Source organism: Solwaraspora sp. WMMD937, assembly GCF_029581175.1.
Taxonomy (GTDB): domain Bacteria; phylum Actinomycetota; class Actinomycetes; order Mycobacteriales; family Micromonosporaceae; genus Micromonospora_E.
Genome location: NZ_CP120738.1, coordinates 461374 through 692059, shown reverse-complemented (window position 1 = coordinate 692059; position 230686 = coordinate 461374). Strand labels below are relative to the sequence as shown.

General features: G+C 70.9%; 197 protein-coding genes, 2 tRNA genes, 1 other RNA gene and 4 pseudogenes (1 of these 204 cut by a window edge). 130 read left to right on the top strand and 74 right to left on the bottom strand.

What is annotated here, in order from left to right; all coding sequences use genetic code 11:
- Window positions 1-65: 65 nt before the first annotated feature.
- From O7621_RS03160 to O7621_RS03150, 3 genes are all read right to left on the bottom strand, one after another.
- On the bottom strand, window positions 66-257 hold the full coding sequence (locus O7621_RS03160) for a hypothetical protein (RefSeq protein ID WP_282232641.1): 192 nt from the start codon (window positions 255-257) through the stop codon (window positions 66-68).
- 88 nt (window positions 258-345) lie between these two features.
- A complete protein-coding gene (locus tag O7621_RS03155) occupies window positions 346-903 on the bottom strand; it encodes a cysteine hydrolase (protein ID WP_281552741.1) in 558 nt (185 codons plus the stop codon).
- A 4-nt stretch (window positions 904-907) separates the two neighbouring features.
- Complete coding sequence (locus tag O7621_RS03150; RefSeq protein ID WP_282232640.1) at window positions 908-2074, bottom strand: hypothetical protein; 1167 nt, start codon at window positions 2072-2074, stop codon at window positions 908-910.
- Window positions 2075-2249: 175 nt separating this feature from the next.
- Between O7621_RS03150 and O7621_RS03145 the strand changes: the two genes are divergently transcribed.
- Together O7621_RS03145 and O7621_RS03135 are read left to right on the top strand one after the other, a co-directional pair.
- The gene (locus O7621_RS03145; protein WP_282232639.1) at window positions 2250-2507 is read left to right on the top strand and encodes a hypothetical protein; all 258 of its coding nucleotides are present in this window, start codon (window positions 2250-2252) and stop codon (window positions 2505-2507) included.
- Between the two features lie 418 nt (window positions 2508-2925).
- Window positions 2926-3165: a hypothetical protein gene (locus O7621_RS03135; RefSeq protein WP_282232638.1), complete on the top strand. Its 240-nt coding sequence runs from the start codon at window positions 2926-2928 to the stop codon at window positions 3163-3165.
- A gap of 46 nt (window positions 3166-3211) precedes the next feature.
- Here the strand turns inward: O7621_RS03135 and O7621_RS03130 are convergent, their stop codons facing one another.
- Together O7621_RS03130 and O7621_RS03125 are read right to left on the bottom strand one after the other, a co-directional pair.
- Entirely contained in the window at window positions 3212-3409 is a 198-nt protein-coding gene (locus O7621_RS03130; RefSeq protein ID WP_282234439.1) for a hypothetical protein, read from the bottom strand.
- Between the two features lie 219 nt (window positions 3410-3628).
- Window positions 3629-3713: transfer RNA gene (locus tag O7621_RS03125), tRNA-Ser, on the bottom strand.
- Between the two features lie 87 nt (window positions 3714-3800).
- Between O7621_RS03125 and ffs the strand changes: the two genes are divergently transcribed.
- From ffs to O7621_RS03080, 9 genes are all read left to right on the top strand, one after another.
- An RNA gene (gene ffs, locus O7621_RS03120) (signal recognition particle sRNA small type) lies at window positions 3801-3891 on the top strand.
- A gap of 113 nt (window positions 3892-4004) precedes the next feature.
- Window positions 4005-6398 (top strand): DNA polymerase III subunit gamma and tau, encoded by a 2394-nt coding sequence (locus O7621_RS03115; RefSeq protein ID WP_282234438.1) that lies wholly within the window; start codon window positions 4005-4007, stop codon window positions 6396-6398.
- A gap of 137 nt (window positions 6399-6535) precedes the next feature.
- The gene (locus tag O7621_RS03110) at window positions 6536-6844 is read left to right on the top strand and encodes a YbaB/EbfC family nucleoid-associated protein (protein ID WP_233606442.1); all 309 of its coding nucleotides are present in this window, start codon (window positions 6536-6538) and stop codon (window positions 6842-6844) included.
- Between the two features lie 10 nt (window positions 6845-6854).
- Window positions 6855-7448, top strand: a complete 594-nt coding sequence (recR, locus tag O7621_RS03105; RefSeq protein WP_123603876.1) for a recombination mediator RecR — start codon at window positions 6855-6857, stop codon at window positions 7446-7448.
- 238 nt (window positions 7449-7686) lie between these two features.
- On the top strand, window positions 7687-9348 hold the full coding sequence (locus tag O7621_RS03100; protein ID WP_282232637.1) for an ABC transporter substrate-binding protein: 1662 nt from the start codon (window positions 7687-7689) through the stop codon (window positions 9346-9348).
- A 140-nt stretch (window positions 9349-9488) separates the two neighbouring features.
- Window positions 9489-10493 (top strand): ABC transporter permease, encoded by a 1005-nt coding sequence (locus O7621_RS03095; RefSeq protein ID WP_282232636.1) that lies wholly within the window; start codon window positions 9489-9491, stop codon window positions 10491-10493.
- A gap of 85 nt (window positions 10494-10578) precedes the next feature.
- Window positions 10579-11538: an ABC transporter permease gene (locus tag O7621_RS03090; protein ID WP_282234437.1), complete on the top strand. Its 960-nt coding sequence runs from the start codon at window positions 10579-10581 to the stop codon at window positions 11536-11538.
- 3 nt (window positions 11539-11541) lie between these two features.
- Window positions 11542-12543, top strand: a complete 1002-nt coding sequence (locus tag O7621_RS03085) for an ABC transporter ATP-binding protein (RefSeq protein ID WP_282232635.1) — start codon at window positions 11542-11544, stop codon at window positions 12541-12543.
- On the top strand, window positions 12536-13627 hold the full coding sequence (locus tag O7621_RS03080) for an ABC transporter ATP-binding protein (RefSeq protein ID WP_282232634.1): 1092 nt from the start codon (window positions 12536-12538) through the stop codon (window positions 13625-13627). The genes O7621_RS03085 and O7621_RS03080 overlap by 8 nt, the downstream gene beginning before the upstream one ends.
- 46 nt (window positions 13628-13673) lie before the next feature.
- Here O7621_RS03080 and O7621_RS03075 read toward each other — a convergent pair.
- The 4 genes and pseudogenes from O7621_RS03075 to O7621_RS03060 form a co-directional block, all read right to left on the bottom strand.
- Window positions 13674-13916: pseudogene (locus O7621_RS03075) on the bottom strand (hypothetical protein); the annotation flags it as partial.
- A 112-nt stretch (window positions 13917-14028) separates the two neighbouring features.
- Window positions 14029-14706, bottom strand: coding sequence for an HNH endonuclease family protein (locus O7621_RS03070; protein ID WP_282234436.1), 678 nt, complete (start codon window positions 14704-14706; stop codon window positions 14029-14031).
- A gap of 129 nt (window positions 14707-14835) precedes the next feature.
- The gene (gene leuA / locus O7621_RS03065) at window positions 14836-16533 is read right to left on the bottom strand and encodes a 2-isopropylmalate synthase (protein WP_282234435.1); all 1698 of its coding nucleotides are present in this window, start codon (window positions 16531-16533) and stop codon (window positions 14836-14838) included.
- A 493-nt stretch (window positions 16534-17026) separates the two neighbouring features.
- Entirely contained in the window at window positions 17027-17797 is a 771-nt protein-coding gene (locus O7621_RS03060) for a hypothetical protein (RefSeq protein WP_282232633.1), read from the bottom strand.
- A gap of 330 nt (window positions 17798-18127) precedes the next feature.
- On the opposite strand from O7621_RS03060, the gene O7621_RS03055 reads away from it, so the two are divergent.
- Together O7621_RS03055 and O7621_RS03050 are read left to right on the top strand one after the other, a co-directional pair.
- Entirely contained in the window at window positions 18128-19393 is a 1266-nt protein-coding gene (locus O7621_RS03055) for an aspartate kinase (protein ID WP_278172092.1), read from the top strand.
- Window positions 19394-19399: 6 nt separating this feature from the next.
- On the top strand, window positions 19400-20479 hold the full coding sequence (locus O7621_RS03050; RefSeq protein ID WP_282232632.1) for an aspartate-semialdehyde dehydrogenase: 1080 nt from the start codon (window positions 19400-19402) through the stop codon (window positions 20477-20479).
- Between the two features lie 115 nt (window positions 20480-20594).
- Here the strand turns inward: O7621_RS03050 and O7621_RS03045 are convergent, their stop codons facing one another.
- Together O7621_RS03045 and O7621_RS03040 are read right to left on the bottom strand one after the other, a co-directional pair.
- A complete protein-coding gene (locus O7621_RS03045) occupies window positions 20595-20795 on the bottom strand; it encodes an AlpA family phage regulatory protein (protein ID WP_282232631.1) in 201 nt (66 codons plus the stop codon).
- Between the two features lie 221 nt (window positions 20796-21016).
- The gene (locus O7621_RS03040) at window positions 21017-22423 is read right to left on the bottom strand and encodes a Tat pathway signal protein (RefSeq protein WP_282232630.1); all 1407 of its coding nucleotides are present in this window, start codon (window positions 22421-22423) and stop codon (window positions 21017-21019) included.
- 266 nt (window positions 22424-22689) lie between these two features.
- Here O7621_RS03040 and O7621_RS03035 point away from each other — a divergent pair, with 266 nt between their 5' ends.
- Genes O7621_RS03035 through O7621_RS03020 form a run of 4 tightly spaced genes read left to right on the top strand, consistent with a single transcriptional unit; the run spans window position 22690 to window position 23660 of the window.
- On the top strand, window positions 22690-23013 hold the full coding sequence (locus O7621_RS03035; RefSeq protein ID WP_282232629.1) for a DivIVA domain-containing protein: 324 nt from the start codon (window positions 22690-22692) through the stop codon (window positions 23011-23013).
- Window positions 23010-23252 carry a hypothetical protein gene (locus O7621_RS03030; protein ID WP_282232628.1) on the top strand — a complete coding sequence of 81 codons (243 nt, stop codon included), beginning with the start codon at window positions 23010-23012 and terminating at the stop codon, window positions 23250-23252. Before O7621_RS03035 ends, O7621_RS03030 begins: the two co-directional genes overlap by 4 nt.
- A complete protein-coding gene (locus O7621_RS03025; RefSeq protein ID WP_282232627.1) occupies window positions 23245-23448 on the top strand; it encodes a hypothetical protein in 204 nt (67 codons plus the stop codon). Before O7621_RS03030 ends, O7621_RS03025 begins: the two co-directional genes overlap by 8 nt.
- The gene (locus O7621_RS03020; RefSeq protein ID WP_281552766.1) at window positions 23445-23660 is read left to right on the top strand and encodes a flavin reductase; all 216 of its coding nucleotides are present in this window, start codon (window positions 23445-23447) and stop codon (window positions 23658-23660) included. The genes O7621_RS03025 and O7621_RS03020 overlap by 4 nt, the downstream gene beginning before the upstream one ends.
- Before the next feature lie 277 nt (window positions 23661-23937).
- On the opposite strand, the gene O7621_RS03015 is transcribed toward O7621_RS03020, so the two are convergent.
- Window positions 23938-24014, bottom strand: a tRNA-Pro gene (locus O7621_RS03015).
- Window positions 24015-24157: 143 nt separating this feature from the next.
- Entirely contained in the window at window positions 24158-25051 is an 894-nt protein-coding gene (locus tag O7621_RS03010) for a metallophosphoesterase (RefSeq protein ID WP_282232626.1), read from the bottom strand.
- A gap of 25 nt (window positions 25052-25076) precedes the next feature.
- Here O7621_RS03010 and O7621_RS03005 point away from each other — a divergent pair, with 25 nt between their 5' ends.
- Complete coding sequence (locus O7621_RS03005; protein WP_282232625.1) at window positions 25077-25532, top strand: GatB/YqeY domain-containing protein; 456 nt, start codon at window positions 25077-25079, stop codon at window positions 25530-25532.
- 152 nt (window positions 25533-25684) lie between these two features.
- Here O7621_RS03005 and O7621_RS03000 read toward each other — a convergent pair whose 3' ends face one another.
- A complete protein-coding gene (locus O7621_RS03000) occupies window positions 25685-28126 on the bottom strand; it encodes a transglycosylase domain-containing protein (protein ID WP_282232624.1) in 2442 nt (813 codons plus the stop codon).
- A 394-nt stretch (window positions 28127-28520) separates the two neighbouring features.
- Here O7621_RS03000 and O7621_RS02995 point away from each other — a divergent pair, with 394 nt between their 5' ends.
- Window positions 28521-28817: a WhiB family transcriptional regulator gene (locus O7621_RS02995; RefSeq protein WP_123603865.1), complete on the top strand. Its 297-nt coding sequence runs from the start codon at window positions 28521-28523 to the stop codon at window positions 28815-28817.
- A gap of 52 nt (window positions 28818-28869) precedes the next feature.
- On the opposite strand, the gene O7621_RS02990 is transcribed toward O7621_RS02995, so the two are convergent.
- From O7621_RS02990 to O7621_RS02980, 3 genes are read right to left on the bottom strand one after another with little or no spacing between them, the layout of a single operon-like run.
- Entirely contained in the window at window positions 28870-30015 is a 1146-nt protein-coding gene (locus O7621_RS02990; protein ID WP_282232623.1) for an ArsA-related P-loop ATPase, read from the bottom strand.
- Window positions 30016-30052: 37 nt separating this feature from the next.
- The gene (locus tag O7621_RS02985; protein ID WP_282232622.1) at window positions 30053-31063 is read right to left on the bottom strand and encodes an ArsA-related P-loop ATPase; all 1011 of its coding nucleotides are present in this window, start codon (window positions 31061-31063) and stop codon (window positions 30053-30055) included.
- Between the two features lie 28 nt (window positions 31064-31091).
- Complete coding sequence (locus O7621_RS02980; RefSeq protein WP_282232621.1) at window positions 31092-31919, bottom strand: hypothetical protein; 828 nt, start codon at window positions 31917-31919, stop codon at window positions 31092-31094.
- 148 nt (window positions 31920-32067) lie between these two features.
- On the opposite strand from O7621_RS02980, the gene O7621_RS02975 reads away from it, so the two are divergent.
- From O7621_RS02975 to O7621_RS02940, 8 genes and pseudogenes are all read left to right on the top strand, one after another.
- Window positions 32068-32223, top strand: a complete 156-nt coding sequence (locus O7621_RS02975) for a DUF4177 domain-containing protein (RefSeq protein ID WP_123603862.1) — start codon at window positions 32068-32070, stop codon at window positions 32221-32223.
- Entirely contained in the window at window positions 32220-32681 is a 462-nt protein-coding gene (locus tag O7621_RS02970; protein WP_282232620.1) for a RidA family protein, read from the top strand. Before O7621_RS02975 ends, O7621_RS02970 begins: the two co-directional genes overlap by 4 nt.
- 89 nt (window positions 32682-32770) lie before the next feature.
- Entirely contained in the window at window positions 32771-33625 is an 855-nt protein-coding gene (locus tag O7621_RS02965) for an MBL fold metallo-hydrolase (protein WP_282232619.1), read from the top strand.
- A pseudogene (locus tag O7621_RS02960) lies at window positions 33622-37212 on the top strand (adenylate/guanylate cyclase domain-containing protein); the annotation flags it as partial. The gene O7621_RS02965 and the pseudogene O7621_RS02960, both read left to right, overlap by 4 nt.
- Before the next feature lie 142 nt (window positions 37213-37354).
- Window positions 37355-37807, top strand: a complete 453-nt coding sequence (locus tag O7621_RS02955) for a hypothetical protein (protein WP_282232618.1) — start codon at window positions 37355-37357, stop codon at window positions 37805-37807.
- A gap of 54 nt (window positions 37808-37861) precedes the next feature.
- Window positions 37862-39595, top strand: a complete 1734-nt coding sequence (locus O7621_RS02950; RefSeq protein WP_282232617.1) for a serine/threonine protein kinase — start codon at window positions 37862-37864, stop codon at window positions 39593-39595.
- Window positions 39596-39886: 291 nt separating this feature from the next.
- Window positions 39887-40837 carry a transporter substrate-binding domain-containing protein gene (locus O7621_RS02945; protein ID WP_282232616.1) on the top strand — a complete coding sequence of 317 codons (951 nt, stop codon included), beginning with the start codon at window positions 39887-39889 and terminating at the stop codon, window positions 40835-40837.
- Entirely contained in the window at window positions 40834-41880 is a 1047-nt protein-coding gene (locus O7621_RS02940; protein ID WP_282232615.1) for a hypothetical protein, read from the top strand. Before O7621_RS02945 ends, O7621_RS02940 begins: the two co-directional genes overlap by 4 nt.
- Before the next feature lie 62 nt (window positions 41881-41942).
- On the opposite strand, the gene O7621_RS02935 is transcribed toward O7621_RS02940, so the two are convergent.
- Window positions 41943-42620: a Crp/Fnr family transcriptional regulator gene (locus O7621_RS02935; protein ID WP_123603854.1), complete on the bottom strand. Its 678-nt coding sequence runs from the start codon at window positions 42618-42620 to the stop codon at window positions 41943-41945.
- A 275-nt stretch (window positions 42621-42895) separates the two neighbouring features.
- Here O7621_RS02935 and O7621_RS02930 point away from each other — a divergent pair, with 275 nt between their 5' ends.
- The 6 genes from O7621_RS02930 (at window position 42896) to O7621_RS02905 (ending at window position 48289) form a co-directional block, all read left to right on the top strand.
- Window positions 42896-43570, top strand: a complete 675-nt coding sequence (locus O7621_RS02930; protein ID WP_282234434.1) for an adenosylcobinamide amidohydrolase — start codon at window positions 42896-42898, stop codon at window positions 43568-43570.
- Between the two features lie 76 nt (window positions 43571-43646).
- Window positions 43647-44771 (top strand): CapA family protein, encoded by a 1125-nt coding sequence (locus O7621_RS02925; RefSeq protein WP_282234433.1) that lies wholly within the window; start codon window positions 43647-43649, stop codon window positions 44769-44771.
- Window positions 44772-44863: 92 nt separating this feature from the next.
- On the top strand, window positions 44864-45649 hold the full coding sequence (gene nth / locus O7621_RS02920; protein WP_282234432.1) for an endonuclease III: 786 nt from the start codon (window positions 44864-44866) through the stop codon (window positions 45647-45649).
- A complete protein-coding gene (locus O7621_RS02915) occupies window positions 45646-46296 on the top strand; it encodes a TlpA disulfide reductase family protein (RefSeq protein ID WP_282232614.1) in 651 nt (216 codons plus the stop codon). The genes nth and O7621_RS02915 overlap by 4 nt, the downstream gene beginning before the upstream one ends.
- An 8-nt stretch (window positions 46297-46304) precedes the next feature.
- A complete protein-coding gene (locus O7621_RS02910; RefSeq protein WP_278174668.1) occupies window positions 46305-47048 on the top strand; it encodes a CoA pyrophosphatase in 744 nt (247 codons plus the stop codon).
- 62 nt (window positions 47049-47110) lie between these two features.
- Window positions 47111-48289: a MarP family serine protease gene (locus tag O7621_RS02905; protein WP_282232613.1), complete on the top strand. Its 1179-nt coding sequence runs from the start codon at window positions 47111-47113 to the stop codon at window positions 48287-48289.
- On the opposite strand, the gene mycP is transcribed toward O7621_RS02905, so the two are convergent.
- Together mycP and eccCb are read right to left on the bottom strand one after the other, a co-directional pair.
- Window positions 48210-49604, bottom strand: a complete 1395-nt coding sequence (gene mycP / locus O7621_RS02900; RefSeq protein WP_282232612.1) for a type VII secretion-associated serine protease mycosin — start codon at window positions 49602-49604, stop codon at window positions 48210-48212. The genes O7621_RS02905 and mycP overlap by 80 nt on opposite strands.
- A 42-nt stretch (window positions 49605-49646) precedes the next feature.
- Window positions 49647-53708 (bottom strand): type VII secretion protein EccCb, encoded by a 4062-nt coding sequence (eccCb, locus tag O7621_RS02895; RefSeq protein ID WP_282234431.1) that lies wholly within the window; start codon window positions 53706-53708, stop codon window positions 49647-49649.
- 114 nt (window positions 53709-53822) lie between these two features.
- On the opposite strand from eccCb, the gene eccD reads away from it, so the two are divergent.
- On the top strand, window positions 53823-55172 hold the full coding sequence (gene eccD, locus O7621_RS02890; protein ID WP_282232611.1) for a type VII secretion integral membrane protein EccD: 1350 nt from the start codon (window positions 53823-53825) through the stop codon (window positions 55170-55172).
- A 21-nt stretch (window positions 55173-55193) separates the two neighbouring features.
- Here the strand turns inward: eccD and O7621_RS02885 are convergent, their stop codons facing one another.
- Window positions 55194-55700 carry an inorganic diphosphatase gene (locus O7621_RS02885; RefSeq protein WP_123603846.1) on the bottom strand — a complete coding sequence of 169 codons (507 nt, stop codon included), beginning with the start codon at window positions 55698-55700 and terminating at the stop codon, window positions 55194-55196.
- 658 nt (window positions 55701-56358) lie between these two features.
- Between O7621_RS02885 and dacB the strand changes: the two genes are divergently transcribed.
- The 3 genes and pseudogenes from dacB to tilS form a co-directional block, all read left to right on the top strand.
- Window positions 56359-57957 carry a D-alanyl-D-alanine carboxypeptidase/D-alanyl-D-alanine-endopeptidase gene (dacB, locus tag O7621_RS02880; protein ID WP_282232610.1) on the top strand — a complete coding sequence of 533 codons (1599 nt, stop codon included), beginning with the start codon at window positions 56359-56361 and terminating at the stop codon, window positions 57955-57957.
- Window positions 57958-58008: 51 nt separating this feature from the next.
- Window positions 58009-59082 carry a zinc-dependent metalloprotease gene (locus O7621_RS02875; protein ID WP_282232609.1) on the top strand — a complete coding sequence of 358 codons (1074 nt, stop codon included), beginning with the start codon at window positions 58009-58011 and terminating at the stop codon, window positions 59080-59082.
- Window positions 59083-59089: 7 nt separating this feature from the next.
- Window positions 59090-60058: pseudogene (tilS, locus tag O7621_RS02870) on the top strand (tRNA lysidine(34) synthetase TilS); the annotation flags it as partial.
- Window positions 60059-60064: 6 nt separating this feature from the next.
- Here tilS and O7621_RS02865 read toward each other — a convergent pair.
- A complete protein-coding gene (locus O7621_RS02865) occupies window positions 60065-61027 on the bottom strand; it encodes a helix-turn-helix domain-containing protein (RefSeq protein WP_282232608.1) in 963 nt (320 codons plus the stop codon).
- 174 nt (window positions 61028-61201) lie between these two features.
- Between O7621_RS02865 and O7621_RS02860 the strand changes: the two genes are divergently transcribed.
- The 4 genes from O7621_RS02860 (at window position 61202) to folE (ending at window position 64969) form a co-directional block, all read left to right on the top strand.
- Window positions 61202-61330, top strand: coding sequence for a hypothetical protein (locus tag O7621_RS02860; protein WP_282232607.1), 129 nt, complete (start codon window positions 61202-61204; stop codon window positions 61328-61330).
- 93 nt (window positions 61331-61423) lie between these two features.
- Entirely contained in the window at window positions 61424-61999 is a 576-nt protein-coding gene (hpt, locus tag O7621_RS02855) for a hypoxanthine phosphoribosyltransferase (protein ID WP_282232606.1), read from the top strand.
- Window positions 62000-62273: 274 nt separating this feature from the next.
- Window positions 62274-64289 carry an ATP-dependent zinc metalloprotease FtsH gene (gene ftsH, locus O7621_RS02850; protein WP_278172051.1) on the top strand — a complete coding sequence of 672 codons (2016 nt, stop codon included), beginning with the start codon at window positions 62274-62276 and terminating at the stop codon, window positions 64287-64289.
- A complete protein-coding gene (gene folE / locus O7621_RS02845; protein ID WP_278174666.1) occupies window positions 64286-64969 on the top strand; it encodes a GTP cyclohydrolase I FolE in 684 nt (227 codons plus the stop codon). The genes ftsH and folE overlap by 4 nt, the downstream gene beginning before the upstream one ends.
- A gap of 67 nt (window positions 64970-65036) precedes the next feature.
- On the opposite strand, the gene O7621_RS02840 is transcribed toward folE, so the two are convergent.
- Together O7621_RS02840 and O7621_RS02835 are read right to left on the bottom strand one after the other, a co-directional pair.
- Complete coding sequence (locus tag O7621_RS02840) at window positions 65037-65729, bottom strand: hypothetical protein (RefSeq protein WP_282232605.1); 693 nt, start codon at window positions 65727-65729, stop codon at window positions 65037-65039.
- Window positions 65726-68506, bottom strand: coding sequence for an FtsK/SpoIIIE domain-containing protein (locus O7621_RS02835; protein ID WP_282232604.1), 2781 nt, complete (start codon window positions 68504-68506; stop codon window positions 65726-65728). The genes O7621_RS02840 and O7621_RS02835 overlap by 4 nt, the downstream gene beginning before the upstream one ends.
- 214 nt (window positions 68507-68720) lie before the next feature.
- Between O7621_RS02835 and O7621_RS02830 the strand changes: the two genes are divergently transcribed.
- Complete coding sequence (locus O7621_RS02830) at window positions 68721-69269, top strand: hypothetical protein (protein ID WP_282232603.1); 549 nt, start codon at window positions 68721-68723, stop codon at window positions 69267-69269.
- A gap of 41 nt (window positions 69270-69310) precedes the next feature.
- Here O7621_RS02830 and O7621_RS02825 read toward each other — a convergent pair whose 3' ends face one another.
- The 7 genes from O7621_RS02825 to O7621_RS02795 form a co-directional block, all read right to left on the bottom strand.
- Window positions 69311-69898 (bottom strand): hypothetical protein, encoded by a 588-nt coding sequence (locus tag O7621_RS02825; RefSeq protein ID WP_282234430.1) that lies wholly within the window; start codon window positions 69896-69898, stop codon window positions 69311-69313.
- 33 nt (window positions 69899-69931) lie between these two features.
- On the bottom strand, window positions 69932-71059 hold the full coding sequence (locus tag O7621_RS02820) for a M23 family metallopeptidase (RefSeq protein ID WP_282232602.1): 1128 nt from the start codon (window positions 71057-71059) through the stop codon (window positions 69932-69934).
- Window positions 71056-71604, bottom strand: coding sequence for a hypothetical protein (locus O7621_RS02815; protein WP_282232601.1), 549 nt, complete (start codon window positions 71602-71604; stop codon window positions 71056-71058). Before O7621_RS02815 ends, O7621_RS02820 begins: the two co-directional genes overlap by 4 nt.
- A gap of 6 nt (window positions 71605-71610) precedes the next feature.
- On the bottom strand, window positions 71611-73539 hold the full coding sequence (locus O7621_RS02810) for an MFS transporter (protein ID WP_282232600.1): 1929 nt from the start codon (window positions 73537-73539) through the stop codon (window positions 71611-71613).
- Window position 73540: 1 nt separating this feature from the next.
- Complete coding sequence (locus O7621_RS02805; RefSeq protein WP_282232599.1) at window positions 73541-77122, bottom strand: ATP-binding protein; 3582 nt, start codon at window positions 77120-77122, stop codon at window positions 73541-73543.
- A gap of 64 nt (window positions 77123-77186) precedes the next feature.
- Window positions 77187-77549: a hypothetical protein gene (locus O7621_RS02800; RefSeq protein ID WP_278172040.1), complete on the bottom strand. Its 363-nt coding sequence runs from the start codon at window positions 77547-77549 to the stop codon at window positions 77187-77189.
- A gap of 15 nt (window positions 77550-77564) precedes the next feature.
- The gene (locus O7621_RS02795; RefSeq protein WP_233606437.1) at window positions 77565-77852 is read right to left on the bottom strand and encodes a hypothetical protein; all 288 of its coding nucleotides are present in this window, start codon (window positions 77850-77852) and stop codon (window positions 77565-77567) included.
- A 370-nt stretch (window positions 77853-78222) separates the two neighbouring features.
- Between O7621_RS02795 and folP the strand changes: the two genes are divergently transcribed.
- The 6 genes from folP (at window position 78223) to O7621_RS02765 (ending at window position 82799) form a co-directional block, all read left to right on the top strand.
- Window positions 78223-79095: a dihydropteroate synthase gene (gene folP / locus O7621_RS02790; protein ID WP_282232598.1), complete on the top strand. Its 873-nt coding sequence runs from the start codon at window positions 78223-78225 to the stop codon at window positions 79093-79095.
- On the top strand, window positions 79092-79514 hold the full coding sequence (folB, locus tag O7621_RS02785; RefSeq protein ID WP_282232597.1) for a dihydroneopterin aldolase: 423 nt from the start codon (window positions 79092-79094) through the stop codon (window positions 79512-79514). The genes folP and folB overlap by 4 nt, the downstream gene beginning before the upstream one ends.
- Before the next feature lie 13 nt (window positions 79515-79527).
- Window positions 79528-80055, top strand: a complete 528-nt coding sequence (gene folK, locus O7621_RS02780; protein WP_282232596.1) for a 2-amino-4-hydroxy-6-hydroxymethyldihydropteridine diphosphokinase — start codon at window positions 79528-79530, stop codon at window positions 80053-80055.
- A 91-nt stretch (window positions 80056-80146) separates the two neighbouring features.
- On the top strand, window positions 80147-80614 hold the full coding sequence (locus O7621_RS02775) for a DUF3180 domain-containing protein (protein ID WP_282232595.1): 468 nt from the start codon (window positions 80147-80149) through the stop codon (window positions 80612-80614).
- Between the two features lie 210 nt (window positions 80615-80824).
- Window positions 80825-82378, top strand: a complete 1554-nt coding sequence (locus tag O7621_RS02770) for an ABC transporter permease (protein WP_282232594.1) — start codon at window positions 80825-80827, stop codon at window positions 82376-82378.
- 100 nt (window positions 82379-82478) lie between these two features.
- A complete protein-coding gene (locus tag O7621_RS02765) occupies window positions 82479-82799 on the top strand; it encodes a hypothetical protein (protein WP_282232593.1) in 321 nt (106 codons plus the stop codon).
- A gap of 21 nt (window positions 82800-82820) precedes the next feature.
- Here O7621_RS02765 and O7621_RS02760 read toward each other — a convergent pair whose 3' ends face one another.
- A complete protein-coding gene (locus tag O7621_RS02760) occupies window positions 82821-83810 on the bottom strand; it encodes an ABC transporter ATP-binding protein (protein ID WP_282232592.1) in 990 nt (329 codons plus the stop codon).
- Between the two features lie 2 nt (window positions 83811-83812).
- Here O7621_RS02760 and O7621_RS02755 point away from each other — a divergent pair, with 2 nt between their 5' ends.
- The 4 genes from O7621_RS02755 (at window position 83813) to O7621_RS02740 (ending at window position 88276) form a co-directional block, all read left to right on the top strand.
- Entirely contained in the window at window positions 83813-84505 is a 693-nt protein-coding gene (locus tag O7621_RS02755; RefSeq protein WP_278172029.1) for an ABC transporter permease, read from the top strand.
- On the top strand, window positions 84502-85242 hold the full coding sequence (locus O7621_RS02750; RefSeq protein WP_282232591.1) for an ABC transporter permease: 741 nt from the start codon (window positions 84502-84504) through the stop codon (window positions 85240-85242). The genes O7621_RS02755 and O7621_RS02750 overlap by 4 nt, the downstream gene beginning before the upstream one ends.
- 237 nt (window positions 85243-85479) lie before the next feature.
- Complete coding sequence (locus O7621_RS02745) at window positions 85480-86484, top strand: glycine betaine ABC transporter substrate-binding protein (protein ID WP_282232590.1); 1005 nt, start codon at window positions 85480-85482, stop codon at window positions 86482-86484.
- Between the two features lie 112 nt (window positions 86485-86596).
- Complete coding sequence (locus tag O7621_RS02740; protein WP_282232589.1) at window positions 86597-88276, top strand: hypothetical protein; 1680 nt, start codon at window positions 86597-86599, stop codon at window positions 88274-88276.
- Window positions 88277-88283: 7 nt separating this feature from the next.
- Here the strand turns inward: O7621_RS02740 and O7621_RS02735 are convergent, their stop codons facing one another.
- Complete coding sequence (locus O7621_RS02735; RefSeq protein ID WP_282232588.1) at window positions 88284-89465, bottom strand: NADH-quinone oxidoreductase subunit D; 1182 nt, start codon at window positions 89463-89465, stop codon at window positions 88284-88286.
- A gap of 55 nt (window positions 89466-89520) precedes the next feature.
- On the bottom strand, window positions 89521-90552 hold the full coding sequence (locus O7621_RS02730; RefSeq protein ID WP_282234429.1) for an SAM-dependent methyltransferase: 1032 nt from the start codon (window positions 90550-90552) through the stop codon (window positions 89521-89523).
- A 115-nt stretch (window positions 90553-90667) separates the two neighbouring features.
- On the opposite strand from O7621_RS02730, the gene O7621_RS02725 reads away from it, so the two are divergent.
- The 10 genes from O7621_RS02725 to O7621_RS02680 all read left to right on the top strand — a co-directional run bounded on the left by O7621_RS02725 (window position 90668) and on the right by O7621_RS02680 (window position 102627).
- The gene (locus O7621_RS02725; RefSeq protein WP_282232587.1) at window positions 90668-91624 is read left to right on the top strand and encodes a Rossmann-like and DUF2520 domain-containing protein; all 957 of its coding nucleotides are present in this window, start codon (window positions 90668-90670) and stop codon (window positions 91622-91624) included.
- Between the two features lie 23 nt (window positions 91625-91647).
- Entirely contained in the window at window positions 91648-92553 is a 906-nt protein-coding gene (gene panC / locus O7621_RS02720) for a pantoate--beta-alanine ligase (RefSeq protein ID WP_282234428.1), read from the top strand.
- Complete coding sequence (gene panD, locus O7621_RS02715) at window positions 92553-92999, top strand: aspartate 1-decarboxylase (protein WP_282232586.1); 447 nt, start codon at window positions 92553-92555, stop codon at window positions 92997-92999. Before panC ends, panD begins: the two co-directional genes overlap by 1 nt.
- 110 nt (window positions 93000-93109) lie before the next feature.
- Window positions 93110-94015: a septum formation family protein gene (locus O7621_RS02710; RefSeq protein WP_282232585.1), complete on the top strand. Its 906-nt coding sequence runs from the start codon at window positions 93110-93112 to the stop codon at window positions 94013-94015.
- Between the two features lie 106 nt (window positions 94016-94121).
- Window positions 94122-95816: an L-aspartate oxidase gene (locus tag O7621_RS02705; RefSeq protein WP_282232584.1), complete on the top strand. Its 1695-nt coding sequence runs from the start codon at window positions 94122-94124 to the stop codon at window positions 95814-95816.
- Window positions 95801-96748 carry a carboxylating nicotinate-nucleotide diphosphorylase gene (nadC, locus tag O7621_RS02700; protein WP_282232583.1) on the top strand — a complete coding sequence of 316 codons (948 nt, stop codon included), beginning with the start codon at window positions 95801-95803 and terminating at the stop codon, window positions 96746-96748. The genes O7621_RS02705 and nadC overlap by 16 nt, the downstream gene beginning before the upstream one ends.
- 16 nt (window positions 96749-96764) lie before the next feature.
- Complete coding sequence (locus O7621_RS02695; RefSeq protein WP_282232582.1) at window positions 96765-97523, top strand: type III pantothenate kinase; 759 nt, start codon at window positions 96765-96767, stop codon at window positions 97521-97523.
- A 170-nt stretch (window positions 97524-97693) separates the two neighbouring features.
- On the top strand, window positions 97694-99148 hold the full coding sequence (gene lysS / locus O7621_RS02690) for a lysine--tRNA ligase (RefSeq protein WP_282234427.1): 1455 nt from the start codon (window positions 97694-97696) through the stop codon (window positions 99146-99148).
- Between the two features lie 109 nt (window positions 99149-99257).
- Window positions 99258-99608 carry an Lsr2 family protein gene (locus O7621_RS02685; protein WP_123603817.1) on the top strand — a complete coding sequence of 117 codons (351 nt, stop codon included), beginning with the start codon at window positions 99258-99260 and terminating at the stop codon, window positions 99606-99608.
- Window positions 99609-100095: 487 nt separating this feature from the next.
- Complete coding sequence (locus tag O7621_RS02680) at window positions 100096-102627, top strand: ATP-dependent Clp protease ATP-binding subunit (RefSeq protein ID WP_282232581.1); 2532 nt, start codon at window positions 100096-100098, stop codon at window positions 102625-102627.
- Window positions 102628-102719: 92 nt separating this feature from the next.
- Here O7621_RS02680 and O7621_RS02675 read toward each other — a convergent pair whose 3' ends face one another.
- Window positions 102720-103616: an A/G-specific adenine glycosylase gene (locus O7621_RS02675; protein WP_282232580.1), complete on the bottom strand. Its 897-nt coding sequence runs from the start codon at window positions 103614-103616 to the stop codon at window positions 102720-102722.
- A 137-nt stretch (window positions 103617-103753) separates the two neighbouring features.
- Between O7621_RS02675 and O7621_RS02670 the strand changes: the two genes are divergently transcribed.
- The 3 genes from O7621_RS02670 to O7621_RS02660 all read left to right on the top strand — a co-directional run bounded on the left by O7621_RS02670 (window position 103754) and on the right by O7621_RS02660 (window position 105660).
- The gene (locus tag O7621_RS02670; RefSeq protein WP_282232579.1) at window positions 103754-104266 is read left to right on the top strand and encodes an ACT domain-containing protein; all 513 of its coding nucleotides are present in this window, start codon (window positions 103754-103756) and stop codon (window positions 104264-104266) included.
- Window positions 104263-104823 carry a peptide deformylase gene (locus tag O7621_RS02665; RefSeq protein ID WP_282232578.1) on the top strand — a complete coding sequence of 187 codons (561 nt, stop codon included), beginning with the start codon at window positions 104263-104265 and terminating at the stop codon, window positions 104821-104823. The genes O7621_RS02670 and O7621_RS02665 overlap by 4 nt, the downstream gene beginning before the upstream one ends.
- A gap of 66 nt (window positions 104824-104889) precedes the next feature.
- Window positions 104890-105660: a hypothetical protein gene (locus tag O7621_RS02660; protein WP_282232577.1), complete on the top strand. Its 771-nt coding sequence runs from the start codon at window positions 104890-104892 to the stop codon at window positions 105658-105660.
- 74 nt (window positions 105661-105734) lie between these two features.
- Here the strand turns inward: O7621_RS02660 and disA are convergent, their stop codons facing one another.
- From disA to O7621_RS02640, 4 genes are all read right to left on the bottom strand, one after another.
- Window positions 105735-106961, bottom strand: coding sequence for a DNA integrity scanning diadenylate cyclase DisA (disA, locus tag O7621_RS02655; protein ID WP_282232576.1), 1227 nt, complete (start codon window positions 106959-106961; stop codon window positions 105735-105737).
- 59 nt (window positions 106962-107020) lie between these two features.
- On the bottom strand, window positions 107021-108475 hold the full coding sequence (gene radA, locus O7621_RS02650) for a DNA repair protein RadA (RefSeq protein WP_282234426.1): 1455 nt from the start codon (window positions 108473-108475) through the stop codon (window positions 107021-107023).
- An 11-nt stretch (window positions 108476-108486) separates the two neighbouring features.
- Complete coding sequence (locus O7621_RS02645) at window positions 108487-109143, bottom strand: hypothetical protein (RefSeq protein ID WP_282232575.1); 657 nt, start codon at window positions 109141-109143, stop codon at window positions 108487-108489.
- Between the two features lie 139 nt (window positions 109144-109282).
- The gene (locus tag O7621_RS02640) at window positions 109283-110122 is read right to left on the bottom strand and encodes a UbiA family prenyltransferase (protein WP_282232574.1); all 840 of its coding nucleotides are present in this window, start codon (window positions 110120-110122) and stop codon (window positions 109283-109285) included.
- A gap of 47 nt (window positions 110123-110169) precedes the next feature.
- Between O7621_RS02640 and O7621_RS02635 the strand changes: the two genes are divergently transcribed.
- From O7621_RS02635 to O7621_RS02625, 3 genes are read left to right on the top strand one after another with little or no spacing between them, the layout of a single operon-like run.
- The gene (locus tag O7621_RS02635; RefSeq protein ID WP_282232573.1) at window positions 110170-110907 is read left to right on the top strand and encodes a methyltransferase domain-containing protein; all 738 of its coding nucleotides are present in this window, start codon (window positions 110170-110172) and stop codon (window positions 110905-110907) included.
- A gap of 42 nt (window positions 110908-110949) precedes the next feature.
- Entirely contained in the window at window positions 110950-112119 is a 1170-nt protein-coding gene (locus tag O7621_RS02630; protein ID WP_282232572.1) for an acyl-CoA dehydrogenase family protein, read from the top strand.
- On the top strand, window positions 112116-113234 hold the full coding sequence (locus O7621_RS02625) for a type III polyketide synthase (RefSeq protein ID WP_282232571.1): 1119 nt from the start codon (window positions 112116-112118) through the stop codon (window positions 113232-113234). The genes O7621_RS02630 and O7621_RS02625 overlap by 4 nt, the downstream gene beginning before the upstream one ends.
- Window positions 113235-113260: 26 nt before the next feature.
- Here O7621_RS02625 and O7621_RS02620 read toward each other — a convergent pair whose 3' ends face one another.
- Window positions 113261-114046, bottom strand: a complete 786-nt coding sequence (locus O7621_RS02620) for a hypothetical protein (protein WP_282232570.1) — start codon at window positions 114044-114046, stop codon at window positions 113261-113263.
- A gap of 328 nt (window positions 114047-114374) precedes the next feature.
- Between O7621_RS02620 and O7621_RS02615 the strand changes: the two genes are divergently transcribed.
- Genes O7621_RS02615 through O7621_RS02600 form a run of 4 tightly spaced genes read left to right on the top strand, consistent with a single transcriptional unit; the run spans window position 114375 to window position 117370 of the window.
- Window positions 114375-114860, top strand: a complete 486-nt coding sequence (locus O7621_RS02615) for a CarD family transcriptional regulator (protein WP_123603804.1) — start codon at window positions 114375-114377, stop codon at window positions 114858-114860.
- 52 nt (window positions 114861-114912) lie between these two features.
- On the top strand, window positions 114913-115638 hold the full coding sequence (ispD, locus tag O7621_RS02610) for a 2-C-methyl-D-erythritol 4-phosphate cytidylyltransferase (protein ID WP_282232569.1): 726 nt from the start codon (window positions 114913-114915) through the stop codon (window positions 115636-115638).
- Window positions 115639-115678: 40 nt separating this feature from the next.
- Complete coding sequence (ispF, locus tag O7621_RS02605; protein ID WP_282234425.1) at window positions 115679-116164, top strand: 2-C-methyl-D-erythritol 2,4-cyclodiphosphate synthase; 486 nt, start codon at window positions 115679-115681, stop codon at window positions 116162-116164.
- A 9-nt stretch (window positions 116165-116173) separates the two neighbouring features.
- Entirely contained in the window at window positions 116174-117370 is a 1197-nt protein-coding gene (locus O7621_RS02600; protein ID WP_282232568.1) for a tetratricopeptide repeat protein, read from the top strand.
- A 51-nt stretch (window positions 117371-117421) separates the two neighbouring features.
- On the opposite strand, the gene O7621_RS02595 is transcribed toward O7621_RS02600, so the two are convergent.
- Window positions 117422-118591: a homogentisate 1,2-dioxygenase domain-containing protein gene (locus O7621_RS02595; RefSeq protein WP_282232567.1), complete on the bottom strand. Its 1170-nt coding sequence runs from the start codon at window positions 118589-118591 to the stop codon at window positions 117422-117424.
- A gap of 94 nt (window positions 118592-118685) precedes the next feature.
- On the opposite strand from O7621_RS02595, the gene O7621_RS02590 reads away from it, so the two are divergent.
- Genes O7621_RS02590 through O7621_RS02575 form a run of 4 tightly spaced genes read left to right on the top strand, consistent with a single transcriptional unit; the run spans window position 118686 to window position 124241 of the window.
- Window positions 118686-119543 carry a hypothetical protein gene (locus tag O7621_RS02590; protein ID WP_282232566.1) on the top strand — a complete coding sequence of 286 codons (858 nt, stop codon included), beginning with the start codon at window positions 118686-118688 and terminating at the stop codon, window positions 119541-119543.
- A complete protein-coding gene (fahA, locus tag O7621_RS02585) occupies window positions 119540-120757 on the top strand; it encodes a fumarylacetoacetase (RefSeq protein ID WP_282232565.1) in 1218 nt (405 codons plus the stop codon). The genes O7621_RS02590 and fahA overlap by 4 nt, the downstream gene beginning before the upstream one ends.
- A 9-nt stretch (window positions 120758-120766) precedes the next feature.
- Entirely contained in the window at window positions 120767-123508 is a 2742-nt protein-coding gene (locus tag O7621_RS02580; RefSeq protein ID WP_282232564.1) for an FtsX-like permease family protein, read from the top strand.
- A gap of 4 nt (window positions 123509-123512) precedes the next feature.
- Window positions 123513-124241 carry an ABC transporter ATP-binding protein gene (locus O7621_RS02575; RefSeq protein ID WP_282232563.1) on the top strand — a complete coding sequence of 243 codons (729 nt, stop codon included), beginning with the start codon at window positions 123513-123515 and terminating at the stop codon, window positions 124239-124241.
- A 48-nt stretch (window positions 124242-124289) separates the two neighbouring features.
- Here the strand turns inward: O7621_RS02575 and O7621_RS02570 are convergent, their stop codons facing one another.
- Window positions 124290-124736 (bottom strand): hypothetical protein, encoded by a 447-nt coding sequence (locus O7621_RS02570; RefSeq protein WP_282232562.1) that lies wholly within the window; start codon window positions 124734-124736, stop codon window positions 124290-124292.
- Between the two features lie 631 nt (window positions 124737-125367).
- On the opposite strand from O7621_RS02570, the gene O7621_RS02565 reads away from it, so the two are divergent.
- The 3 genes and pseudogenes from O7621_RS02565 (at window position 125368) to O7621_RS02560 (ending at window position 126497) form a co-directional block, all read left to right on the top strand.
- Window positions 125368-126240 (top strand): helix-turn-helix transcriptional regulator, encoded by an 873-nt coding sequence (locus O7621_RS02565; RefSeq protein ID WP_282232561.1) that lies wholly within the window; start codon window positions 125368-125370, stop codon window positions 126238-126240.
- A pseudogene (locus O7621_RS29140) lies at window positions 126200-126310 on the top strand (hypothetical protein); the annotation flags it as partial. The gene O7621_RS02565 and the pseudogene O7621_RS29140, both read left to right, overlap by 41 nt.
- Complete coding sequence (locus O7621_RS02560; protein WP_348775306.1) at window positions 126306-126497, top strand: DUF397 domain-containing protein; 192 nt, start codon at window positions 126306-126308, stop codon at window positions 126495-126497. The pseudogene O7621_RS29140 and the gene O7621_RS02560, both read left to right, overlap by 5 nt.
- A 101-nt stretch (window positions 126498-126598) precedes the next feature.
- Here the strand turns inward: O7621_RS02560 and O7621_RS02555 are convergent, their stop codons facing one another.
- The 6 genes from O7621_RS02555 to O7621_RS02530 form a co-directional block, all read right to left on the bottom strand.
- Window positions 126599-126883 carry a DUF805 domain-containing protein gene (locus O7621_RS02555; protein ID WP_282234424.1) on the bottom strand — a complete coding sequence of 95 codons (285 nt, stop codon included), beginning with the start codon at window positions 126881-126883 and terminating at the stop codon, window positions 126599-126601.
- Window positions 126884-127024: 141 nt separating this feature from the next.
- Window positions 127025-127300, bottom strand: coding sequence for a type II toxin-antitoxin system Phd/YefM family antitoxin (locus tag O7621_RS02550; RefSeq protein ID WP_348775283.1), 276 nt, complete (start codon window positions 127298-127300; stop codon window positions 127025-127027).
- Between the two features lie 63 nt (window positions 127301-127363).
- Window positions 127364-128059, bottom strand: coding sequence for a hypothetical protein (locus O7621_RS02545; RefSeq protein ID WP_282232558.1), 696 nt, complete (start codon window positions 128057-128059; stop codon window positions 127364-127366).
- Window positions 128056-129276, bottom strand: coding sequence for a hypothetical protein (locus O7621_RS02540; protein WP_282232557.1), 1221 nt, complete (start codon window positions 129274-129276; stop codon window positions 128056-128058). The genes O7621_RS02545 and O7621_RS02540 overlap by 4 nt, the downstream gene beginning before the upstream one ends.
- A 176-nt stretch (window positions 129277-129452) precedes the next feature.
- On the bottom strand, window positions 129453-129986 hold the full coding sequence (locus tag O7621_RS02535; protein WP_282232556.1) for a DUF6244 family protein: 534 nt from the start codon (window positions 129984-129986) through the stop codon (window positions 129453-129455).
- 70 nt (window positions 129987-130056) lie between these two features.
- Window positions 130057-130437 (bottom strand): MerR family transcriptional regulator, encoded by a 381-nt coding sequence (locus O7621_RS02530; protein ID WP_282232555.1) that lies wholly within the window; start codon window positions 130435-130437, stop codon window positions 130057-130059.
- Between the two features lie 54 nt (window positions 130438-130491).
- Between O7621_RS02530 and O7621_RS02525 the strand changes: the two genes are divergently transcribed.
- Both O7621_RS02525 and O7621_RS02520 read left to right on the top strand, forming a co-directional pair.
- Window positions 130492-131454 carry an aldo/keto reductase gene (locus tag O7621_RS02525; RefSeq protein ID WP_282232554.1) on the top strand — a complete coding sequence of 321 codons (963 nt, stop codon included), beginning with the start codon at window positions 130492-130494 and terminating at the stop codon, window positions 131452-131454.
- Window positions 131455-131498: 44 nt separating this feature from the next.
- Window positions 131499-132074, top strand: a complete 576-nt coding sequence (locus O7621_RS02520) for a hypothetical protein (protein WP_282232553.1) — start codon at window positions 131499-131501, stop codon at window positions 132072-132074.
- Here O7621_RS02520 and O7621_RS02515 read toward each other — a convergent pair.
- Window positions 132061-133938, bottom strand: coding sequence for a HAMP domain-containing sensor histidine kinase (locus O7621_RS02515; protein ID WP_282232552.1), 1878 nt, complete (start codon window positions 133936-133938; stop codon window positions 132061-132063). The two genes, O7621_RS02520 and O7621_RS02515, sit on opposite strands and share 14 nt — an antisense overlap.
- A complete protein-coding gene (locus tag O7621_RS02510) occupies window positions 133931-134626 on the bottom strand; it encodes a response regulator transcription factor (protein WP_282232551.1) in 696 nt (231 codons plus the stop codon). Before O7621_RS02510 ends, O7621_RS02515 begins: the two co-directional genes overlap by 8 nt.
- Before the next feature lie 99 nt (window positions 134627-134725).
- Between O7621_RS02510 and O7621_RS02505 the strand changes: the two genes are divergently transcribed.
- The 4 genes from O7621_RS02505 (at window position 134726) to O7621_RS02490 (ending at window position 139518) form a co-directional block, all read left to right on the top strand.
- A complete protein-coding gene (locus O7621_RS02505; RefSeq protein WP_282232550.1) occupies window positions 134726-136006 on the top strand; it encodes a hypothetical protein in 1281 nt (426 codons plus the stop codon).
- 32 nt (window positions 136007-136038) lie between these two features.
- A complete protein-coding gene (locus O7621_RS02500; protein ID WP_282234423.1) occupies window positions 136039-136698 on the top strand; it encodes an ABC transporter ATP-binding protein in 660 nt (219 codons plus the stop codon).
- Between the two features lie 5 nt (window positions 136699-136703).
- Window positions 136704-137939 carry an ABC transporter permease gene (locus tag O7621_RS02495; RefSeq protein WP_282232549.1) on the top strand — a complete coding sequence of 412 codons (1236 nt, stop codon included), beginning with the start codon at window positions 136704-136706 and terminating at the stop codon, window positions 137937-137939.
- A gap of 139 nt (window positions 137940-138078) precedes the next feature.
- The gene (locus tag O7621_RS02490) at window positions 138079-139518 is read left to right on the top strand and encodes a PQQ-binding-like beta-propeller repeat protein (RefSeq protein ID WP_282232548.1); all 1440 of its coding nucleotides are present in this window, start codon (window positions 138079-138081) and stop codon (window positions 139516-139518) included.
- A gap of 19 nt (window positions 139519-139537) precedes the next feature.
- On the opposite strand, the gene hisC is transcribed toward O7621_RS02490, so the two are convergent.
- The 3 genes from hisC to hppD all read right to left on the bottom strand — a co-directional run bounded on the left by hisC (window position 139538) and on the right by hppD (window position 142974).
- Window positions 139538-140623 carry a histidinol-phosphate transaminase gene (gene hisC, locus O7621_RS02485; protein WP_282232547.1) on the bottom strand — a complete coding sequence of 362 codons (1086 nt, stop codon included), beginning with the start codon at window positions 140621-140623 and terminating at the stop codon, window positions 139538-139540.
- Between the two features lie 14 nt (window positions 140624-140637).
- Window positions 140638-141663, bottom strand: a complete 1026-nt coding sequence (locus O7621_RS02480; protein WP_282232546.1) for an RDD family protein — start codon at window positions 141661-141663, stop codon at window positions 140638-140640.
- 123 nt (window positions 141664-141786) lie between these two features.
- Complete coding sequence (gene hppD, locus O7621_RS02475) at window positions 141787-142974, bottom strand: 4-hydroxyphenylpyruvate dioxygenase (protein ID WP_282232545.1); 1188 nt, start codon at window positions 142972-142974, stop codon at window positions 141787-141789.
- Window positions 142975-143127: 153 nt separating this feature from the next.
- Here hppD and O7621_RS02470 point away from each other — a divergent pair, with 153 nt between their 5' ends.
- Window positions 143128-143628: an Lrp/AsnC family transcriptional regulator gene (locus tag O7621_RS02470; protein WP_282232544.1), complete on the top strand. Its 501-nt coding sequence runs from the start codon at window positions 143128-143130 to the stop codon at window positions 143626-143628.
- Here O7621_RS02470 and O7621_RS02465 read toward each other — a convergent pair.
- The gene (locus O7621_RS02465; RefSeq protein WP_282232543.1) at window positions 143612-144595 is read right to left on the bottom strand and encodes a DUF5937 family protein; all 984 of its coding nucleotides are present in this window, start codon (window positions 144593-144595) and stop codon (window positions 143612-143614) included. The two genes, O7621_RS02470 and O7621_RS02465, sit on opposite strands and share 17 nt — an antisense overlap.
- A 107-nt stretch (window positions 144596-144702) precedes the next feature.
- On the opposite strand from O7621_RS02465, the gene O7621_RS02460 reads away from it, so the two are divergent.
- Genes O7621_RS02460 through O7621_RS02450 form a run of 3 tightly spaced genes read left to right on the top strand, consistent with a single transcriptional unit; the run spans window position 144703 to window position 149160 of the window.
- A complete protein-coding gene (locus tag O7621_RS02460) occupies window positions 144703-145950 on the top strand; it encodes an MFS transporter (RefSeq protein ID WP_282232542.1) in 1248 nt (415 codons plus the stop codon).
- Between the two features lie 57 nt (window positions 145951-146007).
- Window positions 146008-147426, top strand: coding sequence for a hypothetical protein (locus O7621_RS02455; RefSeq protein ID WP_282232541.1), 1419 nt, complete (start codon window positions 146008-146010; stop codon window positions 147424-147426).
- 51 nt (window positions 147427-147477) lie between these two features.
- Complete coding sequence (locus O7621_RS02450; RefSeq protein ID WP_282232540.1) at window positions 147478-149160, top strand: fumarate hydratase; 1683 nt, start codon at window positions 147478-147480, stop codon at window positions 149158-149160.
- A gap of 392 nt (window positions 149161-149552) precedes the next feature.
- Here the strand turns inward: O7621_RS02450 and O7621_RS02445 are convergent, their stop codons facing one another.
- From O7621_RS02445 to O7621_RS02435, 3 genes are all read right to left on the bottom strand, one after another.
- Entirely contained in the window at window positions 149553-151079 is a 1527-nt protein-coding gene (locus tag O7621_RS02445) for an alkaline phosphatase PhoX (protein ID WP_282232539.1), read from the bottom strand.
- 1355 nt (window positions 151080-152434) lie between these two features.
- Window positions 152435-152710, bottom strand: coding sequence for a helix-turn-helix transcriptional regulator (locus O7621_RS02440; RefSeq protein WP_282232538.1), 276 nt, complete (start codon window positions 152708-152710; stop codon window positions 152435-152437).
- Window positions 152710-153345, bottom strand: coding sequence for a DUF2975 domain-containing protein (locus tag O7621_RS02435; protein ID WP_282232537.1), 636 nt, complete (start codon window positions 153343-153345; stop codon window positions 152710-152712). Before O7621_RS02435 ends, O7621_RS02440 begins: the two co-directional genes overlap by 1 nt.
- Window positions 153346-153479: 134 nt before the next feature.
- Between O7621_RS02435 and O7621_RS02430 the strand changes: the two genes are divergently transcribed.
- Window positions 153480-154166, top strand: a complete 687-nt coding sequence (locus O7621_RS02430; protein WP_282232536.1) for a CPBP family intramembrane glutamic endopeptidase — start codon at window positions 153480-153482, stop codon at window positions 154164-154166.
- Here O7621_RS02430 and O7621_RS02425 read toward each other — a convergent pair whose 3' ends face one another.
- A complete protein-coding gene (locus O7621_RS02425; protein ID WP_282234422.1) occupies window positions 154167-155006 on the bottom strand; it encodes a LysR family transcriptional regulator in 840 nt (279 codons plus the stop codon).
- Window positions 155007-155109: 103 nt separating this feature from the next.
- Between O7621_RS02425 and O7621_RS02420 the strand changes: the two genes are divergently transcribed.
- On the top strand, window positions 155110-155862 hold the full coding sequence (locus O7621_RS02420) for an SDR family oxidoreductase (protein ID WP_282232535.1): 753 nt from the start codon (window positions 155110-155112) through the stop codon (window positions 155860-155862).
- A 54-nt stretch (window positions 155863-155916) separates the two neighbouring features.
- Here the strand turns inward: O7621_RS02420 and O7621_RS02415 are convergent, their stop codons facing one another.
- The 3 genes from O7621_RS02415 to O7621_RS02405 are packed head-to-tail and all read right to left on the bottom strand — an operon-like array spanning window position 155917 to window position 157107.
- Entirely contained in the window at window positions 155917-156405 is a 489-nt protein-coding gene (locus O7621_RS02415) for a siderophore-interacting protein (protein ID WP_282234421.1), read from the bottom strand.
- Between the two features lie 7 nt (window positions 156406-156412).
- Complete coding sequence (locus tag O7621_RS02410) at window positions 156413-156814, bottom strand: type II toxin-antitoxin system VapC family toxin (RefSeq protein ID WP_282232534.1); 402 nt, start codon at window positions 156812-156814, stop codon at window positions 156413-156415.
- Entirely contained in the window at window positions 156811-157107 is a 297-nt protein-coding gene (locus tag O7621_RS02405; protein ID WP_282232533.1) for a type II toxin-antitoxin system prevent-host-death family antitoxin, read from the bottom strand. Before O7621_RS02405 ends, O7621_RS02410 begins: the two co-directional genes overlap by 4 nt.
- A gap of 81 nt (window positions 157108-157188) precedes the next feature.
- Here O7621_RS02405 and O7621_RS02400 point away from each other — a divergent pair, with 81 nt between their 5' ends.
- From O7621_RS02400 to O7621_RS02380, 5 genes are all read left to right on the top strand, one after another.
- Entirely contained in the window at window positions 157189-158799 is a 1611-nt protein-coding gene (locus tag O7621_RS02400) for a TIGR02677 family protein (protein WP_282232532.1), read from the top strand.
- A complete protein-coding gene (locus O7621_RS02395; protein WP_282232531.1) occupies window positions 158796-160037 on the top strand; it encodes a TIGR02678 family protein in 1242 nt (413 codons plus the stop codon). The genes O7621_RS02400 and O7621_RS02395 overlap by 4 nt, the downstream gene beginning before the upstream one ends.
- Window positions 160038-160045: 8 nt before the next feature.
- Entirely contained in the window at window positions 160046-164254 is a 4209-nt protein-coding gene (locus O7621_RS02390) for a TIGR02680 family protein (protein ID WP_282232530.1), read from the top strand.
- Window positions 164251-165561 (top strand): TIGR02679 family protein, encoded by a 1311-nt coding sequence (locus O7621_RS02385; protein WP_282232529.1) that lies wholly within the window; start codon window positions 164251-164253, stop codon window positions 165559-165561. The genes O7621_RS02390 and O7621_RS02385 overlap by 4 nt, the downstream gene beginning before the upstream one ends.
- Window positions 165562-165657: 96 nt before the next feature.
- Complete coding sequence (locus tag O7621_RS02380; RefSeq protein WP_282232528.1) at window positions 165658-168006, top strand: 2OG-Fe(II) oxygenase; 2349 nt, start codon at window positions 165658-165660, stop codon at window positions 168004-168006.
- A 21-nt stretch (window positions 168007-168027) separates the two neighbouring features.
- Here O7621_RS02380 and O7621_RS02375 read toward each other — a convergent pair whose 3' ends face one another.
- Window positions 168028-168936, bottom strand: coding sequence for an SDR family oxidoreductase (locus O7621_RS02375; RefSeq protein ID WP_282232527.1), 909 nt, complete (start codon window positions 168934-168936; stop codon window positions 168028-168030).
- Between the two features lie 121 nt (window positions 168937-169057).
- On the opposite strand from O7621_RS02375, the gene O7621_RS02370 reads away from it, so the two are divergent.
- The 5 genes from O7621_RS02370 (at window position 169058) to O7621_RS02350 (ending at window position 172459) form a co-directional block, all read left to right on the top strand.
- Window positions 169058-169627, top strand: a complete 570-nt coding sequence (locus O7621_RS02370; RefSeq protein ID WP_281552872.1) for a TetR family transcriptional regulator — start codon at window positions 169058-169060, stop codon at window positions 169625-169627.
- Window positions 169628-169785: 158 nt separating this feature from the next.
- A complete protein-coding gene (locus O7621_RS02365) occupies window positions 169786-170607 on the top strand; it encodes an SAM-dependent methyltransferase (protein ID WP_282232526.1) in 822 nt (273 codons plus the stop codon).
- An 84-nt stretch (window positions 170608-170691) separates the two neighbouring features.
- A complete protein-coding gene (locus O7621_RS02360; RefSeq protein WP_282232525.1) occupies window positions 170692-171636 on the top strand; it encodes an acyltransferase domain-containing protein in 945 nt (314 codons plus the stop codon).
- A 137-nt stretch (window positions 171637-171773) separates the two neighbouring features.
- The gene (locus O7621_RS02355; protein ID WP_281552875.1) at window positions 171774-172052 is read left to right on the top strand and encodes a type II toxin-antitoxin system prevent-host-death family antitoxin; all 279 of its coding nucleotides are present in this window, start codon (window positions 171774-171776) and stop codon (window positions 172050-172052) included.
- Window positions 172049-172459 (top strand): type II toxin-antitoxin system VapC family toxin, encoded by a 411-nt coding sequence (locus O7621_RS02350; RefSeq protein ID WP_281552877.1) that lies wholly within the window; start codon window positions 172049-172051, stop codon window positions 172457-172459. The genes O7621_RS02355 and O7621_RS02350 overlap by 4 nt, the downstream gene beginning before the upstream one ends.
- Before the next feature lie 77 nt (window positions 172460-172536).
- Here O7621_RS02350 and O7621_RS02345 read toward each other — a convergent pair whose 3' ends face one another.
- Together O7621_RS02345 and O7621_RS02340 are read right to left on the bottom strand one after the other, a co-directional pair.
- On the bottom strand, window positions 172537-173760 hold the full coding sequence (locus O7621_RS02345; RefSeq protein WP_282232524.1) for a retropepsin-like aspartic protease: 1224 nt from the start codon (window positions 173758-173760) through the stop codon (window positions 172537-172539).
- Entirely contained in the window at window positions 173757-174335 is a 579-nt protein-coding gene (locus O7621_RS02340) for a helix-turn-helix domain-containing protein (RefSeq protein WP_282232523.1), read from the bottom strand. Before O7621_RS02340 ends, O7621_RS02345 begins: the two co-directional genes overlap by 4 nt.
- A gap of 122 nt (window positions 174336-174457) precedes the next feature.
- Between O7621_RS02340 and O7621_RS02335 the strand changes: the two genes are divergently transcribed.
- A complete protein-coding gene (locus O7621_RS02335; RefSeq protein WP_282232522.1) occupies window positions 174458-175003 on the top strand; it encodes a sigma-70 family RNA polymerase sigma factor in 546 nt (181 codons plus the stop codon).
- Window positions 175000-175704 carry a hypothetical protein gene (locus tag O7621_RS02330; protein WP_282232521.1) on the top strand — a complete coding sequence of 235 codons (705 nt, stop codon included), beginning with the start codon at window positions 175000-175002 and terminating at the stop codon, window positions 175702-175704. The genes O7621_RS02335 and O7621_RS02330 overlap by 4 nt, the downstream gene beginning before the upstream one ends.
- Before the next feature lie 103 nt (window positions 175705-175807).
- Here O7621_RS02330 and O7621_RS02325 read toward each other — a convergent pair whose 3' ends face one another.
- Window positions 175808-176023, bottom strand: coding sequence for a hypothetical protein (locus O7621_RS02325; protein ID WP_281552882.1), 216 nt, complete (start codon window positions 176021-176023; stop codon window positions 175808-175810).
- 270 nt (window positions 176024-176293) lie between these two features.
- On the opposite strand from O7621_RS02325, the gene O7621_RS02320 reads away from it, so the two are divergent.
- From O7621_RS02320 to O7621_RS02310, 3 genes are all read left to right on the top strand, one after another.
- Window positions 176294-176845: a hypothetical protein gene (locus tag O7621_RS02320; RefSeq protein ID WP_282232520.1), complete on the top strand. Its 552-nt coding sequence runs from the start codon at window positions 176294-176296 to the stop codon at window positions 176843-176845.
- Window positions 176846-177149: 304 nt separating this feature from the next.
- Entirely contained in the window at window positions 177150-183398 is a 6249-nt protein-coding gene (locus tag O7621_RS02315; RefSeq protein WP_282232519.1) for a hypothetical protein, read from the top strand.
- Window positions 183395-185524 (top strand): MBL fold metallo-hydrolase, encoded by a 2130-nt coding sequence (locus O7621_RS02310; RefSeq protein WP_282232518.1) that lies wholly within the window; start codon window positions 183395-183397, stop codon window positions 185522-185524. The genes O7621_RS02315 and O7621_RS02310 overlap by 4 nt, the downstream gene beginning before the upstream one ends.
- A 283-nt stretch (window positions 185525-185807) precedes the next feature.
- Here the strand turns inward: O7621_RS02310 and O7621_RS02305 are convergent, their stop codons facing one another.
- Entirely contained in the window at window positions 185808-186860 is a 1053-nt protein-coding gene (locus O7621_RS02305) for a DUF6183 family protein (protein WP_282232517.1), read from the bottom strand.
- A gap of 104 nt (window positions 186861-186964) precedes the next feature.
- Here O7621_RS02305 and pglW point away from each other — a divergent pair, with 104 nt between their 5' ends.
- The 4 genes from pglW to O7621_RS02285 are packed head-to-tail and all read left to right on the top strand — an operon-like array spanning window position 186965 to window position 195036.
- Window positions 186965-191197 (top strand): BREX system serine/threonine kinase PglW, encoded by a 4233-nt coding sequence (pglW, locus tag O7621_RS02300; RefSeq protein ID WP_282232516.1) that lies wholly within the window; start codon window positions 186965-186967, stop codon window positions 191195-191197.
- On the top strand, window positions 191151-192482 hold the full coding sequence (locus O7621_RS02295; RefSeq protein ID WP_282232515.1) for an AAA family ATPase: 1332 nt from the start codon (window positions 191151-191153) through the stop codon (window positions 192480-192482). Before pglW ends, O7621_RS02295 begins: the two co-directional genes overlap by 47 nt.
- Window positions 192472-193332 carry a hypothetical protein gene (locus tag O7621_RS02290; RefSeq protein WP_281552888.1) on the top strand — a complete coding sequence of 287 codons (861 nt, stop codon included), beginning with the start codon at window positions 192472-192474 and terminating at the stop codon, window positions 193330-193332. Before O7621_RS02295 ends, O7621_RS02290 begins: the two co-directional genes overlap by 11 nt.
- Before the next feature lie 12 nt (window positions 193333-193344).
- Window positions 193345-195036: a DUF262 domain-containing protein gene (locus tag O7621_RS02285; protein WP_282232514.1), complete on the top strand. Its 1692-nt coding sequence runs from the start codon at window positions 193345-193347 to the stop codon at window positions 195034-195036.
- 66 nt (window positions 195037-195102) lie between these two features.
- On the opposite strand, the gene O7621_RS02280 is transcribed toward O7621_RS02285, so the two are convergent.
- On the bottom strand, window positions 195103-195684 hold the full coding sequence (locus O7621_RS02280; protein WP_282232513.1) for a hypothetical protein: 582 nt from the start codon (window positions 195682-195684) through the stop codon (window positions 195103-195105).
- Window positions 195685-195777: 93 nt separating this feature from the next.
- On the opposite strand from O7621_RS02280, the gene pglX (O7621_RS02275) reads away from it, so the two are divergent.
- The 3 genes from pglX (O7621_RS02275) (at window position 195778) to pglX (O7621_RS02265) (ending at window position 200188) form a co-directional block, all read left to right on the top strand.
- Window positions 195778-197832: a BREX-2 system adenine-specific DNA-methyltransferase PglX gene (gene pglX / locus O7621_RS02275; protein ID WP_282232512.1), complete on the top strand. Its 2055-nt coding sequence runs from the start codon at window positions 195778-195780 to the stop codon at window positions 197830-197832.
- A 69-nt stretch (window positions 197833-197901) separates the two neighbouring features.
- On the top strand, window positions 197902-198663 hold the full coding sequence (locus O7621_RS02270) for a transposase family protein (RefSeq protein ID WP_282232511.1): 762 nt from the start codon (window positions 197902-197904) through the stop codon (window positions 198661-198663).
- Window positions 198664-198691: 28 nt separating this feature from the next.
- Entirely contained in the window at window positions 198692-200188 is a 1497-nt protein-coding gene (gene pglX, locus O7621_RS02265) for a BREX-2 system adenine-specific DNA-methyltransferase PglX (protein ID WP_348775305.1), read from the top strand.
- Window positions 200189-201544: 1356 nt separating this feature from the next.
- On the opposite strand, the gene O7621_RS02260 is transcribed toward pglX (O7621_RS02265), so the two are convergent.
- The 3 genes from O7621_RS02260 to O7621_RS02250 form a co-directional block, all read right to left on the bottom strand.
- Window positions 201545-202549, bottom strand: coding sequence for an EcsC family protein (locus tag O7621_RS02260; protein ID WP_282232510.1), 1005 nt, complete (start codon window positions 202547-202549; stop codon window positions 201545-201547).
- 233 nt (window positions 202550-202782) lie between these two features.
- Window positions 202783-202992, bottom strand: a complete 210-nt coding sequence (locus tag O7621_RS02255) for a DUF397 domain-containing protein (protein WP_282232509.1) — start codon at window positions 202990-202992, stop codon at window positions 202783-202785.
- Window positions 202973-203860 (bottom strand): helix-turn-helix transcriptional regulator, encoded by an 888-nt coding sequence (locus tag O7621_RS02250; RefSeq protein WP_282232508.1) that lies wholly within the window; start codon window positions 203858-203860, stop codon window positions 202973-202975. The genes O7621_RS02255 and O7621_RS02250 overlap by 20 nt, the downstream gene beginning before the upstream one ends.
- Before the next feature lie 401 nt (window positions 203861-204261).
- On the opposite strand from O7621_RS02250, the gene O7621_RS02245 reads away from it, so the two are divergent.
- From O7621_RS02245 to O7621_RS02230, 4 genes are all read left to right on the top strand, one after another.
- Complete coding sequence (locus O7621_RS02245; RefSeq protein WP_282232507.1) at window positions 204262-204519, top strand: hypothetical protein; 258 nt, start codon at window positions 204262-204264, stop codon at window positions 204517-204519.
- A gap of 212 nt (window positions 204520-204731) precedes the next feature.
- Window positions 204732-205019, top strand: coding sequence for a hypothetical protein (locus tag O7621_RS02240; protein WP_282234419.1), 288 nt, complete (start codon window positions 204732-204734; stop codon window positions 205017-205019).
- The gene (locus O7621_RS02235; protein WP_282232506.1) at window positions 205016-206818 is read left to right on the top strand and encodes a hypothetical protein; all 1803 of its coding nucleotides are present in this window, start codon (window positions 205016-205018) and stop codon (window positions 206816-206818) included. The genes O7621_RS02240 and O7621_RS02235 overlap by 4 nt, the downstream gene beginning before the upstream one ends.
- A gap of 53 nt (window positions 206819-206871) precedes the next feature.
- Window positions 206872-207279, top strand: coding sequence for an NUDIX hydrolase (locus O7621_RS02230; protein ID WP_282232505.1), 408 nt, complete (start codon window positions 206872-206874; stop codon window positions 207277-207279).
- Window positions 207280-207282: 3 nt separating this feature from the next.
- On the opposite strand, the gene O7621_RS02225 is transcribed toward O7621_RS02230, so the two are convergent.
- The 3 genes from O7621_RS02225 to O7621_RS02215 form a co-directional block, all read right to left on the bottom strand.
- Complete coding sequence (locus O7621_RS02225) at window positions 207283-207891, bottom strand: hypothetical protein (RefSeq protein ID WP_281552900.1); 609 nt, start codon at window positions 207889-207891, stop codon at window positions 207283-207285.
- Window positions 207881-208366 (bottom strand): hypothetical protein, encoded by a 486-nt coding sequence (locus tag O7621_RS02220; RefSeq protein WP_282232504.1) that lies wholly within the window; start codon window positions 208364-208366, stop codon window positions 207881-207883. The genes O7621_RS02225 and O7621_RS02220 overlap by 11 nt, the downstream gene beginning before the upstream one ends.
- Window positions 208367-209367: 1001 nt before the next feature.
- A complete protein-coding gene (locus tag O7621_RS02215; protein ID WP_282232503.1) occupies window positions 209368-210258 on the bottom strand; it encodes a hypothetical protein in 891 nt (296 codons plus the stop codon).
- Between the two features lie 39 nt (window positions 210259-210297).
- Between O7621_RS02215 and O7621_RS02210 the strand changes: the two genes are divergently transcribed.
- The 8 genes from O7621_RS02210 to O7621_RS02175 all read left to right on the top strand — a co-directional run bounded on the left by O7621_RS02210 (window position 210298) and on the right by O7621_RS02175 (window position 225297).
- Window positions 210298-210921 carry a BREX system ATP-binding domain-containing protein gene (locus tag O7621_RS02210; RefSeq protein ID WP_282232502.1) on the top strand — a complete coding sequence of 208 codons (624 nt, stop codon included), beginning with the start codon at window positions 210298-210300 and terminating at the stop codon, window positions 210919-210921.
- Between the two features lie 132 nt (window positions 210922-211053).
- Window positions 211054-214053, top strand: a complete 3000-nt coding sequence (locus O7621_RS02205; RefSeq protein ID WP_282232501.1) for a helix-turn-helix transcriptional regulator — start codon at window positions 211054-211056, stop codon at window positions 214051-214053.
- A gap of 146 nt (window positions 214054-214199) precedes the next feature.
- Entirely contained in the window at window positions 214200-215201 is a 1002-nt protein-coding gene (locus tag O7621_RS02200; RefSeq protein ID WP_282232500.1) for a hypothetical protein, read from the top strand.
- 135 nt (window positions 215202-215336) lie between these two features.
- On the top strand, window positions 215337-217637 hold the full coding sequence (locus O7621_RS02195) for a TOMM precursor leader peptide-binding protein (RefSeq protein ID WP_282232499.1): 2301 nt from the start codon (window positions 215337-215339) through the stop codon (window positions 217635-217637).
- Between the two features lie 65 nt (window positions 217638-217702).
- Entirely contained in the window at window positions 217703-219157 is a 1455-nt protein-coding gene (locus O7621_RS02190) for a SagB family peptide dehydrogenase (protein WP_282232498.1), read from the top strand.
- Window positions 219158-219166: 9 nt separating this feature from the next.
- A complete protein-coding gene (locus O7621_RS02185) occupies window positions 219167-219976 on the top strand; it encodes a hypothetical protein (RefSeq protein ID WP_282232497.1) in 810 nt (269 codons plus the stop codon).
- A complete protein-coding gene (locus O7621_RS02180; RefSeq protein ID WP_282232496.1) occupies window positions 219973-222153 on the top strand; it encodes an NHLP family bacteriocin export ABC transporter peptidase/permease/ATPase subunit in 2181 nt (726 codons plus the stop codon). Before O7621_RS02185 ends, O7621_RS02180 begins: the two co-directional genes overlap by 4 nt.
- Before the next feature lie 27 nt (window positions 222154-222180).
- Complete coding sequence (locus tag O7621_RS02175; protein ID WP_282232495.1) at window positions 222181-225297, top strand: ATP-binding cassette domain-containing protein; 3117 nt, start codon at window positions 222181-222183, stop codon at window positions 225295-225297.
- Window positions 225298-225361: 64 nt separating this feature from the next.
- Here O7621_RS02175 and O7621_RS02170 read toward each other — a convergent pair whose 3' ends face one another.
- A complete protein-coding gene (locus O7621_RS02170) occupies window positions 225362-226138 on the bottom strand; it encodes a MerR family transcriptional regulator (RefSeq protein WP_282232494.1) in 777 nt (258 codons plus the stop codon).
- Window positions 226139-226416: 278 nt separating this feature from the next.
- On the opposite strand from O7621_RS02170, the gene O7621_RS02165 reads away from it, so the two are divergent.
- The 5 genes from O7621_RS02165 to O7621_RS02145 form a co-directional block, all read left to right on the top strand.
- The gene (locus tag O7621_RS02165; protein ID WP_282232493.1) at window positions 226417-226779 is read left to right on the top strand and encodes a hypothetical protein; all 363 of its coding nucleotides are present in this window, start codon (window positions 226417-226419) and stop codon (window positions 226777-226779) included.
- A gap of 201 nt (window positions 226780-226980) precedes the next feature.
- Complete coding sequence (locus O7621_RS02160; protein ID WP_282232492.1) at window positions 226981-227346, top strand: hypothetical protein; 366 nt, start codon at window positions 226981-226983, stop codon at window positions 227344-227346.
- Window positions 227347-227365: 19 nt separating this feature from the next.
- Window positions 227366-228532: a YcaO-like family protein gene (locus O7621_RS02155; RefSeq protein WP_282232491.1), complete on the top strand. Its 1167-nt coding sequence runs from the start codon at window positions 227366-227368 to the stop codon at window positions 228530-228532.
- Window positions 228525-229928, top strand: a complete 1404-nt coding sequence (locus O7621_RS02150; protein WP_282232490.1) for a TfuA-like protein — start codon at window positions 228525-228527, stop codon at window positions 229926-229928. Before O7621_RS02155 ends, O7621_RS02150 begins: the two co-directional genes overlap by 8 nt.
- On the top strand, window positions 229925-230686 hold the beginning of the coding sequence (locus O7621_RS02145; RefSeq protein WP_282232489.1) for a radical SAM protein. Its footprint extends 1413 nt past the window's final position; only the first 762 of its 2175 coding nucleotides appear in the window; it begins with the start codon at window positions 229925-229927; its stop codon lies beyond the right edge, outside the window. The genes O7621_RS02150 and O7621_RS02145 overlap by 4 nt, the downstream gene beginning before the upstream one ends.

Sequence of the window (230686 nt, the reverse complement as noted above, 5' to 3'; positions counted from 1 at the left end):
GGCTGATCGGGCGAGGGATAGCTGGCCGATGTCAGCACATGGCCGACCACGCACGTCGGGAATCGTCAAAGCGCTTCTTTTTGAAACGGCCGGTTCTTTTTGATCCAGGCGACGACCTCTTCGCGTGCCCAGATCCGGCCGACGGTGAGCGTATCGAGTGGCTTCGGGAAGTCTGGCCGGTTGACGATGGTCTGGGTGCGCTGACGGCTGATGCCACCCATGAGCGCCTGGATCTCGCCCAAAGCCACCAGTCTCATGTCGCGAACGCTACGCCAAGGTTAGCAACGGCAGCAAGTTGCGCCCGTTGCCACAGTCGACGTGGTAGTAGGTCTGGGCACATTCAGGCTAGCTGCGCTCTGTCGCGACAACCAGCGATGAGGGGATGCGCGCTCGCGTGATTACCTGTCCGGGGCCGATGAAGCGGCGAACTACGAGGAGTCCCGCAGTGTGTGCCTCAAAGCCTGCATGGCTAGCGCACGCATCGGCGATCAACCACGGCGTGTAGCCTCGCTCGAAGGCGTCCACGGCGCCCTTTAGGACGCAGCTTTCAGTAGCAATTCCACAAAAGTATGGCTCTGTCCACCCGTGCTGCTGGAATAATTTCTCGCCCTCCGTGGTGAACGGGCTATAAATGAGTTTGTCGAGTACGATCCCGCGCTCGACGTACGGCGCCAACTCGGGCACTATGTCGGTTTCGGGTGCATCCTGCAGTTTCCGCCAACCAAAGAATCGCTCGAAAGGGCTGCCGGGGTAGTTCAGGTACCGGGTGAAGAGCGTGTCGTTGCCGGCTGCCTGCCAGCGGCGTACCAGGTCGACAACAACAGGAACGACGTGCGCTGACTGTTCGCGTACGAAGCCGTTCTGCATGTCCGTGACTACTAGTACAGGGCGACCTGATGCCATCGGCTCAGCCTTGATCCGTATCGCGGAGGGTTTCGATGGCTTGGTCCAGGGCTGGCATTAGATCGCACGTTCGCAGAATTGCTCGGCGCATTGCCTGATGCTGTCCGGTCTCCCGCAGGCGGGAAACGGTAAGCCGGGAGCGTGCTCCCCGGAGATAGCGCCATCCATGTTCTGGCGGTACCTGCGGATCTCGTCCCTGCTCTACCTGTCGGGCGATCGCGTCGCTGTATGCCCACATCGATTGAATCGCAAGCTCGCAGGCGACCATCTCGGATTCCGTCAGGGAACGCTCGGCTGAGATCGGATGGTATACGACTCCGGACCATGAGGCGTAGCCCACCGAAATCCCAGGTACGCCGAACGATTCGATGCCTACGTGATCGTACGCCTCGGAAAGCAATGACTGCTCGACTAGTTCGGCGTGAGCTAGGTGTTCGTCGTCCATGGCGCGATCGCGGTGCAGCAATGCTCGTGGGGTCGACATGATGCGTAGTGCGGCATCTAATAGCTCCGGTGGCCACGCTGGCTCAGTAACCCAATGAACGCCAAGGATGTAAATCGCTGACTCGTCCTCAGCCGGTGCGATAGGTGCGAGGTAGTCGGTAGCCCATTTGATGTTGTCGCCGTACGATACCTCCCGCCAGGCGGCGAGTGCCGCGATCGTGGACAACTCGACGTGCTCCACAAGGTGAAAGATTGCCGATCCGCACGGCCAGACGTACAGCGTGCAGTCGCCCTCCGGGTGCTCGACCGGAGTCGAAGAGCAGGTGTGCAACTGCTCCTCGGCCGGCGTGCAGCCGGTGGCCTCGCATAGCCGGGCAGCGCCTTCAGCGCCGATGAATGCTGTAAGGAACTTGTGGGATCGCGCCTTGAAGTGCGGCCGATCCTCGGCGCTGCCGGTTAGCTCGCCGAACAGGTCATGGGGCTTTGCGTCGTACGCCAGGCAGTAGAGCTGGCGGTAGATCGAGTCGGTGACTGATACGCGCCCGGTCTCGTGGCGGTACATCGCTTTCTCGATGGCCTCGACCGTCGGCGTCTCACGGATGCCGTGCTGTTGGCCTACGCGGTGCAGCTCGCGCGCTGCGCGTTTGCGGGACTCCCAGCCGACTGCCCTCCGGCGGTTGACCAGCACAAGATTGGGCTTGAACTGCCGAGGGACTTCAGTGGACATGGGCCGTGTCCTTCGTGTCCGTGTGTAGTACCTGCCCGGATCGTCGCCGGCAGGGCAGTCTCATCGATAGGCAAGCAAGATACCGCCGCAGACGGGAGCCGAGGTCAGCGTCAGTCATCAGTACGAGCCTACGCGGTACAGATGGTGCCGAGTCAGCCTTGGAGGCACGACGTCGATGGACGAAGATCGCTGGACCGAGTCGGGTCCGAACGCCGACGACGCCCAGGCTATCCGTGAGTGCGGGACCGATGAAGCGGCCGAGGTGGCTCTCACGCTGCGGTGGAGTTTCGAGGACCTGAAGGCCGAGCACGGTGAGGCCGGCGCCCGACGGATTCTCGCCGAGGTCCTTGCCCGGTGGCAGGCCAACGGCGGCGAGCCGGTGGCGTTCGACGGCCGACGACGCGTGGCCGATCGGAAACGTCTTCCCTTGTGAGAGGAATCCATCGATGTGGGATGTCGGGGCGCTGTTCAGTGCGGCGCTGCTGGGCTTCTGCGCCGGGCTGTGGTCGTTCAGGGTCAAGTCGCGGTGGTGTCCGGACTGCGGGCGTACGACGTATCCGTTGGCGGATCGGCGTGGCGGGTAGTCGGCTGCTCCGCACGCCCGAGCCGAGGCCGGGTGACGTGCTGGTGGTCGGCGGTGAGGCCAGTGTGCAGTTCGCTGGTGAGCGCAGACTGAGGTTCCGGGTCATCTCGGTCGACCCCAGGCCGACGTACGAGGGCTGGGTCTGGGTCACGGGTTACGTGATCGACAGATCCGGCGATGCCGCCGAGCGGCGGGAGATATTCGTGCAACGCCAGGGACTTTTTCGACTGCCCCGGCGCGGAGAACAACCTTGAAGTGGGAGAGAGCAGTGATTGTCGAGATGTTTCGTGAGCTGGTGGTGCGGTGGCGGGAGTGGCGGGACGGGCGGTCGGCGGCGTCGAAGCGGCTGGCCGGGCTGGCCCGGGAGCGTGCGGCGGCCCGGCACCGGAGGTTGGAGGGCAACCGTGGGCATCGCTGGTCGTCGGAGCCGACGATGCTCACTCCGACGCTGCGTCCGCTGATGACCTTCGGTCAGCTGCTCGGCTACCGCGTACCGGCGGGGTCGTGACCTGACCCGGCAGCCGAGTCGGATGCGGTATCCAGGACAACCAGACTCACGCGGCCCCAGCCCGACGGGAGGCGTACAGGTCGGCGAGGAAGTCATCAAACTCATCATCCGACACGAACAGGTCCGGCCGGGCAAGGTCGTCAACCGAGGCGACCGGGCGCACGCCCTGACGGCGCGCCAGCTCCTCAGCAGGCACGTGCTCAGCGGTCGGCCACTCGGGCATCTGTTCGGCGTTGCTCGACATCACGGCTCACCTCCTCGCGGCTCTTGACCATCTCCCATACTCCCGCACAGACCCGAAGGCAGGGTCTCCTGCGACACGGACCGTTCACGGGCTGATCTTGAACGTCGGTGGCTGAGTTCGTCGTGCAGCAGCAGGCAGCGCCCAGACGAAAGAGGTGTACGAACGCCGTTGGCCGGTCCCCCCAGGGACCGGCCAACGGCGTTGTGGCTGCTCAGTGAGCGGAGGATACGAGATTCGAACTCGTGAGGGTGTGAACCCAACACGCTTTCCAAGCGTGCGCCCTAGGCCTCTAGGCGAATCCTCCGCACGACACGATACAGGCTGCGGACGTGGCGGTCAGCACGGGCCGGGGTCGCCGACGGCCGCTCACCGCCCGGGGTACAGTGGGGCCAACCCCTCGTGCGGCGTGCATCTCGTGAACCTCCCCAGGGCCGGAAGGCAGCAAGGATAAGCGAGCTCTGGCGGGTGCACGGGGGGCCCTTTCGTCTCCGGGCCGGCCGGGGTACCCGCACCCCCCTGGGGTGGCGGTCGCCGGCCCGCCCGCGCAGAATGGCTCCCGGCGTGGAACCTGCCTGGTCGAGAGGAGGCGGTGAGGGTGGCACTGGCGCTCTACCGCAAGTACCGGCCGAGGACGTTCGCCGAGGTCATCGGTCAGGAGCACGTCACCGAGCCGCTGTCGCAGGCGTTGCGGACCGGGCGGCTCAACCACGCGTACCTCTTCTCCGGGCCGCGCGGTTGCGGCAAGACCTCCAGTGCCCGGATCCTGGCCCGCTCGCTCAACTGCGAGCAGGGGCCGACGCCGGAGCCGTGCGGCAAGTGCGACTCGTGCCGCGCCCTGGCCGCCGACGGCAGCGGCTCGATTGACGTCATCGAGATCGACGCGGCCAGCCACGGCGGTGTCGACGACGCCCGTGAGCTGCGCGAACGCGCATTTTTCGCCCCGGCCAGCAGTCGGTTCAAGATCTACGTCATCGACGAGGCGCACATGGTCTCGTCGGCCGGCTTCAACGCGCTGCTCAAGCTGGTCGAGGAGCCGCCGGACTACGTCAAGTTCATCTTCGCCACCACCGAGCCGGAGAAGGTCCTCGGCACGATCAAGTCGCGGACCCACCACTACCCGTTCCGGCTGATCCCGCCGGGGGTGCTGCGGCCGTACCTGGAGCAGCTCTGCTCCGCCGAGGGCGTCAAGGTCGATCCGGCGGTCTTCCCGCTGGTGGTGCGGGCCGGCGGCGGTAGCGCCCGGGACAGCCTGTCGGTGCTCGACCAGCTGATCGCCGGTGCCGGCCCGGAGGGGGTCAGCTACCCACGGGCGGTGGCGCTGCTCGGCGTCACCGACAGCGCCCTGCTGGACGAGATGTGTGACGCCCTCGCCGCCGGCGACGGGGCCGCCGCCTACGCGACCGTCGACCGGGTCGCCGAGGCCGGGCACGATCCCCGCCGGTTCGCCTCCGACCTGTTGGAGCGGCTGCGGGACCTGATCGTGCTGCAGCAGGTGCCGGACGCGGTCAGCAAAGGGCTGATCGACGGGCCGCCCGACCAGATCGACCGGATGACCGCCCAGGCCGAGCGGCTCGGCCCGGCGACGCTGTCGCGGTGCGCCGACACGGTGCACAACGGCCTGGTGGAGATGCGCGGCACCACCGCGCCCCGGCTGCTGCTGGAGCTGGTCTGCGCTCGGATGCTGCTGCCCGGGGCCGAGGAGTCGACCGGGGCGCTGCTGCAGCGGATGGAGCGGATGGAGCGTCGGCTGGCAGCCGGCGTACCAGTGGCGGCCGCCGCCGCGTCGACGCCGGTGGCCTCCGCTCCCGCCGCCGTGGCGCCGGCGGTCTCCGCTCCCGCAGTGGCACCGTCCGGACCGCCCGCTGCGCCGCCCGCCGCTGCCGTACCGGCCGCGCCGCCGGCGGTTGAGCGACCACCGGCCGCCGCGCCGTCCGTACCGCCGGAAGCGGTGATGCCCGACCCGGCCGTCGCCGAGCCGCAGCCGGCCCCGGCCGCGCCGGGCGCGCTCGACGCGGCAACCGTCCGGCGGTCCTGGGACCAGATCCTCGCCATGGTCGGCAACCGGAGCAAGCGGGCCGCCGCGGTGGTCCGCGAGGCGACGGTACGCGACGTCGACGGCGACGTGCTGGTGCTGACGTTTCGGCACAGCGTGCACGCCACCATGCTGTCCGCCTCGCCGGACCTGCTGCTCGAAGCCGTCTACGAGACGCTCGGGGTCCGGTGGCAGATCCGCTGCGAAACCGCCGGTGCGGCGTCCGGTCCGGCCCGGGCCAGCGCCGCCCGGTCGGGCCCGGCGTCACCCGCTGCCGGTCCACCTGCCAACGGTCCGGCCACCGCTGGCCCGCCGGCCGCCACCCGGTCGGCGGCGGCCAGCGCCGCCCGCGCGGCGGCTTCGGGCGGCGGGGCTGCCGGCCGGCCGGGTGCGAGTCGCCCCGGTGGTCGCCAGCCGGCCGGCGGCGGTGACGACTCCGACTGGCCCGAACCGGCCCGACCGGGCGGCGGCGACGCCCCGCCGGTGAACGACGGCCCGTCCGGTAGTGGCCCACCGCCGGGTGGCACCCGGCAGGCCGCTGACGGTGCCCGGCCGGGTGGTGGGGGCGCGTCCACCGGCTCTGGGTCGGGACAACGGTCGGCACCGACGCAACAGAACGGCGCGGCGCGGCAGAACGGCCCGGCGTCGCGGTCGGTCGGTCGGCCGGCGACCGCGACGGCTGGCCGACCGGCGTCGTCGGCGGGGGGCGGTGTCTGGGCCGACGGGTCGTCCGCCGAGGAGCCGCCGTACGACCCGGACTACGACGGTCCGGTCCGGTCCGGTGCCGCGTCCGGTCCGCCACCTGGCCCCGTCTATGAGGGCTTCGACCCGGGCGACGAGCCGCTGGACGAAGTGGTGGACGAGCAGACCGCCCGGCAGAGCAGCGAGGAGCAGGCGATGCAGTTGCTGCGTCAGGCGCTCGGTGCGGAGAAGATCGGCGAAATTGATTCGCGGTGACCGCAACCGGTTCGCGGTGACCAGGCGCGCGGCTTCCGTGCCGGGCGCTGCGGAGCCGGCGGGACGGACTAGGCTGGCCACGGTCCGGCCACACTGATCGAAGGAGCGGTGCCGTGCGCCCCGGTGGACAGCCCAACATGCAGCAGATGCTGAAGCAGGCGCAGAAGATGCAGCAGCAGATGGCGACCGCTCAGGCTGAGCTGGCCGAGGCGGAGGTCACCGGTGTGGCCGGCGGAGGGCTGGTCACGGTGACCCTTTCCGGCGTCGGCGAGATCCGGTCAATCAAGATAGACCCCAGTGCGGTGGACCCGGCGGACGTGGAGACGCTGGAGGATCTGGTGCTGGCCGCGGTCCGCAACGGCAACGACGAGGTCCGCAAGCTGACCGAGGAGAAGATGGGCCCGGTCACGGGCGGCCTCGGCGGTCTCGGACTACCCGGGTTCTGAGCCGCCGCAGATGTACGAAGGCGCCATCCAGGACCTGATCGACGAGCTGGGCCGGCTGCCCGGCGTGGGGCCGAAGAGCGCCCAGCGGATCGCGTTCCACATTCTCTCCGCCGATCCGGCGGACGTCACCCGGCTGGCCACCGCGCTGCGCCGGGTCAAGGACCTGGTCAAGTTCTGCACGGTGTGTTTCAACGTGGCCGAGACCGAGCACTGCCGGATCTGCCGCGACCAGCGGCGCAGTGACGACGTGCTGTGTGTGGTCGAGGAGCCGAAGGACGTCGTGGCGATCGAGCGCACCGGTGAGTTCCGGGGGCGCTACCACGTGCTCGGCGGGGCGATCAATCCGCTGGAGGGGGTCGGCCCGGACAACCTGCGGATCCGGGAGCTGATGCTGCGGTTGGGTTCGGGGACGGTCAAGGAACTGATCTTGGCCACCGACCCGAACACCGAGGGCGAGGCGACCGCAACCTATCTCGCGCTGATGGTGAAGCCGATGGGGATCGCGGTGTCCCGGTTGGCCAGTGGCCTGCCGGTCGGCGGCGACCTGGAGTACGCCGACGAGATCACCCTGGGCCGGGCGTTCGAAGGCCGACGTTCGGTCTGACACCGGGTCGGCGAAACACACGAAACATGTAACAACTTGGCATAGCCCAATCTCGGACATATCTGGCCTATCATCGGCGCTGTAGGGTTCGATCGTCGTTGACGGGACAGTTAAGACACGATCCGGTACCAACCGCGTTCCGGCTGGTTTCCGGTCGCGCCGAACGCCGGCTAAGGTCTCGCCATCGGTGACCCCCGTCACTACGTTGTCCGTACCCAAAGGACGAGGTGAAGCACCCATGCGTGCACCCAGGCCGAAGGCCGCCATCGCGGCCGTCGCGGTCGCGGCGCTGGCCCTAGCCGGCTGCGCCGAGAGCGAGCGTGACGACTCCGGCGACTCCAGCGATGCCACCCTGGTCTTCGGCGTAGCCGGCGACCCGAAGGTCCTCGACCCCAGCTTCGCCAGCGACGGCGAATCGCTGCGGGTGGCCCGGCAGATGTTCGAGACCCTGGTCCGTCCCGAAGAGGGCGGTACGGCGATCACACCCGGTCTGGCCGAGAGCTGGACCCCGGACGAGTCCGGTACCGTGTGGACGTTCAAGCTGAAGTCCGGCGTCAAGTTCCACGACGGCACCGACTTCAACGCCGAGGCGGTCTGTGTCAACTTCGACCGCTGGTACAACGCGACCGGCCTGATGCAGAGCCCCGACGTCACCGCCTACTGGCAGGACGTGATGGGCGGCTTCGCCAACAACGAGAGCGAAGACCTGCCGGAGAGCCTGTTCGAGTCGTGCACCGTGGTCGACGACACCACCGTGGACCTGGCGTTCACCCGGGTCTCCAGCAAGATCCCGGCGGCCCTGATGCTGCCGTCGTTCTCCATCCACTCGCCGGCGGCGCTGGAGGAGCACAACGCCAGCGACGTGACCGGCAGCGCCGACGACATCTCCTACCCGGCGTACGCGTTGGAGCACCCCACCGGCACCGGGCCGTTCAAGTTCGACAGCTGGGACATCGCGAACAAGACCCTCACCCTGGTCCGCAACGACGACTACGCCGGTGAGAAGGCGAAGGTCAAGACGTTGATCTTCCGGACCATCTCGGACGAGAACGCCCGCAAGCAGGAGCTGCGCAACGGCGGCATCCAGGGCTACGACCTGGTCGGCCCGGCCGACGTGCAGCCGCTCAAGGACGACGGCTTCAACGTGCTCACCCGCCCGGCGTTCAACGTCCTCTACCTGGCGATGAACCAGCAGGGCAACCCGGCGCTGGCCGATATCCGGGTCCGGCAGGCGATCGCCCACGCGCTGAACCGGCAGGCGCTGGTCGACTCGAAGATGCCACCCGGAGCCGAGGTGGCCACCCAGTTCGTCCCGCCGACCATCGAGGGCTGGAACTCCGACGTCACCACCTACGACTACGACGTGGCGAAGGCCAAGGAACTGCTGGCCGAGGCCGGCCACTCGGACCTGACGCTGCGGTTCCACTACCCGACCGAGGTCACCCGGCCGTACATGCCGAACCCGAAGGACATCTTCGAGCTGCTCGCCGCCGACCTGCGGGAGGCCGGGATCACCGTCGAACCGATCCCGCTGAAGTGGTCGCCGGACTACCTCAACGCCACCACCTCCGGCAACGCGCACGACCTGCACCTGCTCGGCTGGACCGGTGACTACGGCGACGCCTACAACTTCATCGGTACGTTCTTCGACCGGCCGAAGGACGAGTGGGGCTACGACAACCCGGACCTGTTCGCCAAGTTCGTCGAGGCCGACGGCACCGCCGACATCGAGGCCCGCTACGAGCTGTACCGGGACCTGAACGCCGACATCATGGAGTTCCTGCCGGGCGTGCCGGTCTCGCACTCCCCGCCGGCGATCGTCTTCGCTGAGGAAGTGATCGGGGTGCAGGCCAGCCCGCTCACCGACGAGCGGTTCGCCACCGCCGAGTTCACGTCCTGAAATCCACCAGTGAACTAGCGAAGATCCACGAGTGAACTAGCGAACGGAACGAGGGCGGGCGTCAGCCGCCACCCGGGCCACCAGTCCGGGTGGCGGCGGCGCCCGCCCACGCGACCCTCCACACCCCCTGCCGAGGCACCGTGTTCCGCTTCATCGTCCGACGACTGCTCCAACTCGTACCCACGCTGTTCGGTCTCTCCCTGCTGCTGTTCATCTGGCTGCACCGACTGCCCGGCGGCCCGGAGTCCGCGATCCTCGGTGAGCGCGGCACCCCGGAGATGCGCGCCGCGATCCGCCGCAACCTCGGCCTCGACGAGCCGATCCTGATCCAGTACGGCCGGTTCATGAAGCGGCTGCTGCAGCTCGACCTCGGCACCTCGATCTCCACTAAACGTGAGGTCACCACCGAGTTCCTGCAACGCTTCCCAGGCACCGTCGAGCTGACCGCCGCCGCCATGCTGATCGCGATCGGGGTCGGAATCCCGCTCGGCTACCTGGCCGCCCGCCGCCGCGGCACCCTGCTCGACCACGGATCGGTCGCCGGCTCGCTGATCGGCATCTGCGTCCCGGTCTTCTTCCTGGCGTACGTGCTGAAGGCGATCTTCGCGGTGAACCTCGGCTGGTTCCCGTCCAGCGGCCGGCAGGACCCCCGCATCGACGCCACCCGGGTGACCAACTTCTTCGTCCTGGACGGACTGCTGACCCGGGAGTGGGACGCCTCGCTCAACGCGCTGTGGCACCTGGTGCTGCCAGGGTTGGCCCTGGCCAGCATCCCGCTGGCGATCATCGTCCGGATCACCCGGGCCAGTGTGCTGGAAGTGCTCGGCGAGGACTTCGTCCGCACCGCCCAGGCCAAGGGCCTGACCGGCCGGGTGATCCGCCGCCGGCATGTGCTGCGCAACGCGATGCTGCCGGTGGCCACCAGCATCGGCCTGCTCACCGGCGGGCTGCTCTCCGGTGCGGTCCTCACCGAGACCGTGTTCGCCTTCGGCGGCATCGGTGCGTTCGTCGCCGACGCCATCAGCCAGCGCGACTACCCCGTACTGCAGGGTTTCATCCTGATCATCGCGTTGGTCTACGTGCTGGTGAACCTGTTGGTGGACATCTCCTACACCTTCATCGACCCGAGGGTACGGGTCCGGTGAGCGGGCGGTTGGTCGGTACGGGTGGACAGGACTGCGGCGAGCGCGGCCCGCAGCCGCGGACGGAGGCGGCCCGATGAGTGACGTACTGAGCCCGGGGCGGAAGAAGGCGAAGCTGGACCGGCTCGCCGAGCTGTCCGCGGCGCACGACGACGAACGCGGCGTCAGCCTCTGGCAGGAGGCGTTCCGCAGGCTGCGCCGCAACCCGGCGGCGATCGTCGGCACCGTCATACTCGGCGTCTTCCTGCTGGTCGCCCTGGTCGGCCCGTTCCTGGTGCCGTACGACCCGGCGGCGCAGCTGTGGAAGGACGAAATCCGCGAGGCGCAGGCCTTCTACCCGGGGCCGCGTGCGGAGAACTGGTTCGGCGTGGACCACCTCGGCCGCGACGAGTTCAGCCGGATGATCGTCGGCGCCCGGCAGACCCTGCTGGTCGGCGTCGTCGCCACCATGATCGGGCTGTCCGTCGGCACGCTGATCGGTGGCCTGGCCGGTGCCGCCGCCGGCCTCGGCGGACGGTGGGGCCGCTGGGTGGACACCGTGCTGATGCGGATCGTCGACATGCTGCTGGCGCTGCCCAGCCTGCTGCTGGCGATCAGCATCGCGGCGCTGCTCGGGGCCAGCCTGACCACCGTCATGATCGCGGTCGGCATGGTCTCGGTGCCGATCTTCGCCCGGCTGCTGCGCGGCTCGATGCTCGCCCAGTCGAACAGCGACTACGTCCTCGCCGCCACCTCCCTGGGGGTCCGGCGAAGCAAGGTGGCGCTGACGCACATCCTGCCGAACTCACTCGCCCCGGTGATCGTGCAGTCCACGCTCACCCTGGCCACCGCGATCATCGAGGTGGCCGCGCTGTCGTTCCTGGGGCTCGGCAACCCGGACGCGTCGATCCCGGAATGGGGGGTGATGCTGGCCGACGCGCAGCGCTACCTGGACGCCGCGCCCCGGCTCGCGATCCTGCCCGCGCTGGGCATCATCATCACCGCGTTGGGCTTCACCCTGCTGGGCGAGGCGATGCGCGAAGCCCTCGACCCGAAACTGCGGAAGTGAGCCATGGCGCTGCTCGACGTGGATGAACTGGCGGTCACCTTCGCCCGGCGGGGGCAGCGGACCGTGCACGCGGTCGACGGGGTGTCCTTCTCGGTCGACGCCGGTGAGGTGACCGGACTGGTCGGCGAGTCCGGCTGCGGCAAGAGCGTCACCTCGTTGGCGATCATGGGGTTGCTGCCGGCCGGCAAGGGCGTGCGGGTCCAGGGCAAGGCCGCGTTCGACGGCACCGACCTGCTGCAACTCGATCCCCGGGCGATGCGGGACGTACGGGGCCGCGACGTGGCGATGATCTTCCAGGATCCGCTCTCCTCGCTGAACCCGGTGGTGCCGATCGGGGTGCAGGTCACCGAGGTGCTGGTCCGGCACCGGGGGATGCGCGGCGAGGCCGCCCGGCTCGAAGCCGAGCACCTGCTGGACCGAGTCGGCATCCCGGACCCCACCCGCCGGTTGAAGGAGTACCCGCACCAGCTGTCCGGCGGGATGCGGCAGCGGGCGTTGATCGCGATGGCGGTCGCCTGCCAGCCCCGGCTGCTGATCGCCGACGAGCCGACCACCGCGCTGGACGTGACGATCCAGGCGCAGATCCTGGAACTGCTCAAGGACCTGGTACGCGAGTCCGGCACCGCGCTGGTGATGATCACCCACGATCTGGGGGTGGTCGCCGGCATGTGCGACACGATCAACGTGCTGTACGGCGGTCGGGTGGTCGAGACGGCCCGCCGACGTCCACTGTTCGCGGCACCGCGCCACCCGTACACGGTGGGCCTGCTCGGCTCGATCCCCCGGCTCGACGCGGGCCACGGCCAGCGACTGCGACCCATCCCCGGCTCGGTCCGGGACCTGCTGCCCTGGCTGGACGGCTGTGCCTTCGCGCCGCGTTGCGCCCGCCAGGTGGACGCCTGCCTCGGTGCCGCGCCGCAGCTGCGCCGGGAGCCGGACGGGCACGCGTTCCGCTGCGTCAATCCGCCCGAGACCGACGACACGGGGGAGGCCACCGGTGAATGAGCCACTGGTCGAGGTCCGCGACCTCAAGGTGCACTTTCCGATCACCCGGGGCGTCCTGCTGGACCGGGTGGTCGGGCACGTTCGAGCGGTCGACGGGGTTGACCTGCGGATCGCCCGGGGCGAGACGTACGGCCTGGTGGGCGAGTCGGGCTGCGGCAAGTCGACGCTCGGCCGGGCCATCCTGCAGCTGACCCCGCCGACCGGCGGAGAGGTGGTCTTCGACGGAGTGACGTTGAACCGGCTGCCGGCGGCCAAGCTCCGGACCATGCGCCGCCGCTTCCAGATGATCTTCCAGGACCCGATGTCCAGCCTGGACCCGCGGCAGAACGTCGAGTCGATCCTGGTCGAAGGACTGCAGGCGCACGACATCGGTGCCGACCGCACCGAGCGCCGACGAATCGTCGGCGAAGCGCTCGACGCGGTCGGCCTGCCCCGCTGGGCGCTGTCCCGCTACCCGCACGAGTTCTCCGGCGGCCAGCGGCAGCGGATCGGCATCGCCCGCGCGCTGGTCCTCGGCCCTGAGCTGATCGTCGCCGACGAACCGGTCTCCGCCCTGGACGTGTCGATCCAGGCCCAGGTGATCAACCTGCTGGACGAGCTGCAGATCGAACGCGGCCTCACCTACCTGGTGATCGCCCACGACCTGGCGGTGGTCCGCCACATCTCGGACACCATCGGGGTGATGTACCTCGGCGCGCTGGTCGAGGAGGCACCCGGGGACCAGCTCTACCGCGAGCCGCTGCACCCGTACACCCGGGCGTTGCTGTCGGCCGTGCCGGTGCCGGACCCGGAGGTGGAGGACCGCCGGGAGCGGATCCTGCTGGCCGGGGACCTGCCGTCGCCGGCAAACCCGCCGGCCGGCTGCCGGTTCCACACCCGGTGCCCGTGGGCGCAGCCGACCCGCTGCGCCGACGAGCGGCCCGTGCTGCGCGAGATCGGCCCGTCCCGGGTGGCCTGCCACTGGGCCGAGCAGATCGCCGCCGGGTCGCTGCGCCCGCACCGGACGACCCCGGAAGCGGTCGCCCCCGCCGGTGCCGGCACCGCGCCGGCCACCGTCTCCGCCCCGCACGAACCGCTGCCGTAGCCGTCCGCGCCCCCGCGAGCCGCTGCGGTACGGGTTGTCCGCCGTTTCAGCCGTCCGGGCGGTGCAGCAGGCCGACCGCGATGGCGTGTACGGCGTCCAGGCCGGCCGGGTCGGCCAGGTCGGCCCGGCCGCCGGTCACCACGTACCACTCCGCGGCCTCCTTGTACTGCACGCGGAGGGTGACCTGGCCGGCGGCGAACTCGGTGCGCAGCGTCAACTCGCCGGTGATCACACCGACCTCGTCGGTCATCACCCCGCCCGGCCCGGCGACGATGTCCCGGGTGCGGCTCGACTCCACCGGCTCGCCCATGGTCAGCTCCTGTCCTCTCGTCGGCCACCCGTACCACCGTCACCGACCGGCCAGGTGTCACCGACCGGTCGGTGTCACCGACCGGTCGCGGTCACGGACAGGTGGTCAGCATGTCGGCCAGCGCCGCTTTCTCCGGCTCGGTGACCGACAGCTCCCAGTAGTGCTTGACCGTGATCCAGTCCTGGGCGTACTGGCACCAGTAGTCCCGGTTCGGCGGCTTCCACTGCGACGGGTCCTGGTCACCCTTTGCCCGGTTGGTCGACGCGGAAACCGCGATCAGCTGCGGACGGTCCAGGTCGTTGGCGAACTCGCGGCGCTGGTCGTCGTCCCACTCGTCGGCACCGGAGCGCCAGGCGTTGGCCAGCGGGACGATGTGGTCGATGTCGAGGTCGCCGGGGTCGGTGAAGGACTCGCCGTCGAACGCGCTGAGCCACTGCCCGCCGACCACGTTGCAGCCGTCCAGTTCAATCGCCGTGCCGTCGCGTTCCAGCACGGTGTCCCGGACGTCGCAGTTGCTGCCGGCGGAGCTCCAGTGCGGAAAGTGGTCCCGGCTGTAGCCCCGCATCGAGCCGGCGGACGCCACGGTCAGCTGGTCGAGCAACGCGGACGCCTGATCAGCGGAGCCGTCGCCGGAGCCGTCCGCCGACCCGTCGGGCGGCGCGGCGGTGGGGGAGCCGAGGGTGATGTCGACGGACTCGCAGCCGGCGGTCGCGACGAGCGCCAGGGCGGCGGCTACCGCGACCGCCGCCCGGCGCGGGTCGAATCGGATGGTCCAGGGACGCTGTCGAAAAGGGGTTCGCACCTGCTTAGCTTGCGGGTGCCCGGCGGTCAGCGCCAGGCACCCGCCGTCCCGGCGTTTCGCCGGAACCATAGTGGATCTTGGCTCGGTGCCGCCGGCTCAGCCGGCGCGCCGGCTGCGGTTCACCGCACTGGTCACCGCCCGCACCGAGGCGATCACGATGTTCGAGTCCAGTCCGACGCCCCAGACCGTACGGTCGCCGACCTCGCACTCCACGTACGCCGCCGCCTGCGCGTCGCCACCGGCGGAGAGCGCGTGCTCGTGGTAGTCCAGCACCCGCACGCCGACGTTCACCGCCTGCAGCGCGTTGACGTACGCGTCGATCGGGCCGTTGCCCGCCGATTCCAGGGTGCGTCGGACGCCGTCGACCACGACCACCGAGGTCGCCTCCACCTTGCCGTCGACGGTGCTCGTCGCGTACGACTCCAGGGTCACCGCCGGTTCGGTCCGCTGACCTCCGAGGTACTCGTCGGCGAAGATCTCCCACATCCGCTGCGGCTCGATCTCGCCGCCGGAGTCGTCGGTGACCGCCTGCACCACGCCGGAGAACTCGATCTGCAGCCGCCGGGGCAGGTCCAGGTTGTGTTCCTGGCGCATCACGTACGCCACCCCGCCCTTGCCGGACTGCGAGTTGACCCGGATCACCGCCTCGTAGGTGCGCCCCACGTCACGCGGGTCGATCGGCAGGTACGGCACCCCCCACGAGTGGTCGTCGACCTGGACACCGGCCGCGTCGGCGTCGACCGCCAGCGCGTCGAAACCCTTCTTGATGGCATCCTGGTGGGAGCCGGAGAACGCGGTGTAGACCAGGTCCCCGGCGTACGGATGCCGCTCGTGCACCGGAAGCTGGTTGCAGTACTCGACGGCCCGCTTGATCTCGTCGATCTGGCTGAAGTCGATCTGCGGGTCGACACCCTGGCTGAACAGGTTCAGCCCCAGAGTCACCAGGTCGACGTTGCCGGTGCGTTCACCGTTGCCGAACAGGCAGCCCTCGATCCGGTCCGCGCCGGCCAGCAGACCCAGCTCGGCGGCGGCCACCGCGGTGCCCCGGTCGTTGTGCGGATGCAGCGACAGCACGACGCTCTCCCGCTGCGGCAACCGCCGGTGCATCCACTCGATCGAGTCGGCGTACACGTTGGGGGTGGCCATCTCGACAGTCGCCGGCAGGTTGATGATCAGCGGCCGGTCCGGGGTCGGCGCGATCACGTCGATGACCGCGCTGCACACCTCCAGCGCGTAGTCCAGCTCGGTGCCGGTGTACGACTCGGGGGAGTACTCGTAGAAGATGTCGGTGTCCGGGGTGTGGATCTCGGCGTACTTCTGGCACAGCCGCGCCCCGGTGGTGGCGATGTCGGTGATCCCGGCCTTGTCCAGGCCGAAGACCACCCGGCGCTGCAGCACCGACGTCGAGTTGTAGAAGTGCACGATGGCCCGCTTCGCGCCGCGCAGCGACTCGAAGGTCCGGTCGATCAGATGCTCCCGGCACTGGGTCAGCACCTGGATCGTGACGTCGTCGGGGATCAGGTCCTGCTCGATCAGCTGCCGGACGAACTCGAAATCGGTCTGGCTGGCCGCCGGGAAGCCGACCTCGATCTCCTTGTAGCCCATCTGCACCAGCAGCTGGAACATCCGGCGTTTGCGGTCCGGCGACATCGGGTCGATCAGCGCCTGGTTGCCGTCACGCAGGTCGACGGCACACCACCGGGGCGGCTGCTCGATGCGGCGGGTCGGCCACTGCCGGTCGGGTACGTCGACGGCGAACTGCTGGTGGTAGGGCAGATAACGCTGGTACGCCATCCGGCTCGGCTGCTGCCGGGCGATCGGATCGGTGGCGGGCTGGTCGGTGGCGACCGGATCGGTGGCGGGCTGGACGTCGGCGGACTGCCGTGCTGGGCCGGCGGTTGGCTGTGCCATGGTGCGATCTCCTGGTCTGGGAAGGTCCCGCGCTGTCGCGTCCGTCGGCCGGCGCCGGCACCTCGGCCCGGGGCGGCCGGCAGGTCCCGGCGGCGAGCCGGTGACGGTGGCTGCGTCGGTCGCGGTAGGCCGGGTCGGTACGGCGTAGGCGCGGCCCGGTTCGGTCAGCTGGGCGGCGCGCTCGCACAGGTGCGGCGAACGGTGCCGGAGCGGCTGGACAGCGTGGGCGCGGATGGGGTCAAGGCGGCGCGGGTCAACTCCGCGACGAGGTGCCGGCCTCGGGGGCCTCGTCGCGGCAGCGAAGGAGGAGCGCCTGCCACATGACGGCTCTCACCCTACGTGGTGATCGCGGGTTGGCAAAGCCCGGCCGGAAATCTCAGCCGGTGCCGGTCGTGGATCCGCTGCTCGTCGCCGGGGTTCCGGCCGAGCCCGGCGGCACCCCGGCGGTCACCGGGCCCGGCAGCGTGATCGACGGCGGGGCCGCGCCCGGCTGGCCCGCAAGCAGCAGCGTCCCGAGCTCCACCCGTGCGCCGGTGAGGGTGCCGTCCGGGCGGTAGCAGTAGATGCCCACATCCAGCGGAGGCTGCAACGAGGTGGTGGTCGACTCCACGGAGAAGCAGGTGCCATCGACGCCGTCGAGCGGCTCGGTCACCGACACCGCCAGCGGGGCACGCCGGTCGGCCAGCACCGCCCGCCAGTCGGCGAACAGGTGGTGCAGTCGAGGGTCGAGCGCCGGCTCGACCGCTGCGTCCGGGTCGCCCAACCGGGCACAGTACGGCGTCACCGGGTTGGCGGCCGACGGCAGCGCACACCGGAACAGGCCCTCGGCGTTCTGCGCCATCGCGACATCGCCCGTACCGCTCGCGCTACCTGGGGCACCGCCCGGAATGTCCACCCGCCACCCGCCGTCCTCGGCCAGGGTCACCGCCACCGTCCGGTCCGGCCGACCCGGTGTCTGCAACGTGTAGAACGCCGTCATCCGCAGGTCGCTGGCGGCGGCGGCCGCCGCCGCCAACTGCGCCCGCGGCTCGGCCGGCGGGGCGCTACCCGGCGCCGACGGCGAGTGCTCGCCGCTCGGTGTGCCCCGCGGCGATGTCACCGGATCGGTCGAATCGCAGCCCAGCAGGGACAACGTGACGAACGCCACGCAAGCCAGCGCGGCAGGCGACTTTCGCGACGCTACGGCACCCCGGGAACGCATCCGCCCATTCTGCGTACCCGGTCGGGTTTTGCGGCCGGGCGGCCCACGGACACGCTGATTTCCGTCGCCGGCCCGCTGACGACCTGGGGCCTTACGGTCCGACGGCGGGCCGTCGGCGTGTCGCGAACCGGGCCGGGCCGAACGACCGGCCGCCCCCGACGGACACGGGCGGTGACCGCACCCGGCCGGATCGTGGGAACGGCTGTCTGCGCGGGCTCCGGACGCCGGTACCCTGATGCCGGCAGGTTGGCAGCAGCTGGAGGGGAGTGGACCGCCGTGGCACTGGTGGTGCAGAAGTACGGCGGGTCCTCGGTCGCCGACGCCGAACGCATCAAGCGGGTCGCCGAGCGGATCGTCGCGGCCCGCAAGTCCGGCGACGACGTCGTGGTGGTCGTCTCCGCGATGGGCGACACCACCGACGAGCTGCTCGACCTCGCCGGGCAGATCAGTCCGCTGCCGCCCGGCCGGGAGCTGGACATGCTGCTCACCTCCGGCGAGCGGATCTCGATGGCACTGCTCGCCATGGCCATCCACAACCTGGGCTACGAGGCCCGGTCCTACACCGGCTCGCAGGCCGGTGTGCTGACCACCTCGGTGCACGGCCGGGCCCGGATCATCGACGTCACCCCGGGCCGGTTGCAGGGCGCCCTGGACGAGGGCTCGGTGGCGATCGTGGCCGGTTTCCAGGGCGTGTCCCAGGACACCAAGGACATCACCACGCTGGGCCGCGGTGGTTCGGACACCACGGCGGTGGCGCTCGCCGCCGCGCTGCAGGCCGACGTCTGCGAGATCTACACCGACGTCGACGGAGTCTTCACCGCCGACCCCCGGATCGTGCCGAACGCCCGGCACATCAAACAGATCACCTACGAGGAGATGCTGGAGCTGGCCGCCTGCGGGGCGAAGGTGCTGCACCTGCGCAGCGTCGAGTACGCCCGCCGGGCCGGCCTGCCAATCCACGTCCGCTCGTCGTACTCGACCAACACCGGCACCATGGTGACCGGATCGATGGAGGATCTTTCCGTGGAGCAAGCACTCATCACCGGAGTCGCCCACGACCGGAGCGAGGCGAAGATCACCATCGTCGGCGTTCCCGACGAGCCGGGCGCCGCCGCCCGCATCTTCGAGACGGTGGCCAACGCGGAGACCAACATCGACATGATCGTGCAGAACGTGTCGACCGAGGGCACCGGCCGCACCGACGTCTCCTTCACCCTGCCGAAGGCGGACGGCCCGACCGCGATGGCGGCGCTGGGCAAGGAGCAGGAGCGGATCGCCTTCAAGGGCCTGCTCTACGACGACCACGTCGGCAAGGTGTCACTGATCGGTGCCGGGATGCGTTCCCACCCGGGCGTGGCCGCCAACTTCTTCGCCGCCCTCGCCGACGCCGGCGTCAACATCGAGATGATCTCCACCTCGGAGATCCGGGTCTCGGTCGTCTGCCGGGACACCGACCTGGACGCGGCGGTACGCGCGGTGCACGCCGCCTTCGACCTCGGCGGTACGGAGGAGGCGGTGGTCTACGCAGGCACCGGCCGGTGAGCCCCGGTGCCTGACGCCAGGGCACGCCCGCTGCCCACCCTCGCGGTGCTCGGTGCGACCGGAGCCGTCGGTGCCGTCATGTGCGAACTGCTCACCTCACGGGCCAACGTCTGGGGCGAGATCCGGTTGCTGGCCTCACCCCGCTCCGCAGGACGGCTGGTGCGCTGCCGGGGCGAGGAGCTGCCGGTGCACCAGGTCAGCCCGGAAGCCTTCGACGAGGTCGATGTCGTCATGGTGGACGTGCCGGACGACGTGTCCCGGCAGTGGACACCGGTCGCCACCGGGCGCGGCGCGACCGTGGTGGACAACTCGGGTGCGTTCCGGATGGACCCCGGCGTACCGCTGGTCGTGCCGGAGATCAACGCCGAGCAGGTACGTCGCCGGCCGCGCCGGATCGTCTCCAACGCCAACTGCACCGTCCTGGCCATGATCGTCGCGATCGCCCCGCTGCACCGCGAGTACGGCCTGCGCGAGCTGGTGCTGGCCAGCTACCAGTCGGTCTCCGGCGCCGGGCGGTTCGGCGTGGACCTGCTGCACAGCCAACTGACCAGGGCGGCCAGCGACCGTACGCTCGGCTCCCGGCCCGGCGACGTACGCCAGGCGGTGGGCGACGACCTCGGCCCGTTCCCGGCGCCGCTGGCGCTCAACGTGGTGCCGTTCACCGGCGAGCTGGCCGACGCCGGCTGGTCCACCGAGGAGCTGAAACTCCGCGACGAGTCCCGCAAGATCCTCGGCCTGCCGGATCTGAAGGTCTCGTCCACCTGTGTGCGGGTGCCGGTGGTGACCGGACATTCGGTCGCCGTACACGCGGTCTTCGGCAGTGAGGTGACCGCGGACGGTGCCCGCGAGGTGCTGCGCAACGCGCCCGGGGTGATCGTGGTCGACGACCCGGCGAACGCCGAGTTCCCGATGCCGATCGACGCGGTCGGCACCGAACCCTCCTGGGTCGGCCGGATCCGTCGGTCGATGGACGACCCCCGGGCCATCGACTTCTTCGTCACCGGCGACAACCTGCGCAAGGGTTCGGCGCTGAACACCATCCAGATCGCCGAACTGATCGCCCGGGACCTCACCAAGCAGCGCTGACGCATTGGGCCGGCCACTGAGGCAATCGAAAGAGTAACCCGGCCCACGAAGGGGCCGGGCGGTCTGTCTGAAGTATGGCATGGGGCTACACGCCGATGCTCGGAGCCGCCTGCGATCACTCTTCGGTGTCGTGGAGGTCCGGTCGGTGCTGCTTGATCCATTGTTCGACGTCATCGGTACGCCAGATCCGGCCGACGGACAACACCGCCACCGGGTCAGGGAACGACTTCGAGTTGGTGACCTGGTAAGCGCGGGTACGCGAGACGCTGAGCATCTCCTGTACCTCCTGGCTCGCCACCAGCCGAAGCTCTCCCATGCAGCCACGGTAGGAGCATGCGAACTGAACACATGTTCTCTGCGTAGATGTACTCTCCATATGACCCCTAAGCGTGCAGACTCTTTACCTAAGCGGTTCCTGACGTGCCGAAGTCGTGGAGCAGCGGAGCAGGCTGCGGCTCTGTCCGCCACACCTTGACGGTGCATTCTGACGGTGGCGGGTCGGGCGGTGCTGCTTGATTCAGAAGATCGTGCATTTGGTCAGGTTCCCGAAGGGATACTCCCATCACGAAGAAGAGCGACACCGCGCTGATCAAGTTGTTTAGCGAATGAGGGTAGGCGCTGGCCAACGCCACCCAGACGCGCTCGCATGTTCTTTACGGCGGCACGCGCCCGGCCCGACTTGACGCCAGTCATCGCGTCCATGGCCATGTTCCAGTTCGCGGCTGCCTCGCCGAGACGGCCCTGCGCGCACTGCACGTCGCCTAGGTTGGCTAACGTCAGCGTGTGAATACGGCGGTAGACATCTGAGTTTCGAGTCGCAATCGACCGGCGGAGCTGCGTCTCGGCGCCCGACATATCTCCCAGGTCCCGCAGGGCCTGTCCAGCTTGACTAGCAAGCGAGGTTTCCGTGAAACCGCTGGTCCGAATCCACGGCGGCTCCTCGTCCGGTGCAGATTCCGCAAGGCGCTTCTCGGCAGCAGAGATCGCCGTGGAGGTGCGTGTACGGTCACCTGTTGCCGCGTGACCTCGCGCCACGGGGATTGCGAACAGAGCAGTGGCGGCCGGGGTGGAGCTTCCCTTCGACCAGCCGAGAGCGGATTCCGCGAGGTTGAGCGCCTGTTGCCCGTGACCGAGATCAACAGCCTGATGAGCCATCGCACGCAGAGTGAACGCTGCAAGTGCGCGGTCGTCGGCTTCATTCGCGAGCCGCAGTGATTGGACGTAGTACCGCTGAGCTAGGCCGTGCAGGGACGAATCAAATGCTTTCCATCCGGCAAGGTAGGTCATCTCCGCAGCCAGGCTGAACATTGCCCTGCGTGCCGAGCCGGATGAGAACCTGCCGCGCAGATAGTCAGCGACATCTGACGAAAGGTATTGAATGACCGCAAGACGGGCGTGGCCGCCGCCGAACCGCTCGTCAGCTCGGCTGAACACCGCCAGCATGTCTCGCACGGCGTCAATCTCGCTGCGGCCTACCGCGACCCCACCGCCTTGTGCGCGTCGCCCTCGGTCTGCGACATCCTGCCAGGACTCGAAAGGAACCGCGAGCGCAGCCAGCGAGTACAAGGCTTTGAGCGCGAAAGCTCGTCGCTCCAAGTCGGCCCTCCCGATCGTCACGAGGTTGGTGGCGCAGTCGTCCACCCACCAGTCGAGTCCGCCTAGGTCGGCTTCCAGGCTACCGTCCACGTCGAAGCCAAGGTCGGTCGGTGAGACGAGATGACCGAGTCGACGGCTGACCGCTTCGGCGAGGTAGCGAGGGGTTCGACCACTTGGCCGTACCCCTGCGACCCAGTGGCCGACGTGTGACCGATCGCAGGATCGCAGGTCGTCGTTGTGCTCGCAGGCGATGACTCGAACTGCTGCGGCACAGGCATCGTATGACCACCGGCACGCCTTGATCATTTCCCGCAGTTGCTCGTTGCGTTTCCTCTGCTGCCGTGTCATCCGCAGCCTCCCTGGTCGGACCGGCGTTCAACGCGTTCAACGCGTCCAGTGTCCTCACAGACTACCGGAGGCCGCCGACAATCCGTTTACTACAAACAGGTCCTGCCGCACCGGAGTAGAGCGCGGCGATGATCATTGGATGGCGAACGATTGCGCTTCGCGATTCGAACTACTAATCGGCTCATCCATAGATGCGAGTTGTCGATCAGCGTGGCCTCCCCTGGCTGTTGGCTGAGCGTTTGGTGTCGAGTTCACGAGGAGAAGTCATGGAGCAGCGGAGCAGGCGGGGGCGGGTGGTGCCTCGGCAGGGCGTACTCGTCGAGCCGTGGCAGGTCAGGGCGATGCAGTTCGACACCCGGTGGCGTGGGCTGGACCCGGCGGCGGTGTACGCGTACCTGCGCGACGTCGCCGACGAGCTGGACCGGCTGACTCGGCAGGCCGCCGTCGACCGGGCCGAGGCCGACCGGCTACGCGAAGGGCTGCGGCAGTGGCGGCAACGGCACGTCGGCTGCCGGTTCAACGACCCGTCCGCCGGCGTCTACCAGTCGGAGCACCAGCGCCAGACCGGCGGCAACGGAGGCCACTGGTGAGCGACGAACCGCGCTGGACCATCCACCTGCCGACCCGGCTCACCAGCATCGAAGCCGCCGCCCGGTTCGCCGCCGCGCTGCGGGACTCGCTGGCCCACCTCGACGTCGTCGACTTCGCCGGCACCACACTGTCGGCCACCGACCGACCGTCGCTGCGTACCCGGGTATGGGGTGACGTCGACCCCGACCCGGCCGGCGGCCACCCGGTCAGCGACCGCACCGCGCCGGCCGATGACTGACCCCGTCCCCCGCCACGTTGAGATCGACCACCTGACCGCGCTGGTCGACCGGCACCCACCGCGCGCCGACGACTGCGCCTGCGGCGACCCGCTCACCGCCACCGGCCGCTGCTGGCGGGCCGACGTCGCGCTCACCCGGCTGCGCGACCTCGGTGTGCACGTCGCCGCCGTCGACCAGCCGGAGAACGCCGGATGAGCATGCACGTCCCCGTGCGCCCCAGCTGGGTCTGCGCCGGCTGCGGCCACGCCTGGCCGTGCCTCGACAGCCGGCGACAACTCACGATCGAGTACGCCGACGCCCGCGTCTCGCTGTCGGTCTACCTCGCCACCAACATGGTCGAGGCGATGACCGACCTGCCGGCCGGGCACGGCTGCGACCTCTACTGGCGATTTCTCGGCTGGCTGTGATGTCGATTCTGCGCCCCGGCGACGAACCGATGCACTACGACGGCGGCTCACACCGCTGGATCCCACCCGACCCGGACCACGACCAAGCAGCCTGGGACGACCGGGTACGCGAACACCAGAGTGAGCACCGCAGCCGCCCGGACCCACCCCCGCCCCGCTACCGTCTCACCCGGAGAACCGCCGCCAGGTGAGAACTCGGCTACACCAGCCAGGGCGCTCAGACACGCAGTTGGACATGCGAAGGGCCATGTCGATGTGATCGACATGGCCCTTGACCTGGTCGGGGTGGCCGGATTTGAACCGACGACCTCTTCGTCCCGAACGAAGCGCGCTACCAAACTGCGCCACACCCCGAGGTCCGCTGGGCAATACTAGCCCACCGGCCCGGCAGGGCCAATCCGGTATCCCCGGTGCGCCGCCGCCGGCCCACGGGCGGCGCGTCACTGGGCCGCCGGCTGACGCAGGCTGACCTGCGTCGACGTTCGATCAGCGTTCGATCAGCGAGCGATCAGGGTCAGCAGGGTGGCCTCCGGTGGGCAGGCGAACCGGACCGGTGCGGTCGGGTGGGTGCCGAGCCCGGCCGAGACGTGCAGCCACGAGTCGGTGCCCGGCCACCGGTGCAGGCCCTTGGCCATCGACCGGGGCAGGTCGCAGTTGGTGACCAGGGCGCCGACGAACGGCATGCAGACCTGCCCGCCGTGGGTGTGCCCGGCGAGCAGCAGGTCGAGCCCGTCGGCGGCCATCTCGTCCAGGACCCGGGGCTCGGGGGAGTGGGTCAGGCCGAGACTCAGGTCGGCCTCCGGCGACGGCCGGCCGGCGACGGCGGCGTAGTCGTCGCGTTCGATGTGCGGGTCATCGACGCCGGCCGCGTCGATCAGCCGGCCGCCGGCCTTGAACGACGCCCGGCGGTTGTTCAGGTCGTGCCAGCCGGCGCCGACCAGCACCTCGCGCAGCTCCTCGAACGGCAGGTCCGGGCCGGGTCGGTAGTCCCGCTCGGGGAGCAGGTAGCCCAGCGGGTTCTTCCATACCGGGCCGGTGTAGTCGTTGGACCCGAAGACGAACGCGCCGGGCAGGTCCAGCAGCGGCTGCAGGGCCCGCAGCGCGCCCGGCACTGCGTCGGGGTGGGCCAGGTTGTCGCCGGTGACCACGACCAGGTCCGGGTCCAGCCCGGCCAGCGCCGCCACCCAGGCCTGTTTGCGTCGCTGGTCGGGCATCATGTGCATGTCCGACAGGTGCAGGATGCGCAGCGGTTCCGCGTCCGGCGCGAGCACCGGCACGTCGAACCGGCGCAGGGTGAACATGTTGCGCTCGATGAGCGAGGCGTACGCCAGGGTGGCGGCGCCGAGTGCTGCGGTGCCGGCGGCGAGCCGGAATACGGTGCGCTTTCGCATGCCGACCAGGGTAGTTTGGCCACTCATGAGCACCGTGAAGGACCGCCTGACCGCTGACATGCGGGCCGCGTTGAAGGCCCGGGACGAGCTGACCACCTCCACCCTGCGGATGGCGCTGGCCGCGATCGGCAATGCCGAGGTCGCCGGCAAGGCCAAGCGGGAGCTCTCCGACGAGGAGGCGTTGGCCGTGCTGACCAAGGAGGCGAAGAAGCGCCGGGAGGCGGCTGCGGCGTTCGCCGATGCCGGCCGGGTCGACCAGGCAGCCAAGGAGCGGGCCGAGGGCGAGGTGCTGGACCGCTACCTGCCGCGTCAGCTGGACGACGCGGCACTCGCCGAGATCGTCGGCCGAGCGCTGACCGAGGGCGGCTTCACCGGCAAGGCGCAGATGGGCCCGGCGATGAAGGCGGCCCAGGCCGCGGTGGCTGGCCAGGCCGAGGGTGGCCGGGTGGCAGCCGAGGTACGCCGTCAGCTCGGACTGTGAGCGTCGGCTGACGCTGTACGCATGCATGATCCGATGCGCCTCATCTGATACCCGCCCGGCGTGTCGCGTCGATGGGACGCATCTGATCATCAAGTAACGATAGGGGCGGGCACCGATCACCGGTGCCCGCCCCTATCGGTCGTGACCGTTGGTCAGTCGTCCGGGTTTCCCGGGTTACCGGGACGTCCCGGCCCGTTGCCCGGCCCACCGGGACCGTCACCGTCGCCCGGGCTCGGCTGGGCACCCTGGCCGTTGCTGACCCGGATGATCACCACGCCGCCCTTGATGGTGCGGCCGCTCGGGCTGGTGCCGGCGGCGGTGCCGGCCGGGCAGGTGGAGTCGACCGCACCGGAACGGTCCACCTCGACCTCGAATCCGGCACCGGACAGTCGGGACCGCGCGTTGTCGATCGACTGGCACTGCACGCCCGGGATGGAGCGCTGCTCGCCGCGGACCAGTTTGCCGCTCGGTGCCTTGAACTGCTGCTTCTCCTTGCCCTTCATCGCGTCCCGCAGCGTCTCGTAGACCGCCGGGTTGACGATGTCGTGCGACATGGTGGCGTTGGTGTCGGCCCAGTCCGGGTCGGCCAGCACCCCGGCGACGGCGAGCTGTTTGGTGGTCACCACCATGGTGGCGGTCTTCTCGGCGTCGGTGGTGCCGGTCTTGCCGGCCACCGGGTGCCCGACGATGCTGCGCACGCCGTTGGCGGTGCGGCCCCGGCACCGCGACGTCGACGAGTTGTCGCCGACCGGGCAGCGCGCCGCGTCGATCGCGGCGCGGGCCACCTCGGTGGAGACCACCTGCTTGCACTGCGGCTGGGCGATGTCCAGGCTGTTGCCGTCCTGGTCGCGGATCTCCTTCACCGGGATCGGCTTGCAGTACTTGCCGTCGGCGGCGAGGGTGGCGTACGCGTTCGCCATCTCCAGCGGCGTGGTGCTGGACACGCCGAGGGTGAAGGCGCCCCACTGGTTGGCACCCTCCGGATCGGCGGCGAACCGGGCGTCGTTGGAGGCCCGGAAGGTGATGCCGAGGCGCTGCGCCACATCGACGGCGGAGGCCGCGCCGACCCGCTCCTGCAGCGGCACGAAGTACGTGTTGACCGAGGCGCCGAAGGCGCTCCACATGTTGTGTACGCCGTTCATGCTGGAGTTGGCGTTCTTGGGGCAGTACTTGTTGGTGCCCGCGCAGGCGGCCGGGCTGCCCCGTTCGACGATGTACTTCGACTCGTACGGGCTCTTCGCGTTGATCGTGTACTCCAGTGGGTAGCCCTTCTCCAGAGCCGCCACCAGCGGGAAGATCTTGAACGTTGAGCCGAACTGGTAACCGGTGATGTCACCGCCACCGGTCAGCAGCGGGTTCGTGGTGTTCGGGTAGGTGCCCCGGATGCCCTTGTCGGCCTTCTTCGGGTCGCTGGAGAGCTTGTTCTTCGGGTTGTCCGGGTCGTCGAGCTTGTAGTTGCGGTTGACCGCCATGCCGCGCACGTACCCGGTGCCCGGCTCGACCGCCGCCACCATCAGCGCGTGCTTGCTGCCGGTCTTCAACGCGTCCTCGACGGCGTTCTTCGCCGCGTCCTGCGTCTGCAGGTCGAGGCTGGTGACGATGTGGTAGCCGCCGCTCTTGAGTCGCCGCTCCCGGTCGTAGCTGGTGGCGCCGAACGTCTCCTGCTCCATCCACCAGCGGTAGAAGAAGTCGCAGAAGAAGCCCCAGTGGTTCTTGTTGGCGGCGACGCAGCCGTTCGGCGCGCGCTTGCCGTTGACGACCAGCTCGACGGCTTTGGCCTCGTCGGCTTCCTCCTGGGTGATCGCCCCGGTCTTCACCATGTTGTCGATGACGTAGTTGCGCCGGTCGACGGCCTGTGGGTAGCCGCCCGGCGTGGTCGGGTCGAACGCCGTCGGGGCCTTGACCAGGCCGGCGAGCATGGCGGCCTCGTCGATGGTGAGGTCCGCCGGCTGCTTGCTGAAGTAGACCTGGCTGGCTGCGAAGACGCCGTACGCGCCATTGCCGAACGGGGCGATGTTGAGGTAGCGCTCCAGCACCTCGTCCTTGGTCATCTCCTTGGTGAGCTGCATCGCGTACTTCATCTCGCGCAGCTTCCGGGCGTTGGTGTCCTCGGTGGCGGCGATCACGTCTTCGGGGTGGGTCGCCGAGTAGGCGATGGCCAGCCGGACGTACTGCATGGTCAGCGTCGAGGCGCCCTGGGTGGTCTCGCCGGCGCCCTGGTTGGCGACGAAGGCCCGGGCGACGCCCTTGACGTCGACCCCGTTGTGCTCGTAGAAGTTGTGGTCCTCGGCCGCGATGATCGCCGCTCGCATGATCGGCGCGACGTCCTTGATCGGGACGTCGCGGCGGTTCTCGTCGTACATCGCGGCGAGCGTGGTCTTGCCGTCGGCGGCGTACAGGTAGCTGATCTGCGGCGCCCGTTTGACGGTCAGCTCGCTGGGCAGCTTGTCGAAGGTCTCCGCGCCTGCCTTGGCTGCCAGGCCAGACATCGCCACTGCGGGGAACGCGGCAGCGGCGACCACCACGCCGGCCAGCAGCCCGCAGATCAGCAGCGATGCGGCGTTGGTCAGTGGGTTGTGGTCTCGCTTCCGCATCAAGGTCACCCAGTCAGGGTACGTGAGGGACTGAGGAGGTCGCCGTGTGGCGCACCTGTGCATTTCCTGCCGGCTCCGGCCTCGTTGTGCTAAACGCAGAGACCCGTCCGGCGGTTGTGGTCTCCGCCGCCTACTTTCCCCCGGGAAGGTGTGGGTGGCGGGGTTTCCCCGTTTCCGCCTCGGGTACCCCTGCTCGGCAGAGCGCCCGGGAAGGGTGTTGTGTCCGGATAAGCGGATTTCGTCAATAACGTTGCGTAATCACCCAACTACAGAACATGATGGTCCGGCGAGGATCGCACGGCGGCGTGCTGCGGGGGAAAGCAGCGTCAGCCGCCCGGCTTGCCGACTGACTCCACCGGTTGCAAGCGGAAATTGCTAGGGGGGACGTGGAACGATGGGCATGATCGCTGATTGGCCCAGCCTGGCGGCGTGCCAGAGCGGAGACCCGGACGCGTTGTTCGTGCAGGGCGCTGAGCAGAACGTGGCCAAGCGCATCTGCCGGGGTTGCCCGGTCCGGTACGAGTGCCTGGCCGACGCACTCGACAACCGGATCGAATTCGGGGTCTGGGGCGGCATGACCGAGCGGGAACGGCGGGCCCTGCTGCGCCGGCACCCGCAGGTGGCGAGCTGGCGCAAGATGTTCGAAGCAGCCATGCGGGACCGCGAAAAGGTGCTCGTCGCCACCAAGTGATCCGCTGAACCGGGGAGCTGTGCGGGACCAGTTGGAGCCGTGCGGGTCAGGCTCAGCCGGCGACCGCGTGGCCGATCGTCCGTAGCCCGTCGATGTCATGCACGTCGGCGGGCTGCGCGCGGACGGTCGCCACCGGCACCTGCGGGAACGCGTCAGTGAACATCGCCGCGACCCGGCGCTCCCGCGCCGACTGCTGTGCCACCGCGGCGTGCACCCGCAGCACCTCGGCCGTCGCCGGATGCCCGCCGTCGCGGTCCAGCTCCTGCGCGGCGGACAGGCTCCGCTCGGCGGACAACCCGGGTACGGCCGGCTCGTGCACCCGGTTGAGCACCAGCCCGGCCAGCGGCATCCGCTCCGCGCCGAGCCGACCGGCGAAGTACGCCGCCTCCCGTACCGCATCCGGCTCCGGCGCCGCGACCAGCAGGAACGCCGTCTCGTCGGCCTGCAGGACCCGGTACGTCTGCTCGGCCCGCTGCCGGAAACCGCCGAACATCGAGTCCAGCGCCGCCACGAAACCGGACAGGTCACTGAGCAACTGGGCGCCGAGGATCTTCTGCACCGCCCGGGAGAACACCCCGAACGACGCGGTCACCAGGCTGAACATACTTCGACCGCCGGCCCGGGCCGGTGCCAGCAGCAGTCGGAGCATCCGGCCGTCCAGAAAGCGCGCCAACCGGGCCGGTGCGTCCAGGAAATCCAGCGCGGACCGCGACGGCGGCGTGTCGACCACGATCAGATCCCACTCGCCACCGGCGTGCAGCTGGCCCAGCTTCTCCATCGCCATGTACTCCTGCGTACCGGCGAAGGTCGAGCTCATGGCCTGGTAGAAGGGGTTCGCGAAGATCTCGGCGGCCTTGTCGGTGTCGGTGTGCGCGAGCACCACCTCGTCGAAGGTGCGCTTCATGTCCAGCATCATGGCGTGCAACTCGCCGCCGCTGGCCTCCATCTCGATGCCCTTGACCTGCCGGGGAGTGTTGTCCAGCTCGGTCAGGCCCAGTGACTGCGCCAGCCGGCGGGCCGGGTCGATGGTGAGCACCACGGTGCGCCGGCCGTGCCGCTCGGCGGCGCGCAGCGCCAGCGCCGCCGCGGTCGTCGTCTTGCCCACCCCACCGGCACCGCAGCAGACCACGATCCGCACGCCCGGATCGGCCAGGATCCGGTCGACGTCCAGCGGTGGCGCTGCGTGATCAGGAGGCACCTGTCGAGCGTATCGGGGTCGGCCCAGGATTCGCCGATCAAGTCGCTGTGAGGTCGCTTCCAGCAGCTGGCCCGGTGCCGGTCAGCAACGCTGCGGCCAGCCTGTCCAGGCCCTCGCGGGTGACCCCGTCCGGCAGCAGCGGCAGCCGGACGATCGGCCGGCCCAACTCGACCAGGTCGGTCAGCAGCGAGTCCTCCAGCGCGCGCCGGGTGAGGTGCTCCTGTGCCTCGGCCCGCAGGCCGGTCACCGTCTCCCGGTCGGTCGGCAGCCCGGCTGCGGCCAGCCCGCGCCGCAGCTGCGTCTGGCCGACCGGCCCGTCGGCGAGCAACGGCGGCCGGGCCGAGTTGACGATCACGTTGCCCACCGGGATGCCCAGCGCGGTCAGGTCGGCGACCGCGTCGAGGGTCTCCTGCACCGGCATCTCCTCCAACAGGGTCACCACGTGCACCGCGGTGATCGGCGAGCGCAGCAGTACCGCGACGCCCTCGCTCTGCGTCTTGATCGGGCCGACCTTTGCCAGCCGGGCAGCCTCGGCGGTCACGTTCAGGAACCGGCCGATCCGCCCAGTGGGCGGTGCGTCGAGCACCACCGCGTCGTAGACCCGCCGCCGGTCCACCATCCTGGTGGTGGCCTCCTTCACCTTGCCGGTGAGCAGGACGTCGCGCAGCCCGGGAGCGATGGTGGTGGCGAAGTCGATGGCGCCCAGGCGCCGCAGCGCCCGCCCGGCCGCGCCCAGCTTGTAGAACATGTCGAGGTACTCCAGCAACGCCTCCTCCGGATCCACCGCCAGGGCGCGGACCTCGCCTCCGGCGGCCGAGGCGGTGATCCGGCGCTCCTGGTACGGCAGCGGCCCGATGTCGAACAGCTGTGCGATGCCCTGGCGGCCCTCCACCTCGGCGAGCAGGGTGCGCTTGCCCGCGCCGGCCAGGGCGAGCGCCAACGCGGCGGCGACACTGGTCTTGCCGGTCCCGCCCTTGCCGGTCACCACGTGCAACCGGGACGGCCAGCCGGGTACGGCGGCGACAGGTGACTGCTCGGTGACCCCCACGTCCAACCAGACTAGTGCGCGGCGAGGCTCAGTTGACGTCGCAGACGAACCAGCCGGACTTCTGCACCACCACAAAGCTGAGGTCCTGCTCCGCGCTGCGCTCGTCCTCGGTGACCATGCGCACGGTGACCGAGACGACTGCCCGATCTTCGTCCTGCTCATCGACGGTCGGCACGTTCCACTCGAACTGAGGGTTGCGGTACGTCGACGAGTAGCCCTCGATCTCCTCCACCTTCTCGATCAGCGCGGACTCGTCCCGGGCCTCCCGGCAGACCAGGTCGGCTGCGGCCGTGACGTTCCGGTCGGTGTACACCGCCTGAAGGAACTCGTCCACGGCGGCGACCGGTTCGGCCGCGCCGCTACCCGTCTCCAGGTTGTTGATCACCAGGAACGCCGCGATGCCGCCGCCACCGCAGAGCAGCAGCACCACACCGAGCACCACCGAGGTGATCAGCAGACCACGTCGGCGGCCGGCGGCAGCTGCGGCCGGTGCGCCGGGAGTCGGCGGTACGGGCTGGCCGGGGGGTAACGGCTGTCCCGGTGACACCGGCTGGCCGGGCGGCGGTGGTACAGGCTGCCCGGGCGGCGGTGCGGCCTGACCCGGAGCCGGCGGGAACGGCGGACCACCCGGTGCCGCCGCGAACGGTGCGCCGGCCGGCGGCGGGGCGTACGGCGACCGGTCCGGCGGCGGAGCGAACGGCGGTGCGGTGGGACGCTGCCAGGGCGGCGGCGGGATCGACTGTCCCGGCCCTGCCGACTGCCCAGGCCCTGTCGGCTGCGCCTCGGTCGGCTGTGCGTCCGGCGCCGGTGGCTGTGCGTCCGGTGGCTGTGCCTCGCCACTGGGCGGTTGCGTCATCCTCATCCCCAGGTTCAGGTCTCGTCGTCGGCGGACGGTAGCCGCCACCAGACGGTCAGGGTATCTGGCCGACGCACCCGGATCACCGTCCCGGCCGTTGGCCGTAGGCTGTGGCGGTTGGCGAATCAGAGCTAGGAGCCGTAACGAGATGCAGAAGTGGGAGTACGTCACCGTGCCACTGCTGGTGCATGCCACCAAGCAGATCCTCGACAACTGGGGTGAGGACGGCTGGGAACTGGTCACCGTGATCCCCGGTCCCAACCCGGACCAACTGGTGGCGTACCTGAAGCGGCCGAAGTCGTGACCGTCGGCCCGCACGCCCGCCTCACCGAACTGGGGCTGAGCCTGCCGACCGTCGTCCCGCCGGTGGCCGCCTACGTTCCGGCGGTCCGCTCCGGTGAGCACGTCTATGTCTCCGGCCAACTGCCGATGGCCGACGGAGCGCTGCTCGCCGTCGGCAAGGTCGGTGCCGAGGTGACCCCCGAACAGGGCAGGGAACTTGCCGGTCGGTGTGCGCTGAACGCGCTCGCCGCGATCGACGCCCTGGTCGGTCTCGACGCCGTGACCCGGATCGTCAAGGTCACCGGGTTTGTCGCCTCGGCGGCCGGGTTCACCGGCCAGCCCGCCGTGATCAACGGTGCATCCGAGCTGTTCGGCGAGGTCTTCGGCGACGCCGGCCGGCACGCCCGCAGCGCCGTCGGGGTGGCCGAGCTTCCGCTCGGCGCGCCGGTCGAGGTGGAGGTCGTCGTCGAGGTCTCCTGACCGGTCCGTGCCGGCCGGGCGCCGGGCCGGCACCCGAGCGGGCTGAGGAAGTCTCGGCGAAGTCACCGCGCGGCCGTACCATCGCAGCCATGACCGCGCACGTCACCACCCCCGCCGCGGCCCTGGCCAGCGACCTGCCGGGCTGGGTGACCCTGGTGCGGGCACCCAACCCCGGGCCGATGACGCTGGACGGCACCAACACCTGGGTGCTGCGTCGGCCGGGCGAGCGGTACGGCGTCCTCGTCGACCCGGGTCCGGCCGACGCCGGCCACCTCGACCGGCTGGCGGCGCACGGCCCGTACTCGATGATCCTGGTGACCCACGGGCACCCGGACCACGTCGAGGCGGTGCCGGCAGCCGCCGAGCGGTTCCAGGCCCCGGTCCGGGGCCTGACCGTCGACCACCAGGTGCAGGAGCCGGACCGGCTCGGCGACGGGGCCGTGCTGGAAGCGGCCGGGCTGACCGTCACCGTGCTGGCCACCCCCGGCCACACCGCCGACTCGGCCTGCTTCCTGGTCGCCGGGCCGGACGGGCGGCAGGTCGTGCTGACCGGTGACACCATCCTCGGCCGGGGCACCACCGTGGTCGCCTGGCCCGACGGCGACCTCGGCGACTACCTGGCCAGCCTGCGGCGACTTACGGCGTACGACCAGGTCACGGCGCTGCCGGGGCACGGCCCGGCGCTGACCGACTGCGCCGCCGCCGCCCGGTTCTACCTGGCTCACCGGCAGGCCCGGCTGGACCAGGTCCGCCAGGTGGTGGCCCGGGGCGTGACCGAACCGGCGGCCGTCGTCGCCGAGGTGTACGCCACCGTCGACCGGGCGCTGTGGCCGGCCGCCGAGTGGTCGGTCCGGGCGCAGCTCGCCTACCTGCGCGGGCCGACCGACAGCGCGGCAGGTGACCGGGAATCGACACCGGGGCGGACCGGGTTGGACCGGCAGTGACCTGCCCGGTGTGCGGAACCGTCGCGGTACCCGGCGCGCGGTTCTGCCACAACTGCGGCGGCGCGCTGCCGGCGGCCGCCTTCCTGCCGGCCGCCGAACGCCGGGTGGTCACCGTGCTTTTCGGCGATCTGTCCGACTTCACCTCCTGGTCGGAGGATCTCGACCCGGAACGGGTCGGTGCCGTCACCGACCGGGTGCTCGCCGCCCTGGCCGGGGCGGTCAAGACCTTCGGCGGGCACGTCGACAAGCTGACCGGTGACGGGATCATGGCGGTCTTCGGCGCCCCGGTCGCCCACGAGGACGACGCCGAGCGCGCGGTACGGGCCGCGCTGAGCATGCAGCGGGCGGTGCGCCGGGTGCTCGACGACGAGCGGGGCGGCGGCGCCCCGCTCGGCCTGCGGGTCGGCCTGAACACCGGTGACGTGGTCGCCGGCATTCAGGCGGCCATCGAGTACACGGTGATCGGCGACACGGTCAACACCGCCGCGCGGCTCGCCGACGCGGCGGCGGTCGGCGCGGTGTACGCCGGCGCCGGCACCGTCACCGGCACCCGGCACGTCGCCGCCTGGCGGGAGCTGCGCCCGCTGCGGCTGAAGGGCAAACGAGCCCCGGTCGAGGCGTACGAGCTGCTCGGTCTGCACGACGCGCCGGGCACCCGGTCGGGCATCGGCGACCAGGCCCCGTTCGTCGGGCGGGAGGCCGAGATCGGCCGGCTGGCCGGCCGGCTCACCGAGGTGATCGACCACGGCGACCCTCGGGTGCTGGTGCTCACCGCGGAGGCCGGCATCGGCAAGTCCCGGTTCGCCGTCGAGGTCGAGCGGTACGCCGCCGGCTACGACGTCGGCACCGGGCGCTACGCCGCGCCGACCGGCGCACGGGTGCTCTCGGTACGCTGTGCCGCCTTCGGCGAGCGGCGTCGGCTGGCCCCGCTGGCCGACCTGGTGCGGATCGCGGCCGGGCTGCCCCGGGACAGCTCCACCGCGGTCACCCGACCGGTCGTCGAGGAGCGGCTGCGCCGCCTCGGACAACGGCTGGCCCGGGTCAGTCCGGAGCCGCCGCCGCTCTCCGTCGACCTGCTGCTGACCCTGCTCGGGTACGCGGATCCACCGGCCGCCGCGCACCCGTCGTCGGGCCCGGCCGACCTGACCACGGACGCTCCGGTGCTCGACGCGGAGGCGATCCCGAGCGCGGTGGCCGACCTGCTCAGCGCCCTGGCCCGGGAGGCGCCGCTGCTGATCGTGGTCGACGACCTGCACGACGCCCTGCCGGACACCGTCGAGGTGCTCGGCGAGACGCTGTCCCGGCTCACCGGTCCGGTACTGGTGCTGCTGCTCGGCCGACCCGAGCTGGTGCGTACCGCCGGGGTGCTGACCGGGGTGGCCGACGCCGAGGTGCACCCGTTGCCGCCACTGCGCGGGGCCGACGCGGCCCGGCTGCTCACCTCGTACCTCGGCGGTGGGCGGCTGCCGCAACCCGACGTGGACCGGCTACTGGCCACCGCCCAGGGCAACCCGTTCTACCTGGCCGAGCTGGTCACCCTGCTGATCGAGCGGGGCGCGCTGACCCGGACCGGTCCGTCGGCCGACGCCGACGCCGCCGGCGGCGACAGCGCGGACTGGCGGCTGGCACCCGGGTCGCTGAGCAGCCGGCTGCTCTCCCGGGACCTGGCCGCGGTGCTGGCCGCCCGGATCGACGCGTTGCCGGCCGACGCCCGGTCGGTGCTGCGTGACGCCGCGGTGGTCGGCGACGTGGTGCCGGACGGCACCTTGGAGTCGTTGCGGGACCGGCGGGACGGCCGGCCGGCGGCGGTGGTGGCGGTCGAGCTCGACCGGGCCGTCGAGGAGTTGCTCCAGCGCCGCATGCTGCACCGCACCCGGGTCGGTTTCGCCTTCCCGACCCCGCTGATGCGGGAGGCCGCCTATGCCGGGATCGGCAAGGCCGACCTGGCGGAACGGCACGCGTGTCTGGCCCGGTGGGCAGCCGGGGCCGACGCGCCGGCGGCGGTCGGCACCGGCCCGGCGAGCGGTGGGCCGGGCGGGATGAGCCCGGCGCTGCGGGACGTGTTCGTCGCCGATCACGTCGAACGGGCCGTCGGCCTGGCCGAGGCGGTCGGGCTGCGCCCGGACTCGGCGGCCCGCGCCGTCGGGTTGCTGGGGGTCGCGGCGCTCGGTCGGGCGGCCCGCCGGTCGATCGCGGTCGGTGAACCGGAGCTGGCCGTGGAGTACGCCGAGCGGGCGTCCGCGCTCGGCGGGGACGCGGTGCCGAAGGCCGACCGGCTGGTCTACGCCCGCGCGCTGCTGCAGACCGGGCGGCCGGCCGAGGCGCTGGCCACCGCCGAGAAGGTGCTCGCCAACGCCGGTGAGGACGCCGCCGCCCGGGCCGGTGCCCTGCTGGTGTCCGGTCGGGCCCACCGGGCGGTGGGCGACGCCGCCCGGGCGGTGGCGGTGTGGCGTGAGGCGTTGCAGGTGGCCACCGAGGTCGGGCTGCCCGCCGAGCGGGCGGAGGCGATGCGCCGACTCGGGATGGCCGACTTCCTGGCCGGTCGGCTCAGCCGGGCGAGCAGCCGATTCGCTGCGGCGTACCAGGTGAACCTGGCAGCTGGCGACCGGCGTGGGCAGGCCTGGTCGTTGCAGAGCCTGGCATGGGTGACCACGATGCGCGGCGACTTCGCCGGCGCCGACGCGGTGCTGAACCGGGCGGCGCGGCTGTTCGTCGAGCTGGACGACCCGGTGGGGCGGGCCTGGCTGCGGGGCACCACCGCGTTCGCCCGGCTGCTCTCCGGCCGGTTGGCCGACGCCCGCCGGTTGGCCCGGGTGTTCCTGCCGTTCGGCGAGCGGGTGGGGGAGGCGTGGGCGGTCGGCACGCTCCGGGCGGTCGAGGCGTTCGCCGCGGCCGAGTTGGGTGAGTTGGCCGAGGCGGACCAGTCGGCGCGGCGCGCGTACCGGGATTTCGACAGCGCGGCGGACGACTGGGGTCGGGGCTTCGCGTTGCTGGCGCGGGGGGTGGTGGCGCGCGGGCTCGGCCAGTGGGAACACGCCGCCGATCTGCTCTCCGACGCGCTCGCCCAGGGCGAGCGGATCGATCACCCGTTGCTGATCGGGATGGCCGGGACGCTGCGCGGCTTCGTCGCCCTGGAATGCGGTGACGTGGCCGGTGCCGAGCGGTTGGCGCAGTCGGTGCTGACGTCGGTCGAACCACACAACCCGTTGGCCGCCGTCCAGGTGGCGCCACGGGTGCTGCTCGCCTCGGCGCGGCTGGCAGCGGGTGACCCGCCGACCGCGGTCGGGCTGCTGGCACCGGTCGCGACCGCGATGGACAGCCCGGCGGTGTTGTTCTCCCGGCGTCAGACGTTGGCCCGGTACGCGGCGGCGCTGCTCGCCGACGGGCAGCCGGAGCCGGCGCTGCACTGGGCCCGGCGGGCGTTGGACTCGCCGGCGGAGGACGTCCGCAGTCAGGTCGTCGGGTTCGGTGTGTTGGCCTCCGCGCTCGCCGCCAACGGCGAGCAGGTCGCGGCACGGCAGGCGGCTGACCGGGCGGTCAGTCTCGCGTACGGCACCGAGCAGGTCAGCGAGCGGGCCGCCGCTGACGCGGTCAGGTCTGCTGTGGATGACAGTGGCCTGGTCGGTGGGGTGGATCATGGCGGACCCGGGGATGCCGGCCGGGCGGCGCGCTCGCTAGCCTGACTCCCACTGTGCTCCATCCTGGGCGCACTGTGGCCGGAGGAACCCGATGAAGCTGCCCCGTTCGGTATCCGGATGGACTGTCGCCGTGTTCGGGGCGATGGCCCTGCTGCTGGGCGCGGTCGGCCTGGCTCAGCCCGATGTCCTGCTCGTACTGCTCGGCTTCGACACGCTGCCCACCGGGGAGCGGGCGGCCGGCGACTACACCCGTACGTTCATGGCGGCGTCGTCGATGGCCTCGTTCAACATGGGCGTCTACTACCTGTTGGCGTCGGTCACCGACTGGCGACCGTTCTTTCTGTTCTCGGTGATCTTCCGGCTGGTCACCACGGTGGTCTTCACCGTGGTCGTAGTCGCCGAGGTGGCTCCGGTGCGGTTCGTCGGAGTGGCGGCCTGGGAAGGGCTGGGCGCGGTGGTGACCGGGGTGGCGTTGCTGACCGAACGTCGCCGCCGGGTCGGCGTACCGTCGCCCGGCACCGGCCGGTCGGCTGGCGACAGCTGACCCGGGGGCCCGGGGTCGCCCCGGCTGTCCGGGGTCTTGGGTACCGTTTACCGTGTGAACGACAGACTGCCGAGCGCGCTGCCGTTCCCCACAGTGCCTGGACTGTCAGATTTGTCGGTCTTTGCCAGAGGCGGCTACGCCACCGTCTACCGTGCGGTCCAGGAGTCGGTCGGCCGGGAGGTCGCCGTCAAGGTGGAGAACCGGGCTCTGGACAACGAGCGGGACCAGCGCCGGTTCATGCGGGAGGCGCGTGCCGCCGGGCGGATGTCGTCCCATCCGCATGTGGTGGACCTCTTCGACGTCGGCGTCACCGGGGATCTCCACCCGTACCTGATCATGGAGATGTGCGACGGCTCGTACGCCGACCGGATGCGCACCTCCCCGCTGGACGCCTTCGAGGCCCGTGACGTCGGGGTCAAGATCGCGGACGCGCTCGCCGACGCCCACCATCTCGGCGTCCTGCACCGCGACGTCAAACCGGCCAACATCCTCTACTCCCGGTTCAACGAGCCGGCCCTGGCCGACTTCGGCCTGGCCGTGCTGGTCGAGCACCGCGACGCCTCGGTCACCCTGGAGGTGCTGACCCCGGCGTACGCGCCACCCGAGTCGTTCCAGCACCGTCCGCCGTCGGCCGCCGCCGACGTCTACGCGCTCTGCGCCACCCTGTACGCCATCATGCGCGGCAAGCCGCCACGCTGGGACGACGAGCGCAACCCGAGCCTGGTGGCTCTCCTGGAGATGTTCGACCGGCCGCTGCCGGACCTGCCCGGGGTCAACCCGGCGCTCGTCGACGTACTACGCCAGGGGATGGCGAACGATCCCGCCGCCCGACCTCCGGCGGTCGTGCTGCGGGACATGCTGGCGGCGGTGCCGCTCGGTCAGCACTGGAGCCCGGCCGCCCCGCACCGGCCGCCGTTCTCGATCGCCCCGGTCTCCGGCGGGCCACCGGCCGGGTCGAGTAGCTGGGCCGACCCGACGACCCCGGTGCCGTCCCGGCCGGAGCGCAACGCGTCCTGGAGCGTCCCGGTGCCGCCCCCGCCGGAGCCGGGGCAGGTGCCCGGGCAACGACCCGGCCCGTCGCCATCGGCTGCCAATCCGCCCGGCCCGTCGCCGCCGGCTGCCAATCCGTCCGGCCCGCCGCCGCCGGCTGCCGGCCCGTCGGCCGGCCGGCCGGGCACCTCGCCTGACAACGCGGTCCGTTCCTGGCTGCGGACCCTTGCCGGCGGGCTCGGCCTGCTGGTGCTGCTCGCGATGACCAGCCTGGGCACCTGGATCGTGGCCAAGGGCTCCGGTCCCACCACGTTTCCCCCGATCACCGGAGCCGACCAGCGGACGACCGGTGCGGTGGCCAGTGAGAGCCCTGTCAGCGACCCCACCGGCGGTGGTCCGGCGGGCGCGGCGCTGCCGAACTGCCACCTGACGCTGCGACCGGAGCTGCGCTGTCCGGACGATATCGAATGCTTCAACGGCCGGGTGTCGAACTCTCCGCGTACCCTGACCGCGACCGCCTGCACGGGCCGGCACACCTGGGAGACGTTCGCGGTCGGTGAGCTGCCGACCCGGTTGCGAGCCGCCGACCATGCCGCGATCCGGTCCGACCCGGCTGTCGTCGAGGCCTGCGGGGCGGAGAGCTTCCGGCTGTTCACCCTGCGGATGGACGCCAACGACTGGCAGTACGCGGTGCTGCTTCCGGAACCGGCGGAGCTCGCCGCCGGTGACCACCAGTACCGGTGCCTGGCGGGCAAGGGGCCCGGTCAACTGTTCGGCCCGACCCTGGCCGCCCGGTAACTGACATTGGCGTAAGTCTCGGCTGTCCGACTATCCGGGTGGTTGGCCTGACCTGGCAGTTGCGCAACGGTCGCGGCGCTGAACGGGTTCGGCCGCACGAGTTCACCGTCCGTCGGTACGCCGACCGCGACGCGGCGGTGCAGGCCATCCGACACCGCGAGGTGTACGGCTCGCGCGGTGCAACTCGACGGGGTCAGATCTTGCCGGCAGCCATTACTCTGAGCAGAGCCGGCAATGTGGACGGCTGTCCGAGACGTAACCGATCCTGACTGTCGCAGTCGTGAGGTTTCCATGGCTGACAAATCCACCAGGTTCCGCACATACCTCAACCACCGCACCCGGCAGACGATGACCACAATAGCCGTTGCTTCTACCCTGGTCCTGGTCGCTCTCGTCGCGTGTGAGGACAACCAGCCGCCGGACCGGCCGACCGTGCGGGATCTCCGGGAGGCCTCGACCATCAGCGAGCGGACCGAGTTGCGCATCGGCGTCAATGTTGACATTCCGCTGATGTCATTTCGGCGAAACAACGCGTACCACGGTTTCGACATCGAGATCGCCCGCTACATCGCCGACTCCCTCGGCTTCGGTGACCAAAGCATCAGGTGGGTGCCACTGGACACCGAGGACCGGATCGAGAAGTTGCGCAGCGGCGAGGTCGACATCGTGGTGGCCAGCTTCTCCATCACCGAGGAACGTGAGAAGCGGGTCGGGTTCGCCGGTCCGTACCTGATCACCACACCTGAGGTGCTCGTCGCCACCGAGTACGTCAACGAGATCACCACGATCACCGATTTGAACAGCGAGGAGTACACCGTCTGCGTCGCTGGCGGCTCCACCACCGAGGCGATGCTCAGGGAACGCGGGATCCCGCACCAGCAGGCCGACAACCCGGCCGCCTGTCGGGACGGCATCCTGGCCGGCGAGTTCCAGGCGATGGTCTCCGACGAGACCATCCTCGCCGGACTCCGCTCGGAGAACCCCGACGAACTCGCCATCGTCGACATGCCGTTCGGCGTTGAGGAAGAGCTGGGCATCGGCGTCCCGGTCGAGGATGAAAATCTCCGTGACCTGGTCAGCTACTTCCTGGACAAGAGCTACCAGCGGGACCAGCGGGACGAGGCGAACGCCTGGGAGACGGCGTACAACAACCATCTGGGCCAGTGGCTCGGTGAGGCGAGCCAGCCCCGGCCGGACGGCGCGCCCGACCTGGTGGACCACGACGACAAGAACCGGCGGTGACCGCCGCGGAACGCCCGGTCGACGAGGCGGACCGGCGGAACCGGGCGGCGCAGCAGTTCTGGAGCGTGGTGGTCGGCGCCCCGGCGATCATCTCGGTGCTCCGGCTGGTCGTGGAGGCCGGCGGCGAGTTGCAGACCACCCTGCTGCTGGCCGCCAACGTCAACCCGGTGAACCTGGTCGCTGCCTTTGTCAGCACCGCGAGCCGGGTGGTCTCGGGTGCGATGGTGGCCCTCTTCGCGATCAGCGCGGTGCTGACCGTCAGCGTCGACAACGACCAGCGGCGGTGGGCCCGCCCGAAACCGCCGTTGCTGGTCCGCTGGATGCGGGTGGTGCCCGTCTGGTTCCTGATCGTCACCCTGCTGGTCGCGGTAGTGACCTGGAAAATCCTCTATCTGCCGCTGCTGCTGCCGGCGATCGCGGCCACCGCCCAGCTGCTGACCCGTACGGTGGACGAGCGCCGCACGGCCGGGGACCCGCCGGACGACCGCCGGACGACCCGGCTGACCCTGTTCGCCCTGCTGCTGCTCGGCTACTACGGTCTACTCGCGCCGACCCTGGTCGAGGCCGCGACCACCGGAGAGTGGTTCGTGGTGCTGATCCTGGCCGCGCCGCCGCTGCTGGCCCTCGTGGTGACCGGCCCGGTGTTGCCCGGCACGGTGCACCTGCTGGTCGCGTCCGGTCAGCTCACCGTCATGATCGCGCTGGCCTGGACGTCGTACTCGGTGGCCACCGCGCCGGTGCTGCCCAGCACAGTGACCACCATCGAGGTGCCGGGCGGGGAGACCGAGCACATCCGGGGCAGCGTGATCGCGGTCGACGACGCGAGCGTGGCCATTCTGCAGGAACAGGGCGGCGTCCGGTACGTGCCGACCGACGACGTGGAGGCGCAGGTGCTCTGCCCGAGCGAGGCGGATCTAGCGCGCTACCGCCTCTGGGTGCACGGGTTCCACATCGAGGACTCGCTGCTGCAGGCGTTGGGGCGGGAGGTCCGACCGGTCACCCCGGTGGACGCGGTCTGCCGGGCGACCGCCTCGGTGAGGTGAGCCAACCGTTGCCCCGTCCGGGGCGGATCTGCCGCAGGTCCCCGGGCAGATCCGCCGCCGGGTCACACCCGGGCGCGCCTGGCGAGCCGCTCGGGGTCGAGGATGATGATGCTCTTGCCGTCGAGCCGCAGCCAGCCCCGGGAGGCGAAGTCGGCCAGCGCCTTGTTGACCGTCTCCCGGGAGGCCCCGACCAGCTGGGCGATCTCCTCCTGGGTGAGATCGTGGGTCACCCGCAGCACCCCGCCGTCGCGGGTGCCGAACCGGCCGGCCATCTGCAGCAGATTCTTGGCTACCCGCCCCGGTACATCGGTGAAGATCAGGTCGGCGAGGGCGTCGTTGGTCCGGCGCAGCCGTCGGGCAAGCACCCGCAGCAGCTGCTCGGCGATCTCCGGCCGATTGTTCAGCCAGGGCCGCAGCGCCTGCTTGCGCAGCCGGGCGAGGCGGGTGTCGGTGACGGCGGTCGCGGTGGCGGTACGCGGCCCGGGGTCGAACAGTGACAGCTCGCCGACCATGTCCGACGGGCCCATCACGGCGATCAGGTTCTGCCGCCCGTCGGCCGCCCGTCGGCCGACCTTGATCTTGCCGGTGAGCACGATGTACAGGCTGTCACCCGGCTCACCCTCGTTGAAGACGACCTCGCCCTTGCGGGCCTCGATCGTCTCCATCTCCTTGGCGAGTGCCTCAGCGGCCTCCGGGTCCACGCCCTGGAAGATCCCGCTACGAGCCAGCACCTCGTCCATCGCGCACCTCCGCCTGCGCGGCGTCCGTTCCCCGGCACCCCAGCCGTGACCAGCCGCGCGCAGTCAGTCTAGGTGCACTCCGCCCCTGGCCGGATGCGCACCCTCCGAATCTTGATCCAGGAGCGTAACCCAACAGGGTGGATCCGTCGTTAATATGCGGCACAACGCACGCCGACCGGTCACCGCCGTGCGACCGGCGGACGCCGTATCGTCGACCGGTGTCTCCCGACGTCGCCCGACCATGGTTCACCACCCGCAACGAGGGCGGTCGGACCCTGCCGTACGCCTGCTGGGCGCTCACCGAGCCGCTACTGGCCATCAGCTCCGCCCCGCTCGGCGGCGGGATCGGGCTGCGCTGGTGGGTGATCAACGCGACCGTGCCGATGTCGTACCACCGCGACGACCCCGACACCCACCTCGTCGGTCTGGCCGAGCAGGCGGACCTGCGCGGACCCGGTGTCGGCCTGCTCACCGGGGTGGACGTGCGTCGGATGGTGGCCCGCGACGAGGCCGGCGTGCAGGTGTGGGCGACCGTCGGGCTCGGCACCCCGGTGCTGGCCGCCGCGCCGAGCGCCGCCGGCCCCGCTCAGCCGCCGGCCGGGACGATCAACATCGTGGCGGCGCTTCCGGTACGGCTCGGTGAGGCCGCCCTGGTGAACGCGGTCGCCACCATCACCGAGGCGAAGACCCAGGCGCTGGTCGAGCTCGGACTGCGGGCCACCGGCACGGCGACCGACGCGGTGGTGGTGCTCTGTCCGCCCGACGGGCCGGAGCAGCGGTACGGCGGTCCCCGGTCGACGTGGGGCGCGCGGCTCGCCCGGGTGGCGCACGCGGCGGTACGCGGCGGCACTTCCCGGCATGGTGGCGCGGCGGATTCGCAAGGACGGCAGATCGGACACAGCAACAAACCGGCCGGACGGTTGTCGTCGCCGGGGACCCCCGGCCGGTAGGGTCACGCCAGTGAGTGACGCCCAGCGTGCCGCCCGGGGGCACCGGCGGCAGGAGCCCGCCGCAGGCCGACCCGTCCTGTCGATCGTCGTGCTGACCGCCGTTCTGCTCGGTGCCGTGCTGGTCGGCATCGTCGCGCTCGGCGGGATCGACCGGTCCGGATCCGAACCGCAGTGGCAGTCGGCCGCGTCGCCGGCGGTGGCGTCGCCGACCGCCGCTACGTCGCCGGAGCCGCAGGAAATCTCGATGTCGGCTACCGGCGACATCGTGCTCGGCAACGCCCCCGACCGGCTGCCGCCCGACGACGGTGCCGGCTTCTTCGACTCGGTGACCGAGGCCCTCGCCGCCGACCTGGTGATGGGCAACCTGGAGGAGCCGTTGACGGTCGACACCGGCACCGGCAAGTGCGCCCCGGGCGCCGCCCAGTGCCACCAGTTCCGGGCCCCACCCGAGTACGCGGCTCACCTGCGTGACGCCGGGTTCATGCTGCTCAACCAGGCCAACAACCACGGGTACGACTACGGCGAGGCCGGATACCGCAACACCCAGCAGACGCTGGAGGAGCACGGTATGCGGCACACCGGCGCGCTCGACCAGATCACCGTGCTGGACGTCGAGGGGGTCAGCGTCGCGGTGGCCGGCTTCTCCTCGTACTCCCCGCCGAACAACAGTCTGATCAACCTGGACGCCGCAGCTGAGGTGGTCCGGCGCGCCGACGAGCAGGCCGACCTGGTCGTCGTGCAGGTCCACATGGGTGCCGAGGGAGCGGAGATGACCCGGGTCACCCCGGGCACGGAGCTGTTCGCGGGAGAGAACCGTGGCGATCCGATGGCCTTCGGACGGGCGATGATCGACGCCGGGGCGGACCTGATTGTCGGCCACGGCCCGCACGTGCTGCGCGGCATGGAGTTCTACCAGGGCCGGCTGATCGCGTACAGCCTTGGGAACTTCGCCGGTGGCGGCGGCACGTTGAACAACAACGGCCGGCTGGGTTGGGGCGGGGTGCTGAAGGTGACCCTCGACCCGGACGGCGACTGGGTCGACGGTGAGTTCGTCGCCACCTACATGAACGGCAACGGGCTGCCCGTCGTCGACGAGCAACGCCGCGGGCTCGACCTGGTCCGGGAGCTGAGCGGGTCGGACTTTCCGCAGACCGGCGCCCAGTTCGACGACGACGGCACCATCTCACCACCGTCTGACTGACCCGCCGACGTAGGCTGGCCGGTGTGACACCGCCAGCCCCCCGAGCCGCGACCGCCCCGGCCGGGGCCACCGGAACCGCAGCCACCGGGCCCGTGGCGGCCCGGGCCGTGCGCACCGAGACCGACCTGGGGCGCAAACGTCGTGCCCGGCGGATGGCGCGACTGCTGGCGCAGATCCATCCGGACGCGCACTGCGAGCTCGACCACGACGGTCCGCTGCAGTTGGCGGTCGCCACCATTCTGTCCGCGCAGTGCACCGACAAGCGGGTCAACGAGGTCACCCCGAAGCTGTTCGCCCGCTACCCGACGGCCGCCGACTACGCCGCCGCCGACCGGGCCGAGCTGGAGGAGCTGATCCGGCCGACCGGTTTCTTCCGCAACAAGGCCGGCTCGCTGATCCGGCTCGGTCAGGCATTGACCGAGCGGTACGCGGGCGCGGTACCGCGTCGTCTGCCGCAGCTGGTCGAGCTGCCCGGGATCGGCCGCAAGACCGCGAACGTCATCCTCGGTAACGCGTTCGACGTCCCTGGCATCACCGTCGACACGCACTTTCAACGGCTGGTCCGCCGCTGGGCGTGGACCGATGAGTCCGATCCGGTGAAGATCGAACACGCGGTCGGCGCGTTGATCGAGCGCCGGGACTGGACGATGCTGTCCCACCGGGTGATCTTCCACGGCCGACGCGTCTGCCACGCCCGCAGACCGGCCTGCGGCGCGTGTACGCTCGCCCCGCTCTGCCCGGCGTACGGCACCGGTCCGACCGCTTCGGCCGAGGCGGTGAAGCTGCTCAAGGGCCCCCGCGCGAGGGAGCTGGCCGAGCAGGCCGGAATCCCCGCCGACCTGGTGCCGGCGGCGGCCGTCGCCGCCGAGGTGCCATGAGCGCCGGCCGCTGGCTCAGGCCCGGGCCGTTGTTCGCCGCCGCCCTGGTGCCGTTACTGCTGGTGGCGTCCGGTTGCACCACCGACCCGGGTGCCGGGGCGGGCGATGCTGCCGGAGCGTCCGGAGCGGTCCCGTTCGCCGACTGCGCCGGTCTGACCGCGCCGCCCGCTGCGTCAGCCGTCGCCGCGCCGCAACCGTCGACCGACGTCGGTACGCCGGGCGGCGGCACCCCGTTGCCCGACGTCAGCCTGGCCTGCTTCGCCGACGGGACGGTCATAGACGTCGCAGCGGTACGCGGACCCGCCGTGATCAACTTCTGGGGCTCCTGGTGCCAGCCCTGCCGGGAGGAGCTGCCGGCGCTGCAACGCCTCGCCGACCGTACCGCCGGGCAGCTGCACCTGATCGGCGTCAACACCTACGACGACCGGGACCCTGCCGTCGCCGTCGCGGAGGATCTGGGGCTGCGGTTCCCGAGCCTGGTCGACCGGGACCGCGAGCTGCTGCTGGCGGTCGAGCGGGTCGGCCTGCCGCTGACCCTGTTCGTCGACGCAGACGGGGAGATTCGTCGGACGTACGAGGGCACCGTCGACGACGCCACGCTCGCCGACCTCGTCGAGCGCGAGTTGGGTCTGACGGTGGCCCCGTGACCGATCCACTGCCCTCCGAACCGTTGCCGGCCTGGTGGCAGCCGCTGCTCACCCGGGTGCGCTCCGCCCGTACCGCCGATTTCACCCGGGTGGCGACCCCGGCCCGGGGTGGTCGGCCGAGTGCGGTGCTGGTCCTGCTCGGCGAGCATCGGCCGGGTGAGCCCGACGTGCTGCTGCTGCAGCGGGCCGCGACCATGCGTAACCACGCCGGGCAGCCCGCGTTCCCGGGTGGCGCGGCCGACCCGGGCGACCGGGACGCGCGGGCGACTGCGTTACGGGAGGCCGAGGAGGAGGTCGGGCTGGACCCGGGCAGCGTCACCGTGCTCGCCCAACTGCCCCGGCTGTGGATCCCGGTGAGCGGCTTCGTGGTCACCCCGGTGCTCGGCTGGTGGCATCGGCCACATCCGGTGCATCCCCGACAACCGGAAGAAGTGGCGCATGTCACTCGGTTGCCGGTCGATGAGCTGGTGGACCCGGACAACCGACTCCAGGTACGCCACCCGAGCGGCTGGGTGTCACCAGCCTTCCAGGTGCGCGGCATGCTGGTCTGGGGATTCACCGCCGGGGTGCTGTCCGCGCTGCTGGACATGGCCGGCTGGGCCGGCGCCTGGCCGACGGGTCGGATCATCGACCTGCCGCCCGAGCCGTCGCCCGGCGGCGATCCGTCGGCCGCCGGTCTGCCCGACACGCTCGGTGACCGGTCCGGCGGCGATGCGGCAACTGTGGACGGCTCCGCCGGCCTGCCGGGCTGACCGCCGGCCGCCACGTCCGTCTGCCGGCCGGGCCGCTCGCCGGGTGCCCGTAGTCTTGATGGGTGTCCGCCGTCGACGTCGTGCTGCTGCTGCTCATGTTGGTGTTCGCGATCAGCGGTTACCGCCAGGGATTCCTGATCGGGGTGCTGTCCTTCGCCGGGTTCATCGGCGGCGCGCTGGTCGGTCTGCAGCTCGGGCCGCTGCTGGCTGGACAGTTCGTCGACACTGTGGCCCGGGTCGTGGTGTCACTGGTCGCGGTGTTCGGCCTCGCCGTCCTCGGCCAGGCACTGGCTGGCTGGGCCGGCTCCCGGCTGCGGCACGCCATCACCAGCCCGGTGGGGCGCCGGGCCGACGATCTGGGTGGGGCGGCGATCTCGCTGGTGGCGGTGCTGCTCGTGGCCTGGCTGGTCGCGGTGCCACTGGGCTCCTCCGCGATGCCCGGCCTGGCCGGGGCGGTACGCAACAGCGCCCTGCTCAACGGCATCGACCGGGTGATGCCACCGCAGGCGCAGACATTGTCCAACGCGCTGCGGGACACCGTCGACACCCGCGGCTTCCCGAACGTCTTCGGCGGGCTCACCCCGACCCGGGTCCGCGAGGTGCCGGCCCCGGACCCGGCGCTGGCCGGCTCCGAGGTGGTGGCGAACGCCCAGCGGTCGGTGGTCAAGGTGCTCGGCTCCGCGCCCCGCTGCTCCCGCCGGATCGAAGGCTCCGGGTTCGTCTACGCCGAGGACCGGGTGATGACCAACGCGCACGTGGTCGCCGGTACGCAGACCGTGGCGGTGGAGGTTCTGGGCGAGCGGCACAACGGCCGAGTGGTGGTCTACGACCCGGAGCGGGACCTGGCGGTCATCTACGTGCCGAACCTGCCGGCTCCGGTGATGCCGTTCGCCGACCGTCCGGCCCCGTCCGGTGCCGACGCGATCGTGCTCGGCTTCCCGCTGGACGGGCCGTACGACGCGCAGTCCGCCCGGGTCCGCGACGTCGGACCGATCACCGGCCCGAACATCTATGACGACGGTGAGGTCCTCCGCGAGGTCTACACGATCCGCGCGCTGGTCCGTTCCGGTAATTCCGGGGGGCCGCTGGTCGCGGCCAACGGACTCGTCCTCGGGGTGATCTTCGCGGCGGCGGCGGACGACCCGAACACCGGATTCGCGGTCACCGCCGAGGAGGCGTCGGCGGCGGCGGTTCTGGGAGTACGGAGTACCCGCCGGACCGCCACCGGCGAGTGTGCCTGACGTCGCTGCGGGCAGCCGCCGTCGTCATCCGCATCCGCCGGGCCAGCCAGGTGCCGATTACGGCCGTTACCAGCAGCAGCAGACCACTGCTGAGCAGCCCTTGGCCGCTTTCGCTGCGCTGTCCGCTGATCGGCCCGATCGCCCATCCGGCGCCTTGGTCGCCGGTGTCCTGACCGCCCATCCGGGTCGAGCCGCCGGCCAACGTCGGCGCCGCGGACTCCAGACCGGGAGCCGGGCCGAAGCCGACCACACCTGGGGTCCGGTTGTCGTCGAGCGGATTGCGCGGCACCGCGTCGACCCCGTCGGTCAGCGCGGCTACCGGATCGACCAGGCCGAAGCCGTAGCGGTCGTCCCGGCCCGGCGCGCCCAAATCACGGGCGGTCTCGATGAGCCGGGTGACCACCGTGCCCGCCGACATCTCCGGGAACCGGGACCGGATCAGCGCCGCGGTCGCGGCCACCAGCGGCGCGGCGAAGCTGGTGCCCTGCACCTGCCAGTAGCCGTCCGGTCGGGCACCGATCAGCCCGGTCGCGGGTGCCGCGAGGACCGTCTCCGGCCCGGTGATCGAACCGGCCCACAGTTGCTCGCCACCCCGGTCCATCCCGGCGACGGCGACGACGCCTGGCTCCCGGGCCGGATACCAGACCCGCGATGTGCCGTTGGCCGAAACGTTGCCGGTGCAGGCGACCACGACGACGTCGCTGGCGAACGCGTAGTCCAGCGCGGCGGCCAGCGCCGGGCTGTCGCCGCTGCCGCCCAGCGACAGGTTGATCACCCGGGCCCCGTTGTCGACCGCCCAGCGGACCGCCTTGGCGACGACCAGCGCGTCGTCGTAGCGGTTCTCCTCGTCGAGCACCCGGACCGGCAGAATCCGGGCGTCCGGGGCGAGCCCGAGCACCCCGTCCTCGTCGTCGTCACGGCCGGCGATCAGCGCGGCGACGGTGGTGCCGTGTCCGACCGGGTCGGACCAGCCGTCACCGTCGTCGACGAAGTCGATCCCGGGTAGTACCTGGCCGGCGAGGTCGATGTGGCTGGCGTCTACCCCGGAATCGATCACCGCGACGGTGATCCCGGCGCCAGTGGCGTACTGCCAGGCGGTGGTCGCCGACAACTCCCGCAACTGCCACTGTTCGTCCCGGACCGGGTCGTACCGGACGGGAAGCGCGGCGCTCGCCACCGCTGCGGAACCCGTGCCGGTGCGTTCCGGCTCGGGCCCGGGTGGCGCGGCCGGGCCGCTGACGGCGGTGACCAGCACCAGCGCCGCCCCGACGAGCCAACGGGCGGCGCTGCGTGGATGGCGCGGCAACGACGTCACAATCTGGCCTTCTCACCCCAGCAGACACTTGCTGCACGGAGGTTACCGCGATTCTGCACTGTCAGAAGCAGTCTTGGGGGAAGCCGATAGCCGGTTCGCGCCGCCCGTGGGTCCGGTCGGATCGGCCGCCGGCAGGTACGCCAGTTGCACCAGACGGACGCCGTCCCGACGGGTGACCAGCCGACCCCGGCCGGGCGGCAGCCGCGCCGCGCGGACCCCGCGGACAAGTTGCCCCTCGTCAGGGTCGCCGGAAAGCACCAGACCGGCGGCGGACGACTCGCGCAACTGCTGGACGACGGGCTCGTACAGGGCCCGCCCGGCGCCCCCGACGCGTCGGGCGAGCACCAGGTGTAGACCGACGTCCCTGGCGTGCACCAGATACTCCATCAGCGGCTGGATCGGGTTCACCGACCCGGCCGCGACCAGGTCGTAGTCGTCGACCAGGACGAACAGCTCAGGCCCGGTCCACCAGGATCGGCCGGCCAACTGCGCGGCGGTGACGTCCGGTCCGGGCAGCCGCCGACGCAGATGATCCGCGGCCGAGTCGATCAGGTCGGTGGTGTGCGACGCGTTGCCGCCGTAACCGATCAGGTGGTCGGTGTCCACCGCGCCGAGCAGGCCGCGGCGGTAGTCGACAATGATCAACCGGGCCTGCTCGGGGGCGAACCGACCGGCGACGGTAGTGGCGAGGGCGCGAAGGAAACTCGACTTGCCGGTCTCCGCGTCGCCGAACAGCAGCAGGTGCGGATCCGCGGCGAAGTCGATCGACACTGGCCGCAGGTCCGACTCGGCCAGCCCGATCGGCAGCCGGAGCCCGGCCGTGCTGGTCCGGTCCAATGCGGCGTACGGCAGCAGGTCCGGTAGCAGCCGGATCGGCGGTGCCGCCGGCCCCGCCCAGCCGTCCGCGAACGCCTCGGCCAGGGTGGACACCGAGGCTACGGCGGTGAGGAAGTGCAGGCCGTCGCTGGTGATCCCGCGGCCCGGCGACCCCGGTGGCACGTTGGCCGCCGACCGGTGCGACACCAGCGAATCGATCGGGTCGCCGAGCCGCAGCTCCAGCCGGGAGCCGAACAGATCCCGCAGCGCCGGCCGGAAGTCAGCCCAGCGGGGTGCCGAGGCGACCAGATGCACCCCGTACGACAGGCCCCGGGTGGCCAGGTCGGTGATCGACGGCTCCAGGTCGTCGTACTCGCCGCGCAGGGTGGTCCAGCCGTCGACGACAAGAAAGACGTCACCGTACGGATCGTCCGGCGTACTGCCGGACCCGGTCCCGCGGCGGGCGCGGTACGCGGCCATCGACTCCACCCCGTCCCGGGCGAACCACCGCTCCCGGCTCGCGAGCAGGTCGGTGACCTCGGCGACGGTACGCCTTACCGTCGCCGGATCGGTGCGGACCGTCACCCCGCCGACGTGTGGCAGGTCCCGCAGCCCGGCCAACGCGCCGCCGCCGAAGTCAAGGCAGTACACCTGCACCTCGGCCGGCGAACGGCTCAGCGCCAGGGCGCAGATCAATGTCCGGATCAGCTGGGACTTTCCGCTCTGGGGTGCGCCGACCACCGCGACGTGCCCGGCGGCCCCGTCCAGATCCAACCACAAGGGATCCCGGCGCTGCTCGTACGGCTTGTCGATGGCGGCGACGGCCACCCGCAGCCGCCCCGACCGGTCCGAATCGGCCACGGCCGGACCCCGACCGGGCACCAGCCGCACCGGACCGAGCAGGTCGGCCAGCCGGGGTGGCTCGCCCAGCGGCGGCAGCCAGATCCGGTGCGCCGGTGGACCGTACCGGGCCAGCCGGTCGATGCTCACCTCGAGCAGGCTGGCGTCGACGCCCGACTGCGCTCCTGCCGGTTCCGGCTGGGTGGCGGCCGTTGGCACCGGGTGTGTCCGAAAGCCGTACAGCCTGGGCGTCGGGCGGGGACCACCGACCCGGCGCGGGGCCGGTCGGCGGTACGGCCCGGAGACGTAGGCGGCCCGGAACCGGACCGGTGACCCGGTGCCGTACCGCAGGAAACCGTGGCCCGGCTCGCGGGGCAGGTGGTACGCGTCCGGTACGCCGAGGACCGCCCGCGACTCCAGCGCCGAGAAGGTCCGCAGCCCGATCTGGTACGCCAGATGGGTGTCCAGTCCCCGTAACCGGCCCTCGTCCACTCGTTGTGAGGCGAGCACCAGATGTATCCCCAGAGACCGTCCGACCCGGCCGATCTGCAGGAAGATGTCGATGAAGTCGGGCTTTGCGGTGAGCAGTTCGGTGAACTCGTCGCAGACGATCACCAGTGACGGCAGCGGCGGCAGGGTCTCGTCGGCGGGCTGCACCCGCAGGTAGTCGTGTCGGCTGGTCAGGTTGCCCGCCCGGCGTAGCAGCTGCTGGCGGCGGACCACCTCACCGTGCAGCGCGTCGGCCATCCGGTCCACCAACGGTAGCTCCTGCGCCAGGTTGGTGATCACCGCTGCGGTGTGCGGCAATCGATCCAGCGCGGCGAACGTGGCACCACCCTTGAAGTCGATCAGGACGAGATTCAACGACTCCGGCGGGTGGGTGAGCGCCAACCCGAGGACCAGCGTACGGAGCAGCTCGGACTTGCCGGAGCCGGTGGCGCCGACCACCAGCCCGTGCGGCCCCATGCCATGCAGCGCCGACTCCTTGAGATCGAGCTCGACCGGGTGCCCCTCGGCGGTGACCCCGAACGGGACCCGCAGGTGGCGGTCGACTGAAGGGCTGCGGTCCGGTCCGGCCGTCGTCCACCAGCGGGCACCGGCCCCACCGCTGCCGAAGCCGAGCAGCTGGACCAGGTCCGCCTGGGCCACTGCGGCGGACCGGGCCGGCCCGCTGTTCGGCGCGAGCCGTAACGGGGCGAGCTGCCGGGCGAGGGCCTCCGCTTCGACGACACCCAGCCGGTCGGCCGTTCCGGTGTGAGTGGGCCCGGTGGGCTCACGGACGACCAGCCGACCGGACGGGTCGACCGAGAGCTCCACGGTGACCCGGTCGAGTATCCGTGGTGCCGGTACGCCCACCTGGACCACGGTGACGCCGTTCCCGCACCCGTCGATCGGATCGGTCCCGCCGTCCGCCCCGGTCCCGCCGGTCGGATCGGCGCCGTCGCACACCACCACGACGTGCGCGGGGGACAACGAGTCCAGCAGCCGGGCCAGCTCCACCGCGCTGCCGGCGACCAACCGCAGCGGGCCGGTGGCGTCGGTGCGCTGCGGATGACCAGCGTGCGGCAACCACTTGACCCACTCCCACCGGTCGCGACGGTCGGCCGGCGCGTAGACCGCGATGCGCAGGTCGTCCGGGGCGTGCAGGACGGCCAGCTGGGCCAGCACCGCGCGGACCAGCGCGGCCGGCGCCCCGTCCGGGGCATCGTCGCCGGACCCGCTGGCGTCGAGCGCCGGGTCGGCTGCCGGCAGCTGCTCGGCGCCGGGCCTGTCGGTGTCGTCCGGCCGTCCGACGACGAAGATCCGGGCGACGTCGCGCAGTCCGACCACGATCGGCAACCCAGGTACCACCGAGTACGAGTCGATGAACCGGCGTAACGCCGCAGCGGTGAGCGGCTCGATCTCGTCCACCGGCCGGTCGTCGGCCGGCGGCACGAGCGGGGTGGCGAGTGGGCGCGATCCGACCCCGACCCGTACGGTCGCGAAATCCCGGTCATGCGGTCGGCGCTCCCAGACCCGGCTGCTCGCCGCCGTCGACCACAACCGACCGGGCTCCGGGTACCGGTAGTTCAGCGCCGTTCGTTGCCGGTCCACGGTCCCCCGGACCTGGCTGCGCAGGCCGGCCAACTGCCGTAGGTAGCGACGCCGGGCCAGGTCGGTCGCGGACCGCGCGCCGGTGCCAGGTGTGGAGTTCCAGCTGGTCGCCAAGATGGCCAGCGTCGACACCCCGAACACTGCGGCCGTCAGGTACGGGTAGACCCCGCCGTCGCGGCCCGGCAGCACCGCCATCGCCACCGATCCGCCAGCCATCGGCAGCAGGGCCAGCAGGCGTTGCCAGCGGCCGGAGTCCGGATCGGCGACCTGCGGCGGCGGCGGGATGCGGACCTCCCCGGCCGGGATCTCGGGTGCCGGACGACGCTCGGATCTGGTGAGGACGATGCCCGCCATCGCGTCAGCTAACACCTACGTAGAGTGTTCCGCAATGGATCGGCGAGCAGAGCGCCGAGTCGGTGCGCCGACACCGGCCCGGCCGTTGCGGCGTTGCGGCGTTGCGGAGGGGCGATGAACGTGAGCCTGGCCAGGATCACCGTCTGCGGACCGCGCCGCCGACTGGATCTCGCCCTGCCCGGACACGTGCCGGTCGCCGAACTGCTGCCGGAACTGCTGCGACACAACGGGGACGGGTTGGCCGACGACGGTGAACGGCACGGCGGCTGGGTGCTGCGTCGGGCGGACGGAGTACCGGTGTCCGCCGGGCAGGCGCTGCACCAGCAGGGGATCCACGACGGCGACGTGCTGCATCTGGTGCCCGGACGGACCTACTGGCCGGAGCCGGAGTACGACGACGTCGCCGAGGCGATCGCGGCCGCCGCCCGACAGCAGGGTCGGACCTGGTCGGCCGCGACGACCAGAGGATACGCGCTCGGCGCGGCCGGCCTGTGGCTCGGCGTGGGATGGCTGGTGCTGGTCGGGGCCGGCACCGCAACGGCCGAGCGGGCGTGGGCGGCGGCCCTCGTCGGGGCTGCGGTGCTGGTCGTCGGGGTACTGGCCGGGCGGGCCTGGCGGGACTTGGCGGCCGGCGTCGTGCTCGGGGTCGGCTCGTTGCCGTACGCGTTCGCCGCGGGTCTGCTCGCCGCCGGCGACAGCGGTCCGGTCGGGCTCCGCCCCGAGGACTGGCCGACCGCCGCGGCCATGGCGACCGGGTTGCTGGTGCTGCTGGGCGCGGCGGTGACCGCTGGGGCCGCAGTGGCCGCCGGCGGGCCGATCTTCGTCGCCGTGGCGACCGTGGCCGGGCTCGGCTCGATGGCGGCCGTCGCCGCGTCGACGGTCACCGGGGCGTCCGGCGCGGCGGCCGGACTGCTGGTGGTGGTCGGTTGCGGGGTCGGGTTGCTGCCCCGACTCGCCGTCCGGCTCGGCCAGGTGCCGACGGTCGTCGGGACGGGTGACCTGGTGTCGCGTGCCGTGGTCCGGGCCGAGCGGCTGCTCACCGGGATGCTGATCGGGTACGCCGCCGTCGGCGTCGCGGCCAGCGTGGTGCTGGTGCTGGTCGGCGGGGTGGTCGGGGTGGTGCTGGTCGGCGTCGTCGGGCTGGCGATGTCGCTGCGCTCGCGGACGTTCGTCAGCACCCGGCAGCGGCTGCCGCTACTCGTCGCGGGGACAGCGGCCACGACACTGTGCGTGTTCGGCGTGCTGCCCGCGTACCTACCGGTGTCGACGCCGACGTTGGTCGTAGCTGGGGGCGTGGTCGCGGTGTCCACCGCCGCAGCCGGTGCCCGGTACGCCGGCCGGTCACCGTCGCCGTATCTGGGCCGGGCGGCCGACCTGCTGGAGATCACCGTGCTGATCTGCGTCGTTCCGCTGGCCGGCGCCGTCTTCGGGCTCTACCGGTGGGCGGTCGGGCTGCCCGGCTGAGCAGCCCGACGCCTGACCAGGTCAGTGGGCCGACTCGCCGCGCTCCAAGGCGGCCTCCCGGCGACGGAACGACGCCTGGATCTCCGCCTCCGCCTCGACCCGGCCGACCCAGGTCGCGCCTTCGACCGACTTGCCCGGCTCCAGGTCCTTGTAGACGACGAAGAAGTGCTGGATCTCCAGCCGGTCGAACTCGCCGAGGTGGTGGATGTCTCGCAGGTGCTCCTGACGGGGGTCCTCGTACGGCACGCAGAGCACCTTGTCGTCGGCGCCCTTCTCGTCCTTCATCCGGAACATGCCGATCGCCCGGCACCGGATGAGGCATCCTGGGAAGGTGGGTTCCGGTACGAGCACCAGGGCGTCCAGCGGGTCGTCGTCCTGCCCCAGGGTGCCCTCGATGAAACCGTAGTCGGCTGGATACTGCGTCGAAGTGAACAGGGTGCGGTCCAGCCGGATCCGGCCGGTCGCATGATCGACCTCATACTTGTTCCGGTGACCCTTGGGGATCTCAACCGTAACGTCGAAATCCATACTCACGCTCCCTCGTCGCCCGCGCTGGCTACGGAAATAGAGCGGTACGCCGTCCGGGCGTTGCCCCGCCCGACCGTTTCGGCTCCCGCTCGCTTTGTGAACACAAGTAGTGTCGCCTAGTCCGTTCGTCAGTTGGGAGGTGGGGCCGGTGGGGAGGGAAGACTCACAGTCCGCTGGAGCCGTCGGTGGACCCGATCGGGCTGGCGGAGCGCCCGACCCCGCATCGCAGGGTAGCGGGCCATCTGCGAAAAGTGACCAGGCGGTCCCGTCGGAGGACTCCGCCGCCGCCCCGGCCGGTGTGCGCAATCCGGTTCCACCGGCATCGGACCGGGTCGCCCCGCCGCCGGTCGCCCCGCCGCCGCCCACCGGTACGGCATCTGTTACAGCGACCCCGCCGGTCACCGGGTCGGCGCCTGTGACCGGCCGAGCCACCGTGCCGACCGCGACCGGCGGCACCGACGCTGCTCCGGCCGACGTCTCGACCGGCGGCCACCGGGGACGCGCGTCAGTGCCGGCTCGTGGTACCGCCAGACCGGTACCGCCGGGCGAGTCGGTGCCGGGCGAGCTTGTGTCAGCTGAGCCTGTGCCGGCTGAGCCTGTGTCAGCTGAGCCTGTGCCGGCTGAGCCTGAGCGGGGCGAGTCTGTACCGGCTGAGTCTGTGCCGGCCGAGCCGGCGCCACCGGCCGGCCAGTCGTCACCTGACCGGCAGCGCCGGGCCCGGTTGCTTATCGCCGCCGTCGCCGGTGCCGTCCTGCTGGCCGGCGGAACCTCGATCGCGGTGCTCCAACCAGGGCCGGTTGCCGGCTGGCTCGGCGCCGCCGAGGTGAGCCCTAGCCCGAGCACGTCCACCGAGCCGACGCCCGGCCCGGTGCTGGCCGGGTTGGCCGCGGACGCCCCGGTTCCCACCACAGCCAAGCTGACCGAGACGCTGGACAAGGCGATCAGCCGATCCGGCCTCGGCGACCGGGTGCACGTCTCGGTCCGGGACATGACGACCGGCGCGGTCCTGTACGGTCGCGAACCGGCGGTGCTGACCGTGCCCGCGTCGACCACCAAGCTGGTCACCGCGGCGACGGTGCTGGCCGCGGTCGGGCCGACACACCGGATCCCGACCCGGGTGGTCGCGGGGGCCGCACCCGGCGAGGTGGTGCTTGTCGGCGGCGGTGATCCGACCTTGTCGATCGACGATACCGGGTTCTACCCGGGGGCCGCCCGGCTCGACGTGCTGGCCGCCGCCACCCGTACCGCACTCGGCGACACGGCGCCGACCAAAGTGCTGATCGACAGTTCGCTCTTCTCCGGGCCGGCGTTCGGGCCCGGGTGGGACGACGACATCCCGACCGGCGGGTACGCGGCTGCGATCACCGCGCTGATGGTGGACGGTGCCCGGACCGATCCCGCCGCCGCCAAAGGCTGGGCGCCACGCTCGGCCGCACCGGACCTGGCTGCTGGCCGGGCCTTCGCCCGGGCTCTCGGGCTGCCGGCGGACGCGGTAGACACCACACCGGCCGGCTACACCCGCCAGCTCTCCGGCTCGGCGGCGCAGCCTGTCGGCGGCACCGACGCGGTCGCCGGCGCACCGACCTCGTCGGTGACCGGACGGTCGGCGACCGGTCAGCCGGCGACCCCCGACCGGTCCTCAGGGGCGAACCCCGACCAGCCGACGGAGGCCGGCCCGGGTGCCGAGCTGGCCCGGGTCGAATCGCCGCCGATGGCCCGGCTGGTCGAGATGATGCTCGCCGACAGTGACAACGTCCTCGCCGAGGCGCTCGCCCGGCAGGTCGCCATCGCCCGGGGCGAACCCGCGTCGTTCGCCGGGGCGGCGGTCGCGATCGACGCCGTACTGGCTGAACTCGGGTTGCCGGCCGACCAGAGCGACCTGTACGACGGCAGCGGCCTGTCCCGCAGCAACCGGGTGACCCCGGGGCTGCTGACCGAGTTGACCGTGCTCGCCGGCAGCGGCGACCATCCCGCGCTGACCGGGCTGTTCTCCGGTCTGCCGGTCGCCGCCTGGTCCGGCACCCTGCAGGGTCGGTATCAGACGGCGGACGCCCCGCAACGGATCGGCGCTGGCGTGGTGCGGGCCAAGACCGGGTCGTTGTCCGGAATCAACGCGTTGGCCGGCACGGTGACCACCGCCGACGGCCGGTTGCTGGCGTTCGCGGTGCTGGCCGACGAGGTGCCGTTGCTCATCGACGCCGCCCAGGCCAGCCTGGACCGGATCGCCGCGACCCTGGCCAGGTGCGGTTGCCGATGACCGGGACATGATCACCAGGGTCGGCGGGCGTCACCCGGGTACGGTGGGTGCATGGCGCAGTTCGTGGACTGGGATCTGGCCGCCGCAACCGCTGGCGCGCTGAGTAAGTCGGGGCCGAAGGCTTCGCTCGACGAAGCGACCGAGGTGGTGAACGACCTTCGCCGGCTCACCGACGAAGCGGCCGGACACGTCGTGGCGTACACCGGTCTGCAGGCCCAGGTCGCGCACCCGCCGGTGCGGGTGGTCGACCGGCGGGACTGGGCCGTCGCCAACATCGCCGGGCTGCGTGACGTGATCACACCGCTGGTCTCCCGGGCGGCCGGGGACCGACAGCCGGGCGCGCTCACCGACGCGATCGGTTCCCGGGTCACCGGGGTGCAGGCCGGCACGGTGCTCGGCTACCTCTCCGGCCGGGTGCTCGGTCAGTACGAGGTGTTCTCCGGCGATCCCGGCCAGTTGCTGCTGGTCGCCCCGAACATCGTCGAAGTGGAGCGCAAGCTGCACGCCGATCCGCGCGACTTCCGACTCTGGGTCTGCCTGCACGAGGTCACCCACCGCACCCAGTTCACCGCCGTGCCGTGGATGCGCGGCCACTTCCTGGGCCAGGTTCAGGCGTTCGTCGACGCCTCACAGGCCGGCGGCGACAACTTCGTCGACCGGGTCCGGCGCGGGGTCGGCACCCTCGCCGAGTCGATCCGCGACCCGCAGAGCCGGGCCAGCGTGCTGGACATCGTGCAGACCCCGGCGCAGCGCGCCGTACTCGACCGGCTGACCGCGCTGATGACCCTGCTGGAAGGGCATGCCGAGTTCGTCATGGACGGGGTCGGGCCGGAGATCATTCCAACCGTGGAGCAGATCCGGGCCGGCTTCAACCGCCGCCGCGAGACCGGCAACCCGTTGGAGAAGGCGATCCGCCGGCTGCTCGGCGTGGACGTCAAGATGCGCCAGTACGCCGAAGGCCGCAAGTTCGTGCACGGTGTGGTGGACCGGGTCGGCATGGCTGGCTTCAACAAGGTCTTCGACTCCCCGTTGACCCTGCCCCGGCTGGAGGAGTTGGGCGATCCGGACGCCTGGGTGGCCCGGGTGCACGGCCCGATCTCCGGTTCACCGCCGACTGTCGCCTGAGTCGCAGGTGCCCAGGCTCGCTCCAGCAGTCGCCGAGCTGCGTGTCGCGGTCCGGCAGGTGCTGCGCGGGCACGCCGGCCGGCTGGTGTTGGTGGCCTGCTCCGGCGGCCCGGACTCGTTGGCCCTGGCGGCCACGGTCGCGTTCGTCGCCCCCCGCTGCGGGGTCCGCGCCGGACTGGTGACCGTCGACCACGGATTGCAGGCCGGGTCCGCTGAGCGGGCCCGGGACGTGGCCGGCTGGGCGGCCCGGGCCGGGTTCGACCCGGTCGAGACCGTCGCCGTCGAGGTCGGTGCCGAAGGCGGCCCGGAGGCGGCGGCGCGCACCGCCCGCTACGCCGCGCTGACCCGGGCGGCCCGCCGGCATCGGGCGGCCGCGGTGCTGCTCGGCCACACCCGCGACGATCAGGCGGAGACGGTGCTGCTGGCGCTGGCCCGGGGTGCCGGTCCGGCCGGCCTGTCCGGGATGCCGCCGGCCCGCCAGGTCGACGGCGTGCCGGTGCTGCGTCCGCTGCTGGACGTGGGGCGGGAGCAGACCCGGGCGGCGTGCGTGGCGCTCGGCCTCACCCCGTGGACCGACCCGCACAACACCGACCCGGCGTACACCCGGGCCCGGGTCCGGGCCGACGTGCTGCCGGCCCTGGTCGACGCGCTCGGTGCCGCGGTGGTGACGAACCTGGCGCGCACCGCCACGCTGGTAGCCGCCGACAACGCCGCGCTCGACGGGCTGGCCGACGCCGCGTCGGCCCAGGCCACCACACCCGGGGGTGGGCTGACGGTTCCGGTCCTGGCCGAGCTGCCGGACGCGGTGCGGACCCGGGTGCTGCACCGCTGGGCGCTGCGGCTCGGCGCGCCGGCCGGAGCCCTGGCGTACCGGCATGTCACCGCCCTCGACGCGCTGGTCATGCGGTGGCGTGGGCAGCGGGCGGTGCACCTGCCGGGCGGTATCGAGGTGCGCCGGGCCGGCGGTGAACTGTCGGCTGGCTCAGCCGACGGCGGCCCGGTCGCGGAATGTGCCACGGTACGCCTGGGGCGTGGCACCGACCCGCCGGCTGAAGTGGTGCCGGAGGGTCGCGGCGTCACCGAAGCCGCACCGCCGGGCCACCGTCTCCACCCCCAGGCTGGTCTCCTCCAGTAGCTGGCGGGCCAGCAGTACCCGCTGGCCGGTGAGCCAGTCGTGCGGCGTGGTGCCGGTCTCGGCGCGGAAGCGGCGGGCGAAGGTACGCGGCGCCATGTGTGCCCGGGCAGCCAGTTCCTCCACGCTGATCGTGGCGTCCAGGTGCTGCTGCATCCAGACCAGTACCGGCTCCAGCGTGGCCGCTGTCGGGCTGTCCGCGATCGGCGTCTCGATGAACTGGGCCTGCCCGCCGTCGCGGTGCGGCGGCACCACCATCCGGCGGGCCAGTCTGGTCGCCAGGGCGGAGCCGTGCTCCTGGCGGACCAGGTGCAGGCATGCGTCGATCCCGGCGGCGGTGCCGGCGCTGGTCAGCACGTTGCCGTCGGCCACGTACAGCGAGTTGCACCGGACCCGGGCGGTCGGGTGGCGGCGGGCCAGCTCGTCGGCGTACCGCCAGTGGGTGGTGCATTCGCGGCCGTCGAGCAGGCCGGCGGCGCCGAGCACGAACGCGCCGGAGCAGACGCTGAGCAGGGTGGCGCCGCGGCGGTCGGCGGCGCGCAAGGCGTCGACCACCGGTGCGGCGACGGCGTCGTGGAAGCTGGCCGCTGGCACGGCGACCAGGTCGGCGTCGGCGACCGGCCGCAGATCGGCGGTGGGTAGCAGCGAGAAGCCGGAGCTGGTGCGGACCGGGCCGCCATCGACCGTGCAGACGTCGAAGCGGTACCCAGGGAAGCCATCCGCGGTGCGGTCCAGCCCGAAGACCTCGCAGACCACCCCGAGCTCGAACGGGGCGACGCCGTCGAGTGCGATCACCGCGACGGTACGGAGCATGCAACGAGTCTAGCCCACCGGTGGCAGGATTTTGATGAACAGTGGCATCTCTGCCGCTGTTCGCTCAGTGGGCCGGCGCGCAGACTGGTGTCGACGTCCGGTGCGCACCGGCGGCACACCCATCGGGACCAGGGTGAACCTCCCGTCAGGACCAGCGTGAAGGTGGCTGCCGCCATGGAACTACTCATCGTCGTATCGATCATCCTGCTGCTCGCCGCCGCCTCGGCGGCCGGCCTCACCCGGGACAGCCGTGACTCGGCCGACTGGCGGCCGAGCCGGGACGGGGACCGCCTGCCCCGGTGACCATCGGCTGGACCCACCGTCACCCATCGGCGCCACGTGGTCATCCGCCGGCCCCGGTGTCGGCCGGCCGGCCGGATGCGGCAGGCTTAGCGCATGGCTGACGGCTCCTGGTACGACGCCGACATCGACCACGTGATCATTTCTGAGGAACAGATCCGCGACAAGACCGCGGAACTCGCCAAGCAGATCGCCACCGACTACGCCGACGTGACGGGTGGGCTGCTGCTGGTCTGCGTGCTCAAGGGCGCGGTCATGTTCATGGCCGACTTCGCCCGTGAGCTCGGCCGGCAGGGCCCTCCCGTGGAGCTGGAGTTCATGGCCGTCTCCTCCTACGGCCAGGGCACCACCTCCTCCGGGGTGGTCCGCATCCTCAAAGATCTGGAGCGGGACATCGCCGGTCGGCATGTGGTGGTGGTCGAGGACATCATCGACTCCGGCCTCACCCTGTCCTGGCTGCTGAAGTACCTGGCGTCCAGGTCGGCGGCGAGCGTGGAGGTGGTCGCGCTGTTCCGCAAGCCGGAGGCGGTCAAGGTGCAGGTCCCGGTGCGGTACGTCGGCTTCGACATCCCCACCGAGTTCGTGGTCGGCTACGGCCTGGACTTCGCCGAGCGGTACCGCGAGCTGCCTTACGTCGGGGTGCTCAAGCCTGAGGTGTACGCCCGCGGCTGACCGCCACTGGTGTGCCAGCCGTCGGGAAACTCCCCGGGACGTCCAGGCCACTCCCAGGAAACAGCGCTACGGTATGCGGTGGCGCGGGTCAGCTGACCGCGCCGACGTGGGACCAGCGGACGGAGCGCGGGTCGACCGGGCTCGCGGACGCGCACCTCGTCACCACGGTGTACCTTCGAATGACCGTGGCGCTCGGTTGGCGCCCCGGAGTGGCTAACCAGACGGTCAGAACGTCGATCAGGAGGGTCCGGGCGCTGCGGCGCTCGACATACGTATGGAACGTACGCGTTTCTTCCGCCGGCCGGTGGTCTGGATCATCCTGGTGATCATCGGTGCGATAGCGCTCAGCTCGTTCTTCACCAACGGCCCCAGCTACCACAAGGTGGACACCTCGGTGGCGCTGGAGCGGCTGGAGCGGGGCGGCATCGACAAGGCGATATTCCAGGACCGGGAGCAGACGCTCCGGCTCGACCTCGCCGAGCCGGAAGAGTTCGGCGACACCGAGACCGACCGGATCGAGGCCCAGTTCCCGTACGAGGTCGGTGACGAGATCTGGACCGACGTGCTGGCCGCCAAGGAGGCCGGCCGGGTCACCGGCCCGGCCGAGGCCGAGGTCTCCTCGGACAGCATCTTCATCACCCTGCTGGTCAACCTGCTGCCGATCGCCATCCTGGTGATCCTGCTGCTGCTGTTCATGTCGCAGATGCAGGGCGGCGGGTCCCGGGTGCTCAACTTCGGCAAGTCCAAGGCGAAGGTGATCACCAAGGACACCCCGAAGACCACCTTCGCCGACGTGGCCGGCTCCGAGGAGGCCGTCGAGGAGCTGCAGGAGATCAAGGACTTCCTGCAGAACCCGGCGAAGTACCAGGCCCTCGGCGCCAAGATCCCCAAGGGCGTGCTGCTGTTCGGTCCGCCCGGCACCGGTAAGACCCTGCTTGCCCGGGCGGTGGCCGGTGAGGCCGGTGTGCCGTTCTACTCGATCTCCGGATCCGACTTCGTCGAGATGTTCGTCGGTGTCGGCGCCAGCCGGGTCCGTGACCTGTTCGAGCAGGCCAAGGCGAACGCCCCGGCGATCGTCTTCGTCGACGAGATCGACGCGGTCGGCCGGCACCGTGGTGCCGGCATGGGTGGTGGCCACGACGAGCGGGAGCAGACCCTCAACCAGTTGCTGGTCGAGATGGACGGCTTCGACACCAAGGGCGGCGTGATCCTGATCGCCGCCACCAACCGGCCCGACATCCTCGACCCGGCGCTGCTGCGCCCCGGCCGGTTCGACCGGCAGATCCCGGTCGACGCCCCGGACATGGAGGGCCGCAAGGCGATCCTGCGGGTGCACGCCCGGGGCAAGCCGTTCGCCCCGGACGTCGACCTGGACGCGGTGGCCCGGCGTACCCCAGGATTCAGCGGTGCCGACCTGGCCAACGTGATCAACGAGGCTGCGCTGCTCACCGCCCGGCAGGACGCCCGGGCGATCACCAACGAGGCCCTGGAGGAGTCGATCGACCGGGTGGTCGCCGGCCCGCAGCGGCGGACCCGGGTGATGGGCGACAAGGAAAAGAAGATCACCGCCTACCACGAGGGCGGTCACGCCCTGGTGGCCTGGGCCCTGCCACACGCCGCCCCGGTGCACAAGGTGACCATCCTGTCCCGGGGTCGGTCGTTGGGCCACACCCTGGTGCTGCCGACCGAGGACAAGTACACCCAGACCCGTGCCGAGATGATCGACACCTTGGCGTACGCCCTCGGTGGCCGAGCCGCCGAGGAACTGGTCTTCCACGAGCCCACCACCGGTGCCGGCAACGACATCGAGAAGGCCAGCGCGTTGGCCCGGGCCATGGTCACCCAGTACGGCATGAGCGCCAAACTCGGCGCCGTCAAGTACGGCACCAACGGCGACGAGCCGTTTCTCGGCCGGACCATGGGCCACGAGCGGGACTACTCCGATTCGATCGCCGCTGAGATCGACAGCGAGGTCCGCGCCCTCATCGAGCTGGCCCACGACGAGGCCTGGGAGATCCTGGTCGAGTACCGCGACGTGCTCGACACCATGGTGCTGGAGCTGATGGAGAAGGAAACCATCTCCCAGTCCGACATGGCCCGGATCTGCGAGCGGGTGGTCAAGCGGCCGCCGATGGCACCCTTCAACGGCTTCGGCAAGCGGCAACCGTCCACCGAGCCGCCGGTGCTGACCCCGGCCGAGAAGGAGGACCTCGGCCGGCAGGCGGTCGCCGACGGGGCACAGGCCGTCTTCGGCGGCGGTATGTCCGCGAACTCGGACGGCACCTCCTGAGCAGCCCGAACCTACCGTCCAGCGCGTCGTCGACCGAACCGGACGACGACGCGCTGGACTATCTCGCCGCCCGACTGATCAACGGCAAACTCAACGGCACGCCGGTCGAACGCTCCGTCGACCTGACCCGGATCGAGCACGCCGTACGGGAGATCCTCATCGCCGTCGGCGAGGACCCGGACCGCGACGGGCTGCGCCAGACGCCGGCCCGGGTCGCCCGGGCGTACGCCGAGCTGCTCGCGGGTCTGCGGGCCGACGCGGCCCAGGTGCTCACCACCACCTTCGAGGCTGACCACGACGAGCTGGTGCTGGTCCGTGACATCGAGGTGATGTCGCTGTGCGAGCACCACATGCTGCCGTTCCGGGGCGTGGCACACATCGGCTACATCCCCGGCACCACCGGCCGGATAACCGGCCTGTCGAAGCTGGCCCGCCTGGTCGAGGTCTACGCCCGACGACTACAGGTCCAGGAGCGGCTTACCGCGCAGATCGCGGACATGCTGATGAGCCGGCTGGAGCCGCGTGGTGTGGTGACCGTGCTGGAGTGCGAACACATGTGCATGGCGATGCGCGGGATCCAGAAGGCCGGCGCCCGCACCATCACCTCGGCCGTCCGCGGTGTGTTCCAACGCGACGCGAAGTCCCGCGCCGAAGCGATGAGCCTGATCATCCACAGCTGACGCCGGCTGTTTCCGGTCTCTCGCCCGGCGGCTCAGGTTCACGCATGGCTGACACCAGTTGCCCGGTTCACCCGAGCAGCGAGATCAGCGCCGCCAGCACCAACGCCAGCACCAGCGGGACTGCGCAGACCAGCGCCCCCAGCAACGGTGTGCGGTCCGGCCGTTGGCCCGGCCCGGCGAACACGAAACCGATCGCCAGCCAACCAAGGCCGAACGCGACCAGCGGCAGGACCAGTCCGCAGCCGAGGGCGTAGCCCACCGGCGCCCGGTCTCCGGCAACCACGAACATGGCCAACTGGATCATCAGTACGATCGCCGCGAACGGCCCGTACACCAGCAGGTTGCGTAGCCACGGCTGGGGACCGCCGGACGGACCCGCTGCGACGGCCAGGTCGCCGTTCGCGGCGTCGATCTGCGCGTGCGCCCGCGCGATCGCCGCCAGCCGAGCCGATGATCCGCCGGTCAGGGAGGCAGGCATCCCCACTGCGGCACCGGCCGAAGCCTCGGCTGATGCACTGACCGCAGCGTGGACCGCGGCTACCTCCGTCGGCACCGGATCGAGCACGTCAGGCGGTACGCCGAACCCGACCAGCTGACGCCGCTGGACAGCGAGGCGGTCGCGCAGCACCGTCAGGTCCACCTGGCGCCGGTCGCCGGCTGGACCGTCCGTCGGTAGCCCCTGGCCGTGGCGCAGCCGGGCCAGCCGCCGGGCGGCCGCCACGTACTCCGCCCACTCGCCTCCGGTGCCTTTCCCTGTCACGCCGCGCCCTCCCCGGTGTCGGCCACGGCGGGTCCCTCCCCGGTGTCGGCCACGGACCGGGCCGGTTGGAACGGTACGAAGACGGTGCGCCGGTCGGTCTGCGCGTCGTACAACAGTCCACGCTGCGGGCGGGGACGCCAGGTCGGCAGCCTGCCGGCGAGCCCGACCGACCCAGCTGGCCTGGTCGGACCGGCCGACCCAGCCGATCCGACCCGCTCGACCTGGTCGGTCACCGGCCGATCGAGCAGGACGATCCCGGCGATCAGATCCGGACTGGGACCTAGGAATGCCAGGAACGGCTCCGGCTGCTCCCAGCCGGAGACCAGGTGGATGCCGCGGGCCGGCCCGGAATCCAACAGGTTGCGCAGGCGGGCGGCGGCCGGCCCGCCGAGTTCGAGAACGTCGGCCGTGGCGATGACCAGGTACGCGGGGCCAGCCGCGTCGCCCAGCGTCCGAAGTACCTCCAGATCCACCACCTCGGTCGGCTGCCGGCCGTCGACTGTTCGGGCGAGCCCGGCCAACTGCTCCCGGTCGTGCTCGCCCATTGACAGCAACAGGATGCGGGCGGTGCCGGGCCGGTGGTGCGCCGCGACGCTGCGCACCACCGTGGCCAGCAGATCCGCGGTGCTGTCCCGGGAGCCGAAGATGGCGAGGTGGCGACCGGGGGCGCGTTCGAACCGGAACTCCGCTGTCCGCCCCGGCAGCTCGACGGCCCGGCCGAACAGCCCGGCCGGGGTGTCCGGCGGGTCGGCCAGCACCCGCTGGTATGTCTCGTCCGATTCGAGTTCCGGCTGGCGGTAGCCGGCGAAGACCTGCGGCGGCCGGGCGTCAGCCGCGCGGCGGGACCACAACCGGCGGCGGAGTCCGGCCAACCCCGGCCGGTCGGTGTACGGGTCCGGGAAGTCGACGGTACGTTCGTGGCCGCGGGTCGCCCCGCGCGGGCCGCCCAGCCCGCCTGCGGTGTTCACCACCGCCCGACCTGCCGGCAGCCCGACCGCGGCGTCGTTGTTCGGCTCCAGGAGCCAGTCACCGCCGGTCAGCACCACCCGGACCGGGAACTGGCTCAGCAGCGACTCCCGCCGCCACCAGCCACCGCCGGTGGACCTGTCGGCCGGATCGGGGCCGGCCCAGCCGCCCGACCCCACCCAGCCGCCCGACCCGTCAGACTCGTCGGGTCCGATGCGCTGCTCCGACCCGGAAGCCGGGCCGGTCCCGGAGTCGGCGATGAGCAGGTGGACTCCGCTGCCGCGCCCGCCCCTGGCGATCCGTTCGAGCAGGTCGAGTGACTCGTCGGCGACCGGTCCGCTCAGGTCCAGCATCGGGGCCGGGTCCTTGAGGACGCAGAGAACGCGGATCGTGCCCGTGGCGGCGGCGAACTCGGCGAATTGGGTCGTCCCATTGCGGGCGGCCAGGAAGGATCGCCGGTCGACCTCCGCCGCCAGCTGACGCAGCACCGACAGCCCGTACTCCGGGTCGGCGTCCACCCCGGCCGACGCGATGTGCGGCAGCCCGGACGGGTCGGTGGCGCCGGGCAGCACGCTGGCGAACGACTCGCCGGGCGACAGATCCACCAGATGTACGGTCACCTCGGCGGGATCGTGCCGAACCGCCAACCCGTACAGAATGGTGGTCAGGAACCTGTCTACCTCGGAGCCGGCCTGGCCGGCCACCAACCAGTGCGGGGTGATGTCGTTGAACCGGAGCAGGACCGGGCGGTGCCCGTCGAACCCCACTGCGGCCATCAGCCCGTCGGCAGCGGATTCGGTGACCGGGCCGTTCACCGGATCGGGCAGCAGGTCGGTCAGCGGTGGACGGGAACCTGCCTCGGCCCGGGTGACGAGTTCCGCGCACACCTGGTCGATCAGCTGCTGAGGCGGTTGCCGGTCCAGATACACCGGCGCGTCGAGCCCGCCGTGGTGGTCACCGCCCGCTCCGGCCGGCAGGTCGCGGAAGGTGTCTCCGGGCGGGTCACCGACCAGGACGTACGGATTCCGTAGCCGCACCATGGTGCTCCGCGGCAGGTCGGCCCGGGCCTGTTCGGTGTCCAGCGGAGGTGGCGGCCAGCCGGCGACGACCAGATGCAGGCCGTGCTCGGGGCCCACCTGGGCAAGCCGGGCGATCCGGTCGAGCACGGCACCGTCGGTGAGTTCGGGCAGCGAGGCGATCATCAGCAGCATGAACCGGCCCCGCCGGTGGTGTCGGGCGACCGCCGGACGGGCCGGCCGGATCCACTGCTCCGCTTCGGCCAGCGCGGCCCGCAGCCCGGTGACGTCGGTGGCGGCCGGACGCAAGACGCCGGCCCCGATCAGCGGCCGGAAGGGGACGAGCACGTCCTCGCCCGCAGTGCCGACGCCATCCACCGTACGCACCGACAGCCGTTGCGGCGGTACGGCGGCCAGCAGGCGGAGCAGCACCGCACGCAGCAGCCCGGCGACCCGCCGGTCGCGGATGTCGCCGTCGAGCGTCAGATGACCGCTGCCGAGGAACGGGACGACCACCGGGAACCGGGCGTCGTCCAGTGGCTGGGCGATGCCGATCCGCAGGTGGCCGACGTGGTCGAGACCGCCCATCGGCATCGCTGGGGTCTGGGCGTCGAGCGGAGCGCCCCACCAACCGGGGGCCAGCCGCGCCGCGAGGCTACGGAGCTGCTCCGCGACCTCGTGCTGATCGGAGCCGGTGGAACGTCGGCCGGCGGCCGCTTCCACCTGACTCAGCGCGGCGACGACGGCTGCCGCCGAGCGGTGCAACGCGGCGGCGCGGCCCAGGTCCCTGCCCATGTCGACCACCTGCCTACCGCTGTACGGCAGCCCGTCCGTGGGCGCCGGTTGAGTTCAGACCTGAGACGGTATCCCAGCCGGTCCGCAACCGGACGCGGGGTGACCGACGTTTCTCGCCTGATCAGTACTCGTCAGGGTGCTTCGCCGGATATGCGACCAATTAGGACTTGGACCGGCTATTCAGTCTCACGTTCGCGGCGGATACTGTCGAGGGGTGGAGCAGACCCGGCCGGCGGCCCCCGTACGCCGCGGACGGGTGCCCCGGCAGCGGACCGCTCCCGGCGTCGGGGCGCCGCCCGTGGTGCCACCCGGCCGTCGGCTACGGCTGGCGTTGGTACTGGCCGCCGGGATCACCGCGCTGCTCTGCCTCGGCGGCGTCAGCGTCGCGTTCGTCCTCTACACGAGCGTCACCACCCCCGACCGGGGCACCCCCGAATCGGCGGTCCGTGGCTACCTCGTGGCCTACCTGTCGGCCCGCGACGACCTCCAGGCCGACGGCTTCACCTGCGCCGACGCGGATTTGTTAGCCGTGCAACGGCTGCGGGAGCAGATCGTCGCCAGCGAGGAACGAGGCAGCGCGGTGATCGTAGGGATCCAGTCGGTCGCGCTGGTGTCCGAGTCGGAGAGCTCAGCGGTGGTGTCGGCGACCGTACGGCAGACGGCTACACTCAACGGCCGGATGTTTGCCACAACTGCCGACTGGCGGTTCCGCGTGGTCGACCAGGGCGGTTGGCGGGTGTGTGGGGCCGAACAGACGAGCTGAGTGCTCGACCGCCTCGGGCTCGCGGGCAAAGGCTGTCGACGTCACTCCACCCAGACCAGATGGACCGGCAGTTCGATTGTCTCCGGCGGCTGGCCCGTCCACACCCACCGGTACCAGGCCAACTCGGTGGCCGCCCGGACACAGATGTCCCCGTCGGCACCGGAGTGCAACTCGGTCACCGCGCGCAGGTCGCGGCGTTCCTGACCGTCGTCCATGTGTACCAGCCGTCGGCCGACCAGCGGCCCCGCGTCGACCACCGGCACCGGAAAACGGGGTGCCGGGGCATCCAGCGACACGAGCCGGGACAGCACGTCGCCCCGCCCCGGGTCGGTCAGGGTGTCGTCCGGCTGCTCGACCCAGACCCGGTCTGCTGGTACCAGGGGGGCGAACACCTCCACCCCCTCCGATTCGGCCCGGTACCACTCCTGTTCCGGCAGCACCGGCACGTAGGTCCGGCTGCGCTGCACGACCTTCTCGTCGCCGCGCAGGTCGCCGCGCCATCCGGTGCCCGGCAGGCCAACCCAGACCCGCCGGCCGCGCAACGTGGCTGCGACGGCGGCTGGCACCAGCACTGTCGGTCGCGGCGGTCGAGGCGCCCAGTCCGGCTGGCCCGCGAACGGGTCCGGCATCGGGTCCCGGGTCAATGCAGCTCCTCCGGTCGGTCAGCCACTCTCACCGAGCGGCGCGCCCCGCTCCCGCATGAACGGCACCGGATCGACGGCTCCGCGGCTGCTGCGGTCTGCGTTGAGGTGGATCTCGAAGTGCAGGTGCGGGCCGGACGAGTTGCCGCTGGAGCCGACCTCGCCGATCACCTGTCCGGCGTCGACCAGGTCGCCTTCGCCGACTTCCGGCCGCTGCACCATGTGACAGTATCTCGTGATCACCTGGTCGGCGTGCAGGATGTCGACGAACCAGCCGCAGCCACCTTTGCTGGGGGAGCCGTCGACGTCGCAGTCGAGGCGGCCGTACTGGTCCGGGTCGCACCGGGAGACGATGACGCGGCCGGCCGAGGCAGCCCGGATCAGAGTGCCCTTCGGCTGGGCGATGTCCACGCCGTTGTGCCCGGGCCGGGAGCTGGTCCGGAAGCCGGACCCGACGTTGCCCGGCACCGGTCGGGTCCATCCCGAGGCGGCGACCTCGCCGTCGGCGGCGCAACGCAGCAGCCCGTCCGGGCCGGCGACCGCGCGGGCCGCGCCGCCGGTAAGGATGTTGACGATCCGGGTCGCCAACGGTTCGTGTTTGGCGTACGCGTCCGGGAAGGCGCTGACCTGCACCCGCTGCGCGGCGTCGGTCAGCGCCATCGTCTCCCAGCCGTCGATGGTGAGTAGCTTCTGGTAGAACTTCTGCGAGGAGTACGCCGGATCCTGTAGCTGTTCCGGGGTGCCCCAGCCCTGGCTGGGTCGCTGCTGGAACAGTCCGACCGAGTCGTGGTCGTTGCGGTCGCCGAGATGCCCCAGGTTCCGCAATGCCGACTCCTGCATGGCGGTGGCCACTGCGATCACCCAGCCGCGTGGTGACACCGACAGCTCCGCGCCGACGTTGATGATCACCGCCGCGTTGGCGACCTGGTCCGGCCCGTACGGCCCGACCCGGGGTGCCTGGTCGGGGTCGACCGGGCCGTCCCGCCCGCAGCCGAAGGTGGCGAACAGCGCCGAGTCCGGCTCGTCGTCGCTGAACAGCACCGCACCGATCCCGCCGGTGCAGCAGAGCAGCACCAGCGTCGCGGTCAGGGCCACGGTCAGGGCGACGTGCCGGGCGGCGCGGGTCCGCATGCCGGGGCTGTCGCTCATGCCCGCACCCAGTCGACGCCGTCAACCAGCCACTGTCCGTCGGGGCCGGTCAACCGTAGCCGCAACGTACCGGAATCCACCTCGATCACCACCTCGACCAGATTCGTCGCGTACGGAATGACCGCCGGTTCACCGGTCAGCCGCTCGGCCGGCACGGACACCGGATCGACGCCGACCAGCTTCTCGGCCAGTTCCTCGGTGGCGTACGGCCGCAGCCCGGCGTGCCACTGCTCGGCGTCGAGGCCGCGATCGAGCCAGGCGGTCGCGAACGCGACGGCGACCGTCGGCGGATCTGCGGCTCCGGGGCTGGTCACCGGGTCAGGTGCGGGTGCCACCGACCGTATTCCGTCGTCACCGGCGGTCGGGTCGATGGTCAATGCCGGTTGTGGTCCGGGTGCACCCAGCAGTGGCCCGCTGGTCCCGTCATCGCGGCCGACGACCTGGCCGACGCCGACCACGCTGACCACGACGACGAGCAGCACGACCGCCAGCCCGACCCGGGACCGGAAGAGGAACCGGGTCAGGAAGGCGATGACGGGACGCATTCCGGGTCACCGAGCTTCGGTACGGATGCGCGGCTTCGGCGCCTCGTCGGGCTTGCGGGTGCTGTCGGGCCGGTAGACGGCGTACTGGTGCTCTTCGGCCGGGACGTCGGGCGCGGTCCACGTCGACGCGCGACGGGGGCGGCTCGATGGTCGGGGCGACCCGGGCTGGGCGGTGGGTTGGGAGCCGTCCTCCCGGCCGTCCGGCCGATCCCTGGCCGGTTCGGTGCCGCCGGCACCACCGGCGGGTTTGTCGCTGCTCGGGTCCTCCAACCGGGCCTCCGGCCGCACCACGGTCTGCTTGACGACGGTTTGGTCCCGTCCGTCCTTGGACTTGACCACGACCTGCTCGGGCTCGCGGGTCTCCCGGGTTTCCCGGAAGTACCGCAGGTGCCACGAACTGCCGCCGCCGTCCCGGCCGCCGAGGTCGGTGATCCGTCGGTACGGACGCAGCAGCAGCCAGCCGACCATGCCGCAGAGCCAGATCAGTACCACCTGCAGCCAGCCCGGCAGGGTGGGGGTGCTCATGATCAGGTCGACTGCGAACAGGTAGACGGCCGCCCCGGTGCCGAAGATCGCGATGTTGAAGACGGCTGCGACGACCGCGTTGCCGAGTCGACGCATCCCCGCGCCGGCCGGCCGGAGCAGACCGATGGTCCCGAGGATCGGCGCGGCGACGACCGCCCAGCGGAACAGCAGGAATCCGAGCAGGACCAGCAGCGACGCGGCGAGGTCGAACATGGCGAACATGGCCGCCGCGAAGATGGCGATCAGGCCGGTGCCGACCCGGTCCATTTCCCGGATGCCCTGCAGATGCTCGTACGCCTCCGGATCCTCGGTCCGAACTTGTTCAGCGACCTTCATCCACTGCTGGTTCTTGGCCTCGATGATCGGCTCCCGCAGCGCCGGGTCGGCTCGGATCTCCTCAATTTCCGACCAGGTGAACGCCTGGGCGTCGTAGAGTGCCGGGCCGTACTTCTTGGCGGTGTCGCTGTCCGCCGAGCCGAGCACGCCGCGCAGCCAGTTCCGGTAGAGCATCGACGACGTGGTCGTGTCGCTGGCCCGGACGGCCGGTGGACGCAGATCCTCACACTGTTGCGGGTCGGGGTACGGGCACTCCTCCGGTGTCACCTCGACGGCACGCGGGCCGACAGCCTCGTGGACCACACCCAGTGTGCTGGTCAGCGCCTCGTCCGCCAGGTTCGCCGAGCGCACCGGCCAGGCGGCGATCGCGGTCACCACCACCATGATCAGGACCGCCCAGCCGGCCGTCGTGATCATGTTGCTCATGTCCGACTGACGTGACCGCCAGATCAGGTACAGGCCCACCACACAGAGGGTGATCAGCCCGAAGACCGTGAACACCTCTTCGTAGATCGCCGTGGTCGCCTGCGCCACCAGCGGATCGGCCCAGGCGTACATGGTCCCCGGGTCCCAGGCCCGTTCCCGGATCGCATTGGACGCCCCGACGATCGCGGTGGCGACCATCATCTCCAGGTTGGCGACCCCGTTGAACACACCGACATCGGCGTTCACCACCGAGGAGGCGCACCCGCCGTTGAGGTCGTACGTCGGGAACCGGTAGCCGGCGTACCCGTAGTTGGTGTAATGGCCGATGGCACCCTCGGAGGTCTCCGGTTGGGTGGCGAACCAACCGCCGAAGCCGGAGTCGGGGGCGCTCGGTGCCGGCGGGTCGAGGCACTGCGCGCGGGCCGAGCTGACGTCCTGCAGCCGGTCCAGACAGGCCCGGAAGTCGGCCTGCCAGGCCTCGACCGGACACAGGTCGGCCGGTGCCTGGGCGGGCAGTTGGGCGACCGGCCCGGCCGGGGCGGCCCGGGCCGGAGTGGCCGCGCCGAGTACCGGCCAGGAGATGCTCGCCACGGCGGCTGTCAGGACGGCGAGCAGGAGCGCGGTGCACCGGGTCGCGGTCCTCGCCACGTCACACCTCCAGGTCGCTGAGCGCGGTCGGCAGACCGGCGGGTGCCGCCTGCGGCGTACCAGGTGTGGTATCCAGATGATCGAGCAGTCCGTCCACGTACGAGACGTCCACCCGGACCTTCTGCACCCGACCGTCCACGTCGCGCATGATGAACTCCCGGAAGCCCAGCCGGCTCGCGGAAGAGCTGTCTACGCTGGACAACGACGCGAGCGTCGCCTCGTAACCGTCGTCCACCGGGACGCGCAGCAGGCGCAGCGCCTCGGCGGCGATCTCCTCGTCCTCGGCGATCCGGCCGACGAAGACGGTGGAGACCAGGTTCTGCACGTCCAGCCCGAGGATGTCCCGTGGGTTCTGCGACGAGACCAGTGCGGCCAGGTTCCACTTGCGGGAGTCACGGGCCAGCCGAACCAGGAAGGACCGGCCGGACCGCCAGCCCTCCATGAAGTGCGCCTCGTCGAGACCGACCAGCTTGCGTGACCCCATCGAACCGCCGTAGCAGCGGCGTACCGCCAGCCGGTGGGCGGTGTGCAGCATCGGCAGCGCCAACGCCTCCTCGGCCGACCAGTACTCGCGTTCGATCTTCAGGTCGGGCAACCGCAGCCCGGCCATGGTGATCACGGTCAGCGCGGCGTCGGCACCGAGCAGGCCCGGCTCCGGTGAGCCGAAGAACAACAGGGCCAGCGGCATCTCGGCGGTGTCCAGCAGCAGGTTGGCCAGCTCACGACCGTCGTCGTCCAGCCCGCTGAGGCAGGCGACGACGTCGTCCAGGGTGGAGGTCTCCTCGGCGGGCACCTGGCGGACCGCGTGCCGCAGCAGGGTGGCAGTCGACGACTCGCGGGCCACCTGCGGCGGCACCAGCATCATGCAGATGTCCTGGACCAGCATCCGGCGTTCGGCCCGGGCGTTCGACACGGAGATTTCGTACTCGCGGTCGCCGGCGGCTCCGGCGGCGAACTCGCCGCGCACCGGTGTCGGGATGAGCGAGTACGGTGCCAGGGTGCCCTGTTCGGAACCGGTCAGGTTGAGCACCCGCGAGTACGGGCGTAGCTCCGGCATGGCGCAGAGCCGGGCCAGCGGCCCGGACGGGTCGAGCAGGGTGACCTGCACGCCGCGCCGGGCGGCCAGGTAGCCGAGGGCGCCGAGCAGGGTCGACTTGCCGCCGCCCGGCTCGGCGACGAAGACGGCGAGCCCGGAACGTTCCCGGACCTCCATCGGGAAGTGCAGGTCGAGGAAGACCGGACGGCGGCAGGTGCCGGCGGTACGCCCGATCAGGTCGCCGCGTCGGTCGCCGACCGTCGACGCGGCCTGCGGCAGCGCGGCGGCCAGCAGGTTGACCGGCATCCGCCGGATATATCCGGTGTTCGCCACCGGCTCCCCAGGGATGAACTCCCGGGCCAGCCAGTCCTGGTTCTTCGGATGCTGCAGCGAGATGCGCATCTCCCGGGAGTACAGCTGGATCAACCGGCGGGCCCGTTCCAGACACTCTTCGCGGGTCCGGCCACCGACGGCAATCCGGTGCCAGCCGTGCGCCCGAGCGGACTCGACCGGCAGGCCGGTGGTCATCTCGTCACCGATGTGCAGGGCCCGCTTGGCGAGCCGTTCCAACTCCGGCGGCGCGTCGATGCCGTGCTCGGCGTAGTCCAGTTGCTGCGAGCGGATCATCCGGAGCCGGTGCTCCAGGTTGCGGAACGAGTCGGCCGGCCCGAGCAGGTCGATCCGGGATGAGATCTCCATCGGCCACGGCAGCCGTTCGTGGAAGTGCATCCACGGCTCGTGCCGCTCCGGGATCTCCAGCGGCTCCATCCGGCCGACTGCCAGCACCGCGACGTGCCGCTCCTCGCCGGTCATCCGGTTGACCAGCTTGAGCGTCGAGCCGTAGGGGGTCCGGTAGCGCTCGACCTGCTCGGTGAGGGCGAGCAGGTCGCCGCGGTCCCAGTTGCCGTCCCGGACCGGCGAGAGCATGGTCGGCGGGTTCATGCAGAGCGCGACCGACCGGTAGAGCAGCCATTCGAGTTCGCCGGCCGTGACCCGTCGACCTCGCATGCCGAAGGCACCCAGCACCTCGTCGAACTGCTCGACCATCCGGCCGAGCCGGCGGCGTTCGCTCTCGGCGACGCCGCGGCCGAACAACCGCAGCACCCGTTCGGACAGTGAGTCGCCGAGTGACCGGCGGGCGAAGGTGATACCCAGGTAGGTCTGCCCCTCAGCGTGGTTGACCGCCATCAGGTGCCGCTGGGCGGCGACCAGGTGGTCGGACCAGGAGACCGCGTCAGAGACGTTGGGCAGGGGGTTGCTGGTCAGCGAGTCGATGGTGCGGGCCCACTCGTCGGCCGGGAAGGGCCGTGTCGTGCGGCGCAGGTGCAGCCGGAATCCGGCCAGGCCGGCGTACTGCTCGGAGATGGCTGACAGCAGCACCTCCCGCTCGGCGTCGGGCCGGAACGCCCAGCGGACCTCGGGCAGCCAGTACCAGGCGGTGACGGTGTTCGGGGTGAAGGTGAGGTGGCCGGCGATCTCGGTGATGGCAAGTTCGGCGGCCGGGTCCCGGTCGGTGAACTTGACCTTCGGAGGGCGGATCGGCACCGGCTTGATCAGCTTGTCCGGCCGGTCGGCCTCGGCGGCCCGACGGCGGGCCCGTTTGCCCTTGCCGTTGACCGGTGCATTGGCCGGCGGCGGCTGGTGCACCGGTGCGGGTGCGGCGCGCTGTTGGGGTGCGGGTGCGGCGTGCTGCTGGGGCGGGGTGTGGTGCGGCATCGCCGGTGGCCGGCGTTGCGCTGGTGTGCCACCTCGCTGCGCTGCCTCGGCCGGGTGTGCCGAGTCGGGCCGGTTCCGAAGGTGTTGCGTGGTCGAATCGGGCCGGCGGGGGGTGGCGGGCGGTGGTGGCAGGTCCGGTGCCGGCGGTGGTGACGGCGGCACTGTGGACGCCGAGGCGACCGGCTGGCCGTCGCGCGGTGCGACCGGTTCGGCTGCCGGGGCCGGTTCGCCGGCGGTACGCGGGGTGGGTGTGGCAGTCCGGCGCTGAACCGGCGGGTCGGGGGGGCCGGACAGCGCCGAGTCGATCGGACCGGCGGGTGGGGTGTTTCCAGCTGACGCGTCGCCGGGAGTTCCTCGCGGATCGTGGCGGGTGGGCGGTCCGATGGCGGCCTGCTGGGCCGGCGGTGCGATCGCGTCGTGTCGGGCGGGCGGTTCGATGGCGTCGTGCCGCGTCGGTGGTGCGATTGCGTCGTGTTGGGCCGGGCGCCGGATCGCCGTCCGTGGCGTGCGGCCCGGATGGTGGCCACCGGCCGGGCCGGCACCTGAAAAAAGGTCCAGGAAGGGTGAGTCGATGTCGGTGTTGTCGCTCATACCGGCTCTGGGAGTGGGCACTGGTGTTGCCGGCGGGGGGGTCCGCGTCGGCCGGCTGCTGCGGGACGCCGCGGGTGCCTGGAAGTAGGCGACCGCGCCGTGGCTGGGGCTGGTGACCAGTTCGGTGTCGGTCGACTCGTCCAACGCGGCGTCGTAGTCGGTCAATCGCTTACCGTTACCGCTGGTGCCGGCCGGCTGGCCGGCCGGGTGGGAGGAGCCCGGCGGGGTTGATCGGCTCATGCCATCGCCTCGCGCCGCCCGCCAGCCGGGTGGGCGGCGGCTGCGGTTCGGTGGTCGGTGCGGGTCATGCCAACTCCTCCCGAATCCGGATATGGCTGGCGACCAGCCGCGGGTCTCGCTGTTCGGTGGCGGGTTCCCTGGTGCGGCGCCAGTCGGTGAGGGCGGTCCGGACCACCATCCGGGCGGGCCGATCCGGGTCGACGTACCGGAAGATGAAGGAGGTGGTGACGATCGCCAGTGCGATCTCCCAGGCGGGGAATAGTTCCACGGTGAAGGTGAACGCCCAGTGGATGAACATGTAGAGCGGTACGAGGAGGATGAAGACCCCGTACTGGGCATATGGCAGGTGGATCGGCAACGTGTAGCCGGGCGGGCCGAGGTAGACCAGCCGGGCGCGGTAGATGTCGTCGTCGGTACGCAGCCGCATCCTGTGCCCCGCGCTCTATTCGAACATCAGGTTGATGAGGTAGTCGCCGACGAAGAAGAGCGTCGCCGCTCCGGCGATGAACGCCAGACCCACGATCGCGATCGCGGAGCTGGTCAGGACCTTGGAGATCTCACCTTTGCTGGCCCGACCGATGAAGATCACGCCCAGCACCGCCAGCAGGATCGGCGCGACCTTGCTGGCAAGGAAGGAGACAACGCCCTCGGTGTTGAAGCCGGTCGGTGCCGGGTCCGGCTCACCGGCCGGCGCGGCCAGTAGCGGCAGCGTGTCGACAACGGAGGCCATGGCGGCGTTGACCGTGTCGACGAGCGTTGTTTCGATCATGGGAACCTCCCCGGTGTGCGGCCGGCGAAGCCGGGGCACTGCAGTTGTCCAGCCTCACGGACGTGTCGGGTCGTGCCGCGAGTTTCGACCCTGCGTCCGGCGATCACCGCGTACGGTGAAGATTTGTGGGCTCTTTGTCCAACTTCAGCCCTTCTCCTCGGCGTTGCCCTCGCTGACCACCAGCAACTGCAAAGCGTACGGGCCACCCCTGTCTGGTACAAGCTGCGTGCAACTCGACCGACAGCGCCGCCGTACCGCCGTTGTCTGGTTCGAGAGTACCCAGCATGCCCTCTGCCGGCCGACACCGAGCCGCGCCGGTACCGTCCTATCCGTGACCGATCTGCTGCGGCCGGCCCGGCCGGTCGTGATGGGCGTTCTCAACGTCACGCCTGACTCCTTTTCCGACGGCGGGCGGTACGCCGACCTCGACGCCGCCGTCGCTCACGGCGTCCGGCTGCACCGCGACGGCGCCGACCTGATCGACGTCGGCGGTGAGTCGACCCGGCCGGGCGCGGTGCGGATCGACGCCGCGACCGAGGCGGCCCGGGTACTTCCGGTCGTCCGGGCGCTCGCCGCCGCCGGCGTACCGATGAGCATCGACACCACCCGGGCGACGGTCGCCGCCGCCGCGCTGGCTGCCGGGGCGGCGGTGGTGAACGACGTCTCCGGCGGTCTGGCGGATCCACGGATGGCCGAGGTCGTCGCCGAGGCCGGCTGCCCGTGGATTCTGATGCACTGGCGCGGGCACTCCGACCGGATGCAGGACCTGGCGCACTACCACGACGTAGTCGGCGAGGTCCGCGCCGAGCTGGCCGCCCGGATCGACGCCGCACTGACCGCCGGGGTGGCCGCCGACCGGCTCGTCGTCGACCCCGGTCTCGGCTTCGCCAAGCGGGCGGAGCACAACTGGCAGCTCACCGTCCGCCTGCCCGAACTGCTCGACCTCGGTTGCCCGTTGCTCTTCGCCGCCAGTCGCAAGTCCTACCTGGGCCAACTGCTCGCCGACCCGGCAGGCCAGCCACGGCCGGTCGACCAACGGGCTGCGGCGACCACCGCCACCAGCCTGTTGGCGGTCGCCGCCGGCGCCTGGGGAGTCCGGGTACACGACGTCCGGGACACCGTCGACGCGCTGGCGGTGTGGCAGGCCAGCGGACGCCCGCGGATCGTCCCGGACGCCGACGAGCTGTCGGGGAGCCGTCGATGACCGACCACCAGCCCGCCGCAGGGCCGTCGCCCGGTCTGGGTGCCGCGCGGCCGTCGACGACCGACCGGATCGTGCTGACCGGGCTACGTGCCCGTGGTCGGCACGGCGTCTACCCGCAGGAACGGGCCACGGGGCAGGACTTCGTCGTCGACGTCGAGCTCACCGTCGACCTCGTGCGGGCGGCCGCCTCGGACGACGTCACCGACACCGTGCACTACGGCGAGCTGGCCGACCGGCTGGTCGCGATCGTCAGCGGCGAGCCGGTGAACCTGATCGAGACGCTGGCCGACCGGCTGGCCGTCGAGTGCCTGACCGACCACCGGGTCCGCTCGGTCACGGTGACCGTGCACAAGCCGCAGGCGCCGATTGCGCACCGGTTCACCGACGTCGCGGTCGTGCTGACCCGGAGCCGACCATGACTCGGAGCCGACCGTGACCCGGGCGGTGCTGGCGCTGGGCAGCAACCTCGGTGACCGGTACGGGCGGTTGCGCGCGGCGGTGCGGTCGCTGGACGACGTACTGCTGGTCGTCTCCGGGGTCTACGAGACCCCGCCGTGGGGTGACCCGGCGCAGCCCGACTACCTCAACGCGGTCGCGCTGGTGGCCGACCCGGGCGCCGGGCCGGCCGATTGGCTCGACCGGTGCCGCAGCCTCGAACGGGCCGCCGGCCGGGTGCGTGACCCGGACCGGCCGTACGGGCCCCGCAGCCTGGATGTGGACGTCGTCGCGGTGTGGACCGACGACGACGCCCCGGTGTTCAGCGACGATCCTGAGCTGGTGCTGCCCCACCCCCGGGCGCGGCTGCGGGCGTTCGTGCTGCGACCGTGGATCGACATCCAGCCGTACGGCCAACTGCCCGGCCACGGCTGGCTGACCGACCTGCTCAACCACGATCCGGTCGCCGGGGACCTGCTCGAACTGCGCCCGCGACCGGATCTGCCGCTAGAGTCGACCCAGTGAACGTGCGTCTGTCGATCACCTTGCCGGGGTTGATGCTGCCGTGACCGGACCGGGAGTCAGCCCGCGTGGACGGGAGCCTGACGAGCCGCGGATGGGGCCTACCAGGTTGTCCACCCTGGTGGTGGCGGCGCTGGCCGCCGCGGCGGTCGGCTGGCTGGTGATCAGCAGCTGGTACGTACGAATGCCGGTCCTACCCTGGCTACCCTCCGTGACGTTGGCGGCATTGGCCGTGTTCGAAGGGTACGCGGCGCTGAACACCCGGGCACGGGTCGACCGCCAGCCCGGGCACGATCCGGTGAACCCGCTGCTCGCCGCCCGCTTCGTGGTGCTGGCCAAGGCGTCCTCCCTCGCCGGGGCGATATTCGCCGGCTTTTACGCCGGTCTGGTGCTGTGGCTGTTCATCCAGCCGACCCGGGCGGCGAGCAACGACCTGCCGGCCGCCGGCAGCGGTTTGGTCGCCGCGGTCGCGTTGGTGGCGGCGGCGCTCTGGCTGGAGCGGGCCTGCCGGGTCCCGGACCGCCCGGAGGACTCCGACGCCCCGGATCAGCCGGCCGACTGACCTCTTCCGCTGCCTGACTGACCGCTCCGTCAGGCCGGTCCGCCGGGCCGGTGCCAACCCGGCATCGACCCAATTCTGGCCAGCTCGCCCGGATACGGGGGGTGACGGCCGGACCCGGTCGCGGGTACGGTGCCTGCGACCGGTACGGCTGCCCGGGCCACCGCGCGGACGCCACACGCTGGTCGACTGAGCGACCAGAGGAGACGCGGTATGGCGTACGACGATTCGCCTTATCGCCGGCGGAACGCGAGCACCTCGGATCCGACCGGCCACCGTCAGCCCGGCGACACCCGCTACGGCGACACCCGCTACGGCGACGCGCGGTATCCGGCGGCCGAGCCCGGTCGTCGCGGCCCGGTCGGCTACTCGACGAGCTCCTTCTCCACCGTTGCGGACTTCTCCACCACCGGTGGCTCCACCACCGCGGACTCCGCCGCGACCGGGAACTCGCCCGCTGCCGCGGACCGGCCCACACGTGGCTCCTCTACCACCCGGGCGGCCACCCGGCACAGCCGCCGCCGGATGCCCACCGCGCTCGACGACGTCTTTGACGACCCCTACCACGGCGAACGCGGCCGGGACCGACTCGGCGTGCACCTCGTCTGGGAACTGATCCTGCTGCTGGCGGTCGGTGGGATCGGCTATCTCCTCTACCAGGTCGACCCGGGCCTCACCAGCGCCGGCACCCGCGATCCGTTGCTGGTCTACGCGACCGGGCTCGGTCTGTTCGCGCTCGCTGCCGGGATCACGCTGCGCGCCGGGGCGCCGAACCTGGCCATCGGACCGGTGGCGGTGGCCGCCGCGCTGCACTTCGCCGAGAACGGCGACAACGGCGTGGTGCCGGTGCTGGTCACCGGCATCATCTGGGCGGTGGTGCTCGGCGCGGGGACGGCGCTGCTGGTCACCGGCCTGCAGGTGTCCGGTTGGGCGGGAAGTCTGGTCGCCGCCTGCGTGGCGGTCGTCTTCATCCAGCAGCGGTCCGGCCCGGTCGACCTGCAGGGTGCCTTCGACCCGACCGGCCAGGCGTTCGTGCTCTTCGGCGGCTTCGTCGTGCTGGCGTTGCTCGGTGGCTCCCTCGGCACGATCAAGTCGATCCGGCGGGGGGTCGGGCGGTTCCGCCCGGTTGCCGATCCGGCCGATCGGCGGGGCGGCGTCGCCGCGCTGGTCACCAGTGGTGCTCTGATCCTGTCGATGGTCTTCGCGGTGGTCGGCGGGGTGCTGCTGGCCGCCGTCGGCAACGGCCCGGTCAGCCCCTCGGTGGGGCTGGAGTGGACGGCGGTGGCGATCGGTGCGGCGCTGCTCGGCGGGACCAGCGTATTCGGCCGCCGGGGCGGTGTCTTCGGGTCCGTGTTGGCGGTGATCGGCCTGACCCTCTTCATCAGGTACGCAGAGCTGCGTGACCTCGACATCGCGCTGTACGCCATCGGTGCCGTCGTGGTGGTGGTCGGGCTGGCGGTGACCCGTCTGGTGGAGACGTTCGGCCGGCCACGGTCGACGTCGGCCGACGACACCGACGAGACCCAGGAAGCCGAGCAGACCGCAGGCGAGTCGACTGCCGAACCCGAGCCGGTGTACTACGACGGTCAGCCGGCGGACTGGTCGGAGCCGGCCCGGGCCGAGGCCGGATGGTCGTCCGACCCGCCAACCGGCGGTCAGCAGTCCTGGTCGGCCTCCCTGCCCGCCCAGCCGGCACCGGCCCGGGACCGCTGGGACACCAGCGACAACTGGGGCGCCGACGACCATTGGGGCACCGACAGTCGCTGACCCGCGCCGGCTCGCCTGGCCTGCCACCGGCTTGCCTGACCCGCCGACAAGCCCGCTAGCTGCCGAGCCAGCGACGGGCCGGCGGGTTAGGCTCGTTCACATGACCGAATCGCCGGCCGCGAACCACGCCACGCCGACCTTGGAGGAGCTCGACCGGCTCTCCACCGAGCAGTTGCGGGAGCAGGCGTTCGAGCTGGCCCGGCAGCGCAAGGACCTGGGCTTTTTCTGGTCGATAACGCAGCGGCTGTCCCGGGCCGACGACGCCAGTGAGCTGGACGGCGCGCCGAACTCGATCGGCCCGACCGTCGAGGACGCGGTGGCGCTGTGGCGGGAGTTCACCGGCCACGAGTACGGCGAGTCGGAGCCGTTGCTACGGGCGGCGTTCATCGACTACCTGCTGCGGCCGGGGCAGCGGAGCTGACGCAGGTCAGCCTGCGTCGGGTCAGCTGGCGTCGAGGATCCGGCGTCGGCTCACTACGCCCACCGGCTGATCGGCGTCGTCGACCACCCGGGCGTGCTCCGCGCCGGTGACCAGCAATCGGGCCAGCGCGTCGTAGAGCGAGGTACCCAGAGCGAGGGTGGGAAGCCCGGCCGGATCCGGGTCCGCCGGCTCGTCGTCGAGCAGTTCGCGGCTCACCGGGGTGACCGCGAGCCGGCGGATCGCCCGGTCGGCGCCGACGAACTCGGTCACGAACGGGGTCGCCGGCCCGCCGAGCAGTTCGGCCGGTGCGGCGTACTGCTCCAGCCGGCCGCCTTCGGACAGTACGGCGATCCGGTCGCCCAGCCGTACCGCCTCGTCCAGGTCGTGGGTGACCAGCACGATCGTCTTGCGTACCTCGGCCTGCAGGCGGAGGAACTCCTCCTGCAGCCGGCCACGCGCGATCGGGTCGACCGCGGAGAACGGCTCGTCCATCAGCAGGACGACCGGGTCGGCGGCCAGCGCACGGGCGACGCCGACCCGCTGGCGTTGCCCGCCGGACAGCTCGTGCGGGTAGCGCTTGCCGTACCGGCCCGGTTCCAGCCCGACCAGGTCGAGTAGTTCGTCGGCGCGGCGCCGAATCCGGTCCCGCTGCCAGCCGAGCAGCCGGGGGACCGTGCCGACGTTGGCCCGGATCGTCTGGTGCGGGAAGAGCCCCACGTGCTGGATCACGTACCCGATCCGGCGGCGCAGCAGGACCGGGTCGACCTGGGTGACGTCCTCGTCGCCGAGCATGATCCGCCCGGTCGTCGGCTCGATCAGCCTGTTGATCATCCGGAGCACGGTGGACTTGCCGCAGCCGGACGGGCCGATCAGCACCACCAACTGGCCGGCGGGGATCTCCAGGGAGAGGCTCTGTACGGCGCGTGTCCCGTCCGGGAACTGCTTGCCGATGTCGGTCAAGGTGATCGCCGCCGCGCCGTCGGCGTCGGTGTCCCGCACGGTACCGTCCACCTGTGTCCTTCCACCTGCTCGCCGACCGGGCTGACCCGGGTAACCCGTGGTTCTCCGGTCAGTACGTCCGGGACAACTGGTCGACGATCGTCGCCGCGTTGACCGAACACGTCACCCTGACGGTACAGGCGGTGCTGATCGCCGCGCTGCTGGCGGTGCCGCTGGCGGTGGTCGCGTACTGGTTCCGGTCGCTGACCGGGCCGATCCTCGCCCTCACCGGCGTGCTCTACACCATCCCGTCGCTGGCGCTGCTCGCCTTCGTCGCACCCTACGTGGGCGCGACAAATCCCGCGTCGGTGCTGATCGCCCTGGTGCTGTACGCGTTGCTGCTGGTCGTGCGCAACTCGCTGGCCGGGCTGAGTCAGGTGCCGGCGGCGACCATCGAGGCGGCCGACGGGATGGGGTACGGCCGGTTCGGTCGGCTGCTGCGCATCGAACTGCCGTTGGCGCTGCCCGGCATCATGACCGGCTTGCGGCTGGCCACGGTCTCCACAGTCGCGCTGGTCACCATCGGCTCGCTGATCGGCTATGGCGGCCTCGGTGATCTGATCTTCAGCGGCTTCCGGAACAACTTCTACAAGGCCCAGATCCTCACCGGTACGCTGCTGAGCGTGGCGCTGGCCCTGCTGCTCGACCTGCTCCTGGCAGGTGCCGGTCGGCTGCTGACGCCCTGGGCCCGGCGGGTCGCCCCGTGAGCCTGCGGACCGTGGCGGCGAACCCGGTCGAGCAGGCGGTGACCTGGCTCAACGACCCGCTCAACTGGACCAACCCAGGTGGGGTGCTGGACCGCCTCGGTGAGCACCTGACCATCTCGGCCGCCGCGGTCGCGGTCGGCTGCCTGGTGGCCTGGCCGGTCGGACTGTGGCTCGGGCATACCGGCCGGGGCGGCGGCCTGGTGGTGCTGGTGTCGAACCTGACCCTGGCGGTGCCGACCATCGCCCTGCTGTCCATTCTGCCGTTGACCTTCCTGGGTTTCGGTAAGCCGCCGGTGATCCTGGCGTTGGCGGTGTTCGCCGTTCCGCCGCTGCTGGCCAACGCGTTCACCGGGATCCGGCAGGTCGATCCGCAGGTGCGGGAGGCGGCTCGGGGGATGGGGCTGTCCGGCTGGCAGGTGCTGCGCCGGGTCGAGTTGCCGCTTGCGGTGCCGTACCTCGCGGCCGGGTTCCGGACCGCGGCGGTGCAGGTGGTGGCGACGGCGGCGCTGGCGGCGTTCGTCAACGGCGGAGGTCTCGGGCAGATCATCAGCGCGGGCTTCGGGTTGGGCATCTCGATCGGCGGCGGTCAGATCCTCGCCGGCGGTCTGTTGGTGGCGACCCTGGCGTTGATCACCGAAGGGCTGCTGGCGGTGCTCGAACGGGCGTTCACTCCGCGGCCGCTGCGCCGGACCGGCCGGCGGGCGAACGAGCAGGCCAGCGCGGTCGGCTCGGGTTGAGCACGTCGCTTTCCGTTCGGGCCGGATGACGATCCGGTGACAACCGATCTTCATCTGTTGTCGGACCCTACGGTGAGGATGTTCGGTAGAGGGAACGGGTGACGGCATGCCGGCACGGGCCGGGGCCCCGTCGCGGCTGCCGTGCTGCCCGCAGCACGCTCGCGCGGGCATGTGCCGCGCCCGTCGGACACGCGGCCGGCCCGATGGGGCCGCGCCGGGACACAGGAGGCGGGCAATATGCATGCACGGACACGTATCGCCCTGAGCGCGGTCGGCGCGCTCACCGCGGCGGGTTTCCTCGCCGCATGTGGCGAGGCGGGGTCATCCGGCACCGAGGCGCCGGATGCCGGCGCGTCCGGTGCCGGCTGCGCGCCGGTAGCCGGAGACCAGCTGGTGGTGCTGACCGACGACAAGAAGCTGCAGAACACCGACAACATCGTGCCGGCGGTCAACGCCGACGCGGCATCGCCGCAGGTCATCGCCGCCCTGAACAGGGTGTCGGCCGCGTTGGACACCGAGAAGCTGATCGGGCTCAACCGGGCGGTCGACGTCGACCGTCAGACGCCGCAGGCCGCGGCCGAGGAGTTCGCCGCCGCCGAGGGCCTGACCGACGGTATCGAGACCGGACCGGGCGGTGAGTTGATCGTCGGCGCGGCCAACTTCAGTGAAAGCGAGACCTTGGGCGAGTTGTACCGGATCGTGCTGACGGCGGCGGGCTACGACGTCACCGTGCAGCAGATCGGCAACCGTGAGCTGTACGAGCCGGCGCTGGAGACCGGGGAGATCCAGGTGGTGCCGGAGTACGCGGCCACCATGGCGGACTTCATCAACAACAAGGTCGCGGGGGAGAACGCGCCGGCGATCTCGTCGCCGGACCTGGACGAGACGATGACCGGGCTCCGCGAGGTCGGCGAGCAGGTCGGCATCGTCTTCGGCGAACCGTCTGCGGCACAGGACCAGAACGCGTTCGCGGTGACCAGTGCCTTCGCCGACGAGTACGGCGTTCGGACGCTTTCCGACCTGGCGGAGAAATGCTCCGGTACGGCGACCGTCCTGGGCGGTCCGCCGGAGTGCCCGCAGCGTCCCAAGTGCCAGGAAGGGCTGGTCGAGGTGTACGACTTCCGGGCCGGGGAGTTCAGCTCGCTTGACGCCGGTGGGCCGCAGACCAAGACCGCGTTGACCACCGGCGAGATCAGTGTCGGCTTGGTGTTCTCGTCGGACGGAGCGTTGGCGACCGGCTGATTTCGTGGCTGGCGCGGACTGTCGCCGGCCACCCGGGCTGTGGAGCCTACCTTCTCGGACAGCAGGCGGTACCCGTTCCGTTGATCTGTAGATGTCGGTAGGCTCCACAGCCATGTCCGCTCCCGAGGCCGAAGAGGAGCCGCGCCGCACGGTTCCGCTCAAGTGGCTTACCTGGGGTGGCCTGGGCTTGGCGCCGCTGGCTGCGCTTTTGCTGCTGCTTGGCGACGGCGACGGCTCGTTGCGGCTGGCGATGGTGATCGCTATCGCGTCCGTGGTGTTGATCGGATTGTCAATCACATTGCGTGGCGGCGTGGAAACTATGCGCGCCGACATGGAGGATGCGCTCGTCGAGGAAATGGACGTGCTCCGTGAGGACGTGCGCAACGACATTTCCACCGCCGTCCGAGCGACGCACCGTGCCTTCGGCGAGAAAATGCAGGTGGTTCAGGACGACGTCGAGGCTCTTCGCGGCCAACTGGACGTGGTCCGTACCGAGATCGCCCGCAGTGAACCGGCCCGGGAACAGCCGGGCGGTGACCGCGCCGGCTACGACCGGTTCGATCAGGCTGCTCCGGCGTCCGCCGTACCGGCGGCGGTGCCGGCTTCCGGCCCGACCGGGGCTGCCGGCTACGGCGGCCAGTACAACGGCGGCCAGTACGGCTCCGCAGGTCAGTACGGCTCGGGCGGCCAGGCCGGCCGGGCCTCGGTCCCGGCGGTCAGCGGCACCGTACTGCCCCGCCAGCAGGGCCCGAACGGCGTCGTCCGGCAGCCGGAGACCGTCCAGGTGAGCACCCGGCAGGTTGTCGACCCACGGGCCGACGACGAATCCGCCGGCACGGTGTACGGCGGGACCCGGTACGGCGGCCGGGGCGGCGAGTCCATCGACGGTGAGTGGTCCGCACCGGCGGCCCGTGGGCGGCGTTCCGCCGAGCCGGACGAGGAGTCGTGGACCGAACGTCGGCTGCGCGACCAGCCGGAGGAGCGCTGGTCGTGGAGCGGCGACCGGGACGACAGCGCCGAGCAACGGTACGGCGACCGACCCGTCGACCGGTGGGACGTCGGGCGGGCCGACGGCTTCAGCACCGGGTCGCCGGCCGAGCGGTGGCCGCCGGCCCGCGACGACGACTACCCGCCGGCCCGGTCCGGAGCCGGTGCCCGTAACGGCCGGTTCCCGCAGGACCGGGGCGACCTGCCGGGCCCGGGCGATGACCGGGTCGCGGACGAGCCGCCGTGGCGGGACGCCCGGTGGGACCAGCGGATGGTTGACCCGCCGGACGGCCCGGGGACCAGCGGAACCGGCCGGCGTGCGGCGCTACCGGCGTTGCCGGCCGGCAGCGGCGCCGAGTCGCCCCCGGCCTGGTCGTCGCCGGCCCGCGATCCACGCGACGACGAGCCGGTCCGGCGCAGTCGCCGGTACCGGGACGAGGAGGACGACGTCGGTCGGCGGTTCCGCGACGACGACCCGCCGCGCCGGTACCGCGACGACGACCCGCCCCGTCGGTACCGGGACGAAGAACCCGCGGACCCGGGCCGGCGCTACCGCGACGAAGCGGCCGGCCGGCGCTACCGCGACGACGAACCGCCCCGCCGGTACGCGGAGGAGGGCACCGCCGGCCGCCGGTACCGCGACTACGACGACGAGCCGGGCCGCCGGTACCGCGACTACGACGACGGTGCTCCGGGCCGGCGCTACCGGGACCCGGACGACGGTGGCCGGCGGTACCGTGACGACGACGGCCGCGGCCGCTACCGTGACGATGTCGACTTCCCCGACGACCGCCGCTGGCGGTAGGCCGGCGTCACTTGTCGATGTCACCGACCACGAAGAACATCGAACCGAGGATCGCCACCAGATCCGGCACCAGGCTGCCAGGGATCAGCGTCGCCAACGCCTGCACGTTGGCGTAGGAGGCAGTCCGCAGCTTGAGCCGCCACGGGGTCTTTTCCCCCCGGGAGACGAGATAGTAGCCGTTGACCCCGAGCGGGTTCTCGGTCCACGCGTAGGTGTGGCCCTCGGGTGCCTTGACCACCTTCGGCAGCCGTACGTTGACCGGCCCGCTCTGCCGGTCGACCCGGTCCAGACAGCGGCGGGCCAGGTCGAGTGAGGCGTACACCTGGTCGAGCAGCACCTCGAACCGGGCGTGGCAGTCGCCGGCCCGGCGGGTGACCACCGGCACGTCCAGTTCACCGTAGGCGAGGTACGGCTCGTCGCGGCGCAGGTCCAGGTCCAGGCCGCTGGCCCGGGCGACCGGTCCGGAGGCGCCGAACGCGGCGGCCGTCGCCGCGTCGAGCACCCCGACCCCGACCGTACGGGCGAGGAAGATCTCGTTGCGTCGGATCAGCCGGTCCAGATCGGGCATCCGGGCCTCGACCTGGCCGATCGCCTCCCGGGCCCGGCGGGTCCAGCCGGCCGGCACCTCCTCCTTGAGGCCGCCCACCCGGTTGAACATGTAGTGCATCCGGCCGCCCGAGACCTCCTCCAGCACGGCCTGCAGCGTCTCCCGCTCCCGGAACGAGTAGAACACCGGGGTGAGCGCGCCGATCTCCAGTGGATACGAGCCGAGGAACATCAGGTGGTTGAGCACCCGGTTCAGTTCGGCCAGCGCGGTCCGCAGCCAGGTGGCCCGCTCCGGCACCTCGATGCCCATCATCCGTTCGACGGCGAGCGCCACCCCCAGCTCGTTGGCGAACGCGGACAGCCAGTCGTGCCGGTTGGCCAGCATGATGATCTGCCGGTAGTCGCGAACCTCGAACAGCTTCTCGGCGCCACGGTGCATGTAGCCGATCACCGGCTCGCAGGAGACCACCCGCTCGCCGTCGAGGACCAGCTTGAGCCGGAGTACGCCGTGCGTGGACGGGTGCTGCGGGCCGATGTTGAGCACCATGTCGGCGGTGTCCAGCCCGGCGCCGGTGCCGACGGTCAGCTGGCGGAGTCCGTCGGCCGACCCGGCCGGGGGCGGCGAACCGGTGTCGGTGTCCATGCCGGCCATCGTCGCACGCCGGCTCCCCGCCACACGCCCAGCGGGGATTCGGGTTTCAGACCAGCACGGATTCGGCGTCGACGGCCAGCCCGACGGGTTGGACCAGCCACCAGTGCCCGCCCAGCCCATCCGGGTCGGTGAGTTCGGCGGCCGTGCCGGCGGCGGCCAGCGCTGCCAGATAGCCACGCGGGTCGGTGCCGGCCAGGGCCAGCGGCGGTCGGCGGCCGTGCACCCCGAGTCGGTGCAGCGCGTCCCGCTGCCGGCACAGCAGGTGGCCGGCCCCGCCAGCGGCCGCCGATCCGGCGGCGGCGACCGCGTCGATCGCCACGTGGGCGGTGAGGTCGCAGGAGCCGTCGGGGACCGGGGCCACCGGACGGCCGGCCCGGAAACCGGTCAGGGTGCCGGTGACCGGGCGGTCGGCGTACTGGTGGCCGTAGTCGACTGCCACGGCGACGCCCCTGCGCAGGGTCCGTACCGCCGCGGCCCAGGCCTCGTCGCGGGGGCGACCGATCTCAGCCTGCGCCCCGTCCGGCAGCGGCGGCCACCAGCGGGCCAGCCAGGCGGAGTCGGCGGCGCCGAGTTCCCGGCCGGGGTGCTGCCGGCCGGTCGCCGGGTCGACCAGCAGACAGCGAAGCCGGTCACCGTCGCGGACGGCCAGATCGAGCGGTACGTTGTCCAGCCACTCGGTGGCGACGAGCAGCCCGGCGGTTCCCGTCGGCGGTGCGGCCCGCCATCGGACCGGTTCGGGCAGGCCGGCCGGCCGGGGCGCCGGGTCGACGCCGGTCAACCGGATCCGGTCGGCGAGCGTTCCAGGTGTGTCGGCGAAGGCACCCGGCGGGTCGGTGAGCAGCCGGTGTACGGCGCCGAGCAGCTCACCACCGCCGGCTCCGACGTCGACCAGGTCGACCGGGTCCGGGTGGCCGAGCAGGCTGTCGACCTGACCCAGCAGCCGCAGCACCGCCCGGGCGAACGGCGTACCGGTCTGGGCGCTGGTCGAGAAGTGCGCGGCGGGCACCGGGGTGCTGCCGGTCACATAGAAGCCCTTCGGCCCGTACAGCGCGGTGGAGATGGCCTCCCGCCAGGTCAGCACCGGGCCACCCTAGACCAGCGGGTGAAGGTTTTCACACACCGTTGTTTCCGGCCCGTTGCCCCGGCGCATACTGGCATCGACCGGTACCCCCGTTCGAGGACTGGATCACATCATGAGCGCATCGGCGCGCCCGGCGGCGGCGGACGTTCCCGCCGCCCGGGTTACCGACCCTGCTGTCGGGGTCGTGGGCGCCGGCCGGGTCGGCGCGGTGCTCGCCGCCGCCCTGACCGCCGCCGGCCATCGAATCACCGCGGTCTCCGGCGCCAGCCCGGCCAGCCGGGACCGGATCCGCCGGCTGTTGCCCGGCGTCCAGCCCCGGCCGGCGGCCGACGTCGCCGACGCCGCCGAACTGCTGATCCTCGCGGTGCCCGACGACGTGCTGCCGACCGTGGTGACCGACCTGGTGACGGCCGGCGCGCTGCGGCGCGGCCAGGTCGTGGCACACACCTCGGGGTCACACGGTCTCGCCGTGCTGTCCCCGGCCGCGGCGGTCGGCGCCGCCCCGCTGGCGCTGCACCCGGCGATGACCTTCACCGGCGAGCGCGGCGACCTGGACCGGTTGCCCGGAATCAGCTACGGGGTGACCGCAGACCGGTCGCTGCGGCCGTTGGCCACCCGCCTGGTGGCGGCGTTGGACGGCACCGTCGAGTGGGTCGCCGAGCCGGACCGGGTGCTCTACCACGCCGCCCTGGCACACGGCGCGAACCATCTGGTCACCCTGGTCAACGAGGCCGGCGACCGGCTGCGCGACGCCGGGGTCACCGACCCTGCCCGAGTGCTCGCGCCGCTGCTGCGCGCCGCCCTGGACAACGCCCTGGCGCGCGGCGACGCCGCGCTGACCGGGCCGGTGTCGCGCGGCGACGCCGGCACCGTGGCCCGGCACCTGGACCGGCTGGCCGACACCGCCGCGGAAAGCCTGCCCAGCTATCTGGCGTTGGCCCGGCGTACCGCGGACCGGGCGATCGCCGCCGGCCGGCTGCCGGCCGCCGCCGCGGTGCCGCTGCTCGACGTGCTGGCCGGCCGGGAGCCGGCCGCCACGTCGCGCCGACGTCGGGAGCGGGTCCGATGAGTACGGCGGGTCCGACGAGTGCGATGAACCAGGCCTCGACCGCGCCGATCACCCCGACCGCGCCGGCCGGGCTGCAGGTCGTCTGGACCCGCGCCGAACTCGCCGCGCTGCGCGTCGGCTGGTCCGGCTCGGTGGCGGTGGTGATGACGATGGGCGCCCTGCACGACGGGCACGCCGCCCTGCTGCGTGCGGCGGCGGCCCGCGCCGACCACGTGATCGCCACGATCTTCGTCAACCCGCTGCAGTTCGGGCCGACCGAGGATTTCGACCGGTACCCGCGCACCATCGACGACGACCTGGAGGTGTGCCGGCGGGCCGGGGTCCGGGCGGTCTTCGCGCCGGGCCGGGACGAGATCTACCCGGACGGTGCGCCGCAGGTTCGGATCAACCCCGGGCCGGTGGGGGAGGTCCTGGAGGGGGCGAGCCGCCCGGGCTTCTTCCACGGCGTGCTCACCGTGGTGCTGAAGTTGCTCCAGATCACCCGGCCCGACCTGGCCTTCTTCGGGGAGAAGGACTACCAGCAGCTGACCCTGGTCCGGCGGATGGTGCGCGACCTGGACCTACCGGTGGCCATCGTCGGAGTGCCGACCGTCCGGGAGTCGGACGGGCTGGCCCGGTCCAGCCGCAACCGCTACCTGTCGCCCCGGCAGCGGCAGGTGGCGCTGGGGCTGGCCGGGGCACTGCGGGCCGGCATGGACGCGGCGACGGCGGGCGTCCCCGCCGACGAGGTGCTGGCCGCCGGCCGGGCCGCCTTCGACCGGCACACCGGCGGCGCCGCCGAGCTCGACTACCTGGCGCTGACCGACCCCGAGCTGGGGCCGGCGGTGCCCGGCCCGGCCCGGCTGCTGATCGCCGCCCGGGTCGGTGACACCCGGTTGATCGACAACGCCCCGGTGGAGCTGGCCGGCTCCCGATCGGAAGGATCCTGATGCTGCGCACCATGCTCAAGTCCAAGATCCACCGGGCCACGGTGACCCAGGCCGATCTGCACTACGTCGGCTCGGTCACCATCGACGCCGACCTGCTGGACGCGGCCGACCTGCTGCCCGGCGAACAGGTGGCGATCGTCGACGTGACAAACGGCGCCCGGCTGGAGACGTACGTGATCGAAGGGGCCCGGGGCAGTGGGGTGATCGGCATCAACGGGGCCGCCGCTCACCTGGTGCACCCCGGTGACCTGGTGATCCTGATCGCGTATGGGCAGTTCACCGACGCCGAGGCCCGTGCATACCAGCCCCGGGTGGTGCACGTCGACGCCGCCAACCGGGTGATCCAGCTCGACGCCGACCCGGCCGGGGCACCCGCCGGTGTGGTGGGCGACCCGGTCCGTGGCGACACCGCCGCCGGCTGGCCGGTGGTTGCCGGCAGGCCTTAGCGTGGTGACGGTTGCCGACCGTAAGTCGGGCGGTAACCGTACGGTCACCCGAAGGTGTCGTATGCTCGGCGGTCCGGACCGCCTGCCAGCCAGCCCGTGGGAGGGACTCGATGCGCCGATGGACCGCCGCTGTCGCGGTCGGTGGAGCGCTTGCGCTCGGCCTGACCGGGTGTGGCCTGCCCGCCGGGGTGGACGGTGAGCTGACCAACAGCTGGCAGCCGATCCCCGAGCCGAGCCCGTTCGTGCCGCCGGCCGAGGTCTGCCACCCGGGGGACTTCGCCGAGACCGCCTACCTGTCGTCGTACAGCCCGGTCGACTGCGCGGCCCCGCACCGGGTGGAGACGGTGCACGTCGGCACGTTCGGCGCCGCGGCGGCGGAGGCGACCGCGCCGCCGGCGCAGGGCTCGCCCGAAATCCGCGTCGCGTACGCCGAGTGCGACTCCGCGACCAGCGAGTACGTCGGTGCCGACTGGCGGCTCGGCCGGCTCTGGGTGGGGGTGGCGGTGCCGTCCCCGGCAGCCTGGGAAGGCGGCGCCCGCTGGTTTCGCTGCGACGTCACCGAGGTGACCAACGTCGAGGACAACGGCGGTACGGCGTCGCGCACCGCGAGCCTGCGGGACGCGCTGGCCGAGCCGTCGCCGCTGCACCTGACCTGCTACGCGGTCCGCAACGACGACAACGGCGCGATCGACACCATGCCGGCCGCGGAGTGCGACGAGCCGCACAACGCGGAGTTCGCCGGGGTCTGGCAGGCGCCGGACATCGAGTATCCGACCCGGGACCGGGACTGGGCCCAGTTCCACACCGAGTGCCGCAAGGTGATCGGCCGGTACGCGGACGTACCGCTCGACGGCAACCTGCAGTTCCGTACCGGGGTGATCTCGCTGCCGGGCGGTGCCGCCGAGTGGGCGGCCGGCAACCGGGGCGTCCGCTGCTACCTGTGGCTCGACGAACGCAACGTCGAGCGGTCACTCAAGGACGCCGGCACCGAGGGCCTGCCCATCCAGTACGAGTAGTGGCCGGCCTCGTGACGGCCGCCGCCGGGCGCCCACCCGGGTGCACCGGCACACATCCGTCCGCCCCGGCGGCCCGCCACCGGGGCCGACGCGGTTGACTCTGCCCATGCGACTGCGTATCCCGGACCTGCCCGAGCTGCCCGGCCGGCTCGCCGCGCCGGACCCCGGCTGGGCGGAGACCACCGACGTGGTGGTCGTCGGCTCCGGTATCGCCGGTCTGACTGCCGCGCTCTATCTGCGGGAAGCCGGGCTGCACGTCACCGTCGTGACGAAGGTCAACATCGACGACGGGTCGACCCGGTGGGCACAGGGCGGGATCGCCGCCGTGCTGGACCCGCTGGACACCCCGGCCGCGCACGCGCAGGACACCGAGACGGCCGGGGTGGGGCTCTGCGACCCGGACGCGGTCCGGGTGCTGGTCGAGGAGGGACCGGCCAGGATCCGGGAGCTGATCCGGGTCGGCGCCGAGTTCGACCGGGACGCCGACGGTGTGCTGCTGCTCACCCGGGAGGGCGGTCACCGGGCCAACCGGATCGTGCATGCCGGCGGTGACGCTACCGGCGCCGAGGTGCAGCGGGCGTTGCACGCCGCGGTCCGTCGGGACCCGTGGATCCGGCTGGTCGAGCACGCCCTGGTGGTCGACCTGCTGCGCGCCGCGCCGGCCGCCGACGGGGAGCCGGCCCGGGCCTGCGGGGTCACGCTGCACGTGCTCGGCGAGGGCTCCCCGGACGGGGTGGGCGCGATCCTGGCCCGCGCGGTGGTGCTGGCCACCGGCGGGATGGGGCAGATCTTCGCCACCACCACCAATCCGGCGGTCTCCACCGGCGACGGGGTGGCGCTGGCGTTGCGGGCCGGCGCGGCAGTGGCCGATCTGGAGTTCGTCCAGTTCCATCCGACGGCCCTGGTGGTGCCGGGCGCCGTCGGCGGCAGCGGCCAGCAGCCGCTGGTGTCCGAGGCGCTGCGTGGCGAGGGCGCGCTGCTGCTCGACCCCGACGGCAAGCGGTTCATGCTCGGCCAGCACGAGCTCGCCGAGCTGGCACCACGCGACGTGGTCGCCAAGGGCATCCACCGGGTGATGTCGGCGGTCGACGTCGACCATGTGCAGCTCGACGCCCGGCATCTGGGCGGCGAGTTCCTGGCCCGGCGCTTCCCGACGATCGTGGCGTCCTGCCGGGCCATCGGGATCGACCCCGCCGAGGAGCTGATCCCGGTGGCACCGGCCGCCCACTACGCGTCCGGCGGCGTCCGCACCGATCTGCACGGCCGCACCACCATTGCCGGCCTGTACGCCTGCGGCGAGGTGGCCTGCACCGGGGTGCACGGCGCCAATCGGCTGGCCAGCAACTCGCTGCTGGAGGGCCTGGTCTTCGCCCGGCGGATCGCCCGGGACATCACCCGCGACCTGCCGCCGCAGCTGGAGCCGGCCGGCACCGGCCGGGCGGCTGACCAGGCCGACGGCTGGTTGCTGCCGGAGCGGGCCCGGCGGCCGCTGCAACGGGCGATGAGCCGGGGCGCCGGGGTGCTGCGTTCCGCCACGACGCTCGACGGCACCGCCGCCGAGCTGCGCCGGCTCGCCGGTGGCCGGGGCACGCCGGGCACCGCCGGATGGGAGGCGACTAACCTGGTCACCGTCGCCACCGCGTTGGTGGCGGCGGCGTACGCCCGGCAGGAGACCCGGGGTTGTCACTGGCGTGACGATTTCCCGTCGGCAGCCGAGAGTTGGCTGGGGCATCTGGTCAGCGCGCTCGGCCCGGTCGGGCAGCCCACTCTCACCTGGGAGCCGTCATGCGTAGCGAGGTGACCGTCGCCGCGTCGCTGGCCTGCGGTCTGGATCCGGACGTGGTCCACCGGGTGGTGACGACCGCGTTGGCCGAGGATCTCGGCCCGGACCGGCTGGACGTGACGTCGGCGGCCACCATCGATCCGGGGCAGCTCGGTACCGCCGAACTGGTGGCCCGCTCCGCCGGGGTGGTGGCCGGCCTGCCGCTGGTCGCCGCCGTGTTCGACGCGGTGCCGTCGGCAGGTACGCCGGTCGAGGTGCGGCTGCACCGCTGCGACGGTGACCGGGTACCGGCCGGTACGGTGCTGGCCACGCTGACCGGCCCGGTCCGCACCCTGCTCACCGGCGAGCGGACCGCGCTCAACCTGATCAGCCGGCTCTCCGGGGTGGCCACCCACACCCGGGCCTGGGCGGACGCCCTCGCCGGGTCGAAGGCGACCGTGCTGGACACCCGCAAGACCACCCCCGGGCTGCGGCTGCTGGAGAAGTACGCGGTCCGGGTCGGCGGTGGCGGCAACAAGCGGATGGGTCTGTACGACGTGGCGATGGTCAAGGACAACCACAAGCTGGCCGCTGGCGGGGTGGGCGCCGCGTACCGCCGGGTGCGCGAGGCCTTTCCCGGCGTACCGGTGGAGGTCGAGGTGACCACATTGGCCGAGGCGGTCGAGGCGGTCGAGGCCGGGGCGTCGTTCCTGCTCTGCGACAACATGCCGCCGGAGCTGCTGAGCGCGGTCGTCGCTGAGGTGGGTGACCGGGTCGAGTTGGAGGCCACCGGCGGGTTGACCCTGGCCAATGCGGTCCGGTATGCGCGAACCGGGGTGGACTACCTGTCGGTCGGGGCGTTGACCCACTCCTCGCCGATCATGGACATCGCGTTGGATCTGCGACCGGCCGGTGCTGGCGCGTCGGCCGGTACGGGCGTGTCGGCCGATGCCGGCCGGACTGCCGGTTGACCGTCGAGGGGACGACATGCTGCTGTGCATCGACATCGGTAACACCAATACGGTGCTGGCCACGTTCAACGGGGACAAGCTGGTGCACTCGTGGCGGATCAAGACCGACGCCCGGTCGACCGCCGACGAGCTCGGCCTGAAGTTCCGCGGGCTGCTCGCCGGGGACTCGGTGGAGCTCACCGGGGTGGCCGCCTGCTCGACCGTACCGGCGGCGTTGCGTTCGTTGCGGACGATGCTCGGCCGCTACTACGGCGACATTCCCAGCGTGATCGTGGAGCCAGGGGTGCGCACCGGGGTGCAGTTGGCGATCGACAACCCCAAGGAGGTCGGCTCGGACCGGGTGGTCAACACGCTGGCCGCGCACACCTTGTACGGTGGCCCGTCGATCGTCGTCGATTTTGGCACTACCACCAACTTCGACGTGATCAGCGCCCGGGGTGAGTTCCTTGGCGGGGCGTTCGCTCCCGGCATCGAGATATCCTTCGACGCGTTGTCGGCCCGCGCCGCCCAGCTGCGCAAGGTCGAGCCGACTCGGCCCCGGTCGGTGATCGGTAAGAACACCGTAGAGTGCCTGCAGTCCGGCATGTACTTCGGTTTCGCCGGCCAGGTGGACCGCATCGTGGAGCGGATGGCGGCGGAGTTGGGGCAGCTCAGTGCGGTTATCGCGACGGGCGGACTGGCTCCGGTGGTGATCGGTGAGTGTCGCACCATCACCCACCACGAACCGATGATCACCCTTATCGGCCTGCGGATGGTGTACGAGCGGAACACCTGATCCCCGCCGCGGCCTTGTCAGCTGCGTCACAGAACCCTGGTTGAGTACGCTCGTGGCCGGACCGTGACCACGAGGTCGCACCGTTGTCCGTACCCCCTGTGTTGAGGATGTCCACCGTGACCGAGCACGTGACCGTTCCCGACGATTCCGCAGCGGATCTGCCCGAGCAGATGCGGGTGCGCCGGGAGAAGCGGGACCGGCTGCTGGCCCAGGGCATGGAGCCCTATCCGGTCGGGTTCCCCCGGACCACCTCGCTGGCGCAGCTGCGGGAGCGCTTCGGTGACCTGCCGACCGACACCGCCACCGGCGAGCAGGCGGCGGTCACCGGCCGGGTGATCTTCGTCCGGAACACCGGTAAGCTCTGTTTCGCCACTCTGCGTGAGGGTGACGGGACCGAGTTGCAGGTGATGCTGTCCCGGGACCGGGTCGGTGCCGAGCGGCTGGAGGACTGGAAGCGGCTGGTCGACATCGGCGACCACGTGGGGGTTGCCGGCGAGGTGATCACCAGCCGTCGGGGTGAGCTCTCGGTGCTCGCCGACTCGTGGCAGATCACCGCCAAGGCGCTGCGTCCGCTGCCGGTGGCGCACAAGCCGCTGAGCGAGGAGGCCCGGGTTCGGCAGCGGTACGTCGATTTGATCGTCCGCCCGGAGGCCCGCCGGACCGTGCGGACCCGGGCGACCGTGCTGCGTACCCTGCGCGACTCGTTCCACCAGCGGGGGTTCACCGAGGTGGAGACGCCGATGCTGCAGGTGCTCCACGGCGGCGCGGCGGCCCGGCCGTTCGTCACGCACAGCAACGCTCTTGATGTTGATCTGTATCTGCGAATCGCTCCCGAGCTATTCCTCAAGCGCTGTGTGGTCGGCGGCATCGACCGGGTGTTCGAAATTAACCGGAACTTCCGCAATGAGGGGGTTGACTCCTCGCACTCGCCCGAGTTCGCCATGTTGGAGACCTACGAGGCGTACGGGGACTACGACACCATGGCACGGCTGACCCAGGATCTGGTACAGGAGTGTGCAAGCGCGATCAGTGGGTCACATGTGGTCACCCACGCCGACGGGTCGGAGTTCGACCTTGGTGGCCAGTGGCGTACGGTGACTCTGTACGGAGTGTTGTCAGAAGCTCTCGGCGAGGAAGTCACAGTACGGACCGACCGAGCGCAGTTGCTGCGTTACGCCGAGAAGTTCGATGTCGCTGTGGACCCGAAGTGGGGTCCGGGCAAGCTGGCGGAGGAACTCTTCGAGGAATTGGTCGTGCCGACTCTGCTCCAGCCGACCTTCGTGCGGGACTACCCGGTGGAGACCAGCCCACTGACCCGGGCGCACCGCGCCGAGCCGGGGCTGGCCGAGAAGTGGGACCTCTATGTGCGCGGGGTCGAGCTGGCGACCGCGTACAGCGAGCTGGTCGACCCGGTGGTGCAGCGGGAGCGGCTGGTGGCTCAGGCGCGGCTGGCCGCCGGCGGTGACCCGGAGGCGATGCGCCTCGACGAGGACTTCCTCCGGGCCATGGAGTACGGAATGCCGCCGGCCGGGGGCATGGGAATGGGAATCGACCGGTTGCTCATGGCCCTGACCGGCCTGGGTATTCGCGAAACCATCCTCTTCCCTCTGGTCCGTCCGGAGTAGTCGGCCAAGTTTTTTTCGGGGAGTTTGCGCGTCCTATTGACGGCTGGCGCATCTTTCGGGCTATTGTGCTCTTGATTGCGGGAGAACGTGCTCGGAAGGACAACGGCCTGTGGCCAAGCAGATCATTCACAAGCTGGTCGACGATCTGGACGGCGGCGACGCCGACGAGACCGTCAAGTTCGCCCTCGACGGCGTCCAGTACGAGATCGACCTCTCGGAGAAGAACGCGGACAAATTGCGGCAGGTTTTCGCTCCGTACGTGGCTGCTGGTACCAAGATCGGCCGCGGTGGCGTGGTCGTAGGTGGTCGGGCCGCGCGCGGTCGGGGCGGTGCCGCCGCCGACCGTGAGCAGAACCGGGCGATCCGGGCCTGGGCGAAGAAGGAAGGCAAGGAGATCTCCGACCGCGGGCGCATCCCGCAGGAGATCGTGGACGAGTACCACGCCAAAGCCGGGCGCTGATCGTCCCAGGTGTGCCGCTACTGATCAGCCCTCGTCGGCCGGTCGGGGCCAGTGACACGAGGTACGGATGTCTCATCCGTACCTCGTGTCCCTTTTTGGGAGTTTGGCGGTTCCGGCACGATCCTGCGGCGATGCTGCCGTGGCCAGAGCGTGGCGGGTTGTCCACAGCCTGTGCGCCGGTTGTCCACAGGCCTGTGGACAACCGGTCGGGCGGTGGCGGTACGGACGGCGCGTCCCGGTGAGCCGACGCCGCGCCCGGTCACCGGACCGAGCGGATTTCGCTCACCGCGTAGCGCCGAAGCCTCGGGGAACAGCCAGCGACCCGGCACAGTTGGGGTAAACGTTGCGGATCGCCCCTGCTCCGGCCCGACACGGCAGGAGCGGAGTCGGCCCACGGCGATAGAGTGATGGCACGAGCTTCCGCCTGGAGGCTCGTGCGCTGGCCCGCCAAGACCACTGGCGCACGGCACGTGAGGAGCACGAGGGCATGTTCGAGCGGTTCACCGACCGAGCGCGACGGGTTGTCGTCCTGGCTCAGGAAGAAGCCCGGATGCTCAACCACAACTACATCGGCACGGAGCACATCCTGCTCGGCCTCATCCACGAGGGTGAGGGCGTGGCGGCGAAGGCCCTGGAGAGCCTGGGCATCTCGCTGGAAGGTGTGCGTCAACAGGTCGAGGAGATCATCGGCCAGGGCCAGCAGGCGCCGAGCGGGCACATCCCGTTCACGCCGCGGGCCAAGAAGGTGTTGGAGCTGTCGCTGCGGGAGGCGCTGCAGCTCGGCCACAACTACATCGGCACGGAGCACATCCTGCTCGGGCTGATCCGTGAGGGTGAGGGCGTCGCCGCCCAGGTGCTGGTGAAGCTCGGCGCCGACCTCAACCGGGTCCGCCAGCAGGTGATCCAGTTGCTGTCGGGCTACCAGGGCAAGGAGCCGGCGGCGGCGGGCGCGGCGGCGGGCGAGGCCGCCCCGTCGACCAGTCTGGTGCTGGACCAGTTCGGTCGTAACCTGACCCAGGCGGCCCGGGAGGGCAAGCTCGACCCGGTGATCGGCCGGGAGAAGGAGATCGAGCGGGTGATGCAGGTGCTCTCCCGCCGTACCAAGAACAACCCGGTGCTGATCGGTGAGCCCGGTGTCGGCAAGACGGCCGTGGTGGAGGGCCTGTCCCAGAAGATCATCAAGGGCGAGGTGCCCGAGACGCTGAAGGACAAGCAGCTCTACACCCTCGACCTCGGTGCGTTGGTCGCTGGCTCCCGCTACCGCGGTGACTTCGAGGAGCGCCTGAAGAAGGTGCTCAAGGAGATCCGCACCCGGGGCGACATCATCCTGTTCATCGACGAGATCCACACCCTGGTCGGCGCGGGCGCGGCCGAGGGCGCGATCGACGCGGCGAGCATCCTCAAGCCGATGCTGGCCCGCGGTGAGCTGCAGACCATCGGGGCGACCACCCTCGACGAGTACCGCAAGCACCTGGAGAAGGACGCCGCGCTGGAGCGCCGGTTCCAGCCGATCCAGGTGGGCGAGCCGTCGCTGGCCCACACCATCGAGATCCTCAAGGGTCTGCGGGACCGGTACGAGGCGCACCACCGGGTGAGCATCACCGACGCCGCCCTGGTCGCCGCCGCGACGCTGGCCGACCGGTACATCTCCGACCGGTTCCTGCCGGACAAGGCGATCGACCTGATCGACGAGGCCGGTGCCCGGATGCGGATTCGGCGGATGACCGCGCCGCCGGACCTGCGTGACTTCGACGAGCGGATCGCCCAGGTGCGTCGCGACAAGGAGTCCGCGATCGACGCGCAGGACTTCGAGCGGGCCGCGCAGCTGCGGGACAAGGAGAAGCAGCTGCTCGGGCAGAAGGCGCAGCGGGAGAAGGAGTGGAAGGCCGGCGACCTCGACGTGGTCAGCGAGGTCGACGACGAGCAGATCGCCGAGGTGCTCGGCAACTGGACCGGAATCCCGGTCTACAAGCTGACCGAGGAGGAGACCTCCCGGCTGCTGCGGATGGAGGACGAGCTGCACAAGCGGGTCGTCGGCCAGTCCGACGCGGTCAAGGCGGTGTCGAAGGCGATCCGGCGGACCCGGGCCGGCCTGAAGGACCCGAAGCGGCCGTCCGGCTCGTTCATCTTCGCCGGCCCGTCCGGTGTCGGTAAGACCGAGCTGTCCAAGGCGCTCGCCGAGTTCCTGTTCGGCAGCGAGGACGCGCTGATCCAGCTGGACATGTCCGAGTTCCACGACCGGTACACGGTGTCCCGACTGGTCGGTGCCCCGCCCGGGTACGTCGGCTACGACGAGGGCGGGCAGCTGACCGAGAAGGTCCGGCGTCGGCCGTTCTCGGTGGTGCTGTTCGACGAGATCGAGAAGGCCCACCCGGACGTGTTCAACACGTTGCTGCAGATCCTGGAGGACGGGCGGCTCACCGATGGTCAGGGTCGGATCGTCGACTTCAAGAACACCGTGATCATCCTGACCACGAACCTGGGCACCCGGGACGTGGCCAAGGCGGTGTCGCTGGGCTTCCAGGCGTCGGAGGACAACGACTCGAACTACGACCGGATGAAGCAGAAGGTCAACGACGAGTTGAAGCAGCACTTCCGGCCGGAGTTCCTCAACCGGATCGACGACACCATCGTGTTCCACCAGCTGAACCCGACCGAGATCCTGTCGATCGTGGACATCATGATCTCCCGGATCGAGACCCAGCTGCGGAACAAGGACATGAGCATGGAGCTCACCGACAACGCCAAGAAGTACCTGGCGAACAAGGGCTTCGACCCGGTGCTGGGGGCCCGGCCGCTGCGCCGGACCATCCAGCGCGACATCGAGGACAACCTGTCGGAGCGGATTCTGTTCAACGAGCTCAAGCCGGGTCAGATCGTGGTCATCGACTGCGAGGGTGACCCGGACGACATCGACAAGTCCAAGCTCGTCTTCCAGGGCGCCGACCGGCCGGTCGCCGTACCGGACGCGGTTCCCGCCGATCTCGGCGGTGCTGCGGCGGCCGGCGCGGACGAGTAATCCCGGCAGCCGACTGAGCAGTGCGGCACCGGCGGCGCGAGCCGCCGGTGCCGCACTGCGTTGGCTGCGTCAGTCGTCAGCCCAGGAAGCCGTCAGCCCTGACCGGCCAGCGTGTACCCGATCGGCGGCGCGCCGTCGTCGGCCACCGGCTCCACCAGGCCGTCCTCGATCAGACTGGCCAGTGCCCGACGGCGCTGCAGATCGTCGCCCCACACCACGTCCAACCGCTGCTGCGGCACCGGCCCGGTCGCCTCCCGCAGCACCGCCAGCAGCAGGCCACGGACCTGCCGGTCGGTGCCGGCGTACCGTTGCGGTCGGCGGCTCGGCCCGCTCGCCGCCGGCCGGCCGGCCACCCGCCACGCGCAGCGGCCGGCCACCGGACACACCCCGCAGCGCGGGGTCCGGGCCACACAGACCACCGCACCCAACTCCATGAACGCGGCGCTGGCCCGGGCTGCCCGGGCCGGCTCGGCCGGCAGCAACGCGGCGGTGGCAACCAGATCGGCCGGGCGGGTCGCCGGCCCGGCGTCGGCCGCCCCGTCGACCGCCCGCGCCACGAACCGTCGGACGTTGGTGTCCACCACCGGATGCCGCTGGCCGTAGGCGAACGCGGCGACCGCCCGGGCGGTGTAGGTGCCGACTCCCGGCAGCGCCAGCAACTCGTCCAGACCGGTCGGCACCTTGCCGTCGTACCGCTCGGTCAGCACCGCGGCGCACTCACGCAGCCGCAACGCGCGACGCGGGTAGCCGAGCCGGTTCCACATCCGGATCGCTTCGGCCGGTGAGTCAGCGGCCAGCGCAGCCGGGTCCGGCCACCGGTCCAGCCAGGCGCGCCACGCCGGCAGTACCCGGACCACCGGGGTCTGCTGCAGCATCACCTCGCTCACCAGGATCGCCCAGGCACCGATCCCCGGCTCCCGCCAGGGCAGGTCACGGGCGTTGTCGTCGAACCATTCGATCGCCGTGTCGGCGAAACTCACGTCACGCATGGCGCCGCCGATCCTGCCATGCCACGTTGCCGGCTCCGCCCCAGGCCGTCCCCGTCCCCGCCCCAGGCCGCCCCTGGACGGGACCCGGGTACCGGGCCGCCCGGTCGGGCCGGCGCCCGGTCGGGCAGACTGCTGGCATGAACGAACTCGCGATCACCGTGATCGGGCGCGACCGGCCCGGCATCGTCGCGGACGTCGCGGAGGTGCTGGCCGGTCTCGGTGCCAACCTGACCGACTCGACGATGACCCGGCTGCGCGGCCACTTCGCGATGACCCTGGTCTGCGCCGGTCCGGCCGAGTCCGCGGTGCAACAGGCACTGCGGCCGCTCACCGCCGACGGCCAACTGCTGGCCACCGTACGGCCGGTTCCGGCGGACGGTCAGCAGCCGGTGGGCGGCGAACCGCACCTGCTCAGCGTGCACGGCGCCGACCGGCTGGGCATCGTCGCGGCGGTGACCCGGGTGGTCGCCGAGGCAGGCGGCAACGTCACCGACCTGACCACCCGGCTCACCGGCCCGCTCTACGTGCTGGTCGCCGAGGTCGAGCTGCCCACCGGTACGGCGGCCGAGGTCGGCCGGCGACTGTCCGAGACGGCCCGGGCACTCGACGTCGAGGTGACCCTCCGGTCGGTCGATTCGGACGTGCTGTGAGCACGGTCAGCCGTACCCTGGCCGACTGGACCGAGACGGCGCTCGGCGTACCGGGGCGGGTGGTTCCGGTGGTCGCCGCGCCCGATCAGGTGCTCAGCCGGGCCGGCGAGCCGGTGGATCCGTGCGCCGCCGGGACGGTCCAGATCGCCGCCGATCTGGTCGCCACGATGCGGGTCGCACCCGGCTGTGTCGGCCTGGCCGCGCCGCAGATCGGGATCAGCGCGCAGGTCTTCGCGGTCGACGTGACCGGGCACCCGAAGACGGTCACCGGGCACGGCACGTTCGTCCTGTGCAATGCCCGGCTGATCGAGGCGACCCGGTGGCGGCCGGGCCGGGAGGGCTGTATGTCGGTGCCGGATCTCACCGGTGACGTCAAACGGGCCACCCGGGTGGTGGTGGAGGCGCAACTGCCCGGCACCGGCGAGCCGGTACGCCTGGTCACCGACGGGTTCGAGGCGCGGGCCGCCCAGCACGAGATCGACCACTGCGCCGGTCTGCTGTTCTTGGACCGGGTGGCCGGGGCGCACGCCGTCTTCCCGCGTAAGACATATCTCTGACCGGGTGCCCCGGGCCTCGGCGCGTCGCGGCCGATCGGTCCGGTCTTGCCGATACGGTGTGCCATCATGCGACTGACGGTTGGCCCGCTGCCACCCGCCATCTACTGGCGGCGGCGTGCCGTCGTGCTCGGAGCGCTGCTGCTCCTGCTGTTCATCGTGGCCTACTCGTGCATCGGCTCCGACCAGACTGGCCGGTCACAGGCCGATCCCACCCCGACCCCGTCCGGTGAGCTGCTCACCCCGACCACCTCGTCCCCGCAGCCGGCGGACGGTGTCGACACCAACGACGGCGACGACCCCGACACCCCTGGCAACGGCGACGCTGGCGACGCAGGTGGTGGCAGCACCGGCGGTGGTACGGGCGACGACGGCACGACCGGCGGTGGGCAGCCCGGCGCCGGCGACCAAGACCTCCCTGGCGGCCCGGCCGGTCCGGCCGCCGGCACCTGCACCGACGACGAGATCCTGCTGACTGCGGCAGCCTCGCAGGCCACCGCCCAGAAGGGCGTCACCCTGGCCTTGCAGTTGCGGGTGCAGAACGTGTCCAGCCGTACGTGCGACCGGGATGTGGGCGCCGACCCGCAAGAGCTGTACCTCAAGCGGGGCGCGGAGCTGATCTGGTCGTCGGACACCTGCGGAGCCGCTCGGGGCACCGACGTGCGCACCTTCGGGCCCGGAACCGCCCGTGACTACCAGGTGGCCTGGAACGGTAGGGCGGCGAGCGAGTGCGCCAACAACGTCGCGGCCGGTGACCATCCGGCTGTCGGCGAGTACCAGCTCTTCGCCCGACTCGGTTCGAAGGTCAGCGAGCCGTTTGTGATCACCATCACCGGCTGACGCCCGGGGTGGGTTCCTCGCGCAGTTACGCCGATTCCGGCACGACGTGGACGTGGCGCTTGCGACGTGGCGCTTCAGACGTAGCGCTCCAGGATCGACGCTTCGGCCAGCCGGGACAGACCTTCCCGTACGCTGCGCGCCCGGGCGTCGCCGACGCCGTCGACGGCCTGCAGGTCCTCCACCGTCGCCCCGAGCAGCCGTTGCAGACTGCCGAAGTGGTTGACCAGCCGGTCCACCACCGACACCGGCAGCCGGGGCACCTTCGCCAGCAGCCGGAAGCCGCGAGGGCTCACCGCCGCGTCGAGCGCCTCGGTGGAGGCGGCGTACCCGATCGCCTTGGCCACCGCGACCAGGTCGATCAGCTCGGTGGCGGTCAGCAGGTCCAACTCGACCAGGGCCTCGTCGAGGGTCCGCGCCTTGCGTACGGTGGGCAGGTAGTCGCGGATCACCAGGGTCCGGTCGGCGTCCACGCCGGCCATCAGCTCGTCGAGCTGCAGCGCCAGCAGCCGGCCGTCGGTGCCCAGCTCGACGACGTACCCGGCGATTTCGTCGGCGATCCGCCGGACCATCTCCAGCCGCTGCACCACCGCGACCGCGTCGCGGACGGTGACCAGATCCTCGATCTCCAGGGCGGAGAGCGTGCCGGACACCTCGTCCAGCCGCAGCTTGTACCGCTCCAGGGTGGCCAACGCCTGGTTGGCCCGGGACAGGATGGCGGCCGAGTCGTCCAGTACGTGCCGCTGACCGTTGACGTAGAGGCTGATGATCCGCATCGACTGGCTGACCGAGATCACCGGGTAGCCGGTCTGTCGGGCGACCCGCTCCGCGGTGCGGTGCCGGGTGCCCGACTCATCGGTCGGAATGGACGGGTCCGGCATCAGATGCACGGCGGCCCGCACGATCCGGGTGCCGTCGCTGGACAGCACCACCGCACCGTCCATCTTGCACAGCTCGCGGACGCGGGTGGAGGAGAACTCGACGTCGAGCGGGAAGCCCCCGGTGCACAGCGAATCGACCTGCTTGTCGTAGCCGAGCACGATCAGCGCGCCGGTCCGGCCGCGCAGGATCCGTTCCAACCCGTCGCGCAGGGCAGTACCGGGCGCCATCAGCGCCAGGTTGGCCCGCAGCGGATCTCCGGTGGCCGCCGGGCTGGTCAGCGCCGAGGTACCGGCGCTGATGGTGCGTGCCGGGGCGCCGACGGCACCGGTGCGCGCCGGCGTACCGACGGCACCGACCCGGCCGGCCGAGCCGGCACTGGTGCCGGCGCTGGCAGTCTTGTTCGCATCGCGGTCGATCGCCACGGGCAACAGTCTACGGACCGCCATGCGGTGGGTGCTCCCGCGGTTACTGCCGTACCGGATCAGCCGGCCGAGGCGCGCGCGGCGGCCTGCAACGCGGCCCGTACGTCGTTGACCTCGGTGATCTGCATGTTCGGCGGCATCGGGTCGGTGCCGGAACCGGCCGTACCGGGCGGTACCAGCGCGTACCGGAAGCCGAGCCGGGCGGCTTCGGCGAGCCGCCGGGCGACCGCGCCGACCCGGCGCACCTCACCGGTGAGCCCGACCTCGCCGATCGCCACCAGCTGCGGGGAGACGGCCAGGTTGAGCCCGCCGGAGGCGACCGCCAGCGCCACCGCGAGGTCGGCGGCCGGCTCCACCACCCGGATGCCGCCGACCGTCGCCGCGAACACTTCCCGGTCGTGCAGGGTGAGCCGCTCCGTACGCCGTTGCAGCACCGCCAGCACCATCGCCAGTCGGGCACCGTCGAGCCCGGACACGGTACGCCGGGGCGAACCGGCGACGGTCGCCCCGATCAGCGCCTGGACCTCGGTGACCAGGGCCCGCCGGCCCTCCATCGCCACCGTGGCGCAGGTGCCGGGGACCGGCTCGGTGTAGCGGGTGAGGAACAGCCCGGACGGGTCGGGCAGGCTGCTGATGCCGCCTTCGTGCATCTCGAAGCAGCCGACCTCGTCGGCCGCGCCGAACCGGTTCTTCATGCCGCGTACCATCCGCAGCGACGAGTGCTTGTCGCCTTCGAAGTGCAGCACCACGTCGACCAGGTGTTCCAGCACCCGGGGGCCGGCGACCTGGCCGTCCTTGGTGACGTGGCCGACCAGCACGGTGGCGATGTTGCGTTCCTTGGCCGCCGCGACCAGCGCGGCGGTGACCGCCCGGACCTGGGTGACGCCACCGGGGATACCGTCCGAACCGGGCATCGAGATGGTCTGCACCGAGTCGAGCACCAGCAGACCGGGCCGGACCGCGTCGAGGTGGCCGAGGACCACCCCGAGGTCGCTCTCCGCCGCCAGGTAGAGCCGTTCGTGCAGCGCGCCGATCCGCTCGGCGCGCAGCCGTACCTGGCTGGTCGACTCCTCGCCGCTGACCACCAGCGACGGACTACCGGCACCGGCGGCCCACTGCTGGGCGACGTCGAGCAGCAGGGTCGACTTGCCGACGCCGGGCTCGCCTGCCAGCAGCACCACCGCGCCGGGCACCAGACCGCCGCCGAGCACCCGGTCGAGTTCGCCGACGCCGGTCGGCCGGGCCTTGGCGGGTGCGGCGCTGATGGTGGCGATCGGCCGGGCCGGTTCGGTCGGCATCCGGGTGCTGACGACTCGGCCGGAGACCACCGGGCCGCTGACCACCGACTCGATCACCGAGCCCCATTCGCCGCATTCCGGGCACCGGCCCACCCACTTGGGTGGTTGGTGCCCGCACGCGTCGCACTCGTACGCGGGCCGGGGCTCACGCGACGAGGCCCGGCTGCGCGGCGCGGCGCTGCCGCGTCCTGTCCCGCCGCCGGCACCCCGGGGGATCGACCGCGAGCTCAGTGCTCTTCCTCGTCGTGCTCGGCGGGCGCCCGGGGAGCCGGGGTGAGCGGCATGTCCACCGGCGCAGCCACCACCAGCGGCGCGCCGCCGGTGCTGAACTCGAAGGCCAGGTTCACCGAATACCCGGCGGCGAGCGGGCCGGCCAGGCCGGTGACCCGCAGCGGTTCGGTGTCGTCGGTGCTGAACAGCGCCCATCCGTTGGCCGGCAGCTGGACGATCGCGTCCCGGCCCGGGTCCGGCTGCGGCACCTCGGCGGTGCCCGGCTCCGGCGACGGGGTCGGCCCGCCGGCCTGCTCGGAGCCGCCGATCACCACCGTCTCGGCCCCGACCACCGTCGCCCGGTCCTCGTCGGTGACCGGGGCGGCGCTGACCCGTACCGTCACCGGGTCGTTGGTGTTGTTGAACAGCCCGACCTCGACCGGCGCGCTGCCGCCGGCCGGGTAGCCCTCCACCCCGGGGTAGGGCACCGAGAGGTCGCGTACCGACACCGCGCCGTCCGGCGACTCGAGGTTGACTCCGTTGATCGCCGTCGCCTTGGTCGCGGTCTCCGCGAGCTGGCCGGCTCCGCAGCCGCTGAGCAGCAGGCCGCTGGCCACGGCAGCGCCGGCGAACAGCACCGCGACTCGGCGGTGTCCCCTGGTCGAGGGCGTCACGTCGGTCCTCCTTGTCACGGCGCGGCGACGAGCCCCGCGCAGGCCGGCTCCAGGGTAGTTGGCGGTGATCCGCGCCCCGCCACGGACCCGATAATCCGTGACCGACGGCGCTCACCCGACCGGGCCGGCCCGACGGCGCTCACCCGACCGGGCCGCTGGCCACCAGCAGCACCACGTCGATCACCGCGACCACCAGCACCGCCCGGAACACGCCGTCCGACCGGCCGGCCCGCCGGGCGGCCCGCCGGGCCGCGTACCAGCCGGTCGGCAGGATGATCGCAGTGCCGGCGACCGCGGCGAGGCCGGCCCACGACGGCGGCCCGGGCGGGCCGACGACCAGCGTCACGGTGGCGGCGAAGAGCAGCCCGGCCGCCGCGAGCGCCGAGCCGGCGGCCCCGAGCCGGTGCGGCAGACCCCGCACGCCGGTGCGGGCGTCGTCGGCCAGATCCGGCAGCACGTTGGCGAAGTGGGCGCCGGCACCGAGCAGTCCGGCGGCGGCGACCAGCCAGACCGGTGGCGCGGGCGCGCCCGGCAGGGCGAGCACGATGAAGGCGGGCAGCGCCCCGAACGAGAACGCGTACGGCAGCACCGACACGGCGGTGGACTTCAACGGCCAGTTGTAGGCCAGCGCGCTGAGCAGCGCGGCGGTGATGCACAGCGCCGCCGCCGGCCCGGTCGGCGCGGCCAGCAGCGGGGTGGCCAGCGCGGCGGCCAGACCGGCGACGCCGACCGTGCGTCGGCTGACCGCACCGGTCGCGACCGGCTTGTCGGCCCGTCCGGCGTGCCGGTCGCGACCGGCGTCCAGCCAGTCGTTGGTCCAGCCGACGGCGAGCTGGGTGGCCGCGACAGTGGCGGCGACCAGCACGATCCCGGCGGGACGGTGACCGACGCCCCAGGCCAGCAGGGCGGTCACGGTGGTGACCGCGACCGCCGGTTCGGGGTGGCTGGCCTTGATCAATGCGGACACGCGACGCGACATATCCGCCAAGTGTGGCCGTTACCGGCTGGTCATGCCACGCTCAGTCAATGCCGGACCTGCCGCCGAACGACCCCCGCCAGTACGACGCGCTGGCCGACGAGTGGTGGCGGCCGGCCGGCGCGTTCGAGATGCTGCACTGGATCGCCGAGGCGCGGGCCCGGCTGATCCCACCGGCGGCCCGGCCGGGGGCGGTGCTGGTCGACATCGGCTGCGGGGCCGGCCTGCTCGCTCCCCATCTGCGCGGCAAGGGCTACCGGCACGTCGGGGTCGACCTGGTCGGGTCGGCGCTGCGGCAGGCGGCCGGGCACGGTGTCGACCCGGTACGCGGTGACGCGGCCGGGCTGCCACTGGCCGACCGGGTGGCCGACGTGGTCTCCGCCGGAGAGCTGCTGGAGCACGTCCCGGACCTGTCCGTGGCGGTCGCCGAGGCGTGCCGGGTGCTGCGGCCGGGTGGGCTGCTGGTGCTGGACACCCTGAACGCCACGTTGGCCAGCCGGCTGATCGCGGTCGAGCTGGGTGAGCGCCTGCCGGTCGCGCCGCGCGGCATCCACGACCCCGCGCTGTTCGTCCGTCCGCAGCGGCTGGTCGCCGAGTGCGCCCGGCACGGCGTACGGCTGGCGGTGCGCGGCCTGAGGCCGAGCGTTTTCAGCCTGATCGATTGGCTGATGCGCGCGCCGTTGCGCCGATCGGCTCCCGACCGGGCACTCTGGAAACCCCGGCGGCGGATGGTGCCGACCTGGTCCACCTCGGTGCTCTACCAAGGCAGGGGGGTCAAGGTGGGCTGAGCGGACGAGCAGGTGGGCAGGTCGACGGCGGAAGGGGCGGCAATGGTTGCGGATGCACTGGCGGCGGCGCGGCGGGTGGTGCCACGATTGGCGGCGCGGGCGGGTGAACACGACCGGGCCGGCACCTTCCCGGTGGCGGACTTCGCCGACCTGCGGCAGGAACAGCTGTTCGGGTTGATGGTCCCGCAGCGGCTGGGCGGGCGGGGCGCCGGTTTCGCCGACTATGCCGAGGTGGCGTACGAGCTGGCCCGGGGCAACGGCGCCACCGCGCTGGTGTTCAACATGCATGCCTCGGTGACCGGCGCGCTGGACGCGGTCGACGACAACCTCGCCGAGGCGATGGGGCTGCCGGACGAGGCGTTGGCGGCCCGGGACCAGCTGCTCGCCGACGCGGCCGCCGGCGCCTGGTACGCGGTGGCGATGAGCGAACGGGGTGCCGGCTCCCGGCTCTCCCAGCTGTCCACCGTCTACCACCAGGTGGACGGCGGATACCAGATCAAGGGGGCCAAGGCGTTCTGTTCCGGGGCCGGTCACGCCTCGGGGTACCTGGTCGCCGCCCGGCACGCCGACGACCAGTCGGTGGTTTCGCAGTTTCTCGTCCCGGCGGACACGCCCGGCCTGCGGGTGGAGCAGAGCTGGGATTCGCTCGGGATGCGGGCCACCTGCTCGCACGACCTGCACCTGGACGTGACCGTCGGCCCGCGGACCCTGCTCGGCGGGGTGGAAGGGCTGGCCCTGGTGGTGGCCCAGCTGATGCCGCACTGGATGGTGGCCAGCTACGCGGCGGTCTACGCCGGGGTGGCGCGGGCGGCGGTGGACGCGGCGGTGGAGCATCTCACCGAGCGGGGGTTGACCCACCTGCCGGCGGTCCGGGCCCGGATCGGTCGGGCGGACGCGGCGGCCGCCGCAGCGTTGCTGACAGTACGGGAGGCGGCCCGCCGGGTGGACGCCGACCCGGGCGACCCGGCGACCAACCAGTGGGTGTGGCGGGCCAAACTGGTCGCCGGCGGCACGGCGGCCGAGGTGGCGTCGTCGATGCTGGAGGCGGCCGGGACCTCGGCGACCCGCCGGGGGCATCCGCTGGAACGGCTCTACCGGGACGCCCGCTGCGGTGCGCTGCATCCGCCGACGTCGGACGTCTGCGCCGACTGGCTCGGTGTGGCGACGATCGGTGGGGACCCGGACCGCGACGGATCGGCACCCCGGTGGTGAGCCGGTCGCCGGAGTCGGCGGCGGGCCGGTCTGAGTCGGCGGCGGGCCGGTCGGCCGCCGCGGTGGTCGGGCTCGGGCTGGCGTTGCCGCCGTCGGCCAGCCAGGACGAGCTGTGGCGGGACTTCTTCGCGGCTCGGTACGACGGCGGCACCCGGGCGCTCGCGGAGCGGATCTTCGCCAATTCCGGGGTACGCACCCGGCAGGCGGCGGTGAGCCCGTTGCTGGAGGACGTCGCGGACTGGCCGACCGAGCGGCGGATGCGCCGCTACCAGATCGAGGCGTTGCCGCTGGGCAAGGAGGCGGTGGACCGGGCGCTGACCCAGGCCGGGCTGACCGCCGCGGAGATCGGTCTGTTCGTGGTCTGCTCGTGCACGGGGTACGCCACGCCCGGCCTGGACATCATTCTGGCCCGGGACGTCGGCATGGCCGCCGACACCCAGCGGCTGTTCGTCGGGCACATGGGCTGCTACGCGGCGCTGCCCGGGTTGGGCGCGGCCGCCGATTTCGTCACCGCCCGGGGCCGGCCGGCGCTGCTGCTCTGCGCCGAGCTGACCAGTCTGCACATCCAGCCGCCGGCCCGCCGGGTGGACACTCAGCAGATCGTGGCGCACGCGTTGTTCTCCGACGCGGCGGCGGCGGTGGTGCTGGTGCCGACCGGCAGGGCCGGCGGGCCGCCGCCGCCCGGCGGCTACGCCGTGCGGGAGGTCGTGTCGGCCACCGACGCCTCCACCGCCGACCACATGACCTGGGAGGTGACCGATCTCGGTTTCCGGATGGGTCTGTCGCCCCGGGTGCCGCAGGTGTTGTCGGTGCACGTACGGGCGCTGGTCGGTGATCTGCTGGCCCGGCACGGACTGACCGTGTCGCAGGTGGACGGTTGGGCGGTGCATCCGGGCGGGCCGCGGATCCTCAACGTGGTGCAGCGGGAGCTGGGGTTGTCCGACGCGGCGATGTCGGCGTCTTGGGAGACGTTGGCGGCGTACGGCAACTGCTCGTCGCCGACCGTACTGCTGATCCTGGACCGGTTGCGGCGGGCGGGGCCGCCGCCGCGTCACGTGGTGATGCTGGCGTTCGGTCCGGGCCTGACGCTCTACGCCGCGCTGCTCGGCCGCTGACCCGCCGCGCGCGGCAGCGGGCTGGGTCAGGGGCCGACCAGCAGGGCCAGGTCGGCCCGGTACGTCTCGACCGAGTCGGCCTGCGGCACCAACCGGATGACTTCGCCGGTCTCGGTGACCAGCAGCGCGGTGGCGGTGCCGGCGGTCGTCGGGACGTCGACGAAGTTGCGGATCCCGGCGGCCGGGTCGGCCAGCAGATGGGTGCCGAGACTGTCGGCGAGCACCGGCGGCAGGGTTCCAGGGCTGGTGGCGCCGCTGGTGACCGCGACGACCGACACCCCGGCCGGGGCGGCGGCGGCCGCCGCGGTGATCTGGTTGGCGCACTCACAGTCCTCGACGAGCAGGATCGCCGCCGGCAGCAACGACCGGACCGGGACCGAGGCGCCGGAGTCGTCGATCAGGTCGAGTGCGGGCAGTGGGCGGTCGGGCAGGGGAGCGGGGGTCGACGGTGTCGGGCTGGCGGTGGGCTGGGGCCGGTCGGACCAGGCGACGGTGAACATGCTGATCATCGCGGCGAGGACCGCCACCAGCATGATGATCAACGGCAGTCGGAGGGCGGCGATCTCGTGTGGCCGGTGCCCGCTGCCGCCGGCCCGGCCGGTGTCGCCGGGGTGGATGCCGAACCGCCGGTGCCAGTGGTCCCGCCGCCGGGTGCGGTGCAGCTCCCGGCGGACCTGCGCCGCTTCCTCGGCGAGTGCCCCGGGATCGTCCGGGATGACGATCGGGCCCCACTCGGGCGGGATCTCGGGTAGGTCGTCAGGCGCCCCGGCGCCGTCCGACCACCCATCACCGTTGTTGCCTGTCCTGCCCACAGCACCCCCAGCCGCTCGCCCACCGGGTCGATCGGGGTCTAGGTATCAGGGTCTCGCAACGAACCTGGTTCCGCCAGTGCCGGGGCGCGGGAAGCGGCCGGACGATATGCTGGAAGTGCCGAAACGCGTCCCATCTGGCACGTCCGACCAGTTAGCTGACTGCTGATCTGGTTGTTACTTAGCGTGTTCAAAACCTACTGGCGGTTGCGTGTCAAGCTCGAGAAAGACCTCTCACAGCCCCTCTGACCTGCGCTTACGGCTCAGACTGTGACGGGACATCGGTGCCTGAGCGTGTTACCCTAGACACAGCGAAAGGGGCTTCGAACCTATGGTTTTCAGTGTCGGCGAGACCGTTGTTTACCCCCACCACGGGGCCGCACTCATCGAGGCAATCGAGACTCGTGTCATCAAGGGCGAGGAGAAGCAGTACCTCGTCCTCAGGGTTGCGCAGGGTGACCTGACGGTGCGAGTTCCCGCCGAGAACGCCGAGATCGTCGGCGTGCGCGAAGTGGTTGGCGAAGAAGGCCTCGGCAAGGTCTTCGATGTCCTCCGCGCCCCGCACACCGAGGAGCCGACCAACTGGTCGCGGCGATACAAGGCCAACCTCGAAAAGCTGGCATCCGGAAATCCACTCAAGGTCGCCGAGGTCGTTCGTGACCTGTGGCGTCGGGAGCGGGAGCGGGGGCTGTCCGCAGGCGAGAAGCGCATGCTCGCCAAGGCCAGGGACATCCTGGTCGGCGAGGTCGCGCTTGCGGAGAAGAGCACCAAGGACGAGGCAGAGACCTTGCTCGACAAGGTGCTCACCGACGCGTAGGCAACTCTCCACCCATAGATAGTCTGTTGCCACCTGCACCGAGGACCGCGACGTGACCGCGCACTTCCAGCAACGCGGTGACGTCGCGGTCCTCGTTCCTGCGGCGGGTTCCGGGGTACGGCTCGGACCCGGCGCACCCAAAGCACTCCGGCCACTCGGCGGCGTACCGCTGCTGGTGCATGCGGTGCGTCGACTGGCCGCCGCCTCCTCGGTCGCGGTGATCGTGGTCGCCGCCCCACCCACCGACGTCGCCGCCGTCCGCGACCTGCTCGCCCCCGCCACGGCCGGGCTGCCGCTGATCGTGGTCCCGGGCGGCGCGCACCGGCAGGCCTCGGTGGCCGCCGCGCTCGCCGCCGTCCCCGCCGGTCCGCGGATCGTCCTGGTGCACGACGCGGCCCGCGCCCTGACCCCACCCGACCTGGTCGACTCGGTCGCCGCCGCGGTCCGGGCCGGCGCCGACGCCGTCATCCCGGTGCTCCCGGTCTTGGACACCATCAAGTCGGTGGACGCAGACGAGACCGTCCTGGCTACCGTCGACCGGTCGACGCTGCGGGCCGTGCAGACCCCGCAGGGGTTCCGGCGTGACGTGCTGGCCGCCGCGCACGCCGACGCGGTCGATCCGCACACCGACGACGCCGGTCTGGTGGAGAAGCTCGGCGTACCGGTGCTCTGCGTGCCCGGTTCGGAGCGGGCTCTCAAGATCACCCGCCCGTTCGACCTGGTGATCGCCGAGCACCTGCTCGCCACCGAACCGGCGACCCGTACCCTGCCTTCATGATCGTCCTTGCCTTGATGGTCGTCCCGTGCGGCACGCCGGCATGATCGTTCCCCGGGTGGGAGTCGGCACCGACGTGCACGCCTTCGCCGCCGACCGGCCCTGCTGGGTCGCCGGCCTGCACTGGCCGGGCGAGACCGGGCTGGCCGGGCACTCCGACGGCGACGTCGCCGCGCACGCCGCCTGCGACGCGCTGTTCTCCGCCGCCGGCCTCGGCGACCTCGGCGCCAACTTCGGTGTCGCCGAACCCCGCTGGGCCGGAGCCGCCGGGGTGGACCTGCTCGCCGAGGCGGCCCGCCGGGTGGTCGCCGCCGGCTTCGTGATCGGCAACGTCTCGATCCAGGTGATCGGTGTACGGCCGAAGATCGGTCCCCGGCGGACCGAGGCACAGCAGGTGCTCGGTGCTGCCGCCGGTGCCCCGGTGACCGTTTCCGGCACCACCACCGACGGGCTCGGGCTGACCGGCCGGGGCGAAGGCCTCGCCGGCCTGGCGGTCGCGCTCGTCTATCCGTCCGGGCCGCCCGGATAGGCTCGACAGGTGTCGAGCGAGTCATCCCCCGAGCCGCCCACCGACGTCGACGGCTACCTGCAGCGCGCCGGGCTGCTGGCCGACCTGGGCCGCTACGACGAGGCCGCCGGTGAGATCGGCTTCGCGGTGGCCCTCGACCCGGACAGCGTCGCCGCCCGGATCATGCTGGCCCGGGTGCATCTCGCCGCCGACCGTCCGGAGCAGGCCCTCGCCGTGATCGACGCGTGGGCGGACGAGCCGCCGAACCCGTGGTCGGCCGAGGCCACGGCGGCGGCCACACCGGCCGACGCCGATGGCGCCGGTGCCGGCGCCGCTGCCCGACCCGGCCCGCCGGACCGGGTCGCCCTGCTGGTGGTACGCGGGCTGGCGCTGATCGATCTGCGGCGGTACGCCGACGCCGCCCGGCTCGCCACCGACCTGCTGGCGACGTATCCGGACGACGCGTACGCCCAGCGCAGCGGAGCGGCGATCCTGGCCGGCTCACGCAACGGCCAGCCGGCGCTCAACGCGGCCTGGCGCGGGGTGGAGCTGGCCCCGCAGGACGCCCAGGCACATCTGGTGCTGGGGCTGGTCGGGGCCCGGCTGGAGCTGTTCGACCTGGCGCACCGGGCCTACGGGGAGGCGCTGCGGCTGGACCCGCTGATCGGTGAGGCGCAGCACGACGTCGGGGTGATCCACCTGGAACAGCGGCGGTACGCCGCCGAGCTGGCGGTGCTCGCCGAACGGGCCACCGCGATGGCACCGCCCCCGCCGCCCGCACCGGCCCGGTCATCCCGGTGGGCTCCGGCACCGCCCGGGTCGGTGCCGATGGACCCCCGGCTGGAGCGGCCGCCGACCGCCGAGGAGGAGCTGCGCCGGCTGGTGCTGATCGGCGCCGGCTACAGCATGATCGCGGCGGTGACGGTGGCCTGCCTGGCCGGCAGCGCGGCGTCGCGCGGCTGGGCGGTGGTCGCCGCGCTCGGTGGATTCGTGCTGGTCTGGGTGCTGGCCCGGCGGGTGCCGGGTCGGATCACCGAGGTGGTGTCGCAGCTGGCGGACCGCCGGCTGACGACGGCGGTGTACGCGGCCGCCGCCGCCCCGGTGCTGATCTTCTGCTACGCGGCGATCGCCACCCCGTGGCTGCTGGTGTCGGCGATCGTCGCGGCCGCCGTTGCCCAGTTCATGGTGCTGCGTTCGGCCACCGCCCGACCACCGGATCAGCGGTAGCGCGCCGAATCAGCGGCTGGACAGGCCGTGCCGTGTCGGCGGTATGGCCGGTCAGCGGGCGTTGCCGGCCCAGGTCCAGGCGTACCCGGTGTCCTCGACGGACAGTGCCGCGTCGCAGAGGTCCAGCGGGCGGAAGGTGTCGACCATGACGGCGAGTTCGTCGAAGTGCTCGGCACCGAGCGCCCGTTCGACCGCGCCCGGCTGCGGCCCGTGGGTGAACCCGGCCGGGTGCAGCGAGATCGAGCCCTGCTCGATGCCGGAGCCGCGCCGCGCCTCGTAGTTGCCGCCGGTGTAGAACAGCATCTCGTCGGAGTCGACGTTGTGGTGGTTGTACGGCACCGGGACCGCCTGCGGGTGGTAGTCGACCTTGCGCGGCACGAACGAGCAGACCACGAAGTTGGGGCCGGCGAACGTCTGGTGCACCGGCGGCGGCTGGTGCAGCCGGCCGGTGATCGGCTCGAAGTCGTAGATGCTGAACGCCCACGGGTAGAGGTGCCCGTCCCAGCCGACCACGTCGAACGGATGGTGGGCGTACACGTGCCGGGTCCAGCCCTGCCGGTGCCGCACGTAGACCTCGACGTCGGTGCCGTCGACCAGCAGTGGTTTGCCCGGCCCGCGGATGTCGCGTTCGCAGTACGGCGCGTGTTCCAGGAACTGGCCGCGTGCCGACAGGTAGCGCTTAGGTGGTCCGATGTGGCCGGTTGCTTCGACGGTGAGCAGCCGCAGCGGCACGTCGTCGACGGGCACGATCCGGTGCACCACCGACGTCGGGATGATCACGTAGTCGCCGGAGGTGACGCCGAGTACCCCGAAACTGGTCTCGACGCGGGCGGCACCGGACTCGACGTACAGGCACTCGTCGCCGGTGGCGTTGCGGTACAGCGGGGACGGCCGGTCGGCGACGACGTACGAGATGCGCACGTCGTCGTTGGCGAGCAGTGGTTGCCGGCCGAGGACGGCGTCGGTGTGCCCGGTGTCCAGTTTGTGGGTACGCAGGTGGCGTGGGGTGAGCGGGTGGTTCGGCAGCCGGCGGTACGCGGCCGGCTGGTACGGCTCGGCGGCGACGATGGCGGTCGGCAGGTGCCGGTGGTAGAGCAGGGACGAGTCGGACGAGAAGCCCTCCTGACCCATCAGCTCCTCGGCGTACAGGGTGCCGTCAGGTTGGCGGAACTGGGTGTGGCGCTTGCGGGGGATCTCGCCAACGCTGCGGTAGTAGGGCATGATTACCCTCCGTATCTCCCCGTTGACCGGCCGGTAGCGTCCGATAATCGGACGCTGTTGTCCGTTAATCGTAGAATCCACTAGGTTCGAAGGCGTGTCAATGCAGGTACCCAGGATCTTCACCGGCCTCGTCGACGACGCCGCGGTCTTCCCGCCGGGCAACGCCGACCTGCCCGACGCGATCACCGCGCACCGCGGCCACCGCACCGCCTGGTACGCCGACCTGGTCGGCCCGTTCCTGCTGCCCGCGTCCGAGATCGGCGCGGCGCGGCGGCTGGTCGGGCCGGGCGACGAGCTGGAGATCGGCCTGATCGGCGACACCGGCGTGGCCGCGCTGCCGGCCGCCGTCGAGGCGCTGCCGACCGACCGGATCCGGCCCCGGCAGGTCGAGGTCGCCGTCGCCAAACGCGGCGAGGACCCGCAACCCGGCCTGCGCGCGCTGCTCACCGCCCTGGCCGGCTGGCCCAAGATCAGCGGGTACGCGGAGGTGCCGCTCACCTGGGGGCTGCTCGCCGCCCTGGACGGCCTCGCCGAGGCGCGGGCCGGCGGCATCGACGTCGCCGCCAAGTTCCGCACCGGCGGACTGGCCGCCGAGCTGTTCCCCACCCCGGTCGAGCTGGCCGCCGTCATCTGCGCCTGCCGCGACCGGGCGCTGCCGTTCAAACTGACCGCCGGCCTGCACCACGCCATCCGCGACACCGACCCGGAGACCGGCTTCACCCACCACGGCTTCCTCAACGTGCTCGCCGCCACGATCATCGCCGCCGAGGGCGCGGAGGTCGCCGAGGTCGCCGAACTGCTCGCCACCACCGACGCCGCCCGGCTGATCGAGCCGGCCCGTACGCGCGGCGGTGCCGACCGGCCGCTCTGGGTAGGTTTCGGGTCGTGCAGCATCACCGACCCGCTGACCGACCTGGTCCGGCTGGGGCTGATCAACGGAGGATTCGCGTGACGACCTGCTGGGTGCCCGGTGCCGACGGCTCACCGTACGGGGTGCAGACCCTGCCGTACGGTGCCTTCCGCCGCGGTGGTGGTGGTGAGCGGCGGCTCGGCGTACGGATCGCCGATTTCGTGCTCGACCTGCGCGGCGCGGAGGACGCCGACCTGATCCTCGCCGGCGGTGCGCTGTGCGAGCCGACCCTCAACGCCTTCCTGGCCCTCGGTCGGGCACAGTGGACGACCGTGCGGCGGCGGATCGTCGAACTGCTCACCGAGCCCGAGCACCGGGCAGCCGTCGAGCCGCTGCTGGTCCCGCTGTCCGAGGTGGATCTGGTGCTGCCGTTCGCGGTCGGCGACTACGTCGACTTCTACTCGTCGGAGCAGCACGCCAGCAACGTCGGGCAGATCTTCCGCCCCGGGCAGCCGCTGCTCACCCCCAACTGGCGGCACCTGCCGATCGGCTACCACGGCCGGGCCGGCACCGTCGTCGTCTCCGGTACGCCGATCGTGCGCCCCAGCGGGCAGCGGCGCAGCACCGACGGCCCGGTCTTCGGCCCGTCCCGCCGGCTCGACATCGAAGCCGAGGTCGGCTTCGTCGTCGGGGTGCCGACCGCGCTCGGCGACCCGGTGCCGACCGACCGGTTCGCTGACCACGTGTTCGGCGTGACCCTGGTCAACGACTGGTCGGCCCGCGACATCCAGGCCTGGGAGTACCAGCCGCTCGGCCCGTTCCTGGGCAAGTCGTTCGCCACCTCGGTCGGCCCGTGGGTGGTGCCGCTGGAAGCCCTCGACCACGCCTGGGTGCCGGCCCCGGCGCAGGACCCACCGGTGTTGCCGTACCTCGCTGAGTCGTCACGGCGCGGCCTGGACCTGTCGATCGTCGTCGAGTGGAACGGCACCCGGGTCAGCGAGCCGCCGTTCGCCGGCATGTACTGGACCCCGGCGCAGCAGTTGGCGCACCTGACCGTCAACGGCGCGTCGCTGCGCACCGGCGACCTCTACGCCTCCGGCACCGTCTCCGGGGCCCGGCGTGACCAGGTCGGCTCGTTCCTGGAGTTGACCTGGGGTGGCACCGAGCCGGTCAAACTGGACGACGGGTCCGAGCGCACCTTCCTCGAAGACGGCGACACCGTCGTCATCACCGCCACCGCCCCCGGCCCGGCCGGCACGACGATCGGCTTCGGCGAGGTCACCGGCACCGTGGTGTCCACTCTGCGCAACCGCTAGGTTGTAACGGTGTTGCGGATCGTCTGGTCGCAAATCATCCGTCGATGGACCCGGTCGGTCGCGCTGCTGGTCGGGCTTCTCGTCGCGGTCACCAGTTTCACGGTGCTCACCGGCACGGCCGAGACGGCACGACTCGACGTCATCGGCACGGTGGAGGCGAACGCCCGCACCGCGTACGACATCCTCGTCCGTCCGGCGGAATCGATTTCCGACCAGGAGACGGCGACCGGGGTCGTTCGCCCCAACTTCCTCACCGAGGCACCCGGCGGCATCAGCCTGGAACAGGTCGACACGATCCGCAGCCTGTCCGGCGTGGAGGTTGCGGCACCGATCGCCCTCATCGGTATGGCCGTCCCGGAGCTTCGTGTCCCGGTGGACCTGTCCGATGTCGTGCCCGAAGGAGAACGATCGGCCTTCCGGCTCACCGTCGACTGGCGCATGGACCGTGGCTTGAGCACGATCGGGCCGGATGAAGCTTACATCTACTTCACTCCGAACCCGGTTGCGCACCGGGACATCGTCAGGGTCACCGACGAGAACCCGTTCGGCAGCTTTCTGGACGAGATCCTTCCGTCCGGCGCGCGGGTCAACATCTGCGGCAAGGCGATCGACATCCAGGCCGGATCGTCGGAGGAATCGTCGTTCACCGAAAGTGTGCAGTGTTACTCCCTGAACGAGGACAGCCGTGAGTACGCCGACCAGGCGTTCCTGCTTGACTGGCGCATTCCGTACGTCCTGGCTGCCATCGACCCAGCGGCCGAGGCAGAGCTGATCGGTCTGGACGACGCGATGGTCTCCGGGAGTTATCTGCCCGACAGCCGGGCTGCGGTGGCCGGGGAGGGCGATGGTTGGACCCGAACGATCCCGGTGATCGCGGCCAGCGACAGCTATGTCGATCAGCAGGCGATCGTGGAAGTCGAGAAACTGCCACGCGATGTCGCGGAACAGTTCATCGGGACGAGGGAGAGCATCACCGCTGCCGACAGTTTCGCCGCCAGCGCCTCCGGGGTCCCGGTCAAATCGATTGAGGTCGACGGCGGTGCTGCTGACGCGTTCCTGCTTCGCGACCTCGGACATACGTTCGGCAACACGGTGGGAGCCTACTGGACAGCTGGACCGGTCGAGTGGGACACCGGGACCGACGGCGCGCTGATCCCCCGGGACCAGGAGGTCGCCAGCGAGGTGTGGCAGGGGTTGTTCGGCGGTCGAATCGGTACCGCGCCGATCGCGGCCGACGACCGGAGTTTTCGTGAGCTGCAACTGCACGGGCTGGCCATAGGTCGACAGGTGACCCATCCCAAGTTCACGTTGACCGGCCGGTTCGATCCGGAGCTGATCGACACCTTCTCGGCCCTGTCCGAGGTGCCACTGGGCGCCTACCAGTCGCCCGGTCTGGAAGGCGCGGACGAGACCTCGCAGCGGCTGCTGGGCGGAGCGCCACTGCTGCCGTCCAGCAACCCGGCCGGCTATCTGCAGCAGCCGCCGCTGCTGCTGACCACCCTGGATTCGGCCGAGTCCTTTTACGGGAGCTTCGACCGGTCTTCCGGGCCGGGGCCGGTGGCGGCGGTCCGGGTGCGGGTCGCCGGCGTGACCGGAATCGACGAGGTGTCCCGGGAACGGGTGCGGGTCGTAGCGGAGCGGATCGCGCAGGAGACCGGCCTGCACGTCGACATCACCGTCGGCTCGTCGCCGACCAAGCGGACCGTGGCGCTACCGGCCGGCGAGTTCGGCCGACCCGACCTGTCACTCACCGAATGGTGGTCGAAGAAGGGCGTCGGGGTGGTGATCAGCGAAGCGGTGGAGCGCAAGTCGCTGATCCTGTTCGTCCTGGTCCTCGTGGTCTGTGCGCTGTTCATCGGCAACTCGTCCGCCGCAGCGGTGCGCGCCCGGCGTACCGAACTCGGCGTACTCGCCTGCCTGGGTTGGCCGCGCCGGTCGTTGTTCGCCGTGATCCTGGGCGAGCTGCTGCTCATCGGGCTGGTCGCCGGTGCCCTCGGTGCAGTGGCGGCGTGGCTGGTCGCCGTTCCGGTCGGTGCCGACGTGTCGTGGTCCCGGGCGGTACTCGCCGTCCCGGCGGCGATCCTGGTGTCCCTTGCCGCCGGCCTGATCCCGGCGGTGCAGGCGTCGCGGGCCGATCCCATGGCAGCGGTCCGGCCACCCGTGGTCGCTGGCCGTCGCGCCCGGCTGTTCCTCGGACTCACCGGCCTCGCGGTGGTCAACCTCCGTCGGGCACCGGGCCGTACGGCGTTGGGCTGCGCCGCGTTGGCCGTCGCGGTGACCGCGCTGACGCTGCTGGTCGCCATCACCTGGGCGTTCCAGGGTGTCCTGGTCGGCAGCCTGCTCGGTGACGCGATCGCCGTCCAGGTGCGTGGGCCGGACCTGGCCGCCGTGGTGGCGATGCTGGTCCTGGCGACGGTCGCGATCGCCGACGTGGTGTTCCTGAACGTACGGGAGAGGGCCGCCGAGTTCGCCGCGCTGCAGGCGACCGGTTGGACACACGTTTCGACAGCCCGCCTGGTTCTCACCGAGGGCGTGCTGCTGGGCCTGCTCGGAGCCGTCCCGGGAGCTGTCCTCGGGCTCGGTCTCGCGGTGCTGCTGGCCGGTGGCGCGCCGGAGGCCAGTCTGGCCCGGCTGCTGCCGGTGGCCGCCATCGTGGCGGGTGTCGGCGTGCTCGCGGCGGCCGTCGCGACCGTCCCACCGATCCAGTCGCTGCGGCGCCACCCGGTGACCCGCCTGCTGGTGGAGGAGTAGACCGATGGCTTCACCCGTCGTTGAACCGGGCAGCTCGAGCCCTGGGAAGAGCCAGCCGATGGTCCGGGTGACCGGCCTGTCGAAGAGCTACCGTACGGAGGCGAGCGAGCCGATCCACGCCTGCCGCGACATCGACTTCGAGATGGACGGCGGGGAGATCGTCGCCGTGATGGGGCCGTCCGGGTCGGGCAAGTCGACGCTGCTGCACCTGATCGGGGCGCTGGACACGCCCGACTCCGGCACGATCGAGGTCGCCGGTGAGTCCGTCACCGGGGTCAAGGGACGCCGGCTGGCGGAGCACCGGCGGCGCATCGGATTCGTTTTTCAGCGGTTCCATCTCCTGCCCACCCTGACCGCCGCGGACAACGTCATCGCGCCGCTGCTGCCGTACAGGGTCGGTTTCGACAAGCGGGCCAGGGCGAAGCAGCTCCTCGGCGCGGTCGGGCTCACCGGCCGGGAGGACTCGTTGCCGTCGAAGTTGTCCGGCGGGCAGCAGCAGCGCGTCGCGATCGCCCGCGCACTGGTCAACGATCCGATGCTGGTGCTGGCCGACGAACCCACCGGCAACCTGGACAGCCAGACCGGAAACGAGATCATCGACCTGCTCTTCGGCCTGCGGGACCGGCTCGGCACCTCGCTGATGATCGCGACCCACGACCCCGGTCTCGCCGCACGCTGTGGCCGCGTCGTCCAGGTCCGCGACGGGCGGATCACCGAGGACACCGGGGCGTGAGCCAGCACCGGCGGGCGTACGCCGGGCGTCGGCCAGGATGGGCGCGGGTCAGGGTGGGGTGAGGCCGGCGTACTGCAGGACGGCGCGGATCCGTCGGGCGGCGGCCGGGTCGCGCCGGTCCAGCACCGCGAGCGCCTCCAGGAACAGTTCGCAGTACGTGCCTCCGCAGTGCCGGCAGCCGCCGGTCCGGTCCGGCATGTGCCGCTCGGCCATCCGCTTGGCGATCTTGGCGACCAGCGCCAGGTCGCCGTCCGGCGGCGGCCCGTCGTCGACCTGGTCCGGCTCGCTGTCGATCCGGTCGTGCCCGCCGTCGCGGGGTGCCGGGGCGACACCGCGCGCCCCGACCAGGTTGAAGCGCGGGTCGGTATCGATGTCGGTCTCGCCGGGCACCCGGCTCGGCAGCGGCGGGCGGCCCGCTGTGGGCCGTCGATTGATCTGTTCCGACGGCTGCGGCCGGCGGGTGAACCGGTCGGGCTTGTCATTGCGGTACGCCATGATTCTCCTCGCGTCAGTATTGCCGTCCGAGAAAGCCGTCTGGGGATTAAACTACTGCGATCACTGGCTGCCGTGGAAATTGCACGCAGGTCGGCGGTGCTGCGGCGTTGGGGTTTACGTCGGCGGAGGTGGCGGCTGCGGGTAGGTCATCGCTCCGCAGTCCGGACACCAGCGACTCTTCACCTTGAAGCTCAGCAGACCGGCGAGAAATCCGATCATGGCGGAGCTCGTCATGGCGATCCCGAAGCCGATCGACGACATCGCTTCACCCTCTCGCGTAAGCGTGGTGAGCTGGTGTTTCTCCGGCGGCGTGGCGGCCGGACGGCTCGGGGGTGCCGTGCCGGCCGCCACGCCTGATTGGGGAGAACGGCGCTGACCGTTCGGATGGTTTGCCGGCCCACCGATCGGTCATGCCGTATTCGTCGACGAAAGGTCAGCGCCGATTTGCGGCGCTTCGATCCCGTTCCCGAACGAAGAAGAGTCTGTCGGTCAATCTGCGCCAACGCAACAGTGTCGGAGCCATGTGGTAGAGATATGGCCAGTCAGTCGAATAGACCTCGGTCGACCGAGAGTTGACCTGCCAGACGCGCATGATCAATCCGCAGGTGATCAATTCCTGGAGGTGGCACCAATGTCCTCGGCCCTGTTGAACTCGTCGGTCCCGCGACGTCAGCTTGGTCGGGAGCTGCGTCGGCTGCGTGAGCGGCTGGCCCGGGTCCCGCAGACCACGGCGGCCCGGGAGCTGGACTGGTCGGCGACCAAGCTGCTGCGGATGGAGCGCGGTGAGGTGCCGATCCGCGCCGAGGACGTGGTGCTGCTCTGTGAGCTGTACGGCGCGGACCTGAAGACCGTCGAGGCGTTGGCCGCGCTGGCCCCGAAGACCAAGGAGAAGGGCTGGTGGCACGACTATGCCAGCATCCCGTCCTGGTTCGAGCTGTTCATCGGTTTGGAGGAGGCCGCCTCCCACCTCCGCGAGTACCACACCAGCCTGGTCTCGGGGACACTGCAGACCCGGGAGTACGCGACCGCGGTCTTTGCCCGCAGCCCGCTGCGCCTGTCGCCGGAGGTCATCGAGCAGCGGGTGGCGGTCCGGTTGCAGCGGGCGCAGTTGCTCACCCGGATGGAGCCGATCCTGCCCCGGTTCGACATCATGATGGACGAGGCCGTGATTCGTCGCCCGGTTGGCTCCGGGGCGATCATGGCAGCCCAGCTGCGTCGCCTGGCCGAGGCGAGTGAGCTGCCGAACGTGTCGATCCGTCTGATCCCGTTCAGCACCGGCATCCACGGTGGATCCTTGACCGGCAGCTTCGTGATGCTGGACTTTCCCGCTGAGCTGGAGCCAACCACCGTCTACGTCGAGGGCATCACCGGTGCCCTCTTCCTGGACCGCCCGGACGAGGCCGAGCGCTATACGATGGCCTTCGATGACTTGACGGCCGCCGCGCTCGGTCAGGCCGCGACACGTGACCTCCTCGCCCGGACCGCAAAGGAGTACGAGTCATGATCGACCTGTCCACCGCCACCTGGCGTAAGAGCAGCCGCTCCAATGATCAGGGCCACTGTGTCGAGGTGGCCGACGCCACCTGGCGTAAGAGCAGCCGTTCCAACGGCCAGGGCGACTGCGTCGAGGTGGCCGACGAGTTGGGCGGGGTGGTCGGCGTGCGGGATTCCAAGGACCCGGCCGGGCCGGTGCTGGTGATCTCCCCGACGAGCTGGTCCGCCTTCATCACCGCCACCAGGACCAGTACCTTCAGCGCCTGACCGCTCGCTACCGGCGACGGCCATCACGATGTGAGGCTGAGATACCTATCGGCAAACGGGATAGGTATCTCAGCCTCACATCGTTGACGCTGTCGCAGGCGTCAGACGGCTGAGCCGAACCCGGCGACGTCCTTGGGGTCGGGGCCGAAACGGTTCGAGCCGGGCGTGCCGTTCTGCACGTAGAACACCAGCAGGACGATCCAGCCGATGATCGGGATCAGCCCGATCAGGATCCACCAGCCGGACCGGTCGGTGTCGTGCAGCCGGCGTACGGCGACCGCCAACGACGGCAGCAACAGCGCCAGGCTGACGAGCAGGCCGATGACGCCGTTCGTGGAGTCCTCGAAGTTGGTGCCCAGCGCGGTGTCGAGGATCGAGGTCACGATGCCGACGAGAACGAACTGCGTCGGTCAACGACATGACGCCTCCAGCGTCTCAAGCGGAGCGATCCGTGACACTCAGGGTAGGAGGCTGTCACAAGTGGATCTTGCTTGCCTGAGCGCACGACGCACTCGAGATCCGGGTTCCTACGAACTACGGCGCTCCAGTTCGCCGAGGACCTCGGCCATCGAGAACGTGTCGCCCGAGGCGAAGTCCTGCCTGGACCGGCAGAGATCCGCGAGGGCTTCGGCGTCGGAGAGCAGTTCCAGCGTTTCCCGCATCGACTCGTACTCGGCCACCGAGATCAGCATGACGTCCGCGTGGCCGTTGTGGGTGATCGTGTAGCGGTCGTGCTGCCGGGAGACCCGATCGGCGAGTTCAGCGATACGAGCCTTGGCCTCAGTGATCGAGATGGTCTCCACGGCAGCCATTCTGGTGGCCGGTCAGAGTTTTGACTATCAGCTACAACCCGCCACGGGTCCGTACTACGAGCGCAGCGCGTTTTTGATCTTCCCGGCGGCTTTGTCCATGCCATGCATCACCTTCTGTGCCGTACCGCTGCTGAGCTGCAGGAGCATGCTGGCGCTCAACGCCTTTTCGACTTCGGACAGGCCCTCCTGCGCCGACCCGCTGAGCCGGGTGGCCGCCGCCTGCATCACCTGCTTGACCTGGCCGTCGCCGGCCTTCTCGGCGCAGTTCGTCAGCGACTGCGCGTTGAGTACGTCGAGTGACAGGGTGGCGAACGCGGCGTTGAGCCCGGCCGTCTCGAAGGTCAGCTCGTCACCGGAGCCGTTCAGCAGGAACGACGAGATGATCTTCTCGTCCATGCCGCCGGTCATCCGGGCGGTCGGGCTGACGTACTTGGGCATGCCGCCCAGCTCGCCGCTCAGCGCCTCCCAGGTCTGCACCCGTTCGGCGGCCGACGTCCTGAGCCGGCCGTACAGTCCCGCCAGGATCGGGTTGGGGGTGCGCCGGGCCAGCATGCCGAACAGGCAGGCCCCCATCAGGTCGTGGGTCGTCCATGCGGAGAGCTGGTCGGCCAGGAACGGGCCGTTCAGGCCGCTGCCGGCGGCGAAGGCGGCGAACTGCTCGTCGTCCACCGCCCGCTCCGGCGTGACCGTCACCATCGGGCCCGGCTTGATCATCGCGCCGGTCTCGGTGCGTACGGCACTGCGCGTCATCGCACGACCTCCTCTCGAACCTTCTCGCGGGCGTACTGCTCGGCCGGGTACGGGCCGTCGGTGATATTGCGGTACTCCCGGCCGTTGCGCTGCGCGTTCTCGTCGATGACCTGCTCGCTCGGGGCGCCCCCGGCGTTGACCGTCGCCATGTGCTTGATGTAGCGCTCCGGCCACTCAGCGACGAAACCGGTGCCGAACGTGGTGATGTCCACCTGTTCGGCGATCACCTCGCGGATGAAGTCCTTGTTCGGCTGGAACTTCGTTGGCTGGGGCATCTCGGCGGGGAGGATCTGCTCCGGCTCCCGGCCGTCGTACCGGCGCAGCAGGTCGGCCGCCGCCTTGAGCTGCTCGATCTCCATCGCCAGGTTCAGCTCCCAGACCTGCTTGATCCGGCGGTCATCCTCGTCCTGGGCGAACGACCAGTACATGTAGCACTCGTTGTACTCGTGGTGGACGAGCTGCTCCAGCCAGCTCTCCGCCGGGTCGAGCATCGACTCGTACTGCGTGACGTGTTCCTCTTCCACCATCGCGATCTCCAGGTAGAGACCCCGGGCGATCGGCTCGACGAACTCCGGCCCCACGTTCATGTAGTAGTTCATCGTCTGCTGCTCGGCGGCCGTGATGGTGATGGCGTGCATCCGTGACAGCGGATCGACGGTGTGCTTGTCGTAGTGCTTGCGGATGTTGTCCTCGGGGTGGCGGTGGTGGTGCGACGTCGGCCGCCCCGGCATGACCTCGGTCAGGTAGTCGACGATCGCCTGCGCCTTCTTGCCCTGGGTCAGCTCGTACAGGTTGGAGTAGCGGTAGAGGTGGTCGAAGTCCTCCAGCAGGCCGAACTTGTAGTTCTGCCGCAGGTACGGGTCGGGCTCGTTGCGGGCGACCCAGGCGGTGATGTCGGTCGCCACCTGCTCGTACCCGAGTACGACCTCCAGCACCGACTCCTGGCCGGGGATCAGCCAGTTGATCGACTTTTGCTGCTGTTGCTCGATGTAGCGCAGGTAGGCGAGCTTCTGCCGGAGGTCGATGTCGTCGACGTGCCGGTTCATCTGGTGGCTGAACGTGATCGCCTCCACCTCGATCCCGTTCATCACGATCACCCGGCACCGGGTGTACGGATCGACCCCGTGCGGCTCGTACGGCTCGACGTTGAGTTCGGACCAGCTTCGTAGCTGTTTCTCCAGCGGGATACCGGCTTCTTCGAGCGGGTTGAAACGCATCGCCTCTCCTCGTGAGGACCATCCGACACATCGCCTGCTGCCTACTGAGCCGGCTACGGAACGAAGGCCGCCGACCCACACAAATCACACCATTTCCTGCGAACTGTCTGCAGCGGAACGGCCGGATGGCGGCGGTCGAACGTCAACGGCGGCCGAACATCGACGGCGGCGGACGGTCAGCTGCCCGGGTTCGCGCCGACCTGGCGGGCGGTGGCGGCGGCAGCGGTCAGCGACTCGTCGACGACGCCGGCCCGCTGCCGTACCGCCGCCAAGGTCTCCTTGACAGTGCCGAGCGCACCGAGCAGCTGGGCCGGGTCGCCGCCCTGCAGCACCCGCGCCACCAGCCCTGCCGCCTCGTCGGCCTTCGCGGCGGCCGCGCCGATGCCGTCGCGGACGGCGCGCAGCTTGTCGCCGGCCCGACCCAGCGTGGCCAGCACCTCCGCCGGTGACGGCTCCCTCGGCACCGGCACCACCGTGGCCGCCACCTCGTCGAGCGTGCCGGTGACCCCGGTCAGCCCGGCCTGCAACTCCTTCAGCGTGTTGCGTACCTGGATCATGCCGGCCACGATGCCGCTGAAGCCGCCGGCCGCCGCCTGACCGGCGACCCGCTCGGCTTCGTGCTGGGCCGCCGCTGCGGCAGTCCGGGCCCGTTCGGCGCCCGCCCGCATCGCCTGCAGATCCTGGCCGACGTTGTCCACCGGTGCTGCCACGACCGCTCTCCTCACCCCGTTTGACCTGCTGTTCCCATGGTGCGGGGTGGTCGGCGGAAAAGCCGGCAGACTAGCCCTCGGCTGCGGTCGTGTCCGCTGCCTGGCCGTGGTACCAGGCGAGCTTCTCACCGAGGCGGGCCCGCCAGCGGTGCAGCTGTTCGATCTGCTGCTCGACCGCGTCCGCGTGCTCGCGCAGCAGCGCGATCCGCTCCGGGATGGTCTGCGGGTCACGGCACAACTCGCCGTAGCGGCGTAGCCGTTCGATCGGCATCCCGGTGTCCCGCAGGCAGCGCAGGAAGTCGAGCATGCCCAGGTCGTCGTCGCTGTAGACGCGGCGCCCGCTGGCGTTGCGGGCGACCGGCGACAGGATGCCCTCCCGTTCGTAGTAGCGCAGCGTGTCGATCGAGAAGCCGGACCGGGCCGCCGCCTCGGCGGGTGAGTAGGCCGTCATGCCGCCGACAGTACCGCTTGACCTGGAGCGCGCTCCAGGTCGCAGGGTGGACCCATGACGTACGAAAACAGCACGCCGGCACCGACCTCGCCGCTGGTCCTGGGCGCGATGATGTTCGGCACCCGGATCGACGAGGAGACCTCCTTCGCCCTGCTCGACCGGTTCGTCGAGCGGGGCGGCGAGTGGATCGACACCGCCGACTGTTACGCATTCTGGGCAAGTCAGGACGGCCGGGGCGGCGACAGCGAACGGGTCATCGGGCGGTGGCTCGCCGCCCGCCCCGGCGTACGGCAGCGGGTGCGCATCGCGACCAAGGTCGGTGCCGAGCCGCTGTGGGCCGGATCGTGGCCGCGGGTGCGGGCCGGGCTGAGCCGCCGCGCCGTCGCCGACGCCTTCGCCGGCAGCCTGGACCGGCTGGGCGTGGACAGCGTCGACCTGCTCTGGCTGCACCAGGAGGACCGGGCCACCCCGATCGAGGAGACCGTCGACACGGTCGCCGGGCTGGTCGCGTCCGGTGCCGTACGTCGGGTCGGCGCGTCCAACCACCCGGCCTGGCGCATCGAGCGGGCCCGCGCCCACGCCGCCGCCACCGGCACCCGGCCGATCGACGCCCTGCAACTCAACGCCACCTACCTACGGGCCCGCCCCGGCACGCTGCCCGAGGGGGTGGAGCATCCGTTCGGCCTGCTCAGCGACGAGCAGCGGGACATCGCGCAGGCGTACCGGATGGAGGTGTGGGCGTACACGCCGCTGCTGACCGGTGCCTACGACGACCCGGCCAAGCCGATCCCGCCGGTGTACGACCATCCCGGCAGTACTCGGCGGCTCGCGGCGCTCGACGACGTCGCCCGGGACAGCGGCGCGACCCGCGGCCAGGTGGTGCTGGCCTGGCTGGTGGCGCAGGGCATCCGCCCGATCCTCGGCGGCAGCAAGCTGTACCAGTTGGAAGCGGCGCTCGACGGCGTCACTCTTGCCCTCACCGACGAGCACCTCGCCCGCCTGGCCGTCGCCGGCTGACAATGCTGACAGGTTCCTGACGGTTGGCCGGAATTCTGGCTTGCATGAGCAGATATCGACAGATGCGTCCGGCGAACCGGCTGGCCGAACCGTTGCTGGCCGCGCTCGCTGTGACGGCGATCGGGCTGTCGGCCGGGTGCGGCGGCGGTGACGGGACCACGAGCGCTGCCGGTGCCCGAGGGTCGGCTGGTGACACCGGCGACAGTGGTGTCGCCTCGATCGTGGGCAGTGCTGGGCCGGACGTCTCGCCATCGCCGCAGGTCGAGCGTCCGTTGATCCGCCCGGACACGTCCGCTGAGGAACAGGAGCGGCTGATGAACCTCTGGCTGCAGTGCTTCGAGGACAACGGGGTGTCGGAGATGGACCGGAAGATGAAAGCGGACACTCCGCAGGTGCGGCAGGTCGCCGAGGACTGCGCACCGCTGGAACCCGAACGGCTGTGGCAGCGTTCCCTGCGCCTCGACCCCGAGTATCCGGACAAGCTGCTGGCCTGGGCGGAATGTCTGCAGGACCGGGGTGTTGACGCGTTCGTCGACGGAGACTTCCTGTCACTCGCCGATGGACTGCCGGCCGGCACCGAGGTCGAGGAGTGCGAAGCGGAGGCGTTCAGCGGGGGCTGACCGGGTCGCAGCGCCGGGCTGGGAGGCGTACGGTGACGTGCGTGCCCCGGCCCGGCTCGCTGGCCACGGTGATGTCACCGCCGTGTGCGCGGGCCAGCTGCCGGGCGATCGGCAGACCCAGCCCACTGCCGCCGGTGCGCCGGCTGCGCGAGGCGTCGGCCCGCCAGAACCGGTCGAACAACTTCGGCAGGTCGGTGGCGGCGATCCCGATCCCGGTGTCGACAACCTCGATGGTCAGCCAGTCGTCGCGTACGGCGCAGTCGACGGTGACCGAACCCCCGGCCGGGGTGTGCCGCACGGCGTTGCCCACCAGGTTGCCGACGAGCTGCCGCAGCCGTACCGCGTCGAGGACGACCTCCGGATCGCCGTGCACCGCCCCGGTCAGGGTGACCCCGGCGGTGGCAGCGGCCCCGCGGTTGGCCTCGACGACCTGGCTGAGTACGTCGCCGACGAAGGTCGGCTCCGGATGCACCGCGAAGGTGCCGTCGTCAGCTGCGGCCAGGTCCCGCAGGTCGTCGATGACATGCTGCAACAGGGTCGCCTCCTCGGTGAGCAGTTCGAGGGTGTGGGTGTCGGCCGGTGCCAGCCCGTCCTGGGCGGCCTCCAGCCAGGCCCGGATGTTGGTCAGCGGCGACCGCAGCTCGTGGGCTACGTCGCTGACCATCGCCCGGCGTTGCCGCTCCAGCTGGTCCCGCCGGCGTGCCAGGTCGTTGAAGGCGGTGGCGAGACTGCCGATCTCGTCCCGGGTGGTGACCGGCACCGGGCGTTGCCTGTCCACCGGCGCACGGGCCGCTGCGGCCAGTGCCCGCAACGGCCGGACCAGCCGCATTCCGACTCCGACGGTGACCGCCACGGTGAGCAGCAGGACCAGTCCGGCGACACCGGCGATCCGCAGCAGATTCCCGGTGGACAGGTTGACGGTCGGCGACCCGGCGTCGGTGGCCGTCGCGTCGGTGACGTACAGCAGCACCGGCGGTGCGACGTACGCCCGGAGCTGGCTGCGGAGGCCTGTCTCGGCGCAGGCGCGGGCGTCGGCCTCGGACGGCGCACCTGGGGAGGCCCGCAGGACCCGGACGTCCAGCGTCGGAGTGACGGTCAGGTCGATGTTGGCCGCCTCGGGCCCGAGACATGCCTCGGTGAGGTCGAGCAGCTCGGCCAGGGGTGCGACCTCGCTGCGGGCCGGCTCGCGCAGCAGCGCCGGTTCCGGGCAGGCCAGCGGCCGGCCACGGTCGATACCGGCGTCGAGGATCGTCACCGTCGCCCGGCCGCCCGGCAGCTCGACGACTTCGGCGGCGAGCCCCGCCCCGTCGACCAGGCAGCTCCGGTGGTCCTCGGCCGCCTTGTGGATGCCGGCGCGTTCGTCGTCGCTCAGCCGGTACGGCCCGACGACCCGGCTGTCGATGCTGGACCCGTGACGGCTGGCGGTGAGCGCCGGGTCGAGGTCGAGCGGGTCGACGATCGCCGACGGGCGGGCGTCGCGCAGCGCCGGCCCGGGTGCCGACTCCGCGACCGGGTCGCGGGTCACCGGGTCGAGCAGCACGATCCGCCGGCCGGTACGCGATGCGAGGTCGTCGACGACCGGCGTGACCGCAGACCAGTCGCGGTGGTCGATCGCGTACGTGATCATCTCGTCGTAGACGCTGACGTCGTCGGCGAGGGACCGACCCTGCTCCTGCTCGATCGCCCGGGTGGTCGACGCCACGGTCAGCCAGGCGGTGGCGACGACCGCGCAGACCGTCACCAGCACCGACGCGCCGAGCAGCCGCAGCATCAGGCTGTGCCGCAGCGGTACCCGCGCGGCCGTGGCCGGGCCTGGGGCCGGGGCCGGGCCTGGGGCCGGACCGCCGGTGGCCGGCTCACCCACCGGCGGGGTCGCGCAGCTTGTAGCCGACGCCGTACACCGTCACCAGGTACGCCGGCCGGCGTACGTCCGGTTCGATCTTGCGGCGCAGGTTGACCAGGTGGGTGTCGATGGCCCGCTCGGTCGAGTCCCGGTCCACGCCCCGGGTGTGCTCCAGCAGCTGGGCCCGGGTGAAGGCGCGTTCCGGCTGCTCGACCATGGCGGCGAGGATCGCGAACTCGCCCGGCGTGCAGTTGACCGGTCGTCCGTCGACGGTGACCTCCCGGCGGACCGGGTCGACGGCGAGTGCACCGACCCGTCGTATCCCGTCGATGGTGCGCGGCACCCGGTCGACCCGGCGCAGCAGCGTCCGGACCCGGGCCATCAGCTCCCGCGGCGAGTACGGCTTCGTCAGGTAGTCGTCCGCACCCAGATCGAGCCCGCGCAGCAGGTCGTCCTCGTCGGCGCGGGCGGTGAGCATCAGCACCAGCAGGTCCGATTCGCGGCGCAGGATCCGGCACACGTTCAGCCCGTCCAGGCCGGGCATCATCACGTCGAGCACCAGCAGCTGCGGCCGGTGCCGGCGGGCCTGGTCGAGCGCGTCGCGCCCGTCGTGGACCACTGTGGTCCGGTGTCCGTCGGACTCGACGTAGCGGCGCAGCACCTCGGCCTGCCGCCGGTCGTCCTCGGCGATCAGCACATGGGCAACCACGGGGCGAACCATACTGCGTGTCAGCGTCGGCGCGGCGGTGGGAAATCGCACCGTACCGGCCTGACAGGTTCCTCACAATTGCCGGCGACGCTGGCCGGCATGGTGTTCTTCCTGCGAACGTTCGCCGGTCGTCGGTGGCGTCGGCCGCTGGCGTACGGCCTGCCGGCCGCGGTCGTGGTGGCCGGGCTGGTGTTGACCGGAACCGTAGCCGGCTGGGGCTGGCCGGGCCGGGGCGCGACGGCCGAGGCGGACGCCGCGACGGCGGATCCGCTCTGGGTGGCGACCACCGAGGTCGTGCGAATGGACATCTCCGACGCCCGGGAGCTGGTCGGCACCCTCGGCTACGGTGCCGCCCGACCGGTGCGGGGCTCCGGCGACGGGGTGCTGACCTGGTTGCCGGAGCAGGGATCCGTCATCGAGCGTGGCGAGCAACTCTACCGTGTGGATGATCAGCCGGTACTGCTGTTCTACGGCGGTACGCCGCTGTTCCGGACCCTCGACCGGCCGAACCTGGTCGGCCGCGACGTGCGGGTGGTCGCCGACAACCTGAAGGCGTTGGGCTACCGGATCGGTTGGCAGCCGCCGGTCGGCGCCGCCGTCGCGGTGCCGGCGGCGGCACCGGCGCCGGACCCCGACGACGCGGCGGGGCCGACGGGGGAGAGCGACGCGGCTGGGTCGACAGTGGAGAGCGACGCGGCGGAGTCGTCGGAGCGGGAGGTGGCACCGACCCCGACCGGCGGTACGGTCACCGTCCGGTCCGGCGACGCCGTTCTCACCCCGGAGCTGATCTCGGCCATCGAACGCTGGCAGCGGGACCGCGACGCGCCGGCCACCGGGGTCGTCCGGGCCGGGGAGGTCGCCGTACTGCGGGGCAAGGTCCGGGTCGGCTCGGTCGCCGCGCTGCCCGGCGACAGTGCCGCGACGGACATCATGTCGGTCACCCCCACCGACAAGGTCATCACGGTACGGGTGGAAGCCGGCGAGGCGACCGGGATGGCGCCCGACGTGTCGGTGACGATCACTCTGCCCGACGGCGCGACCGCCCCCGGCACGGTGACCGCGGTCGGCACCGTCGCCGAGGAGTCAGAAGGTCCGCCGGGGCAGGGTCCGACGGTGGACGTCACCGTCGTGCCCGACGACCCGGCGGTGCTCGGCGGGTTGGAGTCCGCGCCGGTCCGGGTGCAGTTCCGTACCGAGCTGCGGGAGCAGGTCCTCGCGGTGCCGGTCGGTGCGCTGCTCGCGCTCGCCGAGGGCGGGTACGCGGTGCAGCTGACCGACGGTGCTCTGGTCGCCGTCGAGATCGGGCTGTTCACCAGGGGAATGGTCGAGGTCACCGGGGCCGGTCTCGACGCGGGCATGACGGTGGTGACCACGTCGTGAGCGCACCGGTGCTGTCGGTCGTGCGGGCCGGGATGCGCTACCCCGGCGGCGTCGCCGCGCTGGCCGATGTCGACCTCGACATCCACGCCGGGGAGCTGGTCGCCATCGTCGGACCGTCCGGCTCCGGCAAGTCGACCCTGCTCAACATCATGGGCACTTTGGACCGTCCGACCAGCGGTACGGTCCGGCTCGGCGGGCACGACGTGACCACCCTGTCCGACCGGCAGCTGTCGGCGCTGCGTGGGCGCTGGCTCGGCTTCGTGTTCCAGCAGTTCCACCTCACCGACGGGTTGACTGCGGCGGAGAACGTCGCCACCGGGCTGCTGTACGCGGGCGTACCGCGTCGTCGCCGCCGACCGTTGGCCGCCGAGGCGCTGGCCCGGGTCGGTCTCGCGCACCGGGTCGGTCACCTGCCCCGGCAGCTGTCCGGCGGGGAACGCCAGCGGGTCGCGATCGCCCGTGCCCTGGTCAACGGGCCGGCGCTGGTGCTGGCCGACGAGCCGACCGGTGCGTTGGACACCGCCACCGGTCGTGCCGTGCTCGACCTGCTCACCACGCTCAACGCCGACGGCACCACCATCGCGGTGATCACCCATGACCGGGACGTCGCGGCGCGGCTGCCGCGCCGGGTGGAGATCCGCGACGGTCGGCTGGTCGGCGACGTCCGCCAGCAGCCGGTGGCCGTGCCGTGAGCCGGGTGGAATCTCCCCAACTGGTCGGAGCTGCCCCGGTGCAGCTGCCGCGCCCGGTGCGGCTGGCCCCGCTGGACCTGCTCCGAATCGGGCTGGTCGGGATCCGGACCCGCCGACTGCGGGCGGCGCTGTCGGCGCTGGGCATCTCGATCGGTATCGCCACGATGATCGTGGTCACCGGCATCCCGGCGGCCAGTGAACGGGCGTTGCTGGCCGAGCTGTCCGCCCTCGGGGTGAACCTGCTGCAGGCGACGGCCCAGCCTGACGAGGACGGCGTCACCCGGCTGCCGGTGGAGGCCCCGGCGATGGTGGCCCGGATCGGGCCGGTGACCGCGACCAGCGCGGTAGCCAACACCAACACGGTGATCCGCCGTTCCGACTTGATCGACCCACGCGACGGCTCCGGGCTTACGGTGCTGGCCAGCGACGCGAGGTTGCCGGTGACGCTCGACGCGCGGCTGCGGACCGGGCGTTACCTCGACGCCGCCACCGAACGGCTGCCGAGGGTGGTGCTCGGCGCGGTCGCCGCGACCCGGCTGGGTGTGGTCGAGCTGGGCCCGGTGGACTCGCCGACGCAGGTACGCGTCGGCGACGTCTGGTTCACTGTGATCGGCATCCTGGAGCCGCTGCCGTTGGCCCCGGAGATCGACCGGTCGGCCCTGGTGGGGTGGCCGGCGGCCGAGTCCGAGCTGGGTTTCGGTGGGCACCCGACGGTGATCTACCTGCGGGCGTACGAGCCGGCGATCGAGGCGGTGCGGGCGGTGCTGCCGGCGACGATCGACCCGCAGCGGCCCAGCAAGGTGCAGGTGACCAGGCCGTCGGACGCGCTGGCGGCCAAACGTGCCACCGAGAGCAGCTTTGCCTCGCTGTTCCTGGCGCTGGCCGGGGTGGCGCTGCTGGTCGGCGGGATCGGGGTGGCGAACACGATGGTGATCTCGGTGCTGGAACGTCGGTCGGAGATCGGGTTGCGCCGGGCGCTCGGCGCGAGCCGGGGTCAGATCCGGGCGCAGTTCCTCACTGAGTCGGTGGCGTTGTCGCTGCTCGGCGGCCTCGCCGGTACGGCGCTCGGCCTGGCCGCCACCGCCGGCTACGCGGTCGCCAACGGCTGGCCGGTGGTGGTGCCGCCCGGGGCGACCCTCGCCGGGCTGGGTGGGGCGCTGCTGGTCGGTGTCGTCGCCGGCGGCTATCCGGCGTTGCAGGCCGCCCGGCTGCCACCGACCCGGGCCCTGGCCACCGCCTGACCGGTCCGGCGGCGTACCGGCGCGCGGACGGAATCGCCGTCGTTCCACTGGCCCTGCTCGGTCCGTGACCGGTGGTCCAACGTCTGCGGCTGACCCGACGCGGTTGTCCGGTTCGGTAGGGTGCGGGGGGAGGTGCCCGATGGCCGAGCCGGCGAGCAACACCCAGCACCCAGCGGACGCAGCGGACCCTTCGGCGCATCCCGCCGACGGGCCGGCGAACCCCGACGGGCAGCCGTACTCCGACGAGACGCAGCCCGGCGGGCGACGCCCCTGGTGGCGGTCCCGCCCACGCTGGCAGCTGATCACCGCCGGGGTGCTGGCCGGGGTGGTCGTCGTCGCCGCCGTGACGGTCGTCGCCTGGCGGGTGCTGGCCCCGACCGAGGTGGTCACCCCGGCCGGCTACCAGCCGTCCCCGCCGACCGCCGAACCCGGCCCGGTGGCCGAGCTCTCCGCCGCGCCGCTCCTGGTCGACGGACGGTTCCGGGTGTACGCCACCACCCGTCAGGTGCGCGCCGACGGCCCGATCGACATGCGTACCCAGGTCACCCCGGCCTGGTCGTTCCGGCGCTGGCCGGAGCAGCTGACCGGCGTCGTCGCCACCGGCACCACCGTGGTGAGCCGCTGGACGGACGGCGAACTCGTGGCGATCGACGCGGGCAGCGGCAAGGTGGCCTGGCGGTCCGCCGGCCCACAGCCGGCCGACACCGGGTACGCCGGTCGGCGCACCGGGGCGCAGACCGTCTACGCGCCGTCCGGTCTGCACACCGCGGTCAGCGGCACCGACGGCCGGTCGGTGGTGGTGGCGCACGGCGAGTCCCAGCTGGCCGGGTTCGACACGGCGACCGGTCGGGAACTGTGGCGGACCATGCTGCCCGGCCAGGGCGACGCCTGCCGCGACGCCGGCTTCAGCACCACCGGCGGCCGGTTCGCCCTGGTGAACAGCTGCGCGGCACCGCCGACCGTGGAGTTCTACGCCGTCGCGACCGGGCAGTTGACCGCGACCTGGCAGCCGGAGGGGGCCGGTCCGGGGCTGGCCGTGGAGCCGATCGGCTGTGCGGCCGCCCGCTCGACCTGCGGGGCGCTGCGTACCACCGGGGCGGGACAGTCCCGGGGCTGGCTGGTCGACGGCCCGGAGCCGGTGCCGGCGCCGCCGCTCGACCCGGTCGACGCGATGCTGGTCGACGGGATGGCGATTCGGTTGGACACCGCCGGGGACGATGCGGCGGTGGTGGCCGAGGCGGTACGGACCGGCGAGCAGGCGTGGCGGCGGCCGATTCCGTCGGCGGCGGCACCCGGTCCGGGCGGCACCGGGAACCGGTTGCTCGCGGTGCAGCCGGGTCGGGCGCACCTGCTGACCGCCACCCGGGAGTTGATCACCCTGGACGCGGCGACCGGTGCCGAGTTGTCCAGCTTCGTGCTGATCCTGCTGAGTGAGCTGTCGACCGACTGGGCCCCCGGCTACGTCTACGCACAGGACGGCTTCGTGGCCGTCGAACGGCTACGGCTGCCGGTCGACCCGGACGCCGACGACGGCCGCTACTACCGGCTGCAGGAGGCGGTGATCATCGCCCGCACCTAGGTCGCCGACACCCGCAGCCTCAGAGCGCCGCTTCGGCAGCTGCCAGGAACGCGTCGTTCTCAGCCGGCGTACCGATGGTCACCCGGACCCCGTCGCCGGCGAACGGGCGCACGATCACCCCGCGTGACTCGCAGGCCGCGCCGAACGGCACCGCCCGCTCACCCAGTGGCAGCCAGACGAAGTTTGCCTGACTGTCCGGCACGTCCGGCACCAGTTCGCGTACCGCGTCGGTGACCCGGGTCCGCTCGGCGATCACCAGATCGCACCGGCGGCGTACCTCGTCGGCCTGGTCGAGCGCGGCCAGCGCCGCCGCCTGCGCCAGCGCGTTGGTGCCGAACGGGGTGGCCACCTTGCGCACCGCCGCCGCCACCTCGGGATGCGCGACCAGGTAGCCGACCCGCAGCCCGGCCAGCCCCCACGCCTTGGACAACGTGCGCAGCACCACCACGTTCGGCCGGTCGCCGTAGGCGGTCAGGCCGTCGGGTACCTCGGCGTCGGTGACGAACTCCCGGTACGCCTCGTCCAGCACCACCAGTACGTCGTCGGGCACCGCGTCGAGGAACCGGTCCAGCTCGGCCCGGCGAACGCTGGTGCCGGTCGGGTTGTTCGGGTTGCAGACCAGCACCAGCCGGGTCTGCCCGGTGACCGCCGCGGCCATCGCCGGCAGGTCGTGGCCGTGGGTCGCGGTGTTCGGCACCCGCCGGCTGCTCGCCGCCGTGGTCGCCGCGATGATCGGGTACGCCTCGAACGACCGCCACGAGTAGACGACCTCGTCTCCGGGCAGGCAGGTGGCCCGTACCAGATGCTCGCAGAGCGCCACCGACCCGCAGCCGGTGACCACCCGCTCCGCGGCCACCCCGAGTCGTTCGGCGAGCGCTGCCCGCAGCGCCAGTACTCCCATGTCCGGGTAGCGGTGCGTCGACGTCGCAGCCTGCGTCACCGCTTCGACGACGCCGGGCAGTGGCCCGTACGGCACCTCGTTGCTGGCCAGCTTGATCGCCTCCGGCAGGCCGAGCTCCCGGGCCACGTCGACCGGGCTGCGCCCCGGTACGTAACTGGGCAGCGCGTCGAGGTCGGCGCGGGTCAGACCGAGCGAGGGGGGCATCGGGGGGCCTCCTGTCATGCGGAGCTTCCGGGGGTGTCGCGGTCCGCGCCCGGACCGCCGGTCCGGCCACCGCTGGTCCGACCACCGCCGGGGCCGGCGGCGTTCGCCGGTACGCCGGGCGGCAGCTGCACCACGACGGTCTGCGCCGACTTGTCGTGCAGCGCCTGCCGCAGCGGGCGGTCGAACAGCAGGTAGACGCAGTCGATCAGCTGAAGGATGAATCCGACGCAGCAGATCCACAACAGAGTGGGCAGGCCGAGGGTGTTCCACCGCCGGAACGACCGGGCGAAGCCGAGCTGCCCGCCCGGCTCGACCGGCACCACCTTGAGCCGGGCCAGCCGCTTGCCGAGGGTCTGGCCGGTGTTGGCGACCGCCGGCACCTCGTAAGCCCACCAGATCGCCGCCGCCAGCAGGATGATCACCATCTGCAGCCCGGAGGCACGCTCGGTGACCTGCGGGAGTCCCTCGGTGGACCGGTCATCGGCCAGTGACCGCCGCCAGATCTCATTGAACGTCGGCCAGGTCTCCACCACGTACTGCCAGACGAACCAGCCGTTGATGAAGATGTTGAGCAGCAGCACCGCGCCGATGTCGATCAGCCGGGCGGCCAGCCGCGCGCCGAACGACGCCAACGCCATTCCCTGCGGCCGGGGCTCCGGCGGCGGCAACCGGTAGCCCGGCCAACCGGGCGGCGGCGCTGCCGGGTAGCCCGGCGGCGCAGGCGGGTAGCCCTGTGTCGGGTGGCCCGGTGGCGGTGCCGGCCAGCCGGGGTGCGGTGCCGGTTGGCCCGGTGCGATCGGCTGGGCCGGCGGCGGTGGGTGGCATGGCGGTTCCGCCTCGGGCTCGGCCGGTGCCGCCGCCGAGGTGCTGGCCGGTGACGTCGGCCCGCCGACCGTCGGCGGTTGCTCCGCCGGCGGCGGCCCGTCCGGCGGGGTGGCGTCGGCCGGCAACGGCGCACCGATCCACCCGCCGCCATCCCAGTAACGCTGGGTGGTCGGATCTGCGGGGTCCTTGTACCAGCCGGGCGAGATCGACGTCACCGGGCGGACCCTGCGGTGCGGCCGGCCGGCCGGGGCGGACTGTGCATGCTCACCCTGGCACCTTAACGACCGGCCCGGCCGGTACCGCAGCCTGTCGGCCGTTCACCGGCGGCCGACTCAAGCTCAGAGATTGCCCCGGCTCTCCTGCTCCCGTTCGATCGCCTCGAACAGCGCCTTGAAGTTGCCCTTGCCGAAGCCGAGTGACCCGTGCCGTTCGATCAGCTCGAAGAAGACCGTCGGCCGGTCCTGCACCGGCTTGGTGAAGATCTGCAGCAGGTAGCCGTCCTCGTCCCGGTCGACCAGGATCCGGCGCGCCTTCAGCTGCTCGATCGGGGCGCGGACCTCCCCGATGCGGGCCCGCAGCGCCGGGTCGTCGTAGTACGAGTCCGGGGTGTCCAGGAACTCCACCCCGGCGGCCCGCATCGCGTCCACCGACGCCAGGATGTCGTTGGTGGCCAGGGCGATGTGCTGCACCCCGGGCCCGCCGTAGAACTCCAGGTACTCGTCGATCTGCGAGCGGCGGCGGGCCACCGCCGGCTCGTTGAGCGGGAACTTCACCTTGCGGCTGCCGTTGGCGACGACCTTGCTCATCAACGCCGAGTAGTCGGTGGCGATGTCGTCACCGATGAACTCGGCCATGTTGGTGAAGCCCATCACCCGTTGGTAGAACGCCACCCACTCGTCCATCCGGCCCAGCTCGACGTTGCCGACCACATGGTCGACCGCCTGGAAGAACCGCTTCGGCTGCAGGCCGGCGTCGACCAACGGCGTACGGTCGACGATCGGTGGTCGGGCCACGAAGCCGGGCAGGAACGGGCCGTCGTAGCCGGACCGGTCGACCAGGGTGTGCCGGGTGTCGCCGTACGCGGCGATGCTGGCCATCCGTACGGTGCCGGCGCCGTCGGTGAGCTCGGCCGGGGCGGCCAGCCCGGTCGCGCCCTGCGCCAGGGCGTGCGCGTACGCGGCGTCGACGTCCGGTACGGCGAGCGCGATGTCGGCCACCCCGTCGCTGTGCCGGGCGACGTGCGCGGCGGCCGACGCGTCGGCGTGCACCGCCCCACGCAGCACGAACCGGGCTGCGCCGCTGGTCAGCACGTACTCGGCGTGGTCGCGGAAACCCTGCTCCGGGCCCCGGTAGGCGACGCAGGTCATGCCGAACGCGGTGGAGTAGAAGTGCGCCGCCTGTTTGGCGTTGCCGACCAGGAAGGTCAGGTGGTCGACGCCCTGCACCGGGAACGGGTCACGGACCTCGCCGGCAGTGCCGCCGGCCCCGGTGATGTCGACGTCGCGGGATTCGGTCAGATAGGCCATGATCGTCCTCCCTTCGGAGCCGGCCGCGCGGATCGCCATTGGATCGCCATCAAATGGCCGAGGCCGGTAACGGCAGGATGGGCGATTCATCCCGACTGGGCAACTGCCTCGTCGACGGCTGGGCAGGCTGACCACTCGGTAGGGTCGAAGTCCATGGGCACTGAACAGAATGTCCAGCTCGATCAGCTGGACGCTGAGCTGATCGCACTATTGACCACCGAGCCGCGGATCGGGGTGCTGGAATGCTCCCGGCGGCTGCGGGTGGCCCGCGGCACTGTGCAGGCCCGGCTCGACAAGCTGGTCGATCGAGGGGTGATCAACGGCTTCGCTCCGCAGGTGTCACCGGCCGCGATCGGTTTCGTGGTCACGTCGTTCGTCACCCTGGAGATCGGCCAGCGGCACGGACACGAGCCGGTCGCCGCGCATCTACGCGCCATCCCGGAGGTGCTGGAGGCGCACACCATCAGCGGCTCCGGTGATCTGATGTGTCGGATCGTGGCCAGGTCCAACGCCGACCTGCAGCGGGTGCTGGACCAGATCCTGGCGTACGACGGGATCCGCCGGGCGTCGACGATCATCGCCCTGGCCGAGCAGATCCCGTACCGCGTCCTGCCGTTGGTGCAGGCGGCGGCCGACGTCACGAGTCGGCGCTGAGCGCGTCGCCGAGCGCGGACCGCTCGTAGCGGACCTCGCGGCCGATGCGGGACCGCCGCACCAGACCGGCGTCGCGCAGCACCGCGAGCTGCCCGCCGACGGTGCCCACCGCCGCGCCGAGCTGCACGGCCAGCTGGCTGGTGGTGGCCGGCACGGCGAGCGCCCGCAGCACGGCCGCCCGGCCCGGCCCGATCAGCCGGTCCAAGCCGTCGGCGGCCCGGTCGGCGTCCGGCCGGCCGAACAGGCCGGCGACGCCGCGTGCCCGGTAGCCGATCGCGTACGGCCACGGTGGATCGAGGTGCAGGCTCAGCGCGCCGAAGACGGTCGGGACGAGCAGCAGGCCGCGCCCGCCGAGCCGGTGCCGCTCGGCGGCGAAACCGGCGACGGTGATGGTGCCCGGATCCGGATCCCAGCGCAGCCGGGCGTCCAGATCGGCCAGTGCGGAACTCCAGCCGTACGTGGTCAGCCGGCCAGCCCGGTAGACCACGTCGCGTTCCAGGATGGCCCGCAGCCGGGGCCAGTCCGGGGCGATGAGTGCCCGCCAGGCGGCGTCGATCGCCTCGGCGAGCCGGTCGACGACGTCGTCTGCGGCCAGCAGCCGGCCGGCCGACCCGGTAGGTGGGGGCCGGCCGGCCAGGCTGCGGGCGATCTCGTCGCGGGCCCGGTCGAGCGGGGTACGCCGGACCACGGCGAGCTGGTTGGCGAAGGTCAGCCCGACCCCGTCCGGCGGTGGCTGGACGAAGTCGGCGCTGTACCCGCGCGGCCGGTACAGCGCCCGGATCGCCGCGATGCCCGGCTGGGTGCGGCGCAGCGCCGCGTACCGCTCGCGGTGCCGGTGCACCCAGGGCAGCAGTGGTCCGGCGGTCTGGACCCCGGCGAACAATCGCAGCGCGGCCATCGTCTCGCCCAGCGGGGAGATCGCGAACCGGCTGGCCGCGACGTCGGCCGGGCTCACCTCGATCCGCATCCGGCCCCTGTCCACCTTCCGGGCGGGGCGGGCTGGTGCCGCCCGCGACTTTTCGCCCTGCGCCGAAAGGTTACCCCCGGTCGGCGTACCGGCGGCATGCTTCGACGGTGACCACTCCCACCACCACCACCACCACCAGCGCGCCGCCGGCCGACCGGGCCACCTTCCGGGACCTGTTCGCGGTGGGTGAGTTCCGGGCGCTGTTCGCCAGCTTCGGCATCTACATGGTCGGCGAGACGGTGAAGATGCTCGCCCTGTCCGTGTTGGTCTACCAGCGGACGAACTCGCCACTGCTGGCCGCGCTGGCCTACGTCGCCGGCTTCCTGCCCAGCGTGGTCGGCGGGATGTTCCTGTTGGCGTACGCCGACCGCTGGCGGCCCCGGACGGTGATGGTCGGCTACGACCTGGTCCGGGTGGTCACGGTGGCGGTGCTGGCGATCGGGGTGCTGCCGCCGGTCGGCGCGTTGGCGTTGGTGTTCACCGTGGGGCTGGTGTCGCCGGTCGCGGCGGCGGCCCGTACCGCGCTGCTGCCGGATCTGCTGGCCGGCGACCGGTACGTGCTGGGTCGGGCGTTGTTCACCATCACCGCCGGGGCCACCCAGGTCCTCGGGTTCGCCGTCGGCGGCGCGCTGATCGGACTGCTCGGGCCGTACGGCGCGCTCTGGGCCACTGCGGTGACCTGCCTGACGTCGGCGGTGCTGATCCGGTTGGGGCTGTCCGACCGGCCGGCCCGGGTGGTGGGGGCCGCCGCGACCGGTGGCGCGGTGCGCGAGACGTGGCGGGTGAACCGGCGGTTGCTCGCCGACCCACCGGTACGCGGTCTGCTGCTGGCCACCTGGCTACCCGGCGCGCTGCTGGTCGGCGCGGAGGGGGTGGTGGTGCCGTACGCCGGTGGCGAGGGTGCCGCCGGGGTGCTGTTCATGGCCGCAGCCGGCGGGATGCTGCTCGGTGACCTGGTGGTGGGCCGTGGGGTGGCGCCGGCCCGGCGGGAGGCGTTGACCCCGTGGCTGGCGCTGCTGCTCGGGGTGCCGATGCTGGCCTTCGTTGCCGATCTCGGGCTGCTGGTGGCGGCGGTGCTGTTCGGGGCGGCGACGTTCGGGTTCTCGTACCATCTGGGGTTGGCCCGGCGGTTTCTGGACGCGGTGCCGGCGGACCGGCGCGGCCAGGCGTTCGGGTTGTCCCACATGGGGATGATGACCGGGCAGGGGCTGGCCGCCGGGGCGGCCGGGCTGGTCGCCGAGTGGGTCGCGCCGGGGCTGGTGATGGCCGGGTTCGGGGCGCTGTCGCTGGTCGCCACGCTGCTGCTGTGGCGACAACTCCGGGTACCACGCATGAATGTCCCCCGACACGCCTAAAAGCCGCATTTCGGTCGGCCGGCTGTTCTGTTGGTCAGGCCCGGCTACGGTGGCCCGATGGCGAAGGGGAGCGCGCCGTGCGTGAAGTGCTACCTGGCCTTCGCGCTCGTCGTGGTCATCGTGCTCGCCGCCACCGGCGTCTGGAACCCGTTCCCCGGCCTGTGGGACTGGGTCAACCGCAGCCAGCCACTGGCCGACCCGGACGTCACCTGGCAACAGCGGATCGGCGGCACGCCGCGCGGCGTCACCATCACCGAGCGCGCCGTCATCGTCGAGCACCGGCTCACCGTCGAAGGCCGCAGCATCACCTCCGGCAACCAGGTCTGGGAGCACAAGGCCGACTGGGCGGCGGTCGCCGGTGACGGCACCGACCAGGTCGTCGCCACCGGCAAACTGCTCACCGACGGCTACCAGGTGCTCAACCCGGCCACCGGCGCCGTACTGCGCGCCGACGACGCCGCCATCGCCGTCTGGACCTACCGCGACGCGCTGCTCGACGTCCGCTGCGCCAGCCCACGCGACTGCACCCTGACCGCCTGGGACCCGCGCGGCAAAACCCCACGGTGGACCGCCCAGCTGCCCGGGATGGGGTTCGTGCTGTTCGCCGACAACCCGAAACTGGTCACCAGCCGGCCGTTGACCGCCGCCGACGTCGCCGACGACGCCGGTGGCCCGCAGACCATGCCGACCGTGCTCGGCTTCCCGATCGACGGCAGGATCCACGTCGTCGAGACCCGCACCGGGCAGGTCCTGCAGGAGCTGGAGGAGGACCGGCACGAACGGATCGTGGTCTTCGCCGGCCGGGTGTTCAGCCTGGTCGCCACCCCACGCGACGGTGCCTGCTACTACACCGCGCGAGGCGTCGACCCGGTGACCGACCTGCCCGTGTGGCAGCGGACCGGGATCAACCTGCGCACCGCCGACCGGATCGGCTGCGCCCAGCGGGACAACCCGACCGGCGGTGCCAACGTCCTCGCCGGCATCGCCCCCGACATGCGGGAGACCGTGATCGACGCCTACGACGGGCGGGTGCTGTGGACCGGTGCCGCCGGGCAGGAGCTGCGCGCGGTCGACGACCGGTACGCGCTGGCCCGCTCCGCCGACGGTGAGACCCTCCAGGCGTACGTGCTGCCCACCCCGACACCCCGGTGGACCCGCCCGATGCACCCGGACGCGCAGCTGGCCCTCACCCGGCACGCGGCCCTGGTCGTCGACCGCAAACCGGACCGGGTCGTCGCCCTCGACCCGGCCACCGGCACCGAGCTGGTCAACCTGCGTACCTCGGCGGAGGTACTGGCCGTCGGACCGCGCGGCATGGTCATCGGCGACGGCCGGGAGATCGGCTACGTCCGGTTCGCCGGTGCCGCCACCACCCCGCCGGTCGGCGGCCCGGACGACCCCGCCGATCCCGGCGGCCCCGACCCCGGCCCCACCTGCGGCGGCGCCAAGCAGGAGCAGTGCCCGGCCAAGGGCTGACCCACCCGGGGGTTGGGAGCTGCGGCCACCTCTGGCCTAGGCTTGCCGGTCATGAGCAGTGCCGCCCCGTTCTCCCACACCCCGCTGCTACCGACCGGCGACGACCTGACGGAATACCGCCTGATCAGCGACGAAGGCGTCGACGTCGTGCACGGGCCGGGCGGGCGACGGTTCCTCACCATCGAGCCGGCGGTGCTGACCGCGCTGACCGCCGAGGCGATGCATGACATCGCTCACTACCTGCGTCCGGCGCACCTGGCCCAACTGCGGGCGATCCTCGACGACCCGGCCGCGTCACCCAACGACCGGTTCGTCGCCCTCGACCTGCTGCGCAACGCCAACATCGCGGCCGGCGGAGTGCTGCCGATGTGTCAGGACACCGGCACCGCGATCGTGATGGGCAAACGCGGCCGGCACGTGCTCACCGACGGCACCGACGAGCGGGCCATCGCCCGGGGCGTGTACGAGGCGTACACCAAACTGAACCTGCGGTACTCGCAGCTCGCGCCGATCACCATGTGGGAGGAGCGCAACACCGGGACCAACCTGCCGGCCCAGATCGAGCTGTACGCCGAGGACCCGGGCGGTCAGCCGGACGCGTACAAGTTCCTGTTCATGGCCAAGGGCGGCGGCTCGGCCAACAAGTCGTACCTCTACCAGGAGACCAAGGCACTGCTGAACCCGACCCGGATGATGCAGTTCCTGGAGGAGAAGCTGCGGCTGATCGGCACGTCCGCCTGCCCGCCGTACCACCTGGCGATCGTCGTCGGCGGCACGTCGGCTGAGTTCGCGCTCAAGACCGCCAAGTACGCCAGCGCCAAGTACCTGGACAACCTGCCGACCAGCGGCAGCATCGGCGCCCACGGCTTCCGCGACGTCGAGCTGGAGGCGCAGGTGCTCGAACTGACCCGTCAGTTCGGCATCGGCGCGCAGTTCGGCGGGCGGTACTTCTGCCACGACGTACGGGTGGTGCGGCTGCCCCGGCACGGTGCCTCCTGCCCGGTGGCGATCGCCGTCTCCTGCTCCGCCGACCGGCAGGCCGTCGCCAAGATCACCCCGTCCGGGGTGTGGCTGGAGAAGCTGGAGACCGACCCGGCCCGCTTCCTGCCCGACGTCACCGACGAGACCCTCGCCGCCGATCAGTCCGCCGACGCCGACGTGGTCCGCGTCGACCTGAACCGGCCGATGGCCGAGATCCGCGCCGAGTTGTCGAAGTACCCGGTGAAGACCCGGCTGTCGCTGACCGGCCCGCTGGTCGTCGCCCGGGACATCGCCCACGCGAAGATCGCCGAGCGGCTGGACGCCGGTGAGCCGATGCCGCAGTACCTGCGGGACCACGCCGTCTACTACGCCGGCCCGGCGAAGACTCCCGAGGGGTACGCGTCCGGCTCGTTCGGCCCGACCACCGCTGGGCGGATGGACGCGTACGTGGAGAAGTTCCAGGCCGCCGGTGGCTCGCACATCATGCTCGCCAAGGGCAACCGGTCCGCGCAGGTCACCCGCTCCTGCGGTACGCACGGCGGCTTCTACCTCGGCTCGATCGGCGGCCCGGCGGCCCGGCTGGCCCAGGACTGCATCCGGCACGTCGAGGTCCTCGAATACCCGGAGCTGGGCATGGAGGCCATCTGGAAGATCGAGGTGGAGGACTTCCCGGCGTTCATCGTCGTCGACGACAAGGGCAACGACTTCTACGCCGAGGTCACCAAGCCGGTCCTCACCGTCGGCCGCCGCTGACCGCCGAGCCCTGGGTAACGACGGAACCTCATCGATCCTCGAACCTGCCGATTACCTTGCATCATTGTTTTTGAGCGCACGGTAACCCTCCTGGGTGGGGGTGCCGGTTGGGCTTGATGCCACAGGCGCATCTTGATGCACCTGTGGCATCAAGCCTGCGGAGGCATCTTGGGTTCCCCGCCCCAACCCGAGAAACACCAACCCGGAGCAAATCCGAAGCACTCAGCTGCGGTCGAGGGCGTCGTCCGTGCCGGGGTGTTCGGGTCAGCCCCGTCGGTCGAAGGTACGAAGCTCGTAGATGGCGCGGGAACCCTGGCCGTTGTCGCGGTCGGACAACGTCAGGTGCTCGGTCCGGGACCGGCCGGTCCGGTCCACCCGCACTGTCGACCGGGTCAGCCCAGGTACTTCTCCCAGGGGCCGGTGATGGCCAGGGTGAGACCGGGGTCCTGCATGTTGACGAAGAGCACCTTGCCGTCGTCGGTGAAGACCGGCCCGCAGAACTCCGAGTCGTTGAGCTGGTTGCGGGCGATCGCGTAGGTCGGCCCGCCCGGGACCGAGCTGAGCACGTGGGACGCGCCCGAGCCGTCCTCGGCCAGCACCAGGCTGCCCCACGGGGTGACGGTCACGTTGTCCGGCCCGTCGAAGGTCAGATCGCTGTACTTCGGCGGCGTACCCTCCTCCGACGAGGTCTGGTGCGGAAAGTACGTGACCAGCTGGATGGTCTCGGCCCGGTAGTCGTAGAACCAGACCATGCCGTCGTGCGGGGCGGCGTCCGCCGGCAGGTCACCGTCCTCCCAGGCGTACGAGTTGACCACGTACACGCCTCGGTCGGTGCCCCACACACCTTCGAACTTGCGGCCCCGGGTGACCTGACCGTCGGCGAACTGCTCGCGCAGGGGAGTGGTCCGGGCGTCGCGTTCCGGCACCTCGATCCACCGTACGGGGAACGGCCGGCCCAGCTGCGCGGAGGTCAGGTAGGCGACGTCCGGCAGCACCGAGCCGTCGTCCATGATGATCTGCATCGCGGCGAGGGTGCCGGCGTCCGGGGCGAGCCGGGTCAGCACGCCGGGGCCGAGCTTGACGCGGCGCGGCGCGGTCCACCGGTAGAACAGGCCGTTCGGCTCGTCGGCGTCCTCGGACAGGTAGATCTTCGTACGGTCGGCGTCGACCGCCAGCGCCTCGTGCGCGTACCGGCCCAGGCATTTGATCGGTGTCGGGTCGGCGCGGCCGTCGGCCCAGACCTCGAAGACGTAGCCGTGGTCCTTCTGGTACGTGCCGGTGCGGCCGTCCTCGTCCCACTCGTCGCCGGCCCGGTCGTCGGTCTCCTCGCAGGTCAGCCAGGTTCCCCACGGGGTCGGCCCGCCCGCGCAGTTGTCGACGGTGCCGGAGATGGCGACGAACTCGCCGAGGTTGCGCCCCGCCCGGTCGGTCCTGATCACCGTGCAGCCGCCGGCGTCGACCGCGCCCGGGTCGTAGACGGTGCCCGGGACATGCGGTACGCCGAACTCGGCCCCTGGGCCGAGCTCATGGTTCTGGATCAATGTGTACCGGCCGCGTCCGGCGTCGAAGACGGCCATCCCGTCGTGCTCGGCCGGGGTCAGGCCCTGGCCCCGGTCGAGGCGGGTGACGCCGGTGCGGGTGACCACGGTGTACCGGAAACCCTCGGGCAGGGCGAGGATGCCGGCGGGGTCGTCCACCAGCGGCGGGAACGGTACGTGGCCGCCGCCTCTCGGTGGGTGGTTCCGGCCGGGGTGGGCTTGGGCCAGCGACGGAAGGCCCCCGGCGACGGCGAGGCCGACGCCGGCGGCACCGGCGGCACCACCGGCGAGGAAGGTACGACGGGAGGAAGGCACGTCGATCGGGCTCCTGTTCAGCTCGAGGGTGTTGACGTGACGCAACTCCCGCGGACCGACGGCCACCCGTCCGTACGGTGATGAACCGGCGACATCGATGTAAAGAATCGAGGTTGCCGCTGTCGGTGAACCAGGTGCGGGCTCGGCTAGGGTCGGCACCGACGGCGGACTTCGTGCATGTCACCGCGCAGCGGTCGGCCCGGCGGATCCTGGGAAGGCGGCCAAGCTGCGCCGTCGCTGGCGTGCCGCACGGCTACTTGCTTCAAAGTCTCCGAAGACTCTGGAATCTTCGCAAGGCCGTGCCGGGCTCTTGGCTGATTGAGTGAGGCCGGAATACCCGCACTTCGGTACATGGCTGTGCCCCGGGCCGCATGCAGAGCAGAGGCGGACACCGGGGCTTACGTCGTCAAGTGTAGCGGTGCCGGGCGTAAAGGAGTAGTCGTGTCGGAGTCCTGGCAAGATGAGGTGCTCTGGCGATGCCTGTCGAAGGCTCGGTCGGCGCCGTACCTAGCTGCGGCTAGTGGCGACAGCGCCCGCGCTCTTCGTCTCTACGCGTGGAACATGGAGGTCTCAAGCGCCTTCCTTGGGCCACTCCACGTGCTGGAGGTGTGTCTACGCAACGGCGTCGACGACCGCCTGACCGTACTGGCTGGTCGGCCTGACTGGTGGCGTTCAGACATCAAGTTCACATTCGTCGCAGAGCGGATGGTCCAGGATTCGATCAAGAAATGCCGGATCCGGAAGGATGTGACACCGGGGAGCGTGATCGCTGAGTTGCCACTCGGTTTCTGGGTTGGGTTATTTGGCGGCGGTGGCTCCTGCCAGTACGAGACGACGTTATGGCGGCCTGCTCTGCGGAAGGTTTTCCCAGGATATCGAGGATCCCGAAGGGATCTCCACTCTGATCTCGATCACGTCCGCGCGTTCCGCAACCGCGTCACCCAGTTTCTGATCGCGAGGAGTGTGGTATGCCGCATATTGAGGTAGACGAGGAGACCTATCGGAATTTGGCGTTCGCCGCGAGGGTTGCGGGCATAGAGATTGGTGAGGTTGTCACCCGCCTGGTGGCACTGCCTCGGGAGCCGAGCACGCTTGAGCCGGTGGGGGATGAGCCCACTTCGATCCCTGTCTACGCTGACTACGACGGCCACCGGACTCGGGCATGTTTCACTCCGGGACCAGGGCGGGTCGAAATTCTGAGCGGCCCGCTCGCTGGTTCGGTGTACCGCACGCCGAGCGAGGCTGCTCGGGCCGTGGTGAGCGAACGGCGCCCCGGGGTCAACCCACAGCGGAACGGCTGGACCTTCTGGATCGAGACAGCTACCGGGGCACCTATCCAACGGTTGCGCCACGTCAGAAGTTGACGCCCGCTATCCGCCCTCCGGCACCGTCCTGCTGGTGACTGCGGCGGCCGGCGGGCGTCACGGGGGCGGAGTCTGGGGACCCGGTGCGGGCGGATCGGTGGGACGCACGCTGAACAGGTCACCCGGCTGGCAGTGGAGCACGTCGCAGATGGCGGTCAGCGTGGAGAACCGGACCGCTCTGGCCCGGTCGTTCTTCAACACCGACAGGTTGACCACGGTGACTCCGGCCCGGTCGGCGAGTTCAGTGAGGGTCATCCGGCGCTCGGCCAGCAGCCGGTCGAGGTGGCAGACCACCCGGTGACCGGCGGACTGTTCGTCGTCGGTCGGGGCCATCAGACCAGTCCGTCGAGGTCGGCGCGCATCGCCGTGCCCCGGCGCAGGAACTCGGCCGCCGCGCCGAGGCCGAGGCCGAGCAGCAGGACGGCCACCGGCGGGTCGATGACGGCCTGCAGCGTCAATGTCTGGTCCGGCTGCCAGGCGTGCCGGGCGGCGCTGACGAGTGCGAGGTGCCCGGCGGCCTGCAGCGCGGCGGCCAGCGATCCGCCGAGCAGGAGTACGGCGGCCGCCGCGCCGACCCGGCGGGCGTTGCGCGGGTGGAAGGGGTCCGCTGAGCGCAGCGACCGCACCACCCGCCACAGCAGTCCGCCGGCCGTCGCGACGACGGCGGCGAGCAGCAGCGCCGGCCCGAAGATCCAGAGCCGGTCGCCGACGGTCGGCTCGGCCACGGTCAGCAGGGCGGCGTCCTGGGGCGTGAGCGTGAAGCGGCCGGCGGTGGCCTGCGGCCCGAGGTCGGTGGCGGGGTTCACCGTGGCGGGTACGACCAGGTTGTCGGCGATCAGTACGCCGATCGCCGCGCCGGCGGCCAGCAGGGCGCCGAGTGCCACTGCACCTGCCGTGACCGTCTCGAAGGCCCACTGACCGGCCGGAGCGGTACGGGGACGACGCCCCTGCTCGATGTCGTGCCGCACGGCGGCCCTCCCTATCGAAATTCGATATGAAACTGGGTCTAGTATATCGAATCTCGATATGCCGACGGCGGGTCGCCCCGCCACCAGCACGTCGGAGCGACCGCATCCGCCCACCGGAAGGCTGGACCAGCACAATGACCATCCCCGTTCCCGTCCGCTCCGCCGGGGTGTTCCTGGCCGGCGCGCTCATCTGCTTCGTCGGCCCACCGCTGGCCATGGGACTCTTCGCGGCCGACGGGGTGCCGGCGGTGCTGGTCGCGGTCGCCGTCGCCGAACTGGTGTCGGCCGCCGCCCTCATCGCCTGGTGGTTACGCCGCCACGGGCTGCCCCGCCGAAGTCTCGGCCTGACCTCGCGGCACTGGCGGCGGGACATGCTGATCGCGGTGGCCACCGTTCCACCCCGCCTGCTACTGGAGTTCGGGGTGCTGATGCCGGCGGCCGGCGGCGAAGCCAACCCGGAGGTCCAGGAGATCCTGCGCATGTCCGCCGCCGGGCCGGCCGCGTTGGCCGCCACCATCTTCCTGGGGATCGTCGGCGGCGGCATCGCCGAGGAGCTGTACTTCCGCGGGTTCCTGCTCGGGGCGATCCCGCAGCGGTCCGCCCGCCCCCGGGTGGCGCTGTGGGTGGCGGCGGTCGTCTCGGTGGTCCTGTTCGGCGTGCTGCACCTGCCGGCCAGCGCGCTGGCCGGGCTGTCCATCACCGTCGCCGGTCTGGTCTACACCGGGCTGTTCCTGGCCACCCGCCGGCTGACCGCGCCCATGGTGGCCCACGCGCTGTGGAACGCCGCCGCGCTCGGCACGGTCCTGCTCAGCTACGGCTGATCACAGCTGGGTGGCGGTCCGGACGAGCCCGGCGACGGCACGGGAGCGGCTGTCCGGCAGCCAGGCGAGCACGGTGGTGACGTGCGGCGCGTCGGTCAGCGGCACTGCCGTGTGCGCGCTCCACAGCCACGACCGGGACGAGGCGCACAGCACGGCCATGGTGTGCCCGAGGGCGATCAGCTGGGCCAGCTGCGACTGGTCGTGGATCTCCGGCCCGGGTCCGGGTTCGTACGTACCGTCCGGGCGCGGCCAGCGGGCGACCGGCAGCCCCGGCACGTCGCCGATGTCGGCCATGGTCAACGACGTACGGGTGGCGAGCGGATGCCCGGCCGGGAGGATCGCGACCTGCTGCTCGGTCAGCAGATCCTCAGTGTCGAAGCCGGTGAGCGAGTCGAACGGCCGCTGCATCAGGGCGGCGTCGGCGCGGCCGTCGCGCAGCATCCGCGCCTGGTCGCCCATGCCGCACAGCAGCACGTCGATCTCGGCCGCGTCCGGCTCGACGGCGTGCGCGTCGAGCAGCTTCTGCAGCAGTTCGTGGCCCGCGCCGGCCTTGGTGACCAGGGTCAGCCGGTTCGCGCCGGCGGCGGCGCGGCGGGTACGCCGGGCCGCCGCCGCGGTGGCGGCCAGGATGACGCGGGCCTCGTCGAGCAGCACCTGACCTGCGTCGGTGAGTGCCACTCTTCGGCGGTCGCGGTCGAGCAGGGTGACGCCGAGGCGGCGTTCGAGCCGGGCGATCGCCCGGGACAGCGGCGGCTGGGCGATGCCGAGCCGTTCGGCCGCCCGGCTGAAGTGCAGCTCCTCGGCGACCGTGACGAAGTACCGCAGCTCACGGGTCTCCAGCGTCTCCACGCCGACAACGATACGTCGGTGATACCCGCCGGGTATGACAGCGGAACTCAACTGGTGTAACGACGGCGGCTACCGCCGCGCCACCATCGGCGTCATGACCGAAACGAAGGCCACGACCGGAACGAAGACCGCGCTGGTCACCGGCGCGAACAAGGGACTCGGCTACGAGATCGCCGCCGGGCTCGGCGCCAAGGGCTACCGGGTGGCGGTGGGAGCGCGCGACGCCGCCCGCGGCGAAGCGGCCGTCAAGACGCTGTACGCCGCCGGCGTCGACGCGTTCGCCGTACCGCTGGACGTCACCGACGACCGCAGCGTCACCGAGGCCGCGCAGCTGATCGAACGCACCGCTGGAGGACTCGACGTCCTGGTCAACAACGCCGGCATCGCCGGCGAGACCGGGCCGGGGTGGGAGCAGGACCCGACCACGCTCGACCTCGACGTGGTCCGCCAGGTCGTCGACACCAACGTGTACGGCGTGATCCGGGTGACCAACGCGATGCTGCCGCTGCTGCGCCGGTCGCCGTCGCCGCGCATCGTCAACATCTCCAGCAGCGTCGGCTCACTGACCTGGCAGTCCGACCCGGAGATCAACGTCGGCCCGATCATGGCGGCCTACTCGCCGACGAAGACGTACCTCAACGCGGTCACCGTGCACTACGTGCGGCGACTCGCCGGCACCGACATCCTGATCAACACGGCCTGTCCGGGGCTGGTCGCCACCGACTTCACCGGCGGTGTCGGGCGTCCGGTCCAGGAGGCCGCCGCCACCCCGATCCGGCTGGCCACGCTGCCCGACGGCGGCCCGATCGGCACGTTCGTCAACGACGACGGCAGCATCCCCTGGTGAATTCCGACGCGGCGTGGAACGCGGGTGCGAGCGCGCCCGCCGCTGATCATCGGCTCAGCGGCAGCTACGGCCGGCGTTGATGCACCTGGCGATCTTCCTCATCTGCTTCGCTGAGTTGACGTTGATCAAGTCGTTGTGGCCGGAGAACCAACCAGGACTCGCCCGCGACCCAGGTGTAGAAGCGGTCCGCCGGCAGAGCGCCGGGTCGCAGGTCCGCGCCGTCCGGCTGAACCAGTGGACGCGTACGCCGGCGGGTGTCTCGACCGACCTGATGTCGGCCCTGGTCGGGACCTCCAGGTAGACCTCCGTGGCCAGCGTCGGCGGTGTGCCGCTGAGGATCGACAGTACGGCGGGCAGTGCACTCTCGTCGCCGATCAGCAGTTGCCGGTCCACCTGCTCCGGCCGCCGGTACCTGGTGCCGATGTCGAAGATCCCGGCCGGGGTGCCCGGCTCGGCATCGCGTGCCCAGGACGACATGGGTGAGTCGCCGTGCAGGGCGAACTCGATGTCGATCTCGTCGTCGGCGGGTCGGGTGCGCCGGATCGTCAGGTCAGTCCCGCGGGTCGACGACGGGAATCCCCGCGTCCTTCGCCGCAGCCGCCAGCCGGTTGTCGTACGTGGCGAGGCCGGCCAGGTCCGTCCCGAGCACTCGCGCGGTGGCCAGGTGGATCGCGTCCAGCGACCGCAGCATCCGGTCCGGCTCGTCCATCGCCGCGTCGACGACCTCGTCGTCGATGTTTATGTAGTCGAAGGCCAGCAGGAGGGCTCTGGCATCTGGTAGGGCCGCCGGCATGACCCGGCCGACGGCCCTGATCACCTCGATCCGCAGCAACGTGGAACTGACCCACGACGCGCCCGGGTGTTCGTCGTAGAAGGCGGCGAACGCGTGGGAGTGGCTCTCCTCGGCCAGCAACTTGAGCGCGGCGGATGTGTCGATGTAGTAGAGACTCACCAACGTTCCTCGTCGCGTAGCGTGCCGAGGGCGTCCCCGAGTCGGTCGGTGCCGTCCCCGGCCCGCATCCGTGGCCGGAATCCTGGCCGTACCGCCAGACGCGCCCGACCCGCCGTGACCAGGCGGTCCAACACCGGCGTCGGCTCGCGTTCGGCCACCGGCACGATCCGCGCCACCAGTTTTCCGTACTCCGTCACGTCGATCGTCTCGCCGTGTCGCACCCGAGCCAGCACCTCGCTGGTGTTGTGGCGTAGTTCCCGAAGACCAACCGAGTGCTCGCCAGCAGCCGTCATGAACGAAATGTATCACAATTTTGTGACCACATGACCCTGCTGTGTGCGTCGTGGCCCGATCCGGTCTGCGATGATGGCGGGATGTCCCCCGGTACCTCACCGGCCGTCCAGCCGTTCGCGCACCTGCAGGCGCAGAACGTCACCCTGTACCGGGACGTGCTGGACGCCTTCGTCCGGGCGAAACGTCGGTTCACCGTGCATCTGCGGCCGGAGGACGTCCTGGCGGAGATCGGCCCCGGGGCGTCGCTGGAGGCCGTCGCGGCGGCGCTGGCCCAGCTCGCCGAGTGGGGCAACCTGCGGGCCGACCCGGACACCGGACGGGTCACCACCGTGGAAGACTTTCACCGCGCCCGCTACCTCTACCAGTTGAGCGCGCACGGCCACGCCGCCGAGCAGGCCATCGCCACATACGAGGAGGCGATCGGCCGACGCGGCGCCCTGCAGTCGGTGGCGCTGTCCGACATCGCCGACCAGCTGCGCGCCCTGCTGGGCATCGCGACCGAGGCCGCCGCCGGGTCCGCTCCCGACCCGGCGAAGACCCACCTGCTGATGCTGAGCCTGGTCGACCGGTTCACCGGGCTGGCCGACAACGCGCAGGCGTTCATGGCGTCGCTGCGGCGGGCCGTCGACTTCGCCGACGCGGATGTGGCGGCCTTCCTCGCGTACAAGGAACAGCTGATCGCGTACCTCGAACGGTTCATCGCCGATCTCGCCAACCGGGGCGCGGAGATCGCCAACCTGGCCCACCGGATCGAGGCGACCGGGGTACGCCCGCTGCTGGAGATCGTGGCCCGCCGGGAGGCCGTCGACGCCGCACCCGGCGAGGACGCCGACGACCGGGCACTGCATCAGGCGCGGGTGGTCTGGCAGCAACGCTGGGACGGGCTGCGGGACTGGTTCGTCAGCGGCGACGCCAGCCGGCAGTCCCAGGCACGGCTGCTGCGTACCGCCGCCATCGGCGCGATCCGGCAGCTGCTCGGCGCGGTGGCGTCGATCAACGAACGTCGGGCCGGCCGGTCGGACCGGTCGGCCGACTTCCGGTCGCTGGCGCTGTGGTTCGCGCAGGCCCCGGACGACGAGGCCGCGCACCGGCTGTGGCACACCGCGTTCGGCCTGTCGCCGGTGCGGCACCTGACCGTGACGACCGAGACCCTGGCCGCGGTCGAGCAACGACCGGTGCCGGCATCGACGTCGTGGGCCCACGCACCCCGGCTGGAGATCAGCCCCCGACTGCGCAAAACCGGATCATACGAGCGGCGCGGCTCGCCGAGCCGGGTGCTGGACCGATCCGCGCAGCGGCGGCAGTTGGCCGAACGTGCCGAGCGGGAGACGGCCCAGACGGCCCGCGCCCGAGCGGCGTTGGCCACCGACGGGCCCGTCCCACTGTCTCGCCTCGGTGAACTGGACACCGCCGAGTTCCGGCTCTTTCTCCATCTGCTGGGCGACGCGCTGGCGGCCCGGCGGCCGGACGCCACGGAGGTGACCACCACCACTTCCGACGGCACGCTACGGGTACGCCTGGTCCGCGTCGACGGGGCGCCGCCGGTGCGGATCGTCACCGCCGACGGGGTGCTCACCGGGCCGGAACATCTGGTCGACATCACCGACCTGGCTCCGACCGGAGCCGACCTGGTCTCGGCCGGTCTGGTCTCTGCCGGAGCCGACCTCGCGGCGGTCGGGGCGGCCGGGTGAGGGCGCGCGGCCCGGTCGAGGGCGACTCCTCGGGCCGCCTGCAGCGGGCCGCCCGGCTGCTGCTCGCCCGCCCGCTGCTGGTCGCTGGGCTGACCCCGGACGACGAGTTCCGGCTGGTCCGCACGTACGCCGCAGAGCTGCGCGAGTGGTTCGACCGGGAGACCGGGTGGCGGCTGGTCGCCGACGCCCAGACGATCCGGCTGATGAAGCTGACCGCCGACCCACAGGACCAGACCCACCCGGCTCGGGATCCGAAGGCCAGGACCCCGTTCTCCCGGCAACGGTACGTGTTGACCTGCCTCGCCCTGGCCGCGCTGGAACGCGCCGACGGGCAGATCACCCTGGGCCGGCTGGCCGAGGACGTGGTGCTGGCCGCCGCCGATCCGGCGCTGGCCGCCACCGGGTTCACGTTCGCCCTGGACCGGCGGGAACGGCGGGCCGACATGGTGGCGGTGGTCCGGCTGCTGCTGCACTGGGGGGTGCTGCGTCGGGTGGCCGGCCACGAGGACGCCTACCTTGGCACCAGCGGCGACGTGCTCTACGACGTGGACCGGCGGGTGATCGCCGGCCTGCTGGCCAGCAGCCGCGGCCCGTCGATGATCGGTGACGTGGCACCGGACGGCCGGCTGGCGGCGCTGACCGTCGAGGTGGTGCCCGATGTCGAGGATGCCCGCAACCGGGCGCTGCGGCACCGGCTCACCCGGCTGCTGCTCGAACAGCCGGTCGTCTACTACGACGAGCTGACCGAACCCGAGCTGGCCTATCTGACCAGCCAGCGGTACGCCATCCTGAACCGGATCACCCAACTGACCGGGCTGGTCGGCGAGGTACGGGCCGAAGGGGTCGCGATGGTGGACCCGGCCGACGAGCTGACCGACGTCCGGATGCCGGCCGAGGGGATGCAGAGTCACCTGACGCTGTTGCTGGCGGAACGGATCGCGGCGGCCAGCACCAGCGGTGCCGGCGCGGGCGGCGCGGGCGGGCTGCGGGTCAGCGAACTGCACCGGCACACCCGCGAGCTGGCCCGGGCACACCGGTCGTACTGGCGAAAACACGCCACCGACCCGGGCGCCGAGGTCGAGCTGGTCGCCACCGCGTTGGACGCGCTGCGTGCCCTCAAACTCGTCACTGTCGAGCCGGCCGAGGACCCGCTGGTCGTCGCCCGCCCGGCGATCGCCCGTTACGCCCTGGCGGAGCCGACGATCCGGGAGACCCGTCCCGCCGCCCCGAGGAGGTAACCGTCACCGTGACCGCCGTAGTCACCACCGCCGGACCGACGACCATATCGGCCCGGAAGCTGCCGGTGCCGGACCGGGAACGGTGGCAGCCACTGCGGGCCGGGCTGGTGGACATCTTCTACTACGACCAGGAGGAGTTCCACTTCCACGGCGGCAGTCTGCTGCTGCGGGGCAACAACGGCACCGGCAAATCGAAGGTCCTCGCGTTGACCGTACCGTTCCTGTTGGATGGCGAGCTGACACCGTACCGGGTGGAGCCCGACGGGGATCCGCACAAGCGGATGGAGTGGAACCTGCTGCTCGGTGGACGGCACCCGCACCCGGAGCGGACCGGCTACACCTGGCTGGAGTTCGGCCGCCGCGACGCCGACGGCACCGCCCGGTACCTGACCATCGGCTGCGGACTGAAGGCGGTGGCCGGGCGCGGAATCGCCCGGCACTGGTACTTCGTCACCAGCCAACGGGTCGTCGCCGACCTGCAGCTGCTCACCCCCACCGGTACGGCGGCGACCCGGGACCGGCTGCGGGACGCGATCGGCCCGGCGGGGATGCTCTACGACCGGGCCGTCGACTACCGGCGGGCGGTCGACGAGGCACTGTTCGGCCTGGGCGACCGGTACGACGCGCTGGTGTCCCTGCTGATCAAGCTGCGGCAGCCGCAGCTGTCCAAGCGTCCGGACGAGAAGACCCTGTCCCGGGCGCTCGGCGACGCGCTGCCGCCGCTGGACGAGAACCTGATCGCCCAGGTCGCCGAGGCGTTCCGGGGTCTCGACGACGAGCGGGAGACGCTGACCGAGCTGCGCGAGACGAAGAAGGCCGCCGACGACTTCCTCACCCGCTATCGGCAGTACGCGCGGATCGCGGCGAAACGCAAGGCCGCGGTGCTGCGGCAGCAGCACAGCCGGTACGAGCAACTGGGCCGCGAGCTGGGCGACGCGCAGCGGGCGCACGAGCAGGCCGACCGGGCGGTACGCCAGGCCGAGGTCAAACTGGCCGAGCTGGACGCGCGCGCCACCGAGCTGCAGGCGCGCCGACGGGCGCTGGCGGAAAGCCCCGAGGCGCGTAGCGCCGAGCATCTGCGTCGGCTGCGGGAGGCGGCCGATCAGCGGGCGACGTTCGCCGACCAGCAGGCCAAACGCCTGCGTGACGTCGAGGCGGAGGCGGCCCGGACCCGGCGTACCGCCGAGCAGACGGCGCAGGAGCTTCAGTCGGCCCAGCGGGACGAGGCGGCGGCCCGTACCCGGGTGGCCGGCGGTGCGGCGGCGGCGCGGATCGCCGACCGGCACCGTGACCGGGTCCTCGCCGCCCTGCCGGACGACTCCGCCCATGGGCTCGACGAGGCGCGCCGCGCCGCCGGCCAGCTGGTCCAGGATCGGCGGGCCGCGCTGCGTACCCTCGATCGGCTCCGCGCGGCCGCCGAGTCGGCCCGGACCCTCGCAGACCGCGCCCGGGAGGAGGTCGACCGGCTGGCCGCCGAGGTGGCGGCGGCCGACGAGGCGGTCACCGACGCCGAGACCGCCGCCGCCGAACAGGGCGAAACCCTGGTACGGCGCACCGGCGAGTACCTGACCGGGCTGGTCGAGCTGTCGATCGCCGACCCGGAGGCGGTGCTCGGCCGGCTCGACTCCTGGGTGAGCACACTCGACGGGGACAACCCGGCCGCCCGGGAGGTGACCGCCGCCAGCCGGGCAGCCGCCGAGGCGATCGCCCGCGCCGACGCGGCGGTGGAGGCCGAGCAACGGCGGGTCGCCGACCGGGTCGGGGAGATCGACGCCGAGCTGCGTCGGCTGACCGACGGGGCGCACCAGCCGCCACCGGCACCGCACACCCGGTCCCCGCAGCTGCGCCTCGACCGGCCCGGCGCACCACTGTGGCGGGTCGTCGACTTCGTTGAAGGCGTGCCGCCGCAGGTGCGTGCCGGCATCGAGGCGGCGCTGGAAGCCGCCGGGGTGCTCGACGCGTGGATCGACCCGGACGGCACGGTCCGCGACCCGGACAGCGGCGACGCGCTGCTGCGACCAACCGACGAGGTGGCGACGAACCTCGGGACGCTGCTGCGTCCGGCCATCGACGACGCCGACCCGCACGCCGCCGCGCTGACCGGGCCGACCGTCGCCGCCGTCCTCGCCGCGATCGGCCTCGGCGCGGAGTCCGGTGCGGCGACCTGGGTCGACACCGACGGCGGCTTCGGCATCGGCGTCGTCACCGGCCGGTGGACCAAACCGGACGCGGAGCACATCGGCGACGGCGCCCGGGAAGCGGCCCGCCGGGCCCGGATCGCTGCGCTGCGCGCCGAGTCCGACGAACTCGCCGCCGTGTCGGCCGACCTCGCCGAGCAACGCACCAGACTGGACGAACGTCGGCGGGCGGTCGGCCACGAGACCGAGAGTCTCCCCTCCGACCAGCCACTACGCGAGGCGCACACCCTGGTCCGTGGCGCCCACCAGTTGCGCCGGGACACCGCCTGCCGACGTGACGAGGCGGCGGCGAGGCACCGTACGGCGGTCTCGGCGGCGCAGACGGCGCTGGCCGAGGCGACCGAGTTCGCCGACGACGTGGGTCTGCCACACGACGCCGACGGGCTGGCGGAGGTTCGCGACGGGCTGCAGGACTACCAGGTGACGTTGGCCGCCTGGTGGCCCACCCTGACCGGGGTACGCGACGCGACGCGACGCCGCGCCGAGGCGTCCCGCACCTACGAGGAGAAGCAGGAGAAGCTCGAACCGGCCGCGATCGAGTCGGCCGAGGCGGCCGAGGCGGCCCGGCTGGCCCGGGTGGAGTTCGAGACGTTGGACGCGACCGCCGGCGCGACCGTCGCCGACCTGGAACGCCAGCTCCGCGAGGTGGCCGACGCCGAGCAGGAGTGCCAGTGGGAAAGCCGGGAGACCCGGCAGCGCGAACGCGACGCCTGGGGTGCCCGGGGCGACGCCGACGGGCGACGGGACCGGCTGACCGAGGAACTCGACGGGGCCACCGCCACCCGGGACGCCGCCGTCGAAGTGCTGCGGGCCTTCGCCGACACCGGCCTGATCGCCCTGGCCTGCCCCGAGCAGGAACTACCGGACACCCGACAGCCGTGGGCGACGACCCCGGCGGTGGCCGTGGCGCGCGGCGTCGACCGGCTGCTCGCCGACGTCGACGACGGTGACCGCCCCTGGGAACGGATCCAGCACCAGGTCAGCCTGGACATGAAGGTGCTCACCGACAGCCTGTCCCGGCACGGACACCAGGTGCTGCCCGCCGTCCGCGAGGACACCATGATCGTGGAGGTGGTGTTCCAGGGGCACGGCCGCTCCGTCGCGGACCTGTCCGCCGCCCTGGTCACCGAAATCGACGAACGGCAGCGGGTGCTCTCCGCCCACGAGCGGGAGGTGCTGGAGACCCACCTGGTCAACGAGGTCGCCGGAGCGTTGCAGGAGCTGGTCGCCGGCGCCGAGCAGCAGGTTGCGACGATGAACGGCGAGCTGGAGGAGCGGCCCACCTCCACCGGCATGCGGCTGCGGCTGCTGTGGCGGCCCACCCGCGACGCCCCGCCCGGCCTGGCCGAGCTGCGCGCCCGGCAGCTGCGGCAGAGCACCGACGTCTGGAACGACGCCGACCGTCGAGCGATCGGCGCGTTCCTGCAGGAACAGATCAGCCGGGAACGGCTGCGCGACGAGGCGGCGACCTGGCACGAGCAGCTCACCCGGGCGTTGGACTACCGGGCCTGGCACGAGTTCGCAATCCAACGCCACCAGGACGGGCAGTGGCGGCCGGCCACCGGCCCGGCCTCCGGTGGTGAACGGGTGCTGGCCGCCAGCATCCCGCTGTTCGCCGCCGCGTCCTCGTACTACGGGTCGGCGGGCAATGCGCACGCGCCGCGGCTGATCGCCCTCGACGAGGCGTTCGCCGGGGTCGACGACGACTCCCGGGCCAAGTGCCTCGGGCTGCTCGCCACCTTCGACCTGGACGTGGTGATGACCAGCGAGCGGGAGTGGGGTTGCTATCCGCAGGTGCCCGGACTGGGCATCGCGCAGCTGGCCCGGCACGACGGCATCGACGCCGTCCTGGTCACCCCGTGGCGGTGGGACGGGCGGGAACGGCACCGGATGCCTCGGGTCGAGCTGGCGGTACCGCAGCAGCGACCGACCCGCCCGGACGGCGAACCCGACCCGACCCGACCGGACCCAACCGGATCTGACGGCTCGGAGCAGCCCGCTCTGTGGTCCGCCGAGTGACCGGACCGGACGGCGATGTGGTCGGGCCGGATCTCGATGTGGTCGGGCCGGATCTCGATCGGCTGCGCCGGCAGCTCGGCGGGGCCGACACCGAACGGGTCGTGCAGCGGCTCCGCCAGCGGATGGCCCACGGCCGGCCGCTGACCGGCACGATCTCGCTGAGCCAGCCGACACCGGCCGAGCGGCTGGCGGTGCAACGGCTGCTTGGGCGGCCACCCGGCCGGGGCACCTCGCTGACGGTCAACCTCGACGACCTCGACCAGGTGGTCCGCCGCAGCGGCCTGCACCCGGACGGGCTGGCCGCCGCCGTCGAGACCCTCCTCGGGCCGGTGCCGGTGACCGCCGAGGTCCGCGCCGCCGCCGACGCCGCCTGGCGTACCGTGCTGGAGCCGTTGGACCGGCTCGGCCGCCGCGCGCCGCACCTGGCCGACTGGTGCGGCGACCGCACCACGGTCGCGCTGGCCCGCCGACTGTCCGGTACGCCGGACGCGGCGGCCCGGCTCGTCGAGCACCTGGTGGCGGTGCTGGCGGCGTTGCCTGCCGACGGGGCCCCGCTGGCCCGGCTCGCCGCGCAGACCACCGGCGACGCGCATGCCCTCGACGCCGACCGTCCGCTGGCGACTGTCGTGTTGTCGGCGGTGCGGGCCGTCTGGTGGCCCGGCGACGACGAACCGACGTCTCCGGCGCAGCGGCGGCGGGCGCTGTGGGACAGCGCCGGTGTCCTTGTCGACGAACTATCGTCGACCGTACTGACGCTCAACGTCGTGGCGAGTCCGGGCAGCCGGCTGTCCGCCCTGACGGCGCCCGCCGCGACGGCCGGTGAGCCGCTCGTGCTGACCCTGCGCCAACTCGGCCGGGAGCGGTCGACTTTCCCGGCCGGCACCGTCCACGTCTGCGAGAACCCGACGGTGCTGGCCGCGGCGGCCGACCTGCTCGGTCCGGAGTGTCCGCCGCTGGTCTGCGTCAACGGCCAGCCGAGCACGGCGGCGCTGCGGCTGCTGACCGGCCTGACGGCCGGTGGCGCGCGGTTGCGCTACCACGGCGACTTCGACTGGGGCGGGGTACGGATCGCCAACCTGTTGCGCTCCCGGGTGCCGTGGCAGCCGTGGCGCTACGACGCCACCGCGTACCGGGCGGCGGTGGCGGGCGCGGCCGTGGTGGGCGCCGTCTCGGGGACGTTGACCGGCCGGCCGGTCGACGCCGGCTGGGACGCGGAGCTGACCGCTGCGATGAGCCGGCACGGTACGCGGGTCGAGGAGGAGCTGGTCCTCGACACCCTCCTCGCCGACCTGTCCGGTGCCCAGTAGCGCGTGATTTCCTGCCCATAGTCGACTGTCGCACCGGTTGTCCGCTGAACGGACGTGCGAGTGGCCCTACCGGATTGTCTGGCCTAGAGTCTGCGCGTGCCAGCATCCCCCGTGACCCCGCCTGACCGACTGGCCGCGCTACTGGGCACCGTTGGCCCGGCTGGCGCGTTCAGCGCACGTCGTACCGCGTCACCCCATAATCTGAGGCTCGCGGTGCGCGGTGTCGGGCCGATCGCTTTGCCGGCGGCCGCCGAGCAGGCGAAGCAGCTGTGCTCAGTTGGCCGGCCGGCCAGGTTCGGCAAGGGTGAGCAGACGCTGACGGACGCCGGGGTCCGCGACACGTGGGAGATCCCGACGAGCCTCGTCGACATCGACGAACAGCGGTGGCACGAGACGCTCCACCCGATGCTGGACCAGCTCCGGGCCGACCTCGGCCTGCCGCAGGGGTGCGAGCTGGTCGCCGAGCTGCACTCGATGCTGGTGTACGCGCCCGGCCAGTTCTTCGCGCCACATCAGGATTCGGAGAAGGCCGATGCCATGGTCGGCACCCTGGTGGTGACGCTGCCGTCGAAGACGGCCGGCGGCGTGCTGTCGATTGAGCACGCCGGCCGGACCGGGGCCTACGAATCATCACCGGACGAGCTGACCTTCGTCGCGTTCTACGCCGACTGCCGGCACCAGGTGTCGCCGGTGACGGCGGGCCACCGGATCGTGTTGACCTACAACCTGCTGCTCGCCGGTGACCCGGTCGCCTTGGCCGCCGGCTCGCTGGGTCAGGACCTGGTCACCGGACTGGCCGGCTGCCTGGACGATCACTTCGCGGAACCGACCGACGAGCCCGCCCGGCTGGTCTACCTGCTGGACCACGAGTACACCCAGCGGGCGTTGGGCTGGGACCGGCTCAAGGGCGACGACGTCGGCCGTGCCGCAGCGGTGCGGGCGGCCGCGCAGGCAGCCGGTTGTGAGGTCACTCTGGCGTTGGCGGAGCTGCAGGAGACCTGGAGCGCCCTCGACCCCGAGGAATCATGGGGCCGCTGGGGTCGGGGCCGGAGTCGGTACGGCCGGTATCGAAACGACGAGGAACCCAGCGGCGGGAGCGGGTCGGGCGAGTACGAGCTCGAAGAGCTCATCGATTCGTCGATGACCCTCGACTGCTGGCTGGACGAGTCCGGCGAGGTGGTGCCCACATCGCTGCGGATTTCCGACGACGAGGTGTGCGCCACGACGCCCACCGCGAACCTGTCACCCCACTCGTCTGAGTACGAGGGGTACATGGGCAACTACGGCAACACGTTGGACCGGTGGTACCGCCGGGCGGCGATCGTCGTGTGGCCGCGACGGTGGACCTTCGCGATCCGGGCGCAGGCGTCGCCAGGCTGGGCCCTCGACCGGCTCGCCGGTCTGCTGCGCGCCGGGGACGTCGCCGGTGCCCGGAGCAGCGCCGCCACGCTCGCCTCGTTCTGGCGGGTCCCCCCGGCGGCCGCCGGTGAGCTTGTCGCCGGGCGGGCACTGGCGGTCGCCTGGGGGCTCGACGAGCCGGACCTGGCAGCCATGCTGCTCGCGCCGCTGCGGGTGGAGGCGCTGGCACCGGCCGACGCCCCGGTGCTCGCTCGCCTCGCCACCCGCTACGGCGAGTCCTGGACCCGGGAGCGGGTCAACGGCTGGTTCGGCCGGAACTGGCTGTCCCGTTCGTCGCTGTTCGACAAGCAGACCCCGGACTGGCTGGCATCGCTGCCCGCGATGTGCGCGGCGCTGCGTGCCACCCGCGACACCGGGGGTGTGCTGGTCGGCCGGCTGCTGGTGGCCGGCGTCTGGTCCGAGCTGCACGGCCGGGCCGGAGGACTGCTGACCTACCCGGCGGCCCGCGACCGGCGCAGGTACCTCGCGGACCTGGGGCCGCAGATCGCCGTCGTCCTGGCCGGTGCCGCCAGCCTCGGTACGGCGGACCTGGCTGACCCGGCGGTCGAGTTCCTCTGCCGGGACGAGGACGACGTGCTTGCCTGCGCGATGTCGACGCTGCGGGCCGCCCGCGCGACCGCACCGGACCAGGCGGGGCAGCAGGTGGCCGGCATCGACACCCTCGCCGCGCACGTCGCCCGGCGGCTCGAGCGGCAGCTCGCCCGGCCGGCTCGGGCCGCCGACGACTGGTCGGTGGAACTGCCCAAGGGATGCGACTGTGAGCTGTGCGCCACCCTGGTGGCGTTCCTCGGCGATCCGGCGCGCCGCACCTTCGAGTGGCCGCTGGCCGAGCAGCGCCGCCGCCACGTCCACTCCCGCGTCGACCAGGCTGACCTGCCCGTCGACCATCAGACCCGGCGCAGCGGGCGACCGTACACTCTGGTCCTGCGCAAGACCGACGCGCTCTTCGACCGCGAACGCGAGGCCCGCCGCCGCGCCCAGGAAGACCTGGCCTGGCTCTCCCTGGGCCCGGAGGACCTCGGCTGAGCGTTAATCGCGTCGGGGACGTCACGCCTGGAAGTAGTGCCCGTCGTGCAGGTCGGCGATGAGGCCGGGGCGGCTGGGGGACCAGCCCAGGAGTTCCCGGGTGATCGCGGCCGACGTCGGATTGTCCAGTTGGGCGAACGGCCCGAGGAAGCCGAAGTAGTCGTCGGCTTCCTCGGGGCTGATGCTGCGGACCGGCACGTCGAGGTTGCGGGCGATGGCGGCGGCGATCTCTCGGAAGGGGACTCCTTCGTCGGCGGCGGCGTGCAGGCGGGAGCCGGCCGGGGCCTTTTCGAGGGCGAGCCGGTAGAGGTCGGCCGCGTCGAGCGTGTGTACGGCCGGCCACCGGTTTGTGCCTTCGCCGACGTACGCCGCGTACCCGTGCTGCCGGGCGGCGGCGACGAGGACGGTGACGAAACCGTTGCGGTCGAGCGGGCTGTGCACCGTCGGAGCGAGCCGGACGACGCAGGAGCGCACGTCGTGGGAGGCGAGGCCGACCACGAAGTTCTCCGCGTCGACCCGGTAGCCGCTCGGGAGAGCGTCGTGTTCAGTGCCGGGGCGGTCGACGATTCCGCCCATCGCGAGCATGGCTGTGCCGCCCGTGCCGACCAGCGGCTTGCCGGAGCCGCTCAGACCGTCGGCGAGTGCGTGGAGGGCGGCCAGGTCGGCACCGGCGGCGCCGGTCAGGTCGCCGGTGAGCAGGAGGTCGTGACGGAACGCCAGGTGGATGACGCCGTCGGCGGCGTTCGCTTCGGTGCGCAGAACGTCGAGGTCGGACAGGTCGGCGCGACGCGTCCCGGCGCCCAGTTTCTCGATCGCGGCAGCGGATGCTTCGGAGCGGGCCAGGCCGACGACGTCGTGGCCGGCGGAGATCAGGGCCGGCACGACCGCCGAGCCGAGGTGGCCGGAGGCGCCTGTGACGAATACGCGCATGTTGGTGTTCCTTCGTGAGTACCGATGTCGCCTTGTGACATCACCCTACCTTGTGATGTCACCATGCGACATGGCTTGGATCAAGAAGATGTCGTAGTGTGACATCGGATACCATCGCGGCATGGCCCGCTGGCAACCGGACGCACGCGGCCGCCTGGAGGCGGCCGCCTTCGAGCTGTTCCGTGAACGCGGCTTCGAACAGACCACGGTCACCGACATCGCCACCCGCGCCGGCCTCGACAAACGCACCTTCTACCGGCTCTTCGGCGACAAACGCGAGGCGCTGTTCGGCGGCAGCGAGCAACTGGAGGACCTGCTCGTCAAGGCGGTGACCGAGACGGACGCCGCCCCCTTCGAAGCGGTCGTCGCCGCGTTCCGTCAAGTGGCGGAGGAGATCTTCGCCGACCGTCTCGAGCTGGTCCGGGTGCGCCAGACCATCATCGAGAGCAGTCCCGAGCTGCAGGAACGTGAGCTGCGTAAGATGGGCTCGCTGGCGGCCGCGGTCGTTGCCGCGCTGTGCGCCAAGGGCCTTGACCAGACCGCGGCGACCCTGGCCACCGAGTCGGGTGTCACCGTGTTCCGGGTCGCGTACACCCGCTGGGTCGAGCCCGGCAACCGCGACTCGCTCACCGACCTGATCGCCGAGGTCGCCAGCGAACTACAGGCGATCACCTCGCCTGTTCGACGGTAGTTGCCGCGCGGTACGCTGCCGGCTTGACGGCTGTCGCGGGACGACGGTGCGCCCGCCGGGCCAGCGCACAGTGAACCGTCCAGTAAGCTCGGTCGCCCGTTGGCCGTCGGCGCGACGGCCGACGGCCCGGCGTACTCAACTGGGTTCCGGAGGTTCTCATGGCCGACCACGACGCAACGCTGTTCGACCGGCTCGACACCTCGGTGCCGCATCCGGCCCGCCGATACAACTACTGGCTCGGTGGGAAGGACAACTTCGCCGTCGATCGGGCCTCGGCGGACCAGATCGCGGCGGCCTGGCCGAGCGCGCCGATCGCGGCGCGAGAGAACCGCCGCTTCCTCGGCCGGGCGACCCGGTTCCTGGCCGCCGAGGCCGGGATCAGGCAGTTCCTCGACATCGGCACCGGCCTGCCCACCGCAGACAACACGCACGAGATCGCCCAGGCGATCGCGCCGGAGTCGCGGGTGGTGTACGTCGACAACGATCCGATGGTGATGGTGCACGCCAGGGCCCTGCTGACCAGCACCACCCAGGGTAGAACGTCCTACATCGAGGCCGATCTGCGCGAGCCCGGCAAGATCCTCAACCATCCCGACCTGCTCGCCACTCTGGACCTGTCCAAGCCGGTCGGGCTGATGCTCGTCGCGGTACTGCACTTCCTGCCGGGTCGAGGGGCGGCCGCACCGGTCGTCGCCGAGCTTGTCGACGCGCTGCCGCCGGGCAGCTACCTGGTCGTCAGCAATGCGACCAAGGACTTCCTCCCGGCACCGATCGCAGCGGTCTACGACCGGATGCTGGCTGCCGGGCAGACCGACATCTGGCCCCGGGAACGCGCCGAGTTCGCCGCGCTGGTGGAGGGCCTGGACCTCGTACCACCCGGGATCGGGGTGGTGAGCGACTGGCGCGCCGACGAGCCGGACCAGCCACGTCCGGCGGCAGCCGACGTGTCGGTGTACGGTGCGGTCGCCCGAATTCCCTGACCGCCACACCGGGCAGTGCCATCGCCGGAGGCGAGCCGCCCGCAGCACGCCGGAAAGGGCGACCTGGGCGGTAGCGTCGTCCGGGTGGACCTGGACGAGACCGCCGCCCGGCTCGGGGTGCCCGTCGCCGACGTCGAGCGGGTGCACCGGCTCGCCGGTGACCGGCCGTCGGCTCCGCTGCCGGCCAGGGCCGACGCGCCCGCGATCCTGGACCGGCTCGCGGTGCGGCCGGACGACGCCGCCGAAATCATGGCCGGCTGGCCGGATCCCGACTCGCCGCTGTGGACGCCGGAGCTGCGCTGGCTGCTCGACCGGACAATCGCCCTGGTCCGGGCCGACCTCGGCGGCTACGGCTGGCTGGCACCCGGCCCGGAGCTGCCCCGCGACCGGGGACCCGCCTGGCGGCACCTCTACGCGTACGCGTACCTGGCCCTGGTCGACGTCGTCCGGGCGTACCACCGCGCCCACGGCATCGCCGACGCCGTGTCCTGGGCGACCCTCGCGGACCTGGGCCGCAACCTCGCCATCGACCGGCGGATGCGTGGCGAGGGCTGGCCGGTGATGCAGGCCTGGCTGACCCTGCACGTGCGCGGCAGCCTCTACGAGCTGGGCCGGCTGCAGCACCACCGCAGCGACAGCGCCATCGAACTGCACATCCCCGACGCGGGGCCGCTGACCCCGGAGGCGGTCAGCGCGTCACTCGACGCGGCCCGCGCGTTCTTCCCCCGACACTTCCCCGACGAGCGGTACGCGGCGTTCGCCTGCGGGTCGTGGCTGCTCGACCCGCAGCTGCGGGAGTACCTGCCGGCGGACTCGAACATCGTCCGGTTCCAGCGTCGGTTCGAGCTGGAGCCGTACCAGGAGCCGGACGGGCCGGACGCCGACGTCGAGGTGCTGCGGTTCGTGTTCCGCACGCTGACCACGCCGCTCGACGCGCTACCACGCCGTACCGTGCTGCAACGCGCCGTCGTCGACCACCTGACGGCCGGCCGCCACTGGCAGTGGCGCCGCGGCCGATTCCCGATCTGACCACGCCTGCTCTGCGCCCGGCTCGGTAACCGCGACGGCCGAGGCGGAAACGAGGCGGTGACGGCCGACCGGCTGTCTGCTGTCGCCGGATCACCAGGAGCTGGAAACGTAGAACATCTAGTTCTACACTCGTGTCCATGGAGCGCATCGGTGTCCGAGAGCTGAATCAGAACACGAGTCAGGTGTTGGCTCGGGTGAGTGGTGGCGAGACTGTCGAGATCACCGACCGCGGACACCCGATCGCCCGACTCGTCCCGGTAGGCGACGACCGGTCGGTGTTGGCGAAGCTGGTAGCGGCGGGGCGAGCCGTCGCCCCCACCGGCGGCGGCTCTGTGCCGCTTCCCCCGAAGCTCGGTGACGAGGATGTGGACGTGGCCGCCTCGCTTGTCGCGATGCGTGACGAGGAGCGCTGGTGATCTATCTCGATTCAGCTGCCGTCGTCAAGCTGGTTCGGCAGGAGGTGTGCAGCGCCGACCTTGTCTCCTGGCTCAACAAGCACGACGATGTGCCGCTGGTCTCCTCCGCTCTCGTCGAGGTGGAAGTGCCCAGAGCGCTGCGCCGAGCAGCTCCGCAAGCGTTGATCGGCGTGCCGGCTGCCGTCGGACGGCTGTTCCGACTCGAGATCGACAGCACGATTCGGGCGACCGCAGCCGCGTTCGCCGAGCCGACGCTCCGCAGCCTCGACGCCATCCACCTGGCCACCGCCCAGGTGCTGACCAACGAGTCCGGCACGGCACTCACTGCCTTCGTGACCTACGACCGGCGGCTGCTCGACCATGCCAAGGAAGCAGGACTACCCGTAGCAAGCCCCGGCCAGAACTGACCCACGAAGGCGAGGTACCGCCACCACCGTTACCCAGGGTGTACCGACTTTGCCGGGTCCGCCTTCGCCGCCCTGTCTCACGAGGGCTGGGCCGGCTGGCGGAAGGCGTACTCGTGCCGGTCGAAGTCGATGGTCCAGGCGTACCTGCTCAGGAAGGCGTGCGACAGCAGACCGTCGATCCGGACGCCGCCGAACGACGCCCACGGTGCACGTCTACCCGGTGCGGTGGCTACGAACTGCCGCTGCTGCCGCAGCGGGCCGAGTGAGATCGGTGCGTCGGTGTCGAAGTGCGGGCCGGCGGCGCGGGCACGGGGGACTCCCCAGGAGCGGTACCGCCGGGCTGTCGCGTACAGGCAGGCCTGCCGGGGCGGCGATCCGTCGTCGCCCCGGACGACGTACGCGAGCCCGGAGTCGATGAAATAGTTGAGATCCTGGCGGTCGCCGAAACCGCCACGGGCGAACATGTAATGGTCACTCCACAGGTGGAACGGAATGCGTGCGGCCTCGGGCCAAGTGCCGAGCAACGCCTGATGCGTGGCTAACCCGCCGGGGTCGCGACGGGGCGACAGGAGCAGCCGTTCGCCGGGGTAGTCGACGGTGGAGAGAAACCGCTGCAGCACGTTGGTGCCGATGACCACTACATCCTGGCCGCCTTTCAACGTGGGCATCGCCTCGACGGGCACGTTGGTCAGCGTGGCGTCGCCGAGGGCCAGCTCGTGGGCGAGCCCGGTGTAGCTGTCGGCGCGGGTGGTGCCGTGGTAGTGCCGGCCGGTGGCGACGAGCCGGATGCCGAGCGCGTCGGCGCGCGGGGTGCCCATGACGAGGAAAGGTCCGCCGGTGTCGATGACGGCGTTCACCTGGTGGCCGTCGATGGTCGCGGCCACCGCCGGCAGGTACGGCGCCAACGCGTGGTCGGCGAACGGCAGTGTCGTGGTGCGGCCGAGGCTGCTTGTCAGCGGGTGGTCCACTCGCAGCTGAAGGTCCGGCGCTGTCGGTCGTCGCGGCCGTCGCCGGCGCAGGTACGCCGCCGCTTCGGCTGGTCTGTCCAGATGCAGCAGGGCCTGCGCGACGAGCCCGTCCAACCGCCTGAAGCCCAGCGGCCCTGGTCGCAGCGTCGCGTGGTGTGCCAGCGCCTGTTCGTAGCGTCCGCACACGTAGTCGGTGAGGAACAGCAGGTGCGCGCGTTGCCGAGGGCTCACCTGCGTCGCCAGCCGTTCGACCTCGCTGACGTCTCCCCGGGTCCACGCCCGCCACGCGGCGCGGGCGGACCCACTCGGCAGCAGCCCTCGGTGCCGGCTCACCGCTCCTCCTGCGCTGGCGGCGGTTGGCCGCCGGTGCCGAGGTCGGAAGTTGCGGCGATGATGGTCAGCAGAGGGATGACTGCTCGCGGGGTCAGCTCGTACTCGCCACGGCGGGGCTGGGCGAGCAGGCCGGCCGTCTGCAGGACGCGCAGATGGTGGTAGAGGTGTCCGGTCGAACTTTCGCCGAGCACCTCCTGCAGCTGCGTACGGGTGCGTGGCGCGCCGAGCAGTGCGGCGAGCAGGGCCAGGCGTGCCGGGCTGCCGAGGGATTCGAGCGTGCCGGCGGCGGCTGCCCAGTCGGCGGCGGCGAGATCCTGGACGCGATGCTCCATGACCCACTGGTATTCGCGGCGGCCGAAACCGGCTGCCCCCGCATAGGTGATCGAGCCGGTCTCCGTCGGCTCTCCGGATGCCTCGGCACGCTGCTCACGTAGCCGGTCGAGCAGCCCCAACGCTTCGCTTCCGGCTGCTCGACCGGTGCCTGACCCACCGCCGCCCCGGGCTGCCGCCGTTTCCAACTGCTCGACGCGCCGCTCCAGCGCGGCGATCCGCAGTTCCGTTGAATCCGATGCCACCCGGTCACCCCTGATCGTTGTTCCGGAATTTCGTACTAGCGTACAAAGTCGGCTGCAACGCTGTCAACGACGCCCCCCGCGCGGGCGGTAACCCCGACGGCGGAGGCGGAAACAGACCAGGCATGGACGACGATCGGAGACGATTCGCGGAGCTGTTCCGACGGCACTACGGCGCGGTGATGCGGTACGCGGCCCGCCGGGTCGGCCGGGAACGTGCGCCGGACCTCGTCAGCGAGGCGTTCCTCGTCGCCTGGCGACGCCTGCCGGACGTGCCGGACACCGACCCCCTGCCCTGGCTGTACGCGACGACCCGGCACCTGATCGGCAACGAGATCCGGGGCCGGGACCGGCAGGCGAGGCTGGCGTCCCGGCTGGGCGCGATCGTCGAGACGGTCACGGCCGACCATGCCGATGCCGTGGTCGACCAGGTCCGGGTCCGCCGCGCGCTGGCACAACTGTCCGAAACGGACCAGGAGGCGCTGCGGCTGGCCGCCTGGGAAGGACTCGACGCCACCGCCGCCGCCACCGCCATGGGGTGCAGTCGTACCGCGTACAAGGTGCGGTTGTTCCGGGCCCGGCGGCGGCTGGCGGCCGCGTTGGAACCGGCCCCGACCAGGAGGCCGGCGGACGCCGAGCTCTCCCCGCTGACTCACGAAGGAGGATCATGATGGAAACCGATCGACTGATGCGCGACGCGGATCCAGTCGCTGACTGGCGGGTGGACGCCGAGTCGCCGCAGGCCGCGGCGATGCTGGCCGGCATCCTCGCGCAACCCCGGTCCGACGTCGCGCAACCGTCCGGCATGCCGGCGGTACGGCGACAGCCCGCCGCTGTTCGTCGGGTGCGGCACCGGCGGCTCGCGTTCGGCGGGGCTGCCGCCGCAGCGGTGGCGGTGGCCCTCGCGGCGTCGACGGTCTGGCTCGACGGCCCCGGCGGGGCCACCCCCGCCTACGCGGTAACCGCCAACCCGGACGGCTCGGTAGGACTGATGGTCGACTGGGACCGGCTCAACGACCCGGCCGGTCTTGCCGCCGACCTGCGCCAGGCCGGCGTACCAACCGAGCTGCGTTACGCCAGAGACGCTCAGCCGGTAGCTGTCTGCCTCGATTCGGCAGGGCAACAACGAGCAGACGCAGCTCTCACCAGCAGGAGCCGCAGCGAAAGGACAGCCCTCGCCGATGGGTATCGCATACGGCCAGAACTGTTCCCCGATGGGAGCGTCATGGTCGTCTCCACGTTCTCCGATTCCGCTACGCAAGTGACCTACACGATGCTCTATCTCGCGCCCGCCGATGACACCTCCTGTACATATCTCGGCTCGCGCGTGAGCACCCGATACACCAAACCCGGGATGCGCCCAGAGGAGTGAGCGAGGGCTGTGCGTCGAGGTGAGGCTGACGCACCTCAAAATCGCGTTTGAGGTGCGTCAGCCTCACCTCGATGGCTAGTCTCGGGCGTGCGGGCAACGCCCGTCACGGGCCGAGGAAAGCCAGCGCTACGACCGCGATGTCGTCGCGGCAGCGGAAGGCGCGTTCGCCCGCATACACGACAACTCCATCGATCAGTTCCTTGCCGATGCGGTCACGGAGCCAGTGCAGATGCTTGGTGTCGGTGTCCTCGACGCGATAGGCCAGCTTGCCTTCGACACCCAGCACCCGGCCGTCCGCGTGTCGAGCGTGCAGGTCCACCTCTGCTCTACCAACGCAGGTCGCTTACTCTGCCGAACGCAGGCTCCGCTACCTTCGAGGAGCACGGGAGCTGACAGCGTCGGGTCCGCCGTCAGCGCAATCGTTGCCGGCGGCCGTCGAGCTGGGGAAGAGCGGGAGCTGTCGCCGCTGACAGGCGGTGTCCCGGCCGATCACCAACTCGGCAGTACGGCGGCAACGAGCGATCTGTGTCTGCCCATGAGGTCTCCCCATCGCTCCGTCAGCGTCGCTGGACGGCGGTACGGTGACCTCATGCGGGCTGTCCGGATTGGGCTACCCATCGCCGTGCTGTTCGTGGTCGCCAGCGCGGCTGCGGTCGCCGTACCGCTGGTGCGGGCCAGCATGTCGGCAAGCGAGCCGGATGAGCGGCCTGCTGCGGCTGTCGAGCAGTTCGTGTGTGCCCAGGTGGCGTCCAGCGTCGATGACTACTGCGATCGCATCGCCGAGGATCTCGGCCGGCGTACGCCGGTGACCGACGACGAGCGGGTAGCGGCGCAGCCGCGCCGGCAGGCGTTGCTGGACGACTTCGTCCGCGAGTTCGGCGCGGATTGTCCCGGGCCGTTGGAGCACTGTCGGCTCTCGGCCACCACACCGGAGGCGGTCCGACAGGCGCTGATCGCTGCCGGCTTCAACGACCCGGCGGTACGGCCAGCCAGGTACACCGACCCGGCCCCGGCGGGGACGATCCTGTACGCCGTACCGGTCGGGCGTGCCTGCCTGGTTGGCTACGTCCAGTCGGAAACCGCCGCGCCACCACCCCTCATTGTGGGCCGCCTGTCCGACGACGCCTGTCTGTCGCCGTAACGAGCCACGCTTGACCACCGAACAAGCGGTTCCGGTGGCCGCCGAACCAGGAAGGTGCGGTCTCCACCCGAGGTTGTCGGGCGTACCTGTCGCTGGGATGTCGGCCCAGCAGGCGGAACGACACGTGAGTATCTATCACATTCTTTGCCTGTCAGGATCTGGGCACCTGCGAAAGATCGGTCTCGATAGCGAGCCAAGCATCTGACCATTGTGTCTCTTCGTACGAGGCTCTCGCGCTGGTCGGACGATGAAACCTGGCTGGTGGCATAATGGAGACTTCTGCGATATCGGGCAGTCTTGCCGGGTGACGAGCTTCAGCCAGCAAAGCGATGTGGGTAGTGGACGGAGCCGAAGGGGGCCCGAGAGTCATGGCGGGGCCGAGGCTGCGGCTACCGGTGGATGGTCGCTGACCGATTCGGAATGTAAGCAGATAGCCAGAGCGCACGTCGCGAAGGCAGCTGCTAATTCCCTGAGCCAACGCGAACTCGCCGAGCAGTTGCTTCGACTGCCTGCCCACGGCCTGGTTCGGGTGCAGCGAAATCTGAAGGTGCGTACGGGTGCCTCCATGCAGGTGATCGCTCAGGCGATGCAGACCAGGCTGGTCAAGGAGCCGGAGCAGACCGTCGCTGAGGCGCTGCACGACGCGCTCTCCCCCGCAGTGCATGCGACGGCCGCGACGAGTGCCCTGTCAGAGGGGCAACTCAGCGCGCTGCTCCGTGGTGACCTGACCCGCGTTGACTATCTCGCTGTCGATGGGGTCCAAGCTGTAGCGCGGGACATCCAGATCATCGGACGGACTTCCTTGGTGCGCGCCGTTGCCTGGTCATCGATGGTTAGCAGCGGTCACGCGGGAGCGGTAGCGGCCCTCGCCTGGCTGATCGCGGAGCCTCCAGACTTTTGGAGCGACAGGCATCGTCAGGTCGCCGCCGAAGTCTGGCTTCGCGTTCGTCGGCGATGCCCGATGCTTCCGGAGAATCCCGTTTCGTTGACGCAGCTCACTGAGCTGCTCGCGGCGGTAGATCCTGACGCGGTGTCGACGGTGGCGGAGCAGGAGGATTCCCTGCCGTCGGCGGATCAGCTGCTCGATCTGGTGCAACGCGGCGAGCGGATCGAGGCGGAGGCGGAATCCGTCCGATCGGTCGAGCTCGCGGCTGTCGATCTCGCATTCGCCCGAGGTGTTCCGCCGAGCGACGCGGTGCTCGCCCGCATCGCTGAAGTGGCCGCCGGCATCCGCAACTACCTCGATGAGGCGGTGGCGGTCGTCGACCTGCCTTCAGCTGAGTCACTCGCCGATGTTCGCCAGCAGTTGATCGCTGCGTCGGAGGCGGAGGCCCGCCGTGCTCGGATCACGAGAATCCGCCGACTGACGGAGATTGTCGCGCCCGATTTTGCTGCTGAGCAGGCCGCCCAGGTTGCGGACTTCGCGAACTCGGTCACCGCTGAGACAGACTCGAAAATCCTCGCCGGGCTGGACGCGCTGGTAACCGCAATCGAGGTGGGGCCCGAGGATCTGCAAGGGCGTATGGAGAAGTTGTCGGTCGCGCAGGCCGCGCTGCCACAGCTGGCAATGGCGATGACCTATGCGGCCTCCGGTCTCTTCACGTTCGCCGGCGTCACCGGTGCAGGCAGCCACGACAACCGGGAGACGGCGGACTCTGGCCGGACCGAGGACGGTTCGGACGCCTCGGGGAAGGTCCCCGGCGACGGGCCCCGTACGTCAGGGACGGACGACGTTCCTGATCCGCTTGCGGGGGCTCCCGCCGTCGAGCCGGTGACCCCGACGGCGGCTGCCGAGAACCAGCCCCAGACAGTGGAGCCACCTGTCGCCGAACGCGGTGAAGGGCACATGCTGCAGGACCAGTGGTCGGCCGGGCTCGTTTCCGCCAGCTCGGCACCTCCCGATCTGGACGAGGTGCTGGCCACGCTCGACCTGCGGGCACCGGCACCAGTGTCGATTCCCGGACCGCGTAACGCTGCGGCTTATCACCCCGTGTCGGAAGTGACCGATCGGCCTTCGGGTCCGGAAGCGGTGGGCGAGGTCGACCACGTCGATGCGGATGGACAGTACGCCTCCCTGCTGGGTGACCAGCAGTATGCGTTGGTGTACTGGCTGGTCGTGGCCGAAGGTCAGCCCGCGCCGGTCGCCGCTGCGCATCGGCTCATCGCCCACGCTGCGGCGATCCGGAGCTCCGCTGGGCCGAACGCGGCGGCGTTCGCAGAGACGGTCCAGCTTCTGGACGCGAACTCGCTGGCGGACCGTCCCGACGCGCAGATGCTGGTGTTCGCTGCTTCGGTTCGGGCCGGGCTGCTGTCGCCGACCGCAGGAGCGGCCGGTCCGCTGCGGGAGCTCACGACCAGTGTCGTCAAGGCCGGCCCTGCGGTGGAAGCCCTTGCCGAGGCGTTGTTGGGCGCGATATACAGTGGCGTCTATCTTAACCCTCGTCGTGCCGGGGTGATTGCGGAGGCCGCTGAGGTGGAGGCGGCGCACGAGCAGCTCGCCCGCTCCGCGCTGCACTACATGGACTCTGCTCGGTCGCGGACCATCCGGTACCAGGCTGCCACCGAGCTGTGGCAGTCCTGGATGGCACCATCCGGGTATCTCGGTGCGCCGCTTTCGGTTGTCGCGAGAGGCTCCCACGACAAGGACGACCTCACGTTCGTCCGGGACCGGATCGGTGTCCTACGGTCACGACAGACACTCGATGCGCAGCTGGACCGGGACACCCGGGGCGCGGGGAAGCGGAAGCGCCGTATCGAGGCGCGTGCGAGGGAGAAGCTTCTCGCCTGGACCGGTGAGGTCACCGACCTCCTGGTCGAGTGGGTTGCCGCGACGGAGAATCTCAGCGATCCGGCTGCCCGATCCTGGATGGCGGATCCGATCACAGAGCTGCGGACCAAGGTGAACATGGTCCGGGAAAGTGCCATCGAGCAGTTGCTGGCCGGATCCGGCTCTGGGGACGTGCGCCGAGAGGCTGTGGTGGACGCCTCGGTGGCGATGCTGCGCGAGGCACTGGCGCTGCTCGACGGCTCGGCCAGTCTGAAAGGTGCCGAGCAGCCGTCGGAGCGGCTGTTGAACGGGATGCTGGCGTTGGCTCCTGATCTGCCGCTGGACGCCCGGCTGCAGCCGAGGCGCCAGGTCTCAGTTGTCGACGTCACCGCCGCCTTCGCGCACCTCAACCGAGGAACCGACGGCTGGGAGCAGGCTTTCGAGGCACGCGCCGCCCGTGGCGATCAGGTCGGGGCACAGATTCTCGTCGAGATGCTGCGGCCGTACGACCCGCACTTCGCGCAAGGGTTGACGTCCCGACGCGAGGCAGCGATCGGGCGGTCGACCGAGCGCCTCGACGACGAGATCGCCAGGTTGGTCGCCACGTTGGACTCGGACCGCCGGTTCGGTCGGCTCACCGCCGAGCTGTGGTCCGACCTGTCGGCTCGGGTCCGGGCCTACTCGGCAGGTGTCCGTGCTGCCCGCCAGGACTTCGACGTGATGCTCGACGAACTGCGAAAGCTCGACGAGGAGCGCGCGGCGGAGGTGTCAACGGCGGTCGGAGAGGTCCGACGGTTGCTGGACGAGGTCCCTGACGAGGCCGCGGCCACGCGTATCGCGAGTCGTATCGATGAGGGCGACCTGACGACCGCCCACGAGTATCTCGAAACTGTCCGTCACGGTCGAAGCCTGCCTGGGCCGCATGACGATGTGGATCATCTTGGGTTGTTCTACTCCGGCTTTCTGGCGGCTCTCACCGGTGATCGGGCATCCCGGCGTTCCTCGCCGCTGGTGGAGTTGCGACGGGCGATCGAGGCGGGGCGCAATCCGAGCGAGGGCAGGATAGCTGTTGCGCTGAGTACCGCAGGCATCGACCTGTCGCAGCTCGACCGCCCGCGTAACGCGGCGACCCGGATCGGCCAATGGACGGTGCTCACCGACTCAAAGAACCTGGACGGCAGCAAGGTCGGTGCGGTCAAGTCCGTCCTCGAACAGCTCGGGTTCCTGGCCCGTGATGCGACGGTGCACAACCAGATCTACGACCGGTGGTCCTGGATCTACCTTTCCAGCGTCCGGGCTACCTCGGGGAACGCGCTGATCCCCGCGTTCGGCACCGCGATGAGCCCGTCGGGCGACACGTTGCGGGTGCTCGTGGTCCGCCGGTCGCCGACCCCGCAGGAACTGGTGGAGCTGCTGCGCAACGAACCGCCGGACCACGCGGTCGTCGTGCTGTATCTCGGCATCCTCGATGTCACGGCGAGACGGGATCTGGCGACAGCATTCCGCAGCGGCCGGAAGCTACCGGCCGTCGCGGTGGTCGACGAGGTGGCCTTCGCATACCTGGTGGCCCAGCCGGAGCCGGGCCGGCACATCACGATGGCGATCACCCTCCCGTTCACCTGGGCCACGCCGTTCACGCCGGACGTCGCCGGGCTGGTTCCACAGGAGATGTTCTACGGGCGTACCGACGAACGGGACCGGGTCGTCGACATGATGGGCCCGTGCATCGTGTACGGCGGCCGGCAGTTGGGCAAGTCGGCGCTGCTGAGGGCCGCCGCGCGCGATTTCGAGGACGGTGGAGCGCGGTACGCGATCTACCAGTCGATCTACAAGGTCGGTCAGGCGACCCCGGTCGACGCGGTCTGGACGACGCTGTGGCCACGACTGGCGGACAAGGGGATAGTGCCCCGCGACCTGCCATCCGGTGACATCGCCGAGGAGCTCACCAACCGTGTCTCGGCGTGGATCGGTGGACGGTCGGGTCGACAGCTGCTGCTTCTGCTCGACGAATCGGATTCGTTCCTGGACGCGGACGCCACCGACGGCAAGTTCGCTCACGTCACCCGGTTCAAGGATCTGATGGAGAGCACCGGCCGGGCGGTGAAGGTCGTCTTCGCCGGCCTGCATCAGACGGCCAGGTTCGAGCGGCTGGCGAATCACCCGCTCGCGCACTTCGGGGACCCGGTCTGCGTCGGCCCGCTGGCACCGCAGCCGGCCTACGACCTGCTGACCCGACCGTTGGAGGCGCTGGGCCTGCGGTTCGAGAACCACGACCACGCCTCCCGGGTACTGGCGTTGGCCAACAACCAGCCGGCGTTGATCCAGCTGTTCGGCGCTCAGCTGCTGCGCAACCTGCAGCGGACCCCGGCGTCGGGTGTGCTGCCGCAGGCGGTGACGCTCGACGACATCGAAGCGGTCTGGGCCGACGCCTCGCTGCGGACATCGTTCCGCAAGCGGTTCGACTGGACCTTGAACCTGGATCCGAGGTACAAGGTGATCGCCTACAGCGTCGCCTACCACACCCATGACAACGGTGTCGGCTCCGCGCTCACAGCGGCGCAGCTGCGAGCCGAGTGCGAACACTGGTGGCTGAAGGGCTTCGCGGCACAGGACATGCGGGCCGGCGAGTTCCGTGCTCTGCTCGACGAGTGCGTCGACCTCGGGGTGCTGTCCTACATCAAGGGCAGGTACCGGCTGCGTACCCCGAATCTGCACGACCTGCTGGGCACTCAGGAGGAGGTGGACGAGTTCCTCGCCCAGGCCGACTCGATGCCGCTTCCGGAGAGTTTCGACGCGAGCATGATGCGCCCGCAGTTCGGCAGCGGTGTCACCCGGGGCCCGCTCACCTCCTCGCAGATCGCCGACCTGTTGGCGCCGCGTCGCCAGGTCCGTCTGATCGTCGGTTCCGCGGCGCTGACCGTCGAGCGGTGCGCAAAGGTGCTACAGGAGGAGAAGGAAAAGGCGTACCACTCCGGAAGGCTCGGTACCCATCTGCGGGACGCCACGCCGATGACGTTGCGTCACGCATGCCAGCAGGCCACGCTGAAGTCGGCGGGTGGGCACGCCGTGGTGTACGTCGATGTGAGCGATGCCACGGTCGACGTCGCGCGGGAGACCTGGCGTACCGCACGCGAAATCATCGCCACGCGGACCGGGGGCACGTTGGGGATCGTCCTGATCTCCGGGGTGGCGCAGGCACCGTTGTGGCTGGAGGCGCAGGAGCAGTCCGACATGTCATGCGGGGTCACCGGTCTGCGTCGGTACGGCCGCACCGACCTCCGGTTGTGGCTTACCGACACGACGCTGCCGTTCCAGGACGACGCTACCCGCAACGAACTGTTGGCGGTCACCGGCGGCTGGCCGGTGCGGATCAACAAGGTCGCCGAGGCGTTGACTGAAGACCATGAGCTGCACACCCGGACGGATCCACTCGACCGGGTACGGGCAGAGTTCTCGTCGATCGAGCATGCCGAGGCGTTGGTCGCGGCCAGCGGGGTACGCAGCGACGAGGTGCTGCGACAGGCATGGGAGACGCTGGTCGCGGAGCACTACGACGATCGGATCGACCCGGAGACGATCGCGTGGGCGCTGACCGAGCACGCGGTGAACAGTGAGGTGGACCGGGGCTGCCTCACCGAAGAGTATCTGGCGCAGACCCCGTACAAGGACGCGGCCGGGGTGGTCGAGGTGCTGCGGATTCTCGGCCTGCTCATTCTGGATCCGGCGGACGGTCTGCTGCACCTGGAACCGGTGATGACCGCAGCGACCCGGGCTGTCGGCGGATGAGCCGTACGTCGAAGCAGCTGCTCGACGAACTGATCGGTGAAGCTGCCCGGGTAGCGGTGACCAGTTCCCGCTTCGCGGACCATCAGGCTGACCCGGCGGCCTTCGCGGAGGCAAACCGGGGTCAGCTGCTGCTGCTCATCGTCCGGTACCCGAAGCTGCGAACCGCCCTCGCCGACCAGTACGCGGACCGTCTCGCCGGGGCCGATCCGCTGCTGCGGCAGCTGACCGGGGCTGATCCGGTCGTCGCCAGTGCGGCGGCCGCTGCGTTGGCCGACCGCAAGGTCCTGCTCCCGCAGCCACGGTCGAAGAAGTCGGAGAAGCCGTCATCGACCGCTGACGAACGGCGGATCGCCAGGCTGCGACGCGACATCGAGGAGTCACGTGGGGCCCGTGACCGGGCACGTGGTCAGCGTGACTGGGCGACCCGGGAACGTGACGAGGCCAGGCGACAGCTCGACGCGGCGTTGAGCGACCGGGACGACGCCCTTACGGTCGTCGAGTCGCTACGGGCGCAGCTGTCGATGGCACGCCGGGAGGTAGCGGCGCTGACCGCTGACGTCGCGCATGCCGCCGGTGTCCTGGTAGAGGTGGCCGCGCCGGTCGATGCGACGCCCGCGATCGACGTCGACCCGCGCGAGACGGCGCAAGCCAGGGTGCCGGTTCATCCGCAGGACGCCCGCCTGGTCGCGGCACTTGACGCCGGCAAGGTCGATCGCGAGTCGTTTCTCCAGGTGATGAGGGCGCTGCAAATGCCCTGGCCGCCGCCGTCGCCGCAGTTCAGCGCTGCTACCAGAGACCGCGAACTGACGGTGAAGCCGCTCGGCGGCGGCACCGAGATCGGCGGCTCCTGCCTGCTGGTGGAGGTCGGCGACGTACGTCTGTTGGTCGATGCCGGGATGCGGCCCCGCCAACCGCTCGACCGGTCGGGTCCGCCGCTCATCGGCGAGGTGCGCGGTGGCCGGCTCGACGCCGTCGTGGTCACGCACGCCCATCATGACCACGCGGGCTACGTGCCGGCTCTCGTCGCCGACCATCCTGGCCTGGCTGTCTACTGCACCGCGGACACGGCGGCGTTGCTGCCGACGATGTGGGCGGACTCGGTCCGGGTGTTCGACCGCCGGGTGGCGCGGACGCCACCCGGCGGGCCGGAACTCCCGCTGGCTCCGTACAGCCAGGCGGAGGTCGATCAGGCTCAACGGCGTCTCCGTCCGTTGGGCTTCGGCGCGTCGGCCGAGATCGCCGCCGGGATCACGATCGAACTGTTTCCCGCCGGGCACATCCTCGGCGCCGCCGGGGTGGTGGTCACCGCTGGCGAGAGCAGGCTGACCGTCACCGGTGACGTGTCGAACCAGGCCCAGACCACCGTGCCCGGCCTGATCGTCCCGCAGTCGGCGCAGGGGTGCGGACTTCTGGTCATCGAGTCGACCCACTGCCAGCGCAACACCAACCGGGAAGCGGAGGTGGAGCAGTTCCTGGCGACGGTGCAGGAGACGGTGGCTTCCGGCGGACGGGTGCTGGTGCCGGCGTTCGCGTTGGGCCGGGCACAGGAGGTGGCGTTGACGTTGCGCCGGCGCCTGCCGGACGTACCGGTGCTGCTCGACGGGCTGGCCAAGGAGGTCGCCCGGATCTACGAACAGCAGACCGAGATGCGTCCGGACCCGCTGTACATCTACGGCGACCAGGTGCGGGAGGTACCGGCGACCCAGCGCGGCGAGCTCATCGCGTCATTCCGGCGCGGCGTCATCATCACGACGTCGGGCATGCTCACCGCCGGGCCGGCGGTGCAGTGGGCACGCGCCGTGCTGCCCGACCCGAACGCAGCCCTGCTGTTGGTCGGCTACCAGGACGAGGAGTCGCCGGGAGCGGCGTTGCTGGCGTTGTCGAAGGACAGCCGGGCCGGTTTCGAACTCAACGGCGCCCGGGTCGAGGTCAACGCGCAGGTGTCGAAGGCCGGTCTGTCGGCGCACGCCGACCGCCGCGGCCTGACGTCGATCGTCCGCACCGTCGGCGCGGAGGATGTGATGCTGGTGCACGGGTTCCCAGCTGCCCAGCGGGAGTTCACGGAGCACCTCACCCGGCTGGGTCACCGGGTGGTGAGGACCGGACGGTGGCAGCAGCGACGCTGAGTCGCTCCCGAAGAGCACCGTCGCACGTGGTCCCATACCTCGGGTAGGCGCTGCCACTCGTCCACCAGGACCGGCCCCGGCAGGCGGATCAGGATCGACGGGTCGGCCGTGACGATCTCGCGCTGGGCGGCCAGACTGAGATCGATGACCGATGCGGTTCGTTGCATCGCCGTCGAGGAGCACGGGTGGCGATGTGCGAGGGAACCTCCATGGCTGTCTCGGGCCGATTTGACGACAATGACGGTTCCCTCGTCTGCCCACAGGCCAACCTTGTACAGGCTGATCAATCGGTGTCGCTGGCAGCCAGTACCGCCAGTCGCCGCCGGTCCGGTGACACGACTGCCAGACCGATATCCCAGGCGATACGGTCGAACCACGCGGTGGCACCGGCGAACGAATACCACGAGCAGCGATGTGCCAGTGCTTCGACATCACCGGCCGATGCGCCATTCGCAGCGCCGACCAGCGCCGCGACCGACCGCCACGCCAGCAGCCTTCCGTACGCTCCAAACTCGCCACGGTTGTACGCGCCGCCGGTCGACGCCGCTGCGAACAACTGCCGCCACGCCTGCGGCGGCGAGCATGTGCCGAGCCCCGTCGTCAGGCCCAGGGTGCACTCCAGGTCGACGCTCACCAGCGCATCGCCGACGGCGTCCGGCGGGAGGTCGTCGTCGAACGCGAACGCCTGTGCCTCGATACGGCCGTTGGATCCGGTGGCCCAGTTGTCGACCGCCGCGCTGAGCGCCGCAGCCTCGCCAGACGTGGTCGTCTCCTGCCACCGGGGGACAGGACAGTGCCCGTGCACGGGCTCCGCCGCCATGGCCGGCAGGTCATGGCTGCCCCCGCCGTGGTGGTACCTGGGGCGGCTGGGGTGCCCTTCGATCGGCGTCAACGACAACGGCAGCCAGCCGAGCGGATGTTGGCGCCGGTGCGGCGAGACAACCCACCGGTGATGCACCTCGGCACCGCGCAACACCAGTTCCTGCAGCAGACAGGCCCGCAACTCCTCCGACCCGTCCGCATCGAACACGACGGCCAGGTCTGCGGCGGTATGTGCCGAAGCGAGCAGGGACGCGGCGTACCGGATCTGGCGGCGGTCCTGCACGACGGCGATCAACCGGACGGCCTGGTCGATCGCCCCTGGCGTCAGAGTCAGCAGCCGCAGTGTCCGATCGAAGACGCTGCGGTGCTGCCACGGCACTGTCGTATCGCCCCCGTAGCTGCGCCACACCGCGATGCCGAGGTCCGCGACGAAGCTCGCGTCGCCGGTCCGGAGACGCCTCTCGGCGAGCGCCAGGACTGCCGTCACGTCGCCCAATTCGGCGAGGCCGGCCACCATGCTCCGGGGATCGTCATCCACGCCGAGAACTCTAGCCAGCGTTCACCCGCTGCACCGGACGGGCGATCGGCGTACGGGCGGATCGTTGCTACCGTCGGTCGGTGCGCCAGGACTCGCCGAGGTGGGAGCAGATCAACCCCAGTGGGTACGAGTGGGAGCGGGAGGGCCTGCGGGAGCTGGCCTCGTACCTGCCGGATGTCGACCCGTACCACGTCTGGGCCAACATCGAGTTCGTCGCGTCCGACGGCTCGATCAACGAGGTCGACGCGCTGGTGCTCACCCCCAGCGGGCTGTACGTCGTGGAGCTCAAGCACTGGCAGGGTGAGCTGCACGGCGACGGCGGTCAGTGGGTGCACCGGGCGACGAAGACGTCGCGGCTGATCCCGCGGGACAATCCGACGATCCTGGCCAACCGTAAGGCGAAGCGGCTGGCGAGCCTGATCGACCACTACGCCCGCCAGCAGCGCAAACATGCCCGTACGCCATTCATCGGGGCGGCGGTGTTCCTGCATGCCCGGTCGTTGCGGTCGCAGCTGGATGCGATCGGCCGCCAGCACGTGTACGGCCTGCACGATGCGCCCGAGTCGGGTCTGCCGAGTCTGCGGGAGATGTTGACGGCCCCGCCGCGTAATCCGGCGCATCTGATCGACGAGGTTCGGGGGCAGGAGATCGTCGCCCTGGTCAAGGGGGCGAAGATCCGCCCGTCGGTGGCGGACCGCAAGGTGGGGCAACTGCTGCTGCATCCGCGTCCGTTCGCCGAGGGCGTCGGCTGGCAGGATTTCATCGCCGGGCATGTGATGGACACCGCGCTGCTGCGCCGGGTGCGGTTCTATCTGACCAGTCGGGCCCCGGAGGAGGAGATCCCGGCGATCCGGGGTGCTGCCGAGCGGGAGTTCCGGCTGCTGCAGGGCATCCACCACCCGGGGATCGCCCAGGCGCACGACCTGGTCGATCATCCGCTGGGTCCTGCTTTGATTTTCGACCATCAGCAGCAGTGGGTACGCCTGGACCAGTATCTGGTGGAGCGGGGTGACCGGCTGACGTTGGCGCAGCGGCTGCACCTGCTGGGCGACCTGGCCGAGATCGTCGACTACGCGCATTCGCGCCGGCTGGCGCACCGGGCGCTGCATCCGGGCGCGGTGTACGTCTGCGATCCGGATTCGTCGCGTCCGCAGCTGGTGGTGACGAACTGGCAGACCGGTGGCCGGCTGGCGGACACCCGGTTGACCCGTACCGGTGGTTCGTCGACGGACCCGGGCAGTCTGACGTTGCTGCACGACGACGAGGTGCGGCGCTACCAGGCGCCGGAGGCGGCGATGCCGGGCCGTCCGCCCGGCCACCAGTTGGACGTTTTCGCGCTCGGCGCGGTCGGCTACCGGATCTTCGCCGGTAGCCCGCCGGCGGGCAGCGCCGAGGAGCTGGCGACGGCCGTACGCGACAGTGGGGTGAACCTGGCGGCGGCGGTCGACGGGATGCCGGCGGCGTTGGTTGACGCCGTCTACGACGCGACCCGGGGGGATCCGACGCGCCGGTCGGCGAGTGTCGCCGCGTTCCGGTCCCGCCTGGAGCAGGTGTGGGATGAGCTGACCGCACCGGAGCCGGAGCCGGTGGTCGATCCGCTCGTCGCCCGCAAGGGCGACGTGCTCGACATCGGTTACACCGTGCTGAGCCGCCTGGGTGCCGGTTCGACGGCGCTGGCTCTGCTGGTCAGCGAGCCGGCGGTCGACGGCAAGGACGGCCGGCGGCTGGTGTTGAAGGTGGCCCGCGACGAGCAGCACGCCGCCCGGCTGGCGGTGGAGGCGGAGACGCTGGGCAAGCTGCGGGACCGGCGGGTGGCCGCGTTGGTGCGGGGGCCGATCCCGGTCGGTGGCCGGACGGCGCTGCTGATGGAGAGCGCGGGGGAGCGGACCCTCGCCGAGGAGCTGCACGGCGGCCGGCTGACGCTGGATCTGCTGGAGCGGTACGGCCGGGACCTGCTGGAGATCGTCGTCTACCTCGACGAGGTGGGGATCTGGCACCGGGATCTGAAGCCGGCGAACCTGGCGGCCCGACCGCTGAATGCCAAGGACCGGCAGCCGCATCTGTGCGTTTTCGACTTTTCGCTCTCCGCGACCCCGACGGACCAGCTGACCGCCGGCACCGCCGGCTACCTGGATCCGTTCCTGGGTCCGCCGAAGCGGCTGCGCTACGACCGGGCGGCGGAGCGGTTCGCCGCCGCGGTGACGTTGTTCGAGATGGCGACGGGGTCGCTGCCGGAGTGGGGTGGGGCCAATCCGGCGGCGGTCAGCGACGAGGTGACCCTGGATCCGGCGATGTTTGAGCCGGCGGTCGCGGACCGGCTGGTCGACTTTTTCGGCCGGGCGTTGGCCCGGGAGACGGCCGACCGGTTCGACACGGCCGAGGAGATGCTCGACGCCTGGCGGGACATTTTCCGTAAGGTGCCGGTGGCCGGCGGCGGGCTGGCGTCGCCGGCTGCGGTGTCGGTGGCAAGCCTGGACACCGTGTTGGAGCAGTCGCCGCTGACGGAGCGGGCCCGTTCGGCGGTGCGCAGGCTCGGGTTGGTCACCGTGCGGGATCTGCTCCAGGCCAAACCGGCCAGGTTGGCCACCGCGCAGGGTGTGCCGGACGCGACCCGCAAGGAGATCCTGGCGTACGCCCGGTCGCTGCGCCCGCTGCTGGCGGCCGACCCGGCAGACCGTGTCGGTGCCGCCGACGGGGCGGAACAGGGCCGCGACGGCCAGCAGGCCGCCGGGGTGGCGACGCGGGGCATGGAGACGCTCTGCGCCGCGCTGCTGCCGGCGGATACGGGCCGCACGAGCAAGCGTCGGACGACATTGGCGGTGCTGCTGGGCCAGGAGCCGGCACCGGGCGACGACACCTGGCTGCACTGGCCGACTCAGGGCGAGGTGGCGCGGCGGACCGGCCAGACCCAGCCGCAGATTTCGACCCTGTTGCGCAAGCAGGTGCAGGTCTGGTCGGGCAACGAGGTCGTGTCGGCGGTACGCGACGAGATTGTCGCCCTGGTGGAGAGCCGGGGTGCGGTGATGTCGGCCGCGGAGCTGGCCGACGCGCTGATCGCTACGCACGGCTCGTTCACGTCGGAGCCGAAACGCAGCGCCCAGGCGGTCGGCTTGGTCCGGGCGGCGGTGGAGACGGAGCTGGCCACCGGCGGGGACGCCCGGTTGGCGATCCAGCGGTTCCGTGCCTCGCCGACGGTGCTGGTGGGCCGGGAGCCGGTGGATCCGGCGGCGACGACCACCGCCGCCGACCTGTTGTCGTACGTGGTGGCGCTCGGCGGCCGGGCAACCGAGTTGGTGGAGTCCGATCCGCTGCCGACCCGGCAGGGGGCGGTGGCGGAGCTGGCCGCGGTCCCGCCGCCGCCGACGATGCCGGTGGTGCCGGAGCTGCGGCTGCTGCAGTTGGCGGCCGCCGGCAGCAACGGCCGGGCCGACGTCAACGGGCAGGGCCAGCTCTACCCGGTGGACATGCCGGCCGAGCGGGCGTTGCGGCTGGCCGCTGGCAGCATCGCCGGGCAGCGGCTACGCGAGGACGAGATCATCGGCCGGGTCCGGGCCCGTTTCCCACGCGCGCAGCAGCTGCCGGGCCGGCCGCAGCTCGACACACTGGTCCGCACCGTCGCCGGGCTTGACTGGGATCGCGAGCAGCGGGTGTACGCGCCGCCGGCGCTGCCGTCGGTGTTCAGCGGCACCCGGGGTGCCACGGTCACCGGTGGGTTCGCCGTGCCGCTGTGGCAGGCCGACGAGGTGGCGGCGAAGCTGGCCGGGGCGATCGACCGGCGGGCGTTCCTGGCGGTGCTGACCCCGTTGCGGGAGCTGGCCGCCGCCCGGCGGGAGCTGCTGGCCCGGCTCGGGCTGACCGAGGTGGACGTGACCGGGATCCTGCTGGACCGGCTGCGGGCGCTCGGCTACCCGTGGCAGGCGCTGGTGGCGGCGGATTCCGGTTCGGCCACTGACGCGAACTTCCGCAGCCTGGTGGATCTGGTCCGGCACGAGGTGGTGCCGGCGATTCGGGCGGCGCTGGCCACGGACGCGCCGGTGCTGTTGACCGAGGCGGCGCCGCTGGCCCGGTACGGCCAGGTGGAGCTGTTGGCGGAGTTGGCGGATCTGACCCGACCCCGGCCGGCGGCGCGGCTGCTGCTGGTGCCGGCCCGCAAACCGGATCCGGCGATGTTGGACGGTTACCAGTTGCCGTTGACGTCACCGGCGAGTCAGTCGCTGTGGATTTCGGGGCAATGGCTGAACGCCAGATCTGGTAGGACTATCCACCATGCCCATCCGACGGCTGCTTCTGGAGAACTACCGAGGGTTCCGTAACCGGCAGGAGATCGAGCTGGCACCGATCACCGTGGTGCTCGGCAAGAACAACTCCGGCAAGAGTGCCCTGACCCGTGCGCCGCTGGTGATCGCGACCGGCTTCGACACCACCTCCCCGTCCCCACTGGACCTCGAACGCCTCGGCCCGGACGCGGTCGACGACCTGCGCGAGCTCTACTTCGATCAGCTCGATGTGCGACCGCTGACGTTGGGCGTGACCGTCGACGGTCCGCTGCCGTTCACACTGCGGGTGGATCTGGAGTATTCAGCCAGACTACGCAACGCGGTAGTGGCGGCGCTTCGGGTCGACACAGATGACAGCGCCGACCCGGTCGGCACCGTTGAGTTGGTGTCGAGCCGATTCACCGCCCCGATGCCGGATACCTCGGACATCGACGGCGTCGAGCTGTCGACGCTTCCTGAGCCTTCGGTCGACGGGCTCGACGAGTACGACATCCGCATCACTGGCGGGCCGACCCGGACGAGGCAGGTGCGTTTCGCGGGCCTGCTGCCTGCCGCCGGGCAACTGCCGGACCTGGACGACCTGTTCCGCCAGGTGCGCCCAGGTCTGATCCGATACCTGGGGCCGTACCGGGAGCGGGTGGCCCGTCAGCATCGGATGCCGATCGGCACGCCTGCCGCGCTCGGCACGAAGGGCGAAGGGCTGGCCGGCCTGCTGGCCGACAGCCAGCGCAAGTCGGACGGGCGGCTGCTGGCACAGATCAATGCGCAGCTGCGTGAGATCGTGCCCGGATGGCGACTGGAGGAGGTCGCTGCCGGCCCGCTCTGGTCGACGGTGCTGGTCAGGGACGGTTCCAGGGCGAGGATCAATCTCGCCGACGCCGGCAGCGGGCTCGCCCAGGTGCTGCCGATCCTGGCGCAGTGTGCGATGGACGAGCTGGCAGGAGGCGCCGCCGCGCCGCCGTTGCAGATCATTGAGGAGCCGGAGGCGCACCTGCACCCACGTGTCCACGCTGACCTGGCCGACCTCTACCTGAGGACCGCGCAGCGGACCGGGACCCGGTTTCTGATCGAGACACACAGCGAAACGCTGCTGCTGCGGCTGCGTCGCCGGATCGCCGAGGTCGACAACGACTACGGCCCGGAGACGGTTGCCATCTACGTCGTGGAGCAGCACGACGGCGTCTCGTCGGCACGTCGCATCCCGCTGGACAGTCTCGGCAACCTCGACGACAGCTGGCCGCCGGGCTACTTCTCCCAGGACTACCACGAGGTCCGAGCCCTCGCGGCTGCCCAGTCGGAACGGAACGCCCGTGCTTCTTGACATCGACGAGACGATTCTGGACGGCGCGGACCACCGGCCGGTGATCACGCTGCTCTGCATGGTGGCGGAGAAGCGCCACGACTGGCATCCGACGTTGTCGCAGGCAGCGAGGATGATCGACCTTGTCGAGCGGCTGGCCCGAGCGGGTGTCCGGATGCCGGTGCTCAGCCAGTGGGCAGAGGAGGCGACGGAGGAGGCCGCGTACCCCAGCCCACCGGATGCTCGGCGGACGGTGCGTGTCGGCCTGGCTGACCTGGAGCATCTGGTCGCCGACCTGGACAAGCCGGCGGTGCTGGTGGTGGAGAATCAGCTCGCCGATGGCAGCTTCGTGCAGGACATGGCGGCGGCCCTGGACGACAAGCGGATCGTCGAGGCGCTGCGTCGGATGTGGCTTCGGCTGCACAACGGCGGCGGTAAGGGCCAGATGGCCGAACTCGCCGCCGATGAGGGAAAGAAGTTCGCGATCGTGTCGCCAAGGGTGGCGATCCTGTTCGACGGCGACCGCGACGGCCCTGGCCAGCCGAGCGACAACGAGCCCAGGAAGGCGCAGGCGCACGCGGCCGGCATCCAGAACGTGCACATCCTCGCCTACCGGGCGGCAGAGAACTACGTCCCGCTCGTGGTGTGGGAGTCGCTCTACCCCCGGCATCGGCGCAGGATCAGCCAGCTGCGGGCGATGCCGGCGAATCAGCGTGGCTACCTGAAGAAGGACTCCTACCCCGGTAACGGGCTGCCCAGGCAGCTCACCGTGGCGGGCCGGAAGCTGACCGAGGCGGACTTCGACGAGCTCGGCCCGGACGTCGTCGCCGAACTGCGGCAGATCCTTACGATGATCCACACGATCCTGTAGGACACTAGCGGTATGTCCAGCAGCCGGGGAGACGTCCAGGTCGAACCTATTGCGATGATGCTGGTCGACATGCTGGAGGAGATCGCCGCAGGCCGGATCCGGGTGCCCAGGTTTCAGCGGCCGTTCGTGTGGCGACCCGAGCAGATGCTGGACCTGTTCGACAGCATCGAGCGAGGATGGCCGATCGGCGGCATCACCGTGTGGGAGACCACCGACGAGGTGCCCTCGCTCGACCACCTCGGCGAGGTGCCGGTGCGGATGCCGCCGGCAGGCACACCGGTGTCGTACGTGCTCGACGGGCATCAACGGCTCTCCACGCTGTTCGGGGTGCTGCGTAGGCAGGGCCGACCGCCGCGCGGCGACGATCAGCGGGAGTGGAAGTGGCGGATCTATCGCGATCTGGAGCCGCAGGAGGACAACGAACGCTACCGGCATCATCGGGCGTTCGGCTCCCCGCCGCCCCTTCCTCCTGATTCGTACCTTCCGATGCGCTCCGTCAACAGCACCGTCGACTTTCTCCGCTTCCTGCGGAACCTGGAAGCGCGGGTCAACGACGCCACCCGGATGGATCGGCTGGTCAACGAAGCCGACTGGGTGGCGCAGCGTGTCCGTGCGTACAAGATTCCGTTGGTGCGGGTCCGCGACAGCGACCTGGGGTCGGCCATCGAGGTGTTCGCCCGGATCAACAACCGTGGAGTACGCCTGGAGACACACGAGATCGCCTCCCGGCTGACCGGCCCGGTCCAGGAATCCACAATGGGCGAACAGGTCGACAGCATCGTCGAGTCCGTCGCGAGCACGGGCTTCGGCGAGCTGCCCAGGATGGCGGTGTTCCGGTCGATGCTAGCGATCGCCGGCGAGCCGGACGTCATGAAGCCGCACTGGGAACAGGTGGCGCAGCGGATCCGGACCAGCCAGGTCGACGTGCTGGCGGCCGGGCAGGAGGCGGTGCACAAGGCGGTGGAGCTGCTGCGGGCGGCGGGGCTGCCGCTGGCGGCCCTGTTGCCGTACTCGCATCAGTTGGTGTTGTTGACCTATTTCTTCCACTGTCGGCCGGAGCCGACCGGCAACCAGCGGTTGGAGCTGGAGCGGTGGTTCTGGGTGACGTCGTGGGCGGGGTCGTTCGCGGGTGCCAACTCGACCCGGATCCGGGAGGGCTTAGCGGAGATGAAGGCGTTCGCGTCCGGCGCGACCCCGACCCTGAAACTGGACGTCGGCGCGGTGCAGCCGATGCCGGAGCCGTTCAACCTGAACAGCGCCCGGACTCTGGCATACGTGGCGTGGGAGGCGCACGAGTTCCCGACCCGGCGGGACGCGCTCGGCCAGGAGTTCGACGTGGTGAAACGGTTGGCCGGCGGGGTGCCGCAGGCGTACCGGCAGATCGTGCCCGGCCATTCGACGGCGGCCAACCGGATCATCCTGCCGACCAGCCCGGGGGACAACCCGCTGGGGGTGTTCAAGGAGCTACGAAACGGTCAGCTGGAACGCACGATCAGCCGGGACCATGTGATGGGCTTGCTGGCCAGCCACTGCATCACCGAGCGGGCCTTTATCAAGCTGCTGGCCGGCGACCACGACGGGTTCCTGGAGCTGCGGGCCGAGGTGTTGCAGGAGCGGCTGCGGGCGTTCGCGAAAGGGCTGGGCGTCATGCTCGGGCCGGACATGACCGGGGTGGCCGACAACGACACCGAGCACGACGAGTGAGCTGCCGCTGGTCGGCCTGGTCGTAGCCGACCGGAAGGTGGCGGCTGGCTGCTTCAGGGGCTTGTGTCAGCCTGCCGGGCTGGGGCGATCCTCCTGCCAGGGGTTGCCGCTGTCCTCCTGCTTGGAGAAGCAGAACGGCACCCCCGGGTAGCGCTGGGGGAACGCGCGCTCCGCCTGCTCGGGCTCCGGGGTGCCGACCTCCACGCATGATCCGTCGTGGCGTACGCCGGATTGCACCACCGGCAGGCCCTGCTGCCGCCAGTAATCCTGGTTGCGGAGGATCTGTTGGAACGTCGGCTCCAGGTCTATCGCCGCATGGTCGGCCGGGTGCAGACGCACCCGATGACCCCACGGCATTGACTCGATCGCCGCCTCGAACTCGGCGGAATCCTTGGCCCAGACATCGACCCGATCATCCTGCACATCGATCGCGTGACCTGCGTAGACCTCGGCGAACTCATCTTCGCCGATGCGCCCGACCACCATGGCGATCTGGTTCAGCTCATCCTGATTCGGCCATGCGGACGGCACCGCTGTGATGGTCGGATCGCCAGGTCCCGCCGCAACTGAGTCCGACCCGGTGCCGCCGCACGCGGTGAGGAGCCCGAGCGTGAAGATCGAAGCGGCGAATACTCGGCACGTCCTCATGATTTTCCTCCTTACCGGCACCCGGCGGCGCGGCTGCGGATACCGCATGTTGGCAGGGGCGTGATGCCGGTGCTGGGCCGTAGGATCGCAGCCGTGCTCGACGAACTCGACGAAGACGCGCGACGGCGACTCCAGCAGGCGATGCAGGCGCAGGTGAAACACCTGGTCGACGACCTGCGTAAGCGGCTCGCGGAGCCGGAGTCGCTGTCGCTGCGGGCCGAGCTGCTGCAGGAGTACGAGAAGGCGAAGAAGGCCGAGCGGCTGGCCGGCGCGTTCGAGGTGTGGCTGGAGGACGTGCTCGACCAGGCGGCGGTGGCCTGGGTGCTGGGTTGTGTGTTCGTCCGCTTCTGCGAGGACAACGAGCTGATCGACGGGCTGTGGATCGGCGGGGACGACCCGGCGGCCCCGGCCGAGGCGGGGATGCAGCGGCGGCAGGCGTACCTGATCGAGGCCGAGCATTCGTTGCACAACGACCGGCACTGGCTGCGGGAAGCGTTCCGCTACCTGGGCAGGCTGCGCCCGACGGCGCAGATCTTCGACAAGCACAACCCGGTGTGGCGCTTCGACATCTCCGGCGCGGCCGCGGAGGGGCTGAGCAACTTCTTCCGTACGGGCGAGGGCCGGGTGTCGCTGCGCAGCAAGACCCTGGACACCCGCTTCCTCGGTGACCTCTACCAGGAGCTGTCGACGCACGCGAAGAAGACGTACGCGCTGTTGCAGACCCCGGTGTTCGTCGAGAAGTTCATCCTGGACCGGACCTTCGAGCCGGCGCTGAGCGAGTTCGGCCTGCCCGAGATGAAGGTGATCGACCCGACATGCGGCTCCGGCCATTTCCTGCTCGGCGCGTTCGACCGGCTGGTGCGCGAGTGGCGCAAGCGGGAGCCGACCACCGACATCCGGGCCATCGTCGACCGGGCGCTCGGCCAGGTCACCGGCGTCGACATCAACGCCTTCGCGGTCGCCATCGCCCGCTTCCGGCTGCTGGTCGCCGCGATCAAGCTCGGTAAGTGGCACAAGCTCGAACGCTGCCCCGCCTTCCCCGCCCGCGTCGCCACCGGCGACTCCCTGCTGGAGTGGGGCCGCGCCTCCCGCGCACAGGGCGACCTGCTGGCAGCATTCGAGGGTAGGCCGGTCTTCGCGTACGAGAGCGAAGACGACGAACTGCTAGCCGAGTATCTGGAGGTCGGTCAGTACACGGTGGTGGTTGGCAACCCGCCCTACATCACCGTCGCCGACCCGGCCCGCAACAAGCTCTACCGCAGCATCTACCCGGGCGTCTGTCACAGGCAGTACGCACTGACCGTGCCCTTCGCCAAGCGCTTCTTTGACCTGGCGAAGAAATCCGACGAGTACGGCGAGGGTGCTGGCTACGTCGGCCAGATCACCGGCAACGCCTTCATGAAGCGCGAATTCGGCAAGAAGCTGATCGAGGACTACTTCGCCCACGACGTCGAGCTGAGCGAGGTCATCGACACCTCCGGTGCCTACATCCCCGGCCACGGCACCCCGACCGTGATCCTGATCGGCCGCACCAACGCCCGCCGCCGCCTCCCGGTCGTCCGCGCCGTCCTCGGTGTGCAGGGCGAGCCGACGACCCCGGACAACCCGGCCGACGGCCTCGTCTGGCAGGCGATCGTCGACCAGATCGACGCGCCCGGCTCCGCGTCCCGCTGGGTCACCGTCCAGGATCTCGACCGTTCCCGCCTCCTCAAACACCCCTGGAGCCTCTCCGGCGGCGGTGCAGCAGAACTCGTGCAAGCGTTGGAAGGCTTTTCGGCAGAGGTGCTGCTGGAGTTCGTCGATCCGCCGATTGGTCGTGCGATCCGAGCCGGTGCCGACGAGGTGTTCATGCGACCTGCCGGCAGGACATTGACGACTCGTGCTGACCGTAGGGCTCTGCGGCCGCTGATCGTAGGGGAAGCGGTAAGGGACTGGAAAGCCGAATCCGAAGATCTAATCTGGTATCCCTACAGTGCTGAACTCGGCGAGAAAGGGCTTGAGGAAGAACTCTGGCTTTGGCGAAAGTTGCTTGCAGAGCGGCGCACCTTTGTGGGTAATATGGAGCAAGCCGGTCTTAAGTGGTGGGAGTATCATCAGCGAGGCTTATTCAGCAGGGCCCCGATAGCCCACAGTGGACCCACCCGATAAACGAGACGGCCCACCCTCCCATAGGATGGAGTTACCACACAACAACCAAAGAAAAGCGGACCGCCGAACATGTATCATACCACCGGCTTCACGACCGATCAGATCCGCGACCTCTGCGTGCTGGTCCGCACCGAATGCCGGAACCTGGGCATGGAACCGTGGCCACCGATCCTCGGCCTCTACCGCGCCCTCGTGGTCACGTTGACCTACATGCGGCGCAACCGCGTCCAAGCGGAGATCGCCGAGGCGCACGGCGTCTCCCAGTCGACGATCTCCCGGGCGGTCACCGGCATCACCCCGGTCCTCGACCGCGTGCTGACGGGGTTCGCGCCGACCGCCGACGAGCTCGACCCGACCGCCCAGTACATCGTCGACGGCACTCTGTTCCCCTGCTGGTCATGGCGCACGCACCGCTGTCTGTACTCCGGCAAGCACAAGACCACGGGCATGAGCGTCCAGGTCGCCTGCACCCTCGACGGCGCGCTCGCCTGGATCTCCGATCCCGTCACCGGCAACCACCACGACTCGTACGCGATCAACGACACCGGTGTTCTCGCCAGCCTGAACCCTGGAGACTGGATCGGCGACAAAGGATACGTCGGCAACGGCATGATAACCCCGTACAAGAAGCCCAAGGGCGGCGAGCTCACAGAGTGGCAGAAGGAATACAACAGGCAGGTCAACAAGATCCGCTGGGTCGTCGAACAGGTCATCGCGAACCTGAAGACATGGCGAATCCTGCACACCGACTACCGCAGACCGCTCGCGACCTTCACAGAAACGATCTCCTGTGCCATCGGGCTGCATCTCTACAGGATCGCCTGTGAATAGACCTCAGCATACTCCATCTGCATAACGGATTCCGCTGTCGATTGCGTTTGCGGAGGTGGCCACGCACAACCACCTTGTTTTGGATCGAGGCGGGAAGGTCTTCAAGCAGACGGCACCGGTAATCAAGCTTCCGGAGGGCGCAACGGAGGATGATCACCTCAAGTTGATGGGTGTGCTAAACAGTTCCGTCGCTTGTTTCTGGCTGAAGCAGACCTGCTTCCCTAAGGGGGGTAGCGGCGTAGGCAGGGGTATCCAGCCAGAAGGGTGGATGGAACGGTATGCGCTCAATGCTTCGAACATTGAGCGTTTTCCGTTGCCTGCAGAGTTCCCGTTGAAGCGGGCGCGCGAGCTTGACACGTTGGCGCAGCGGCTGGGCGAGCTGACTCCGGCGGCGGTGGCCGGGTCGGAGGTGCCGACTGTGGAGCGGCTGGCACTGGCGCGTGCCGAGTACGACCTGGTCCGGGCGCGGATGATCGCGCTTCAGGAGGAGCTGGACTGGGAGGTCTACCGGCTCTACGGGCTGATGGATGAGGATCTGACCCATCCGGACCCGCCAGGGCTGAGCCTTGGTGAGCGGGCGTTCGAGATCACGATGGTGCAGCAGAAGGTGGAGACGGCCTGGTTCGTGCGGCACGACTCCGTACCGGTGGACAAGCCCAACCCCGACTGGCCGGCGGATTACCGCGACCTGGTGGAACGACGAATCTCTGCCACGGCCGGAAACCGGCACCTTCAGCTGATCGAGCGTCCGGAGTGCAAGCGTCGCTGGAAGACCGATGGCTGGGCCAAGATGCAGGCGGATGCGTTGCGGGACTGGCTGTTGGAGCGGCTGGAGGCCCCGGAGTTGTGGGGCGGCACGCCGGAGCCGCTGTCGGTGGCGCAGCTAGCCGACCGGGTGGCCGGCGACGCTGACTTCCAGCAGGTGTTGGCGCTGCTGCCGGAGTACGAGGGCATGAGCCTGGTCGTCGCGCTCGACAAGCTGGTCGCCACTGAGCATGTGCCGTTCCTGCCGAAGCAACGCTACAAGCCGTCCGGGCTGCGTAAGCGGGTGTTGTGGGAGCAGACCTGGGAGAAGCAGCGGCGCGAGGACGCCGGGGAGACGGTGGAGATCGACGTGCCCCCGAAGTACACGTCGGCGGACTTCGTCCGGCCGTCGTACGCGAAGGCGCGAGGCAAGCTCGATGTGCCGAAGGAGCGGTTCATCTCGTACCCGGAGATGGGTCGCGACACGGACTCCAGCCTGCTGCTCGGCTGGGCCGGGTGGGACCACCTGGCGCAGGCGCAGGCGCTGGCCACGGTGTACGTGAATCGGCGCAGCCAGGAGGCGTGGGAGGCGCACCGCCTGCTGCCGCTGCTCGCCGGGCTGCTGGAGCTGGAACCGTGGCTACACCAGTGGTACGCCGCCGAACGCCCCGGCTACCCCGGCTCGCCGGCACAGTTCTACACCGACTTCATCGACACCGAGCTGTCCACCCTCAGCTCGGACCGCACCGCACTGTCCCTGCTCCGCGGCCTCCCCGAGTAGGACCCGACATCGTCCGACCCTGTTGGACGGTGTCGGCGTTCGATAGGTTCGGCTTGTAGCGGGAGGGTGATGGAGCGGTAGCCGATGAGCGTTGACGATGTGAAGCGCACGGTCGAGCTGGGCAACGAGGCAGTCCGGCAGGGGGTGCCCGATCCTTGGACAGGCACTCGCTGAGGCTGAGGAAGCGGGTGCCTTGGCGCGGGCCACGATGCATGACAGCACCCATGACGAGGTCGAGAAGGCAAAGGCGAAGCTGGGCTCGTTGGAGCGTGAGGCCGAGTTGGCGGTCCGGCGGTTCGAGGCTGCCGTGCAGAACGCGAACGAGTACGTGGCCAAGCTCTGGTCTGATGTCCGGGACTCCCGGCGATGTGGTGGCGCGGCACTACGGTATTGGGGTTGTTGTCGAGGATCACCAGGTAGGCGTCCGCCGGCAGCCAGCGCAGGTCTTTCAGGTAGTCGGACAGTGCGTTCCAATTCCTAGCCGAAGCGGCTGGCGAAGATTAAGGTCAGGCCTCCGAGCGCACGTTCGCATCGGCGTCGACCTCGAGGTGCCCCTGCAGCCCACCGCTACAGTTTCCTCCCGGGACATCGACCTGCTTCGCGGTAAGAGTCAAGGTCTGGTTGACGATTTGAGTGCCCGTTGCGTCAGCCAAGGTCAGAGTTACTTCGACTGGGCTGGGTGGCAGGTCGGGGATTGAGGCGAAGCCGGCTTTGTTTCCACTGGCCACGGAGCCTGCTGAACAGACTGTGTCCAGTCCGTCTTCGGCGCAGCCGCTGCCGCCAACCGCACCACCCGGGAAGATGGCGACCTGTCGCGTCCGACAGGAGGCGTCCCAACAGGCCATAATCTCTGCCGTCCCTACCTGCTCCGCTACCACCGGAGCAATGCGGAGACCGATCCCGGTTTGGACGCCAACGAGCCGACATGCCTCCCCGGTCGAGGACTTGGTGCAACTCACCAGGGCTCCTAGGATCAGTGCCCCGACAACCAAGTACCTGTGCCTCGCCACGACAACTCCAATCGCGTTAGCGGTCTCCTTCCCGTTTACCAAGCTGCACTTCCTGCATGACGCTCTACTTGATCTTATACTAGTAGGGCTCCGGCGTCGACTATAGGTGTACACGGGGCTATCCTGTATCGATCATTTGTCACGCCTGATCTCTGAGACTGTCGGTCTGCAGTCGTGCCCGTGGGCGGGCGAGCGGGGACGAGATTGATGTCATCCTCGCCAGTGCTGTCGATACCGCAAGTCGACTCTGATGCCGGTGCTGAGCTGCTGATCGGACCGGGTCGCGTAGTTCTGCAGACGTGCTTAGATTCCTGTTATCTCGCCGATTTCGAGGGCTATCTACGGTTTACATGGCGTCGGTCTCGGTCTGATAGGTGGCCAGTGCGGCCGGCATCGGCAGTCCATACTTGTCGCACAGGAAACGGGTTTGGCAGTATCGCTGGGCATCGGCGGCCACGTTGCCGAGGACTGTGGAATTCACCCCGGCACCGATGAGGATGCCCACGATGGGTACGGCCTTGGCGACGTTTTGAACTGGAACCCTGGCACCAGCCGGACCCAAGTGCTGCAGCAACTTCTCAAGGGCGACCACGAGGCGATGGTCCGCACGGAGCTTGGCGGAGAATCTCACGCGTCCCTTCAGAGCGCTGGCCGCTCGTGCGGTGTCGCGCAGCGGCCCGACCTTGGCTGCCTGTGCCATGAAGGACCGGTGCACCAGGCGTTCGATGAAAGCTTGCTCCGAGGGGTCTTTGGCGTCGTAGCCGTAGGAGTACGCGATGCGCGACGCGATCGAGGTGCTCAGGACCTGGATGACGAGGATGTCGGCAGTAATTGCGGCGGGGATCCCTGCTACGGGGACCAGGGCCAGCAAGCCCATGGCACCACCTTCGACCGCGCCGGCGGAACGCCACCTCAGTGTGTTGCGGGTCAGTAGCCGGTCGCAGGCCTTGAGGTCCTGCTGCCGCAGCTCAGTGAAACTGTTCAGCTCTATGCCGCGCTTGCGGGCAATCTTCTCGACGCCCTTCGGGTCGTTGAGCTCCAAGGCCCAGGCGTTGACCAACTCCAGCAGCGCTGCGGCAGCCTCGGCCGCTGGCCGCAGGGCCATGCTGGCAACCGCGTCGCCTCCGCGGCGCACTGGTTCCTTGATCGTCTCCGGTACCGCCCTGGTGGCCCGGCTCGCGGCGTTTCGCGCGACCTCGCCGGAGCGATCGAGTGCAGTGCTCGCCCAGTTCGGTAAACCACGGCGGTTGTTGCGGCGCTGCCAGTGCTCGTTGAGCCTGTCCCACACCTGCTCTTCGTATGCACTCATCGGGGTTGCGCCGTCGGCGAGCGAGTCAGCGACAGTGCTCATCGATGGCCTCCATTCGACTGGGATGACTGGGTCATGATGGCACTGCCGGACGGCAGGCGGCGGTGAGCTTCGGCCGACGACCAGGCCAGGCATACAGTCCACAGACGATCGAGGGTACGTCGCTTGCGCTCAGGGCAGACATCGCCTAAACGGTGGAGGGCCGGAACATCCACCCGCTGAATGCCGCACTCCAGTCGTCTGCCCTCAGCATGGACACAGCTCTCTGTCTCGGGTCAGTGAGGAGCGTCGGGGGTGAGGGTGGAGAGGAAGGACGTCCAGCCGGCGGGGGAGAAGGTGAGTGCCGGGCCGGCGGGGTCTTTGCTGTCGCGTACGAGGACTGTGGCGGGGACGTTGGTGGCGACCTCGACGCACATGGCCTGACCGTTGCTGCGGGTGCTCTTGCGCCAGAACGGCTGCTGCGGATCACCGGGGGTGGTGGTCATCGGTGCTCTCCCTTGCTCCCTGCTCCAGGATCGCCTCGGCCCTCATCCGCAGGAAGGCCAGCGTGTCGGCGGGTGAGAGCGCGGTCGCACGGAGATGGTCGAACGCCAGCCCGTGCATCTCCACATGGTAGTCCTTGTCCAGGTACAGAGCGCCACTCAGATTCTCCTGGTAGACGACCGTCGGGTGGTTGCTGAAGTCGAGCATCGCGAAAGGGCCGCCCATGCCCATGTGGGCACCCTGGCGGAACGGCAGTACCTGGACGGTGATCGACGGACGCTGCGCCATGGTGATCATGTGCTCGAGCTGGGCTGCCATCACCTGCGGGCTGCCGATCGGTCGGTGCAGCACGGCTTCGTCGAAGATGAACCACAGCCTGGGTGGCTTGCGCCGCTCAAGGATTCGCTGGCGGGCGAGGCGCAGCTCGATCCGCTCCTCGATCTTCTCCGGTGGACCCTCCGGAAACTCCGCGCCGATGATGGCGCGGGCATAGTCCGAGGTCTGGAGCAGGCCGTTGACGAGTTGCACGTCGTAGGTGCGGAGCTGAGTCGCCTCGTCCTCGAAGGCGATGTACCCGTCGAGCCCGTGCGGCATGGCGGCGGAGTAGTCGACCCACCAGTTGTACTTCTGGGCGTCGCGGGCGAGTTCGATGAGCCCGACAGCGTCCTTGTCGGGTACGCCGTAGAGGCGCAGCAGCTTCGTGACGTTCCGCGTCGTCACCGAGACCTGGGCGTTCTCGACGCGGGACAACGTCGACTTGCTGATCTTCACCTGTTGGATGACCTGGTCGATTGTCAGACCGGCAGCCTCGCGAAGTGCGCGAAGCTCGGTCGCGAGCCGTCGTCGCTGGACGGTTGGGGTTCCTGCCACAACGGACAGTCTGCGCTATGAGCCCGTCGTTTGACGAGTCCCTGAGCCAACTATTTTTCTACCAGATGCGGTGTTGCAAGATCACGCTTTCCCTGTCAATGTGGGCCAGGTATCGAACGTGGACGGTTGATCAACTGGCCGACTACTGGGTAGCGGGGAACGGCGAGTGCCTTGATCGTTTTCCGCTGCGTTCCGCTGAAATCCCAGGTGATCGGGCAGGCTGCGGTAACGGCCCGCCCGGTCGTCCCCAGCCCAATCAGAAGGGTTGATCATGGTGGCGCTTGGTGCCCTGGTTTCCGGAATCCTGCTCGGGTTCTTCGTCGGGTTGTTCAGTTTCAAGGTCAAGTCGCGGTGGTGTCCCGACTGCGGTCGGACGACGGTGCCGGCGGCTGATCGGTAGCGTGCCGGCCGACCGGTCACCGGCCGATCCCCGCCCCGGCGACGAGTTGATCATCGATGGTCGGGCGAGTGTGCAGTTCGCGGCCGGGCGCGGTTTCCGGTTCCGGGTGACGACAGTAGACAAGCGCTGGACGTACGACGGCTGGGTCTGGCTCACCGGCTATGTGTTGGCAGCCGACGGTGAAGCCCGTGAACGGCGGGAGATCTTCGTCCAGCGCGACGGTCTCCGCTGGGCACCCCGCCCGCACCGGCACCGCTGACCAGGGCAGCGGCAGCGCTACGTGAGCCGCGCGCCCTTTACCCGTACCTCTGAAGGTTTTCGATTGTGTGAAAGGTGGTTCCTGCTGTGCGTAGGTTCTTTGACCTGTTCCGCCGGCGGCCGGTGCGGAGCCGGCGTAACCGGCGGTTGCTCGCCGAGATCGCCCGCCACGACCGGCGCCCGACCGACGCCGCTGCCGGGCAGCGTTCGCCGGTGCGGCCTGCCCCGAACGCTGCCGGTCACTTGTACGGGCGGCCGGTGCGGCCGTCGATCAGCCCCGGACTGGTCCGCGACCGGTCGTTCGGCGACCGGGTTCGGCGTGGCTGCGACCCGGTCGAGGTGCGGGCGTTTCTGCATCTGGTGGCCGACGAGTTGACCGCGCTGCGCGCCGAACTTGGCTCCACCCAGGAGGAGAATGCCCGGCTCAAGCAGGCGTTGCGGGACTGGCAGTCGGAGCAGTTCGAGCAGTCGCACCGGTTCGGGGCGGGGGTGGCGGCGTGAACGGCGTCGACAAGGTGCCGGCCGGCTCGCTGCACGTGGTCGGGGTCGGCGCGGAGCGGCGGCGGGCGCAACGGGTGTTCACCGTGGCGAACCTCGACACCGGGCAGGTGGCCTCGACCAGCCTCGTTCCCGGATCGTTCACGCCGTTGCCGACGCCGGGTGGGACGTGGTGGTTGCCGTACGCGCCGATCGTCACCGACCTCGCTGCCCGCGCGGGCGTTGTCGAGGCGACGTTGCGTGACCCGGACTTCCCCGACGAGCCCGGTCGGCTGCCGTCGTCCGGGTTGACGCTGCCCCGGCAGTGGCAGCCCGGCATCCCGCAGTCCGACCGGCTGCGGTGGGAAGCCGTCGCGCTCACAAACCGGCTGGTGTCGCCGTGGCTGGTGCTGATCGGCCGCAGCGTCGAGCCGCCGCCACCGGGCGACCCGGGCCGGCTGCTCGGTCGGCTGTGTGCGCTCGCCGACCAGCTGCACGTCGACCTGGTCCTCGAAGTCCGGCCCAGCTCCATCGGGCGCGGGCTCAGCTGGGACGTCCGGTTCGAACATGCCGGCGGTGCGGTGCCCGACTACCAGCACCGGTGGATCGCCGACCTGCCGACCGCGCTCGCCGCCATCCCCGCCGAACGGGCCGTCACCGGCCTGACCGTCGCCAACCCGCACCTACCCGCCCACTACCTCACCGAGACTGCCCTCACCACCAATACGGTGCCGGTCGGGTTGGACGGGCACCCCGGCGGCCACGACCTCGACCAGGTCGAACGCCGCATGACCGCCGACGCTGAACAGCACGGCGGCGCGCAGGCCATCTGGCGTAACCGGCACTGGTGGCACACCAGCCTGCGACCCGCCGACACCCCCGGCACGTTCGTCCGCGGCTGGGAACCGCCGGCACCGAAACACCGGGGCGAGCCGATCCCCACCCACCCCTGCACCCGGTGCGCCGACCGGCCGGACCCGCCGTACTGCCTGGACTGTTACGGCACCCGCCAGGTGCGACGCGGCGCGGTGCTCACCGTCACCGACCTGCGTGGCCGGACCGTGCACCGCAACTGGCGACCCGACAGCGACCCGACCGGCGACCCGGAAGCCGCCGTCGGCCCGCAACCGCCCACCCTGGTGCTCACCGACCGGCCGTCCGGCACCACCGTGTGGCAGCTCGACGAGCACTACCAGATCGGCTCGCTCGCGGCGCAGTTCGGCGTGCAGCCGACCGACCTGACCGACATCGACGGCGAACACGTCACCGACCAGCACCTGCGCAACGGTGTCAGCCAGGTCCCCCACACCGGCGGCGACCCGCTCGACGCGTACCTCGGTGAAGTCGGCGCCACCTACGACGGCGCCCGCATCATGGTCCTCGCCACCGGCTGGCCCGGCCCCACCCTCGACGAACTCGCCGCCCTCGTACGCGGCCTCGGCCTCGCCCTCGACATCACCGTCATCGACCACCGCAACACCATCGGCCGACCCGAACTGTCCCAGGGCCACTCCTGGTCCGTCCGGGTCGTCGACCCGGCCACACGCTTGGCCGTCGACCCCGTGCCCACCAGCGCCGCCCTGCCCGAAGCCGTCGCGCTGTGCTACCGCTATCTGCACGGCGCACTGCGCGCCACCATCCCCACCGACCCGACCACGCCGATCCCCGTGCCGCAACAGCCCGCAGCGGCCGGCACCCTCCCCGACACCACAACCTGCATCACCCAGGTACGCCGCCACGCCGCCACCCGGCCCGGCGAACCTGTCACTGTCCGCCTCCACCCCGACGGCACCCACACCCTCACCACAGACCACCCGAGGTAGCCTCTGCCTGACGATGTTGACGGCTCGGGTTGCTGGGCGTTTAGGTGGTGGGCGTGCAGCAACCCAGGGTCGGTGTGGCGGTCTTCGTGCTCAGCGAAGGTCGCTTCCTGATGGGCTTCCGCAAAGGTGCCCACGGGGCCGGCACCTGGTCGCTGCCCGGCGGCCACCTCGAACACGGGGAGAGCTTCGAGCAGACCGCGCGGCGGGAGGTCGAGGAGGAAACCGGCGTCGAGATCACCAACGTACGCTTCGGAGCGGTAACCAACGACGTGTTCGACGCCGCCCGGCACTACGTGACGATCTGGATGATCAGTGACCGCCTACGGGGCAGTCCACAGGTCCGCGAGCCGGACAAGTTTGTCGACCTCCGCTGGATCGCCCCGCCCACGATGCCTGATCCACTCTTCCTCCCCATGCGCAACCTGCTCGACCAGCACGACCTGGCGCAGCTGCTGCCGTGACAATCAGCCGACGAGGGTCGGCATCTCCGACCGGTTTCTTCTGCTTTTCCGGGCGCTCCGTGATGGCATCAGCCGTGGCATGAGCTGTACCTCGACGTGATCCAGATCCTCGCGGATCGTCTGCATGCTGTGCTTCTCGGCCCGTTCCCGTTTGCCGGAGGTGCGCGCGGCCCGGCGGAGTGCTTTGAAGGACACCGCCATCAGCCAACTGGCCGCAGAAGCGCGGCTGATGTGTCTCAGGCTCGCGTCCTGCAGCCGCCGTAGATACTCGGCTAGTATCGGACGGTCGCGTGGTGGCACGTCGCCTAGGATCTGGTCCGCAATCGGGGTGCTGTTGGCAGGTTTGAAGATGGCGAGTGCGATCAACGCATCGGTCAAAGTGTGTCGCCCGGCGACGCTGATATGGGTCTTCACCAGTTTGAGAAGGCGCTCCGCGGCGGGGCTGCGTTGAATCCTCCCGGTTCGTAGGTCGTCGACTAGTCCGTCTCGAATTAGCCACAGCTCGTTGCGAAATTGGCTGTGCGCTAGGCGGGTAAGCTGATAAATTAGCAGGAATGGTGACAGGGCTGCAGAGATCAGCATTATGAAGAATGCCAGCGAGTCAATGTGCATTTTCTTCCTCTTTCTGTCGGCTATTCGCGCTCTCCAGCTCCTTCTCTAGTTTGTCAAGGCGCTCTCTCTGTTGCTTGATCTTCTTCTTCCTCAGGCGACTCTGATTTGCTGTCACGCCAAGAATGGTGGTGGATGCAACGGAGTAGGCAACTGCTATGCTTACTCTTATGTCGGCATTCACGGCTGTTGTCTCGCCGGCGAAGGCGGCGGCGATAGGCTGCACCGCTTGAAGTGGAATCCATGCTACGGCGATGACCGCGATCCACCGCGTGCCGTCGACAATCCCTTGAGTAATCTGGAACTTGTGGCCCTTTCTGCTATCTTCCCTCAGCTGCTTGAGTGCCTGCTCGGCCCGTTCAGCTCGCAGGTTTGATCGATCGATTTGCAGCCGTAGTTTCTCTTTTTCGAGGTCGTCTATCTGCTTCTGTGGGTGTTCGCTGACCTCATCATGATCGTCTTTGTTGCTCTCCCGCATGACTGAGGATCATAAGAGCTTTCGTGTTGTTGATTTTGACGTGCAAAAAACAGCTAATCGGGCAAGCTGGGCTGTTGGGCTCTTCTTCGCATCTCTCCGTTATCTGACTGATGATCATGGGTAACTGCTGGTGGTGATTGATGTGCGGATAGTGTTGATCTTTGCTCGCGGGGTCACATCTGTCGGCTATCTGACTTTTTTGATCAACTCTTGGTTGTCAGGGGTGTGCGTACGGTGATGATACCGCAACGTCAATATCGTGTTCAATCTTAGCGGCGTTGATGAACGTGGATGTAGTGGGAGTTTGCCTACATCGAACTGATTGCACAATCTTCGCCGCGCTACCAGGTATGGCGCGTGCGCTCCATCACGGGACGAGGCGAACTGTGGGCGACGTGTCTGGGCTTGCCGGCGCTTGCCGCCTAGGATCGACGGGCTGAGGCGGTCACGGCTTCACACGTGCTCAACCGGGTGGAGGGGAGCGGGATGACACTGCTGCGGGATCTGATCAACATCCCGACCTCGGTGGGCGACTCCGACTTCGTCGTACGCGCCGCCGCCGGTGCCGACCTGGCCAACTACGTCGTCACCGACCAGCTCCGGGACAGCTTCACCAAGGCACTCGCCAAGGTCGAGCACGCCGTCACCACCGGCCGGTCCCAGGCAACCTTCCTGCACGGCTCCTTCGGCTCCGGCAAGTCACACTTCATGGCCGTACTGCGGGAGATCCTGCACGGCAACCCCGACGCCCGCGCGCTGCGCAACCTCGGCGAGCAGGTGGTCGCCGCCGACAAGTGGCTCACCGGGCGGCGGCTGCTCACCCTCACCTTCCACATGCTCGACGCCCGCTCAGTCGAGCAGGCCGTGCTGGAGGGCTACCTCAACCAGATCACCGCACTGCACCCCGACGCGCCGACGCCCGCCGTACACCGGTCCGACGCGCTGCTGACCGACGCGGCCCGGCTGCGCGCCCGGATGGGTGACGAGGGCCGGGACACGCGTCAACTCGCGGTATCAGTGAGAATTCGTCGTCGGCGTGGGCCGTCGTCGGTGGTGGAAATGCCGAATCGGCGCTCGGCCATCCTGCGGCGGACCGCCCCGGCGGACCGCTCCACCTCGTCGGCAAGTAGCGCGTACCGGTAGCGGCTGTATCGGTACGACAAAGTCAGCAGGCCGAGGACGATGAAGACGATCACCAGAGCAGCTGCGGCCAGCACCGTCCAGGCACCTCGCCGCCCGTCACGCAAGTGCGGGAATGCCGCCACCGCCACTGCTGTGAGTGTCGGCACCGCCCAGCAGAGCAAGGCAACGGCGGTCTTCCGGTGATCTCGCATCCAACGCTGTGGGCTGCGGTCCCGAAGAGTCCGCAGCACTGGAACGACCCTATCCAGCAGGTGCGCAAGAGCTCGATGGAGTTCGACGGAGTCCGCCTGCTCCTCGTCGGCGCCCCTCTCGATGACTTGGCGTAGGGCGCGACGAACCTGGACCGGATCGTCCACAGATACCTCCGCTGGTGGCCACTGCTCATCGAACTTGCGTTGTCGAACGTTTCGAATGGTGACCCAAGCGACCATCACGACCGGGAGCGGCATTCCGAGGAGCCAACCCAGGTAACCCGGCCAGCCGGCGCTCTGAGTCGCGATGTTGATGCCGTACCCGCTCATGGCGCCGACAAGAACGGCGGCGACCGGTTGCTGGACGCTCCTGACGTACTCGTGCTCACCGAGCCGCTGGAGCATCGCGTTCGTCTGCTCAAGTCGCCGCCGTAGCAGGTATGCCATTAGGCTGCTGACCAATAGTGCGGCCATCACCGCCACGGACCACACGGCGGCGGTCAGCAGCACCGGCGGTTCGTCTGCCGGTGGCGTCGCCGACAACGCAAATGAGATCACGTATGCCGATGTTAGGCGTTCTGCTCGACCGGGTCGCCGGTGGCGGCCGCGTCTTCAAGAGCGGTCCGTGGCGAGTACGGTGCCGGCGAGACGTTCTTCGCCCGCTGGCTGGCCGAACGGGCCAAACGGCGCGGCTTCGCCGCCGCCGAAGTGCAGGGCTCAGAGCTGGAAACCCCGCTGCGCCGGGTGGAGACCGTCTACCGCCGGCTCGTCGAGCACCTCAACACCGAACAAGTTCGCCGCCAGCGCGCCACGTCCCGTCCTCGACGGCTGGATCTCCGGGACGTACTCGCCTCCGGCACCGTCAGTGACGCGGGCCGCGACGGGCTCGACCGCGCCGACCAGTTCGCCGACTGGGACCGTCGACCGGCTGCACCGCGTACGCGACGAGCGGTCCTCGCTCGTGCACCCCGGCGCCACCCCCGCCCGGCTGGCCGATCCGGCCGCCGCGTTGGTCGTGCTTCGCACGGGCACCCGGTTCGTGTCGACGCTGGCGGGAGCGAGAACATCGAGTACCAGTGCACCTGGTCACTGCCCGGCGGCCACCTCGAACACGGGGAGAGCTTCTGGATGCCCAGCGACCACCTGCGAGGCGCTCCCCAGGTCCGCCTGCTCGACCACCACGACGTGAACCAACTGCTTGTCCCTTCTGGCCCTGAATAATGCGGTCCTCGCTTTGCGCAAGTTGTGGCAATGCAGGCCAAGCCTGCCTGAGCTGCGCGAACATCAATCGTTCAATTGCTATATTCGCGGCTTGAGTCACGTGGCCGAATCGCGATCGACCAGGACGATACGATGACACTCGCCCCTGACGATTCCGACCGACCCGGGCAAAGCGACTGTTTTGCGGGCCGGGGCGAAGAACTCACTTCGCTTCGCAACGCGGTGGCGGCACTGCGGTCCCGGCGTCAGGTCGTCGTCGAGATCACCGGCGAGCCCGGCATAGGCAAGACCCGGCTGGTCGACGAGGCGTTGTCGCCGTACCGGCGGAGAGGGCTGACCTGGGCCGCCGGTAGCGGTGCCGAGGCCGAGCAACGGGTGCCCTTCCATGTGTTCCGCAACGCGCTCGCCGGCGTGTCGTCCCCAGTCGACGACCGGGACGACGGAGACAGCCACCAGAGCGGCTGGTCGGATCGGCTGGCCGGAGATGCGGACCCGACCGACCAGATCGACCCACGCCGGTTCCGCACCTACCAGAGTCTGGCCCGCCGGCTGGGCCATCACGCCCGGGATGGGCTCGCCCTGGTCCTCGACGACCTGCACTGGGCTGATCCACAGACCTGGGGGCTGATCCGGCACCTGGTCCGCTACCCGGTCGCCGCGCCGCTGCTGCTCGTACTCGTCTACCGGCCCCGGCAGGTGGCGTCCCGGTTGGACCGCGACGGGTCGTCAGCCGTACGCCGGATTCAACTTGGCCCGCTGTCCGTAGCGGAGTCCGCCAGGTTGCTCGACATGCGGCCGGCACCGGCGGAACTCGCCAGGCTACACGCTCAGGCCGGGGGCAACCCGCTGTATCTGCTGGCGCACTCCGGTTGGCTGCGCCGTGGCGGCGGGAACCGAGGGTCGAGGGGCGCCGACCCCGCCGACCCCGCCCGCTCGGGTGTGGCTGCCCCACCCGGTGCCAGCCGCGCGGCCGCCGCGCTGATCCGGATACAGGCCGAGATCGCCGAGCTGCCGGTCGTCGCGGCGACCGTGTTGACCGCCGCAGCAGTGCTCGGTGACCCCTTCGACGGCGACCTGCTGGCCGCAGTGGCCGATCTGCCCCCGCCACAAGTTCAGGCGGCCGTCGTGGAGCTGTCCTGCCGCGATCTGATTCGTCCGGCTGGCGACACGACCGACTTCGCGTTTCGGCACCCGGTGCTGGGATGGTGTGCGTTCGGTCAGGCCGACGCTGGTTGGCGGGTCGCGGCGCACCGCCGGGCCGCCGATGAACTCGCCCGACGGGGGGCTCCGGCCGCGATACGCGCGGCGCATGTGGCGAAGGTGCTGCGCGCGAACCGTGCGCCGGCCCGCCCCGACGAAGTCGAGGTGCTGCTGTCCGCCGCCGAGGCGATCGATGTGGCACCCCGGGACGCGGCGGACTGGTTGCGGCTCGCCACCGATGCCGGCCGACCCGGTCCGACGCAGACAGCCGACCCCGGCACTGCGCGACGACAGCGCCAGATCGCGTTTCTGCGGGCCCGGGCGATCGGACTTGCCGGACAACTCGCCGAAAGTCGGGTGCTGCTGCACGACGTCCTGCACACGGTGCCCCGGTCGGACACGAACCGCGCCGACATGATCGCGTTCAGCAGTAGGGTGGAGTGGCTGCTCGGAAACTACGCCGAAGCCGACGCGTTGCTCAGCCACGAGCTCGACGAGGTGCCGTCCGGCCATGATCCGGGCGAGTTGGCGCGGCTGGCGGCGGCATATGGTTCGGTGGCGATCCTGACCAACCGTACCCGCGCTGCGGTGGCGGTGATCGACACCGTGGCAAGTCTCGTGTCTCCGCAGGCCGAGGAACCGGTGTGGTTGACCATGGCTGCGGTACGCGGGCTCGCCGAGATCCACGACGGGCGGGTCCCCGCCGCCCGCGAGGGACTGGCCAGTGTCACACCGGTGATCGACCGGCTACCCGACACCGATCTGATCGATCATCCGGACTGTCTGGCTGCCACCGGCCTCACCGAGTTGTTCCTGGAACGGCACCGGGACGCGGCCCGGCACTTCGACCGTGGTATCGCCCTGAGCAGCCGGGCCGGGCGCGACGACGCCCTGCCACAGTTCATGCTCGGCCGGTGCCAGGTGGCGATCCACACCGGCGACCTGGCGACCGCGATCCGGTTGGCCCGGGAGTCAGGCGCGGCGGCCGCCCGGATCGGCAGCCGCGACCTGCACTGCATCGCCCTCGGCTTCCAGGCGCAGGCGACCGCGTGGGCCGGGGGACCGCAGGACGGGCCAGACGCGGTCCGGCTGGCTCGGCAGGCCGCACGGGTCGCGTCCGACTCCGGCGGCTGGTACGGCCGTACCGCTGCGGTCTCGCTCGGCACCGCGCTGTACGCCGCCGGCGACCCGCAGGCGTGCATCGACGTGTTGCTGCAAGTCGGCCGCGATCGGCGGCTCTCCGCGCTACAGACATCGATGCGTCCCCGATGGTTCCACCTGCTGACGACTGCGGCGCTGGAGATGCGCGACCTCACCGCCGCCGCGCTCTGGGCGGACCGGACCAGGTCGGCTGCCGACCGGCTCGGCCTCACCGGTCAGGCCGGGTTCGCCGCCGCCGCACTGGGCCAGGTGCTCCTGGCCCGTGGCGAGCCCGGACCAGCCGTCGGGCACCTGGCGGCCGCAGCTGAGTGTTTCCGCCACGCGGAAATGTCCTTGTTCGAAGGGCTGGTATCGGCCTACAGCGTGTCGGCGCACGCCCTGTTGGGACACCCCGAGCAGGCCGCGCGGGCAGGACGGCGGGCCGGGCGGCTCGCCCAGCAGTGCGGCTCGGCCCTGATCGGCAACGTGCTCGACGAACGGGTCGACCGACCGGCGCCGCCGGTCATGGCTGACAGCGGCGGCGGAGCCTCGGTCGAGGCCGGCACGTTGACCCGCCGCGAACAGCAGATCGCCCAGCAGGCGGCGACCGGCGCGACCACCCGTTCCATCGGCCGTACGTTGGGCATCAGCCCCCGTACCGTCGAAGCCCACCTGTCGCGGATCTACCGCAAGCTCGGGTTGCCGTCGCGTGCCAGCCTCGCCGCGTTCGTCGTTCGCGCCGACGACCGTTCCGACGCCCGGACCGCCCCGACGGCGCACCAACCGCGCTGATCCGCAGACGACGGTTGCATCATCTGGTGACACGGTGCGAGCCGGCGCGGCCACGGACCCCGTCAAAATGCCGCTGCCCCGCCCCCGCCTCCGATACTCGAACGAACCGGCGGCATGCCGAGCTGCCCGACGACGCGGAGGAAATCATGCGTCGACACCTGCCGACCCAGCGAGCCGCATTGCTGATCGCCGTGCTCGTCCTGGGCGGATGTGGTGATGCGTCGGCCGAGGGAGTCCCGCTCGGCGCCGCTTCCTCGGCGACCGGACCGGAATCCGGTGGGCTCACCGCCGAACGGGCCGGTGTCGTCCTGAGCGCCTTCGACCAGGCCGACTCGGCCGCGTCGAGCACCGGCGACATCGAAGGGCTGCGCCTGCAGGAAACGAGCCCGGCGCTGGACTTCAGCGTGGCGGCGGTGCGCCGGGCCGCGCACCACCAACGCCAGCAACCGGCGTTCCGGCATGTCAACCCGGGGTTCGCCCTGCCCACCGGCGCCGCCAGTTGTTTTCTCGTCGTGGCGACGCTGCAGTTGTCCGGTGCGGAGCTGGCACCGACCGTCGTCAGTCAGTTCGTCGAATCGGACGGTACCTGGAAACTCAGCCACAACGTGCGGGTGAGCCAGGAAGCGGTGATCGGCGCACGCGGTGTCGGCGGTACCGTCGCGGGGCCCGCCGAACAGCTACTGGACGTCGCCAGCCGGCAGGCGTTGGCCGGCGAGGTGTTCGCCCGTACCATCGGGTCGTCCACCGGCAACCGCGCGCTGGTCGATCCGGGCGCGCTGCTGGATGAGCAGTTCGCCGCCGGCTGGAGTCTCTACCAGCAGCAACTGGCCGGCACCGGGGTCCAGGTGGACCGCGAGTTCACCGGCGCGCAGTGGGGTCCGTGCGCGGCGTCCACCAGCGCCGGTACGGTCACCTTCCTCACCCTGTACGCGACGGACGTTCTCGTACCCGCCCCGGACGGTGCCGCGACCGTCACCCTGCCGCCGGAGAGCTTCGATCTGATCGCGCTAGGCCGCACCGAGCCGGCCAGCGGATCACGCATCGAGGTGTCCAGGGTGGAGACCTTCCTGCTGCTGATCCCCGAGTCGGGGTCCGGGGCGACGGTACTCGGCCTCAACGACACCGCCATCGCGATCGACATCAGCTGACAGCCGGGCTCGGCCCGGTCCGGCGGCATCGTCATCGGCACCCGGCGGCTGAACCTCGTGCCATCGCTCGGTTTGGACGTCACCCCCGGTCGACCATGGTCACATGATTCGCTCGCGCTCGTGACCGGAGGTCCCATGCGGCGTCCCCGCTTCCGACTGGACTACACCCCGGTCCCGCTACCCGACGGACACCTGGTCGTCATCGGTGAGCACCGCAGCCTGCTCATCGACGACCCCGCCGCCAGCGCGCTCGCCACCGCGTTGGACGGTACCCGGCCGCTCGCCGAGATCATCACCGATCTGGCGCCGGCGCACTCGATGGCGGCGCTGGCCAGCGCGCTCGGCCGGCTACGCGACCACGGGCTGCTCACCAGCGGCGCGGTCAGCACCCACCCGGCGGTCGCGGCGGGTTGGGACGCCCGGATGGTCGATCCCGACACCGCCGAGCGGGTGGCCGGTCGCGAGCCGCTTCTCCTGGTCGACGCGGGAACACCGGCCGCCGACGCGCTGTCCGACGCGTTGACGGCGCTGGCTCATCCGCTGTACCGATGTGCCATCGACGACCCGGACATCGCCACCGCGATCAGCACCACCCGCGGGCACCTGGTCGTCGCCCCGGAATCGATGATCGACACCCGGCTCGGCCGGATCAACCAGATCTGCATCGATCAGCGGCGGTCCTGGACACTCGTGCGGCCGCACGGACAGGTGGTGCTCGTCGGCCCCCATCTGGTGCCGGACCGTACCGGTTGCTGGCTCTGTCTCCGGCTGCGCTGGCAGCCCAACGAACAGGTGGAAAACTTTCTGGCCGGGCGGTTCCCGGAGCAGCCGCGGGTGGTCGCCGCCCGGGCCGCGCTGCCAGCGACAGCCTTCACCGCCGCCGGCCTGCTCGCCGCCGAACTACCGGTGCTGGCCCAACATGGCGTCTCGCCTCGGCTCACCGGGCGGATGATGGCGCTGGACACTGTGCAGTTCACGGCCGACAGCCACCACCTGGTTCGTCTTCCGCACTGTCCGGCCTGTGGCGACCCTGATCTGCTGGCCAAGTCCGACCCCCGGATTCCGCTCACGTCGTCGTCGCCCGTCGGCCGCCGGACGGAACGCGGGCTCGACAGGATGCGCGACGTCCCCGTCCCGGAGCTGCTGGCCGTGTTGGACAAGCACGTCAGTCGCTACCTCGGGGTGGTCACCCGGCTGACACCGTTGGCGGAGCCCGGGCAGGGCCCGTTCCATACCTACCTCGCCGGACACAACTTCGCCCAGCCGACCCAGCCGTTGTCACTGCGGCGCAGCCTGCGGGGCAACAGCGGCGGAAAGGGCACCACCGACCCGCAGGCGCGGGTGAGCGCCATCGGTGAGGCGATCGAACGCTACTGCGGGGTGTGGCGCGACGACCGACCGGTGCACCGGGCCAGCTACCGTGACCTCGGCCCGGAGCGGGCCGTACACCTGCGTGATCTGCTGCTTTTCTCGCCGCACCAGTACGCCGGTCGAGACCGGCTCAACGCGACGTCGAGCCATCTGCACCGGATTCCCCGCCCACTGGCCGACGATCAAGAACTGGACTGGACCACCGGCTGGTCACTGACCCGGGACCGCGCCCGTGAGGTGCCGGCCGCGTACTGCTGGTACGGCCACCCGGAACTCGCCGGCCTGCAGGTCTGCTCGGCGGACTCGAACGGATGCGCGGCGGGCGCCAACCGGCTGGAGGCGATCCTGCACGGGTTCTGCGAGCTCGTCGAGCGGGACAGCGTGGCGATCTGGTGGTACCACCGGTCCCGGCTGCCCGGAGTGGACCTCGACTCCTTCGACGACCCCTGGATCGACTCGTTGCGGACGTACTACGCGGACGAACACCGGCGCGAGCTGTGGGTGCTGGACCTCACCGCCGACCTCGCAGTGCCGACGTTCGCGGCGGTCTCCCGGCTCGTCGACGGCGATCCGGAGGACGTCCTGGTCGGTTTCGGCGCGCACCTCGACCCGCACGCCGCGCTGACCAGGGCACTGACTGAGATGAACCAGTTCCTGCCGGCGGCCTTCGCCGGTGTGTCGAACGGAACCCGCTACGGGGTGGACGATCCGGACACACTGCGCTGGTTCACCACGGTGCGCGTCGCCGAGCAGCCCTGGCTGCTGCCCGACCCCGCACAGCAGCCGACCCGGGCCGGTGACCGCCACCCGACGTCCAGCGGCGACCAGACCCAGGACGTACGGCGATGCGTTGATCTCGCAGCCGAGGCGGGACTGGAGGTGATCGTGGTCGACCAGTCCCGGCCCGATCTGGAACTGGCGGTGGTGAAGGTGATCGTTCCCGGGCTGCGCCATTTCTGGCGTCGGCTCGGCGCGGGGCGGCTGTGGCAGGTGCCGCAGACGCTCGGCCGCGCTCCGCGAGCGCTGGACGAGCCCGGCATCAACCCACTCAACGTCTTCTTCTAGCCGTCCGGCCGGGGTGGATAGCCGTGGGCGGTCCGGAAACAGTCAACAGGATCGGAGTGGAGCCGGTGACCAGTCAACCGGGTACGACGCAGCTACAGGAGGCGTACCGGCTGCGCACCGACGCCGACCTGGTCACCGACGAGGACGGGACGTTGCACCTGCAGCAGAGCCGGTTCCGGCTGCCGCTGGTCCGGCTCGGTATCGGGGCCCGCGCGCTGATGCTGCGGTTGGCCGAACACTGGGTCAGCGACCTGGAAGTCCACCGGCTGGTCACCGCGTTGGAGGGAGAACAGCGTACGCTCGCCGCCCAGGTGCTGATCCGCCGGCTGCTGGCCCACTCCTGGCTGTCCCGACGGCTGTATGTTCCGGATCGGCCGATCCTGGACATCATCCCGCAGGGACTCGGCACCGACAGCAAGGCGACGCCAGTGCGTCACACCTCGGGTGAGGCCTACCGGATGTCCCGGTTCGCCACGCTCGCCGCCGTCGACGGTGCGATCCAGGCGTCCACGCCGCTCGGCCGGACGGTGCTGGTGTGCCGTGACCGGCGGTTGGCGTCGGTGGTCGCGACCGCCGCCGGCGACGACGGCGTCGACGTGACGTCAGCGGCCGGACAGCTCGGGCTCGACTGGGCCGCAGCGGGGCGGATCCTCGACGAGATGCTCACCGCACGGGTCCTCGCGGGTACGGCGGACCACGCGGCGGAGAGCACGGCGGCACCGCTGGTCTACTGGGCACCGGAGGAGCTGCGGTTGCACGATCGGTCCCGGCCGGGACGACACGCCCTACCGGTCGGGGGAACCTACCGGCTGCGGGGCCGGCTACCGCCGGAACCTCTGGCTCAGCGATTCCCCACCGCACGGACCGTTGCACTGCCGGTGCCGGACCTCAAACTGATCGCGAAGACCGAGCGGTCGCTCGCCGAGATCGTCGAAACCCGCCGGACGATCCGCCAACACCATCCGGTCACCGCGCTGACCCGCGAACAGCTCGCCGAGTTCCTCTACCGGGTGCAGCGCACCACGGCCGCCGGGACCGTGGGAGGCCAGGAGGTCGGCCGCCGGCCGTACCCCGGTGGCGGCGGCATCCACGAACTCGAAATATATCCACTGGTGCACCACTGCGCGGGCATCGATCCCGGCCTGTACCACTACGACGCCGCGGAACACCGGCTGGAAGCCGTCGCGGCCGGCGGCGCCATCACCGACCGGGTGCTCAACTACGCCCGCGCGGCGGCGGCGATGACCCAGCCGCCCCAGGTGCTGTTCGTCATCACCGCACGGGTGCAGCGCCTGATGTGGAAGTACGAGGGAATGAGCTACGCCATGACGCTCAAGAACGCGGGCGTACTGACCGGGCTGATGTATCTGGTCGCCACCGCCATGCGGCTGGCGCCCTGCGCGCTCGGGGCCGGCGACTCGGCCGCCTTCGCCCAGATGTCCGGGCTGGATCCACTGGTGGAGCCGAACGTGGCCGACTTCGCGCTCGGCGTACCAGCCGACGAGCCGGTGGGGGAGTGAGGAGCTGCGGTGAAGTTCCGTAGACAGGCGCTGCGCCGTCTGGAGGCGCCGGAGCAGCTCGACGAGGTGGTACGGCTGGCGACCGTACCCGGCTGGCTGATGACCGTGGTGTTGGTGATCGTGGTCGGAACGGCCGGGATCTGGGCGGTGGTCACCGAGATTCCCCGGACCGTGGACGCCAACGGCGTACTGATCCACTCCAGCGGCATCTCGGCATTCGACTCCTTCGACAGTGGACAGCTGATCAAGGTGTGGTCGGAACCGCACCAACGGGTGGCCAAGGGCAGCCCGCTGTACAGCTTCCGGGACGACACCGGCGAGATCCGCGTCGCCACCGCCCCCTGGGACGCGTACGTGGTGAGCTGGCTGGTTTCCGAAGGCGAGATGTTGAACCCGGGCGTGCACGTCGCGGACCTGGAGCGGCTCGACGCGCCAGGCGACGCGCTGCAGGCGGTGGTGTACGCGCCGGCGGCGACCGCCCCGCTGCTGCAGCTCGGCACGGAGGTCGAGATCCTCGCCGAAGCCGTACCGCGCAACGTGTTCGGCACCCTACGCGGCCAGGTCACCGCGATCGGTACCTTCCCGGAGACCGAGGCCTCGCTGCGTGCCTTCCTCGGCTCAGGTGCCGATCTGCGGCGGCTGCTCGGCGAGGGCAGCGTCGTACGGGTGACCGTCGCTCTGGCCACGGATCCGTCCGCACCGGGCGGGCTGCGCTGGTCCAAGGCACCCCCGCCGTTTCAGTTGACGTCGGCCAGCCAGGTGCAGGCCCGCTTCACCGTCGCCCAGGAGAACCCGATCGATTGGCTGCTGAGACGTTGACACAGACCACACAGCCGCAAGCCGCGACCGTACCGTCCGTCCAGATCCGGCGGCGCCGGGTCCGGACCCCGACGCTGATCCAGATGGAGGCGGTGGAGTGTGGTGCCGCCGCACTCGGCATCGTCCTCGGCTACTTCGGCAAACACGTGCCGCTGGAGGAGCTCCGGCGCCAGTGCGGGGTGAGCCGGGACGGGTCGACCGCGTCCACGGTGCTCAAGGCGGCCCGGGGCTACGGTTTGACCGCCAAGGGGATGCAGCTGGACCTCCCCGACCTGGCCACCCTGCCGCTGCCGGCGGTCATCTTCTGGCGTTTCGACCATTTCGTCGTCCTGGAGGGCATGGGACGCCGGGTGCAGATCAACGACCCGGCCACCGGGCCCCGGCAGGTCAGCTGGACGGAGTTCGACGAGTCGTTCACCGGGATCGCGCTGACCATGCGACCCGGGCCGGACTTCCGGCGGGGCGGGACGCGGTATCGACTGCTGCCGGCCCTGGCCGCCCGCTGGCGCAGCCCGGGTGCGGTCCTGGCCCAGATCCTGCTGCTGAGCCTGGTGATCGGGCTGGTCGGCCTGACCATTCCGGTGATGGCCCGGGTCTTCGTCGACCGGGTGTTGCTGCAGGGCGACACGGCCGCGTACGCCGGACTGGTCGCGGCACTGGCGGTGGCCACCGCGTTGACGCTGCTCGCGAGCGTACTGCAGCACCGCCTGACGGTACGGGCGGAGACCGCGTTGGCGCTGGCCGGCGCGGCGCGCTTCTTCCGCCACCTGCTCCGGCTGCCGCCGCCCTTCTTCGACCAGCGTCAGGCGGCCGACCTGGCCCAGCGGATCCGCAGCAACGACGTGGTCGCCGACGTGGTGACCCGGCGGGCGGCGACCACCGTGGTGGACACCCTGCTGGTCGGTGCCTACGGGCTCCTGCTCTGCCACTACGACCTGGTGCTCGGCCTGTGCGCGCTGGTGTTCACCGGAGCGAACGTGGCGGTGCTCCGGCACGTCGCCGCCCGCCGGGCCACGGCCGTGGCGAGTCTGCAGTCGGACCGGGGCCGGCTGGTCGCCTCGGTCTACACCACGATCCAGATGATCGAGACGGTCAAGGCCGCCGGCGCGGAGGAACGCAGCTTCCAGCGGTTCGCCTCCCGGCAGGCCGCGGTCGCTTCGAAGCAGCAACAGCTGGGCATCCCGGCGGCACTGCTGTCGGTGCTTCCGCCGCTGCTGGCGACGCTCACCGCCGGGGTGCTGCTCGCGCTCGGCAGTCAACGGGTGATCGAGGGCGCGCTCACCGTCGGCGTGCTGGTGGCGATGCAGGGACTGGTCACCGCGATGAACCGGCCGATCGGGAACCTCACCGCCCTGATGTCACAGTTCGAGGACATGAGCGCGGACCTCAACCGCCTCGGGGACGTGGAGCGCTATCCACTGCCGGTGCGGCCCGCGCCGTCGGGCTCATCGCTGCCGCTGGACGGTCACCTGCGGCTGGAAGCGGTGACCTTCGGCTACAACCCGGTGGCCAAGCCCTTGCTGGACGGGTTCAGCCTTGACCTGGCCCCTGGTGCCCGGGTCGCCCTGGTCGGTCGGTCGGGAAGCGGCAAGTCGACGGTCGGCCGGCTGGTCGCCGGGCTGTACGAGCCGTGGTCGGGTGCGGTCACGGTCGACGGTCGGCGGCCGGGCGCGGTCGACGGCGAGCTCTGGGCGAGCGTCGTGGCCATGGTGGACCAGGACCAGCGGCTGTTCGAGGGCACCGTCCGCGACAACGTGACGATGTGGGATCCGACGGTCTCGGACGCCGAGGTCGTCCAGGCACTACGTGACGCCGAGATGTACCGGGAGATCTCTGCCCGGCCCGGCGGCCTGGCCAGCCGGATCGTCGAAGGCGGGCGGAACTTCTCCGGTGGACAGCGGCAACGATTGGAAATCGCCCGCGCTCTGGTCCGCCGGCCCAGGGTGCTGGTGCTCGACGAGGCGACCAGTCTGCTCGACGCCGAGACCGAACGACTGATCGATCTGAACCTACGCCGACTCGGCGCGACCTGCCTCATCGTCGCACATCGGTTGTCGACGGTCCGCGACGCGGACCTGATCGTCGTGCTCGACGGCGGTCGGGAGGTGGAGCGCGGGTGCCACGAGGAGCTCGTCGCCCGCAACGGTGCCTACGCCCGGCTGGTACGGGATCACTGAGTGGACACCACCCGAGAGGAGGATGGGTTGAGCTCAACCGAGTCTGTCCGTTCCGCAGGGACGATCGGGTACGACGGTGACACCCCCGCCCCCGCATCCTCCACCACCTCATCCACCACCACCGGCGGCGGGCTCAGCCGGTTCGTCGGAGCGCCGGTGGCGGGTAGCCGCCAGCTGGACGGGCAGGTCGCGGCGTACGTGGTGGAAGGCGGTGACGCCGACCTCTTCGCGGTCCGGCGCCGGCTCGGCGGCACGCTGGCCCGTCGAGTGCACGTGGCCAGGATCCCGGACGGCGCGGTGATACCCAGCTCCACGGCGATCGGTGCCTGGCAGCTGACCCTGGTGCCGTTGCCCGGCACCGCGCTGCGCCCACTCGCCGGACGCACGTTCCGGCTGCTGGAACGACACGCTCGGATGACCACCCGGGCCAGCCGCGCATCCGGTACGGCCGGCGAAGCGGCGGTCGAGGCGCTGACCGCCGGTATCGACGCGGCGTTGATGTCGGTGGCGGATGCCACCCGGCGGGGACAGGCTCCCCGCGACGCCGAGGTGCTGCGCTCCGCGACGGTCACCTCCTTGGCCGAAGGCAACTCGCTGACCGGCGTCGCCGGCGTGTGGTGGCTGCGCAGCGCCGGTGGCCACCTGCGCCACAACAGCGGCGGACCATCGGAGGTCGCCGGCGAGCAGGAGGTGCTGCTGCTCGCCGGACGAGATTGGATCACCGCCGAGTCGGCGTGCGCGGTGGAGAGTATCCGCAGTCGCGATCTGCTGGTGCACCGCCAGCTGCGCATCGCCGTGGATCAGCACACCACCCGGTTGCTACGGGTGATGGAAGGGCGGATCGCAGACAGCGACCGGCACCTGTTGCGCGATGTCGCCCAGCGCAAAGAGACCGATGCCGAGGCGGTCGCTTCCTCCGCCCGGCGGGCGATCGGCGTGATCGGTGCCGGCACCCGGTTGATTGGCTGGGACGATCGGGCCCGCAAGGACCTGTTCCAGACGGCGGCCGAGGTGCTGCGGGTCGTCAGCGGCCGGTACGGCGGCGACGTCAGCGAGCCCGCCGACCGCGATCGGATGCCGGCCACCGAGCGTCAGGCCGTACAGCTGGTGGCCCGCCGTTCGGGCCTGCACCTGCGTGAGTTGCGACTCGACGCGCGTTGGTGGCGCCGCGACATGGGGCCGCTGATCGGCTGGCGGTACGACACCGCTGACGAGAAGGGGACGCTGGTGGCCGTACCGCTGGTGTTCCGGCGCGGACGCTATCACCAGGTCGATCCGGAAACCCACGCCGCGGTGGCGGTCTCGGCCGCCATGGCGGCCGATTTCCGCCCGGAGGCGACGTGTGTGCAGCCGCCGATCCCGCCGGCGGCCCGCATGCGTGACCTGCTCCGGCTTGCCTTCGCCGGTGGCGGCGCCGACGCCCGGGCGTTGCTGCTGGCCGCGACCGTCGTGGCGGTCCTGGGTCTGGCCACCCCGGTGGTCACCGGCCTGGTCCTCGGCCGGCTGGCCCGGGAGGGCACCACGCACGGGCTCGGCGGGTTCCTCGTGCTCCTGCTGTCCGGCGCGGTGGTCGGGCTGTTGGCCGGGATCGCCCAGAACCTGCGGCTGCTGCGCCTCGCCGGCCGCGCCGAGTCCGGCGCTCAGCTGGCGGTCTGGGACCGGGTGATGCGCCTGCCGGCCCGGTTCTTCAGCCGCCGCCCCAGCGGCGAGCTGGCCAACGCGCTGCTCGGCGTCTCGTTCGTCGGCGAGTCGCTCAACAGCCTCGTTCCGCAGATCGTCGGGGCGGTGGGCACCGTGACGGCCGCGAGCGTACTGCTGTTCGTCGTCGAACCGACACTCGGGCTGTGGGCGAGCGTCGTCGCGGCCGGGTCCGCGTCGCTCTTCGCCGCGTTCGGCTACCTGATCGTCCGGCGGCAGCGGGTCGCACTGCGAGCCGAGAACGAAACCGCGGCGCTGACCAACCAGTTGCTCGGCGGGATCGTGAAGATCAAACTCGCCAGGGCCGAGGCGCGGGCGTACGCCCGGTGGACCCATCGGGCGGCGACCGCCCGGGCCGGGCTGCAAGGCGTCCGACACGCCCAGGCCGGGATGCTCGCCGTCGCCGCCGTCCTGCCGATCGCCGGCCAGCTGATCCTGTTCGCGGTGCTGGCCGGCCCGCTCGCCGGGCAGGTCGGAATCACCCAGTTCTTCGTCGTCAACATCTGCTTCGCGATGATCCTCGGCGGGCTGCTGGTACTCGCTTCAGCCGGGGTGGAGGTGATCGCGGCGCTACCACGACTCGGCGCGCTACGAGAGATCATTGCGGCGCGGCCGGAGCGGCTGCCGGATCGGGTCGACCCAGGCGAGCTGCGCGGCGAGATCTCGCTGCACGGGGTGAGCTTTGCCTACCAGCCGGACGACCCACCGGTCCTGTCCGACCTCGACCTACGGATCCGTCCGGGTGAGCTGGTCGCGGTGGTAGGTCCCAGCGGGTCCGGCAAGTCGTCGCTGCTGCGGCTGCTGCTCGGCTTCGAACAGCCGGATTCCGGCGTGGTGCTCTACGACGGTCAGGACCTGGCCGACCTCGACACACACGCGGTCCGCCGCCAGTGCGGTGTGGTCCTGCAGGACGGCAAACTGTTCGCCGGCAGCGTGCGGGAGAACATCTGCGGCGCCGGCTCGTACAGCCTGGACGAGGTGTGGGAGGCCGCGCGGATGGCCGGCCTGAACGACGACCTGAACCAGCTTCCGATGGGGCTGAACACGATGGTGCCGTTCGGTGGCGGGACGCTCTCCGCCGGGCAGCGCCAACGGGTGCTGATCGCCAGGGCGCTGGTGCACCGACCCCGGATCGTCTTCTTCGACGAGGCGACCAGCGCGCTGGACAACCGGACCCAGGATCTGGTGACCGAGAGCACCGGTCGGCTGTCCGCGACCCGGGTGGTGATCGCACATCGGCTGTCCACGGTGCGGCAGGCGGACACGATCGTCGTGCTCGACCGGGGACACATCGTGCAGCAGGGCGACTTCGACACGCTGATGGCGGACCCGGCCGGGTTGTTCCACCGGCTCGCCTCCCGACAACTGCTTGCCGTCACCACTCCCGAACAGCAGGAGCACCCCGTACCGATGGCCGGTGTGCTCACACAGGAAGAGATGGGGTAGCAAGGCGGTCGAGCGCGGCCCGCGCGGACGACAGGGCGGCAGGGACCGCCGGGTACGACGCGGTTCAACCGTTGTCGAGGAGCGTCACGTCCTCGATCTGCAGCCCGAGGTCGGACTGCTCGTCGATCAGCGTCGTGACGTGTTCCTCCGCCCGGGTTTCGACCGCGGCCCGGAACGCCTCGGCCAGCAGGCCGATGAGGCCCTGGGTGAGCAGCAGCACGTCGTCGTCGAGCTCGTCCCACGACCGGCCTGCGGAGCGGACCACCCCGGGTGCCAGAGCGACCATCCGGGCGCTCACCGCCGCGAGTAGCTCGTCGGCGATCGGCCGCAGGCTGTCGAGTACCTCGCTGAGCACCTGCAGGGACGGCACGGTGCCCATCCCTACCCGGTGCAGGTCCAGAGCCGAGCGCACCGCACGGGGCCGGATCACCCGGAGCATGCCGTCGGCACCTCGGCCGACCACCTGATGCCGGATCAGCGCGTGAATCAGCGACGGCCGTTCGGCACCGAGGCGCGCGAGCATCACCGTGAGCCCGTCGGTGCCGTTGTCCGCACCCCGTACGCCGAGCATCGCCTCGATGGACACCAGGTTGAACCCCTGCCGCTGCAACGCCTTGATGCTCTCCAGGCGGCGTACGTGTCCATCGTCGTAGCAGGCGACCCGTCCCTTGCGTACCGGCGGGGGGAGCAGTTTGCGCGCCTGGTGCGCCCGGATGTTGCGCGGTGACATGCCGACCTTGTGGGCGAGCTGGTCGACCGAGTACGTGGCCGTCCCCGGTCGGGCGTCCGACGGGTCGGCATCCCTGCGGGCGGACTCGTTGGCAATCTGGTCAACCGACACGTACGCCTCCCAACGTCGACACCAGCAGCCTAGGAACCGGCGCACGGGGGCGACATTCGTAGAACTACGACTGTCGATCAAGGACGATCGCGGCTATCATCACCGCCGTCCAGGCCAGATCCTCGGTTGACACCGGCAGCGACCGCGCGGGCGACTCCGACGGCAGGGCTTCATGACATCGACGGCCACGGCTGTCAATCGGCCAATCCGTCGCGCATCCTGAATTCATACCGGACATTTACCGGCTCATCGGCCGCCGCGATGTGACAGGAGTGGACATGACACCCAAAGACCGTGCGACATTTGTCGCCGCATACAGCAGGCTCGTCGCCGAGGTCTGGGCCGATCCAGAAACCGAAGCCGAGCTCGACACCCGTCCGGCCGAGCTGCTCGCAACATTCGGCCTGACCCTGCCCGACGGCGTGCGGCTCGTCGTCGTCCGCGACGTCGCCGACGCCGAACCGAGCCTCGACACCCAGGTCGACCAATGGTTCAACGCGGAAGTCACTGGCACGTTCACCCTGGTCGTGCCTCGGATATCCGCCGTGGAGACCACGGAGCTCGCCGAGCACGAACTCGACGCCGTGGTCGCCGGTCTGGACGCCAGCTGCGCCTGCTGCTGCCCGTGCTGCTGCACCTGACCAAGGCCGGTGCGAGCAGGCGCGACCACCGTCGTGTGCCGGGCGGTGGGCCGGGCCACCGCGCCACCGATCGGTGTCACGATCGGCCCCCGAATTCCTCGTTTGGTGGCAGGAACAGAAAACCCTTGATTGGTTTCATTAACTGTTCCTAGCGTTAGTCAATCCCCCGACCCCTCGCTCCGGTAAGAAGGGAACACCGACATGCCCCAGGAATTCGACGCCAGGTTCGGCGCCAAGTACTCCGAGCTGGTCACGGCAGTGTGGAGCAGCGACGAAGAGCTGCAGAAGCTGCTGGAAGACCCGACGGCGTACGCGCGGCGGGCCGGCCTGCCGGTCGAGCAGGGCGCCACCGTCATCGTCGACCGCGCTCAGCCATCCACGATGTACACCAAGGACGAGATCATGGCCGACTGGAACAGCGCGCCCGGTCGGCACGTCCTGCACGTGCCCGAGACCCCGCTGATCGACCCGAGCGAGCTCACCGAATCCGAACTCGACGCGGTGGCCGCCGGGCGGGCACCGGAGGACGACAACAACATCAACATCGTCGCGGTCATCTTCATCTAGAACGATCGAGGAGGACCCGATGCCTGCTTCCCCGGAGGCCATCGCCTTCCACGCCGGGACCTACCGGACAGCCACGGTCGCCCAGACCTGGCAGCGGGTAGAACCGATGTGCGGCCGATTCCAGATCACCAGAGTCGCCGACATCACCCGGCTCGACGAGATCGGCCTACCGGTGCACGCCGCCTACCGCCCCGTCGGCCGGACCATGGCGGTCAGCGTCGGCACCGGCGCGACACCGGAGCAATCCCGCGTCTCGGCGGTGATGGAGAGCATCGAGTCCTGGCACGCGGAGAATCCCCGGTTGGAGATCGTGACACGGTCGCCTGCCGGGGACCTCGACCTGTCGTACGAACTACGGTCCCTGCATCTGGCACCGCGTTCACCTCTGACCGATCGCGTGGTGCTGGACTGGGTGGTCGGGCACGGGCTGGTTACCGGCACCCCCGTACTGGTCCCGCTGGCCACGATCCTGCTCGACTTCACCACCCGCCGGGACTGGAACCGCATGCTGTTCACCCCGACCAGCAACGGTCTGGCCAGTGGTAACACCCGCACCGAAGCGACTCTGCACGCGCTGCTCGAACTGATCGAACGCGACTGCATCGCCCCGTACACGACAGCACCGCTGAATCAGCGACGCTACGTCGACCCGTCCACGGCGACCAATCCGCTGACGAAGCGGATCCATCAGGCACTCGACCAGGCCGGCTGCTGGATCGAGGTCTGCGATATCACCAACCGGATCGGGGTGCCCTGCTACGCGAGTTCAATCTGGTCACCGGACCTGCCGATCACCTTCGGCGGCTTCGGCTGCCACGTCGACCCGCAGATCGCCGTCGGCCGGGCGATGTCGGAGGCGGCACAATCCCGGCTGGTCACGGTCTCCGGCGCCCGCGACGACATCGACGCCACCGCCTACCGGCCGGCCACCGCGGCACCGGTACACCCCAGCACGGTGAACCGGCCGCAGGCTCCAGTTCCACCGGCCCCACCGCCACCGGCCCGGGTGTCGGACGTCGTCTCGCGTCTCGGCCATCAGGTACTGGCGGCCACCGGCATCGAACCGTTCTGCGTCGATCTGACCCACGACGACATCGGAATCCCGATCAGCAAGGTCTTCGCGCCCGGCCTGCTGATGTTCGACGAACGGGCGCTGTCGATCCGGCCGGGAGCCACCGATGCGTAAGGACTTCGTGCACCTGGGACCCAGCCTGCCCGTCGACGAGGCTGCCACGCTGCTGCCACAGGCGATCTTCCTGCCACCGGTCGCGCACGGCGACCTGCTGCGGCTCGACGCGCGCCCCGGCGACCGGGTACTGCTCATCGACGGACTGTTCCTGCAGGTCGCCGCAGTGCGTCATCGGGAGATCCTCGAACTGCTGCACCGGGGCGTCGTGGTCGCCGGCAGCAGCAGCATGGGCGCACTACGCGCCGCCGAGCTCCACCCGTACGGCATGCGGGGCGTCGGCGACGTCTTCGCGCTGTACCGAGACCTCGTCGTCACCGGCGACGACGAGGTCGCCGTGGTGCACGGCCCGGCCGAGGACGGTTACCGCGCCTACAGTGAGCCGCTGGTCAACATCCGTCTGGCGCTACGCCGTGCGGTGTCCGGCGCCGCGCTGAACCAGACCGAGGCCGATCTGCTCCTGGACATCGCCCGGGATCTGCCCTTCCGGTCCCGGTCGTACCGGTCGCTCGGCCGTGCCGCCACCAGCCACTCCCCAGTGGCTGGCGCCGCCGCCGACCGGTTGCTGACCTGGCGCCGGCACCACCCGTACGACGCCAAGGCAGCCGACGCCCGCCTGCTGCTGTCGATGGCGGCCTGCGACGCACCGGCGCTGCGCCCCTGGGACGCCGACGACCTGCCCATCGACAACCTGCACACCCGGTTTCTCGACGCCTGGCACGCTCGCAACGCCGGGCGCGACGTGGGCGGGCGGTGGGTCACCGAGCGGGACCTGTTGACCGCGCTGATGCTGCTGCACCCGGACTACCCACGGGCACACCGCGACTCCGTGCTGGCCGGCCTGGCCGACGTGGATCCGGATCATCCGGAGCTGGTGGAGCTCGCCCTGGCCACCGCGGTCGGCCATGGTCTCGACCGGCCCACTGGAGGTTGGCTCACCACCCACGATCAGTCACTTCCGCCGCAGGAAGCGCTGCTCACGATGCTGGTCCGAGCGTTGGGCACCTGTTCGTTCCATTCGCTGGCGGCGTGGATGATCCCGGCACGACTGCACACCGAACCGGTCATGGCGGCCGCGCGCCAAGTGGTGGCGGTCGCGGAACGGCTCAACACCGCGTCGATCCCCACCATCGAGGGTCCCGGTGTCGCGGGCGGGCGGATGCGGTTCCGGACCAACACCATCGATCAGACCTTTGCCCGGTACTGGGGGTGCGACCTGGACGGTCTCGAAGCGGCGGCGTGGGACCGCGGCTTCGTCGATCTGGAGGCGTTCCGGCTGGCCGCCGAGCCGTTCGTGGCGTACCTACGGATGTTCGGCGACCCCGCCCTGCCAGCCGGCGCCGCCCAATTCCCGGTCGCCGCCGGTCCGGCGCCGGCCCGACAGGAGACACCGTGACCAGCACCGTGCGCGCCGCGCTGATCTACCCGCCGTTGACCGATCCGACCTCGGGTTACCACTCGTTGAACTACATCGACTCCTACGCCCGGGCGCAGGGGCACGCGCCAGCGGACATCATCGACGCCAACATCGAGGCATTTCACTACTCGTACAGTCCCGGCGGGTTGGCCTGGCTGGAGCGGGAGCTGTCCGCACCGGGCGGCGGCGGACCCGACGCCTCGGGCTCCGGCGCCGCGTTGAACGGGCTCGGCCGTGCCGCGCTGGACGGGCTCGGCCGTGCCGCCCGGCTCGGTCTCGCCGATCCGGACCCGGACCGGGTCCGCCGCAGCGTACAGGTGTTACAGGACCCGGAGCTGTTCTACGACTACGGCCACTACCAGGACGCGGTGGAAGGAGTCATCGCCTGGATGGACGTACTCGGCACGACCGGCATCCCGGGACAGTTCCGCGCCGGATTCCGGCTGCAGTCGCCGCCGGCACTGTCCATCGGGTCGCTCGCCGCGCTGACCGACCACGACCTGCTCGCTCGGCTCAACCGGCCGTTCCAGCCTTACTACACCGACGTCCTGCTCCCCCGGCTGGCGGCCGGGAACTACCAGGTCATCGGGATCAGCACCACGTACCAGTGGCAGCTGCCGTTCACCCTGTGGCTGGCCCGGCTGATCAAACAGACCTGTCCGGACGCGTTCCTGATCACGGGCGGCACCGAGATCTCCGACCTGTGGAAGTGCGCCACCGACCGGCGGCACGTCTTC

Bases quoted from the DNA above. Each gene is read 5' to 3' on its own strand.
- O7621_RS02875 (WP_282232609.1), top strand. From the start codon at position 58,009: ATGGCGCAGTTCGTGGACTGGGATCTGGCCGCCGCAACCGCTGGCGCG.
- O7621_RS02545 (WP_282232558.1), bottom strand. From the start codon at position 128,059: ATGACGCGCAGTGCCGTACGCACCGAGACCGGCGCGATGATCAAGCCG.
- O7621_RS02505 (WP_282232550.1), top strand. From the start codon at position 134,726: ATGGTGTTCTTCCTGCGAACGTTCGCCGGTCGTCGGTGGCGTCGGCCG.
- O7621_RS03150 (WP_282232640.1), bottom strand. From the start codon at position 2,074: ATGTCCACTGAAGTCCCTCGGCAGTTCAAGCCCAATCTTGTGCTGGTC.
- O7621_RS02525 (WP_282232554.1), top strand. From the start codon at position 130,492: ATGACGTACGAAAACAGCACGCCGGCACCGACCTCGCCGCTGGTCCTG.
- O7621_RS03160 (WP_282232641.1), bottom strand. From the start codon at position 257: ATGAGACTGGTGGCTTTGGGCGAGATCCAGGCGCTCATGGGTGGCATC.
- O7621_RS02965 (WP_282232619.1), top strand. From the start codon at position 32,771: ATGACCGCGCACGTCACCACCCCCGCCGCGGCCCTGGCCAGCGACCTG.
- O7621_RS02835 (WP_282232604.1), bottom strand. From the start codon at position 68,506: ATGGGCAGGGACCTGGGCCGCGCCGCCGCGTTGCACCGCTCGGCGGCA.
- O7621_RS02260 (WP_282232510.1), bottom strand. From the start codon at position 202,549: ATGAGCACTGTCGCTGACTCGCTCGCCGACGGCGCAACCCCGATGAGT.
- hisC (WP_282232547.1), bottom strand. From the start codon at position 140,623: ATGCCCCCCTCGCTCGGTCTGACCCGCGCCGACCTCGACGCGCTGCCC.
- O7621_RS02195 (WP_282232499.1), top strand. From the start codon at position 215,337: ATGCGGCGTCCCCGCTTCCGACTGGACTACACCCCGGTCCCGCTACCC.
- O7621_RS02735 (WP_282232588.1), bottom strand. From the start codon at position 89,465: ATGGACACCGACACCGGTTCGCCGCCCCCGGCCGGGTCGGCCGACGGA.
- O7621_RS02540 (WP_282232557.1), bottom strand. From the start codon at position 129,276: ATGCGTTTCAACCCGCTCGAAGAAGCCGGTATCCCGCTGGAGAAACAG.
- O7621_RS03005 (WP_282232625.1), top strand. From the start codon at position 25,077: ATGAGCACCGTGAAGGACCGCCTGACCGCTGACATGCGGGCCGCGTTG.
- O7621_RS02775 (WP_282232595.1), top strand. From the start codon at position 80,147: ATGGGGCCTACCAGGTTGTCCACCCTGGTGGTGGCGGCGCTGGCCGCC.
- O7621_RS02150 (WP_282232490.1), top strand. From the start codon at position 228,525: ATGCGTAAGGACTTCGTGCACCTGGGACCCAGCCTGCCCGTCGACGAG.
- O7621_RS02670 (WP_282232579.1), top strand. From the start codon at position 103,754: ATGAACGAACTCGCGATCACCGTGATCGGGCGCGACCGGCCCGGCATC.
- O7621_RS02400 (WP_282232532.1), top strand. From the start codon at position 157,189: ATGTCCCCCGGTACCTCACCGGCCGTCCAGCCGTTCGCGCACCTGCAG.
- panC (WP_282234428.1), top strand. From the start codon at position 91,648: ATGAACCAGGCCTCGACCGCGCCGATCACCCCGACCGCGCCGGCCGGG.
- O7621_RS02595 (WP_282232567.1), bottom strand. From the start codon at position 118,591: ATGCCCTACTACCGCAGCGTTGGCGAGATCCCCCGCAAGCGCCACACC.
- O7621_RS02450 (WP_282232540.1), top strand. From the start codon at position 147,478: ATGAGCAGTGCCGCCCCGTTCTCCCACACCCCGCTGCTACCGACCGGC.
- O7621_RS02270 (WP_282232511.1), top strand. From the start codon at position 197,902: ATGTATCATACCACCGGCTTCACGACCGATCAGATCCGCGACCTCTGC.
- O7621_RS02575 (WP_282232563.1), top strand. From the start codon at position 123,513: ATGGCTTCACCCGTCGTTGAACCGGGCAGCTCGAGCCCTGGGAAGAGC.
- O7621_RS02375 (WP_282232527.1), bottom strand. From the start codon at position 168,936: ATGCGCGTATTCGTCACAGGCGCCTCCGGCCACCTCGGCTCGGCGGTC.
- O7621_RS02405 (WP_282232533.1), bottom strand. From the start codon at position 157,107: ATGACGGCTGCTGGCGAGCACTCGGTTGGTCTTCGGGAACTACGCCAC.
- O7621_RS02640 (WP_282232574.1), bottom strand. From the start codon at position 110,122: ATGTCGCGTCGCGTGTCCGCATTGATCAAGGCCAGCCACCCCGAACCG.
- O7621_RS02455 (WP_282232541.1), top strand. From the start codon at position 146,008: ATGGCGAAGGGGAGCGCGCCGTGCGTGAAGTGCTACCTGGCCTTCGCG.
- O7621_RS03085 (WP_282232635.1), top strand. From the start codon at position 11,542: ATGGCGCTGCTCGACGTGGATGAACTGGCGGTCACCTTCGCCCGGCGG.
- O7621_RS02465 (WP_282232543.1), bottom strand. From the start codon at position 144,595: ATGCGGATCGAGGTGAGCCCGGCCGACGTCGCGGCCAGCCGGTTCGCG.
- O7621_RS03130 (WP_282234439.1), bottom strand. From the start codon at position 3,409: ATGTCGAGCAACGCCGAACAGATGCCCGAGTGGCCGACCGCTGAGCAC.
- O7621_RS02740 (WP_282232589.1), top strand. From the start codon at position 86,597: ATGTCCGCTCCCGAGGCCGAAGAGGAGCCGCGCCGCACGGTTCCGCTC.
- O7621_RS02370 (WP_281552872.1), top strand. From the start codon at position 169,058: ATGGCCCGCTGGCAACCGGACGCACGCGGCCGCCTGGAGGCGGCCGCC.
- O7621_RS02155 (WP_282232491.1), top strand. From the start codon at position 227,366: ATGCCTGCTTCCCCGGAGGCCATCGCCTTCCACGCCGGGACCTACCGG.
- O7621_RS02865 (WP_282232608.1), bottom strand. From the start codon at position 61,027: ATGCTCCGTACCGTCGCGGTGATCGCACTCGACGGCGTCGCCCCGTTC.
- hpt (WP_282232606.1), top strand. From the start codon at position 61,424: ATGGCTGACGGCTCCTGGTACGACGCCGACATCGACCACGTGATCATT.
- O7621_RS03010 (WP_282232626.1), bottom strand. From the start codon at position 25,051: ATGCGAAAGCGCACCGTATTCCGGCTCGCCGCCGGCACCGCAGCACTC.
- O7621_RS03045 (WP_282232631.1), bottom strand. From the start codon at position 20,795: ATGGGAGAGCTTCGGCTGGTGGCGAGCCAGGAGGTACAGGAGATGCTC.
- O7621_RS02885 (WP_123603846.1), bottom strand. From the start codon at position 55,700: ATGGATTTCGACGTTACGGTTGAGATCCCCAAGGGTCACCGGAACAAG.
- O7621_RS02570 (WP_282232562.1), bottom strand. From the start codon at position 124,736: ATGGCGTACCGCAATGACAAGCCCGACCGGTTCACCCGCCGGCCGCAG.
- O7621_RS02205 (WP_282232501.1), top strand. From the start codon at position 211,054: ATGACACTCGCCCCTGACGATTCCGACCGACCCGGGCAAAGCGACTGT.
- O7621_RS02310 (WP_282232518.1), top strand. From the start codon at position 183,395: ATGAGCCGTACGTCGAAGCAGCTGCTCGACGAACTGATCGGTGAAGCT.
- panD (WP_282232586.1), top strand. From the start codon at position 92,553: ATGCTGCGCACCATGCTCAAGTCCAAGATCCACCGGGCCACGGTGACC.
- leuA (WP_282234435.1), bottom strand. From the start codon at position 16,533: ATGGCGTACCAGCGTTATCTGCCCTACCACCAGCAGTTCGCCGTCGAC.
- ftsH (WP_278172051.1), top strand. From the start codon at position 62,274: ATGGAACGTACGCGTTTCTTCCGCCGGCCGGTGGTCTGGATCATCCTG.
- O7621_RS03110 (WP_233606442.1), top strand. From the start codon at position 6,536: ATGCAGCAGATGCTGAAGCAGGCGCAGAAGATGCAGCAGCAGATGGCG.
- O7621_RS02520 (WP_282232553.1), top strand. From the start codon at position 131,499: ATGAGCAGATATCGACAGATGCGTCCGGCGAACCGGCTGGCCGAACCG.
- O7621_RS02745 (WP_282232590.1), top strand. From the start codon at position 85,480: ATGCATGCACGGACACGTATCGCCCTGAGCGCGGTCGGCGCGCTCACC.
- O7621_RS02705 (WP_282232584.1), top strand. From the start codon at position 94,122: ATGCGACTGCGTATCCCGGACCTGCCCGAGCTGCCCGGCCGGCTCGCC.
- O7621_RS02820 (WP_282232602.1), bottom strand. From the start codon at position 71,059: ATGAGCGACAGCCCCGGCATGCGGACCCGCGCCGCCCGGCACGTCGCC.
- O7621_RS02165 (WP_282232493.1), top strand. From the start codon at position 226,417: ATGACACCCAAAGACCGTGCGACATTTGTCGCCGCATACAGCAGGCTC.
- O7621_RS03020 (WP_281552766.1), top strand. From the start codon at position 23,445: ATGAGCATGCACGTCCCCGTGCGCCCCAGCTGGGTCTGCGCCGGCTGC.
- O7621_RS03145 (WP_282232639.1), top strand. From the start codon at position 2,250: ATGGACGAAGATCGCTGGACCGAGTCGGGTCCGAACGCCGACGACGCC.
- lysS (WP_282234427.1), top strand. From the start codon at position 97,694: ATGCGGGTGCGCCGGGAGAAGCGGGACCGGCTGCTGGCCCAGGGCATG.
- ispF (WP_282234425.1), top strand. From the start codon at position 115,679: ATGATCGTTCCCCGGGTGGGAGTCGGCACCGACGTGCACGCCTTCGCC.
- O7621_RS02565 (WP_282232561.1), top strand. From the start codon at position 125,368: ATGTCCTCGGCCCTGTTGAACTCGTCGGTCCCGCGACGTCAGCTTGGT.
- O7621_RS02615 (WP_123603804.1), top strand. From the start codon at position 114,375: ATGGTTTTCAGTGTCGGCGAGACCGTTGTTTACCCCCACCACGGGGCC.
- O7621_RS03025 (WP_282232627.1), top strand. From the start codon at position 23,245: ATGACTGACCCCGTCCCCCGCCACGTTGAGATCGACCACCTGACCGCG.
- O7621_RS02710 (WP_282232585.1), top strand. From the start codon at position 93,110: ATGCGCCGATGGACCGCCGCTGTCGCGGTCGGTGGAGCGCTTGCGCTC.
- O7621_RS02500 (WP_282234423.1), top strand. From the start codon at position 136,039: ATGCGCTACCCCGGCGGCGTCGCCGCGCTGGCCGATGTCGACCTCGAC.
- O7621_RS02825 (WP_282234430.1), bottom strand. From the start codon at position 69,898: ATGCCGGACCCGTTCGCGGGCCAGCCGGACTGGGCGCCTCGACCGCCG.
- O7621_RS02330 (WP_282232521.1), top strand. From the start codon at position 175,000: ATGATGGAAACCGATCGACTGATGCGCGACGCGGATCCAGTCGCTGAC.
- O7621_RS02490 (WP_282232548.1), top strand. From the start codon at position 138,079: ATGGCCGAGCCGGCGAGCAACACCCAGCACCCAGCGGACGCAGCGGAC.
- eccD (WP_282232611.1), top strand. From the start codon at position 53,823: ATGAACGTGAGCCTGGCCAGGATCACCGTCTGCGGACCGCGCCGCCGA.
- O7621_RS02915 (WP_282232614.1), top strand. From the start codon at position 45,646: ATGAGCGCCGGCCGCTGGCTCAGGCCCGGGCCGTTGTTCGCCGCCGCC.
- O7621_RS02660 (WP_282232577.1), top strand. From the start codon at position 104,890: ATGCGACTGACGGTTGGCCCGCTGCCACCCGCCATCTACTGGCGGCGG.
- O7621_RS02295 (WP_282232515.1), top strand. From the start codon at position 191,151: ATGCCCATCCGACGGCTGCTTCTGGAGAACTACCGAGGGTTCCGTAAC.
- nadC (WP_282232583.1), top strand. From the start codon at position 95,801: ATGCGTAGCGAGGTGACCGTCGCCGCGTCGCTGGCCTGCGGTCTGGAT.
- O7621_RS03155 (WP_281552741.1), bottom strand. From the start codon at position 903: ATGGCATCAGGTCGCCCTGTACTAGTAGTCACGGACATGCAGAACGGC.
- O7621_RS02995 (WP_123603865.1), top strand. From the start codon at position 28,521: ATGGGCATGATCGCTGATTGGCCCAGCCTGGCGGCGTGCCAGAGCGGA.
- O7621_RS03100 (WP_282232637.1), top strand. From the start codon at position 7,687: ATGCGTGCACCCAGGCCGAAGGCCGCCATCGCGGCCGTCGCGGTCGCG.
- O7621_RS02430 (WP_282232536.1), top strand. From the start codon at position 153,480: ATGACCATCCCCGTTCCCGTCCGCTCCGCCGGGGTGTTCCTGGCCGGC.
- O7621_RS02635 (WP_282232573.1), top strand. From the start codon at position 110,170: ATGCCGGACCTGCCGCCGAACGACCCCCGCCAGTACGACGCGCTGGCC.
- recR (WP_123603876.1), top strand. From the start codon at position 6,855: ATGTACGAAGGCGCCATCCAGGACCTGATCGACGAGCTGGGCCGGCTG.
- O7621_RS02800 (WP_278172040.1), bottom strand. From the start codon at position 77,549: ATGCGGCTGCGTACCGACGACGACATCTACCGCGCCCGGCTGGTCTAC.
- O7621_RS02440 (WP_282232538.1), bottom strand. From the start codon at position 152,710: ATGGCCCCGACCGACGACGAACAGTCCGCCGGTCACCGGGTGGTCTGC.
- O7621_RS02805 (WP_282232599.1), bottom strand. From the start codon at position 77,122: ATGAGCCGATCAACCCCGCCGGGCTCCTCCCACCCGGCCGGCCAGCCG.
- O7621_RS02220 (WP_282232504.1), bottom strand. From the start codon at position 208,366: ATGCGGGAGAGCAACAAAGACGATCATGATGAGGTCAGCGAACACCCA.
- O7621_RS02355 (WP_281552875.1), top strand. From the start codon at position 171,774: ATGGAGCGCATCGGTGTCCGAGAGCTGAATCAGAACACGAGTCAGGTG.
- folB (WP_282232597.1), top strand. From the start codon at position 79,092: ATGACCGACCACCAGCCCGCCGCAGGGCCGTCGCCCGGTCTGGGTGCC.
- O7621_RS02530 (WP_282232555.1), bottom strand. From the start codon at position 130,437: ATGACGGCCTACTCACCCGCCGAGGCGGCGGCCCGGTCCGGCTTCTCG.
- O7621_RS02280 (WP_282232513.1), bottom strand. From the start codon at position 195,684: ATGAGGACGTGCCGAGTATTCGCCGCTTCGATCTTCACGCTCGGGCTC.
- O7621_RS02470 (WP_282232544.1), top strand. From the start codon at position 143,128: ATGGGCACTGAACAGAATGTCCAGCTCGATCAGCTGGACGCTGAGCTG.
- O7621_RS02795 (WP_233606437.1), bottom strand. From the start codon at position 77,852: ATGGCCTCCGTTGTCGACACGCTGCCGCTACTGGCCGCGCCGGCCGGT.
- O7621_RS02765 (WP_282232593.1), top strand. From the start codon at position 82,479: ATGACCGAATCGCCGGCCGCGAACCACGCCACGCCGACCTTGGAGGAG.
- O7621_RS02160 (WP_282232492.1), top strand. From the start codon at position 226,981: ATGCCCCAGGAATTCGACGCCAGGTTCGGCGCCAAGTACTCCGAGCTG.
- eccCb (WP_282234431.1), bottom strand. From the start codon at position 53,708: ATGGCGGGCATCGTCCTCACCAGATCCGAGCGTCGTCCGGCACCCGAG.
- O7621_RS02420 (WP_282232535.1), top strand. From the start codon at position 155,110: ATGACCGAAACGAAGGCCACGACCGGAACGAAGACCGCGCTGGTCACC.
- O7621_RS03040 (WP_282232630.1), bottom strand. From the start codon at position 22,423: ATGACACGGCAGCAGAGGAAACGCAACGAGCAACTGCGGGAAATGATC.
- O7621_RS02365 (WP_282232526.1), top strand. From the start codon at position 169,786: ATGGCCGACCACGACGCAACGCTGTTCGACCGGCTCGACACCTCGGTG.
- O7621_RS02725 (WP_282232587.1), top strand. From the start codon at position 90,668: ATGAGCGCATCGGCGCGCCCGGCGGCGGCGGACGTTCCCGCCGCCCGG.
- O7621_RS02255 (WP_282232509.1), bottom strand. From the start codon at position 202,992: ATGACCACCACCCCCGGTGATCCGCAGCAGCCGTTCTGGCGCAAGAGC.
- O7621_RS03000 (WP_282232624.1), bottom strand. From the start codon at position 28,126: ATGCGGAAGCGAGACCACAACCCACTGACCAACGCCGCATCGCTGCTG.
- O7621_RS02945 (WP_282232616.1), top strand. From the start codon at position 39,887: ATGGCTGACAAATCCACCAGGTTCCGCACATACCTCAACCACCGCACC.
- O7621_RS02675 (WP_282232580.1), bottom strand. From the start codon at position 103,616: ATGCGTGACGTGAGTTTCGCCGACACGGCGATCGAATGGTTCGACGAC.
- O7621_RS02200 (WP_282232500.1), top strand. From the start codon at position 214,200: ATGCGTCGACACCTGCCGACCCAGCGAGCCGCATTGCTGATCGCCGTG.
- O7621_RS02935 (WP_123603854.1), bottom strand. From the start codon at position 42,620: ATGGACGAGGTGCTGGCTCGTAGCGGGATCTTCCAGGGCGTGGACCCG.
- O7621_RS02630 (WP_282232572.1), top strand. From the start codon at position 110,950: ATGGTTGCGGATGCACTGGCGGCGGCGCGGCGGGTGGTGCCACGATTG.
- O7621_RS03035 (WP_282232629.1), top strand. From the start codon at position 22,690: ATGGAGCAGCGGAGCAGGCGGGGGCGGGTGGTGCCTCGGCAGGGCGTA.
- O7621_RS02695 (WP_282232582.1), top strand. From the start codon at position 96,765: ATGCTGCTGTGCATCGACATCGGTAACACCAATACGGTGCTGGCCACG.
- O7621_RS02225 (WP_281552900.1), bottom strand. From the start codon at position 207,891: ATGCACATTGACTCGCTGGCATTCTTCATAATGCTGATCTCTGCAGCC.
- O7621_RS02860 (WP_282232607.1), top strand. From the start codon at position 61,202: ATGGAACTACTCATCGTCGTATCGATCATCCTGCTGCTCGCCGCCGCC.
- O7621_RS02770 (WP_282232594.1), top strand. From the start codon at position 80,825: ATGGCGTACGACGATTCGCCTTATCGCCGGCGGAACGCGAGCACCTCG.
- O7621_RS02815 (WP_282232601.1), bottom strand. From the start codon at position 71,604: ATGCGTCCCGTCATCGCCTTCCTGACCCGGTTCCTCTTCCGGTCCCGG.
- O7621_RS02335 (WP_282232522.1), top strand. From the start codon at position 174,458: ATGGACGACGATCGGAGACGATTCGCGGAGCTGTTCCGACGGCACTAC.
- O7621_RS02980 (WP_282232621.1), bottom strand. From the start codon at position 31,919: ATGACGCAACCGCCCAGTGGCGAGGCACAGCCACCGGACGCACAGCCA.
- hppD (WP_282232545.1), bottom strand. From the start codon at position 142,974: ATGGCCTATCTGACCGAATCCCGCGACGTCGACATCACCGGGGCCGGC.
- O7621_RS02955 (WP_282232618.1), top strand. From the start codon at position 37,355: ATGAAGCTGCCCCGTTCGGTATCCGGATGGACTGTCGCCGTGTTCGGG.
- O7621_RS02320 (WP_282232520.1), top strand. From the start codon at position 176,294: ATGCGGGCTGTCCGGATTGGGCTACCCATCGCCGTGCTGTTCGTGGTC.
- O7621_RS02285 (WP_282232514.1), top strand. From the start codon at position 193,345: ATGTCCAGCAGCCGGGGAGACGTCCAGGTCGAACCTATTGCGATGATG.
- O7621_RS02975 (WP_123603862.1), top strand. From the start codon at position 32,068: ATGCAGAAGTGGGAGTACGTCACCGTGCCACTGCTGGTGCATGCCACC.
- O7621_RS02680 (WP_282232581.1), top strand. From the start codon at position 100,096: ATGTTCGAGCGGTTCACCGACCGAGCGCGACGGGTTGTCGTCCTGGCT.